Raw genomic sequence first — 230,686 nt, forward strand, 5'->3', positions numbered from 1 at the left:
CGAAAACGTGGAAATCAGCGTCCAACTCGATCGTGGATTCACGTTCGTCAAAACCGACTACGAAGGCCAATACGATTCGACCCGTCACGCCGTGTTCTGGTCGCTGCCCGCTTTGCCGGTGGGAGAAAGCGGCCAAGTGCCGCTGACATTGCTGCCGGTCGAAGAAGGCGATCGGGTCTTGCGGACGACGGCAACCGCCGATCTGGGCATCAATGCGTCAAGCGAACAACAGGTCGCCGTCGATTCACTTGCCGAATTGACCTTCACGATCCAAGACAGCGCTGATCCGGTCGAGATCGGTGGCGAATCGATCTACGAAATTCGAGTCGCCAACACCGGTTCACGTGACGACACGAATGTCCGGGTGCACATGCAACTGCCGCAAGGAATGGAACTTGCCGATAACGGTGACTTTCAGGTCAACGGGCAGGGGCTGATCGCATTCACCCCGCGGGCGTTGCTGAAGGCAAACGATGAAGTTGTCTACCGGGTCAAAGCACGCGGCGTGACGCCGGGCCGCCACTTGGTCAAAGCCATCGTGACCAGCGACCAATCGGACGTCCCGGTCACGAAAGAGGAAAGCATCATGGTCTACGCCGACCGCTGAGCAGGGCGGCGTGACACGACGGTCGGCCCGGCATTTCAACACGCGGGCCGACGCTGCTTCTGAACGCGTCATTCAGCACGCCTCGGCATTCGGCGCGACTCAGCCGGCCATCATTTGGCGGCGGCGTAACGCTCCGCCACGGCGTCCCAGTTGACGACATCCCAAAAGGCGCTGATGTAGTCCGGACGACGGTTCTGGTAGTTCAGGTAGTAGGCGTGCTCCCACACGTCCAGTCCCAGGATCGGCGTGCCGCCGATTCCGGCAATCTCGGTACCCATCAGCGGGCTGTCTTGGTTGGCCGTGCTGCCGACCTTCAAGCTGCCGCCGTCGACGTACAGCCACGCCCAACCGCTGCCGAAGCGCGTTGCGGCGGCGTTGGAAAACGTCTCTTTGAACTGATCGAAGCTTCCGAAAGCGCTATCAATGGCGCTGGACAAATCTCCGCCGGGCGAACCGCCTTTTCCCGGCCCCATCACGGTCCAGAACAGCGAGTGATTGGCGTGACCGCCGCCGTTGTTGCGAACCGCCGTGCGTTTGTCGTCTGGAACCGATGACAGACTGGAAATCAATTCTTCGATGCTTTTCGATCCAAGGTCGGTTCCCTCGATCGCCGCGTTGACTTTGGTGACATAACCGGCGTGGTGCTTGCCATGGTGAATCTCCATCGTCTTCGCATCGATGCTCGGTGCGAGGGCGTCGAAGGCATAGGGCAATTCGGGTAATGAGTAAGCCATGACGAACTTTCTCCGGTTGGTGGTCTAGAATTCAAAGACTTTTGTGCTTCACGGGCTCCGGCGGGCCTCCCCGGGGGGATCCGCAAAGTCCGCGATCAACGATAGCGACCGTGGCAAATCGATGTAAGTAGGCCCTCGGTAAAGAGGCCCGCCGGCCGATCTCTCCGCTGCGGATCACTGAGGACGCGGATCACTGAGGACATGGACGCCGCAGGGAAATTGCCTGCCCAGCCACCATGCTGGCAGCGTTTCAGCCTCGCGCGTTGGCGTCGATGACCGACATCGCCCGGCCAAGTCACCGCTGCGACGCACCGGCGCATTGCGGTTACAATGCAACGGAACGGATTGGTGCGTGCAACCGTCCAATCGTTCAGCGCGTGAGAGTGCATCGGTTGCCGCTCGAAAGCGTTGAACGGGCTCCCATCATCCACGGTCACCAGGAGTGGTATTGCAAACATCGCGCCAAGTAACCCTTGGGGACGCGAGCATGCCGCCCATCACCCTTCAGCTGAACCGTCGATCGATTGCCCGGCCCGAGCCCCACCCCGCTGACGGCCGCACGTTTCCCGCACTCCGGCCGGATCCCACGCTCCGGCCGAACAGTCCGGCCAATCATTCTTCGAAATCTCGTTTGGCAGTTCTTTTCACCGCTTCATCACGACCCGTCAGACCCACCCAGTCAGACAACGGCTAACCATGCGAAGAAACACATCCGCCCACGCACAGCCACGAGCGGCGATCCGTTTCGGCGCGCCCGGCCCGCTGTCTGTCCGCTGTCTGTCTGTCCGCTGTCTGTCTGTCGGCCGTCTTTACCTCAGCCGTCTGTCCCTTTGCGTCCTGCTGCTGGGTTCTCTGACGGCGATCGACGTCAACGCCGAACCGCCAACGGACCGGAAGACGCCGGCGGACGGAGAGCAATCGGACGCCGAAGTCGACGAGTCACAGACGCTGTTCGTCCGACGTGTCGAACCGCTGCTGCGCGAGAAGTGCCTGGGATGTCACGGGGCGGATGAGGAAGCGATCGAAGGCGGTCTGGACCTGCGGCAACAGCAGCAGGTCCTCGCGGGCGGCGATAGCGGCGAACCCGCACTGGTCCCCGGCCGGCCGCAGGAAAGCCCTCTGTACCTGGTGATGACCCGTCATAGCGATGACTGGTCCGCGATGCCCCCCAAGGAAGCCGAAGCAGTCACGGAAGAGCAATTGAATTGGGTTCAGCGATGGATCGCCACCGGTGCTGCTTGGCCGGAGGCGGAACGTCAAGCCGAGATCGCGGCGGCTTATGCGGATCGCTGGTCGGCCGAGGACGGCGTGCAGGTGGAAACCTCCGGCGGCCTGGATGACGCTTGGACCAACCGTCGCTACCAGCCCGAATCGCTTTGGGCCTATCAGCCCGTCGTCAAACCCGAGGTCGCCTCCGCGGACGATGCGCCATCGGCGGAAGCGACCAGCCCGATCGATGTGTTGATCGACCAGGCGATGCCCGCTGGCTTGCTGCCGGCCGGACCCGCGGACCGCCGCACCCTGCTGCGACGGGTCACGTTTGATCTGACCGGCCTGCCCCCAACACCAAAAGAAATCGATGCGTTCGTCTCGGACCCGCGAAGCGAACACGCGGCCTTCGCTGACGTTGTTGATCGATTGCTGCAGTCACCACACTATGGCGAACGGATGGCCCAGCACTGGCTGGACGTGGTTCGCTACGCGGACTCGTCCGGATTCGCCAACGACTACCACCGCGGCGGCGCATGGCGCTACCGCGATTACGTCGTCCGCGCGTTCAACCAGGACAAACCGTTCGACCAATTCGTTCTGGAACAAATCGCCGGCGACGAATTTGATCCCGAAGATCCGGAGATGATCATCGCGACAGGTTTTCTGCGGATGGGCCCCTGGGAGTTGACCGGCATGGAAGTCGCCAAGGTGGCGCGACAGCGTTTTTTGGACGATGTCACCAACAGCGTCGGCGAAACGTTCCTGGCGCACTCACTGCAATGCGCCCGCTGCCACGATCACAAATTCGATCCGATCCCCACGCGCGACTACTACAGCATCCAGGCAGTCTTCAAAACCACCCAATTGGCCGAACGACATGCCGAACGGCTGCCTGAAGAAAACGTCTCGGGTTTTGATGAGCAGAAATACCTCAACCAGCGTCGCAAAGACTACCAACAGATTCTGCGTCAACTGGATGAGGTGCTGCTGGAGAACGCTTTGCAGTGGTACTCCGATCAGGGCCTTCCCGATCAACAGTGGCGCGAAATCGTTGCCGAACTGAAAAAGACGAAAACCTCCGGGGTCTTCAACGCGGCTCGAAACCGCATCAAGAAGGGCCTGAACGAAGATCAGTATCCGCCCAAATTGGTCGGCTTCACGTCGGAACAATTCGGCATGGAACGGGTCGCCAGAAAGGGTTTGCAAGCGTTGGCCTTTGAAGACGAAACCTATGCGCCGTACGCGTTGGCGGTCTACGACGGCAGGACCCCCGATGTCAAATCCATCTACGCGCCGTTCCGAGTCCCGGATGAACCGATGGAGCAGGGCGAATTGGAGCCGGGCCAGATCCTCATTGGCGGCGACCCGTTCTCGGCCGGTCCGCAAGTGTCCCCCGGCGTTCTGAGCGTTCTGGATGATGTCCAACCCCAGCCCATTCCCGACACCATCCAGGGTCGCCGACTGGCTTTCGCCAAATGGGTTGCCGATCCGGGCAACCCGCTGACCACGCGGACGATCGTCAATCGCGTTTGGATGTGGAATTTCGGCACTCCCATTGCCGGAAACCCGAACAACTTCGGTTCCACCGGGAAACGTCCGACCCACCCTCAGCTGCTGGACTGGTTGGCTGCGACTTTCGTCGAAGACGGTTGGTCGATCAAAAAGCTTCAGCGTCGCATTGTGATGAGCCGCGCCTACCGTCGTTCGGCCGCCCATCCTGAACCGGAGCGGTTGAAGGAATTGGATCCCACCGGCACCAGCTACGCCGTGTTCCAACCGCGCCGGCTGACTGCCGAGGAACTCCGCGACGCCGCGTTGGCGATCTCCGGCGAGCTGAATCCGGAACTTGGCGGCATTCCTTGCCGGCCGGAGATCAATTTGGAAGTCGCCATGCAGCCACGCCAGGTGATGGGCACGTTCGCGGCTGCCTGGACACCCAACCCGTTGCCGGAGGATCGCCATCGACGATCCCTGTACGCATGCCGGCTTCGCGGACTTGCCGATCCGATGCAAAAGGTGTTCAACACGCCGTCGCCGGATTTCTCTTGCGAGCGGCGCGACGCGTCGAACGTCACCCCGCAAGTATTCGCGCTGCTCAATAGCCGTCGTTCACACGCCCGATCTCTGGCACTGGCCGATCGCTGCTTGAGCGAGACGGACGGTGACCGCCAAGCCATCAAGCGATGCTTTCAGTTGGCGCTGGGACGATCACCATCGGATGAGGAGACCCGACTTGTCTTGGAGCACTGGCGGCAAAGCGAAGCGGCTTTGCCCGATCAAGCAATCGATTGGAAAACACAACCCACGCAAGTCCGACGAGAAGCGGTGGAAGAAAACACCGGAGAAAAATTCGCGTTCACGGAGCGACTGCATGCCAACGTGGACTTTGTCCCCGACCTGAGACCCTCCGACGTGGATCGCCACACCCGGGCCTTCGCCGATGTCTGCCTGGCAATTTTGAACTGCAATGAATTCATCTACGTTTACTGATCGCCGACGCTCCCCAACCCCGCCGTGACGCCGCTCTCGTCAGCTCGACTCTGACAATCGAATTCCCATGACCCAACGATCCTTTCCCCCCGCCGGTGCTTCCGACCGTCGACAATTCCTCTACGGCCTGGGCGCGTCGTTGGGAAGCGTCGCCTTCACCGCCATGATGGCCAGCGAACTTGACGCGGCCGGCGCGAATACGTCGCCGTCCGGTGAAGCCGGTCCCTTGCAACCTCGGCCGCAGCACCAACCGGCCAAAGCGCAGCGTTGCATCTTTCTGATGATGGAAGGCGGACCGTCGCACATCGACACCTTCGATCCGAAACCGGCACTGGAACGGTTGCACCTGAAGGAATTCAATCGCAGCGGCGAGCAAAAGTCGGCCATGGAAAGTGGCAAACGCTACTACGTCAAAAGCCCGTTTCAATTCCGCAAAGCCGGCCAGTCGGGAGCCGACATGGCGGTGAATTGGGAACACCTGGCTGGGGTCGCCGATGACCTGTGCTTTTACCGCGGGTGCCAGGTCGACAGCGTCAATCACCCCACCGCGATGTACCAGATGAATTGCGGGAACCGTTTCGGTGGCGATCCCGCCGTCGGCGCCTGGGTCACCTACGGGCTGGGATCCATCAACCAGAATCTGCCGGGCTTCGTCGTGCTGCCGGCGGTCTCCTATCCTCAGGGCGGTTCGGCCAACTGGAGCAACGGCTACCTTCCCGCCCACTTCCAGGGGACGCCCCTGCGTCCGACCGGTTCACCGATTTTGGATCTGGACCCGCCGCGTGGCGTCACACGTGAGCGTCAACGTCGAAACCTGGACCTGATCGCCAAACTCAATCGCCGTCACGCTGCCGAACATCCAACCCACGAAGAACTGTCGGCGCGGATGGCCAATTACGAACTCGCCTATCGCATGCAAATGCAAGTCCCGGATGTGCTGGACCTGCAGTCCGAAGACGCCAAGACGCTGACCAAGTATGGAGTCGGAGAAGAACCCACCGACACGTTCGGACGAAAGTGCCTGCTGGCCAGAAAGCTGGTCGAAAACGGCGTTCGCTTCGTGCAGCTGTACCACGGTTCTTGGGACAGCCACGATTACATCGAACGGGCGCACGGCAGCTTGGTTCCGGCGGTGGACAAGCCGATCGCTGCGCTGATCGCTGACCTGAAAGACCGGGGACTGCTGGAAACCACCTTGATCGTTTGGTGCGGCGAGTTCGGCCGATCGCCCGACAACGGAGTCCGCGGGGGAACAGCTTACGGTCGCGACCACAACCCCAGCGCCATGACCATCTGGATGGCCGGAGGCGGCGTCAAGGCGGGCCACACCATCGGGGCGACCGATGAAACCGGTGCCGAAGCGGTAGAAGGCGTTCATCACGTGCGCGACTTTCACGTCACGTTGCTGCGACTGCTTGGACTGGATGACAACAAGCTGACCTACTATCACGCCGGACGTTTCAAGCAGCTCAGCCAATTTGGCGGCAAAGTGATCGAAGATTTGATCGGATAAGAGATGTCGCCGATGGCGGTGCTCGGGTGAGAGCCTGGCCTGGACTGTTTCAAGAAGCGTTTCCTTTCGGTCGACCGTGGCAATCCGGCGGCCCGCTCTTGTTTGCTCCTCGCCACCGGTGACCTCGTACCGCCGTTGCCGTCGATTCTTCTCGCTGACCAGAGTCTCAACGCAGGATCGGAATTCATGACCGCCAACAATCATCACCTGCGAACCACCCGAGCGGCCCGGCTGACTCTGATCGTATGCTTCTTTGTTTGGGGCACGGCGGGAATCGCCGCAGACATTGCGACGCCGCTGGAAAGAGCGCATGCGCACAACGACTATCTGCACGAACGTCCGTTACTTGATGCGTTGGACCACGGATTTAACAGCGTCGAAGCCGACATCTTTCTGGTGGGAGACCGGTTACTGGTCGCCCATGACTTCGACAAGATTGCCCCCCAGCGAACACTCGAGACGCTGTATCTGGATCCTCTTCGAAGGCGTGCTCAAAAAAATGGTGGCCGGATCCATTCCGGGGCGGCACCGTTTCGATTGCTGATCGACATCAAGAGCGACGCAAGAGCAACCTATGCCGCACTCGCCAAACGGTTGGCCAGCTATGCGGACCTTGTGGCGCACTTCGACAACGGCAGGTTTGAACCCGGGGCGGTGGAAGTCGTCATTTCCGGCAACCGCGCCAAGGACCTGATCGCCGGTGATTCGCCGCGCTACGCCGGCATCGACGGACGATTAAGAGATCTGGGTGGAGAGACGCCGACGCACTTGATGCCTCTGATCAGCGACAATTGGAAGTCCCATTTCCGCTGGAACGGCAAGGGAGCGATCCCGGCGGAGGAAGAGGAACGCCTGCGTCAGTTCGTCCAGCGCACGCACCAGGAAGGGCGTCAGATTCGATTCTGGGGCACGCCCGATACGTCGGCGATGTGGAAGGTGTTGGACGACAGTGGCGTCGATGCGATCAATACCGACGACCTCGCGGGACTGGCCAGCTATCTCGCTGGCCGTCCAGCGAGATCGAAGTGAAAGCTGGATCCATCCGTCGTCAGGCACAGCCTGACCAAACGGTGCTGGATGTGGTCAGGCACAGCCTGACCTAACGGTGCGTTGCCCTGTAGCCGGACTAGCCCTTCAGAGCGCCTTCGATCGCTTTGACCAGCTCGGCATCGTCGGGCTTGGTGCGGGGAGCAAACCGATGAACCAGGTTGCCCTCGGTATCAATCAGGAACTTTTCGAAGTTCCAGGAGATGTCGCCCTTGCCGGCCGGCTTCACGTCCTTGCTGGTCAGGTACTTGTATAGCGGTGCCGCGTCGCTGCCGTTGACGTCGATCTTGCTAAACATCGGGAACGTGACGTTGTATCGCGTGCTGCAAAACGTCTTGATCTCCGCTTCGGTCCCCGGTTCCTGGCTCCCGAATTGGTTGCAGGGGAATCCCAGGACCACGAATCCCTTGTCCTTGTACTTGCGGTACAGCTCTTCCAGGCCGGCATATTGCGGCGTCAGACCGCACTCACTGGCGGTGTTCACGACCAAGACCACGTTGCCTTCGTAGTCTTCCAAATCGACCTGTTCGCCGTCGATGTTCTTCATCTTGAAGTCCAGGGCGCATTCGTGTTCGCCCTGCGATTGATCGTCCGCGGTCGCCATCAGACTCAGTGCTCCCAGACAAAGGGCGAGAGAGAGAAAGAAACGCATGAGAAATCTCACTTGGGTTGGTTGGTAGAGGATGCTTGCTCGGCTGATCCGATCGGCAAATGATGGCGCCCCGTCAAGACGGCCGCGCCAGAGCCGGAACGGCGTTGGGGCATGACCGCCGGACGTCCCGAATGCCCACTTGGGTCCCTGCCCGCTGTGAACCGAGTGCCACGCTCGTCGACGCTATGGCTCCGCTCTCGGGACGATCACGGGACCGTAAGCTGGGACAGAGGTGACAATTTTTAACTTCTGGGGCCAGTATAGCGGAGTTGCCAGTGGCGACAGGCAGCGGACCCGATTAGGTTCTGCATTCTTGGCGGATTGCCCCCGAAGTCCCTTTACTTCGAATGAATTGGCGGGCAGCATTGCCGTCGTTCTCCCTCCCCCTCATTGACTCTCCTTGTCTGCCTCTGGAGCCACCGTATGGACCTTTCACGCGGAAAACTCATGCTTGCCAGTTTCCTGACGCTGGTGGCGTCGGGAATCGGTTTTGCCACCCGGACTGCCGCTGGTGGACCGTGGGAACGAGAATTCGACATCGGCGGGGGCCAGTTCGGAGTGATTCTTGGCGCAGGATTCCTGGGCTTCGGATTGATGATCTTTTTCGGCGGGATCCTGGTGGAAAAGTTCGGCTACAAGCCGTTGCTGGTGCTGGCTTTCGTATTGCACCTGATCAGTGCGGGGATGTTGTTTGCGGCCAACCCGCTGTTTGAGGGCTGGCGGGAAGCCGATCCTTCGACGGCAACCGACAAAGTCTTCAACTTGCTGTTCTGGAGTGCGTTCATCTTCTCCATCTGCCAGGGCCTGTACGAGGCGGTGATCAACCCTCTGATCGCGCAGATTTATCCGGAGAACAAGACCCACTACCTGAACATCCTGCACGCCGGCTGGCCGGCGGGGATGATCATCGGGGGATTGTTTGCCGCCGGATTCATTGGGGCCGACGCCTGGTTCATCGAATTGCCCTGGCAATGGGCGCTGTCCAGCTTTGCGATCGTCGTTTTGGCTTACGGGGTGATGGTGCTGCCGGAAAAGCTCCCGGAAACGGTCGGCGAATCGTCCGGCAACTTCGGCAACGTGTTTTCCTGCTTCGCTTCGATTCCATTCCTGGTGTTGATCGTCTTGCACGCGTTGATCGGCTACATGGAATTGGGCGTCGACTCTTGGATGACGAAGTTGATGGAGAATTTCCTGCCCAACAGCGTTCTGATCCTGGTTTACACCTCGTTCCTGATGTTCATCTTGCGGTTCTTTGCCGGCCCAATCGTTCACAAGGTCAATCCGATCGGTTTGCTGCTGGGAAGTTCCGTCATTGCCTGCCTGGGCCTGATCTGGCTGGGATCTCCGATCCAGAGCGTCGCGATGATTTTCGTGGCGGCAACGTTCTACTCCTTCGGCAAAGCCTTCCTGTGGCCAACGATGCTGGGTGTGGCCGGCGAGCGGTATCCGCAAAGCGGCTCCGTTGCCATGGGCGCCCTGGGTGCCGCGGGCATGCTGTGTGTCGGTCAGATCGCCGGCCCGCGAATCGGTGCCCAACAGGGTTACGCGATGAGCGAGAACCTGCAGCAAACCGCACCGGAAACCTTTGAACGCTATGCGGAACCGGACCCGATTTCGTCTTGGGGCTACGAGTATCGCCCACTGGATCCGGCCCGACTGAACGCAGCCAACCGGACCGAGTTGGTCAACGGCACCCCGAAAAACGTCGATGCGGTCCGCGAGGCGGATCTGATCCCCGCGGACGTCAAACCCATCCTGATCGCCAACGCCGAGAAGGACTTCAAGAACGTCCAAGACTCGTACCTGGCCGGTGGACGTCGGGCACTGACGCTGACCAGCTATGTCCCCGGCATGATGGCGATCGGTTTCCTGGGGCTGCTGATCTATTACCGCTCGATCGGCGGGTACAAGGTCATCAAGCTTGACGGGCACGAGGAGGAGCATGACGCCGCCGGCGATGATGAAGAGCTGATGGGCCAGACGGGCCCGGTCGAGTACTGATCGGGTTGGGAGTGGCGGGGCCAGCCAAACGCCCCGGCCTTCTACCCACCGCGAAATCGTCTCCACGCCCCGGCCCCCGCCGGGGCGTTTTTCGTTGTCGCACCGCCGCCACGGACCTCCCGCGGGCGGCCCCTGAGCAATTGCCTTGGAACTGTTTAGAATCCCGTCCGTTCTTGATTTCTTGGATCCCCGTTTTCCTCTCCTGCATCGATTGAATTCCCGTGCTGCGCACCCACACCTGCGGACAGCTCCGCAAAGAACATGTCGGAACCGAAGTCACTCTCTGCGGATGGGTGGAAAACAAGCGTGATCACGGCGGCGCCGTGTTCATCGACCTGCGTGACCGCTATGGGTTGACCCAAGTCGTCCTGGGCCCCCCCGAAGCCGACCAGACGCAGATCGACAAGGCCGGACGCGTGGCGAACGAGAGTGTGATCCTGGTCCGTGGCAAGGTGGCAAACCGGCTGGAAGGCAAGACGAACGAGAAGCTGGCGACGGGAGAAATCGAAGTCCGCTGCCCGGAGCTGGAGGTGCTCAACGCCTGCCAAACGCCTCCGTTCACGCCCGGCCAGACCGACCTGCCCGGCGAAGACCTGCGGTTGAAGTACCGATTCCTGGATCTGCGACGCCCGGAAATGCAGCGGGCCCTGGTGCTCCGCAGCAAGATCATCAAGACGATGCGCGATTACTTTGCCGAGCATCAGTTCATCGATGTGGAAACACCCATCCTGGGACGCAGCACCCCCGAAGGCGCACGCGACTACCTGGTCCCCAGCCGCGTCCACCCCGGACACTTCTACGCCTTGCCGCAATCACCGCAGCTGTACAAGCAGATTCTGATGGTGGCGGGCTTCGACCGTTACGTTCAGGTCGCAAAGTGCTTTCGCGACGAAGACCTGCGTGCCGATCGACAACCCGAGTTCACTCAGCTGGACCTGGAGATGTCGTTTGTGGATGCCGACGACATCATGGGCCTGATCGACGGGCTGGTTGCCAAGACGGCCAAGGAAGTGCTGGGCAAAGACGTTTCCCTACCGCTGCCACGTCTGACGTACGACGAGGCCATGCGACGTTTCGGACACGACGCTCCGGACCTGCGGTTCGGCATGGAGATCGTGGACGTGACCGAGGTCGCCAAGAAAACCGAATTCCGCGTCTTTCGCGCGACGGCCGATGCGGGCAACTTCGTCCGCGCAATCCGCGCCCCCGGCGGGGCGGAGAAATACTCGCGACGGCAGATCGACGAGCTGACCGAGTTTGTCAAAGAATACGGCGCCAAAGGGCTGGCCTGGTTTCGGGTCGAAGAGGACGGGACACTGTGGAGCCCGGTCAGCAAGAACTTCGACGCGTCCCACCTGGAAGAAATCAAGTCGCTCCTGCAAGGCGAACCCGGCGACTTGCTGCTGTTCTTGGCCGACAGCTGGGACGTCACCTGCAAGGGCTTGTACGCGTTGCGAAAACGCTTGGGTGCCGAGCTGAAACTGTATGACCCAGACGCCTTGCATTGCAGTTGGGTCACGGAGTTTCCGATGTTCGAACGCGATGAGGAATCCGGCCGCTGGGTCGCGATGCACCACCCGTTTACCGCACCGCTGGCCAGCGACTTGGAAAAGCTGGAGAGCGACCCCCAGGCCTGTCGCGCCCAGGCCTATGACCTGGTCATCAATGGCAGCGAAGCCGGCGGCGGGACCATCCGGATCCACGACCAGAAAACGCAATCGAAGGTCTTCGAATTGCTGGGGATCGATGAACAGACCGCCGAAGATCGCTTCGGATTCCTGCTCAACGCGCTTCGCTTCGGCGCGCCCCCGCATGGTGGAATCGCCCTGGGTGTCGACCGCTGGGTGATGCTGTTCGCCGGCCTGGAGAATATTCGCGAAGTCATTGCGTTCCCGAAAACTCAAAAAGCATCCGATTTGATGACCGAGGCCCCCGGCGTCGTGGACAATGATCAACTGACCGAACTGCACCTCCGCACGCTGGCGGCCAAACAGCCGTCCGCGACCTCGTAGCGGTCCATCGGCTTCCTTGCTGAGGCCGACTTCCCTGAACTTTCTTTCTGTCACCCTTACCGCGAGCGTTTGCAATGCAACGTCGACAAGCCCTCAAATCCTTTGCCGCCCTGAGCGCACTTGCAGCAACCGCCCGCGCGGGTCTTCCTGCGGCTGCCCAGGAAACCACCGCGGATGCCAACGGTCCCTGGATTCGAAAGACGCTGAAAATCGGAATGATCGGGGTCAAGGGATCGCTGGAAGACAAATTCCGCGCGGCGCAGCAGGCGGGATTCGACGGCGTGGAACTGAATGTTCCGGGCATCGACGTCCAGGAAGTCAAAGCGGCGATCGAAGCGACGGGCTTCATCGTCGATGGCAGCGTGGTGAACTCCCACTGGAACATCCGACACACCGATCCGGATGCCGCCGTGCGGGCTCAAGCGCTGGCCGATTTGAAGCAGGGCCTGGAGCAGACGGCGGCCGTTGGCGGCGACTCGGTGTTGTTGGTCGCCGGCCACGGCAAAGATGGTTCGGCCGAGGAAGTCTACCAGCGAGCGACCGAAAACATTCGCCAGGCGCTTCCGATTGCCCAACAGCACTCCGTTCCGATTCTGATCGAAAACGTCTGGAATCACTTCCTGTACGATCATCAAGGCGGAGCCGATCAAAGCGCCCAACCGCTGGCCGATTTCATCGACCAGTTTGATTCCCCTTGGATCGGCGTGCAGTTCGACCTTGGCAACCACTGGAAGTACGGCGACGTGGCACAGTGGGTCAAAACGCTTGGCCCACGCATCAAGAAGCTGGACATCAAAGGCTTCTCCCGGGCCGACGGAAAGTTCACCAAAATCACCGAGGGTGACATCGATTGGCCAGCGGTCGAAGCGGCACTGCGAGAAATCGGATACCGTGGCTGGTGCGCAGCGGAAGTTGGGGGAGGCGACCTGAATCGACTCCGCGAAATCGCCCAGCACATGGAAGAAGCGCTTCACTGCTCGCAGACCGCATGAGTCCATCGACCGATCCGCCGAGCGAAGAATCGACCTGCCACGTTTCCGTTCTGCCCGACGAAATCGTCCAGTGGGTCGCCGATTGCCAGCCGCGTGTGGTGATCGACGGGACCTTTGGCGGAGGCGGCCACGCGCGAAGACTGCTGGACGTCGTACCGGCAGACGGGCTGGTGATCGGGTTGGACCGGGACCCGGCTGTTCTCGCCCGAGTCGAATCGCAACCACCGACTGAACGGCTGACCGTCTTCCTGGGCAGTTACGAACAAGCCGGCGAAGCGATGAAACGCTGCGACGTCAAAGCGGCCGACGCGATGGTGCTTGACCTCGGCTTGTCCAGCGACCAGTTGGCCGACCGCAACCGCGGGTTCAGTTTTCAAAACGACGGACCGCTCGATCTGCGGTTTGATCCGGAAAGCGGCGTTCCGGCCAGTGAATGGCTCTCACGTCGAAGCGAAAAGGAAATTGCCGATGCGATCTATCAGTACGGAGAAGAGCGGGCCAGCCGTCGCATCGCCCGTGAGATCGTTGGCCGCCAGCGAGAACGCCGCCCCGTCCAAACGGTCAACGACCTGGTCGAAATCTGTCGCCGCTGTGTCCGACGGGGAAAACATCACGACATCCATCCCGCGACGCGAACCTTCCAGGCCCTGCGGATCGCGGTCAACGAAGAGTTGGAGATCCTGAAGCGGACACTGCAGATCGCGCCGCAGTGGTTGTCCCCGGGCGGCCGGTTGGCCGTCATCAGCTTTCACTCCCTGGAAGACCGCTTGGTCAAAACCGCTTTTCGCGACGACCCTCGCTGGAACGTGCTGACCCGCAAGCCGATTCGCCCCGGCGACGCCGAGACGCAGGCCAATCCGCGTGCCCGCAGCGCCAAGCTTCGCGTCGCCGAGCGTGCGACGAGCTGAGAACGAATCAAACTCCTTGAGCTTCAGTCGCGAGGCAAGGACAGCCCCCTGCCGTCGGCGTCAGAGACGAAGACAGGTCGATCGCGAGCGTTCGCGACCGGGCACCTCGTGTACCCGGTCCGTGAGGTTTTCGGAGATGGCAGTAGCGGAGGAATCCGAACCATCAACGATGTCAGCCCGTGGCCGCAAGCTGACCGCGTCAACCCCACGCGAGGCGAACTCGCGGAAGATAGGTAGATCGAAATGACGACGGAATGCCGTCATCGTTTACCGAGAGCGAATTCACCGCAACCTATTAGATAGCAATGACTTACGCTCATCTGTCCAATTTGAACTCGGCCGGGAAATCAGCGTCGGCTGCGCCCGACCGGTAGCGTTAGATTACGCAGCGAGCAGACTCGGTCAACCGCAGATTTTGGAGATTTGCAGCCGCCCGCGCCGCCCCGCCGCGGTAACCCTTTATTCGATGACGATTTAAGTTCTCGGGCGGCCCTCCGGTGAATTTTTCGCCATTTCCGCGGCGATCCCCCCGCCCCCCTGATTTGGACCAAATCGTCCGCTCGATCGGGCTGCAACGTCCACCCGCAGCCCCCCGCCGGCAGGTCTCCGGCTGCCGGTCAGCGAAGCTTGCCTTTGAAGATCTGCTGCATCCGCCCCAGGGTGACTTCGGCGGGGTCCACCTGGCCCAACATCTTTTCCCCGAGCTGCTCGACCAGCTGGTCGGCTTTGGCCACCAATTGGCGGGCCTGGCCTTCTTGCTGGTTGAACCACTCGCGTAGCTGGAGCTGTTGGTTCTGGCAAATTCGGTCGACCTTCTCGCTGAGGGCCTGCTTGGACGCCGCCAGCTGGCTGGCCACGGCCTGCTCGGTCGCCCCTTGAAACACCTGCCCCAGGTTGGTGTTCATGTCCATCTTCATCAGCTCCCAGGTGCCGTTGAACCCGGCGTCGATTTCGATCGTGTCGACCGCGGCCAGACTCTGTTCGATCGATTGCAGGGCGGGCAGACTGGCGTACTTGGAATCCACCTGCATCGCCATCCGCACGCCGGTCAGTTTGCTGACAAAGCGGCCTTGGATTTGTTGGCCTTCGCTGCGCAGCTGCACCCAGACTTCACGCTTGCCGCCCCGAACGGCAAGGCTGGCGTCTGAATCGCGTCCCAGCGACATTGCGGGCGCGTCGGACTGAGGCCAGTGCAGTGTCAACAGATCCACGTCGTTGCCGGAGCGTCGGTCGCGGACGTAGTCCACGCGGACCAACTGGGGACCATCCAGTTCCAATCGGGCGTGAAGCGGTTCGGCCAGGTACTCCGGTTGCGGCGTCATGTTTTCGACCACGCCGGAGAGTGCGTACGCGTTTCCGTCGGCCCGCATCATCCCGCTGACTTCGCATCGTCGAATCAGAATATCGGGTTGACGTTTTCCAGCGAGCAAGTCGACATCGATGCCGCGGCTGCGTTGCGATTCCGGTGCGACCACGGTGTAGCCGGCCAGGGCGCGGCCTCCCTCCCAGTAGGAGCGGATGCCAGCGATCTTCTCACGCACCGCTTCACTGATCAGGTCCACCCCAAAGTTTTTTGAATCGCCAAGATCCCCAGGGACGTATTGATCAATCCGTTCCAAATCTCGCTGTTTGGCCTGCTCCAGCGACGCCAGGTCCGAGCGAAATCGCTGGGGCATCGCGTCGATCGCATTGCGGACCGACTTCAGTTCGGCGCGGGCTTCGTTGGCGGTTGCCAGGGTGCGATCCAGAGTTTGCCAATCCCGTAGCGGGTTGTCGATCTCCCGCGCCGAATCACGAATCTCCCGGACCTGGTTTTCCAAGACCTTCGCGCGGCTGACCAATTGACGATAGTCGGATTCCCAGCGGGTTTTGATTTCTTCGCTACGTCGCACGGTCTCCAAATCCGCCACGGCCTGTTCGGCTTGACGCTGCAGCTGGCCGGTCATCCCGCCCAGCAGTTTTCCTAGCGCTCCGGAACTCTTGGAGGATGGCGTGTAGATCGGTTCGTCTTCGTCTTCGAACTGGCCGGTCTGTTCCCGGCGGGTACCGATCTGCAGCCCCGTGATGCGACCCTCACGGGCGACCCACCGTCGTCGCAGCAGTGCTTCCCCGTCGATCGAAAGCTCGATCTCGTCGGCCCGAAAGGCATCTCGAAACGCCTTGCCGTTGCGAGGATCGGCCACGCGGACCTGTTCGTATCGAACACGGGGCGGAAACAAGCCGACGTCGGTCTTGCCGATGTCCACCTTCGCCCCGGTCGCGGTTTGCAGCCCGGCGACCGTGACGTAGCTGGCGACGGGCGCCATGCCGAATCGCAACAACATCAAGATCACGGCCACGACCAGAAGTCGTGTCAAAAGGTATCGCCAGCGAATCATCCTGCTGCTTTCCTTTGCTGGGAGTGACGCAATCGACGGAGCAAGTAATTGAGCGCCTCGTCCGACGTGGCTTGCGGATTCGGATCGGCCTCGGTTTCGGAGTCGTCCGCGGATTCTTCGCGAAAGTCCTTCATGCGAATGACGTCGATCCGAGTTTCGACGGAAACGACCGACGAGTCCGCGTCTTGAGGACTTTCTTCCGACTCGGGACGAAATTCAGACTCGGCGGCCAGCACGCTGTCGATCCGAACCGTCGACGGCGGCGAGGCCGGCGGTTCGTTGGTCGCCGCAGCGGTTGACGGCTGGTCGAAGCGGGGCGGCGGCGTGGTGGCGTGTCCGTCCTGAACGACCACCACCGAATACTTCGTGTCGGCTGGCGTGTTCTCCGCCGCCACCGAACCGGACGCTTGTCGTTCGGGTTCTCCCGCGGTCACCGGCGGCGCCGGGTCGGCCGATGGCGCGTCAGCTGCCTGCGGCTCCGGAACCGCATTGCTAGCGCTTTGTCCTTGGGACGGCTGAGCATCCGCCGGCTGGGCGTCCAGAGAGACGGTCTCGCTTGAAGACGTGTCGGCCGGAGCCATTCGACGAAACAGAGGCAAAGCCAGCAAAAAAATCGGCCCGGTCGAAAACAATCCGATCGTGAAACTTCCCAACACCACCGTGTTGTTCAAGTCGGTCCAAGGCACCAGCGGCAACGCCCAAGCCTGCTGTGCAATCGATAGCCCCGTGGGGTGTGAGAGCAGGTAGTCGCCGACCCGGTGCGAATAGGGGTCCAGAAACGCGGCGCCAAAGGACACCACGATCGCGACCACGCCCAGCATGGCGTGGTTGACGCGAAAACTGAGCACGGTCAGCAACACCAGGACGGCAAGCAGGTTGCCGTGCGGGATGATTCCCAGCAACACGCCGAGTGCGACACCGCCGGCCAACTGGTGCGGAAACCTGCGCCCTGCGATCGCCTTGCGAACGTTGTTGAGCAGTTTGAGCGAAAAAATGACCATGACGCTGCGCCTCCATGCGCACAGCCCGTTGCGGAACGTCCATCCTGTACCGCTATCGGCAATCGCCCGGGCGTGAATCCACACAACCGTCACATTTTCACTGATCGGATTCACTGATCGGATTCACTGATCGGATTCACTGATCGGATTCACTGATCGGATTCACTGATCGGATTCACTGATCAGGGTCACTGATCGGTCGGATCGGAGCGGGCATTTGGTCCGCCACACGGCCGGCATTGGGCCGCCATCGGGCTGAAACCGGGCCGAAATCGCGTCTGAGAATGCAACCAGGCCCCGCGGAAGTTCCACGGGGCCTGGTCGTCGGTGCGTTCTAAAAGATCTGTGCCCGGCGGGCGGCACGCGATCACTCAGCTGTCACTGGAGAGCGAATCGCTGGAGAGGGACTGGGATTCCGAGCTCTCCGAAGGGGTGCGGCTCTCGGCGATTCGGGTGGCTTCCCGCACGACCGCCATCGCAGCTTTGATCTCGATCGGTGAGAACCAGCGAACGTTCCCGGTGTATTTGCTTTCGACACGATTCTTGGCGGCCAGAGTCTGCCAGGACAGGTCGTCCATCAGGTTCCACGCTGCCGCCTGAGCGGTGTTCTGCGCGACTTGACCGTAGCCGAGTGCTTCGCACAGCACGTGAACGCGTTCGTCCTTGGTGACCACTTCCAGCGGCACAATGGTGTAGGCCATCTTGGGGTTCGGATCCGGCTTGCCGTGCTCCAGACACACCGTCGTGACGGAAACCTTTTGCTCGCGTTGCGGCGGGATCCGCATGAAGCCGCCCATGCCGCCGCCCATGCCGCCCATGCCCATGCCGCCGCCCATGCCACCCATGCCGCCGCCCATTCCGCCCATGCCGCCGCCCATGGCTTGACCGCCGCCACCCATGCCGCCGCCCATGCCACCCATGCCGCCGCCCATACCTCCCATGCCGCCGCCCATGCCGCCCATGCCACCGCCGAACTGGCCGTGGACGGGGACGCCGGCAAACTTGGCGGGCAAACGCAGGGTCATGGGTTCATCGGTCAGGTTGCGGACCAACAGGTTGGCCTTGGCAGCACTCAGCGGGATGAATTTGACGTCGACCTGACCTCCGTCCATCGCCGCGAAAAGTTCCGCCTGCGGCGGCTCGGGTTGGGCCGGATTGTCCGCCGACGCGCCCGACGCCAGCAGCGTCAACGCCAGACAAGCGGATCCGGCCGTGAACAGTGCACGACGGGCGAAACGGAGATCGGCAGAGTGTGTGCGTTGAGACACGTTGAAGTTCCTTGTGCGTTTTGGGCCGGCGGATGAAGAGCGGATCAGATCGGCGCGGCCTGGAATTGGGGATAACTTCACCGCAGCAACATCGCCGTCTTGAAGGAGGGCGAGGCTGCTTCGGCGAAACCAGGCACGAGGAAGGAGGCAGGTGAATCGCGGCCCAAAACTCCCCAGGGGATGATCGCGAATCGTTCCTCGAACCTCCTTCAGCATAGTTCGGCGAATAGGCAGGACCAAGTAGAAAGCTCTGCGGGAGCCAGGAGGAACCGCCGAAAAGCGAAAATTTGGGCCAATCGCTTCAATCCTAAGTGCTTTTCAGGGTGCACCCTGCTTTGGGACACAAGTCGCTTCCCGGGAGGAGGTCGTGCAGCTTTGAATCACCCTCCCTCCGTGAGGGTGATTTCACCTCACTTGACCGGGTCGCCTGCGGAATTCCTGCTGCCGGCACCATCCCTACCGGTGTCATCGGCTGCCGCGTCGGCCTTGCCGCCGCCCGGTGTGTTCGGAAAGCCGTCCGGCCGCCGGGCTTTTGATTCTTTCACCGACACCGGGGGCAACAGTGAATCCAGGGCGTAGGCCTCGATCTCGAACGGATTCTCTCGATATCCGTCTCGACCGCGGACATACAACCACAGCGACCACCCCAGGTACGCCGGCACGAACAGCGGCCCCCAACGTCCATACTGGCGGACGTGCACGTGCTCGTGCGTCCGCGTCCGTTCCAGGGCCAAACGGTCACAACCGAAGACGGCATATCCCAGGGTCATTGCCGCCGCGGAGACCGGTAATCGGCGTAGCACCCAGGCCACCCCGGGTCCGTGCATTTCGATGACGCCCTGAACCACCCGGAACCGGGCCAGCAGCAGCAGTCCGATGCCGACGGCGAAACACGTATTGGGGGCGGCCCACAAATAACACACCGTTCGCCGCACGGCACCGGACCGCTGCGGCGGCGAATCAACCTTCCGGTCATTTCGCTCGGTGATCAATCTGAATCCCCTTTCGGCCCTCAGCGACATTTCCGATCTTCACACGATCGGCTCGGCGACCGCCACGTGCTGGCGGCGATCGCCCGCTTGCGGCAACTCGGTCGGACGCCGCTACCGATCTGGTTCGGCCCCTCTTTCGCCCGCGGTCACTTTACACCACAACTACGACGGCGCGACGGGAACTCCGGATCCGACTTCTTTTCAGATCCGATCCACGTACCAAATCCGATCCACGTACTGGGACACAGCATGTCCGTCGAAATCATCGAGGATGGCAGCGTCCATCTCTACGGCCGCGAACGGCTGAGCGATCGTCCACGAATCGGAATCCTGACTTCCGGCGGAGACTGCCCGGGGCTCAACGCAGTGATCCGCGCGACCACCAAGGCCGGATTCTGGTTGGGATACGACGTCGTTGGCTTTCGTGACGGAATGGAAGGCCTGGTCGATCCGGTTCGCTACCAAGTGCTCAGCCCCCGCAACACGGCCGGAATTCTGGTCCAAGGCGGAACGATTCTGGGATCGACCAACAAGGGACGCTTTGGGACACGCGTGGGCGTCAGCGGCCGTGCAGAAATCGATCCGGCTCTGGTGCGGAAAGTGGCATCCACCTTCGAGTATTTGAAACTGGAAGGGCTGATCATTGTCGGTGGTGACGGCTCTCTTTCCACCGCCCTGCAGTTTCACGAGGCCGGTCTGCCGGTGGTCGGCGTCCCCAAAACGATCGACAACGACTTGGCGCGAACAGCTTTCACGTTCGGCTTCAACAGCGCGGTCTTGTGCTGCGCCGACGCGCTGGATCGGCTGCACACGACCGCGGCCAGCCATCGCCGGGTCATGGTCCTGGAAGTGATGGGTCGTCACACAGGCTGGATCGCGCTGCACGGCGGGATCGCCGGCGGGGCCGACGTGATCTTGATCCCCGAGATCGGATGGACCTACGAGAACGTGCTCGCGAAGATCGAAGAACGCCGTTCCATGGGGAAGGACTTTACCCTGGTCGTCGTCGCCGAAGGCGCTCACCTGCCATCGGGCGGCCTGGTCACCAGTGACCAGGAATCGGGCAACGCCCAAGTCAAGCTGGGCGGGATCGGCCCGCTGGTCACCGCGCGGCTCGCTGAGGTTTGCCAGCAAGACGTCCGCTGCGTCGTGCTGGGGCACCTGCAACGCGGCGGCGGACCCACCACGTTCGACCGCGTTCTCGCCAGCCAATACGGGGCGCACGCGGTCCGTTTGATCGTGGAACGAAAATTCGGCCAGATGGTCTGCAGCCAGCCGCCCGACATCCTGGACGTCCCGATCGCCGAAGCGGTGCACCAGATCCGTACCGTGGACGCTCACGGGTCGGCGGTTCAAACGGCGCGGGCCATGGGAATCTGCTTTGGCGATACCCCCGGCTATCAAAACCCGTTTGCCGGCGGCTCCGGCAAAGTCGCCTCGGTCTGAGACGGGGGACGGGCAAGGCCAAACAAAAAACGGCCGAGTTCCACGCCGAAACGGGAAACTTGGCCGCTGTTTGAAAACCGTCTGGCAAGCAGTCAACGGGATCCTTTCACTCCCACGGTGAAGACGATCCCGCGTCCTCCTGTTCGTCCGCGTCGAGTCCACAAAACAGCGGACTCTCACCGGTAACCCGGTCTATCGGCTCGCGCCGGCCCGGATTCGGGTCGGAAAGTGGCGTTTTCCTGGAATCGCTCCCGCGACGGGTGACGTCCCACCGATCGCTGCAACTGGGTCGAGTTTTCCGCCTGACACCGGTGCGTCGACCACCGACACCCCCACCTCGACAATTTGTCGCATGCCGACGACGAAACGGCGGTCCGGCCCGCAGGGGGGAACGGGCAAATCTTTTACACGGCCGTTACATCCATTTGCCGTGGTCTAGACAGAACCGGAAACCAATCTTCCTAAACTTTCGCCCATCTGCGATGGAATCGACTGCCGCACCGGCACCCAACCGCTTCGAACGAGGAATCGTCATCATGGCGAATGTAGTGGAATCCCTTCCGAATCCCCCCAGCCAACCGGTCGCTCCCGATGCGGAGGAACTGCGTGGCGGCGTGGGTTCGCCCCAAACTGCACCGAACAGCACGAAGGCTCCCCAGGGACAGACCAATCCGGAACTTGGCACCGCCGCCCAACGGAAGCGGTTCTCCAATCTGTCTTGGTGGGCAATCGGCTGGCTGGGGTTGGCGCACCTGGTGGTCATTTGTGTGGCGCCGTTCACATTCACGCTGGCCGGATTGGCCGTCGCCGTCGTGCTGCACTGGCTGACAGGCAGCATCGGAATCTGTCTGGGTTACCACCGACTGCTGACGCACTCCGGCATGAAGACCTCCACCTGGTTCAAATACGTGCTGGCGGGTGTCGGATCGCTGGCCGGAGAAGGAACGCCGTTGGATTGGGTGGCCGACCACCGCAAGCACCACAAACACAGCGACCAAGACGGCGATCCCCATTCGCCGCATGACGGCGGTTGGTGGAGCCACATGTTCTGGCTGGCGTTTCACACGCACAACGGCGACCGCGATGCATACCTGCAGCGTTGGGTTCCCGACTTGTATAAGTTGCGTGGCATGAGAATCATGGATTACCTGTTCCTGCCGATCCACCTGCTCAGCGGCGTCATCTTGTTTGGTGCCGGTTATCTGTTCGGTGGCGTCGAATTGGGTACCTCCCTGTTGGTCTGGGGACTGTTCGTGCGGCTGGTGTTCGTGCTGCACGCCACCTGGATGGTCAACAGCGCCTCTCACATCTGGGGTTACAAGAACTACGAGACCACCGACGACAGCCGGAACAACTGGTTGGTGGCGATCGTGGCTTACGGCGAAGGTTGGCACAACAACCACCACGCGCACCCACGGATGGCAAAACACGGTCACAAATGGTGGGAATTCGACATCACCTGGCAAGCCATTCGCCTGTTCCGAAAACTGGGCTTGGTTTGGGACGTCGTCGACTATCGAACGGCGGCGGAGAAGAAAGCCCGCGAACAACAACCGACGTCGGCCGCCTGAACCCTGGCGGAACGACGCAGCCCTCGCCAGACTTGACGCCTCCGTACGTTCTGTCAGCTGGCGACCTTCAACCGATCGGCCCGACGCATGTCACGCATGCGTCGGGTTTTTCGTTGGACCGAATTGCTTTTGCCCGATCGCTTTTGGCGGGTCACTGCTGGCGGGTCACTGTCGGCGGATCACTGTCGGCGGGTCATTTTCGTCTCGACCGCCATCGTTCTTGCTCAACCGAGGAACCGTTGATGAACGACCATCCGCATCCCACTGCCCCTTCGCAACCGACCGATCACCAGCACCAGTTTGAACGCGTCGAGGACTACCTGCACCACCGCGCCCCGTACCTGCTGATCGACGCCATCGAACGCCTGGAATCCAAGTCGATCGTCACCCGATCGACCGTGCCGGACGACGCCTTCTTCATCACCGGCCATTTTCCGGGCGCCCCGATCCTTCCCGGTGCGATGATGCAGGAGATGACGACCCAAACCGCGGGGATTCTGATTGCGGCCCGGTACAATCCGATGGCCCAATTTGACACGCACGATCCGGACGCGAACCCGTACGCCCTGGGCGTCCTGGTCAAGGTCTCCCACGCCCGCTACCGCGGCTTTGCCCGTCCCGGCGACGAGTTGCGGATCGAAGTCCGGTTGGAAGATCGGTTCGCCAACGTCTTCGATTTCAAAGGCCGCGTCGCCTGCCGTGATCAGACACTGATGCGGAACCAGTTCCAATTGGCCAATGTCGCCTCGCGGACGCTGCGTGGCCTCCCGGCGGCGACGTCTTGAGACGGCCCGCCGCGTCCTCGATGCCCCATCACATCTGCGAATAGGGCTTTGCCGCCAACACGTCCTGATCAATCCGGCTGACGGTGCCTTTGTATTTCTCCACGCCTTTGAGCACTTGCCAGTCGGGATGATTGCGAAACGTGTCCCAGGCTTTCTGGCGGGCCGCATCGTCGGGATACACCGTCAGGTAGATCAGGCAGGGCGTCTGGGGACCGATCAGGCACTGGCCCAGGAACACCGGCTGGATCCCGCTGTCCAAAAAGATCGGCACCTCCCCGTTGTTGAACATGTCCACCTTCAAATCGCCAAGCCGCTCGTTGGGGCTTTCATACAATCGCAGCTCGTAGACCCGTTGCTGATTCTCCAGCGTTCCCGCCGGCACGTTCAGTTTCGGCATGCAGTCCATCGCCACGAGCAATTCACTGCGAATCCGCTTGTAGGGAACCTGATCCGGCTCGATGCCGATCGACTCCCGGGCGTCCTGCTGGAATTGCGAGTCATCCCGCAAACCGGAAGCAACGCGGACCAGATCGTTGGGCGAGTCATAGGGAATGACCACGATCACGCGGGAATCCTCGCTGGAATCCTTCTCCGTCGGCTCCGCCGGAGCAAACACGCCGACCGGTCCGACATCCTGCCTGCCCAGGGCGGGCAACAGGGCATCGCGCAAATAAGCATCCAACGCTTTCGCCGACGAGGCATCTTTCAACTGGTAGGTGCGTACTTCGTAATACTGCTTGTCCATCGGCTTCTCCGGATCGGCGGCGTGCGACAGGCCCGCGAAAAAGGTGGCCAAAAGGGCAAGGGCGACGGGCAGAATCGCAGCACTCGATCGATCAATCATGGTCTCTCTCCAATCATCTTTTCGGAAGGTTAGCGGGGTTGAGCCCGCGACGGCCCGCGCATCATAATCCCGCCTCGCCCGCGGCGCGGAGCGGTCCAGGCCGGCCGATCGGCTTCAGCCGTTGCTCCGTGGGGGCGAATCCTTTCGCAATTCTCCTCTCGCTTCGGGTACCAGCGTGTTCGACAAGATTGGTCAGATCGCGTCCATCGGGATGCAACCTCATCTGTTGTTGGCCGAAGCAGCTGCGACCGCTGAAGAAGCAACGGCGGCGGCGGGCGAAGAATCATTGTTCTCCATCGGCGGCCTGCTGACACTGGGGATGCTGGTGCTGCTGCAAGCGGTGCTGGGATTCGACAACCTGCTGTACATCTCGATCGAAAGCAAACGGGTTCCGGAAGAGCAGCAGTCGATGGTCCGAAAAACCGGCATCGGACTGGCCATCGTATTCCGAATCGTTTTGTTGTTCGTCGTCGTGCACCTGATCCAACGGCTGGAAAACCCGTTCGCGCACTACGTCTCCGATCCGCTGGAAATGCACGTCTCCGGCCACAGCCTGATCGTGTTGTTCGGCGGCGGTTTCATTTTGTGGACGGCGCTCAAGGAAATCTATCACCTGCTGGCGATTCATGAGGTGGGCGACGGAAGCGAAGACGAGTCCAAACGCAGTTCGGCCGGCAAAGCCATCGGGCTGATTGTCGCGATGAACCTTGTGTTTTCGTTCGATTCAATTTTGAGCGCGATGGCGCTGACCGACTCGTTCGCGATCATGGCAACGGCCATCGTGATCAGCGGTCTGCTGATGATCTGGCTGGCCGACCACGTTGCGGAATTCTTGAAGAAGAATCGGATGTATGAAGTCCTGGGACTGTTCATCCTGTTCATCGTCGGCGTGATGCTGGTCAGCGAGGGCGGGCACTTGGCCCAGCTGGAGTTCTTTGGGTATCACGTCACGCCGATGGCCAAGAGCACTTTCTACTTCGTGCTGTTCGTGCTGATCGTCGTCGACATTGTCCAGGGACGCTATCAGAAGAAGCTGATCGCCAAACAACAGCGTTCCCAGACGAAGACGCCCACGACGGCGTGACGGGCGTTCCGGTGACCGGCTGGGATACCGGCGGGGACACCAACTGGGACACCGGCAGGGCGGCAAAGCCGATGCAGGTGTCCCACACCGATCGGAATCGGCCGAGGGGAACCGACCGTCGGGAAGACAGGCGTGCCAAAGTCGGTTTTCCGGCCCCTGACCGTCCCCCGGGGAATCGGCGTCGATGTACAATCGTCGCTGCGCCGCACGCGTCCCGTGGTTGCTGTTTTACCCTCCCAACCGCCGTCTCCCTCTCTTTGACCCCCAGTTGCACTATGCTCCCCCGCCGAATCTTTTTTCGAATCGCATTGATTGCCGGATTCTTCTGCCTGGCCGCCGGACCAGGCTGTTTCGCCCAAAACGACGACGCCTCGCAATCGGAGAATGCGGTGACTGGAGACCCCACCGAAACCGCCGGCGACTCCGCGGAGTCACAAAAGAAAGGGCTGCTGCGGCACGCCGTGTTCTTCTCCTTCAAGGATTCTGCCAGCGAAGCCGACGTGCAGGAAGTCGTTGACGTGTTTGCCGCGTTGCCCAGCAAAATCGACTCGATCATTGACTTTCAATATGGCACGAACAACAGCCCGGAAGGCTTGGACGACGGATTCACGCATTGCTTTCTGTTGACCTTTGCCGATGAAGCCGGCAGAAAAGAGTACTTGCCGCACGCGGCCCACAAGGCATTCGGTGACGTGCTGCGTCCTCACATGAAAGATGTTTTCGTGCTGGACTACTGGGGCGACCCCTCGCAACCCAAACCAGAAAAATCGCTGCTGCATGCCGTGTTCTTTGATTTCAAGGACGATGCTTCGCCCGAGAAAATCAAACAGGTCGAGGAAGCGTTTGCCGCGTTGCCGGAGAAAATCGACACGATTCGGGCCTTTGAATGGGGGACCAACAACAGCCCGGAAAGTCACGACGACGGTTTCACCCATTGCTTCCTGGTGACGTTCGATAGTGAAGAAGGACGCGCGGCGTACCTTCCCCATCCCGATCATCAAGCGTTCGTCGACGTCCTCAAACCCGTGTTGGAAAAGGCCCGCGTGCTGGATTTCTGGGCAGCGCAGCCGTAAAGGCTTCGACTGTCTAGAAGACGAACGCTCGATTCCGCCGTCGCCGGCCGCGGCGCCGGCGGAAGTCACCTCGTGCCGGACCGGCCGCTTCAAGCCGACTCTCCCGTGGCGGCCTTGCTGCTTGCCCAGCGGCTTGCTTCTGGCATCGTCCGCGTTTCGGTCCGTTCGTCACCGATCCGTGGTTTCACGGCTGCAGCCATTTCGTTAACGTTTTCGCTGTCGCGTAGCAGGACACGGATCTTTCAGGAACATTTGGCGAGGTCGACGAGCAACGATGCTATACGCAGTGATCATGGCCGGCGGCAGCGGGACACGGTTCTGGCCGGCCAGCCGGAAGATGAAGCCGAAGCAATTGCTGTCGCTTGCCGGGGATCGAACGATGATCCAGGCCACCAGCGATCGGCTGACCGGGCTGGTGCCCATCGATCGTCAATGGATCGTCACGAACCGCAACTTGGTCGAACCGATCGCCGAGCAGCTGCCCGCGATGCCAAAGGCCAACCTGATCGGCGAACCGGCCAAACGCGACACCGCCCCTTGCATCGGATTGGCTGCCGCGTTGATCCAGCGCCAAGACCCCGACGCGATCATGGCCGTCATGCCGTCGGACCATGTCATCCAAACGTCCGATCAGTTTTCCGAAGCGATTGCGGCGGCCGAGCAGCTGGTCCTGCAGGACCCCGAGCGAATCGTCACCTTTGGAATCAAGCCAACGTACCCGGCCGAGTCGTTCGGCTACATCCAACGCGGGGATGCCGTGACGACAGCGGACGGCCCCAAGGCCTTCGCGGTCGCGGAATTCCGCGAGAAACCGGACCAGCAAACAGCCGCCGAATACTTGGCCTCGGGCCGCTACTACTGGAACAGCGGCATTTTCGTTTGGAAAGCTTCCACGATTCTGGATGCGCTCCGGAGCCGGCAGCCGGACATGTACTCCCATTTGCAAGCCATCGCCGACAGCATCGGGACTGCCGAGTACGCCGAAACGCTGGATCGGGAGTTCACAGCCATCGAAGGGACGTCCATCGACTACGCGGTGATGGAGTCTTACCCGAACGTGGTCGTCATCGAAGCCCCGTTCGGTTGGGACGATGTCGGCAGTTGGCAGTCGCTGGGAAGGCTTCATCCGTCCGACCCGCAGGGCAACACGGTGGTCGGCAAGCACCTCGGAATCGACACGACCGGCTCCATCATCTTTGGGTCACCGGATCACACAATCGTCACCATCGGGGTGGAGGACCTGATCGTGGTGCAGACAAAGGACGCCACCCTGGTGGCTCCAAAGTCGGCTGAAGAGCGGGTCCGCGAAGTCGTCAAACGGCTGCAAGAGTCCGGACAGACCGATTGTTTGTAGGGCGACGATGAAACCGGTCAAAAGGGCGGAAACCGCCGCCGGAACGCCGCGACGGTAAGTCGATGCTAGGCTGTGTTCAGCCGGCCACGAGCAAATCGCCGGAAAATCCGTACACAGAGACTACGATTAGTCGCTCCGACGTCCTCCACTCTCGCTCGAATCGCCGCGACTCATGCCTGTCCGCCTCCTGATTCTGTTGTCCCTGCTGTTGGCCCCCGCTGTCTCGGATCGCCTGGCGTCTGCCCAGGACGATGCGGCATCCGAACAACCGCCAGACGAATTGGTCCGTCAATTGGAATCGACGGCGGCCCAGGGGGGAGATCGTTTGCCGCAGGCCATCGAATCACTGGCCCGCATCGGCGCCTGGCCGCAAGTCGATCGCTGGCTGGCGAAATTGGATGAGGTCCAGGATCAAAACGAACTGGCCCGCGCAGCGCAGATCATCGGCAACAACCTGCTGCTCCGCATCTCCTTGCGCGAGGAACTCGGCGACGCCAGCCGCTCGGCGTTGGGCAAACTTACCGCGGCGGCCAAAGCCGTGATGGAATCTCCCCAGCGTCTCAGCCAGGCGCTCGAGCAGCTCGGATCCAGTCAGATCGACGACCGACTGAATGCCAACCGAACGCTGCTGCAAGGCGGCAACGCATCGATCCAAACCATCGTGGGCGCGGTCGGCAAGGGCTTGCCGCAGCCGCAGCGGGGACGCGCGCTGAAAGTCCTGCGGTCGCTCGGTGATGGTGGTCAGCAAGCCCTGCAGCAGTTGGCCCTTTATGGTGCCGCATCGGTCCGTGCCAACGCGCTCGCCGCGCTGATTGAGATCGCCCCGGATGCCGCCACCGACGTGGCCGTCTCCGCCGCGTTCGCCGAGGATGCCGGGGACCAGGAACGTCAGCTGGCAGCCGACTTCCTGAATGCCATCTCACCCGGCATGACGCTCGATCGATCTGTCGCCTACCTGGCCGACCGTCTGCGGACGGCGCGATCGGTCGCCGCGCGCACCTCCAACGATCCGACGCCGGCGATCCTGTGGTCGGTCAATGAGGATCGAACGGGTGTCGATTTCGTCCGCACCACTGAACTCTATGCCCAGTACCGCCAGGCCTACGATGCCGGGCAGCAGTTGCTCCGCCTGGGCGACGTCCCACCGAAGGCGTTCCAGTCCGCGCTGGCGGCCGATCTGGCCTATCGCGTGCTGGTCGACGTGATGTGGGGTGACGAGGACCAGGTCCAAGCGATCCTGAAGACTTATGGCGACCGGCTCACGCCGCAGCAGATCCAACTGGCCCTCGGAGCGGCACGCCGCGACCACCAGGTTCCCGCAGCGGTCGGGCTGCTGCGTTTGCTCACCATGCTTCTGACCGACGACTCCGCCCCGTCCGCCTCCGACGCGCGGTCGATGTTGTTGACCGACGACGCCGGTGGCAGCTCGGAAGTCGTGCAGGCGACCTTGGACCCGGACCCGAGAGTCCGCTACGAAGCCGCCGCGATGATCGATCGAGTCGCCGGCCCGCTCACCGACGACGTTTCCTTTGCCGGATCCAGCTACGTCCGCAAGACCTTGGCGGAAATGTCGCGTTTGTCCCGCCAGCCCTCCGTCGTGTTGATTGAAACGCGGCCGTTGGTTGCCCTGCGTCAGGAAACCATTCTGGGACAGCTGGGTTATCAGGTTCGGGCCGTGCAGAGTGTCGCGGCTGCCGAACGGGCGGTTTCCCAAGGAGGCGATCTGCGAATGGTGCTCAGCAAACTCCGGCTTGCCGATGCCACGCCGACCGAGCTGGTGGATCGAATCCGACGACTGCCGAAAGGGAAACACACTCCGATCGTGTTTTTCCAAGACGACGACGCCGACGAACGTGTGGTCAAAGCGGCGGAACTGGAAACGACGTCGCTACGTTGGAGCGACGCCACCACTCCGGCCGTGTACCTGGTTCCGCTGCCCGGCAGCATCAACGCATTTGCCGACGTTCGAGCGGAAGTCGAATCCAAGCGTCGGCTTCCCCCGCTGAGCGTTTCGGAGCGGCTGAATTTTCAGGCAATCGGCACTCGGGCCCTGCAAGACGCAAAGATCGCCCGCTAAATCAAACCCGGTATCAAAATCCGCCGCCAAACGCTAATTTTTGCGTGATGCCCGTCGGCATCGATCGGACGATCAATTCGTGGGACGCGTCAAAGACCAGCGTGTTGCCGCCGCGGCGGCCGGTGGCGGAATCCCGATCGATTGCCCAGGCAAGACGGACATTCCGGCGATCCATTTCCGCGTTGAAAAAACCGCTGGCGGCGGCGACGTCTGCTCGCCCCGCCGCGATGACCGCGAATGCTCCATGGCAATTATTGGTAACTCCGCGACGAACCATCCCAACAGCCCCTTGCCGGGGATCATCGGGAATTCTCCGGCGATGCGCGACGTGTATCGCATCACGCGGCGGGTCGCCGTCAGCAACGCTTCCGTCTTGGTGTTGGGTGAAACCGGCGTCGGAAAAGAATTGATCGCCGGGGCCGTTCACCAGCTCAGCCATCGCAGCGGCCGCCCGTTCGTGCGCGTCAACTGCGGGGCCCTCAGCGAAAGCTTGCTGGAGAGCGAACTGTTTGGACATGTTCGCGGTGCTTTTACCGGTGCCGTCACGAACCGCACCGGACGATTCGAAGCCGCCCAGGGTGGCACGATCTTTCTGGACGAAATCAACAGCACGTCGTTGACCCTGCAAGTCAAATTGCTGCGGGTGCTGCAGGAAAAGGAATTTGAGCGGGTGGGGGATACCAGCACGCTCCGGACGGACGTCCGAATCATCGCGGCCAGCAACCGGGACCTGATGGGCGAGGTGCGGGAAGGGCGGTTCCGCGAAGACCTTTACTGGCGGCTTAACGTCGTCCCCATCGAGATCCCCGCCTTGCGAGAACGACGCGACGACATTCCCGCGTTGATCTCGCACTTTCTGGACTACTACAACGAACTGAACGACCGGTATGTCGTTCACATCGGTCCCGGAACCATGGAAGCCCTGCAGGATTACCACTGGCCGGGAAACGTCCGGGAATTGCAAAACTACGTCGAACGGGCCGTCGTGATGGCCGAGACCGACGAGTTGACCACCGACCTGCTTCCCGATTGTGTCCGCAACGGCCGGACTCAGATGGCCCCTGATGCCGACGGCCCCACGCCGGCCAATTTTGATAGCTTGGCCCGCAACGTCGTTCAGGCAGGGCTGGACGAAATCGGCCAGGACGCCGGGGACGCCCACGGCAGCATCGTCAATCGCGTCGAGCGCGAACTGATCCAGCAGATCCTGCAGGCCTGTGGCGGCGTTCAGACCAAGGCCGCCGCCCGGCTGGGGATGAACCGCAACACCCTGCACAAGAAGATCAAAGAGTACGGACTGGGCGACGACGGCTAGGGGACCAGATCTGTCTTCAGGCACAGCCTGACCTACAGAGCGTCTTCAGGCACAGCCTGACCGACGAAGAGGCTCTGCCCCACGTCGCCAGCGGATCCCCCCGCTGCAGAGCCGCACTTCGTAATGGGGCACAACACGACACAGGGAGATTCTGCGGCAAGAACCAATGAACAAGCGTTTCGGTCCGGAAATGCTCCCCAAAGAAAATTGGAAATCTGGCATTTTCGACGTGGGACATTCGGCGATTGGTGCGTTCTGGCTTTGTGCGGGGGCCTCTGAAGAACAGAAGCTTTCAACATTCATACGCAAGAACGCCTAGAAGACACGCACCATGAAAAACCCCGAATTTACGCTGGAACTCTCTGACGGAACGACCTTCGCCGTGGACTGCCGAGGGGATCACCGGCACCCGGACATCAAAGCGTTCTACCTTCCCGAAGGCGCCCTGCAGCCGTTCAGCAGCAAGAATTTGCCCACCGAGCGGCGTCGACACGCTAATCCGGAAGCCGCCCTTTCGGGGTCCCTGTAGGCGGCAATCGCCACTGCGCTTGCGTTCACCATTTTTCCCTTGCGACGGCTGACCAGCGACCACTTCGGTCGCGGGGAAGGACCGCAAGGGCAGCTGGAATCACAGCGTCAAACCGGCCCTGGCGATCGAGTTGTTCCAGGGGTGATCGTCTTTCCGTGCGATGGAGCGTCCGTGATGCCGATCAGGCATCATGAGCTGCCAGTCCTTCTGCGACCAATGCGATCGCGGCGCTCTGCATCGGCGTGCTCATGCTGGACATCGCCAGCCGTTCACGGGCCACTTGGGCCGGCGTCAGCGGCAGATGCATGAACACGCTGCGCGTCTTTCGCCCCATCATCTCGCTGTAATGCTGGCTCAGATACAGCGTTGCGTTGCACAGGTAGGTGCCCGCATGATGGGACACCTCCGCAGGAATCCCCGCCTCTAGCAATCGGCCCAGACAGTCGTGCAGGTCCGTCGGCGAGCGGTACGCGGTGGGGCCATCGGAAATCAACGGTTCACCGTCGGTGCGGAGATTCAATCCGACCGATTCCAGCTTGATCAGTGGCGATCCGGGAGACTGGCCCAAGTGGATCGCGAAGTCAAAATCTTGCTGGAGATCCAGTTCCAGCTGTCGCTGGGTGCGTCCCAGGTCCACCGGGTAGCGGCGGGTGGTGATTTCCAGGTTGCCCTCATACCAGCTGGTGAAATCGATCACGGCCAGCCAGCTTGAGTTATCGTCCCAGCGGTCATACGGCTCGAAAGCGGTCAACAGAACTCGAGTCACGATCGCCTTTGCGAAAGACAGGGACGAATGCGCGCAGCAACAGACAGGGTGTCCGTTACCCGGCGAGGTTCGCCACATCATAGTTCACCGCGGAAACAGAATTGCCTGCGGGAGTCGCGGAATAGGCAAGATTCTCCGGGACGGGTTGCGTCGGCGCCCTCGCAGACGACGCAGATGCCTTGCCGCACCGTCAAATCACCCCGCTGGTCATCGGCCTGGCTCAGGCTGCGGCTCGGCCGTTTTGCCGCAGTCGCAATTCCTCGTCCTCGATCAGATTCCGATGCGACTGTCCGTCAAGCGCTGCGGTCATCCGCCGCTGCAAACTGCGTCGCATGGCGCGATGATAGCCCACCGATGCGGCGAACAAGGTCAGCAGATTCGCGAAGCCGCTGTGGCGGACCAGCGGGTGAGGATCCATCACGAGATGGCTGTCGCTGCCGAAGGAGAACAACTTTCCGTCGATCTCGCCGATCGTCTCTCCATCGGCCTCGACTTCGAAATCGGCACCGATGGAGAACCAGTGACGACGGAGCACCAGATTCCACATCTTCCGGCCGTCATAGAAACAGAAACTGAAGATTGACGGGATGCGAAAAGTGCGGTGGTTTTGTTGGACGTAAGTGACGTGTTCGCGGCGTCCCAACATGGCCGCGAAGGAAAGCAAGGGTTTCCCGGTGGCGATGGAGTTGTGTACTTCGGTGGCCGTCACCTGCTCCAACGTGCCGACCCATCGGACCCGTTGCCCGGTCGTGCGAAACAGCTTCAAAACCAACCGGCGAGATTCGATGTCCCCGGTTTCCAGTTTCATGATGGCATCATCGGCCAGGTTGACTTCCAGCTCTCGTTTCTGCTTTGACGAAAGCCGACCCGACCGTTTGATTTGTCGCTTCAACTCGTACCGACGTTTGTCCTTCATCGCCTCCAAACAGCTGTGCAGCTCTTCCTCGTCAGGCTTCCAGACATCCGTCCGCAGTCCGACCAGGTGCGTCTTTTCCCAGTCACCGGTTTCGGAATCCAGCGAGCTGACCGTTCCGACGCAATCCATGTGCGTGGTGAAGTGATTCGAGTCGGCCGTTTTCAGTTTCTGCAACAGTTCGACATTGCTGGGATGAATTCCCGGCACGGCCCACATGTCGACAAACCGTTCGCGTCCAGTGTCAGATGCATCCGCCACGACTGATCCCTCGGGTCCTCAGTAGATATAAGACAAACCGAAATGAATTCCCTGCACGTAAAACGTGTCATAGCGGAATTGGGGACTCGGTCGCGCGGCTCCCGTCGGCGGGTCCGCGAGGTTGACGGCCAACGACGGATCGATCGCGCCGGAAACTTGCAGAGCGTCGGTCATCGCAATCACGTGATAGCCGACCGTCACGTCAAAGGCTGGATAGCGCTGCCAGCCGAGCGTGAAATCCAACTCAGGCACCCAACCGAACGTGTCGTCATCGATGGTGCCATCATTGGTGGACCGAACCAGCAGCCCGTTCGGATTGGTCGCATTGTTGCCGTCGATGCTGGTCAACGTGTTTCCGGTTCGAGTCGCCTTGCGTTGAATCGAACCGAACCCGATTTTCGCCAACGAACTGAACGACCAACACCCTTCGCGGTAATGGGTTGCCACCCCCAATTGACCGCCGTGAAAATCGTTTTCGATATCAAAGGCGTCGCGAACCGCGATCACCGCACCGACGGGCGCAAAGTCGTCGTCGATCGAAATGCTGCGGCTGGAAATCGACAGTGATTCGTCCATGCCCATGTATTGGTACCCGTACAGCAGATCGATCGTACCGCCGAACGGCTTGGCCCAAAGTTGGCGAATCGACAGGTCGGCTCCATACACATCGCTGTCGCCCTGAATCTGAATCGCGCCGGTCGCTCGATCCGGAAAGGCAATGATCTGCGTGTCCTGAGCCGGTGTCACACCATCGGTCACGTTCAGAAACGGGCGGGTCAACACGGAGCTTGAATCTTGGTTGGCCGAAAAGGCATGAGATTCCTGACCGGCGAACCAGCCCCGTGCCACCAGGCTGCGATCCTTGTAGGCGTCCAACCAGGTCCCCAAGGTGAAGCGGCCACCGGCGCGCAAGTCTTTGAAAACCGACTCGCGTCCGGCCAGCACCACGGTGCCGGCATCATCCAATCGTCCGGCAGTCTCGGCGTCCGGATCCGCGTCAGTCGTCGTGGTCACCAGCGCCGGCAACCGATCTCCCGAACGCCACATCAGCAGCAGTTCGACCGTACCGAACCACCGATCGCAGTCCACCCGACCGGTGGTGCACCCGCCGTCACAGCCCATCGCATCACATCCGGACGCGTCGCAACCAACGTCGAACCCTCCGTCAAACGCTCCATAGCCGGCGACCTCGCCCAGCAACGGAGCAGGTCGCGAGGACGATGCGGTGCAGCTTTGACAAGAACATTGCTGAACCGAACCCTCGACGTGGTCCTTTGGATACTGCGTCACCGATTCTTCGGACCGTTGATAGGACGCGATTCCTTCGATCGGCAACGCCTGCAGCTCCGCATCCACTTGTCGGTGGTCGACCGGCTGCAGCCCTTCGTGCGAAACCGGGCGGACCGAATCGTCCCAATCGCCATCCTCCCAATCGTCCACGTTGACGGGTGCGGGCAGGTCCGACTGCGCCGGTAACTGCCTGACGGAGGACGCTTCCAGGGAGGTGACGGATACCGGCTGAAGTTCACCCGGGCGAATCTCCGGCGGCGTCCAGGAGCCGCGATCGGGTGTCTTGCCGCGAACCAAACCCTCAACGGCCGCCGCGCTGTGGCACATGGCAAGCATGCCACACAGCAACAACATCCGTGGCGAGGAGCGGCGGAAGGCTTCTTGAGTCATCACGAATCCGAATTGAACGGCAGTGGTGGTGGAATCATTCGGAGCGCAAGCCCGGACCGGCAGCGCGCCTACAAAAACCTTTTCGACCATGCCGGTTGTGCCGCTTAAGAAAAACCCGCCGACTTTAACGATTAGGGCGACGTTGATGCGACAAGCAGGGAAGTCAATCGCAGGGCCGAACCGTCAATGACCCGACGTCGCGGCCCTCAAGCTCTTCACGCTCTGAGGAACTTCGCCACGACCAGTGCGTGCGGCGCAGCCACCGTCGGCACTGCGTTTAAAACGGATTCAGGCCGCCCGTCGCGCCCCGGAATCGACGGCCGCGTCGCGCTCAATCGGATCCGCGGAGGTGCCGGCAGGCACGGCGGACGTCGGTCGGCGCTCCATCCCCAACCAAACCCCCAACCGCGTCCGGCGCACAAAGCATTCGTAGGTGGCAAGTGACAGGAGCACCGCACCGGTGCAGGACGCCGCCGCTTTCATGCCCGGATTTCCCTCTCCCAAAGCCCATTTCAAATCGATGTGCAGCAGCCCGACCAACGGGTGGTGGACCAGGTAGATCCAGAAGGAGGCGGCAGCGACGTACTGAATCGCTTTGGGCGCCCGACGGAAATACCGCGTGGATCCTCCGATCAATGCCAACGTGGTTGCTCCGGCGGCAAGCGTCGTCAGCACCGCCAACACGAACACGGTCGCGGTGTCGACCGGTAACTGTTCCTCCGCGCGTTGCAGGTACCAACGGCCCAACCCGACTGAAGCAAACAGCGTGATCACGCCAACACCGCCGGTCCGCCAACACGTCATCGAGGTCCAGCGAAGCTCGGGATCACGTGCGGCAAGCAGCCACCCGCCGACGAAGAAGGCACCGCTGTAAATCCACTTGCTGGGAACCGGCAGAAAAGCATGCTGGAATCCCCAAACCACTTCGGGCGCGATCACCAGTGCCATGATAGCGACCGCGACAATCGCCACGACGGCGGACGAACCGCTCAACACATTGCGGAATCGTTGCCCGATTTCGATGCGACGGCCGATCCACAACACGCTCGCGATCACCGCGACGTACAGGAAGACGTACAGCAGAAACCAAAGGTGACTGAGGCCCCAGATCTGGTCCGAAATCGGTGCATCGAATTTCAAACTTTTCAACTTCACAGCCGGCATGGCACCTTCGGCGACCAATCCGATCGCCCAGATGTACAAATCGGCAGGCAGGACCACCAGCATGCCAAAGGCCAGCGGAACCAGCAATCGCTGCGCCCGGCTGCGAACCAATTGCCAGGGCGTTGATCGTCGAGCAGACCGCCAGAGCAGAAAGCCGGCTATGGCGAGAAACAGCGGCATGATGAACACTTCGATGGTCCAAAATGCACAATCCACCCATTCCCCGCCGGCGTCGCGGACCGGCCAAACCAAGCCGGGCATCGGATGCCGCAAGTAGGGAACACACGCGTGCAGCAGGACGACAGCCAGTGCCGCCGCGGCGCGAAGTCCGACCAGACCGGCCAGGGCGGACGCTGCGGTTCCTTTCGCCCCCGGATCGACTTTGCGATGCGGAGGATTCTCGCCCGCGATTTGCTCAGGCGGTCGTCGATGCGGCAGACGGATCACGTTCATGATCCGCACATATCAAATCACGACGACGCAAAGGAAGCGCAATTCTAATCCCCACCGATGACGATCCTTCAGCGAATCAAGAAAGGCTCCCCACGCAGGGTCGTCCGTCCAAACAGGATCTGCCGAAGCGGCGCGACTTCGTATCCGGCGGACCGCTGATCGAACAGCCGAATCGTGTTGCCGTAGACGTGCAAAGGTCGGCCGGGTCGATGTTCGATCGGCATCGACTTGATCCGTTCCCGGTACGGTCCCGTCGGGACCACGACCGGACTCCAGCCCGTTGGGGATGAGGCGTCGGCAGTGGCCGAATCACCAAACAGAACGACGGCAGCGATCATCGCGACCGGTGTCAGCCACGCCAAGTGTGTTCGCTTTTGTTTCACGATGCTTCCTGTGGTTGAAAATCCTAGTTGCTCAAGTCATCCCGATCCGCGGCGCGGCCCCCCCATCGACCGTCTCTCCGTCGCATCACGTCGGTCCAACCTGTGTCCCGACGCCCGTGGCGGCCGACGGACGTTGCAAAAACGATGCCAGTGGGTTGGGCCGCCTGGTCAGCCCGCGAACGCATGGCGGATGCAGCGGACGTCCGGCGCCCGCCACCGGTGGGGCACCTGGCTTGATTTGGGAACGTGTAGCGACGGTCGCCAAAGCGTGGCTTTCCGCCGCGATCGCGACGGCAGCTATCGGGAATGTGTCGCGATGCTCGGCGAAGCCGGGAAATCCACCTGGCACCGATGGCGATCGTCGCCCGCCAGGTCCTCCGGTGGTCTTCGCAGCTTGGGCGGTGGAGAATATTCAGCGGCCCACCAATTTCCACCCCTCCACCAAGCGTTCTCAGGACTTCGAAATGGGAAAACGTATTTTGATGATCGTCGGCGACTATGTTGAAGATTATGAGGCCATGGTTCCGCTTCAGATTCTTCAAACCGCCGGCCACCAGGTCGACACCGTCTGCCCGGACAAGCAGCCCGGTGAGACGGTGGCGACGGCGATTCACGATTTTGACGGCGACCAGACCTACAGCGAGAAACCCGGTCACCGGTTCGCGATCAACACCGATTTCGATTCGGTCAAAACCTCGTTGTACGACGCGTTGGTGGTTCCCGGCGGGAGGGCCCCCGAGTACCTGCGGCTGAACGACCGGGTGCTGGAAATCGTTCGCGAATTCGACTCAGCCGCGAAACCGATCGCAGCGATCTGTCATGGTCCCCAGATCTTGGCCGCCGCGGGCGTGCTGTCCGGCAAGGAATGCAGCTGCTATCCAGCGGTCCGCTTTGAGGTGACTTCCGCCGGCGGACAATACGTCGACCCGGCCGCCACGATGGATTCCGCGCACCGCTCGGGCCATTTGGTTTCGGCACCCGCGTGGCCCGCCCACCCGGCATGGATGCGATCGTTCCTGGACCTGCTGGGTGATGATTGAACGGCCAGGTTGCCCTGCAGCCACCTCGCATCCATCCCGCCGACCGGGTGATTCCTGGTGTCTGCGGAGGCCGCGGTTCGCGAAATGGACTACGATGAAGGAACGGAAAACGTGACAACCATGCCTCCGGGCGACCGGATGATTCCCCGGGGTGCCATTTCGCGTCGACCGACTCTTCTCAACCGAGTTTCCCCAGGAGCCCAGGAATGCGCCGTTTGCCCGCCGGAGTCTTTGTTCTTGCTATTGCATTCTCCTTGACGTTCACGACTTCCGCGTCCGCCCAGCGTTCCCGAACGAAAGTCGAGCCGCCGCCGAAACCTCGTCCGGTCAAGCTGCGGACCAAAGACGGAGTCGACCTGAGTGCGTTTTACTTTGGGTCCAACAAAGGCAAGGAAGCGATTCCGGTGCTGCTGGTCCACGAATGGGAAGGCCAGATGGCTCCGTACGGGCCACTGTGCATGGCGCTTCGCGATGCCGGATGCGCAGTATTGGCGTTGGACTACCGCGGGCACGGCGGATCGCGCGAGTACACCGATGCGAGTGGAAAAACCGAAAGCTTCAACCTGGAGACGATGGGACGTCGCGACATTCTGGGAATCGTGCAGTACGACTTGGAGGAAGCCAAGAAGTTCCTGGAACGGGAGAACAACGACGGCAAGTTGAACCTGAACGCCTTGGCGATCATCGGTGTCCGCGAAGGATGCGTCTTGGCGGCCGGCTGGGCCCAACGTGACTGGCAGTTCCCCAACGTCGGTTCACGCAAGCAAGGTCGTGACGTCAAAGCCCTCGTCCTGGTGTCGCCCGAACGTTTGCTGAAAGGCGTGCCGATCGAAGGCGCGATCAGCAACCGCAACGTTGCCGCGTTGCCCACCTTGATCGTCGTCGGCGAAGGGTCGGAGGAACAGGACGATGCCGACCGGATCTATCGCCGGCTGGGCGTCGTCAAACGGCGACTGAGCGGCGGCAGCGAACCGGACAACCTGACCCTGCTGTCGGTCAAAGAGCCGTTGGGCGGATCAAGCCTGGTCACGCAATCTCCGACCGTGGTTCCCAAAATCGTCGAATTCATCACTTCGGAAATCGAAATCGGCGACCAGGACAATCCCTGGATTGAACGCGAGTAGTCATCAGACCGAGCGTGTCGATCCGGCAGCGCAACGTCGCATCACGGCGGCTTGGGGACATGGCGATAGCGTCCCCCGTTCTGTTTCGCGATGCGCCGCATCCGGGTTTCACCTTCGCGGCTGTGATACCCGATCGTGTGCACGATGCAGATCGGATCGTCGTCGCCGAACAGATTGTCCACCCGATTGTTCCGGGCAAGCAATGCTTCGATCGATTGCGGGAATTCACCATCGGACAGCAAGAAGATCACGTCCGGATGCAAATCGATCGCAAAAGGAAGGGCCTCATAAGGTGCCCGCCCGCGGTCCATCTTGATCGACATCGCCCAGCGGCCGAGGGCCTGTTTGTTTTCCGGCGTCGCGTAAACACTCCGCGGCTCGTCGCGATCCGGTGTCGTCAGACGCATGTAGTCGGGCTGCTCGTCAAAGAAAATGACGTAAAACCGCTGCTGAGGTTGCAGTGCTGCGATCGATTGCAGCAATTCACGGCGAGCCGAATCAAAAGCGTCTCCCATGCTGCCGCTGCTATCGACCAGGTAGACAAAGTGCTTGCCGCCCCCTTCGACGCCGCAAAACTGGATCTTTGCATCCGAGCTGGACTGCAATGACATCGCGGCAGCGCCCGAACCGGCCAACAGCTCGGAACTTGGTGCCGGTGCAGCCGCGTCGGGAACCTCCAACGTGGGCACGGTGATGGGAAGTTCTCCCACGGCCAGGGTCGGCGCGGCGACCGGACTGGCTTCGGGTTCGGCGGCTTGGGGCTGAACCTCCGCGGATTCGATTTGAATCGACTCGATCACCACTTCCTCTGATTCGGAGACGGCACCCTCGATCGAGATTTGGTCCCCCGGCGGGTCCGTGGTCAGCGTGAAAAAGGCCAGCAACACCAACAAGCCGACGTGTGTGACCAGACTGACCAGCACGGCGGCCGGCCGTTTGTGCCGCGCTGGCCTGGCCTCGGGCGATCGGTCCAGCGGCCGCCCAGCCGGCCGCCCAGCCGGCCGCCCAGCCGGCAGTCCAGCCGGCAGTCCGTTGGCTTCTGGCCGTCGCCCCGACGCTGGATCTTGATCCAGCGCCCACGGACCCGGCGACTTTCTGCGGCGTCTCGATTGCCTGTCCCCAGATCCTTCGGCCGCTTCCGATGTAGCCTGCCGGCCATTGCTTGGCTGCCGTTTTTTTCCCGGATCCGGTCGGCCGTGGCCGTGGGGCACCGTCGGCATGGATTTCCCGGCATCGACCGCTTTCGATCGGTTCACGGGCTTTGGTCCGTCTTCCCCTTTGGCCGGGCCGGTGATGCGTCGATGGCCACCGTGACGTCCCGGCGAACTGGTCGACCGCGCAGCCGGAGACTCGGATTCGCTTGTCGGCGTGGCGAACGTCGACAGCCGAGTCGGCCGCGACGACGGTTCGAGCCCGTCAATCCGAAGGACCAAGTCTTTGGTCGGATCCCTCGCGGATTGCGATTCATCCTTCGAGGCCGGCGCGACGGCGGGAGACGTTCGTCGCAGCTCGTGTTCGCACGGCGATGCCTGAACATCCTCTTGGTGGGCGATTTGCTCGCTCAGTTGCTGGATCTGCAACTGCAATTCCGCCGCTCGAGCCTCCAGTCGTGCCGCGGCGGCTTCACTTTGCGTCTGCTGCAGCTTCAACCGCAAACGGCGAAGCCGTTCGACCGCCGGCACATGATCCTCCGACCGACCATTGGGACCGACCGGATCGGTGCTGCGAGAATCCCATTCTGACCTGTTCATTCCAGCGTTTGCCCCCCGCTTAGAACCGGCGTGAAACGTCGAAACGACGCTTCCAATCAAGTCTCGGACCGGTAGCAATCCGACCCGAATCGGACACCATCTTACCGCCGTCGCGCTCGCCTGTGGGAGGGAGGCGACTGGTCCGATCGGGCCGTCGCAAGCGGCTGACATCCAACGAATTGCGGCGATTCCCGGGCCACGTTCCGGAGAAGTCGCCTTGCCGTGGGACGTCCGGGGAGGCTATAGCCAATCACGCAGGCGCGGTCTTGCTCAAGATTGCGACGAACGGTTCTTACAGGGATGGTGACGATGCGTTTTGGCCAGTTTGATTGTTCCGCGAAACACCTTGTGCCCCGCATGCTGGCGGTAGCAGGGATCCTCACCCTTGCCGTCTTTCAATCCGCGGCTTCCGGTCAGGGAATCGGGCTACCGGGATCTTCCGGCAATGCGCCGCAGGCCGGCAACGGAACTCCGGGCGGCAATCCGGGTGCGGGCGGCAACGCGGGGCAGGGGAATGTCAGTACGCCGCCCAGTTTGCAGAACCAACCCTCAAGCTTGCCGAATTCGAGTAGCGGCGCGTCGTCCGGCGGCGGGAATCTACCCCGAACCGCGGGACAAGAACATCGCGTCTACGATTTGACCCCCTACACCGGATACCTGCCCAAACACGACCGGCCCGAACAAGCCGTCGTCGACTGGGTCCTGAGAGAAACCGGGACCGACGTCTGGTTCACCTCGCCGTTCGGTTTTTTGAATGCCGACCGTGACAAGCTATCGGTCTATCACACGCGAGAAATGCACCAGGTCGTCGCTGGAATCGTCGATCGCTTTGTTGCCGGGGAAAAGGACCCACAGGTTCTCTCGCTGCGCGTGATGACGGTGGGCAATCCCAACTGGCGTAGCCAAGCGCACCAACTGATGCAGCATGTCAACGTGGACTCCCCCGGCGTGCAAGCCTGGCTGCTCAGCAAAGAGAACGCGGCCCTGGTGCTGAACCTGCTCCGACAACGGACGGACACCCGCCAAGTCCAGGCCCTGGATCTGATCACCCACAACGGACAGACCCAAAAACTTTCCAGCGTTCGCGGACGCAATTACGTGCGAAACATCAAGCCGGCAACCACCGGCTGGCCTCCCTATGAGCCGGAGACCGGTGAAATTCAGGAAGGCTACCGGCTGGAGATCAGCCCGCTGCTGAGTGTCGACGGTTCCGCGATTGACTGCGTGATCAAGGCTGAAATCGACCAGGTCGACAAACTCAAACCGGTCGAGCTGGATCTGCCGTTGCCCAATGCCGAAACTTACCGAGCCAAGATTGACGTGCCTCAAGTCGTCAGCTGGCGGCTGCACGAACGTTTTCGCTGGCCCAGCGACATGATCCTGGTGCTCTCCTGCGGCGTGATCGCCAGCCCGGAACGTCCCCAATCGGCGGTTCCGTTGTTGAATCTGGAAATGCTGACCGGAACCACGGCCGGCCGGGCCGACGCGTTGATGTTCATCGCATTTCGCGGACGAGCCTCGGACAACCTGACGACCACCCCGCTGACGCCGCAAATCGCGACCGGAGTGGGTGCCCCCAACCGCGGGCGATACTAACCGCCGCCCGATCCCCTTCCTGCGAAGGAGGGACGGTGAAGGGTGCCTGCCAGGGTTTGCATCGGTCTGAAGAAAACCCAGGTCGGGCAGGGCTCAGTTCGCCGGCAAGCCCCCCTCTTTGCTTCGCCAATTTACGCCTAGAATGCGGCGGTTCAGTCATCCCCGCCCCGTGTCGTCTGGCTCATTCATGGAAAACGTTCCGTCCCCGCGCGTGGTCATCACCGGCCTGGGTGTTGTGACCCCCCTTGGAAACGAAACCGATCGGCTGGTCGCCGGATTGCGCGATCGCACCAGCGGCGTCGCGCCCCTGACGCAGGTCCCGCAGAACGTGTTGTCGATCAACCATGGTGCCGAGGCCCGCGAATTCACCGGCGACATCGATGACTACGGCCCGATGGACAAGAAGCTGCAGCGGACGATCCGCAAGGGCAGCAAGGTCATGTGTCGCGAAATTGAAATGGGCGTCGCGGTGGCCCAACTGGCCCTGACCGATTCCGGGCTCGGACCGGACCAACGCGACCGAGACCGCACGGGCGTGATCTACGGTTGCGACTACATCATGTCGCTGCCGGAAGAATTTGCCAGCGGCATCAAGAAGTGCCTGGACGAAAACGGGACCTTTCAATTCGACCGTTGGGGCCAGCAGGGTAAGCCCGAAGTCAATCCGCTGTGGCTGTTGAAGTACCTGCCCAACATGCCGGCCAGCCACATCGCCATCTACAACGATCTGCGCGGCCCAAACAATTCCATCACCGTCCGCGAGGCATCGGCCGGCGCGGCCTTGGCAGAAGCGTATTCGACCATCGCGCGAGGCCACGCGGACGCGTTGGTCGTCGGATCAACCGGATCACGGATCCACACCCTGCGATCGCTTCATGCGGACATGCAGGAAGAATTGGCTTCCAACCGCGAAGACCCGACAAAGATGAGCCGACCGTTTTCGGCCGATCGCGACGGCAGTGTGCTCGGCGAGGGCGCCGGGGCCATGGTCTGTGAATCGCTGGAGCACGCCCAGGCGCGCGGCGCCAACATCCTGGGTGAGATCGTCGGCTACGGCAGCAGTGCCGTCGGTCCCGCTTTCGGTCCGACATTTCTGCAGACCGCCTTGGCCAACGTGATGCGTTCCGCACTGGGCAAGGAATCACCTTCGGCAATCGGTCACGTTCACGCGCACGGGTTGGCGACACCGCAATGCGATGCTCAGGAAGCGGCCGCGATCGTTGACGTGTTCGGCCCCGCGGACGAACAACCGCCGGTCACCACCGCCAAGGGTCACTTCGGAAACTTGGGCGCCGGCGGTGGAATGGTCGAAATCATCGCCAGCTTGAAAGCACTGGGCGGCAACCTGTTTCCCATCTTGAATTGCCAATCGCCGGCAGACGATTGCCCCATCAATGCGTGCGTGGACGATTCGACACCGGCGGGGTCGCAGTTCATCAACGTCAACATCACGCCCCAAGGCCAAGCCAGCGCGATTCGAATTCAAGCGTTCCAATGATCCCGCGGCGGCCCCGGTCGACCGGCCGCACGAAAGCTGGAACGAAGCACGGCCCGTCGCGCGACCAAGTCCGGCGTGTGACGATTCGGTCGCTGCCAGAGACACGCCGGGTACCTGACGCATCGCCTACCTGACACGGTAGACGAAAGGTCGGCTGGTCGGCGGACCACGCTGGCGAATGGTCGCCCGGGATTGTCGCCCTCCATCGCTGCCGGCACGCCCCGAACCGTGATCGCGCCCTTTCTTCATGCCCCCGACGAAGTCTTCGACCATGAGCCAACATAGCCCGTCTTACGCCATCACCGTCCGCTTGCGCTACCGCGACGAAGCCGGACTGCTTGGCCGGATCACCACCGCGATCGGCGAGGAGCACGGCTTCATCGGCGCCGTGGACATTGTCGGTGTCAGCCAGGGACAGATCTCCCGCGACATCACCATCAATGCCTCGGATGTCGAACATGGCCAGCGGATCGTCGAACGGCTGAAGCAAATCGACGGGATCGAAGTCGTCAACGTTTCCGACCGCGTGTTTCTGATGCACTTGGGCGGCAAGATCGAAGTCAACCCGAAGGCCCCCATCAAAACGCGTGACGACCTTTCCATGGCCTACACACCCGGTGTCGCCCGGGTGTGCAAAGCGATTCACGAGGACCCCGAATCCTCGTTCAGTTTGACGATCCGCAAGAACACTGTGGCCGTCGTCAGCGACGGAAGTGCCGTGCTGGGGCTGGGCAATATCGGACCGCGAGCGGCCATGCCGGTGATGGAAGGCAAAGCGATGTTGTTCAAGGAATTCGGAGGCGTCGACGCCTTTCCGATCTGCCTGGAAACCCAGGACACGGAGGAGATCATCGAGACCGTTGCTCGGATCGCGCCTTCGTTCGGCGGAATCAATCTGGAAGACATCTCCGCGCCCCGCTGCCTAGAGATCGAAGAGCGTTTGGAAAGCATGCTGGAGATCCCGGTCTTTCACGACGACCAGCACGGAACCGCGATCGTGGTCTTGGCCGGACTAAAAAACTCTCTGCAGATCGTCGGCAAACAGATGGATCAGATCCGGGTGCTGATCAATGGATCCGGTGCGGCTGGGACGGCCATCGCCAAGCTGTTGATCCACTCGGGCGTCAAGAACGTTGTCGTCTGCGACAGCAGGGGAGCAATCAACCGCTCGCGCGATGACATCGGCGACAACGCGATCAAGGTCTGGTTGTCTGAAAATACCAATCACGAAGGTGCCTCGGGGCCGCTGGCGGACGTCATCCATGGACACGACGTGTTCATCGGCGTGAGCATCGCCGGTGTGCTGAAACCGGAGGACGTGGCCAACATGGCCGACGATGCCATCGTGTTCGCGCTGGCCAATCCCGATCCGGAGATCACGCCGACCGACGCGGGATCTCACGCGCGAATCATGGCGACCGGCCGCAGTGATTTCCCCAACCAGATCAACAACGTGCTCTGCTTTCCCGGACTGTTCCGCGGCGTGCTGGACGTGCGTGCCAGCCGCATCAACACCGAAATGAAGATCGCGGCGGCCGATGCGATCGCCGCGGTGATCGAACCGGAGAACCTGACGGAGTACTATATTATCCCCAGTGTCTTTGATCGCCGCGTCGCCGGCGAGGTGGCGAGTGCGGTGGCGGAAACCGCGTTGGCCACGGGAACCGCCCGCCGCAAACGCAAAATGGCCTTTCAGGTCGTCTGAATCATGCATCACGGTGACATTCCGGCCCGGACGTTTCACCCCTTCACGGTTTTGATCACGCTGCTGTGGCTGTGGGTCCACCTGCTCGTCGGCGCCGAGGGCCTGGCCCAGACGACCGACGCTGTCCCCGGCAACGCCGAAGCAAACGCGGCCGGGGCCGCCGTGGATTCCCCCGGCTTTCAAATCGACCGCACGGCGGAACATCTGACGGTCCGATTCGGTGAGTCCCCGGTCCTGCGCTACAACATCGTTCCCCCTCCGGCTCCCGACCAGGCTCGAGAGATCTACGAGCGCAGCGGGTACATCCATCCGATCTTCACTCCGGCCGGCAAGCTGTTGACCGGAGATTTCGCCGCCGACCATCCCCACCAGCACGGGTTGTTCGCCGCCTGGACCCAGACCACCTTCCGCGGGAAGACGGTCGACTTTTGGAACCAACAAAAAGGCTCCGGAATTGTGCTGCATGACCGAGTGATCTCGACCGACTCGCAACCGGACCAGGCCCAGTTTCAAGTTGCGGTGCGGCACTGCGCCCTGGACAAGGAGGGATCGTCCACGCCGATCTTGGACGATGTTTGGACCGTGCGGGTCGGGGCCGACGTCCGCGAGGGCCAGGCCACGGAGTACCGCATTGAATTCTCAATCGCGCAAACGAACGTCACCGAGGCACCGCTGCAGATCGAGGAATACCATTACGGCGGCATCGGCTTTCGCGGCAACAATGATTGGTATTCCGAAGCCGGCGCGAAGGCACTGACCAAATTTGCCAGGTCAGAGCGTGCGGATCCGCGACCGCCGTTGTCCGTGACGCGGCACCGGTTTCTGACCAGCGAGGGAGCCGATCGCTTTGGCGGCAATCACACGCGTCCAGAATGGACCGAATTGTTCGGGCTGGTCGGAGACGGCCTGGCCGCCGTTCGGGTCAGCGGCTCACCGGACAACGCCGACCATCCCCACCCCGTCCGGCTGCATCCGACCAAGCCGTATTTCAGCATCAGCCCCTGCTACCTGGGCGCGTTCCAAATTGCCCCGGGCGAAACTTACCGGGCCAGCTATCAATTCGTTGTCACGGACCGGCCCGAAGGATCCGATCGGCCTTAGGAATCCGTCGGTTTTCATTCAAAGCCGCCAACATTGTCGCCTTTTGCTCCGCAAAAGAAACGCGAACCAACGCTGCTTTCACGGAGTGAAAGCCGACAATATCGGGCCGACAGGCTGCTAGCGAGGCTCCGCCTGGTCTCTCACCATCCGAGGCTGCAAGAGTTGCGGAGAATCTTCGGACATCAGAGCCGCTGACCGCAACGAAAGCAGTAGACCGCATCGGCGCGATGGCCGCGTGTTTCGCAGCGTGGGCAGGGCACCGAAGGTTCCGATTCGCGATCCGTGTCGCTGGACTTCAGTTCCGCCGTCACGAATCCGGTCGGCACGATGATCAGGCTGTAACCCAGCAGGATGAGGGCCGCGGAAATGAACTTTCCGACCGTGGTTTGCGGAACGATGTCGCCGTACCCCACAGTCGTCATCGTCACGATGGCCCAGTACATCGACTGTGGGATCGAACTGAACTGGCTTGCCGGCGGTGCGGTGTCCCCTTTCGCCAGCACGCGCTGCAACTGGTTCTCGATAAAGAACATCAACGTGCCGCTGATGGTCACGGCAACCAAAACAACGATCAGAAAGACCACGACTTTGTGGCGGGCTTTCCACACCGCATGCGACAGTTCATCGGCGTCGTCCATCATCCGCCAGAGCTTCAACACCCGGAAGACTCTCAGCAGCCGGATGCTGCGCAGGATCACAAAGGACCCGCTGCCTTCCAGAATCAGCCCTGCGTACGTGGGCAGGATGCTCAGCAGATCGACGATCCCCCAGAAGCTGACGGCGTAGCGGATGGGGTGGCGGGCGCAGATCAGGCGGGCGACGTATTCAATGGTGAACAGGATCGTCAGCAGCCACTCGATACGGTACAGCGTCGATGAGCCTTCGTAGCTGGGTAGCGTCTCCGTCGAAACCACCACCACGCTGCACAGGATCGCGATCAACAGGGCGACATCGAACCACATCCCTGCGGGCGTGTCGCTTTCGAAGATCACATCGTGCATCTTGACCCGCCAGGGCGGGCCGGCGGGTCGCTGCACAGCAGCCGTTTTGCGGCTTCGGGTCGGATCGTCGCTCATCCCAAACCGCCGGGGTTACTGCGCGTCGTCGGCGACCGGCATGCGAATCCGCCGTGGTGCGGACACCGTGGGCATTTCGGCGCTGGCGGCCATGACGGTCGGCTTGGCGGGCGTTAGCGGAACATCGACAAACGGAGTGTCTCCGTCGACCTGCCGGGTCCGGTGGGTCGAAGCGATGCGATCGAGACGCTTGGAAATCGACTCGACCGATTCGTGTCGCGGTCCCAGGTTGGTGCCCGAGTGACGTCGGATCGTGGTCGTGACCAATCCGCTCGGACGGGTCGCATGCTGGGCCACCGCATCGACGTGCCCTTGATACTGCTGCGACACCGGCCGGCCGGCGATCTGGCTCTGGTCGTTCGCCTGGGCGCCGGGCAAGATGATCGTCGTGGGACTTGCCTGGACAAACTTGCCGGACGTCGTTTGGAACGTTGCCACCAGTGAAACGCGTTTCTGAGGCCCACCGGCGGCGTCCCAGGGAATCCAAATGCTGTAGCTTGCGCCGAAGTCGCTTTGGCTGAAGTGTCGGGTGAACTGCTCGGGCGTGAACTTGAACGGTCGCACTTGCGTCGACTCGGAGCTGGTATCACCCTCGAAGCCATGGACCGTCAGCGTCCCTTCTACCGGAACCGCCTTGGACTTCTCATCGAAAAAGAACAGGCGTCCGCCGAAGCCACGCGTCGGTTTGCGTCCGGTTTGTACCAACACATCCGGTGTCCAGGTGACCGCCAGCTTGACCGGCCCCGGATAGGGCTCCGGGGCGGATGGTTCTTTTTTGGACCAGGGCGCTTTCATTCGCCATTCCGGCGTCTTGAAAAAGTCGGCCAACTTGCTGTCGGAGCGATTCGTGGGCGAGGTGCAACCGATTGCCAGCACCGCGACACCCGCCAAACAGGCAAGACCAGTGGAGAATCGTAGGGGGCGTGAGTCAGTCATGGTGAAACCAGAAGTAAAGATTCCTAAAGCTTGGATGGTCAACCGACAATCGATCAGCGGCCCGGCGGTGGCGTGCGGCCGGTCGACGATGACGGTGCCGCTGCCGAGGTTCGCGGTGCGGCGTCGTCAATCCAGCTGGCCGGCAGCATCATTCGATCCTGGTCGCTGAGGTAGCTGGCGGGAATCGGCGAAGTGCGCGGCGCCCCGGGTTGCATTGCCCCGGGTTGCATTGCCCCGCGTTGCATTGATCCGGGTTGCAATCCGGGCCGCATCGTGCTCGCTTGCGGTGCTTCGCCCTGGGGGACTCCGTACAGGTCCGACGGGGACGCGGTTTCTTGAGGCACACCGGGGACGCCCGATCCCGTGGGGAGCGGGTCTGTGGGGAACTGGCCGGGAATCCGTCGCGGCGGTGACATCGATCCTGGATGCTGCGTCGGGTAGCCTTGGCCGGGCAGCGGCGGTGCTTGGGGGATCGCCCCCGGAGGCAGTGGCTCGTCCAATTCGAAGCCGCGATCCAAGATGCTTCCCGGTGCCGGCTCCACCGGCACGCCTTGCAGCGGCGGTGCTTCGGTGGGGGCCTGCATCATGTCGGTCGGTTGGCCGTACATCAGGTCGCCGCCCTGCGGCACGCCGTGGGGATAGTACGGCGATCCGGTGCCGTCGGAGAACACGTCAGGACGCATCTGATCGGTCATCAGACCCTGGGGAATGTTCCCAACGACGACTTCTCCGTCGACGGTCGGCTGCAAATCCGGATAGATCGTTGGACCAATCGCCGGTCCCCACAGCCCGTAGCCTCCGCTCAAGCCCACGTCGCCATTCATTTCGACGACGTCCGCCAGGCACCAGCTCATTCGGCTGGACTCTTCCTGCTTGATGTATTCCAGGTCCTGCCCACCGGTCACCAAGATCGGTGTCATCACGACCAGCAATTCACGACGCAATTCTTGTTCGAAGTCATACTTGAACAGATTGCCCAGCAACGGAATGTCGGCCAGGTGCGGCAGCCGTCGACTGCTGTTGATGCGTTCTTTCTGGATCAGGCCGCCCATGATCACGGTTTGACCACTGAAGACGGTGATCGTTGATTGGGCGGTGGTGTCCGTGATGTCGTTGATCAGAATGGTTCCGCCCTGACCGTCGGGAACGAGTGTTCCGTTGGAGTCGTCTCGGGCCGAGCGCGTGATGTCCACGTCCACGGTGATCAACCCGTCCGCTCCGACGCGGGGGCGGATGTTCAAAATCAAACCGACCGTGATGTCGTCAATGTTCTGCACCACGGTGTTGTTGGTCACCGTGCTGCCACGGAACCGAGCGATTTGCCGCCCGACGTTGACCAAGGCTTCCGTATTGTCAGCCGTCATCAAGACGGGCCGGCTGAGGATCTGCAAGCGGCTGGCATCCTGCAGCGTGCGAAACAGCAAGCTGACCGAATCGCTGGCGGCATTCAGGACAAAGCCCCCGTATCCGATCGCAGGATTGCTCTGGCCCAATCCGAACGTCGACACGGTACTGCCGGCCAGGCTGTCCCGGGCAATGTCATTGACGTTGGGAACGCCAGCGTTGTTGAAGTTGAACCCCGGATCGCCCGCAGCAGCAGAACCGGGGACATCAGCGACCGCCTGTCCGCGGCTGAACGCCAGCGAATCCTGCAGTCCCAATTCGGTTCCGATCTCGAAGGAATCCTCCAGCGCGACTTCCGCCAACAGCAGTTTGATCATCACCATCGGACGGCGACGGTCCAACTGGTCGATCAGTCGACGCACCTCTTCGTAAAGCCTCGGTGAGACGCTCAACAGGATGCTGTTGCTGTTGACCTCGGGGATGGCCACGATGTCGCGGTCCAGCAGGTCAAACGGCCCCAGCCCTTGCTGGTATTGTTGGATCACGGTGATGGACGTTTGGCGTTGGTTGACATAGTTGGTGATCGCCTCGGCGACCAACAGGGCGTCGTTGTTCCGCAGCCAAATGACCTCCGTGATCCGCTCGGCGAAGCCTTCGCTGTCCAGCCGCAGCAGGATGCTCTCGACCACTTCCAGATCCTCCGCCGAGCCGCTGGCCACGATGCTGTTGGTCCGGATGTCCGTCGAGAACCGCAACGGCACCAACGAGCTTTCTCCGGCGGCCGTCGATGGCGGCAGCCCCGCCAGGTTGCCCGCTCCGACGGCGGTCCCCGTGGTTGCCGCGTCGGAACCGAACAAGGTTTCCAACGCGATGGTCAATTGGCTCGCGTCTCCGTTCTGGATCGTGAAGACCTTCACCAGCGAGTCAATCCCGGGTGCTTTGTCCAGTTGTCGAATCAGCTCGCCGATCAGCGGCATGCTGGACGAGGGGGCTCGAACCACGATCGCGTTGGCCCCGGTGTCGGCCGTGATCGTGGCTCCGGACAGGATGCCCGAATCGATCACGCGTTTCTCATTGCTGTCGATCGCAACGATCGACAAGGAGGTCGACGGCGAACTGGAATCTTCGCTGGCGGTGATTTCGTTTCCGGTGAACGCGTCTTGCAACGTCGCCGCGAGATCTTCGGCGATGGCATTGTTCAACGGGAACACTTTCAACTCGCTGGTCGCGGCGGTTTCCTTGACGTCCAGCTCGTTGATCAATCGCGTCACCTCGGTCATGTCGCGGGGTGCGGCACTGACGATCAAGGAGTTGGTGCGGTAGTCGGCTTCGACGCGAACGCGTGGCCCAAGGCCGGGGCGCAGCTCTTCGTCGTCGCCCGGCTGATTGGTGAAGAAGTTACGGATCGTCTCCTGCGCATCCAACGCCGACGCGTTTTGCAGACGGTAGACCCGCAACCGACTGGTTTCGTCGACCGGCTGGTCGATTTTGCTGATCAATTCTTTCAACGACGCGATCGCTTCGCTCCGGCCGATCAGCAACAGCGCGTTGGGACTGTCCAGCGAGGTGATGCTGACGTCGCCTTGTCGCGATGAAAGCACGTCTTCGTACAACTGCGTCAGCAAGGTCGCGACCGCGTTGGCATCGGCGTACTCCAGCGGCACGACCTCGGTGTCGGGCTGCGTCAGCTCCGCCTTCGCCTCAATGTCCTGAATCAGTTCCATCACGCGATTGACGTCCCGGGTGGCCCCTTTCAAGATGATCTGACCGAGCTCGGGCACATATTGGATCTGCACGTCGCCAAGCACACCGCCGCCTTCGGCGTCTTCTTCACCGGGGCCCATGGCTTCCTCAGCGCCACCGTCCCCGGGGGCACTGTCCTGATCCGCTTGGAAGACCGCGTTGCGAAAGAAGCCTTGTTCGCCGGCCGCGTCCTTGGTGGGGCTCTTCAGAGATCGCAACAACCGCATCGTGCGTTGAATAGGTGCCAGTTCGGCATATTCCAGCCGATGGACCCGCGTGATGTCGTCATAGCGGTTGGGGACGCTGTCGAGCGCCCCGATCATTTTCTTCCAGCCGGAGATCACCGGCTCGGGCGCCTTCACGGTCACTTCGTTCTGGCGTCGATCCACCTCCACCAGGGTTCCCTGCATCGGCGCGACATTCATCTGGAAGGTGACCAGGTTGCCGTTGTTCCGCGTGGTGGTCGGCACTTCCTGTCCGGCGGCCTGCTTGAGGTCACGTTCAAACTCACGCCAGGAAATGTTTTGCAGCTTGACGCTGATCGGCCCCGACGGTGCGGTGGAAGCTTGACGAACACTGCCCGCGATCAAAGCACGCAGGTCGGTCGCGATGGCAACTTGCGTTTGAGCCGGCGCCATCACCACCAGCTGCTCGTTGGCGACGTCCGGCGAAATCGTCACGCCGGGCAGCTCCCGATACCGCAGGCTGAGCGCCGTTGCGATCGAACGGGCGTGCATTGCCGGCACCGCCAGCTTGCGCAGTTGAGGGGAATCGTGCTGCGCCAGCGCCCCCGCCTCATCGGTCGAATACGGTCCGGACGGATGCAACATGCTCGAACGCTGGCTTGCCGAACGCTGAAGGTCCGAACGCTGCGGGCCCGTGGATTGGGACGTCGGTTGCGCCCCTTGGACCTGCGTCCCTGGGATCTGCGTCCCTTGGATCTGCGGTCCTTGCAGTTGTGGCCCGTGGAGCGGAATCCGCACCGGCGTGCCCGGGCGACCCGAGGGTCCGGTGGTCTGCGCCACCGCGTGAGTGGCAAACATCGTCAACACCACCCCGATCCCTCGGAGTGTCAACGAAGATCGTTCTCGACGGCAAAGGATCGAGAAGATTTGATTCAGACGGTGCACGGGCAACACCTTTCAGGGGCTTAGGGTCGCTGGTAAACAGAACGGAGCTCCAACAGCGCTCTCTCCGCTCATCCGGAGTAATCGACTCGTCCGATTTAGTCCCTACAGTCAAACTGACTGGGATACTGGCGTCCGACCCGTACCTCAGGCATGATTGTCACAACGCGTACCGAACCCGCAGCCTAGGCAAACCCGGTAAGACAGGAAGCTTTAAGCCGCTCAACTGTCAGCTGATCACGCAGATTGCTGCGACACGGTGTGCGTTTTTTTCACTCAGTTCGACTCGGCCGTGAAGCAAGATTCCGTGGCCTCGGCCTGTTCCGTGTTCTCTCCGAGCAGATTCGCCCCATGCCGATCCTTGGCGGCCAAATCGTTCAGTCGCTTGACGACGGCACCGCCGTGTTCCGACCGGGTGTCTTGGAGATCGAGGGCGAGCGCGTCGCGAGAATCCATTGGGGCGAATTCCGCAACGGCGTCGAACTCGGGGACGCGGAGACCTTGATTTGCCCGGGGTTCATTGACGCGCACCTGCACCTGCCGCAATTCGATTCCATCGGCGCCGCGGGAATTCCGCTATTGCGGTGGCTTGACGAAGTGATTTATCCGGCGGAGGCTCGCTGGAACGACGTCGAGGTGGCCCGGTCCATGATCGCCCGCGTGGCCAAGCAATGTCTGGCTTTCGGAACCACCGGCATCTGTGCTTTTGCCGCCCCGTCGCAGGAATCGACACTGGCAGCCCTGGAAACGTTTTCCCGAAATGGTTTCCGGGGCGTCATCGGCCAAGTGATGATGGATCGGGACGCACCGGACGATTTGCTGCGTGAAACACAGCAACTGGTCGACCAAGTCCAGGAGACGCTGACTCGGTACCCGGCATCGGGCCGTATGGCGGCCGCGGTCACGCCTCGGTTCGCCTTGACCTGCAGCGAGCCCCTGCTGCATGCCGCCGGACGCCTTGTCGCCGATTCCGGTGCGGTGGTGCAGACGCATCTCGCGGAGACCTTGGACGAGTGCCAAAAGGTGTCGGACAACTTTGCCGGTGCCGCCTACGTTGATGTCTACCGGCAAGCCGGAATCTTGACGCCACGCTGCCTGTTGGGGCACGGCATTCATTTGGACGCTCGGGCCAGGCAAACCATCGCCGAACACGGCGCGGTGATCGCCCACTGCCCGACGGCGAACGCCTTTCTGGGCAGCGGCACGATGAACCGCGCCGCGCATCAAAGGTCGGAGATTTCCGTGGCACTCGGCAGCGATATCGGTGCCGGATTTGAACGCAGCATGGTCCGCGTCGGCCGGGCGATGATTGAAGCCGCCATGATCGTTCGCCAACAAGCCGGAGTTGACGCACCGGCCTGGCAAACCGTTCCGACGGCGGCACATGCCTGGCACCAGATTACCGCCGGAAACGCCGATGCGCTCGGCTGGACCGATGCGGGACGGATTCGCCCCGGCGGCACGGCCGACCTGGTGCTGATTCGCCCCGACATCCCCTGGCGGGATTCGCCCTGTCCGTTGTCCACGTTGATGTATGCCTGGGACGACCGCTGGATCCGACAGACCTACCTCCGCGGTCAGGTGCGATACAGCTCTTCCGAGAGTGTTTCGCGATGATCTTGCACGTCGACATGGACGCCTTTTACGCGTCCATCGAACAGCGGGATCATCCGGAGCTGCGGGGGCGTCCGGTGGTGGTCGGCGGTGGCAAGTCGGGCCGCGGTGTCGTTTCGGCTGCCAGCTATGAAGCGCGTCGCTATGGCATCCACAGCGCAATGCCGGGCCGCCGGGCCGCAGAGCTTTGCCCGCACGCGGTGTTCGTCCGCGGACGACTGCAGCACTACGCTGACGTGGGACGACAAGTCCGAGAGATTTTTGCCCGCTACACACCAATCATCCAACCGTTGTCGCTGGATGAAGCATTTCTGGATTTGGCGGGGACCGAGCGGTTGCACGGCGATGCGGCGAAGGTCGGCCACGAGATCAAGCAAGCCATCAAAGATGAATTGGCCCTGACGGCCAGCGTCGGCATCGCCCCACGCAAATTCGTCGCAAAGATCGCCAGTGACCTTGAAAAACCGAACGGATTCGTCGTGGTTCAGGAGCACGAACTGAATCGCTTTCTGGATCCATTGCCCGTCTCGCGGCTGTGGGGTGTCGGCCAGGTCGGCGCCCGTCGGCTGGCACGTTTGGGGCTGCGGACGATCGCCGACATCCGCCGCCAGGACGCGTCCAAGTTGCAATCCCATTTCGGTGATTGGGGACAACACCTTTGGAAGCTTGCCAACGGAATCGATCCTCGCGGGGTGGTGCCGGATCGTGTTGCCAAACAGATCAGCCACGAGCGGACGTTCTCGAATGATCAGACGGAAGATGAATTGCTGCACGCGGTCGTTTGCCATCTTTGTGAACAGACCGCCATGCGTCTGCGGCGGCACGGCCGCAAGTCGTCGACGGTCAGCCTGAAGTATCGCCGAGAAGATTTTCGCACCTTCACCCGATCCCTCACGCTGGAATCACCGACCGACAGCACGCAGGACATCCTGCAAGCCGCGGTGGGGCTGCTGCAAGCGATGCGAGAAAGCCAGCCGCGGCCGGTCCGATTGATCGGTGTGTCACTCAGTTCTCTGGTGGGCGCCGACACGCCCTACCAGCCGTCGCTGTTTGACGACCCAGATCACCGGGATGCGGAGCGTCGGTTGGATCAGGTGGTCGACCAATTGTCAGAGAAGTTGGGCGATCGATCCATCTACCGTGCCGCCAGCCATCGCTGGCGACGCAGATAGTTCGCCCAGCCCTGACGGGCAAGGTTGAACAAACGGCGGGCCGTTGGCCCTGTATTGGATTGATGGCCCGTTCACCCAGCCCTGGCGGGCCTGGCGGGCTGGGCTAAACAAACAAACGGGGCGTTGCCCCGGAGAGAAGGACCTCCCAAGACCGATGCCGCCGGCCGAACGACACCGTTCAGGGGCAGCGTACGCCAATTGATCCGCATCCGGCATCCCACCGTCGATCCCGCGGGCCGAAGGCCCACCCGTTTGCCCAGCCCAGCCCGACAGGGCTGAGACTTCGGTGACAAAGATGACGCCGAGGGCCGAAGGTCCGACCGTTTGTCCTAACGCGGTGCCCGCCGCGCATGAAAAAACGGCCGCCTCAAAATCCTTGAAGGCGACCGTTGTCGAAAACTGTCGTGACCGAGTGGATCAGACCAGGTTCTTTCGTACGGCCCAAACCGCTGCTTGCGTCCGGTCCGTCACGCCGATCTTGCGCAGGATATGCTGCACGTGCTCTTTAACGGTTTCGTAGCTGATGCCCAGCATCTTGGCGATTTCCTTGTTGGTCAGCCCCTGAGCCATTTGACGCAGGACTTCGCTTTCGCGGTGCGTCAACGGCACATCCAACTCTTGACTCAATCGCGGCGTTGCCAGTGCACCGGTCACGCGACGAAGTTCTTCTCGCGTCCAGGCGGATTCACCATTCACCGCCGTCGTCAAAGCATCCACCAGACGCTCGCGGGGAGCCGACTTGAGGATGTAGCCGGCAGCACCCAGGGCAACCGCACGAGCGATGTAGGTCGGGTTATCGTATGCCGAATACAGGACGATCGGCAGATCGGGATGATCCAGCTTCAACCGACCCAGCGTGTTCAAACCGTCGCCGCCTTCCATGCGGATATCCAATAGGACGCAGTCCGGCACTGACTTTTCAACCGCTGCCAAAGCTTCGGCTGCATTGCTGGCCTCTTCGACCACATTCAAATCGGTTCCTTCCAGCATGGCACGAAGGCCCATGCGGATCACAAGGTGATCGTCCACAACTAAAACGTTCTTACTCATCGATTTTCCTTATTGGCTTCCGGATGTTGAAATTGTTGTTCTGAAGTTTTCCGGTGTGGAACAAACAATTTCGAAGACTGAATGGCACGCTTGGCCCCAAACAAACGACGGTCCGAAACTGCTTGTGGTCTATCTCGTCCCACCCTCTAGATAAGGCGAGAAACCACTCTCGAAACCGCAGCATACTTTCTTTCACTACCCCCCACGCCAGCCTTCCTGCTGCCGCCGCTAGGACTTGCCACCCCCCGCCGGAAGCCTCGGTGAAGCTCCGGCCATCCCAGCACCGATTGGTGTCCCAAAGAACCCCATAATGGGTAAATCATATGTCGGCATCTTCAGAAACGCAGTGGGAAAAGGCCTCTTCCAGGCCGTTTCGGCAAGATTTTAGGCCAAAACACGCGTTTGCCTGCCAAACTGGCGGAGAACCGACGCAACAAAACGTGAAAAACATCACCCTGATTGCGGATTCCCGACACCTCGCACGAGCCCCCGCATCTTGGAGGGCTCGACATTGTATTAGCGGGGCAAGCCCGGCCCCATCGGGGGCCGCGGTTCTGGGTCCAACCATCTTGCCGCGGCATGCTATCGTCCCTCAGCGTCCTCGGGCAGTACTGGACGCCTGACACCTGTTTGGGCGTCCTTCGGTCAGTAGGTCCAAGTGTGCCAGATCGCACCCCCTTGAGAATCCTGCTCGCTCGTCAGCCGTCCGGTGCGGCCACCAAGGCGATGATGGTCTGACCGGCCGCGGGTGTGAACGGATTGTCGACGGTCATCGGAATCACGTTTCGATCCTCGTCGACCACGCACAGCACGAAGGCCCCGTCGGGATAGCGTCGCTGGTAGTCCTGGAACGTGAACTCCTCTCCCAGCTTGGTCCGCTTGAAATGGGCTCCCCGGGCATGCAAGTCACGCAGCTGGCTGAACGTCAGCGTTTGGCCGAACAGCTCCCGAGCCTTCAGGTTCTTGGTCATGCCGCGGCGATTGTGCGAATTCTCAAGGTTGAACGACAACTGATAGAGTTCCGAACGATCAAACAGTCCGCTGCACTCGTGGATCGCCAGCGTGTTGACCTCGTCGTTCTGCAACAGCGCCATCATCTTGCCGATCCCGTTGAGCGGCAAATCGTGACGCGCCGGCTCGTTCAGGATGTTCAAACATTCCGCGTCCAGCCCGGCCATTCTCGCCTCGCTGACTTTGCGATAGTTGGTGTCGATCAACAGCGTCGGAATGTCCAACTCTTTCAACTCCACCGCAAAGTCTCGCACCCAAGGGTCGGCCCCCAGGATCAAAACGCCGTTGGATTTGGATGTGGCCAGCTGCAACCAATTCGCCAGGGGAGACGCGACGACCCCGTAGATCGCCACGGTGCCCACAATCACCAGGAAGGTGACCAGCGTCAATTGTTCGGCGTCAGGAATCACCAACCGATCCCCCAACTGCTCGATTTCCAACGCGAAGACGCTACTGACGGCTGCGGCAACGATCCCACGCGGCGCCAGGCCGGCGACGAAGACCTGTTCGCGGAGGTCCAGCGAACTGCCGATCAAGGAAATGAAGACCGAGACGGGCCGGATGATCAAAACGATCACGGCCAGAAAGACGACTCCCGACCACCCGACCTCACCCAACAGCCCCAGGTCGACACGCGACCCCAGCACGACAAACAGGCAACCAATCAGCAACGTTCTCAGGTTCTCGTGGAACTCGATGATGTGCTCGATTTCCAGATCAATCTGGTTGGTCAACCACAACCCCATCACCGTCACGGTGATCAACCCCGACTCAGGTGCGATGTGGTTGCTCACCGCGAACAACAGCAGTGCGATGGCCAGAGAAGCCACGCCGTGCAGCGAATCCGGAATCCAAAATCGCCGCAAAGCCAAGGAAAGCAGCAAGCCGCCCACCACGCCGGTCATCGTCCCGGCCAGCGCGGTCTTGCCCAGCAGCAAGGCACCGCCGATCAGCGTGGCGTCGCTGGCATGCAACATCAATTGCTCAAACACAAGCACCGCCAGCACGGCGCCGATCGGATCGATCACGATCCCTTCCCACTTCAACGTGTTGGAGACGCGACGTCGCGGCTGAATCTGCCGAAGCAGCGGGCCGATCACCGTCGGACCGGTGACCACCAGGATCGCTCCCAACAAACAGCTCAGCCGCCAGTTGAATTCCAACACGAAGTGCGCCGCGATCGACACGCCCAGGAACGTTGCCACAGCGCCGATCGTGCACAACCGCAGCGCCGCCCCGCCGGACTCTCGAAGCTCGTCCAGCTTCAACGAAAGACCACCTTCCAGCATGATCACCGCAACCGCCAGCGAAACGATCGGGAACAGAATGGCCGGGCCGGCCACCGTTGCATCGCCGCCGGTGATCGCGGCCAGCAAATCGTCCGGACGAATGAATTGCCCCAGCGCCACCCCGATGATCAGCAGCAACAAGATGCTTGGCAGCCGCGTTCGCCACGCCAACCATTGCGCAGCAACCGCCATCGCGGGGACGAGCGCCAGATAGATCGGCAATTCCATCGACATCAGTTTGCGAGCGTGGGAGTCAGCGAAAGAGGGCAGCGAATCACCGGCGAGGAATACTCGGGCAGGAGACGTTTGCCGGTGCAAGCGAACCAGGGGATGCAAAGGATAGCGTATCGGCCACCCGAACCGGCGGCCGTCCGATCGCGATCGTCGGCAAACGTGAAATGGGCCGCCGTTAATCCCGGTGGAGGTGACCAGGAAAAGCGTTCGTCGTCGGCAGATGTGGCGTGACGCGTCGCTCAAGCGGGGTCCAAAAAAAACTACCGACTTGCCCCGTGGCAATTGTTTACACGCGGTCGCCATAATACAGACCGTCAACGGTCACCGCCGTGAGAGCGTGGCTGTGGTGTCAGGCGAGTTTCGTGAACCCGGTGAAGCGTGCAGCCGACGCGGTTTGAATCACACAGGAATTCAACCGGTGGAAGGTAACGGCGCGGGTCGGTTTCACTTGTCCGGCGTGGCGAAAGCCTGCCAACCAACCAGAATCGAGGGTATGCCATGCGGTGGCGGGGAAGAGAGCAAAGCACCAATGTGGAAGACCGCCGGCGTTCGGGCGGTCGGGTGGCGGTCGCCGGTGGCGGTTTAGGACTGATCATCATCGCCATCCTGTACGCATTGCTTGGTGGGAATCCGCAGCGGGTCCTTCAACAGCAACAGCAGGTCGCCGTGCAAGCGCCTGGCGAGCAGCAGGAGTTGACCCCCGAGGAAAAAGAACGCGGCGAGTTTGCCAGCGTGGTGCTCCGTGACACCGAAGAGGTGTGGTCGCAACTGTTCCAAGAGAATGGCCTGCGTTACGAACCGCCGAAAATGGTGCTGTTCTCTGGCAGCATCCGATCGGCCTGTGGCGGTGCGACCGCGGCCTCGGGACCGTTTTACTGCCCCGCCGACCAAAAGGTGTATCTGGACACCTCCTTCTTCACGCAACTCGCTCGTGACCTGCAGGCCCCCGGGGACTTTGCCCAAGCCTACGTGATTGCCCACGAAGTCGGCCATCATGTTCAGAACCTGCTCGGTCAAACGGAAGTTGTTGACCAGATTCGCCGCACCCGACGCCCCGAAGAAGCCAACGCGGCCTCGGTTCGGCTGGAGCTGCAAGCCGATTTCTACGCCGGATGCATGTTGCATCACGCCCAGCGGATGAAGCAGATCATCGAACCGGGAGACGTCGAAGAAGCGTTGCGCGCGGCCACCGCCATCGGCGACGACCGATTGCAGGCCAAAAGCCAAGGCTACATCGTTCCGGAATCATTCACCCACGGGACCAGCGAACAGCGTCTGCGTTGGTTTACCAAAGGCTTGGAAACGGGTGACCTCAGCCAGGGCGATACCTTCTCGGCGACTCAGCTGTAGCCGGCCGCCGCTCCCGCGGCCGGACGTTGTCCCAGTTTGGCCGCAGTCGATGCCTGCAGTTCGGCTGCGATCAAGATCTCTGCAGTTTGGCTGCGATCAACGTATTGTGCAGCAGCATCGCGATCGTCAGCGGCCCCACGCCCCCGGGGACCGGCGTGATTGCCGACGCCACTTCGCAGGCCTGATCGTAGGCCACGTCGCCGACCAGCTTGTCTCCGACACGGTTGATCCCCACATCGATGACCACCGCTCCCGGCTTGATCATGTCTCCGGTGATCATTTCCGGCCGTCCGACCGCGGCGATCAAACAATCCGCCTGGCGGCAGACGTCCCCCAGGTCGGCGGTCCGGCTGTGGGCCAGCGTGACCGTCGCATTGGCGATTTCCGGGCCGCAGGTTCCCGTCCGCTGCGCCAACATCATCGCCATCGGTTTGCCGACGATGTCGCTGCGACCGACCACGCACACCCGCTTGCCCGCCACCGACAACTGGTACCGACCGAGCAGTTGGACGATCCCGTGGGGCGTGCAGGGGAGGAAACGGGGGCGGCCCTGCATCAGCAAGCCGACATTGATGGGCGAAAAAGCATCGACGTCCTTCAACGGGTCGACCGCGTCCAAAATTGCCCGTTCGTCGTAGGAAGAATCCGGCAGCGGCAACTGAACCAGGATCCCGTGGACGCTAGGATCGGCATTCAGCTCCGCAATCAGCCGCAGCAATTCGGTCTGGCCGACGTCGGCGGACAGCCGATGCGTGCGACCATCGATCCCGGCCTTTTCGCAGGCACGCGCCTTATTCCTCACGTACACCTGGCTGGCCGGGTCCTCCCCCACCAAGACGGCGGCCAGGCAAGGGGTCGGGCCACCGGAAGCGACGAATTCCGCCACGTCCGCGGCGACTTCTTGCCGAATTTCGGCCGCCACACGTTTTCCATCCAATCGTTCCGCTGTCATCAATCACCTCCTCTCCAATGTCGCCCGTTTCCGCCGTCCGGACCGCCGATTCTTCCCGCCGATTCTTCCCGCCGAATCGGCTGGCCACGTCGCGGTGGCCGGTGATCGCCATAGTGAGAACGACGAACGAGCGTTATAGTTGCTTGAAATACGAAAACCGTTGTCCGCAACGTCATTTTCGCGGACCGGTTCCTACGAGGTCCCCCTTCCGTCCGACCGATCGCCGTGAACCTTTCGGCGGCAGCACGATCCGAAACATCAGCCGCCGGACGGAAAATCACTCGCCTCACCTTCAGACAGAATCACACAGGATTTTTGACTCGATGTCTACCGATGCGCCCAAGCTTAGCCCCGTCGAGAAGATCAAACAGGACAGCGAATTCCTGAAAGGCAGCATTGACACCGAAATGGCCGCCGACACCGATCATTTCGGCAAAGAGGACATCCAGCTGCTGAAATTCCACGGCACCTACCAGCAAGATGACCGCGACAAACGCGTCGAATTGAAAAAGTCCGGCGGCGGGAAGGCCTACAGCATGATGGTTCGCTGCCGAATCCCCGGCGGACGGATCACCAGCGACCAGATGCTCGCGCAGCTGGATTTGTGTGACGAACTGGGGAATTCCACGCTGAAAATCACCACCCGCCAGACGATCCAGCTGCACGGGGTGCTCAAGCGAGACCTGCGCGACACGATCAACCGCATCAACGAAATTGAACTGTCCACCCTGGCCGCCTGCGGGGATGTCAACCGCAACATCATGTGCTGCCCGGCCAAGAACGCGGACGGCGTGCACCAGGAGATGTTGCAGCTGACCGACGCGTTGACCGAGGCGCTCGCCCCGCAAACCCCCGCCTACCACGAATTGTGGATCACCGATCCGGACACCGGGGAAAAGACGCTGCAAGGCGGCGGCCCCGTGGTCGAACCCCTGTATGGTCCGACCTACCTGCCGCGAAAGTTCAAAATCGGGATCGCCCTTCCCGAAGACAACTGCATCGACATCTACACGCAGGACCTGGGCTTCCTGGCCGTCGTCCGCGATGCGAAGGTGATCGGATACAACGTCCTGGTCGGCGGCGGGATGGGGACCACGCCCGCGCTCAAACGGACCTATCCCGCACTGGCCAAACGGATGGCGTTTTGCACTCCCGACCAGGCGGTCGACGTCGCCAAGGCCGTCATCAAGGTTCAGCGGGATCACGGCAACCGGGCCGACCGCAAGGTCGCCCGGATGAAGTACCTGGTCGACGAGTGGGGCGTCGAAAAGTTCCGACGCTCGGTCGAGGAATATTACGGCCAGCCGCTGAAGGATTGCACGGAAGATGACGTCACCGGCTTCGACGACCACATGGGATGGCAGGATCAAGGCGATGGCTTGTGGTCTTATGGGCTGAACATCGAAAACGGTCGCATCTATGACGACGAACAACGACAGCTGAAATCCTTGATGCGGGAAATCTGCCAAACCTTCGGGACCGAGCTCCGCATGACCGGTCACCAGAGCATCATCGTCACCGATCTTCAGGAGCAGGACAAAGACCGCTTGATCGAAATCATCCAGCGACACAAGGTGCCCACCACCGAACAAACCAGCACCGTCCGCCGTTGGTCCATCGCCTGCGTGGCGCTGCCGACCTGTGGGCTGGCGATCACTGAAAGCGAGCGTCGCCTGCCCAGCATCATCGACGGGCTGGAACAGCCGCTTGCCAAGCTGGGGTTGGACAAGGAACGCTTCACCGTCCGCATGACCGGCTGCCCCAACGGATGCGCGCGGCCCTACAACGCGGACATCGCTTTGGTCGGGAAAGCCAAGGACAAGTACACCCTGTACGTCGGCGGCGGCTGGCTGGGCAATCGGCTGGGTTACATTTACAAGGACCTGGTCCCCGACGCGGACATCGTCGACGAAATCGTCGGCATCGCGGCGGCGTTCAAGGCCAACCGGAACGCGGACGAATCGCTGGGCGACTTCTGTGACCGCGTCGGCAAAGACGATTTGGCCGTGCTCGCGGCCGCCGCTGAACGTCCGTAGCCCAACGGGTGCCGGACAGAAACGACTCGGTTTGACGGCCGGTCGCCGCGGGACGTGCCGTGGGGCAAATGGCCGGACCTTCGGCCCTCGACCGATGGCGGATTCCGGGTTCCCAGCCCTGGCGGGCTGGGCTGGGCAAACCAGCGGGCCTTCGGCCCGCGCAATCAGCCATCCGATGCCCCCGCGGATCGGCAAACGTGCTCTGTCCCCCGGAGGTGCTCTGTCCCCCGGACGCACTGAGGTGCTCTGTCCCCCGGACGCACTGATTTCGGCCGCACGGGCCCTGATTCGGGGCAACGCCCCGATCATTTGTTTTGCCCAGCCCGGCAGGGCTGGGGTAACGGACAACCATCAATACAAAGGGCCAACGGCCCGGCCGTTTGTTCGCACCGTTCCCGACCGCTCCGATTGACGTGCTCTGTCCCCAAACTCGCCGTCCCCACAAACTCGCCGATCACGCGGCGGACGTGACTACGGCTAAAATGGGGCGGTTCCTCCCGACTCCCGCTTTCCTTTCCCTCTCGACACGCCGATGTTTGCTTCGTCCCGTCCGCTCTCGTTGCTCGCCCTGCTGATCGCCGCCGCACTGCTCCCTTCGCTGGCTCGCGCGGAGACGCGGCCCAACATCTTGCTGGCGATCGCCGACGACTGGTCTTACGGGCATGCCGGAGCCTACGACTGTCCCTGGGTCTCCACCCCGGCCTTTGACCGCGTCGCTCGGGAAGGACTTCTGTTCCGCAACGCGTTCACGCCGAATGCCAAGTGCGCCCCATCACGAGCAATCATTCTGACCGGTCGGTATTCCTGGCAGTTGGAACAGGCCGGCAACCACATGTGCTACTTCCCGGCCAAGTTTGGCGGGTATGTCGAGCGTCTGGCTGCCGACGGCTATTTCGCCGGCTACACGGGCAAGGGTTGGGGCCCCGGTGTTGCCAACGATGCGAACGGAAACCCCAGAGCGATTACCGGCAAGGCTTACTCGAAGAAGAAAGCCAAACCGCCCACCAACCGCATCTCCAACAACGACTACGCAGCCAACTTCAAAACCTTTCTTGACGACGTTCCCGACCAAACGCCGTGGGTGTTCTGGTACGGGACCACCGAACCGCATCGCGCCTATGAGTATGGCAGCGGCGTTCGGTCCGGAAAGAAACTGACCGACATCAAGGAGGTCCCCGACTACTGGCCCGACAACGAAACGGTTCGCAACGACATGCTGGATTATGCCGTCGAAGTGGAGCATTACGACCAACACCTCGGACGCATCATTGAACACTTGGATGCCGCCGGCCAACTGGATAACACATTGATCGTCGCCACGAGCGACCACGGGATGCCTTTTCCACGGTGCAAAGGCCAAGCCTACGAGGACTCCAACCACATTCCATTGGCGATCCGTTGGCCTTCCGGCATCGTCTCGCCCGGTCGCACCGTTGACGCCATGGTTGACTTCACCTCGCTGGCTCCCACGTTTTTGAAAGCCGCGGGTGTGGAAAGCCCCCAACCGATCATGCAGACGATCACCGGCCGGGACTTGTTTGACCTCTTTCAATCGGACTCGCCGGCCACCGGGCGCGACCACGTGTTGGTCGGAAAGGAACGTCACGACATCGGGCGTCCCGAGAACGGCGGTTACCCGATCCGCGGCATTCGCAAAGGCGATTGGTTGTATCTGAAGAATTACCAACCGGACCGCTGGCCGGCAGGAAACCCGGAAACGGGATACCTGAATTGTGACGGCGGTGCGACGAAGACGGACATCCTGCAACTACGCCGCGATGGGACCGCCACCACCTTCTGGAAACTCTGCTTCGGCAAACGTCCCCCCGAAGAACTTTACAACGTGGCCAGCGATCCGGATTGCATCAACAACCTGGCCCGTTCGGACGACCAGCAAGAACGACTGGAGTCCTTACGAGATCAAATGCAAACCGAATTGCGCGAGCAAGGAGACCCGCGACAATTCGGAAACGGTGACGTCTTCGAACGATACGAATACACCGGTGCATCGACCGACAACTTCTATGATCGATTCATCTCCGGCGAGAAGGTTCGAGCCGGCTGGGTCAATCCGGGCGATTTTGAAAAGGACGCCGATCTGCCCTGAGTTTCTACCCTGCGATTCCACCCTGCGATTTCGACAGGACGGATCCAGGCTGCCGCCGCGATGGCCGGCCGTGAACGGTGGATGACTTGTCAGCGGATGCAAGTTGGCGCCGCGAGACTCTCCACGCGAGATTTTCCCGTGCCTTGCGTTCGCCGACTCGGGTTTTTCTGACCGTCACGCCCAGGCACATCGCCAGCCTGGCAACCTCGCGAGTGTTGAAAACCGGTCGTTCGCGCCCGGCATTCTTGCGCAAAGACCCGTCTCCGATTAACCGAATTCAAATACAGCCCCGCTAGACTCGGCCGCACCTCAGGACGACCTCCACGAAGCCCTTTTCAAGGGCGAGGGATCCATGGCATGAGCCAAAGCGAGCCGACATCGGTCCGAACGCTGCTCGTCAGCGACGTGCACCTCGGTTGCAAACACGCGCGCACCGAAGAATTCCTGTCCTTCTTCCAACGCTACCGCCCCCGAACCCTGTATCTGGTCGGAGATTTTCTGGACGCATGGAAGATCAACTCGGGTTGGCATTGGACACGGCAATGCGATCAGGTCATCCACCATTTGATGTCATTGATCGATGGTGGGACGGAGGTGTTCTACACCCCCGGGAATCATGATGCGTTTCTTCGTCAAAGTGTGTTTCGGTCAATGCTGCCGACAGGTTTTCCGGCAATTCGGATCGCCGACCAGTTCATCTTCGAGACCAGTGGCGGGTGGCGTTTTCTGGTCACCCATGGCGATCTGTTCGATTTCTTTGAAACCAAAGCCCAATGGATCTCCAAGGGCAGTTCGTCCTTCTATGACGGATGCCTGAGTTTGAATCGTTGGTTCCAAAGTCGATTTCTGCACGCCGACCGCAACCCCTATGGCGCGTGCGCGGTGGTCAAGGGACGGGTCAAGCGCGGCGTGAAATTCATCAGTGGGTATGAAAACAGAATCATGCGTCACGCGGCGGATCATCGCTGTGACGGTGTGATCTGCGGTCACATTCATACACCTGCGATCAAGCAATCCGAATCCGTCTGGTACTGCAACACGGGTGATTGGGTGGAGAACTGCTCCGGGCTGGTCGAACGTCTGGACGGCAGTTTTCAACTGGTCTCGCGATACGACCAGGCAATCGATTTGCAACTGCCGCCGAAGATGGCATCGCTAGGGATTGACGCCACGGCCCGACGCGACAACGGGATGGCTGCTTACCCATCACGCCCAGCCACAGCAGATCCCTTCATCGATGCCGAACCTGGCGGGCAGGCGTCGGCCTCATCGGGTGAACATCAAGCGTCCAAGGTCTGTGCCCGATCGGTCGCTTGACGCGGCGGCTCTCCTTCCAGTTTGGATTCTTCAATGGTGAAACAATGGATTGGTCAGAAGTATTTTTCGGCGGTCCACCAACGCAATCTGGTCTACAACACTTGTTGGGAGGACCCGCGTTTGGATCGTGCCGCATTAAACCTAGGTCCCGACGACACCGTGCTGGTGATCACGTCGGCCGGGTGCAACGCCTTGGACTATGCTTTGCAAGGACCACGTGCCATCCACGCCGTCGACGTGAATCCGCTCCAAAACTCGCTCCTGGAACTGAAGAAAGCGGCGATTCAGACGCTGGACTATGGCGACTTTTTTCAGGTGTTCGGCCGGGGACAACACCCACGTTGGAAATCGCTGTATGCCGACGGCGTGAGACCAGCTCTGGCGCCGCACGTTCGCCGCGTTTGGGATGACCGCCAGGGTTTCTTCGACGGATCCAGCCGCCGCAAGAGCTTTTACTATCGCGGGACGTCCGGGATGTTTGCCTGGATGATCAACGGCTATCTGAATCGTCCCCGCGGACTACGGGATGCCGTGCGGGAAATGTTGGCCGCCGACACCGTGGATCAACAAGCTGAAATCTACCGGCGGCGACGCGTCTCCGAATTGCTGTTCACCGGCCCGATTCGCTGGGTGCTTCGACGGGATACCACCATGTCCCTGCTGGGTGTCCCGCGAAGCCAGCGGATGCAGATCGAGCGGGGGTACCCACGCGGAATCGCAGGCTTCGTCCAGGATCGGATCGAAGCGGTGTTCAATCAGATCCCCCTGAAAGACAATTACTTCTGGCGTGTCTACCTGACCGGACAGTACTCGCCCAATTGCTGCCCGGAATACCTGACGCGGGACGGGTTCAACGCGTTGCAAGCGGGCCTTGCCAATCGCATTCAAACCGCCACCGCCACGGTGGAAGACTTTCTGAACCGACACGACGGCGCGGTTTCCCGGTTTGTGCTATTGGATCACATGGACTGGCTGTACGAGAACATGCCGGAGCGGTTGGCGGCGGAGTGGCAGAGCATTGTCAACCGGTCGGCGCCCCAGACGCGGATCCTGTGGCGGAGCGCGGCGTTGGACGTCGACTTCGTGGACCCCCTGCGGGTCACCGCCGCCGGAGAACTGATTCCGGTTGGAGACTTGCTGCGGTACCAGCGGACGCTTGCTGGAAAGTTGCATCGGTCCGACCGGGTCCACACCTACGGCAGTTTTTACATCGCCGATCTGCAAGGCGGTGCCGCATGAGCGTCACGACCGATCCCAAGGGTGCCGGCGATGGCTCACCCCCAACGGTCGACTTCCAAGACGCGACGCTTGCGAGTGACCTGAAAGTTCTTTGGAATCTGATCGCCCGTCCCGTCCGCGGCGCCACGCACGCCGAGCGACTGGAAAGTTTTTACGGACACCAGGCGGACCAATATGATTCGTTCCGATCGCGGATGCTGCACGGCCGCAACGAATTGATCGACCGCATTGTGTTTCCCGCCGCGGGCATTTGGGTCGATGTGGGCGCGGGGACGGGCAACAACATCGTCCACGCCGGTCATCGCACACGGGCGTTGCGTGAGATTCATTTGGTGGACTTGTCGCGATCACTGCTGGAGGTCGCCCAGAAGCGGATCTCCTCGGCCGGCATCGAGAATGCTCGCGTGCACCTTGCCGACGCGACGCAATTCCAATTGCCGGCGGAGAGCGTCGACGTCATCACTTTCTCCTATTCGCTGACGATGATTCCGGATTGGTTCGAAGCGATCCGACAGGCCGAACGGATGCTCAAGCCGGGTGGGACGATCGCGGCGACGGACCTCTATGTCTCGCGAAAGTACGCTGCGGATACCTGCCGGCAGCACGGGTGGCTTCGACGTGCATTTTGGACGCACTGGTTCGCCGCGGACAACGTCCACTTAAGCGGTGACCATTGCGCGATGCTGCAACGCACGTTCGACTGCGAACTCTTTCACGAGCGGATGGGCCGCGTTCCCTATTTGCCGCTGATCCGCGCTCCGTATTACTTGTTTGTCGGCACGAAACCGGGACGCTGAACGGTCCAGGCACCGCGATGGGCCCGGCATCACCGGGCCGCAGCGGAAAGCCGGATTGATGCTCGGGCCCTGGCGAAACCGCTCGCGCGGGCGACGCCCTTGGGCCAGAATCCGCCGCTTGGCCAACATCAACGGGCGGAGGCGGCACCTTGGCGGAGCCTCCGTCGGTGACGACCCTTTCGAAATCGACGCCGGGCAGGTACCTTTTTAGCCTGGCGATTCCCGTCCCTACCCCTCCAGCGACCAGACAGACCACGCAAAATGAGTGTTGCATCGACCGATATCCAAAACCTAGCCGTCGACACGATTCGCACCCTGAGCATGGATGCGGTGCAAACGGCCAACAGCGGTCACCCTGGCACGCCGATGGCATTGGCCCCGATCGCCTATCAGCTTTTCAATCACACGATGCAGTACGATCCTGCCCAGCCCCTGTGGCCCAACCGGGATCGCTTCGTCCTGTCATGCGGCCACGCATCGATGTTGCTCTACAGCACGCTTCACCTTGCGGGGGTCAAAGCCACCGACAAGTCCGGCAAGGTGCTGGATGAATTGTCGATCACGCTGGAAGACATCAAAAACTTCCGGCAATTGGGAAGCGTTTGCGCGGGCCACCCGGAGTACGCCGAAGCGGCCGGGATCGAAACCACCACGGGTCCACTGGGCGCGGGGGTCAGCAACAGCGTGGGGATGGCGATCAGCCAGAAGTGGCTGGCGAAGAACTACAACACCGCTGACCACACGCTGTTCGACTACAACATTTTCGCATTGTGCAGCGACGGGGACTTGATGGAGGGCGTCGCGTGCGAGGCCGCTTCGCTGGCCGGCCACCTGCAATTGGATAATCTGTGCTGGCTGTACGATGACAACAGCATCACGATCGAAGGTGACACCGATCTGTCGTTCTCCGAAAACGTCGGCGAACGTTTTAAAGGATTGGGTTGGAACGTCGTTCACGTGGCTGACGTCAACGATCTATCCTCGCTCGCCGACGCGATTGATCAGTTTCGTGCCTGCGAAGACAAGCCCACGATCATCATCTGCAAGACCATCATCGGCTACGGTGCTCCGAACAAGCAGAACACCCACGGCGCCCACGGCGCCCCGCTGGGATGGGATGAAGTCGAACTGGCCAAGAAATCCTACGGTTTTCCGCCCGAAGAGAAGTTCCACATCCCCGACGGTGTGATCGAACATTTCCGCGAACACCTCGGCAACCGTGGCCAAGCCGCCTATGCGTCCTGGCAAGAAACCTGGAACGCCTACCAGAAAGCCAACCCGAAGCAAGCCGCGGAATTGCAATCCGTGTTCGACCGGAAACTTCCCGCCGGCTGGGACAAGGACATTCCGGAATTCGAAGCCAGCGAAAAAGGTGACGCCACGCGGAACAGCAGCGGCAAAGTGCTGAACGCGATCGCGGCCAACGTCCCCTTCATGATCGGCGGTTCGGCTGACTTGGCACCGAGCAACAAGAGCGACTTGAAGTTTGAGGGCGCCGGTGATTTTCTGCCGCAGCACTACGGCGGACGCAACTTGCACTTCGGCATTCGCGAGCACGCGATGGCGGGCGCCGTCAACGGGATCTGCCTGTCCGGCCTGCGAGGCTACGCGGCGACCTTCTTCGTGTTCACCGACTACATGCGTGGTGCCATGCGGCTGTCGGCGATCATGCACCAGCCCACCCTGTACATCCTGACGCACGATTCGATCGGCGTCGGTGAAGACGGTCCCACCCACCAACCGGTCGAGCACTTGACCGCTTGCCGGGCGATCCCGGGCTTGAACGTGTTTCGTCCGGGGGACGCCAACGAAGTGGCCGAATGTTACCGCACCGCCATGCAGATCGATGATCATCCTTCCGCCATGGTCTTGTCGCGTCAAAACATGCCGACGCTGTGCCGAACGAAATATGCCCCCGCGGCGGGCTGTGCCAAGGGAGCGTACGTGTTGAGTGACTGCGAAGGCACACCCGATGTGATCTTGATGGGCAGCGGTAGCGAACTGGGACTGTGTGTTTCTGCGGCTGAGGAATTGACCAGCCAAGGCAAGAACGTCCGTGTCGTCAGCGTGCCCTGCATGGAACTGTTCGAAGACCAAAGCCAAGCCTATCGCGATCAGGTCTTGCCGCCGGAAGTGACCAACCGCGTGGCCGTCGAAGCGGGCATCCGGATGTGCTGGGACCGCTGGATCGGATCGCAAGGCAAATTTGTCGGCATGTCCGGATACGGGGCAAGTGGCCCGTACACGGAAGTTTACGAACACTTCGGGATCACCAAAGACGCCGTCGTGGCCGCCGCTAAATAGCCGACGCCCTGGAGCCGAGACGCCCTGGGGCCGATGCTACGAAGCCGGCGTGCGGGTGCTTCAGGTCCTGACGTCGGATGATCGAACCGCGCCGCCGCCTGGCGTGCGCGAGCTTTCTGACATCGCGTGTTCTCGGCTTCCTTCCAATCAGCGAGGCATCGGTGAAGATCCCCGATCAGCAAAACCGCCCCTTCACCGGGGCCAACATGACACCGATGATCGACGTGGTGTTCCTGCTGATCATTTTCTTTCTCGTCTCCAGCCATTTGGCTCGCCAAGAAGCTCGACTACCGGTCGACCTGCCGACCGCCAAAACGCACGACCCGCTCAGCACCGCCCCGGTCTCGTTGACCGTGACGGTTGACGCCGACCAACGCGTGCTGGTCGGCGGACGCCTGATCGGCCCCACCGAACTTGCGACGGTCTTCGCGCAAGTCGTTTCCGAAGAGGGCGAATCGGCGTCGTTACGGATCCGGACCGACGGCGCGGTGCCCTACCGGATCATCGAACCCGTTCTGCAAGCCGCCGCAAAGTCGGGACTGCTGGACGTCAAGCTGGCGGTCCAAGAACCTTCACCCACGTCCTAGTCAGACGGTCGCTGCGGGAAGATGACGCAGCGATCGGATGACATTTCCCCCCGCACCAATTTCCACCGTCACGACCTATCGCAACCCGCATCATCGCCGGTTGCGAGGCAATTCGATGCAAGGGATAATGCGTCGTTCGTGTGGTCATTCCCTACCAGGAGCAGAACGATGTCACGTGCGCTTTTCGCAGTTATCGCCCTGACGTTGTTTCTTGACGTTGCGGGCCGTGCCGATGACGTGACGCTGGCCTCGATGCCTCCCGTGGTCGTCAAGACAAACCCGGTCGCCGGTGCCTCGGATGTCGACCCGAAAGTGGCTGAGATTCGAGTCACGTTTAGCAAGCCGATGGCCGATGAAAGCTGGTCCTGGTCCACGTTGAGCGAAGAAAGCTTTCCGCAGGTCAACGGCAAGCCGTCTTACCAGAAAGACCAACGCACCTGTGTCTTGCCCGTCAAGCTGTTGCCCGGCAAAACCTACGCGATCTGGATCAACAGCAACAAATTCCACAACTTCAAGGATCCCGACGGCCGCCCCGCCGTCCCTTACTTGCTGGTGTTCAAAACCAGCGAGTGATTTGAACCCGGCAAGGTTTCGGCATGCGGTTGCCAAAACAACACCAGCAAGATCCCCTGGAAGTGAAGATGACGCCGATGATCGACGTCGTGTTCTTGCTGCTCGTGTTCTTCGTCTGGACCAGCAGCTTTGAATTGCCCGAATATGACTTGCCGGGTGCCATGGCGGAGACGCCTGCGACCGGCAGCGTCGCCAACGAGCCGTCCACCCCGCCGGCCGAAGCGTTCGACGAGATCGTGGTGAAGATTTTGGTTCGCGACGGTTTGCCGGTGATCGAGATGGGAGGGCAGCGGGTTGGTTCCACCGATGAGCTTCGGTCGAAGCTTGCCGAGGTGATCCAGTTGGGCGTGCAGCCTCCGGTCATCATTGATCCGGAACAGGATGTCGCGATGCGGCGGGCGATTGAAGTCTACGATGTCGCCCGCGACGCGGGAGCCGACCGCGTTTTGTACGCAATTGAACCGCCGGATTCCGCGTTGCAGCGGTAGGTTTCGTCGTCGCGGCTGAATTCACGTCGACCAGCTGGCCAGAGCCACTTTCAATCAAAAACACCGTGATTTGCAGTGTGATGAGCGGCAAGGCGCTAGCCGCCGGTCGAGGCGAGAAAACCCGCGGCTAGCGTCACGCGGCTCACCCAGAGTAGCGCAGTCAAGCTGGGCTCTGTCTGGTTCGAGCGATCAGTTGCCAAACGGATCGCCGCTGAACGGATCACTGTTGTCTCCACCCGGTACCGCAAACGGATCGTCCATTTTCTCGTCTCCGCCTCCGAACGGATCATTCCCTCCGGCTCCGAAAGGATCATTGGAATTGAACGGGTCGTTGCCGGGAGTCTCGGTTTCCTCTTTGGGCTTCTTCTCGGTTTCCGGTTCCGGCTCCTCCGCTCCAGGATCGGTCGACTCGCGAACGGTCGGCAGAATTTTTCCGACGGGCCTGAGACACTGAACCGTGCCCACGGAATTCACAAAGTACAACCGATCGGAAACTCGGTTGACCAGCAATCGCTGCGGCCGCAACGTGCTATCCAGATCCAAGATCTTGCCCGTATCCAGGTCGATGGCAGCGAACTGACCGCTCAGCAGACTGACGTACACCCTGCCGTCAAATCCGCCGAGAATCTTTTTGACGTTCGGAACCGGTCGATCCCAGGTCCGCAATCCCGTCTTCTCGTCCAGGGCGAACAGATTGCCGTAAGCAGATGGCAGCAAGACTTTGCCGCCGACCAGATACGGAGCTTCGTAAAAAGGCTCGCCGAAGGGTTGGTTCCACAACACCTCGCCGGTGCGTGTCGCGCGAATGCCATACACCTGGCCCGATTCGCTGCCGAAAAAGAAGCGGTCACCCGGTGCCGCCGCGATCCGTCCACTGACGATCCCGTCGGTGTTCAGACGAAACAAGACGGAGGGTTCGCCGGAAAGTTCCATCACGTAAACGAATCCCCGGTCGGTGGCCCAAGCCACCTTGGTGGAACTGGGGGACTTGGTCGGCGGGGCCAAAGCCAACCCGGCCACGATCTCCATGAACGGATCGACCGTGATGTCTTCCAGCGGGTAGCCCTCGACACCGTTGCGGATGGTCGGCACCAACGAGAAGTCGCCCGCATGGATCGCACCATACATCGGCGTGCTCATGGTGCGCACCGTCGTGATCGGTTCGCCGGTATCGGCATCGATCTTGATCAGGTTTCCGCCGTTGGTGACCGTGACAAATTTCTGATTGATTCCCAGCTTCCCGTACCGCAATCGTGCATTGCCCACCTGGGTGATCCAAATAGGAACTCCGGTTTCGGCATCCCGGCACTCGATCGTGCCGTTGTCACTTGCCGTGTACAGGCGGATTTCGGGAATGGGTTCGGTGCGGATGGTGGTTTCCCCGACCCGCCGTTTTAAGAAACGCACTTCGCGGCGAGCCAATCGTTCCGCTTCCTCCTTTCCGATCGGTTGACCGTCGGGTCCGGCCTGGTCGGTAGAGACGCGGTAGTACACTTCCGGCGGCTCACCTTCCTTCGCAGGCCCCACCACTTCCACGAATTCCCGCGTCATGTCCGGGAATGCCACGATCTGCTGGTCCACCATCGAATCGGAACCCGCGGGCACCGGCATCTGACGACGCCAGGCTTCTTCCAAGCCCAACCGGGCAGCCGTTTGCGGGGACATCAGTTCGCCGGCATGGCTGCAGCGGTTCGGTGCCGAGACGAGGCCAAAAACAGCCAACAAGATCGCTGTAGCTTGGTGTGAACGAATCATGCCTTCAGAGGGGTAAGATGAGGAGCGATCCGGACAAACCGAATCGGCGGTGAAAAATCGTCTCGTCGGGAGAAACGGGCCTGAATGCGTCATCGCCCGATTCTGAAGTTTACTCAATCCGTAGCGGACGACCAACGAAAGCCATGGAATTGCTCGACCCGATGGGCGGGCTATCGCGGTTGTTCCAGAATTTCCGGAAAAGATCCTTGCCCGCACCATCCGTCCTGCCGGGCGGACCGGACACCACACGCCGGACACCCCACGCCGGTCCCTGAATCGTCAACACCAGCGGATGCGTGGCCCCACGATGCTTGCGTCGATCCCGATCAAAGATCTTTTTCGGTGGCGGGGAACCGTTTGCGTGCTTGGCTGTCGATCGGCTTTCCCGTGCGCACGCTCCACCACTCGCCGGCACGGTCCGGATCGTAGTGCGGATTGGGGATCGGCATCCGCGCGACCACGGAGTTTCGCCAGCGGGAAAGTTGTTGACGTAGTTGCTGCGTCCGTCCCGGATTGCTTTGCGAAAGATCGGTGGTTTCACCTAGATCATCGGCCAGATTGAACAGCAACGTCTGTCCCGTCCCGTCGATGTATTCGATCAATTTCCAGTCGCCCTGGCGAATGGCGCTGGACGGTCGGTCATGGTGGTAGTGCGGGTAGTGCCAGTACAGTGCCTCGCGGCCCAGCGATCCTTGCGGATCACGGATCAAGGGCAACAGGTTGACCCCATCGATCGGCTGATTCTCCGGCAGGCTCCCGCCGGCAAGTTCGACAAACGTCGGATAGAAGTCGTGCGTGATCGTGGGCTCGTCACAGACCTTGCCCTGCGCGGCCACCCCGGGGTAACGGATGATCAACGGCACGCGAATGCCGCCTTCGAACAGCGTTCCTTTCTCGCCGCGTAACGGTTTCTGGACCGAAACGCTTCGATCGGCTTCCGGATTGAAATCGTAGCGTCGGTACAGACCGCCGTTGTCGGACGTGAACACCACCATGGTGTTTCGATCCAGTCCGGACTGCCGCAGTTGGTCCATGATCCGGCCCACCATGTCGTCGACGTGTTCGATCATCGCCGCGTAGATGGGATGCGGCAAGTGGGTGTCCGGATTGTCGCCGGCTTTGGCGCGATACTTCTCGACCTTGCTGCTCATCGCCCCGAGGGGGATGTGAACGGCAAACGGGCTGATCATCAGGAAAAACGGCTTCTCGGAGGAGCGTTGGATAAATCCTCGGGCAAGATCGGTTTCGAATTCCGTCCGATACTGTCCTGCTTTGGGTTTCAAATCCTTGCGTCGGGCGCGGTACTTGCCTTCAAAGTGCGGCCCATTGATCTCGGCATCAAAGTCATATCCTTGCCCGCCGGGTGAAAACAGTTCGCCGGATCCCAAATGCCATTTGCCGATGTAGCCGGTGGTGTATCCGGCCTGCTTCAAGGACTCGGCGACCGTCACGGTTTCCGACGGCATCGCGTTCGTCGGCCGAGGTGTTTGCACACGTTCAAACGGACGCCAGTGGCCGGGAATGTGCGCCGTGATCCCGATTCGTGCCTGGTTCTGGCCCGACTGCAAGGCACAGCGAGTCGGCGAACAGACCGCCCCGGAAGCGTAAAAATTCGTGAACCGTACGCCCTCGGCCGCCAACTGATCGATGTTCGGCGTTTCAACGAATTCGTTGCCGTAGCACCCCACGTCTTTCCAACCGAGGTCGTCGACAAAGATCAGCACGATGTTTGGTCGTTCTGCGCTGGCCTGGGCCGCCGGAAGAACCTCGACGGCCCCCAGGACCAAAAGAATCGCGAGCAGGAAACGAGAAAAGAGCCGCGACATGGAAGCACTCCGGGAGGGATCGAGGCGGGTGAGACGACGGTGGGAAAGCACCCTGGGGAACCGTCGGAAAACCCGTGCAGGATAGCAAACTGACGATCACTCCGCAGAGTCGCCACGACCGAACCGGGGTTCGTCCGGTATCACGGACGTCACCACGGAGCTGAATCGCCCGCCGACGACGATCGTTTCCACCTGCTGCTGATCGGTGACTTGGTCCACATGGGTCACCGCCTGGCCGGACTGGTTCAGCGTCACGCTGTAACCGCGGGCCAACGTCTTCAACGGCGAAAGCGCCGAGAGCTGGGCCGCGGAATTGGCAAGCCGGTGCCGGGCGCGTTCCATCTGCCGATCCATCGCCTGACGGGCGCGCATTTCCAGTTCGTCCATCAGCCTGGAACGTAAGTGCACGATCTCCATCGGCCGCTTGAACATCGGGTGACGTTCCAAAGCTTCCAACTTTTGGCGGCGCAGCTCCATCGTCAGCTGCATCGCCCGTTGCAAGCGTCGGTCCAGGTGATCGACGCGTTGGGTGATCCCGTCGCGATCGGGAAAGACCTTGGTTGCCGCATCGGTGGGCGTCAAAGCTCGCACGTCGGCCGCCAGGTCCGCCAACGTGACGTCGATCTCGTGTCCGACCGCGCTGACCGTCGGCACCGGACACTCTGCAATGGCACGCACCACGGGCTCTTCATTGAAGCACCACAGGTCTTCCAAACTGCCACCACCGCGGGCCACGATGACGGCGTCAAGTTTGGGACGGATCATTGCGGCCGCTTGCAACCCGCGACGGATTGTTTCCGCGGCACCGGCCCCTTGAACTTGAGCGGGAATCACGAAGATCTCCGCGGACAGCATGTTCCGACGGGCGGCCACCAGGAAGTCGTGGATCGCCGCACCGCTGGGGCTGGTCACGATGGCGATTCGCCGAGGGTGTTTCGGCAGCGGACGCTTCCGCTCGGCGGCGAACAGCCCTTCGGAGTGCAGCCTGGCTTTCAGTTTTTCGAATGCCTGCTGCAGCGCGCCAACGCCTTGCGGTTGGGCTTTGCGGACGACCAACTGATAGGTCCCGCGAACGGTGTAAATCTCCAAACCGCCGAAACACAGCAGCGACTGGCCGTTCTCCAATTTGAACGGCAAGCGGGAAACCACGCTGCGCCACATGATCGCACGAATCTGGGAATCGTCGTCCTTCAAGGTGAAGTACAGGTGACCGCTGCGAGGGCGCGTCACGTCGGTGACTTCACCGGCGACCCACAATGGCGGAAACGTCGCTTCGACCACCGCTTTCAGATGGCCGTTTAATTCGCTGACCGAGACGGCCCGGCCGACGCCGCCCGCATCACCGGGCGGCAGGTCATAGGCGTCGTTCAAAGATCCATCCCTCAAGAACGACTGGGAAGATGAAATTCACCCGAAAAGACTTCGCTCGCGGGACCGGTCATCAGCACGTGCCCGTTCTCGGCATTCCATTCCAAAGTCAAGTCACCGCCAAGCAGATGATTCAGGATGCGACGCTCGGTGCGGCCCGCCAACACGCCTGCGACACAGACGGCCGACGCCCCCGTTCCGCACGCCCAGGTCTCGCCGGACCCCCGCTCCCAGGTCCGCTGCCGAACTTCGCTCGGCGAAATGACCTCGACGAACTCCACGTTGACTCGGTTCGGGAACCTGGGATCCGTTTCGATCTTGGGGCCGAGTCCCAAGACCAGATCGTCCGTCGCCTCATCAACGAAGATGACGCAGTGGGGATTCCCCATCGAAACACACGTCACTTCAAACTGCCGGCCGTCAAATTCCGTGGGCACCGAAACAACGTGTCCATCGTCCGAAGACGCAGCAATCGTCGTCGGGATTTTGGGGCCTTCCAGAATCGGCTGCCCCATGTCGACGGTGACCTGATCGACCCGACCGTCATCCCCGACTTGCAGGCGAAGCTTCAATACTCCGGCGCCGGTTTCGATCGAAAGCGACTCCTTGGCGGCAATCGAATGGTCAAACACGTACTTGGCCACACAGCGGATGCCGTTGCCGCACATCTCACTTTCACTGCCATCGGCATTGAACATCTGCATCCGCGCGTCGGCCACGTCACTGGGCCGGATCAAAATCAATCCGTCGCCGCCGATCCCGAAGTGTCGGTGCGACATCTGCCGCGCCAATTCCGGCGCGTTTTCCGGCAGCGATTGCGAAAAACAATCGACGTAGACGTAGTCGTTTCCGGCACCATGCATTTTCGTGAATTTCATCCCAGACATGCTACGACCACGCTCCAATAATTCAACCGGGGAAAGAGTCACTCACGTGGCCCGCTCAGTCAGGCCGATCATCGACACGGCCCCGGGGATCACGTTCGCCATCGACGCGGACCGGTTGCGATCGAAAACGCTGCATCAACCGACGGACGGCCAACGGAAAAACCCCCAGCAGTGAAAAGGCCACCGCCAATTGCAGCAACTGTCCGGGGGCAAACACCGCAGCCGCCCCCTGTTCGGCCAACACCTCCAGATTGGGAACCCTGGAACCGGCATACACATACACGGCAGTACCGGCAAGCATCCCCAATTGGCTGACCCACCAGTAGGTCCACACGCCGATCGGCGTCAGGCCCATCACCAGGTTGATCACAAAAAACGGGAACGCGGGGATCAATCGCAGCGTGAACAGGTAGAACGCTCCCTCGGACTCCAACCGACGCCGAAAGGTTCGCATCGATTCTCCGTAGCGGGACTCCACCGCGTCGCGGAGCAAGTACCGGCTGCTCAGAAAGGCCAACGTCGCCCCCGCGGTGGAGGCGAAACTGACCAGCAGCACTCCAGGTCCCAAGCCAAAATACCAACCGTACAACAACGTCAGCGGAGTCGCCCCCGGTAACGACAAACCGGTCACCGTGACGTACACCAAAAACGCTACGCCATAAGTGACAATCGGATGCGCCGACTGATAGGCCCGCAACGACGCTTCCTTGTCGGCAAGCGTCTGCAGCGTGATGACATCACGTAGGAAATACCCGGCGACGGCCAGGACAACCGCCAGCACCACGAACACGCCTACCTTCCAGCGATCCGCATGCTTTTCCGAGGGGCAAGAAGTCTCGCTCTCGGCTGCGGAATCCGGTGATCGTGTCAAGTTGAATCTCAAGGAGACGGAATTGCAGGGCAGGTGTGATGGTCGGCTCCAAGGTCATCGCTTCCGAACCTCCCGCGACTCTTCTGGCACAATGACCTTTTCCGATCGGCGACCGCCTAAACCCGACGGTTCCGGGATACGCCTTCGTTCAAGATCGGCTTGCTCCATCAAATCTTGATAGGTCCGCTTCTGACGTTCGACGTTTCTGGCCACCGCCGCGTCGCGAGGGGAAAGCTGATCGATCAGCTCTGGCGGTACCGGTTCACCTTCCACGTAGGGCCGATAGGGCATGCTGATCAAGGTACCCGCTGCGCCGGTGATCAGCAGCACCAACAACAACGTGGACAACGCCGCCGCGCGAACCGAAATTCGGCCAACGAACGGCTTGAAAAGATACCGCAACGCGGCCGGAAACAACACGTGCAACACCAACACGGTCAGCCAGAATGCAGCGCTGATGATGGTCGCCACCGACACCACGTGCACCCAATCACGAAACCAGCCGGATTGTCCAGGCTCTCGCACGTCTCCTTGGATTGCGATCCAGGTAACAATGGCGACGATAACCGGAGCGACGACCGCCACGCCGGCGACCATCAAGTATTCGGCTCCGAGAACGAAACGGATTAGCAAGTTCCCCTCGTCGGTTCGCTGACGTTCTTCCCGCGACAACGCCAACCGGGCGAGAATCAATGCCGCGACGCAAGCAACGACGAAGGTCAACAGCGCCGCAAACTCCCCCCTCGGCTCCGACGATAAAAACATCGCCAAACCACACCCGCCAATCAGCAGGACCGCGGAGACCACCGCCGGGCCATCCACCGACGGATGTTTCAGCAGCGAATGTTGCAAGTCGGTCGCTGATTCACGGCCGCGCCGGTAGGCCGTCGACGCAAAGTTCGATGCCGTGGCAGCATAGCGTCGGGCGTTCTGACGCAGATCGCCAGATTCGTCTGGATGGGAGTCCGTCGCAGCATCCGGTTGCCGCTCGATCGAATGGAGATCGCTCAGGATCTCCGCCGCATTGGCGTACCGTTTCTCCGGCTGCTTCTCGAGCGCCTTCAACACGACTTCGTCCAGTCGGATATCGATCGAGATTCCGGGCGGTCCGCTGCTTCCTGCCGGCGGTAAGTTCACGCGCGAGCTGGGCGGCTCGAAGCGTCCGATGGGCAACTCGCCGGTCAGCATTTCGTAAAACACCACGCCCAGCGCGTACAAATCCGCCCGGTGATCGACCGACCGTGGTTTCTCCAACTGCTCCGGTGCCATGTAGTGAATGGTTCCGACCACACCGCGGGTGGGAGAATCCTGATCCGCCGGCTCGGCATCTGCATCGGCTTCCCGCGAATCCGATTCGGTTTCGGAAGAATCGCTTTTGGTGGCCAGCAGCTTCGCCAAACCGAAGTCGGTGATTTTCAGCCGGCCCCGCGCGTCGAACAGCAGGTTCTCCGGCTTGATGTCGCGATGCACGACGCCCTCTTCGTGGGCATAGGACAGCGCGTCGCAAAGCTGCGGGATGATCTCCAGCGCCTCGGCCTGGGACAGCCGCCCCTGGGCCAAGACCTCGCGCAAGTTAGCCCCTTCCACCAGCTCCATCACCAACATCGCGTACGGGCCCGCCTGACCAAAATCGTACACCGCGACAATGTTGGGATGATTCAATTTCGCCAGCGCCCGGCCCTCTCGTGCGAATCGTTCGCGAAACCCCGGCCGACTGGCTATCTGCGGAGGAAGGATCTTGATGGCAACGGGACGGTCCAACGATTTCTGACGACCGGAATAAACGGCACCCATTCCGCCTTGGCCGATTTTGGCATTCACGTCGTAGCCGACGATGTGCTCGGAAAGTTCTTCGATGGAGGGAGGCACAAAGCTCTGCCCGGGCCCCAAGGTGATGGCGATCGGGGCGGGGCGATCCCACGGCGGACGCAACAGGCAGCGAGGACACTGCGTCGGTCCGCTGGCACCCGAATCGACGGGGACAGGATTTCCGCAACGCGGACAGGGGCGATCGGTCATGGTTTTCCCGCCTGGGGCTTCGGAGGCACGAATCGTTGTCTATCACCTCCTACACGCGTCGATCGTTTCGGTTACCAAGTTTGTTGCAAAAACTGCCGATCGATTCGCTGGTCACTCGCAAACACCTTGCTGACCGCCGATCACGAAGGCCTTCCCACATCCAAGGCACGAAACAGCCATTGCCGTTCTTCCCCACTTTGACAGGGATCTTCCACCGTCTGGGCCACCGCATCCAGCAAACGTTGTCGGTAACGAACCCGCAACCGATGGATGGCAACCTTCAGGGCGGTCCTGGACAGACCCAGTTCCTCGGCCAACGCCGAACGCTGTTGGGTGTCCGGTTCTGCCCCGGTCAGCAGTGGTGCCAACCGATCGAACCACTCCGCCTGGCCGCGTCTTTGGTACTCGTCACGCAATCCGTCCAGCGTTTGCCGAAGCAAGCATTTGGCCCATTGACGATCAAACAGCGATTGCGGATCGCCGTGCCGGTCGACCACCTCGGTTTCGAACCATCCGTCCCGTTCGATTGCTTGCCGCTGATCGCCCTGCAACGACAACACCGTTTCGCGGCCGCCACGACGAACGGCCGTTTGCCGGCGGTGCTGGTTGGCGACGTAGTGATCCAACGCGGTGTAGAGAAACGCGCGAAAGCGTCCCCGCGTCGCGTCGGCTGACCCAATGGAATCTCGCGCCAGCAGGTCACTGAAAAACCCCTGAACCAGATCTTCCGCATCGTGCGGCGTCCGACCGCGTCGGCGAAGGTACCCGTACAGCGCCGGCCAGTAGGCCGCGCACAATTCCTCCAGCGAAGCCTTGGCGATCGAATCCGAAACCTCGTCTCCGGCCGCCTGAAGCACCAAACTCCAGCGTGTCGTCGGTAGACGTCCGGCAAGTGTCATCGGTCCTGCGTCGAAGCGAAACGAGAAGAAGCATTTTTCGTGACGCGAGTATAACCAACCGAACTCAGTTCGGCTGATCGGCCCGGTCGCCTTCGCGGTGCTTTCGCTCAGCGGCCAGCAGGCGATGGTTCTCGGAGTCCGCCAGGAAATAGACATCGGCGTCGGTGCCGCGCCGGACCGCGGTCCCGTGCGGTCGCTTCAACTGGAACCCTGTGTCCAGGGTCTCGATCACGTTCTTGCGACGGTCGACACGCCTCAGGGCCTGGTTTTCCGTATCGACGACCAGCAGCGCCCCCTGGGAGTCGACGGCGATCCCCTTCGGCCCTCGAAACGTCGCCTGCAACGGATGACCGCCGTCGCCGCTGTGACCTTGCTTGCCCGTGCCCGCGACGCGATGAATCGTGCCAGCGGAACGATCGATCCGCCACACGCTGTTGCCTTCGCGAAGCACCAGCCAAATCGACTCGGCGTCGATGGCCAGCGAACGCGGACCGAAGACCGACACTTCATTCGCCAAAGCCCCGTCGACGGGAAGCTTTCCCTTGCCGTCTCCCGCAACCGTGGCGACGGTGCCTGTCTTCAGATCGATGCGTCGCAAGCGGTGGTTCTTGGTATCGGCAACCAGCAGGCCTCCCTGGCCGTCCAACACGATGCTGTGCGGTTGATCAAATCGGGCTTGCGACGCCGGTCCGCCGTCACCTCGCGAGCCGGCGACGCCATCACCGCCGATCGTCTGAATGATTCCCGTCCGCCCGTCGATCTTGCGAATGCAATGGTTGCGTGTATCGGCGACGTACAGGTCGCCGTTCCGATCAGCACGGATTTCATGGGGCGCACGAAATCTCGCTTGCAACGCCGGGCCCCCGTCCCCGCTCAATCCGGCCTGGCCGGTTCCGGCAAAACGCTCAATCTTCGTCCCTGCCAAATCCATCTTCCAGATGGAATGATCATCGATCGTGGACAGGTAGATCGCGTCCGCAGCCACCTCCACGCCGTACACGTTCGGAAGACACACCGATTTCGGTGACGAGGGTTGATCGGCGGAGTCCCCTTGAGCTTTCCCCGTTCCGGCAAAGATCTGCCACGTCTGCTCTTGCGTCGAAGCTTGATCCGGAGAGTCGGCCGCAACAGGCCGACCGAAGACCATCGCGAACAACAACACGGCGGCGATCGGGCGCCAGCGAAAAACGAGGAATCGAAACGTTGCGGAGGGCACGGTGGGACTCACGGGGCAAGCGGAGGCGGGGAAAAGGCAAGCATGATTGCCCCCGATTCTAACCGGACAGTGCCGCTTTGTAGCGACCGTCGCCAGACGGTGGCAATTCGGCGTCGTCCACGTCCTGGCGAGTCTGGTCCGCTCCCTGGCGAGCATCGTGTACGCTACGGCAGCGAGCATCGTCCACGCTCTGGCGAGCGTGGCTACGGCGGTGAGGTTGGCTGGTTAACCATCCCGACTTCAATCATCTGCCGGCGCGCCGTCTTTGATCACGAATCTCGCTTGCAGCCGGGCGACCTCGCTTGCCAACCCGGCCTGCCGCACACTCTTGAGCACTTCGTTGAAATCCTTGTAGGCATCGGGCGCTTCGTCGCGCGGGTAGGTGCGACAGTTGCTAATGATGTCGTGATCAGCCAGACCGCGGTCGATCTCGCTTTGGACCAGCTGTTTCTTCGCACGCGTCCGGCTCATCCGACGCCCCGCGCCGTGGTTGACGCTGAACGCGGAAGCCTCCGCGCCGGCATCGGCAACCATCACGCTGGATCCGTCGCGTGGATTTCCCGGCAACAGGATCGGGTGCCCGGTGGATTCAAATCGTGTGCCCGCCAGCTGCGGATGGCCGGCCGGCAACGCACGCGTGGCGCCCTTTCGGTGGACCCATTGGACGGCTCCGTCGATCGGCTCTTGCCGCGCGATGTTGTGAGAAATGAAGTACACCAATTCACCACGAATTCCCGGGAACACCTCGCGAAACGCTTCCAAGACCAACGCATTGATCAACAAGTGATTGACGGTGGCGAAATTGGCCCCCATGGCCATGTCGCACAGGTACTGTTGTCCTTCGGCGGAATCCGCGTGCGCATAGACCAACTGCGGGTCACCGGCTGGAAACGCCAGACCACGACTTTGAAAGACCGACTTCAACGACCGAAATTGCGTCATCGCCAGGTCATGACCGAAGCCGCGGGATCCGCAATGGGACAGAAATGCGACGCAACCATCCTTCAGTCCGAAGGTCTCGGCAACCGCGCGTTCTCGCTCGCCGCCGGCCAACCGCACCACCTCGGCTTCACCAAAGTGGTTGCCGCCGCCATAGCTGCCCAATTGCCGATACTTCGATTCGATGCGATCTAGCTTGTCGCGTTCGCGTCCCAGCCATTGCAATCGCGCCGCCAATGAGTCCGACGTCCCATCGGGCCCCAGGTGGAAGGCGTCTTCGCAGGCTTCCGCCCAGGACTTCGGAATGCCCAGTTTCTTGAGCACCGCCTTGGATGCCCCCTCGGTCGCGACTTGAAACCCCAGGCGTCCATCAACGCGACGTGACTTGGGCGCATGTCGTTGCCCGCGGCCGGCACCGGTCGGGACACGCTTGGTGATCGCCTTGATGACCTTTCGCCGTTCGGCGGCATCGTGCAACGCTTCCGCCGGCAGGTCGGTTTGCAGCAGGCTCATGCTGCACTTGATGTCCACGCCAACCGGGCCGGGATACACGTGAGTCGGCGAGACCATCACGCAACCCACCGGCGCCCCGTATCCGACGTGCGCGTCGGGGTTCAGCACCACGCGGGAAACCCCCGGAGCCCGGCGGCTGTTGATGGCCTGCTTCAGCGTCTCTCCACCGAATGACTGGCGGATCGGTTCCGTCCCAATCACGGTGATCGGCGACAGATCGTCACCGACCGGCAAGGTCGCCTTGGCCTGACCGGTGACGGTCAACATTTCGTGCGTTGTATCCATGGTGTTGTCGCGGGTGGCCCGCGTCCGAACCGGGAGGAACTCCGGCTTTTATTCGCTCACTGCTGGCGATTCGAGCGTCCCCGCCGGGTAGGCTTTCCCTCGGCCTCACGGCTCTCCGGCCGGAAGTTTGCTGGGCGCAAAGCGGTTCGTCCGAGCCGGCATCGCCGATGCCAATCTCAATTCGAATCGTTCACCGGGGCGGCCAACAGATACGTCGACCAAAAAAACGGTTCATCCCCGGACAGCGTCACCCGTTCTTGATCCGCGGAGGTCAACGTAGGTTCGGCCATGGGCGACAATTCGCTTCGGCGCAACACACTTTTTGCTCGCGAGAACGCATCACTGGGCCCGATGAAGGGCAGTTCCTGCATGAACTCGCGCAGCACAATCCCGGTCGAGGCACCGCCGACCGCCCAGCGGCTCAAGATCACGTCGCGCACACCGGAATACTGCAGCGTCCCGATCGTCTGGAAAATCTCGCTGCCGGAGACCGGGCGACCGGTGTCCAAATGCGAACGAAAACCGCTCAGAAAAACCGTCCCCGGCTTGGCCGCGGGAAAGCTCAACCAGGAACGCAGACTCCCCCCGGGTAAACTTGCCTCATAACCGGCCAGGGCTGAATCAAGTGTCGAATCTGGATTGGGCACGGTCGGTTCCGCAATCAACAAGCTGCCAGCCGCCGGCCCGGTCTGACTGGTTGCGACACCTGCCTGGTCGGGCAGACGCACCAGCGCCCCGGGATCAACCGCATCAACGATCGATTGCACGATGCCTTGATTCAATTCCTGGTCGCGTGGCGCAAAAAACAGGCCCGAAGACATCGCCGCCACTGGAGAATCCGATTTCAAGGCGGTCGGGTGGAGCGCCAACGCAGGGGTGGCGGCATAGGAAATCTGGATCGTATCGCCGAGCAGTTTGGAATTGCGATCTTCGGTCGGAAGCAATTCGAACGGCAAATACCACAGCAGGGAGTCCGGAATGACGACCAGGTGTTGCAAACCGACGAAGCGGTCATCCATCAGGTTTCCGGTGCCCGGCATGATCAGGCGATCCCGAAGTTCCAGGGCGTCGTCGCGCCAGGAATCATCTTCCGGCAGTCGGGCGCCACGGTTTTTCGACGCCCCGATCCCCCGCATCACCTTCGCGATCTCGGTGCCAACGCGGTTGGCCCCACTGATGGACCAATAACTGGACTTGTCGCGCGTACACAAGGTGACGTGAATCACGTTCCCATCCTGGCAAAAACACAGCACGCCGACTCCGTCGGGGATGTCCTTGGTCGGCTGCTTTTCATCCATGGGGCGCGGCATGGTTTGTGGGATCGCGACCCGATCCAAAGCGATCGCCCAAGCGTCCGATTCCATCTGGCCGGCTGCGGCGAGGGCCGCGCTGGGGTCCGCGGGTGGCGGCGCCGTTGCGGCGGTTCGCAGGTCACGGATCGGCTTGGCGGCTTTGTTGCGAAACTCCACCGTCGAACCTTCCAACAACGCATCCGGCAGTCTCGCCAAAGCCCGAACCTGCAGCACGCGTCCGCCAAGGGCCGTCCGTTGGCGCAGTCGCCCCCGCTGCAGATCCTCCACACGCATCAGCACGTCTTGCGCGCTGTCGCGTGAGGCCGCATTGCGCAATCGCGCGATCCGCAGGGCATCGCGGTCGGCGATCCAACCCGCCAGGGCGTCCACGGGATCGCGTCGCCAAACATCTTCGGTCGGGTCGTCGACGTAGCGTGCCAACATCACGTCGGCCGACTGGCCGTTCAGGTTGCGTCCCAGCGCCTGCCGAATGCGTTGCAACTGATAAAGCTGCGGCATCGAGATCAGGTTTCGATTGCGGATTCGGCTGGCGGTCGCAAAGCCCATCACATTGTTCAACGGTTCGTCCCAAGGACGTACCGAACCGCTGAAGGCGGATCCGCCGCTGCGACTGGCCAGACGCGCGGCAACATAGGCTCCATACGCTTCCAAACGAGGCTGGGTCACATCACGACGCTGCGACAGTTCCCGCGCTTCTCCCAGCCGCGCGGTGGCAAAATTCAGATCCCCCGCGGTCACCGCCGCATCGGCGGCGGCGATCAGGCAGTGCAAAGACGCCAGCCTGGATTCCCGAATCAGTGACCTGGCGGCCTCCGCTGCCGCTTGCTGGACCGCGGTCGCTTCGGTCGGCCCGGCGCATCCGGCGGCCAACTGATACGCTTCACCGATCCAACCGAATTGTTCCAGAGCGGCCGCCTGGTTGGCAGCGGCCAAACACAGTGGCACCGCTTGAACCGGCGTCTCCGTCCCGGCCAGCGCCGACGCCGCCGAAAGACCGGCGATTGGGGACAGCGGGTGCACCCCGTTGTTGAGCAGCAGGTTGGCACCGGCGTCCTTGATGGCGTTGACGTCGTCCGAAACACCGAACTTTTCGGCGGCCCGCATCGCCCCGATCAATCCCCTGGCCAGCGGCGGGGCATTGCTCGGATACTTCGTGCTTTCCACGACCTGCGCGGCCAACGCATCGTTTTCCGACAGCGGTCCCAAGATGATGCGTCGGCGGTAGGAAGCCATCGCCAACCCACGCAAGATCTCCACGGTGTCGACCGTTTTGATGTTCAATTCCTCGATGCGCCCTCCGGCGGCGAGACGTTGTTCGGTCAGCACCTCTCCGGAGTAGTACTTCAGCGACCGCGTCAACGGCAGCCGGTTGACCGACTTGGCTGCCGGCCACAGATACTGCTTCGGCGACACCTGGACATTGCCCCGCAGCAACTCTTCCCAAACCGGCCGTCGCAACCAGCCTCGATAGCGCACCGCAATGTTCAGCGCGGTATCCAGACTTTGCATGGCACCTTCCAGGTCGCCCAGCCGATACTGGCACTCGGCCATCATGGCATAGACGGGGATGGCGTCGATCCAATGACCGTTGATGTCGCGACGCGTGCGTCCGATCGCCACGTCGAACGCATCGATCGCGCGATCCAGCTCGCCGGTGTGATAAACCTGCAGTGCCATGTAGTACTGCGGCGGCGGATAGTTCACACCGGTGGGTTCAAAGCCCAAGCTGGGTCCCAGCCCGGCACCTTGGCCGAGCGAGGTCGACGCCGACATTGCGAAGCCCGCCGATGCCACCAGCGCCACCGTCCAAACGGCGAATCGAACCAGACGGTTCGTCCGCAAAACCGATGCAAAAAGATATCTGTCCATAAATCAAGTCTTGGTTCGTGGGGGACCCCATCGCTGCGGGATCACCGAAGCGAGGATCGGACGCCACATCCTGGGGGCATGACGAGAGGAGCGAAAAGACGGCGGACCACGGTCGACGGCAGCAACGTTGCCGCGACGTTCTATCGTAGGCCAAACCCCAACCCCAGTCGAATTGGATTTCAGCGGCGGGACGCTTTCAATGCCCCGCCTTCAACGCCTGGACAACGACTTCGCGGTCTTCTTCGGAATCGAAAAACTCGATCCCCCCCGTCACGACGTCGTAGACCGCTCCCAGCACTTTCACCCGCCCTTGCTCGGCGGCGGTGGCGATCGCCTCACTGCGGCGCAAAATCGTTGTCACCGTGTTCATCACGTTCCGTTTGACGACTTCATCGACGAATGCCTGCTTCTGGTCGTCGGGATACTGTTCCGCACGCTGACACTCCTCCACGGAAACGCACTGCCCAACTTCCTCGACGATCGAATTGAGATGCGAACAGCCCGTTTCCGAATAGGCATCAAGCCCTTTGCCCAGAAAATCAACGCTGGCGGTGACGGCGCCGCATCGGGTATGCCCCAGCACCACCAGCAACTTGACGCCGCTGACGCCCACGGCAAATTCCAGGGACGCCAAAGTCTTGATTCCCACCACGTTGCCGGCCACACGGGCACTAAAGATATCTCCGATGCCCAAGTCGAACACCAATTCGGCCGGCACACGTGAGTCGATGCAGCTAAGGATTGCCGCGAACGGGTTCTGCCCGACGCTGGTCGCGTTGACCTGGCGCCCCAAGTCCCTCGAGATCCGCTGCCCCGTGCGGAACCGTTGGTTGCCCTCGCGGAGCATTTCCAACACCTGGTCCGGCGTGACGCGTTCCTTCAGATCCTTGGTCGCATAATCGGCGAACAAGACCTCGTCCTGCATCTGGTACTTTTTCCGGAATCCGCGCAACGACACTTGGACGCCGCGAGCCGGTCCGATGTTGTTCTTAAAATCTCGAATCAGACTCAACACGTCGGGATCCACGTAGTCGGAATACGTCGCATCGATCAAGACGTGCGAATCGGGCTTCGCTTCCGAGAACAATTTGTCCAACGCCCCGCGATTGAGAAAGCTCACTTGCGGAGCCAATTCGATGTGCATCACGTCGCCGTCGGCATGGCTCTCGACGATTCGACGAACCGGATGACGCAGGCTGCTGTTCAAAATGAACAACGCACTGATGACCAATCCGACCACGATTCCGATCAACAAGTCGGTCAGCACGATCGCGACAATCGTGATCAAGAAGGGGATGAACTGATAACGCCCCTCGGACCACATCTGGCGGAACAGGGTGGGGCTGGCCAATTTGAAACCCGTGACCAACAGGATCGCCGCCAACGCCGACAGCGGAATCGTGTTCAGTGCGGCGGGGAAAAATGCCACGCAAACAAGCAACAGAAAACCATGGAAGATCGCGCTGAATTTGGTCTTGGCGCCGCTGTTGACGTTCACGCTGCCGCGAACGATCACACTGGTCACCGGCAACCCGCCCAGCATCCCCGAACACATGTTGCCGACGCCTTGGGCGAGCAACTCACGGTTCGGTGGTGAGTCGCGTCGCTGTTTGTCCAGCTTGTCCACCGCTTCCAGATTCAGCAAGGTTTCCAACGACGCGACGACCGCGATCGTGACCGCCGCAAAGTATACGGCCGGATTGGCGAGCGCGGAAAAGTCCGGAAACACCAGGAAGCTGGCAAACTCGCTGGCCGAACCTGCCACGGGAATCTTGACCAGGTGCGTCTCGCCGATCGCCCAGGGCGCCCCCAGGCTGCTGAAAAACCAGGCCATCAGCACACCGAAAATGACCACCACCAACGCACCGGGGACGACAAACCGCTTGAGCGCCGGAACACGCTCCCAGATCACCAGGAGCGCGATCGAAGCCAGTCCGATGACCGCGGCGCCCCAATGGAAATCTCCAAACACCGCCAGCAACTCGCTGAACGTGTTTTCCGCGTCCGGCTGGGCGAACGACATCTCGCCTTCCGGGTCCGTATCGTGCCCGAGGACGTGCGGCAATTGCTTGAGAATCAGAATGATCCCGATCGCCGCCAACAAGCCTTTGATCACGCTGGACGGAAAGAACGACGACAAAGCGCCGGCACGAATCAGACCCAAACCGATTTGCAGCACACCGGCCAGCACGACCGCCAACAAGAACGCTTCGACCGATCCACAGGCAGCCACCTGGGCAATCACGACCGCGGTCAATCCGGCCGCCGGTCCGCTGACGCTGGTGGCCGATCCGCTAAGCGTCCCCACCACCAATCCGCCGACGATTCCGGCAATCAATCCGGACATCAGGTTCAACGAACCCGGTTCACTGGAAGCCCCCGACGCGAGAGCAATCCCAAGGCACAGCGGCAAGGCGACCAGAAACACGACCACCCCGGAACGCAAGTCATGGCCAATGGTTCCAAGGCTCATCGTCGAAGGAGTCGGTTGAGTGTCATCTGCCGAACTCATTCGGTCCCCCGGGGCAATGCCTGTATTCGTGCGAATCTGTCACATCAGTGTAGCCGATGCCGGTGTCGCATGCCGAGAGCGGATTACAGCGTCGGCCCGACCGTCCAAGGAACGAACTCGTGATCACCGAAGCCATTGCGTTCACTGGCGGTCGACCGTCCGCTCGCAACGTGCAGGGCAAATTCGAAGAACTCATCGCCCAGTTGTTCGATCGAGGTTCCTGAAATCGCCTTGCCGGCATCCAGATCCATGTCCCCGGAAAGTCGGCGGAATAAATCGCTGTTGGAAGCGATCTTGATGACCGGTGTTGGTTTGCATCCGAAGCAGCTACCGCGGCCGGTTGAGAACAACACCAGATTGGCTCCGCCGGCAACTTTCCCGGTCACACTGGCCGGGTCGAATCCCGGCGTGTCCATAACCGTCAAGCCCCGAGCGGTCACTCGCTGGGCGTAGTCGTATACCGCTTCGAGCGCCGTCGTTCCGCTTTTCGACACCGCCCCCAACGACTTTTCGGTGATGGTGGTCAAGCCGCCGGCTTTGTTTCCCACCGACGGATTGTTGTCCAACTCCCCGCCGTAATGGGCCACATGTTGTTGCCACCAGTGCAAACGATCGATCAGCTTTTGTGCCACTTCGGGACTCCGGCTGCGTTCGCACAACAGGTGTTCGGCGCCGTACAACTCGGTGGTTTCCGAAATGATCGAGGTTCCACCGCAAGCAACCACGCGATCGGACACGGCACCGATGGCCGGGTTTGCCGTGATGCCAGAATACCCGTCGCTTCCCCCACACTCCACGGCGATGCACAACGACGATGCGTCGGCGGGTGACCGAACGATTTCGTTGGCACGGTCCAATACCGTCTCCAACATCGCCTCGCCCCGGTCGATGGTGACAGCGGAACCACCTTCGACCTGCATGGTCAGTGTCGGCACGCCTTCGTCACGCGTCAGCACCCGCCCGTCGGGCGCCGAGAGTGGAACGATCCCGTGACGCTGTTGCAGGTAGGCCGGGGTGTTCTGCTCGCACCCCAGTCCAATCATCAGGCATCCGCCGACGTTGGGATGGTCGGCGTACCCGGCCATGGTCCGACCGATCATCTGGTGCTTCCTGCCGCCATACTGCAACGCGCACCCAGTGGTGTGTGTGGCCGCAAAGACGCCGTCCACATTGGGCCAGCGTTTCAGCCGGTCCGCGTCGAATCGGGCGACAATCTTGTGGCACACCGTCGCACTGCAATTGACCGTGGACAACACGGCGACATAGTTCCGGGTCCCGACGCGACCGTCGGCACGAAGGTACCCGTCAAAACTTCGCCGCAGCGGTTCCGGGGGCGGCGGCGGATTCGTCGATTCGATCCGATCGACCACCCGGTGTTCGTCTCGCAAGTTCTGCGTGTGCACGTGACGCCCCACCTGGATCGGGCACGTCGCACGCCCGATCGGCTGGCCGTACTTTCGCACCGGTGCCGAGACGCCAAGGGCCCGAATCGCCAGCTTGTGTCCGCTGGGAATCGGGTCCAGCACCGCGATCACCTGGCCGTCCAGTTCGACCCGGTCGCCCGGAGAGAGCGGGGCGGTCGCGATGGCAACGTCGTCGTCGTGGTGCAAGCGGAGGATTCGTGACATCGGGTGTCCGAGTGGAACGTAGTGGGGCGGAACGTGACGGGGCAGCGGGCAGGGCAGAGCAGAGCAGAGCAGGGTGGAACGCGTGACGGCCAGACTTTCAAGTGCCGATCGACGCGGCGGGCAAACGCAATCAGATCCGATCCCGGTTTGGCAAACTTGTTCGGCAAATCTGCCGGGCAACGTTGCCCGGCAGTTTTGTCCGGGGACACGTGCTGAAGGCAGACCCATCGATGCGGGTCCGCTCTCCGAATCGGCACACCTAGCGTGAGAAACGGTCGTCCCGCGATTCCGGTGCGTCGATCAGGGTGCCCATGGTTCCGACGTTTGGAGCGCGAACGTATATTCCGCACCAGACTTTCAAAATACCAGGGCCCGTCACGGCCGAAAGCGCCCCACCGCGGGGTCGGCCGAGCCCGCGTCTCTCGCGAAAGCGGATCGGAATCTCGATGAAAATTCACGAATACCAGGGCAAGGAACTGTTCCGGGCAGCCGGCGTCCCCGTCTTGCAGGGCATCGTCGCCAAGACGCCCGACGAAGCAGCGGCAGCCTACGAGAAGCTGGGCGGACCGATCGCGGTCGTCAAAGCCCAAATTCACGCCGGTGGGCGTGGCAAGGGAACCGTCATCGACAACCCCGAGCAGCACGGCGTGGTGTTGGCGAAGTCGGCCGACCAGGCCCGAGCGGCCGCCGAGGGATTGCTGGGCAAGAAACTGGTCACCATCCAGACCGGCCCGGAGGGCCAGACGGTCAATCAGGTCTTTGTCGAAGCCGGATGCGACATCGCCCGGGAGCTGTATCTGGGAATCGTGCTGGATCGCGCCGTCGCCAAGCCGGTCCTGATGGTCAGCACCGAAGGCGGGATGGAAATCGAAACCGTCGCCGAGGAAACTCCGGAACTGATCCACAAGGAACACTTCGATCCGGCGGTCGGGCTGGAAGCGTTCCAGGTTCGAAAGCTGTGCAAGAAGCTGGGGATTTCGGGCGCCGCGGCCAAGGCGGCTGCGAAGTTCATGCCCGCGATGTGCCGCTTCTACGTCGATTACGACTGCGAACTGGCCGAAGTCAATCCGCTGGTGATCACCGGCGATGATCAGATGATCGCGTTGGATGCCAAAATCAACTTTGACAACAACGCGCTGTACCGGCACCCGGACGTCGCCAAGCTGCGTGACCTGAGCGAGGAAGAACCCAGTGAGGTCCGTGCCAGCGACGCCGGTCTGAGCTACGTCAAACTGGAAGGCAACATCGGATGCCTGGTCAACGGCGCCGGCTTGGCGATGTCCACGATGGACATCATCAAGTACCACGGCGGCAAGCCGGCCAACTTCCTGGATGTCGGCGGCGGAGCCAACACCGATCAAGTCACCGAAGCCTTTCGGATCTTGCTGTCGGACCCCAACGTCAAAGGCGTGCTGGTCAACATCTTCGGCGGGATCGCGCGGTGCACCACCATCGCCGGCGCCGTGATCGAAGCCAGCAAGACCGTCGGATTTGACGTCCCGCTGGTGGTTCGCCTGGAAGGCACCGAAGTCGAAGAGGGTCGGAAGATGCTGGCCGAAAGCGATGTCGACATCATCACCGCGACCGACATCACCGACGCCGCCAAAAAGATTGTCGCCGCCACCGGCGTTTGATTCCGGCGCCCGGTCCGATTCCCGACCGCGGTGCGGTCGCGGCCAACCGGATGCGGCGCCCGCCATGACTCAACCCGCCGCCGCAGTTCACGGCGGCGTCACCCAACATCCGACGCCTACCTGATTCATAGAGACAATTGTTGCAATGAGCATTCTTGTTGATTCCCAAACGAAGGTGATTTGCCAAGGGATCACGGGCAACGCCGGGACCTTCCACACACTCGGATGCCGCGACTACGGAACCCAAATGGTCGGCGGCGTGACGCCCGGCAAGGGCGGTCAGAACGTCGAGGGGATTCCGGTTTTTGACACGGTCGAAGAAGCGGTCGCCGAAACCGGCGCCAATGCCACGATGATCTTCGTGCCGCCGCCCTTCACCGCCGATGCGATCCTGGAAGCTCTCGATGCGGGGATCAAAGTCATTGCCGCGATCACCGAAGGCGTTCCCGTGCTGGACATGGTTCGCGTGTACGAAAAGGTCCGTGCCAGCGACTCCGTGTTGATCGGCCCCAATTGCCCCGGTTTGATCACGCCGGGCCAGTGCAAAATCGGCATCATGCCCGGTTACATCCACAACCCGGGCAAAGTCGGTGTGATGAGCCGCAGCGGAACCCTGACGTACGAAGCGGTCTGGCAGACCTCCGCGTTTGGCCTGGGTCAAAGCACCTGCGTCGGTCTGGGCGGCGACCCGATCGTCGGCACCAGCTTCATCGACCTGTTCAAGCTGTACGAACAGGATGACCAAACCGAAGCGATCTTGATGATCGGCGAGATCGGCGGATCGGCCGAAGAGGAAGCGGCCGCCTACGTCAAACAACACGTCAGCAAACCCGTCGCCGCCTTCATCGCCGGCCGAACCGCCCCTCCCGGTAAGCGAATGGGACACGCCGGTGCGATCATCAGCGGCGGCAAAGGCACCGCGGACGAGAAAGTCGCGGCCCTGGAAGACGCCGGGATCGTGGTCGCCCCGACCCCGGCCGACATGGGCCAAGCGGTCGTCGACGCGATGAAGAAATAGTCCTCCTCGCCGGCGCCCACCCTCCTCGGAAATCGAGTCGCGAGGCGACGGCAGCCCCCTGCCGTTGGCGTAATCCGACGGTTACGGCTCCCCAAGACACCATCAGCCGCGAAGCGGCGACAGCACGCGTGCAACGCGGGCGGATCCCATCCGATCCCGCCAGTCGGACTAACCGGCAAAACCCGCGACACATCCCGCCATGCTCCGCCACATCCGTCGCCGGCATCCCTGCCGCGGCCGGCCAGGCCGATCATGATGCGAGCCGTTTCGTCGTTCACCGTCCCGACGGCCTGCCACGCGGATGCAACTGTACTACTTCCTGGCGATCATTCTTTCGCTCAGCTTCGGTTCGTTGCCGGAATCAACGCAACCGTTCGCCAGCGCGATCGGTTTCTCTTCATTCGTCATCGCCGCCTGGTGGGTCCTGTGCTTTCTGGCCGCGCGACTGGTTTCCGAATCGATTGACCAGGGCCAGGTGTCGGCCGATCTGGGATATCGCCTGTTCGACCGACAGATGGATTGCTTCCGCTGGCTGTCGCTGGGATTGATCGCGCTGTGCCTGGCCGGCTTCGGGCTGGGACGCAATCTCGACCAGCTGCCGATCCTTCGACATTCGATGGCTTTGCAGGCGGCCGTGCTGCTGATGCCTGCCTTGTCTGTGATGGTCGCGTTGTGGGCTGCCGAGCATTGGTTCGCGGTGCGCGCCGGATGGACCGCGCCCGGCCCGATTGCGGCGCTGCGGTCGATCGGTTCCACCGCGCGCACTTCGGTCGGCTGGGTGGTGGTTCCGATCCTGGCCTTGCTGGCCGGCGTGGATGTGATTTCGCGAATTCCCTGGTTGCAGACGTTGCCGCCGTGGCTCGGCTGGGTGGCCTTCGCCGTGGTGCTGGTGCTGTGCGTGCCGTCCCTGGTGCGACGACTGTTTCCCGCATCACCGCTGGACGACGAACTGGCCAACTGGATCGACGTGTTGTTGCGAGCTTCCGGTGCCGGCCCCATGAGGGTGCTGCAGTGGGACACGCGCGGCCGGATGCACAACGCGATGATTGCGGGCATCCTGGGACGGCACCGCGTGCTGCTGGTCAGTGACCGCTTGGTCGCAGACTTGACCCGCGGCGAGTTGGCCATGGTGATCCTGCACGAGGTGGCGCACGCCCGCCGCTACCACGTGCCCCTGCGGATCGCCGCGTTGATCCCGGCCTGGCTGCTGGGCGCTGGGGTCCAAACACTGGTCCGCCATCAACCGCTGGCGGAGGGTCTGAGGTCCTGGTCCGCGGCCCTGGGATGCCTGGCGAGTGTCCTGGCAACGGTCTTGGTGCTGCGGATCGTCAGCTACCGCTCTGAATTTGACGCCGACTGGTCCGCCTGCCGCTGGGCACCGGCGGCGGCCGAAGGCTGTCCTGGAGTGCCGCCCAGTGAAACCTTGGCCGCACGTGACCTGGGATCGGCACTGTGCAAAGTCACGGCAAGCAGCGAGGCCGCCCGAAAAGCGACTTGGCTGCACCCCGCGGTGGCCGACCGCATCGACCGGCTTGCGTCGCACCGTCCGTTCAATCGCAGCACACCGTCGGTTTCGGACTGAGCCAGTTGTCCAGCTCGCGGCGCTTTCTGGCGTCCCTCCAGGCGGATGCCGGTGTCCGCCGGGTTCTTCCGAATGGAGCCTCCCAGCCCGGAATCTTCGTGGCCGAATCCCCCGTTTCTGGCTGTGAACGGCCTTTTTTCCGCAAAATCCTCCCCAACCCCGCAATCCGCGTCGGTTTCCACGGGGGTGTTCGGCTATTTACAATACAGCTCTGAGTGTCGCACTCATTCGGGGGCCAGCGAGTGCCTCCAAGCGCCATTCCATGACGCGATTTCAACGTCATCCGATTCCCATCAGGAGATTCAAGTGATGAAAAAGATTCTTGCCAGCCTCGTCGCCACATTGGTCGTCGCGACCGCCACGACACTGTCCGCCGACGTGGACTTGGAAGGCGTCAAGTGTGTCGTCGCACCGCGTGACGCGCAAGAAAGCAAGTCGGCCGAGTACAAGGAAGGCAAAGTTTATTTCTGCTGCGGCAATTGCGCCGGAAAGTTTGCCAAGGCTCCGGAGAAGTACACCGAGAAGGCGAATCACCAGCTGGTCGCAACCAAGCAGTACAAGCAAACCGCTTGCCCGATCAGCGGACGCGATGTCGATGAGACCAAGTCGGTGACCCTGGCCGGCACCAAAGTCACGTTCTGCTGCGGCAACTGTGAAGGCAAAGTTGCTTCCGCCGAAGACGACGCCGCCAAGATGAAGCTGGTCTTCAACGACAAGGCTTTCGAAAAAGGATTTGCCAAAGTCGAAAAGGAAGAAGAGTAGGTCGCCCGTCAGGACGTCTGCGATCGATAATCCCCCGCGGTTAACCGATCGTCGGCGTTCCACCGACCACAAAGCTTTGCGGCGATGCCCCCTTTCGGGACATCGCCGTTTTTTTGTGCGCAAGTTTATGCGCCCAAGGGTTGGAGTGTTCTCTGCTTCACCTTCCCGCTCGGGCCAGCGTCATGACGCGTGTTCAAGAAACCCTAGCGCTGCAAGTCACTCAGGTCCCAGACGCGGATCGTCCCGTCGCGGCCGCTGGTGGCGACGCGATGGTGCTTCTGATCCAGCGACACGTTGTGGACCGCGGAGTCGTGGCCGGCCAGTGACGCCACCAGGTCTCCGCTGGCCAAGTCCCAGATGCGGCACAATCCATCTTGGCCCGCCACGACGGCATGGTTGCCTTCGCCGCAAAAAGCGACGCTCCAATTGTCACCGCCACTGCCGACCAATTGCTTTTCTTCGGCACCGGTATCGGTATTCCAAAGGTGCACCTCCTTGCCCCAGCCCACCGTCGCCATCAGCGAACCGCTGGGGGCAAAGGCAACGTTGTAGATCGGTCCGGCGTGACCGTGCAGCGTGTGACGTGGCTCCAAGGTTTCCGCGTCCCACACGCGAACGATTTTGTCGCTGCCCACGGACGCAATCAGCTTCCCGTCGGCGGACCAATCCACGCCGAAAATCGATCCCGGCTGGTTCTTGGTCGCCAACGGCTGGCCGGATTCGATGTGCCAGACGTGGATCACTCCGTCACGGTCGCCCGCGACGATGCGAGTCCCGTCCGGCGAAAAGGCAATTTTGCGAACCGAATTGTCGGCCTTCCATTCCTGCAACAATTCCAGCGTCTGGGCGTCCCACAATTTGACATAGCCGTCGTCTCCGCTGGAGGCAACCAGCGGGCGGGTGGGATGGTACTGGATCATCCAGACGATGCCGCGGTGGGCATCAAAACTTCGCACCACCTTCTGCGCGGCGACGTCCCACAAGCGGACGCTGCCGTCTTCGATCGCCGCAACCAGCTTTTCGCCGGAGGGATCAAAGTCAACGGCCCACACCGTCCCGGGATTCCCCGCCAGGACGGTCGACGGGAACGGCGACTGCGGCGGGGCACTATCTTCGATCGCAGCGGGGCGTGGGTACAACACTGAAAAAGCGATGGCGCCGATCAGGCTGGCCAAACCGATCGTGGCGGCTGCCCAGGACGCCCACCAGGCTTTCTGCGAAACCAGCCGGTGGGAACCGCTCCGCCGCCGCGCGACCGGGCTGGTCGGCAATGCGGGAAGGTGCAGTGGGGAGACCGGCCCGAACTGCGTCACGATCTCCGCCAATGTTTCAGCCACAAACGTTGCCGACTCAGGACGCTTGGCGGGATTCTTCTCCAACAACGCCATCGTCAGGTCCGACAGCGGCTTGGGGATTTTCGGATTCAACCGGGCGGGCGGCGGCGGCACCTCATCCATGATGCGTTTCATCACACCGACGATCGACGGTGCTTCAAAGGGTGAAGATCCCGTCAACATTTCGTACAGCACGGCGCCTAAAGAGAACAGATCGCTCCGTTCATCCGCCTGGCCTCCGGTCGCTTGTTCGGGCGACATGTACAGCGGCGTCCCGGTGACCATGCCGGTGCGAGTCAGCCGCACGTCATCGGTGGCGCGGGCCAGACCGAAGTCGGTCAATTTCACGCGATCGGTGCCGGCTTCCATCATCACGTTGGCCGGCTTGATGTCCCGGTGGACCATTCCGCGGGCATGAGCCGCGGACAGACCGGATGCGATCTGCATGGCAATCCGCGCTGCCTCCGGTGGCGGCAGCGCTTTGCCGCTTCCCATCCGCGCATCCAACGTTTCGCCTTCGATGTACTGCATCACCAAGAACGCGACTTCGCCCTCGTCCTCTCGGGCGACCTGGTGCATGGCGACGACGTGTTCATGAGAGATCGCCGCGGCGGCGCGACCCTCGCGGCAAAAACGTTGCCGGGCCACGTCGTTCTTGGCGTATTCGGGATTGAGCACCTTGATTGCGACGGTGCGTTGCAAATGGGTGTCGAAGGCCTCCAAAACGATGCCCATCCCACCCCGACCGATCACCCGCGAGATTAAAAAGTGGTGCAGGCGGCCGATGTAGGCGGGATCTTCCGAAGGCCGCAGGAACGGCAACCCGAGCGGGTTGGTCGCCTCCAGGGTCTGTTTGGCGTCTTCGTCGCTGGCCGGCCTCGCGCCGGCTTCAGGCGCCAGGGTCTCGGTGGCATCGGGGATGGAAGTTTCTTCGGCGTGCGAGAATTCTGCGGAAACGTTCGTCACCGCTTTCCAGTACGCCGAGTCGTGCGGTGGAGCGGTGGCGACCTGCCGGCCGACCAGATCCTCCACGGCAACGGCGGCCAGCGCGCTGCCCTGGGCTGCCCCCCAATGACCGGAAGCGACCGAGTCCAATGTTTCCTGGCAACGGCGGCAACCGCCCACATGCTCGGTCGCATCGGCGGCTTCGGCGCCAGCCAGGGTTCCATTGACCAAGGCTTCCAACTGATCCGCCGAGGGACAGTCCGGCAGGGCCATCAGTGCACCTCTTCTTCTTGCAGTTTTCGGATTTCGGCTCGCAGCCGGGCCGTGACGCGGCTCTTGGCGACGTAGATCGCACCGGGGCTCATCGCGAGCTCCTTCGCCGCCTCGGCAGCAGACTTGCCTTCCACCGCGGTCAGGCGGAACGCGGACCAGGTTTTCGGATCAGAGTTTTCTTCGACGGTTTGCATGGCAGTGGCTGCGAGCGAGCGGAGGTGTTCCAGTTCCCAACGATCGCTCAGCTCATTTCGATCGTCAGCGGCTTGGGAAAGCATTTCCAACTGGGCGGTGTCATTGCCGGTTGGCCCCGCCCTGTTTCGTTTCTCAAAAAAGGTCGCCAAACGGTTCCGGGTGATCGTGAACAACCAGGCCCGAAAACCGCCTTTCTGTTTGTCGTATTCCAACCGCCCGATCGCCGAACCGACGCGGCGAAAGACGTCTTGGACGACGTCGGCCGCGTCGGCGTCCTGCAACCCTCGGCTGCGGACGAAGCGATACAGCATCGGCCCATAGAGACGCAGAAAGTCATTCCACGCATCGTGGTCGGTGCCATCGCGCAGTCGCATCAACAGCGTCGCGCGGGTCACGGGGGAATCACTCACCGTGTTGTTCTCAGGTTGGGGGACGGCGTCTCCGCTCGTTCATCGGTCAGGCCGCCCGCGGGATTCAAATCGGTAGCGAATCCAAGTTGGCGGCGGTCCGGCCGGACGAACCGACGCAGTATAGCGATCGATCCACCCGCGGCACGTGTCCCTTCTCCCGTCAGACAATACCGCGGCAACCACGCCATCCTTACAGCCCTGCACGGAAATTCTCGCCCCCGGTCGGTCGGCAGCCCCTCCCGGATGACACGTCCCTGCAGCGTTCACCAGGCGCCGGAGCGTCCTAACGGGTGGGACGGACGTCGGAGAGCATCTGTTCCAGCTGCCGCATGCTGCGCGAGAGCAAAACCCGAACCGCCACATCGGTTTTCCCAAGCTTCTCCGCGATGGCCTTGGTTGGCAACCCGTCCGCGTATCGCATCCGGATTGCCTGCTGCTGTTCGTCGGTCAATCCGGTGATCGCCTCCTGCATCCGCATCAGGCGGACGTCGCGGCTGAAGGCGGCACTGGGGCTGGTCATGCTGGCCGCCAACAACTGCTCCAATCCCGGCGCGCTGTCGCTTTCCCCGCCGCTGCGGTGCATGGACTGCTGCCGATTGGCGTCACGGCGTTTGGCGTCAAAGTGAAAACGATGCGCGTCGACGACCCGTCGCCGTGCCAATTGCTGCAGCCAATCCATCGGCGAGTATTGATCCAATGGGGCCGTCTCCAAGCTGGACAAGGCGGCGGTGGACACTTCCTGCACCAAATCTTCCACCTCCACCAGGGCCAGCAAGTGCTCGCCGGTGATCGAGCGGACGAATCCGCACAGTCGTTGATGGTTTTGCTGGATGTACTCGGCCAGCGCGGCAGCGTCCTTCTGCCGAATCCGTTCGACCAGATCGGCGTCCCCACCAGCGTGGGCGGGATCGCTGGTTTCGGGTTCGTTGGCGTCGGAGTCATTGGCTTCCGAATCACTGGCATTCGAATCACTGTCTTCAGACATTTGCCGGTACCCTCTCGATTCAAGTCAGAGAACGGACGGGGAGATCCCCCATCGGTCACGTCAACGTCTGATGCGCCAGCCTTCCCCCGCATCAACGTCCGATGCGTCAACCACCATTGAGGAGTATAACGAATGACGGCGGAACACAAAGAAGTCGCGGAGTCGCAACGAGCCTGATCCGCTGCAGGGCAGAAAACGGCACCGGGAATACGGGCTCCGATCCGCCGCGACTTCGGCAAGTCCCAGGCATGCACGCTCTTTCCCGTTCTCGCTTCCTTTCACATGGCAATTCAATGACCGACGGGCCATCCGAAGCATCCTTGTCGACGCGGAAGGCGAATCCGCCGATTGACGTGGACGAGACGACGGACTTGGCTCAGCCGGGACCACCGGGCCAGCAGGGAAGTCCAGTGCAGCAGGGAAGTCCAGTGCAGCAGGGCATTCAACAGACCGATCTGCCACCCTGCGACCGGCTGGAAGAACTGTTGGAAGCTTGCTTGGAGGAATTCCTGCCGGCCGCTCCGGTCGCGTCGCCGCAGGCATTGTCGGCGTTTCTGCCGGAGGTTGATTCGGACACCCAGCGGTTCCTGCTGCTGGAATTGATCAAGTTGGATCTTTCGGCCACGGCCGATGCCCGCGACAAGCCGCTCCGACCGATCGAAGACTACCTGGAGGCTTTTCCCGGTTTGCTCTCGGCCGATCAGGTCCCCGTGGACCTGCTGATGGAGGACATCCAGCTGCGCAAGGAGCTCGGCGAAATGCTTGATGCCCAGAGTTACTCGCGGCGTTTTCCTCAGCATTCGCAAATCATCCGCGAATTGCTTGGCGGCACGCCGCATGCGGCCGCGGAGGCGACGGCGGCGGTGGAAAACCGACGCCGCCCGCCGGTGTTTGAAATCGGCGAATCGATCGACGATTTCAAAATCGTGCTGACGCTCGGCCAGGGAGCGTTCGCCAGCGTCTATCTGGCCAGGCAAATTTCCATGAGTCGGCTGGTGGCGTTGAAGGTGTCTCGTGGCACCGGCGACGAACCCCGCGCCCTGGCCCAGTTCGACCACCCCAACATCGTCCGGGTGTTTGACCAGCGAGCTCTGGACGATCCGCCCGTGCATTTGTTGTACATGCAATTTCAGCCGGGCGGCACGCTGGCCGATGTCGTCAAACGGGTTCGACAAACCCCCGTCTCGCAGCGATCGGGAAAACTGATGCTCGATGCGGTCGACCGATCGCTCTTACACACCGCGCAAGCGGTCCCCGAACGGTCATCGTTGCGGCAGTGGTTGGAGACGGCGCCCTGGCCGATGACGGTCGCCTGGGTCGGCATCCAGCTTGCCCACGCGCTCGAAGACGCTCACCACCATGACGTGCTGCACCGCGACGTCAAACCGGCCAACGTGCTGTTGTCCGCGGAGGGGGTTCCGAAACTTGCCGATTTCAACGTCAGCTTCGCCGGCGGCGCGGGCCGCGCCGGCGCCGCCACCAGCTTCGGCGGGTCGATCGGCTACATGGCCCCGGAACACCTGCGTGCGATCTGCGCCACCGCGCTGTCGGAGGTGGAGTCCGTTGCCGCGCCCGCCGACCTGTACTCGCTGGCCATCCTGCTGTGGGAACTGTGGCAGGGCCAACGACCTTTCGAATGCGCCGAAAACCCCAGCTCCTGGACCGACGCGATCACGCAACAGTTGCGTGCGCGGTCCGAACCGATCGCGGCCCCTGGAGGCGGCGATCAGGACGCGCTAGCGCGGTTGCTGGAAAAGACACTCCGTGAAACCCTGGTGGTCGACCCGCAGAGGCGGATCGGATCCGGAGCCGAACTGGCCGCCCGATTGAAGCTGGCACTGCATCCGGATGCCGCGCAGCTGTTCGATCCCGATCCGAATTCCTGGCAGGGCTGGCTGTCGCGGCGTTCGCCCTGGTTGGTTGCCACGTTGATCATCCTGTTGCCCAACGCGATCGCCGGTGTCTACGGCTGGTTCTACAACTACTTTGACACCCTGTACGCCATGTTCATCAGCGTTGAAGGACTGGAGTGGACATTCAAGGCCTTGTCCACCGCCGTCAACCTGACCGCATTCCCGTTGGCCGTTGTGCTGGTGATCGTCTACACGCGACGAGTCGTGCGTGGATTGCGCGCCACGGCCAGCGGCGCGACCGCGTCGGAAAAAGATCTGTACGAAACGATGCAGCTCGCGCACCGCGCGGCGGTCATCGGCGGCTTTTTGTGGTGTCTGGCCGCGGTGATCTACCCCACGGTTCTTCGCAGCCTGTATCCCGAGTTAACGCGTCGCGAGTTCGGGCACTTCTTCTTGTCGCACGTCATCTGCGGCGGAGTCGCGGCCATCTATCCGTTCTTCGGGATCAGCATCTACGCCGTGACCGTCCTGTACCCACGGATGGTTCGCTCCAAGCTGCAGGACCGAAACTTTGATCACCGGATTGCCGTGCTTGTGCGACGTTGCGAACGCTATCTGTTGTTGGCCTGCCTGGTGCCGCTGTTGGGCGCCACGTTGCTGCTGGTGAGCAATGTGCCCGAATCTAAGCACGTGATGTTGATCGCGATTGCGGCCACCGGGTTGGGCTTGTTTGCTGCCTTTTCTGCTTACCGCTACATCCTGCGACAGTGTTCGACAATGGCGGTCGTGCTGTCCTCCAAGCGAGACTCCGCCTTGCCGGCCTGAACGCAACGACCTTCTTCAGCCGCACGCAGCGACCCCATGCAGGGACCCCGCGTCGAACACGTTCGACGCGGGGTGATCCCAATCGTCCGCAGACCCGGCGGACGTCAGACCGGACGGTTCCGTGACCGACCACGTTCAGGAATCGTCCCCCTGCACCGAGGCACCGTCGTTGAACTGGTCAATCGCCGTGCGGAGATCGCCGTTGGAGATCGCATCGGCCTGATCGGGTGCGGCTTGGACCGTTGCGGCCTGGGCGGCTTCGGCTGGGGCCGGAACCGCGGCCGCCGTCGCGGCCGGCGGCACCGATTGGGTCACGCTGGTGGTGGTCTCAACCGACGCGGTTTCAATCGCCGTTTGCGTTTCGGTCACCGTGGAAACCTCGGTAACCGCCGCCACGGGAATGGCCGACAGATCGAAGACCCGCAGATTGTTGGCTTCGTTGGATTCCAGAAACTGGTCGAAGCTGTCCACGGCGACCAGCAGCCGATTGAATCCGATCGGTTGGCCATTCAGATTGCCCATCGCCAGAGCCTCAATCGGAAGCGTCAAGTTGATCTGGACGGCAGCGCCGGCCGGCAGCGAATCGATCTTGGCGGTCACGTTGGGACTGGTCGGACAGATCCGGCCGAACAGGCCAACCAAGGTGATCCGCGCTCCGCACACCTCGCGGGTGCTGCAGTTCTTGATCACCACGTCAAAGTTCGGACCGCAGCCGCTGGCGACGCCTTCTTGGCGATGAACCGAGACCAGCTGCAGATCACCCAGCTCGCAGGTCGGGATTTGCACGTGGCCCAGGGGATGCAGTGCCGCAATGTCGTCACAGGCATCCGAATCGTTGTTGACGCCGTGACGCATCAGCAATGCGATCACGTAGTCACAGCGTTGCGGACCGTGCAGCAAGCGGTGCAGTTCGACATCGTCGGCCTGCGCGCTCGAAACGGGAATCGCGACCAGCGCCCCGGTGACCAGCGCGAATGCGACCGCGCGGATTGATGGAAAGGATTTCATGGTTCGTTGGTTCCGTATGTGAAGATGGAAATGCGGAGCAAGTCCGGAGGCGAAATCGCCGTCACGTCTGCCCGAGATGCGTGAACTGAAAAAAGGCCCGGTGAGCTCTGAAACGGACTCACCGGGCCGGGCGAAGGGTCATCCGATCGCATGGTTCTGCGATCGCGAACACCAGTGGCTCAGTAGCAAGCCCAGTAGCTGGTGTAGCAGGGGACGTGGTACGTCACCGGGTGGTAGCAGTAGGAAACCGGGCGGTAGCAGCTGTAGCTGTAGTACGGACGGTAGTAGCTGTAGCCGTAGCTGTATCCGTATCCGAAGCTTCGGTAGCTGCGTCCGTAGCCGTACCCGATCCGTCGGAAGCATGCCGCCACGGCGTCCTCGTCTTTGTCGTCATCGCCCAACAAGGCGTCGACGTCGGCCTGGCCAAAATGATCCTCGTCTTCCAACGCCGTGTCGGCACTTGCAACCGCGGTGACCGCATCGGTGTCCATCGCGGCCAGTTGGTTCAGCAGATCGTCGTCGGCGCTGACGGTGCCGAAGATCATCACGACCGGTGCGACTGCAAAAAGGATTCGCTTCAACATGGTTCTTTTCCTGAAAATCTCGGCAGAGGTGAAGGGTATTCGAAAGCGGGAGGCTGCCGATTCGCTCGTTGCTTTCGTTGTCTGTGACTGAACAACCAAGCGGGCGAACCCGGGAACTGTTACGAAACCGTTGCAGATTCTTTCGGCCCACGATTTAGCGGCGAAACGAAGCAGTCGCCGAAACAGCGAAACTCGCGACAGAGCGAGTCGTCGGCGACCTCGGTCGAGGAGCTGATGAAAACTGGGAAACCCGGAAACCGGGAAAACCGGTGTCAGGAAAGAAGTCCGGCCAGGCGGAAGGAGGCGATGCCGGACGTTGTCCCCGAATCGCGAATTTGCCGCGGCGGGGCGGTGGCGGTTCACGCAGAATGGCGTGGCCGCGACATCTCGCTGGCGATTCCCAACGTGGCCGCGTGAATCTCCACGATGTCGTCAATCTCCGGGGCGTATCCGCCGCTCATCGCCACCGCCACCGGCAGTTCGCGCTGCCGACACCAGCGCAACACGGTCGCGTCACGCTCTCGCAAACCCGTCTTGGACAGCCGCATCCGCCCCAACCGATCGCCCTCATACGGATCGGCGCCGGCGAGGTAGATCGCCAGGTCAAACTTGCCTGACTTGATGATTTCGCGATCCAAACGTTCCAGGGCCTCACGCAACTTGCGGTCGTACGTTGCATCGTCGGTCCCGTCCTGCAGCGGCACGTCCAGGTCACTGGGGACTTTTCGCAAGGGAAAATTCTTGGCGCCGTGCATCGACAGCGTGAACGCGCTGGCATCGCCCGCCAGGATCGCGGCGGTGCCGTTTCCCTGATGCACATCCAAATCGATCACGCACGCGCGTTCGATCAAGCCTTCGTCCTGCAAGGTGCGAATCGCCACGGCGGCGTCGTTGAACACACAGTACCCTTCGCCCGCATTGGCAAAGGCGTGGTGCGTCCCGCCAGCCAGGTTCGCGGCGATCCCATCGGCCAGGGCGCCCCGCGCCGCGGCGATCGTCGCCCCGGTACTCCGCCGCGAGCGTTCGACCATCTTCGTCGACCAGGGAAACCCGATCCGACGGATCTCCGCGGTCGTCAGTGTCCCGGCGATCACCTTGTCCAGGTACTCCCGGTCGTGGCAGTGCAACAACTGCTGGTCGGTAGCCGCCGGCGGCACCAGCAAGGGATCACCCCGATGGGCCTCGCTGGTTGCAATCCGTCGTCGCAACCGCCGATACTTGTCCATGGGGAACCGATGATTCGCCGGTAGCGGCAATTCGAAATGATCGGTGTAGTACAGTCTCACCAAGCTCACCAGCCAATCGACGCGGAACACCACAAGGAAAACCAATGAACGATCCGGCTCGCAATCCTTACGCAGCAGGCTCGTCGACACCAGGGGCCGGCGGAACCGGGCGAACCATCGCCACCATCCGATCGGCTTCAGCCACGGGAATGACGATCACGTTTGCCCTGGTCTCCGGTGTCACCTTCATCACCGCGGTGATGATTTGGATGTCCAGCGGAAGCCTGCAACCGGGTGAAAGCTGGTTCCGCTTCGACCGCCAATCCGTGTTGCTGCTGGGCTTCGGATTCCTGGTATTGCTTGGCGGCGCGGGGGCCGCCTTCGCCATCCGAATTCTGATGACGCGGCAAGCGATGCAGCAGAATCCTCCGACCGACCAACCGCTGCCACAACCGCTGACGGACGATGCCACGTTGCCCCCGTGGGCTCAATCCCTGCTGGGATCCGTCTCCGCTTCCACGATTGTCGGCCAGGCGTTGATGGAAGGTCCGGCGATCATCAACGCGATCCTGCTGATGATCGACGACAACCTGGCGCACCTGGTTCCGATCGTGCTGGCCGTCATCGGGATCCTGCTTCAAACCCCCACGTCATCACGATACCAGCGAATCCTGGAAGACGCCGCGAGAGGTTGATGCGTCCATCCAGAGTTGACGCCGATGGGTGAAGCTCACGAGGTGGGGTTCACCACCTCCGGATCCGATGACGTTTCGGTCCGCGGCGGATGACAGGTCATCGATTCGGACACCACGGCATCGACACTGGGCGGGCACCAACGGAGATCGACGATCAGGTCATTGTCGTCGACTCCCGCGATGACGGACGGATCCGCTTGGCGTAAACGCGCCGCCCAGTCGGCAGCCGCAAGCGAGCGATGGCGGAGCCGCAGCTGACGGGAAGGGAACTCCCAGCGACCGCCGCGAATCAACCGCGCCGGAGCGTCGGTGATCTGGCAGGTGGCGATGGACTCCTGCACGGTCAGCCGCGTCGCCATCCGTTCGGCCCGACTGCGGAGATTCGGTTCCCCCGTTTCAATCAGGGTCTTCAGAACGGGCGGTTGGGGATCGGTCATCGACGCCAACGTCATCGCATGCACGGCGTCGGACGCTGCCAACCATCGCCACCGGCGGTCGTTCTTGATCGTTTCCACAAGCGCCGTCTTCCCGACCAGAATGCCGGCGTCGACACCGCCGTTGGCCGGTCCGCCGGCCAGAACCACCAAATCGATTCCGTCACGCAGCAGGGACACCGCCGAAGGAATCGAGTCGATGGTCGGCTGGATGCTGGCGATCGGTGTGATCGCAACGGTGATCACGTCGCGGCCGCTAAAGTCCACCGGCTGAACCGGATGCACGCCGTCATCGGCCAACACCACACATGCCCGATCGATCTCGGCGAAATCGTCCGGTTCGATCACCTGGACGCCGCCACACTCTCGCAACCTCGCATGGCCGAGCGCCTCCGGCAACGGCAGACCGGATGGCAATCGGATCGCCTGACTGCGATGAATCACCATGTCGCGATCGGTCGCGAGCGACACGAGTGACGCGACGGCCGCATCCAGATTCGCGGCGACGGCGACGGTGTGTCCGTCCGACGCCAACACCTTGCTCAGCCGCTGGGCCAACCGGGGGCGAAGGTTTTCGTGATCACAGTCTCCTCGGATCAAATCACATCCGACCTGCAACACGAAATCCGACACGCCGACTCCGGTCCCGTGCGGACCGTACAGGTTGCCACTGACGTTCACCGCCGGGACGGCGATTTCCGTCTGACGATCGGCCCAACGGTAGAGGGTCTCGCGTCCCTGATCGACCGCCCCGCGGGCCGTCTCGGCCGCCGAACGTAAGATCGAATCGAAACCGCGGGAAGCCGTTTCCGGCAGCTCGCGAAACAGTTCCGCTGCTTGTTCCTTGACGCGCGCGATCGTCTCGGCATCGTTGGCTTTCCGGACGACGTCAACCATTCCGTTTCGCAGCGCTTCAATTGCCCAGGGAGGAAGTCTCATGGATGCGTTCTGAATTCTTGGGTGGCGGTTTTCTTTAGTATCGGTCTTGTTCGGGTTCCGCCCAAACCTGGGCCTGCACGTCGTCCCAGCGGACATGAATCACATTGGGGTGACAGCATACCGGACAATCTTCCACGTATTCCTGGACGGAGCCGCCCAGGGGATCGATCGGGATCACAATCTGCTCTCCACACGCGTCGCAAACATAACTGGCCTCGCTGTCATACAAGCCAGGCGGGTCCGGCGGCAGGTCGCTCGCACCGGCATCCGCAGCTGCCCGGGTGATCGCGTTGGCGGCAGCACCCGACTCGGCTTCGCCATCATGCTTGGTGTCGTGTTTTGATTCACGCATTTTTTCACCGATCTTGGCTGGAGGAGAAAACAATTCGCTGGCTGGGAATGTGGTTGAACCTGGGCGGGCAACGTGATCCAACGGTGCAGCCGGTGGAACTCGCGATTACCCAGCCCCCGTTCCCAGGCCCCGTTCCGATTCCCAGCGAAACCGTCGGCGTGCCGAGGCGTTAAACTGGTTGAATCACGCCTCACGCCTACTCAACGGAATCATTCGATGTCTTATCGCATTCAACGCCGTATTTGGATCCAAAGCGGAGCCGCTGCGGCGGGGTTGACGTTCACTGCCCGGCCGGAGCTGCTCGGGATCGGCCGATGTCGCGCCGACGAACCGACACTCGCCGAGCAGTTGAGTCTAACGGCTTCGATGACCGAAGGGCCGTTTTACCCCGACAAGTTGCCCATCGATACGGACAACGATCTGCTGATCGTCAATGATGCCATCACTCCTGCGGTCGGCGAAATCACCCATTTGGCCGGGCGGGTGCTCTCACGTTCGGGAAACCCGGTTCGAAACGCGTTCGTGGAAATCTGGCAAGTCGACAGTCAGGGTGCGTATCTGCACTCCCAGAGCAGCAATCGCGAAAAACGCGACTCCAATTTCCAGGGCTACGGCCGCTTCCTGACCGACTCCCAAGGTCGGTACTACTTTCGGACCGTCAAACCGGTTCCCTATCCGGGGCGAACGCCACACATCCACGTGGCCGTCAGCCGGGGGGACAAACGCGTGTTGACCACCCAAGCGTTCATCAAGGGGCATCCGGGAAACGAGACCGACGGGCTGGTTCGTCGTCTGAATCCCCAAGATCGCAAGACGGTGATGGTGGACTTTCAACCGATCGCAGATTCACCAAACGGCGCACTGCAAGCCAACTTTGACATCGTGCTCGGCAAGACCGCGTTCGAGGACGATGGCGGCAACCTGCGTGGCGTCGGGCCACGTCAATCGTAGGAGGCCGTTTTGCGTTTGACGCTTCCGTGAATGTCTTCCCCCCATTCCCCATGAGACAGCGACGATGAACGACCGACGCCCTCCTTTCCGACAGCTCTTCTTATCCGGTGTGGCCAGTCTGGTGATGGCCGGGTCGGCGGCATGGGCCGCCCCGCAAGAAACCGACCGCGGTGACCGCGCCCCCGAAACCGACTCGACCATTGCGGTCTCCGACGAGGACGGCGGCGATCGTCCAGACACGCGCCGCCGCGAAAGTGATCGCCGCCGCGACGGTGACGCCCGCCGCGACGGTGACGCCCGCCGGGACAGTGACGCCGGCCGGGACGGCGACGAAGACCGGGAAAGATTCGGTGATCGCTTCCGAAGGCCGCCGCGCGACGGCGAGCGTTTCGGGCGCCCCGGTCCTCCCGGCCCAGGTCCCCGAGGCCCCCGAGGTCCCGGCTTGGTGATGCGGCTGCCGGTGATTGCCGTATTGGATGCCGACCGGGATGGCAAAATCTCGGCGGATGAAATTGACAACGCCGCAACGGCCCTCCGCCAACTGGACCAAAATCGGGACGGAGTCATCGACACCGAAGAAATGACGCCGCGGCTGATGGAGATGGGACCACCCCGTGATGATGACTTTCGAGGCCCGCGAGGATTCTTTGGCGGAGGACGTCCGCCGTTCGCTCGTGGCCCCCGAGACGGTGACCGCGAAGGCGACCGTGACCGCGAAGGCGATCGGGACCGCGAACGCGACCGGGACGGGGACCGTGAACGCGGAGATCGCGAGGGGGACGATTCCCGCGGGCGTGACCGCGACTTCGGTGAACGGCGATTCGGATTCCCCGGCGGGCTTCGCGACCGCGCCGGCGTCGACCAGTTTTTGGACCGCGTGATGAGTCGTGACGCCGATGCAGACGGGTTTTTGAGCGGCGATGAGCAGCCGGAAGCCCTGGCGAGGATCCTCTCGGATGCGGATCAGGATGGCGACGGAAAGGTCAACCGTGACGAACTGGCACGCGTGATGTTTTCAAGAATCCGAGAGATGCAAAACCGTGAGGGCGGGGACCGCCCGCCAAGGTTCCGGGAAGCCGAAACGCCGGGCGGCGAGAAGCCTCGGCGACCGCCGCAAGACGAAGAGTAGCCGGCATCAACACGGCACAGCCGGCGGCTTGGCGTGAACACGCATTTCGCGCAGCGGAATTCCGACGTGGCCTGTGGCCTGGATACCAGTGACGTTGGTGACGCAATCGATCCACCGCCTGATGGCGGTGGATCGGACGGTTGATCCACCGTCTGGCGACGGTGGCTACCGCGGCGACGGTGGCTACCGCGGCGACGGTGATCTGGCGACGGTGGCGACGGAGTCTGGTCCACCGTCTGGCAACGCCAGGGCGGCCGCGGAGCCCGCGGCTTTTTTTCCCGACCGGTTGCCGGATCTTTGATCTGGCTCGATAGTGTACCGGTCTCGGGCGATTCTTCTTTGACGCAGCTCCCGCGTCGGCGGGAGCGGATCAATGTGGACGCCGCACGGGAATCCCGTGCGGGTCGCCGGCTTCCACGCGAGCCGGCCCGCCATCGCCCGACTCCCTGCCGGCCGCCCCGAAACGAAGCGGCAACTTTCAAGTCAGACCCTCGAAACACGAGTAAGAACCGAACCATGAGCGTTTTGGTGACCCAACAAGCTCCCGATTTCAAAGCCCAAGCCGTGATGCCGGACGGGCAGTTCAAGGAAATCTCGCTGAGCGACTACCAGGGCAAGTACGTCTTGTTGTTCTTTTGGCCGTTGGACTTCACGTTCGTCTGTCCGACCGAGATCATCGCTTTTTCCGACCGGGCCTCGGAATTCGAGAAACTGGGCGTCCAGATCCTGGGTGTGTCGACCGACAGCCACTTCACCCACCTGGCGTGGACCAACACGCCGCGCAACCAGGGCGGAATCGGCAAGACCGAATACCCGCTGGTGGCCGACTTGAGCAAACAGATTTCACGCGATTACGACGTGTTGCTTGAAGGCGGCGTCGCGCTGCGAGGGCTGTTCTTGATCGACAAGGAAGGCGTGGTCCGGCACCAGGTCGTCAACGATCTGCCGCTGGGACGCAGCGTCGACGAAGCGTTCCGAATGGTCAAAGCGTTGCAGTACTTCGAAGAAAACGGCGAAGTCTGTCCGGCGAACTGGCAGGACGGCTCTCGCACGATCAAGCCGAACGTGGAAGACAGCAAGGAATTCTTCGGCGCCGAGTATGCCAGCTGATGGCACCGGCATGGCGTTCTGACGCCAGCCACGATTTCCTCTTCATCGCATGACTCCAACCGGCGGTTTCGATTCGCATGTGGTTAACGGCCCCCAATCGCATCGGCGTTGCCGCCTGGCAGACCCGGGATTCGATCTGGATGATCGACGCCCGGGGAGGGAAAGACGGAATTCGATTTCGTCTAGGTGATGAAAGCGTCGCCCTGATCGCTTCGGGCGACGAACCGCTGCCGGTGCTGGATGAACAATTCTTTCGGGGCGACGAACTGCATCTGTCGTTTCCTCAAGACGGCGGCGGAGCCGACTTCGGTTTTCGCCTGATGATTCGGCCGATTCTGGGCCCGGACATCCCCATCGATTCCCAGCGAGCCCTGTTTGAATGGGTGGTGTCCATCGAGACTTCGCTGTTGGACACCCACCCCACGATGGACCTGGTCGCACCAGCCTCACGCGGCTGCCGACGGCTGAAGGTCGACGATCCCCAAGGGGGCGTTCATCTGGCGGAATCTCCGGCAGGCGAAACCACGGTGTTGCTGGGCCCAGCGGACGCCCCCTTCACCAGCGTGATTGATCAACCCGACACGCTGCGTTTGAGACTGTTCGGCGAGTTTTTGGAGAAGGGGGTCATTCGCCGAGCACGCCCCTGGGTGATCTTCAATCGGATGCAGCAACCGATTTCCGAAGCGGCCCGAAAGGCAACCTGGCAGGCGCTGGCCGACAGCCCGGTGCCGCTGACCTGACGCCGCGGTTCTGACCGGGGATCTCCACGCTCTGACGAGAGTGGCGACGGAGAACGTAGCGACCGTCGCCAGACGGTGGCTGACCCACGCCCTCCACGCTCTGGCGAGCGTGGCGACGGAGCCACGGGAAAACTGCCGCGTTGTGTCCCTTTCCTGTTTCCATCTTGGCCCTTTGCGTAAACTAAACTGTTGAAAGCTGGGCTGCGTACACTTCCGGTGTCGGGCATTCACCGGCCAGTCAATGAGTGACCATTCTTTTCCTTACCGCCCGATTTGTCGCCTTTGAGCCCGCTAGGGATCAATTCGGCGCCCCTGCAATCGGTTTGATCGTCGATCCCTATGATCCCCAACGCTTCGGACATGAACGTCAGTTCGCTACCAGCGACGCCGAAGCCCGAGTGGCGACGTTGGGGGGCGGCACTGCTGCTCTGCCTGGCCGCCTGGCCCGTTCTGGGGGTTCGGCAGGGAGCCCGGGCGCAGCCACCCGGCACATTTCCGCCGGCGGACGTGATCCGACCCAGCCAGGAGACTGATCCGGAAAAACTTCCCATCAAGGGCTTCCTGTTTTTGGATTCCGCCAAAAACCCGGTGCTGATTCCGGGGATGACCTATGAACGGTTGACGGAATTGGAATTGGGCTCGAAGAGCCAGACACGACGTTTCATCTTCAACAATGTTCAGATCAACGGGCGTGTCGAAGGGAACCGCGCCGAACTGTCGGTGGAAATCCGCCTGACACTCGATTCGACCGGTGGGGAGAGCATCGCGATTCCGCTGCAAATGGAGAATTTCCATCGGCTGGCGCCGCCTGAATTCCTTTCCGGTTCGGGGACCAGCAAAACGCTGGCCGTCACGGTCAATCAGGACTCCGGCGGCTACCAGTTGCTGGCGTCGGCTGAGGAAACGACCGAGATCGCTTTCCGCATGCAGATGTCAGCGCGAGTCGAATCGGATTCGGCCAACTCATTGGCATTTCACCTTCCCGCCTCGCCGGTGACGCTGGACCTGACCACGGACTCACGCAATGCGACCGGGGAGATCATCGGCCGTGGCGACGAAGTGATCCAGACCGGCAGCGACGAAGCCGGACGGACTCAGTTCCTTGTCGAAAGCAGCGGCGGTCGCTTCACGCTCCGTTGGGGTGCCCTGGACCGACCGGTTTCGGTCCCGCTGGTGGAAGCGGACAGCCGCGTCACGATGCAGTGGAATTCCCCGCAAGACCAACTGATTCAAAACGTCCAAATGGTCGTCCGCGACCTGCGCGGGCCGGTGTCCGGCTTTCGTTTTCGATTGCCCAAGGACGCGCTGCTGGTTGATGACCCGCGGTTGACCGCCAGCGGCCAGTTCGTGGAGCTTTCCCAGCCCGACCCGGATGACAAGGAACTCTTTCAAGTCGCGATCCCGGAGGAGGAACGTCGTCAGCGAATCGATTTGGATTTGAAGGTCCAATTGCCAAGCGAAGGCGCATCGGCCGAGAACGCGTTGCCGCTGCAAGTGCCCACGCTTGTCGGCGCGTTGCGACATCAGGGAACCATCGAAATCGAAACCGGTGACGACTACCGACTGCGTTGGCGCGAGCGTCCCTACGTCCAGAATGTCACCACGGCATCGGCCGACGATTCAACGACCGAAATGCGGTCGTACACGTTCCGTTTCAACCGCGGATCGTTCACACTGCCGCTGTGGTTGGACGCCACCCGCCGACAGCACCGCGTCAGCACCGAGTGTGACATCGAGTTGCACGACGGCTACGCCGATCTGTCTCTGGAGATCCGTTCGACGGGAAGCCGCAACCGTTCGCGACTGCTGCGTGTGGACCTTGGCGATTGGCAATCGCCGCAAATCACCAACGCCCTGACTGGAGCGCCCGTGCCATGGTACGAGTCGGGAGAGTTGATCGAAATTGAAATGGTTGCCACGGCGATGGAGGAAATCACGCCGATCCTGATTCGTGGGCATCGTCCCCTCCAGCCGGCACCGCGCGGCCAGGATCCGCCGGCCCAACAAGTCTCCATCCCGGTTCCCCATGTCGTCAGTTCCGATGACGGCCGCGACCCCGTGACGATCCAGGATGCCATGGTTCGCCTGACCGGCAGAGGACGACGATCCTTGGTGGTTGATCTGGAATCATCCGAGCACCTTGAACGTGCCGGTGGACTGGAGGATGACGAAGACCAACCGGCGCGATGGTTCAAAGTGATGCCGCCCGAATCGGGCGCAAAGATCGCCGGCGTGATGGTGGAGCAACCGCCTCGATTGATCATGGAAGAAACCGCCCTGGTCAGTCTCAGCGGGGATCAGTTGGAGACCGTGGTCAATTGGGTGGTCGAGTCCCAGGTGGATCTGGAAGGGCGATTGCGGGTAGCCATCCCGGAGATCCCGTCGCGAGGGTCGGACACAAACGCCGGCAATCGCTCCGACGGCTCGCCCGCGTCCAACAACCCGGCCCCGTCCAACCGGCTTGACTTCGACGCCCCCTCCGAGGGCAATGGCCCCTGGACCGTGTTTGTCAATGACCGCATCGCCGAGATCCGTCCGGTGGACCGGGGCCCCAGCCGCATTGATCTCGTCGGGGACGGCACCGATCTCGCGGACAGTGGTTCATCCCAGAACAGCGTTTCGGAAAGGGACGCGGGTGACGCGACGGCCAGTGACGCAAGGGCCAGTAACGCAAGGGCCAGTGAAACCCCGTCGTCTTCGCAAGCACCTCCGGCGAGCGCCAGCGTTTCCTGGAACAACGTTCGGATGCGAACCTACGAAGTCATTTCGGATGAACTGGCGGACGGCGAGATGAAGCTTCGCTTTCGATCTGTTCGTTCGGTTGCAAAGAACGGCGTGACCAGCAAGACCATCGTCCCAATCTCGCTGCCTCGGCCGTTGGTCGAGGACATTACCGTGCGGGGTGATGTTCAGATCGACTTCGTCGGCGACGCCTTGCAGGAAATCCAAACGACCGAGCCGGTGCTCGCGGATCGGTTGAAATTGCAAACCCTCCCAGCCTGGCCCATCCCCGCACGGATCTCGCCGCGCACCACCACGCAAAGCAAGCTGGAGTTGGAACGATTGGTGATCCGGTCGGCGATCAGCGAAACCGCCCAACACGACCAGGTGATCGCCAGTGTGGTCGGCTCGGGCGATTTTGAGCTTCAACTTCGCGAAGTCGACTTGACCGAAGTTCAGGTGACCGTCAACGACACTCCGGTCGCATTCGGAAAGGTCGACGACCGTTTGGTGATTCCGGTTCCCGCCGACCAGCGGCGGCACGCCATCGACGTGCGGCTTTGGAGCGATTCCGCCGACGGCGGGCTACTGCGCAAGATTGAACCGCTGACACGTCCTCGCCCCGGCGATCGCCGTCTATATTGGTACCTGACGGTTCCCGCGGACAGCCACCTCCTCTGGTCTTCGTCCTCCGCCGGCCGACCGATGGAATGGGTGTTTGATCGCTGGCGTCTGGTCCGCCGACCGCTGTTGACCGACACCGCTTTGGTGGCCCGGGTCGCACCGACCGAACTGAGTCCGATGCCGATGGGCAATCGTTACCTGTTCTCAGCGATGGACGTCCGGTCCTTCCGCGCCTACACGGCCTCGCGCACCGTCCTGTGGCTGGTGGTCTCGGGAATCATTGTGCTGGTCACCACGCTGTTGACTTACCTGCCCGCAACGCGCAACCCGCTGTCGGCCGTCGTGGCCATCGTGGCATTCGCCGGGCTGCTTTCGATTGCGCCGGACGCGGCCATCATGATCGGACAGATTGCGATGCTGGCGTTGGCGCTGGTCATTGTGATGTTGGCCATTCGAAGCCTCGTGTTGCCCACCCCGTCACGGGTGCTGGTCAGCACGCGGGACAGCTACCCAGAACCTTCCACGCGAACCAACCAGCCCGTCGCCGGCAACCGTTCGGCAAGCAGCATCACGGAAACTCGTGACATCGGACGCGAGCATGCGACGCCGGCGGCCGACGAGGTCGCCTCATGACGCCGCAATCGGACGTCGTCTTCGGCCGCCAAAAACCGCTTGGCCGACACTCCTCGCGTCCTCGCCTGACGGCTCGCACTCCTCAAGCCTGGCAAGCGTTGCTGCTGCTGGCTGGATGGATGCTGTTGGCCACACACGCCGCAGCACAGGACGCCGCGCCGACTGACACGCCAGCTAATAAGCCGGTGCCGCCCCGCGTGTCCGATCCCAGCGGGCAAGGGGCGGATGACAAGACGACCTCGGAAGCGGTCGAGACGCCCGCTGGAAACGCGGTTTCGGACACCGAACCCGCGTCCCCGCTTGAGCAAGCGTCCTCCTCCGAGGACGACCTGCACCAAGGCGATCCTGGTTCGGAAGAGCCCAACGTGGATCAGCCCAATGCGGACGAGCCCGATGCGGATCAGCCTGCTGAAGACCGGCCCAATCCGAAGCAGCGCTCCGCGGGCGACTCGGCAAACACCCCGGCGGAGCAGGGCAGTGCGACCGGCGCCGGCACCCCGGCGACCGGCGATGCTCCGACGTCATTGCCGCTCCCGGTTCGCAACCGCGACGGCAGACCGCTGCGTCCGATCGGTGTCTACCAATCCCAATTGGCCGACGTGGTGCCGCCTTCGTTCCGCGCCGTTTCGATGGACGAATTGAAACGATCGTTGGGCGAACCGAATCAACGCGTCCTGGGCCCCGACCGGGCCCGGCTGGTCAGCGGCTTCTATGACGTTCGGCTGGTCGACGACGTGTTGGTCAGTCAGCTGTCACGGTTCGTCATCGAACAGGACGGCCCGGGCATCGTTCGGCAACGGCTGGGTAAGGTCAATTTGGCGATCGGTCGGGCGACCGGTTCCGGTCCGTCCTCGACCGCAAGTTTGGACGGACCGCATCTGGAAGTGGACGAAGACGGGTCTTTGGTCGCCGTGGTTGCCCGCCGAGCCGCTTCGGAAACCCCCACCGCGACGTCGGCCGATGCTGCGGATCCGTCGCCAACGGAGAGTTACCGATCGGCAACACGGTCGGACATTCGGTTTGGCTGGACGCTCAAGAGTGAGCGTCTGGCGGACGTGCAAAAGTTTGATTTACGGCTTCCCCGGACGCCTCAAACCCGCTTGATCATCTCCACCCCACGCGACGTTTCCTTGGAAAGCGACCAAGGGGTTCTGGTGGAAAGCCCCGGGCCTCCGCCCGATGCCGATCTGGAAAGTCGCTCAGGAAACATTCGCTGGTACGTCCTGGAAGCCGGGGGACTGAACCGGGTGGAGTTGTACGCCAAACGCCGTTCCAAAGCAGACGCCGAAGCGGCAATCCTGGTCCGTCGCGAATCGCGGCAATACGAAATCGATCTGTCCGGAGTGACCTGGTCGCACCGATTGACGATCGAATTGCCTCGACCGCGCAACACCTTGCGTCTGCGATCGGAGCTGGGGACGGTCAGCGCCGTGCGTGTCAACTCGGTTCGAGCCGATCACACCGTGCTGCGCAGGACCGATGGCCAATCGTTGGTCGACATCGCTTTGCCCAGTGGTCGATCGACCGATCCGCCGGCGGGTGCGACGCGTGGAACTCCCGCCGCGCAGGGGATGGTGGATTTGATCACGCTGACGATCACCGGGAATTCACTCTGGGAGATCGACGACGGAATTTGTGAACTGCCGTCGATCGCGTTTGTCGATTCCAATGTCATTCGCACGGAATCATCGACTCAGGCGGTGGTCACCGTTTTTCAGCCGTTGGCGGTCGCGCAATGGGATTTGCCGCCGAAGTGGGAACAAACGGTTCCCTCGCCGCCGCGCGCGGGGGAAACGATGCTGGTCGCAGACGGTCCGCCGATCGCCGACGACTCGGCGCAAGGCAGTTGGTCGCGGCTGCGGTTGCTTCCCAAGCCGGTTCTGGCATTTGATGAAGTCTGGATGCGATTGAACGTGGAGGAGTCACCGGCGGAGGTGCTGCGTGGCAAGGTCCGGTTCCGCTGTCGCCGGCTGTCGGACCAACGTGTTCCGATCGAATTGGAGGCGGAACCCTCTTGGACGATCGACGAAGTCACGATGGTGGGATCAGGACGTCGGATCGGTGTCTCGCCCGGTGCGAAGGAGATCACGATCTGGCCGACGGCCGCCGAGTTCGAAGCTTCGACGGTGCAGATTGACGTTGCCGGCCACAAAACGCTGGAACGTGTTCAAGGACGGTTGGGAATTCCCTCGACCTGGATGGCGCGTCCCAGGCATCACCACGCGGCCCGCCTGACCGCCTTTCAGCCGCCGAAGCTCCGTCGCTTCGATGGCGACTCCGTGATGCTGGACGGACGCGTTGAAGCGTCTCAACTGGACCCGGCGGCCCGCAGCTTTCTGCAACCGACCTCGGAAACGCTCCTGCTGCGTCAGCCTTCCAGCGGCACGCCGCGGGTCGCGTTGGAATCGATCGACATCTCGTTTGGCGTTTCATTGCGATACCAGATCGAAACCGAAGGCGGCAAGGTTGCCGAAACCATTGTGGTCACCGCCGAGACGCCCCAGCCGATTCCAGAGTTGACGATTTTGACCGGTTCCCCGTTCGCCCCGGAGGCGCCGCCGGAGGGGCAAACGGATTCCCAGCCAACGCTGCCGCCGTTCCGCTGGTCGCTGCAGCGGGGAGATCAATCGGTCACGGTCAGCTTGCCCGATTCCAACGTCCGCGAAGTGCCCGAGGCCGGACCGGGCGCGTACGTCGTCGACTTGGAAGACCGTGACCTGAGAGACTTCGAGCTGGTGGGACGTCGCACACGCAGCGCCGATCAACAAATCACGATTTCGTTGCCCAGCGTCCGTGGGGCCGCGTCACAGTCGGCCGAGGTTTCGCTCGGTCCCGAATGGCAATGCGTCCAATTCCCGCCGAGTGTGCAGCTGGTCCCCGGTCCGTCCTTGGACCGCGGTGCCGAGGCGACCGGCAACCTGCCACAACATCTGCGATACGACCCCGTCGTCCGCCCGGAGATCGTGATTCAACGGGCGCCGCTGGATTCGATGACGTGCTTGATCTGGCGACAGACGCTGGACGTTACCGCCTGCAGTCGCAATGAAGATCTGTTCCAGCTCGGAGCGGAAATCTCCGCGAAGAGCCCGGTCAATGTCAGCTTCGATCCAGAACTGGAAGTGATCTCGATCGTCCGCAACGGTGCCAGCTACGTGCCGCAGCGGCGGTCCAAGGGGCAGGTTTGGATTGAGCCCCAGCGGCAAACGGACCAGTTCGTGATTTCATTTCGTCGACGCCACGACAACGTCGCTTGGATCCGCGCGTGCACGATCCCGAAAGTCTTGATCGCCGGCAGCGCGCTCCGCAGTGAAATCTCCTATGGGGCCGGCGACGGCACTTTGTTGCTGAAGCGTCCCGCCGCCGATGCGGACGTGTTTGCGTCGCAGGTTTCCGTCGCCAGTCCCGCATCGGAGGACACGTCGGCCAATCCCGATGCGGCAACTTTCACCGCACCCGCCACCCTGGTGTTGCTCGACCGTCACGTCGCGATCGGTCTGGGCTGGCTTGCCGCCGGCCTGGTCTTTGCCTTGGCGTGGGCGATGGCGAGGTGGCTGGCCATCGGTCCTCCATTATTGCTGGCCATCGTGCTGTTGGCATTGGGCGCCGCGGTCATCTGGTGGCCGAATCAGGCGGCGATATTGGCCTGGATCGCAACCCCCACCTGCTTGGCCGCCCTGGTTCAATCCCTGGCAGGTTGGGGCAGACCGGAGCCCTCCGCGGTCGTGGCGACACCCGAGTCCCCGTCGCGGGCCTCCCACGGCTCGTCGTTGCGTAAACGGCTCTCCGACCTGTCCCACCCATCAAAACGAAGCCTGATCCTGCTCGTCGCTTTGACGGCCGTCGGACCGTCACGCACCCAAGCACAAAATGATGGGAAGTCTGCTTCCCCAGGAAACGGACCGACCAAAGCGGCTGAGGCCCCGATCGACTTGTTAGTGCCGCTCTCGAGTGACCATCGTCCGGTGGGCGACAAAGTGTACTTGTCCCAAAGGGATTACCAGTCGCTCACCGAGGCCAACGATCCGGACCAGCCGGTCAGCGTTCGATTTCGATCCGCGGACTACCGCGTGGTGCTCAGCCAATCGCGGGATGACACCGATTCGATTGAAGCTGCGATTCAAGCCGATTTTCAGATTCATCCCTCGGGCCCCGGAACACGCGTCCGTCTGCCGATTCGCGCCGAAACGCTCCGACGTGTCGAGCTGCTAACGGACGATCAGTCACGGATCGTCCGGTTTGCGGTCGACCAGACGGGCTTTGTCGCGGTGACATTGCCGCCCGGCGATGAATTTCGGCTACGGGTGACCCTGGTCCCAGAAATCGTTGCACTGCAACCTCGTTCCGCCACGCAACGCAGCACTTCCTCCGATCCGCCCACGGGGGTCCGTCCATCGATCGACGCCGAAGACGGTTCCACGTCACTGATCGATGCCGACCGTCGCCGCGAACTGACTCAGATCCGGCTGACGATTCCGCCGATTCACACGGCGCATGTCATCGTGGAAGCCCCCCGCGAAATCATCGTCAACTCACTCGGTTCCGCCTACGGACGGACGGTGTTTCAAACGGATCTGGGGCGCTACGAAGCGGAACTCGGTCCGGTCGGCGAACTGTCGATCACCTGCAAATTGGCTGACCCATTGGGGACGTTTCGTTCACGAGCGTTGGGACGCAGCTATCGGATCACCGCCGGCTTGAATTCCACGATCGTTGAATGTGAAGTCGATCCGGAACGAAGAATCGAAGAAGGCGAATCGATTCAACTGACGGTACTCGGTCCACGACCGACCGGGATGACCTCGATCGGTTGGACGATGGAAAACCTGGTTCCCCGGCCGGAGGACGTGCCAGGGGACCGACGTTCGGGCGAGGCCGCCCAAGCCGACACGGACGAGTCACCAACCGGCCGCGACGCATTGCCCTCCGACGCATCGCCCTCCGATTCATCGCCCTCCGATTCATCGCGGCCCGATTCATCGCGGCCCGATTCATCGCGGCCCGATCCGCCGACACCGGAACCCAATCCGGCAGAGTCCCAATCGACCAGCGGAGTCTATCGGTTTGTCAAACAAACGGATGCGGACGTCCCCATCCGCTTGATGTGGACGCTGCCCACCGTGCTGAATGATCCAACCTCGACCGAGGACAGCGTGGTCATGCCGGTTCCCGAAGTTTTCTCGGGATCAACGATGCGTTCCGCTCCGACACTGTTTGCAATCGAGTCCGCCGCACAGATTCGGGTCTCCGAACTTGCCAGCGAATCCATTCCGGTCGCAAATGACGTTTTCTTCGAATCCTGGCGTGGGTTCCGAGGAACGATCGACCGGGTGTTCCTTTCGTCGGACGGCTTCCCCTCATTCGTGTTCCTGCGCAACAAGTATCCCCAGCCAACATTGAAACTGGATCATCGGTTGCACATCGCGGATTCGGGGATGGAGTTAAGTCTCCGAGCCGAGATCATGGATCTGCGGCCCGCGGTACGACGCACGGTATTGTCCCTTCCCGCCGGGTTTCGATTGACGCAATGCAGTGTCAACGAAACGCCGCTGACGGATTTATCCTTGCTGCCCACCGATGGCAATCAGTCACGTCTTGGAAACGATCTGTCGATCGGTGATCGCCGCGTCGACGGCCGGATGACCATCGAAGCGACCGGGCAAATGAATCTTCCCCGACGCGGCACACGGATCCTTCCGCGATTCCAATTGCATTCGGCGGGCGACGCTACCGCAACGTACCGGATCACCCGAGACCGCAGTGTGACAGTCGACTTGATCGAACCCTCCCCCGAGGGCGACCGTGATTCGGCATCGCCGTGGAAAGAGGCGGTCATGAGCCGGGAAGACCTGTCGTCTGGGCGGATTCCCGTGGCCTCGATCCAGAACGAACTTGCCACGGCAGAATCGGCCGACCAAGTGAAACCGGCGTGGAGCCGCGCGAGAATTCGGATCGCCAAGCGTCCGCGTAGCGGAAGCTTTCCCTGCGAGCAGACGATGGCGATGCGTTACACCGGCGGCCAATGGGTCTGCGACACGGCGATCTCCATTGCCCGCGGCCCATGCCCCGATTACATCGATGTCCAGATCCCCTCGCGTTGGGCCAGTGATCTGCAGGTGTCGGGAGCCCCGCTGTGGGTCACGCGCTCGTCCAACGATGCGGTGATCACCGTGGTTCGGATTGCCTTGATCGATCCCGAAACGGGAAAGCTTCCCCCGGCCGACGCGAATGCGACCGAACAGAATCCGGATGCCCGCCGAGTGATCATCACCGGAACGCTGGACAACAGTGACCAAATCCGCGTCAGCGTTCCGGCGGTTCAAGTTCTCGGTGGAGGCCGTCGGGAACAAACCGTCGCTGTCCCGGACCGCCTGACCACGGAAACCATTCGTTGGCGGCGGCGGGCGGTCAGCCCGAAACCGGCGGCCGAACGCTGGTACGCCGCACTTGGCGACAACATCCAGAGCCCCGAAAATTATTCGCTGTACGGCATCGACAGCGGCACCTGGTCGATCGAGTTGGAGCCTCTTTCGCAGGCCACGGTCGCCCCAGTCGCCCTCGCCAGCGACGCGCGGGTGTTTCTGGACCAGGACCATGCGTTCGTGCTGCAACGCTTTGACCTGATGCCGGAAACACGCGATGAAGTGGTCGTTGCCATTCCATCAAAGGGTCACCTGATCGGTGCCTGGTCGGCCGGGCGTTCGATCGATCCCAAATTGGCGCGAGCGTCCGACGTGACCGAGGATTCACGCCCCGCCGCGGCAACCAAACGTCTGGCCTTGCCGCTGACGTACAGCCGTCTTCCCCAGGCAATCGAAATCCTGATTCGCGTCCCGGTCACCGACGGCAACATCCGTGACTACCTGCCCACGCTTCCGGATCTCGTCACCGAACAGAGTTGGATCGCCTACTACAAGATTCCGCGTGAGCGGCAAACTTCCAAACTGCTTTTGGCCGACGTGCCTCCGGAGGAGAGCGTCCCGGAATTCCTGGAGGACCGGACAACGCGACGCGCGTTGGCGCTGGCGGCAAGTGTCGTCAATGCCGTCCAGCGTTCCCGTGACACGTTGGCCGAACGGAGCGATGAAGAGATCTCTCGCTGGCTTTCGCCTTGGATTTCTCGTTACAAGTCGCTCGCCATGCAGAGCGGCCATACCGTGCAGATTCCTTCACCTCCGGCGACGGAGGCTCGCAGCAACGGTGAGGCGGAACCTGACTCCGCGGACGCAGGTTCCGACCAACCGAGCTCTGACAGCCCGAACGCCACCAAATCTCTGCCGGCGGCCTGGTCACCGGACGTGGATGTTCAGATGCAGTGGAAACGGTTGGATGAACAACTGCTGGAAATAGCCAATCGGTTCCTGGTGAAAGACGCCACCATCCCGACGATGCTGTTTGCCGATAGCCGGTTTGCGGACTACCAGCCTATCACGATCCTTGAATTGGATGCCGACAAGTCACTGCCGACGATTGAGCAGGAGTTTTACCAAAGCGCCGCGTTTCGGAGCTCGTTGCGAAACCTCCTGACCCTGTTGATGATCGGCGTCTCCATCGTGCTGTTGTGGCCGTTTCGCCAACGTGTCGGCCAGCGAATGACTCACCCGGCCTTGTGGTTGCTGATGATGGGTTTGCTCGGAATCTTCCTGATTCCGTTGCCGGTGGCATTCACTTTGATCATCACGGCAATTTCTCTGCCAGGGATTCAGTATCTGAAGTCCCGACGACGACGCCCCCGCAATCCCGTTTCGACACCGGCTTCGACTTCCTACTGAGGGACGTCTCGTTGCGAGCGTTTGGCGTGGTGCGCTGTCCAGTTAGTCAGCCGAAGCAGCGTTTTTCGGGTCGTGGGGCGAAAAGGGGACGGGGGTCAATAGCCGGAACGGCCCTTCGCTTCGGGTGCTTTGCACTATTGCCCCCCGTCCCCTTTTCCGTCCAGTTAGTCAGCCGAAGCGGCAACTTGCGGGTCAAGCCGAGCGACGAAACGCATGTCGACACCACTGCAGGGTCCCATCGTGATGTTGCGACGCTTTGGCTGGGGCGGTCGAGGTTCCAGGGACTCCATCTTCGAATTCATTACCAAAGACCCAATCACGATTGCCATCTCATAGGTCGCGAAAGCCGCTCCGACGCATCGCCGATGTCCTCCGCCGAACGGCATGAATTGATTGGACCCGTATCGACGATCAAGAAACCGCGCCGGACGGAACTCGTCCGGATCCGGGTACGTCGACGGGTTGTAGTGGGCGAGCACCGTCGCGGGAGCCACCGCGAATCCGGCGGGCAGTTCGTGGCCATCCAAGCTCATCGGTTCTTTCAGCACCCGCAACACTTCGGTCACGATCGGATGCATCCGCAACGATTCCTGTACGACGGCCTTCAGGTAGGGCTGGGAAGCGATCGCGTCCGGTGCGTCGTCGCCGAGCGTGCCCAGATCCTCACGAAGACGCCGCAACGTCGACGGGTTGCGATGTAAGTGTTCTATCGCCCAGGTGATCGCCAGCGCGGACGTCTCGTGGCCGGCAAACAGGAACGTCCCCAGTTCATCCTTTAAATGCTCTCGATCGATCGGCTGGCCATTCTCGTACGTCGCCTGGCTCAGCAACGTCAAAATGTCTTCTCGAGATTCCTCGCTGCCGGACCGGTGATCGATCTCCCGATCGAGCTCGTCGCGCAAGGTCGTCTGGGCTTGGCGAAACCGGTCCCAGGGACTGAGACCCAAAAAGGGCAGGTGAGTTTTGGGTGAGAAAAACAACAGCGGATGGCTGCGACGAACCAACTCTTTGGCAAGTCCGACCAGACGCAGCACGCGTTCGGGTCGTTCGGCGCCGAACACCGCGCGGACGATCACATCGAGCGAAATTTCCGTCGCCAGATCCAACATCGAAAACGTCTCACCCGGTTTCAGCTGATTCAACCGCGCCAGCGTCGACTGCTGCATGACGTCCGCGTAGGCGCGCATTCGCTGGCCATGAAACATTGGCATCACCAACTTGCGCTCGCGCCGGTGAGCCTCACCGGAGAGCATCAACATGGACCCGCTTCCCAGCATCGGAACCATCGATTGCTGGGCAAACGCGTCGTACTGCATCGGATCGGCAGAAAAGATCTGTGCGATCAGATCCTCGCGACCCGTGATCACCACCGGCCCGTTCAATGCGTGGATCAGAAACGGATCCCCGTACCGCCGCGACCAGTCCTCCAGCGCTCCGCGCGGGTCACGGATCAATCGCAACGTTGTCCGCAATCGGCCGGGCGGCCCTGGAAGCGTGGTCATGTTGGAACGATGGAAAAAGGAATCTCAGCAATCGACAACGAACACTCCGGAAACGACGTCGCCGACCGGGTCAACGACGTCTTCCCTTCGAACCGCCCCCGGGATCCGGCGATTCACTCCGACTCCGCCTCCGGGATCAATTCGGTCCCCAGGTAGGTCGCTCCGGTGGGATGACCGGGCGGCTCGCCAACTAGAACCAGGTGGTCGTCAAGCCATTTCCACGCCAGACCCATCATTCGCTTGTCTTCGGGCTCAACAACGACCAGCTGGCCATCACGGAACTTGTAGACGCCATTGAAGTTGTTGGCCCGTGACCGAATCAGCCATCGGCCCTCGCCGAGGGAAGTGAGCGTGGTCGGTTGCTCAAAGCCCGCCGGCAGATTTGCGGTCCAAGCACCGGCAAGGTCCGGTCCGAAACGATTTCGCTGCGAAACGCGACCACCAAGATACGCCGCCACCACCAGCGTCAGAATCAGCAACGAACGGAGACTGAAACGACCCCAACGAAATCTCTTCTCCGGGGTGGTCTCTGGCTCCACCGAGGGCACCTTGAATCGAGGGCAAATTGAACACGCAACGCGGGAAAGCTCCGGCAGCTTCGATTCTGACCGATGTGGGCTCCGGATTCCACAACCCCTCTCCCTTCAATCCACTCAGTCTTGATCCTCAAGCCGATTCACCGATCCGAATCATCGGCCGAGTCATCGCTCCGAACGTCCGCCTGGAAATCAAATTCACTGACCGGGTCGCCGTTGACGTCACGGTGACGAATCCTCAATTCGACCGAGTCCTTTCCGTTGGAATACCGCAGTGCCCCCGTCAGGAAGCCGCCTTTGACACGCAAAAACCGATGTTCCGGCCGTTCATCACCGGGTTTCCATCCCAGCTCGTGCTTTTCGCTTCCCGGGCCGCACCCGAACTCCCAAAGATCCGACTGCTCGTCGTAAGAGGCGTATTGCCAATGTCGGTCACCGCACAACACGAACACGTTGTCGATCTCCGCCAGCTTGGTTCTGATTTCTTCGCCTTCGTGGGCAAACACCTCGTTGGCATGGTTGTCTTTTTTGTTCTTGCGGTCCGGACCGACGATCGGCGTGGGACTGCAGATCAGCTTGAACGTAGCGTCGGAACGCTGCAACGTGTCAAACAACCACGCCTTCTGTTCAGCTCCCAGAATCGTCTTGTCCGGTCCATCGGGAAGGTTGTTGGGACTGCGGTAGTCCCGGCCCTCGAGAAACCAGACCTGCAGGTCACGTCCCCAGCGGACCGTCTTGTAGCGCGGCGTGTGGGACGGAAATTGTTCTTCGTTGAAGATGCGGACTCCTTCTTCGAATGTCACCGAGCCATAGGTTTGACCGGCCCAACAATCATTGCGAAGGGTATCGTGGTCATCCTTCAAAAAGTAACTGGTCGTGTTGCTGTAGAAGGCGCGGTTGTTCGGCAGCGAAAAGATGCGTCCCCATTTGAAACGCATCAACTCCACGGTCATGGCCCACGGATCGGGCTTGTCGTAATACTCGATGTCTCCGGCGTGGACGACAAAGTCAGGATCGAACTCGGTCATCGCGGGATAGATCTTGTGGCCGCGCATTCCGTCGTCGCGGCGAATGAAGTCGTGGCAGGTGGTAAAGCAAAACGAAATCGGCTCGGCCGCCGAAGCCTCGGGCGCCGTGCGGAAGGCCCCGCGCACGACCGCCGTATTCGCGTCCTGGTCGATGGGGCGTGCTTCCACCACCGCGGCGTAGCGCGTCGCCGGTTTCAAGTCCTGCAGACTCCATTGCACGGCGAAATCGTTGTCGGCCGACGTTGTTTGCCACGAAGTGGATTTGGCCAGATGCCGCTGCTTCTCCGGAAACCACGTCAAACGCACCTGACCGGGTGCACCAGGACAGGCCCCCAACATGTCTTTCAGTTCGGCGCCCTCGGGTAGCTGAACACGCAGCAGCTTTTCCGGATCGGTGGATTTTGAAAGCCGGCTCGCTTCGCGGCTCCCGAGCGAAACAAACGGTTTGCCATCGCTGAGCATTTCCGGGCGAGCCGTTGTCCGGGTCCAGATCACAATCGAATTCTGGTCGGCCCAACTGTTGCGCATGGCGTTTCCAAGAAAGGGCCCTGCATCCGGCGAACCCGCATCCGTCCAATCCGGCTCCTCTGACGCCTGCGGCGCAACCGCGGTGAATTGAAAATTGCGAAAGGAGGCTTCGCCGCCGTGATCGGTCAACATCACCCGATCCCCTTCGCGGGGAACCGCGAAATCCGCGTTCCCGTAAAACTTGCTCATTGCCATCGCCGTGTCCCAAGCCGGTCCGCGGATGGCCGTGGAAGCAACCAGTTGCCCATTCAAGTAGTGCTTCAGGGTGTCGCCGGCGGCGACCACTCGAGCGAGATTCCAGTCTCCGGCAGGCCGCAACGGCTTGTCCGAGTCCGGCGCAACGAGGTCGTAGATGGAAGCGGTGCTTCCTTTGCCCGGATGACCCACCGAGTCGTCGATGATTTGGTATTCAACGCCCAACCAGCGAGATCCGAATTCTCGCACCCGGTACTTCAGCCCGGTATTGCAGCGCGGCGTGATCTTCCATTCCCAGGAGAGATCAAAGTGGGCCGGCAACGGGGGACTCACCAGATTCCCCGCCTCCTTCGGACGTGCCAAACGAACTTCACCGGCATCGAATTCCCAACCGGCTCCCGCTGGCTCTCCACCCGTCGTGGACCAGAACTCGCGCTGCGTCCATGCGTCGGGGTTGGCCGGATCCAAAGCGGTGTCCGAAGCTGCATCATCAGCTGACGCAATCGCCACCCAGCTGAACAGGGCGGTCAGCATTGCGAAGCAAACGATCTTATTCATTGGGCGTATCCGGTGGGGTCGAAGGAGGGCAATGCTGACAGGGAGGATCGGCGGACCGAGGGGGCGGATGACACCGAACTTGATGCCATCGTTCCCCATCCCGCGTTCCAGGATTCTAACCGGAACGGTTCGTTCCAGATTCTAACCGGAACGGTTCGTTCCAGGGTGCCCGCGGATTTCGAGCTCACCAGGTACAATTTGCTCATCAGCTATCGTGACCGTCTGGCGGGCAGATTCGATTCGCCGTGCCCCCCCATTTCTCCACAGGTTCTCCACAGGGCTCGATTCGAACATGACCGGAACACTCTGCCGCCACTTGATTGCCACGGCCCTTTGCTTGTTCGTCCTGATTCCGTCGCCGGTCGCCGGACAAGATCCGCAAACCGAAGCCACTCTGGTTCGCGCTGGGGCCGAGGTGCAGGTCTACAAACAAACCACGGACGCCGACGGCAAGCCGGTCGACCTGAAGATGTACGTGTTTGCACCGCCGGGTCACCAACCGTCGGACCGACGTTCCGCAATCGTCTTTTTCTTTGGCGGCGGATGGAAGAACGGCAGGCCCACTCAGTTCGTCGAGCACTGCAAGCACCTGGCCTCGCGCGGCATGGTCGCGGCGACGGCCGACTACCGCGTGCTCAGCCGCCAAGGAACCAAAGCCGTGTCGTGCGTCGCAGACGGAAAATCGGCCGTCCGCTGGATCCGCCAGCATGCCGATCAACTGGGCGTGGATCCGCAACGAATCGTCGCAGGTGGAGGATCCGCGGGAGGCCACGTCGCGGCGTGCACCGCCGTGATTGATTCGCTTGACGAACCCGACGAAGATCTGTCAATCAGCAGCCACCCCGATGCCCTGGCATTGTTCAATCCTGCCGTCGTCCTGGCACCAGTTGAAAACCGCCCGCCGTTCGATCCCGAAAAGATGGCTGGCCTGACGGATCGAATGGGAGTCGATCCACAAAGGCTTTCCCCCTTCCATCACGTGGACAAGCGGGTCCCGCCGACGATCATTTTTCACGGACGCGCCGACCGGACGGTTCCCTTTTGGACCGTCGAAGCCTTTTCCGATTCTGTCCGTCGTCTCGGTGGTCGTTGCGATCTGGTCGGATTCGACGGAGAAGCCCACGGCTTCTTTAACTACGGCCGCGGAGATAACAAGAGCTTCGAACGAACGATCGAAGCGTTGGACAAGTTTCTGATGTCCATCGGTTTCCTGGACTCGCACGACTCCCAACGCGACGGACAGGGAGCCGCAACCGAATGAGCCGGCGGCATTCGGAAATCTGAGGCGTTCAAATCCGCGCATTCCCAAAGCGATCTGGGCAATGTCACTTCCAGGGTGGACTGCGACCGTGCGGACAGGGTTGGCTCGCCGCGTTTCGCAACCGGAGCTCTTGTGCCCTAGCGGTCCGAAGATTCGAACTCCGGCTTGCCGCCCCACAGCGGCCGCCGCTGACTTTCCGGCAACAGTTCTCGATTGACGCGTTCCGGATCTTGCTGGCTCCAAGTCTCGCGCATGTTCTTGGCCCAAACTTCGCGCGTCAGGTCTTTATCTTGCCAGGTGACCAGGTAGCCCGACGGACTCCATGAACGTCGCGGCAGCTGCGAAGGGTCTTTCACCAACCGCCAGGCACGAACTTCAAACTGGCGGTTGCCGGTGGACCAATCAAAGAACACGACCTGCTGAAAGACTTCTCGCCCACTTTCATCAATGAAGTGGTTCAACTCCACCAAGTCGACCGTGGCCCGAGTCGTGTTGGTCGGTTGAATGGTCCCCGGAAGCACGGAAACTGCAGCCAGTGCCGCGGCCTGCAAAAGCATCATCATCGATCAAACCCTCCCTGTGATGGCGAAGCGAGACCCAAGCTGAGATTCAGCATGGGGTCTTCGATCCTCACGTGTACCGGGAATGCGACCGAAGGGCCCGTCACCAGGACGCGCCCGCGAAATCAACCGCGGATGGTCAAATCGTCACCGTCCATCGGCAGTCCCTGCCAGCGACCGGGCGGCAACGGATTGAGAAGCCGATGCGACGCGGGTTCAGGGAAAGCAATTCTCAAACGCCGTTGGCGGTGAGGACAAAACCTCCTGGTGGTCGTAAGTGCAGTTCGTCGGACACGTGTTGCTTTAGCGATAGTAGCTGCCGCCGGTTCCGGTACTGGGGTAGCCGCTGGTGGTCGGGTAAGCACTCGAGCCTGAAGTGCTGCCGGGGGCGTATCCGCCACCGGAGCTGGGCAACGAGGCATCGGGTTCTGCCGTCAGGTCGGCACTGGCCGTGGAAAACGATGGCGACGACGCCCCGGGTGCGGGGACCGTTGACTCTGCCGATTCGGTGCCAGCGGTCGATGAAGCATTGGAAACGGCCGTTGCCAATTCACTGGTTGCCGAAGACGAGGACTTCGGCGTGAAAGGTTTGCTGTTGACCGCTCCGCCGACATCCGCCATCGAATCGGGCAGGGTGAATCCCCCGCCGGTCGCACCGGCGGGCGGGCTGGACGGACTTTCGTTGCCACTGCCGGGCATTGCAAATCCGGATGTCGAACCGGTTGCGACGGACTCCGACGCCGGACCGCCGGTCGGCAACCCGTAGGCGCTCGGCGGCGAGGCGGATCCGCCCGGCGGCGTGGCCCCGGGATAGGATGACGGCATCACGTAGCTGTCATTGGTGTCGCTGCCTCCGGCGGTGCTTGCCACCGGGGACTCGGCGCGGGTTCCGTACTTGTAACCGGCCGGGATGGCCGGTACCGAAGCGTTGGACGTGGAGCTTGCGGATGCCTGGCTGGCATAATTGGACGCACCGGAAGTGCTTGCCACGTCAAAGCCGTTGGCTCGCGCCGCGGCCAGATTGGCTCCCGCCGCCGACGAATTGCTGGCTGCCACATCAAAGCCGGTGACCGGATCATCCGGTGCCCCCTTGCTGATCGGCGTGTCGGCCGATGCGATGGACGTGGTGGGACTGTCACCCTGAGTGCCACCGGCAACCGACGCGATTGCATGGGGCGTGGCCGACTCGCTCGGCGGAGCCGGATAGGTCGTCGACGGCCCATTGCCGGCTAACATTTCGGCCGAAGGTTGATTGCGGCTACCGAACATGTTCCATGAGGGCATGCCGCTCCGGCAACCTGTGGAAGCGAACATCGCGGTCGCACATCCGGCGAGCAACAACCGCTGCTGTAGTTTGGTTCGTTTCTGCATCCTTGCAGCCTTCTGCCTTATTCGCACAGTTTGATTTTCGCGCACCGTCAAAACGGATCGACTCCTGAATGGCGGCACTTGAGGAAAAACCGAAATCATCGCTCTGATTCGACCGGCAATCCGTTGCCCGCCTGCGGTTCCAACTCCGTTATCTTCGAACCTAAGACGGCCGGCGAAACCAAGTCAATATCACTTGCACCCCCACCGGCGGGCTTCAATCCGCTACAAATGATTCTTTTGGAGGAGATCCCGATGAGTACCACGCTTTCCGATGCTCCCAAGGGCGCGAGCGACGTCGAAGTCAAACACACCGAGTGTTTTATTGATGGCAAATGGGTTCCCGCCGCCAGCGGCAAAACGTTTGCCACCATCAACCCGGCCACCGAACAAGAAATCGCCCAGGTCGCCGAAGGCGATGCCGAAGACGTCGATGCCGCCGCCAAGGCCGCCCGGCACGCCTTTGAATCCGGGGATTGGCCGAAAATGGATGCCCGCGATCGCGGTCGGTTGATGTACCGGCTGGCCGACCGGATGGAGGAAGAGATTCAATCCTTGGCGGCCCTGGAAACGCTGGACAATGGCAAACCGTACCGCGACAGCTTGACCGCGGACCTGCCACTGGCAATCGACGCGATTCGATACTACGCCGGATACGCCGACAAGTTGCACGGCAGCACGATTCCGATCCGCGGAAAGTACCTGTGCTATACGCGTCGCGAACCGGTCGGCGTGGCCGGTCAAATCATCCCCTGGAACTTTCCGCTGTTGATGCTGGCTTGGAAGTGGGGGCCGGCGTTGGCGGCAGGATGCACGATCGTGATGAAGCCCGCCGAACAGACGCCACTGACCTGCCTGCGGATGGCCCAGATTGCCAAGGAGGTCGGATTTCCAGACGGCGTCATCAACGTCGTGCCAGGCTTCGGGCCGACCGCCGGTGCCGCCTGCGTGAAACATCCGTTGATCGACAAGATCGCCTTCACCGGCGAGCACCGCACCGCGCAGATCATCACTCGCGATTCCGCCGACACCCTGAAACGGCTGACGTTTGAACTGGGCGGAAAAAGTCCCAACGTCGTGTTTGCCGATGCCGATCTGGATGCCGCCGTGCAAGGGGCGTACATCGGATTGTTCCTGAACCAAGGTCAATGCTGCTGTGCCGGCAGTCGCGTCTTTGTGCAAAAGGAATGTCACGACGAGTTCGTCGAAAAGCTGACGGCTTTGACCATGAAGCGGAAAGTGGGCGATCCGTTTTCCGCCGACACCGAACAGGGGCCCCAAGTCGACCGCGATCAGTTCGACAAAATCATGTCGTACATCCAGAAAGGCAAAGGCGAGGGCGCCAATTGCCTGACCGGTGGCAATCGCGTCGGCGAGCAGGGCTATTTCGTCGAGCCGACGATCTTTGATGATGTCCGCGATGACATGGCGATCGCGACCGACGAGATTTTCGGTCCGGTCATGAGCGTGCTGACCTTTGATGACAAAGAAGACATGCTGCGTCGGGCCAACAACACTTTCTACGGTTTGGCCGCGGCGGTCTGGACCCGGGACCTGTCCCAGGCCCACGATTTCGCCGCCCGCGTCCGCGCCGGAACCGTGTGGGTCAATTGCTATGACGTGTTCGACGCCGCCGCACCGTTCGGCGGATTCAAGATGAGCGGCTACGGCCGAGAGCTTGGCGAAGAAGGGTTGAAGCCCTACACCGAAAGCAAGACCGTCACGGTCGCCCTGTAGGTGGCCCTGTAGGTCGCCGAATTGTCGGTGGTGGCCGGCCCGCTTGGCGGATGCCCTTGGCGTCCTGACCAAGTGCCGATCTCGGAGGGAACTGGTAAGCTTTTTGGCTTACCCGTTCCTCCGCTGCACCGGTGTGTTTCCGTGACTGGCTTCTTTGACATCCCACCCGATCCCGATTCCCTTCGCACGCACGCGCCCGGACCTTCGGGATCGCTGCCGCTGACCGACGACATCCTGAAATCCTGGTCCTCCGGCGATCTCTTCGGTCTGACCCAAAGCGTGGGAATGGGATTCGACCCGCGGCGCGTTCTGGGCGACCAGTACCTGATCCTCAGCACCCAAGGCGGGTTGCGAGAAAACGATGGGACGCCACTGGCCCTGGGCTACCATACCGGTCACTGGGAGATCGGGATGCTGGTCCGGGCCGCCGCCGAACAGTTGACTCGACGCGATGCCGTTCCGTTCTCGGCTTACTGTAGCGATCCCTGTGACGGCCGCAGTCAAGGCACGCAGGGGATGTTTGATTCCCTGCCCTACCGCAATGACGCGGCGATCATCTTTCGCCGCCTGATTCGCTCCCTGCCCCAGCGCAAGGCGGTGATCGGGATTGCGACCTGCGATAAGGGGCTGCCGGCCATGATGATGGCCCTGGCCGGTTGCGGCCATCTACCCAGCGTTCTGGTCCCCGGCGGCGTCACGCTGCCGGCCACGGTCGGGGAGGACGCGGGAAAGGTCCAATCGATCGGCGTCCGTTACGCCCGCGGAGAAATGTCTTTGGAGGAAGCGTCGCTGGAAGGCTGCCGCGCCTGCGGAACACCCGGCGGTGGGTGCCAGTTTCTGGGGACCGCGGCCACCAGCCAGGTGGTCGGTGAAGCGTTGGGGATGACCGTGCCGCATGCGGCCTTGGCACCCAGCGGTGGACCGATCTGGACGCAACTGGCTCGTGATTCGGCGGACGTCGCGATTGAAATGGTGTCGCGCCAACTGACGCTGTCCGAAATCCTGACCGAAGACGCCCTGTACAACGCGGTGCTGATTCACGCGGCGGTCGGTGGCAGCACCAACCTGCTGCTGCACATTCCGGCAATCGCCGCCGCAGCGGGCTTGCAACGCCCCGATGCGTCCGCTTTTCGCGAGGTCAACCGGCTTGTCCCGCGATTCGTCGACTGCCTTCCCAACGGCCCCGTGGGCCATCCCACAATCCGCTTCTTCCTGGCCGGCGGTGTCCCCGAAGTCGCCTGGCATCTGCGGGAATTGGGTCTGTTGCGATCAAACGCCAGAACGGTCACGGGAATGACCTGGGACGAAATCCTGGATCAGTGGCAAGACAGCGACCGGCGGCGGTTCTGCCGTCAACGCCTGGCCGAATCCGACGGCATCGATCCCGAGGATGTGATCGTCCCACCGCAACGCGCCGCGGACAAAGGTCTGACCCCCACGGTCTGCTTTCCCGTCGGCAATCTGTGTCCGGAAGGATCGGTGATCAAAGCCACGTCGATCGATCCCAGCGTCATCGATGCGGACGACGTGTACCGCAAACGCGGACCGGCACGCGTCTTCACGCGCGAACGCGACGCGATTGCTGCCGTCAAAGGCCAAACGGACCGTCCGATCGCCGCCGGTGACATCATCGTTCTGATCGGTCGGGGCCCCATCGGTTGCGGCATGGAGGAGACCTATCAGATCACGTCGGCCCTGAAGTACTTGTCGTTCGGCAAGCAAGTCGCGCTGATCACCGATGCCAGGTTCTCCGGCGTCAGCACCGGGGCGTGCATCGGGCACGTCGGTCCGGAAGCTCTGGACGGGGGACCGATCGCCAAGGTTCGCGACGGCGACATCGTCGAAATCGAGATCGATCGTCGCAGCTTGGACGGCCGAGTCGAATTGATCGAATCCGCCGACGGGATTCCCGCCGAACAACTGTTGCGTGACCGCTCGCCCCACCCGGACCTGAGGACCGAGAGCAACATTCCCGATGACACGCGACTGTGGGCCGCTTTGCAACGAGTCGGCGGTGGGGCCTGGGGCGGATGCGTTTACGACGTCGATGAAATCATTGCGACATTGCAGGCCGGCATGGAGGCTCGGAAGAAGCAGCCCAGCTCGGCGACCGGATGATGATGTGACAACCGACACCGTTGACCGGCCGCTCTACACCCAGTGCAGTTCTTCCTCATCGGGCGCCTCATCCGCGTCCAGAAAGGCCAGTTGGTCGCGATCGAAGAATCGCCCGAGAATCGCTCGCACCGGGACCAGCAAGACCACGAAGATCGGGAACAAGATCCGCACCGGCTGGCTGGGAAACACGTTGATGATGCACAGCACCACCAGGCAAACGAACTGCACCAGCGTGAACAAGTGGATCGTCCGAATGGGGACGCGGCGTGTGTAGTGGTTGACCGGGTACAAGGCGGAATCCGTCAACCACAACCCCATCCGTTCGATGAACTGGATGCCCCGCAACGAAACGAATCCCATGTACAGGAAAATCCCGTACAACGCCGCCATCGGGACCAGTTCCAATAACGGCAAAGCCAGCAGCGTGGCGCCGATCAACACGTGAATCACCAGTCCCGTCACGCGGTTTTCATGAACGTGAATGATCCGCTCCTGTGTCTGTCCGTTCGGTTTGACCACTTCTTCGATATCCGAAAGGGCACGAATATGGGCCAGGGAGCGTACGGTCGCCGCCACCATCCAGGGCCATCCGAACAGCGAGCACAATCCGATCAGTGCTCCCACCACGGCCAAGTCCAGGTGATAGGAGTCGCCTTTCTCCAGTTTGTTCTGAGGGCTGTTGACCAGCCGGGACGTGATGTTCTGTGACAGGAACACCAGCACGGTGGCAAGAATCGCCGGGCCAATGGCCGCAATCTTGACTCCCCACGGCACGCTCCACAGATCGACCAACCAACCGCTTGGGGATGCTTCGCCGGTCGACGAAACTTCCAACGTGTCCAACGTCGTCGCATCACCCAACCACCAGGCGGCGCCCACCATCGCCCCCAGCGCGATTGACGGACCAAAGTCTGCCAGGAACTCCCGCATCCAAGCGACCAGGTACTTGCTGCGGCGAAATCCGGCCAACGTCATCGCGATGTAGAACGTTCCGACCGCGATCACCAACGCCAGTAGCGCCTTTTCGTTGGAGCCCGCCGCCGTATCAGCCTGGTCGAACGTCGCGACCACACCTTCAATCGCCTTGTAGATGAAGATGATCGACATCAGGACCGAGAAGATTTCATCGGTGAACCGAGTGAAATATCGCATCAGGTTGCTGGCGTTGGTCACCGCCAGCAGAACGGTCAGCAGACTGGTCCAGATCCCGACCCAGCCATAGACGCCCAGGAACTGATTCCCCAGTTCGTAATCGCGGCACAGCTGGTACAAGATGATGGTGAAAATCAGCAGCGGGCCGATGCCGCCCAAAATGATCAGGGGTCCGCCGGCAAACAGCGCGTACAGAATTCCGCACACCGCAGTCGACAACAGCATTTCACCTGGACCGATCATGCCGCCGGTTTCCTGCCCCATCAATCCGCCGAAGGTCACCGCCGGCGCCACACAGGCAAAGTACATGAACACAATCGACGCGATGCTTTTGGTCCGCAGCCCGTCAATGAAATCCTGGCGATAGGACGGCAAACGTCGTCGAATGTCGGCCATCAGCCCCGCGAAGGGTCGCCAGGGCGTTTTCAACCCTTCGGAAACCTCCCGCGGCTTTGGCGGCTTGGAAAGCACGTTGCGTTTGATGTGCCGTTCCATCGCCTCGCGGACATCGTCCACGTTGCTGGCGTACGTCACTTCGAAGTGGAACACATTGTCGCTCATCATCCGAGCAATCAGCGACAGGGTGTCCAAATGCTGCGACGTCTGGTCGGTCGATCCCAGCAGCAGAAAGATGTAGCGGGTAGCGATCCCGTCGGGAGCCCCCATGTTGACGCCGCGTTTGAGCCGGATGAACACCATCGCCGACTCTGAAATCTGGTCGTCGTAATAGTGTGGCACCGCGCACGCGTGCCCGATCGCGGTCGGAACCAGCTTTTCACGTTCCAGCAGCCCGTCGATGACCATTTGCCGCTGACTTTCCGCGACGCGCCCGGACTGAACCAGAAAATCGACCGCCGCCTCGATGACTTCAGGCATCGTCTGCGCATCGAGGTTCAGCAGACAGCTTCCCTGCGAAAGCGACTTCAGCAGCATTTTCATGGATTCAATTCCACACGTTCAATCGGTCCGTATCCAACGTACCGCGTCGGCAATGACATAACCATCGGTGCCCTCGTTACTGATCGTGACCTCGGCCATTTGATCTTTGGTCAAATCGATCGTTCCGACAGATTCAAAAACACCGTCGACCGAAGGCGGTCGTCGCTGATCCAGCCGAACCGACACATTCGGATCCTCGCCACCGAACTGCACCGGGACGTTGCTGGCGCGATTGGTATTGGGGGAATACGCGATTTGAACGTCGTATCGTCCCGCCGGCAGCTCCGCCCGGAATGTGACCCGACAACTGCCATCGCCGACCTTGTTGTCGTGCCGATATCCATGCAGAAAAAACGGCGTGTTCGCCTCGCTGGACTTCCAAACGCCCTCAAATCGGGCTGCAGAATCATCGACCAGCACACCGGCAACCTGCTTCGGATCCAGTCCCTTGCCGGCCGGCGTGTCAAACTTCAACACCTGGCCATCGGCGATCAATCGTTCACGAAGTTTCTCATACGAAACGTCTTGGACCGCGACTCCGTCTTCAATCGCGTGAACCGCCGCCGTCGCCGCACTCTGCCCCAGAATCATGAATACCGGTTCCATTCGAATGGAACCGAACGCGATGTGCGAGCTGGAAACGCACACGGGCACCAGCAGGTTCTTGCAATCGTCTCGCCGCGGCACCAGTGATGCGAAGGCGATTTCGTAGGGCCCATGCGTCGACACGCCAATGTCGCCTTCATTCTGCACGCTACCTTCCGGCGTGATGTACCGCTGCACATTGTGAGAATCGATCGAATACGACCCCATGCCCACCGAACCAGGCGTCGGACGCCGCTTCCGCAGTTCGTTTTCGGTCATCACAAACTGACCGATCATCCGTCGGGCTTCTCGAACGTACAGCTGATGTGGCCAATTCCCGTTGTCAAGGAACTCGTCGCCAGCCAGTCCCCAGCGATTCATTTCATTGCGGACGTCCTCGGGAACCCGCGGATCGGTGCAAATGAAATACAGCCAGCCTTTCTGGTACGTCTCGTGTTCGCGGAGGATCTCGCGGCGGCGAGCGTAGCTTGCCTCGGGGTAGTCGTAGTTGAAACCGATGTTGTCCGTGCTCATCGGTCCATGATTGTTCGTATCGGTTTTGTGATTCGGGATCGGGTCGAACTTTCGGAACGTTGCATCCCATCCCGCCTGATAGATTCGGGCCAACAGCTCGTATTGCGAAGCGTCGTATCCGTCGGGCTTGGTGAACGCGACGCGGTTCTCCGGATGATCCGTCAGACACATCCGGAAACAATAAGCTTGAACCCGGTGGTCGGCTGAACCTTTGTCCCCGGGCGGATCGGTGCTGATTCGCGGCAACACGCCGCTGGTCGGATCGTCCGGATCGTTGTACGGGCTGATCGGGGGCAGATTTCCGAAGTGATGCTCGTGATGCAGCACACCGGTCTGCACCCCGTTCCACTGCTCGCCATACTGATCGGCGGATTCGCGACCGACGTGGTAGGGCACTCCCGCGGCTGCCATCAAATCGCCTTCATAGGTTGCATCCAAAAACACCTTGCCGCGGTAGGAAGCACCGCTGAGCATGCGGATCGAATCGATCGAACCGTTTTCGAGAATCACGCCGTCGTCGCGGTCCAACCACTGATCGCGGTGAACCGGAATCTCATATTCGCGGACGTAATCTTCAAAGACCTTCTCCGCCACGTGCGGCTCGAAGATCCACTGCGTTCGGTTCTCGCCGTCGATGGCTGCGTTGCCTTGTCCCTTGTTGCCGTAGCTCTCCTGTGATTGCCATTTCCAGGTTTCCGGCTTTTGATACTCCTGGTAAATCCGGTGATAGAAATCTCGCGCCAATCCGCCGATGACTTCTTTCTTTCCGGTATCCGTCCACCCCAAGCCGCCGCTGGTCAAACCGCCCAAATGCTTGTCGGGGCACACAATGACGACAGATCGCCCCATCTGCTTCACCTGCACCGCGGCCGTCACGGCAGCCGACGTCCCGCCATAGATCACCACGTCGTAGCCTTCAGGCTCGGCGGCCAGAACGCGGCCGCTCGCAGCAGAGAGCAGCGCGCCGGTGACGACTCCCAGTCGAGCCCAAGTGCAGAGGACGCGGAGCAAACCAACGGTCGATAGGGAACTTTTCGTGTGCATCAAACGACTAGGATCCACGGGAAAGGGGAAAAGCGGGTGTTGCCAGCCGGGCGTGAAAACCCCGCATGTCACAAGCACAGCAGAACCGCTGGGCGGTCGATCGGCACCGCAACGATCACACCGGGGCGCATTGGTGGGACGTCACGTCGGCCGCAGTGTAGTCGACCGGGCCTGCCGGCGCAGAAAGCAGACGGCCTGTTGATCGCGGCGAACCTCGATCGCGCCCGGCAAAGTGATCGTCGCCGGTCCCTCGCCACACAGAATCTGGAAAACCGAATTCCATTGTCGCTGCCCGAAGGGCTGCAACGGCCAACCACGCTGATACCAACATCGCCGCAACGATTCGACCACGATGGCCTGATCCGACGTGGCCGACGCAGAGTCGCCGGACGCGGCCGACACCGACCGATCCAACCGTTGAATGCGAAGCGGTTGCTGGGAAATCACATTGGATTCGATCCATGACTGCACGCGTGACTCCATCGCCTCCGCCCATTGTCGCTGGCCGGAAATGGCGCGATCGATTGCTTCGACCGCGTCGGGAAACTCCGTTTGCAACCGAGGGATCAGCTCGTGGCGTACCCAGTTGCGTCGGTAACGCGTGGACGTGTTGGTACGATCCTCGCGCCAATCCTGGCCCAACTGGTGCAACGCCTGTCGAATCTGTTGTCGCCGCACCGCCAGCAACGGACGGGCGACCACCAAATCGCGATCCTCGGGGCGATGGGACAGACTTCGAAATGGGCTGATCCCCGTCAATCCCGCCGGCCCGGTCCCCCGGAGCAGACGGTGCAACACTGTTTCGACGTTGTCATCCAGTGAGTGGCCCATCGCGACGTAGCGGGCGCCGTGGCGACGCGCAACATCGCCCAAAAATTGTCGCCGGTCGTCCCGGGCCGATTGCTCATCTTCTTGCTCCCCGGTCCCCGCCTCGGACTCGAACCGTAGTCCCAAATCATTAGCCAATTGACGAACAAACGACACATCGGCTTCAGATTCGGCACCACGCAAACGGTGATTGAAATGTGCGACGACCAGAACCCCCTGGGGCTCGCCGAGCCGTGTTGCGGAGTCGGCAATCCGCTCGCCGAGCCCGCGCACCAGTGCCACGCTGTCCGCCCCGCCGCTGCAAGCGACCACGACGCCGACGTCGCGGTAACGGTCCACGGGCCAGGCCGCCTCGATCGCCCGCAGCGTTTCCGACCACGCTGGAGATTTATTCATGGGATTCCGAAAATCGGGCTGCGAGATGATCGGCGATAACACATTGCACACGCACACTTCAGGCAAATTTGGTAGGATCTTGCCCACGATCTGTACCCGGTACGGGCACCCGTCACCGGATCGCCGATCGCCGGGTTAGCGGCCCCGACCGATTGCCACCCGCCGTTGCCAATCGGCATGCCCCCACCGGGACCCCACTAGCTTACAAATCTCCTCTGCCTACCGAATTCCCCATTGAACATGCCGTCGATGAATTCGACCACGGCGCTGTTGGTGTGCGGCCGATCGGCTGATGGAATCTCCTGACCGGTTCGAAATGCTGTTTCCCTCCACGTCACCCGAATCCCTCCTGCTCCCCCTGCTCCGGGGCGATTGGCCGCTGCTCTGGTGCGATTGGCCGCTGCTCGGGGTCTCTTTGTCTTTCGACGACAATTTTCCCCTGTACGCGCTCGCCGGAGTGCTCGCCGGTGCCGTGCTGATGCTCGGCTACCAGCGTTGGAAGTACTCGGTTTACAAAATCCGCTTGGCCGAGAAAGCCGACGAATTGCTGAACGAGGCGCACCGCGAATCGGAAGCGTTGAAGTCGCAGATCCTGCTGGAGGCCAAGGAAGAGGCGCTCAAGATCAAATCCGCCAGCGAGTCCGAGATTGCCGATTCACGGCGGGGACTGCTGGCCCGAGAGGAGAAACTGGATCGCCGAAGCGAGCAGTTGGATCAGCAGGAGGCCGCGCTGAGGAAGCAGCAACGAGGGCTGGAGAACAGCCAAAAACGGCTGGACCTCGGGCTGCGTCAATTGAGCGAAAAACGCGGCGAACTGGACGGGCTGGAGCAACGGCAGATGCAACTGCTGGAAAAAATCTCCGGCCTGTCCCGCGCCGAGGCGACCGATCGTTTGATGAAAACGCTCAATGAGGAACTTGAGCACGAACGCGGCAAGGTACTGCTGAAACAAAAGAAGCGGATCGCCGAAACCGCGCGGGAACAGAGCCGCAAGCTGCTGCTGACCGCGATCCAGCGTTACTCCTCGGCCTTCACCGCCGACACCACCACCAGCAGCGTGGACGTCCCGACCGATGACATGAAAGGGCGGATCATTGGCCGCGAAGGCCGCAACATCCGCGCGTTCGAGAAAGCCACCGGCATTGACCTGATCATTGATGACACCCCGGGCGTGGTCTTGGTCAGCGGGTTCGATCCGGTTCGCCGCGAGATCGCCCGACGTGCGTTGACCAAGTTGATTGCCGACGGCCGCATCCATCCCTCAAAGATCGAGGAAACCGTCGAAGAAACCGGCAAGGAAATGCAAGAGTTGATCATGCAGAAAGGTCGCGAAGCGGCCGACGAGGTCAACGTCCCCGGGCTGTCGGATCGGTTGTTGGAGATGCTCGGACGCCTGCATTTCCGAACATCCTATAGTCAGAACGTGTTGCGGCACAGCATCGAAGTCGCCTTCCTGTCCGGCATGATCGCCGAAATGCTGGGCATGAACGGCGATCTGGCGCGACGCTGCGGGCTGCTGCATGACATCGGCAAGGCGGCCGACCACGAATTGGAAGGCGGTCACCCAAAAATCGGCGCCGACCTGTTGCGGAGAAACAACGAAGCCCCCGAAGTCGTTCACGCCGCACTCGGCCATCACGACGAGATCGTCGTCGAACACCCCTACACCATGATCGTCGCCACCGGAGACGCCTGCAGCGCCAGCCGCCCGGGCGCGCGGCGCGAGTCATTGGAACGCTACATCAAGCGGATGGAAGAACTGGAATCGATCGCGATGCGGTTCGAGGGTGTCCGCCAGGCCTTTGCAATCAGCGCCGGCCGAGAAGTCCGCGTGATCGTCGACAGCACCACTACCAGCGACGAACAGGCGGCCGTGGTGTGTCACGAAATCGCCAAAGCATTCGAACGCGAGTTGCTGTATCCCGGCGAAATCAAAGTCACGGTGATGCGCGAGACCACGTTCATCGAGACCGCCAAGTAGCCATCCCGGATCCCGTGCGAAATCCGGGAAGCGGAGCTAGAGCGTCTGATTTGCGGTTGCGTAATCGCCAACGGTGGATGCGATCGTGATCGCTGTGGGCGGCGCCGATCCACCGTCTGGCGACGGTGGCTACACGGATCCACTGTCTGGCTACACGGATCCACTGTCTGGCTACACCGATCCACCGTCTGGCTACACCGATCCACCGTCTGGCGACGGTGGCTACGCCGACGTGCCGTGTGGCGACGGCGGATGGCTGGGGACCGGCACATCCGACGGTCAAGTCGATTTCTGGTAGATGGCCGTCAACAGCGACTCGGTGTCCTTGAACTTCTTCTTGCTTGCCAAGGCTTCATCGATCAGCTTTCGCGCATCGGACTCGGTGTGCCCCAGCGTGATCAGAGCATCGAACGTTTCGCTGACCACCTGATTGCTCTCGCCAGCGGACTCTCCGGCCGGCCCCGCGGACTGGTCGACCATCAGGGCAAAACGGGGCATCTTGCGACGCAGTTTGGCGATGATCCGTTCGCTGGTCGCGGGACCGATGCCGGGGAGCGCCGACAAGCCCTTCGCGTCTTGCTGCTCGATCATCACGGCCAATTCTTTGACCGGTCGCACCATCGCCCGCAGCGCTTTCTTCACGCCCACGCCGTCAACGCTGCAGAACAAGTCAAAGAATTGACGCTCCGGTTCGGTGGAGAACCCGACCAGCCGAGGCGTCAATCGGCCACCACCCTGGGCATTGCCTTCGATGTAATCCATCGTGTGCAGACGGATCGACTGTCCGATCTGTCCTTGCAATTGCCGACGGGTGTAGTCGCCGACCAGAACTTCGTATTCGAACGGATCCGACTGGATCGCGACCGAAGATTCGGTGACGCTGGAGAGCTTTCCTGCGATGGTTAGAATCACGTTGGCAATCTATCCGAACAGAGGGTTGTGGCTGAGGTGAAAACCGCAGATGGCGATGGACAGGGCATCGGCAACGTCGGCCGGTTCGGGGACTTCGTTCAGGTTCAGCTGCAGTTTGACGGCCTGCTGCATTTGATGCTTGGGTGCATGTCCGTTGCCGGTCATCACCTTCTTGACCTTGGTCGGTTCGAAGCTTTTGACGGGGATGCCGGCGGATCCGGCGGCCAGGCAGATCACCCCGCGGGCATGCCCCATCAGGATCGCCGTCTTGGGCCGCGAGTAGTGGGAAAACAACTGTTCCAGTGCCACGAAATCCGGGCGATGCTCCTCGATCACCTCGACGACGCCACTGTAAATCTCGGTCAGCCGGACTTCGATCGCCGCTTTGGCAGGGCTGCGGACCACGCCGGCTTCGACCAATTGAAACTGGCCGCCGCTGACCCGGACCACGCCGTAACCGGTGATATTCAATCCCGGGTCGATTCCCAGGATGGTCACCGGGTTTCCACCGGCTTGGGCGCCGGCCAGCTTGACCGCCGCACTGGGCTTCATGCCGTCACTTCCCAACTTGTTCCGTCTTTCTTGTCCAGCAAGGAGATGCCGATCTCGCCCAACCGATCTCGGATCGCATCGCCGGTCGCGTAATCCTTTCGCTCGCGTGCTTCCTTTCGCAGATCGATCAGCAGTTGCACCGTCTTGTCCAACAATTCGTCGGACGCACCGTCACCACCGCTGGCCGGCGGCTCCTTGACGAATAGCCCCAGCACGTTGGTCATTTCCTTCAGGCAGCGGGTGGCTGCGACCAGGGAACTTACGGCCGGTGAAGCAGCATCGGCGCCGGCGGCAAGCTGTTTCTGATCGACAAATCGGTTGCACAGCCGCACCCAGTCGAACAGCACGCTGATGGCCGCGCCGGTATTGAAGTCGTCGTCCATCGCGTCCAGAAACTTCTGACGCAATGCGTGAACGTCCCGCAACAGCTCGTCGTCGCCCGGATCGAACTCGCCCTCCGGACGTGTTTTCGCCGGCGCCAACTGTTGCCCGGGCTCGTTCTTGTCGTCGTAAAACGACCGACCGCTGATCTGCTCGAATCGCTCGAAATAGCGGTAGAAAGCGTCCAGCGACGCACCGGCTTCTTCCAAACCGGCTTCGCTGTAGACGATCGTCGAACGGTAGTGCGTTCGCAGCAGGAAAAACCGAATGCGGGTGCCGGTGTGCCGCCGAATCAACCCGCTCAGGCCGCCGTCACCTTTGGAACGGCTGATCTTTCCCGCCGTGTCCGCTTCCGCATCGGCACCTTCCCGATCGCTTTTTCCGCCGACCTTGCCTTTCTCGCCGGCGCGCATCAATCCGTTGTGCATCCAATACTTGACCATCGGTGCGTCGTGGCAGCACCCGCTTTGGGCAAGTTCGTTTTCGTGGTGCGGGAACATCAGGTCCAGGCCGCCGCCGTGGATATCGAAGGTATCGCCCAGGATCTCGTGACTCATCGCGGAACACTCAATGTGCCAGCCCGGACGGCCGGCACCCCAGGGGCTATCCCAAGAGATCTCACCCGGCTTGGCAGCCTTCCAAAGTGCGAAGTCACCGGACGATCGCTTTTTGGCCGCCGCCTCGCCGCCCTCGCCCTGTTGCGCGTCGACGCTGCGATTGGACAGCTGGCCGTAGTTGGGATCCTTGGTCACGTCAAAGAACACGTCGCCGTCGACCGCGTAGGCGTGATCCTTTTCGATCAGCCGCTCGATGAACGAGATGATGTTCGGCATGTGATCGGTCGCCCGCGGCATGTAGTCGATCTGGTTGACGCCAAGCTCGCGAAGATTGGCCAGGTAGTCGGCCGTCATCTCCGTGGCGATCTGGGAAACCGGGATGCCGCGTTCTTTGCTCTTGTTGATCAGCTTGTCGTCGACGTCGGTGATGTTGACGACCCAGGTCACGTCGAACCCGCAGTACCGAAGGTAGCGTTTGACGGTGTCAAAAATCACCGGACCGACCATGTGGCCGATGTGAGACTCCGCGTAAACCGTTGGCCCGCAAAGGTAGATGCCGACGGCCGGCGGAGCCAGCGGCTCAAACGGCTCCTTGCTCTTGGTCAACGTGTTGTAGATGCGCAATCGGTTGGTAGCGGTGGTCACTGCTGCGGGGCTCACTTCGGGGGTGGCGGTGCTCATGGTTCGGGGCATCGGTGATGCGGCGTTGGTAAGGGATCGTTGGTGAACGACAGACGGATGGTGAACAGCAGGCGGTTGGTGAACAGCAGGCGATGGAGCCCCGGGATCGGCGCCGCGAGGGCCACTGCCTCTGGCGGCGGCCATGCCACGTCATCCGGCAAACCGCAGCGGCGTGCCCACCCGACCGGTCGGCCCGCCGTCATCCCCACGGAACGCTGTCATCCCCGCGAAGCCTTTCTCCGGCCACGCCGACCGGGGCGGCAGGCGCTCCCGGCACGGTCGTCGGCTTGGGACCTGCAACCGAGCACCGACCGACCTGATCTCGCGCGGGGCTGGGCGCCGGTACGGCAACCACCGTCGCCCTAGCATCCGGTTCTGTCCATCGGCACGGGCACGACTGCACGGGCACGACGGTTGTGGTCAGACGCATCCACCTGGGTGGGATCCGAATTGTAGAGACCCTGGGGAATCTCGCCGAGACCGATTAGGGCGATTGCCTCTCATTGACCAAAACGGTTGTCGCAAATAGATTTAGGGCCGCTCGGCGGGTCTAGGTGGTTGAATCGGGCGACTTAGGCGATTTTGATCCCAAAAATCGCGGCCTCACCAAGCCGAGCCGACATGCCCCCGATTCCTCCCGGATGTCTACTTTCTCCCGAGTTTTTTGCGACAAATTCGTCCTCACGATCCTTGAACGTAACCCAGGATATCGACGGTCTTTTGTCGTGTGCTCACGCCCCCCTTTGAGACGGTTTCGATAGAGAACAACCATGGCGAACAAGATGGTCTATTACTTCGGTAAGACAAAAACCGAAGGCAAAGGCAAACCCAAGAACTTACTCGGTGGAAAAGGCCTGAACCTGGCTGAAATGACATCGATCGGTCTGCCCGTCCCTCCCGGATTCACGATCACCACCGAAGTCTGCGATCAGTACTACAAGGCCGGCGAAAACCTGCCCCACGGCCTGATGGACGAAGTTGCCAAGGCCGTCAAGAAGCTGGAAAAGGAGTTGGGCAAGAAGTTCGGTGACGACTCCAACCCGCTGCTGGTCAGCGTTCGCTCCGGGGCCGCGGTCAGCATGCCGGGGATGATGAACACCATCCTGAACCTCGGTCTGAACGATGCCGCCACCGAGGGCTTGGCCAAAGCGACCAAGAACGAGCGTTTCGCTTACGACGCTTACCGCCGGCTGATCAACATGTTCGGCGACGTGGTGATGGGCATGGACCACCACCAGTTCGAAAAAGCGTTCGACAAGATCAAGAAAAAGCACAACGTGACCGTCGACAACGAAGTTCCGGCCGAAGGCCTGAAAGAGTTGTGCGAAGCCTACAAGGATGTCTACAAGAAACACACCGGGGAAGATTTCCCGCAGGATCCGGTGGCACAGCTGGAATTGGCCATCAAGGCTGTTTTCGGATCTTGGAATACCGACCGCGCGGTGAAGTACCGCGAGATCGAAAACATTCGCCACCTGCTGGGGACCGCCGTCAACGTCCAATCGATGGTCTACGGCAACATGGGTGACGATTCGGGCACCGGCGTGGCCTTCACCCGCAACCCGAACACCGGCGAGAACAAGTTCTACGGCGAATTCCTGGTCAACGCCCAGGGCGAAGACGTCGTCGCGGGGATCCGCACCCCGCAGCCGGTCGCCGAAATGCCCAAATGGAACCGCGCGATTCACCGCGAACTTCTGGAAGTCAAGAAGACGCTGGAGAACCACTACTGCGAAATGCAGGACATCGAGTTCACCATCGAACGCGGCACCCTGTACATGCTGCAAACGCGTACCGGCAAGCGAACCGGCATCGCAGCGGTCAAGATCGCTTGCGACCTGGTCAAAGAAGGCCTGATCAGCGAGAAAGAAGCCGTGATGCGGGTCCCGCCGAACGCGTTGACTCAATTGCTACTGCCGAGCTTCAAGACGACCGCCCGCAACGCGGCCGACGTGCTCTGCAAAGGCATCAACGCATCGCCCGGTGCCGCCGTCGGGAAATTGGCATTCACCGCCGAAGACGCCCGGCTTCGCAAAGACGCCGGCGAAGATGTGATTCTGGTGCGCCGCGAGACCAGCCCCGAAGACGTCGACGGCATGAGCGCCGCCGTCGGCATCCTGACCAGCACCGGTGGTGCGACCAGCCACGCGGCCGTCGTCGCCCGGGGCTGGGGCAAGTGCTGCGTCGCCGGAGCCAGTGACGTCCAGATCGACGAGAAAGCCAAGAAGATTCGCGTCAACGGCAAGACCTACGGTGCCAACGACATCATCAGCCTGGACGGCACCACCGGCGAAGTCATGCTGGGTTCCGTTGAAACCCAGGAACCCAAACTCTCCGGTGACTTCGCCAAGCTGATGAAGTGGGCCGACGAGTACCGCACCATGGCGGTCCGCACCAACGCCGATTCGCCGGCCGACAGCAAACGGGCCCGCGAGTTCGGCGCCGAAGGCATCGGGCTGTGCCGAACCGAGCACATGTTCTTCGAGCCGGATCGGATCGTTCATATGCGGGCGATGATCCTGGCACAGGATGAACAAACCCGTCGCGACGCCCTGAAGAAGCTGTTGCCGTTCCAACGCAAAGACTTCGAAGGCATCTTCAAGGCGATGAGCGGGCTGCCCGTGACGATCCGCCTGCTGGATCCGCCGCTGCACGAATTCCTGCCGAACGAGCCAGGTCCCCAAAAGGAAATGGCCGACCAGTTGGGCGTGAAAGTGGGCGAGATCAAGAAACGCAATTCGGCCCTGCACGAAGCCAACCCGATGCTCGGTCACCGTGGTTGCCGTCTGAGCATCACCTATCCGGAGATCCTGGAAATGCAGGTCCGGGCGATCACCGAAGCCGCCATCAATTGCGCCGGCAAGAAGGTCAAAGCCCATCCGGAAATCATGATTCCGCTGGTCGGCACCTACCAGGAACTGGCCATCCTGCGTCGCAAAGTCGAAGAAACGATCGCCGCGACCATCAAGGCCAAGAAGTTTGACGGCAACCTGGACATTTCGATCGGGACCATGATCGAGATCCCACGTGCCGCACTGACCGCCGACGAAGTCGCCGAACACGCCGACTTCTTCAGCTTCGGCACCAACGACCTGACCCAGATGACATTCGGTTACAGCCGCGATGACGTCGGCGGGTTCTTGCCCGACTACCTGGAGCAAGAGATTGTCGAAGTCGACCCGTTCCAGTCGCTCGACCAGACCGGCGTCGGCCAACTGGTCGAAATGGGTGTCCAGAAAGGACGCAGCACCAAGAAGGCCCTCAAGGTCGGCATCTGCGGTGAACACGGCGGCGATCCGAGTTCCGTCGAATTCTGCCACCGCGTCGGGCTGAACTATGTCAGCTGCAGCCCGTTCCGCGTGCCGATCGCTCGGCTAGCCGCCGCCCAAGCGGCGATCCAAAACAGCTGATCACGGCTCGCAACGCGATGACATCACATGCGTCGGCCGATCCCCAGGGATCGGCCGACGTTTTTCGTTTTACGAACAGCGTCCCGAGTCGAAGGAGGGTGTATCAACGCCAATCGCGAAAGCTGCATAACCTCCTCGCGGGAAGGTGAACCGGCTGATGTCGATACAATGTCCCCCGGGGGCGATTTCAATTCATCGGTGCGTTGGCCATGTTGGACTTTGAAGGGTCGCGAAACGAATTTCTGAACCTGCTGGCCGAAATGGGCGAGGAACCCGCCTTCGTGGCCCGCGCCCGGGCACCGGAACTCGCCCTGGATGGTCTGTTGCAGAGCTGCCTGGCAAAACGTGACGAACTGCTGCGGTGGCCCCAATTCCATTTTTCGATCCTGGCCAGCCGGGTGCAAAGAGACTGGTCGCGTTTGAGCCGTTGGATGAAAGGCTCCGACGCCGTCCGTCGACTGGAGAACCTGGACGCCGAACTCTCTCTGCCGCAATCGCCCAGGCCGTCGTGGATTGTTCGCGATCGTTCGGCGTTGCAACGGTTTGTTGAATCCGGGACCCGGTTCAACATCCATTGGCAGGACTTTCTCGAATGCCTGGACTTGGAAGCGGTCAATCGGCCTCGGCACGACTTCAACCGCTACTACGTCATCGAAAAAGCCTGCGCTTTCGGAAGCGAACGTTTCTGCCAGGACTTCATACCGCTCGATATGATCGACCATCCGTTTTTGATTCGCCGCTTCCCGCCGCTACAGCTGCCCGAATTGGCCTGAGCGGGATCGACCCTGGGGCCGAACCGGCCAGGATAAACTCATCGCATCGACGATCGACGCCCAGACTTTGGACGAACCGAGACGACCGCCCGCTCAACCCTGCAGACAATGCCGGTTGGCCATGCTGATGCCGCTGACGATCGCGCCGACAATGCCCACGAACCCCTGATCGGTCCCGCACAGAAACACGTTGGGCAGATGCGTCGTTCCATCCAACTGCTTGTCCGGAGCACCGTACACCGCACCGTTGTCGTGCCAGGTGAACCGCCGAATCGTCTTGGGTGTGAACACATCCGTGTCGATGACGTAGCCCCGAAAATCGGGCATGAACCGCACCGATGACTCAACCGCCTGATCGTACTGGCGAACCTTTTCGGCCTGGTACGCCGTTTCTGGCAAACCGCACCAACGATCGTGGTTGGCCAACGTGGTGATCCGCAGCACGCCATCGGGCAGTTCGCCCTCGTCGCCATCGTACAGGTAATTGTTGGGCGAACAGATCACTCCGGTGCGGGTGTCGCAAAGCTGATCTTCCGGCATCTGCCAGTGAAAGGTCTCGCTGTCGTTGTAGAACACGATCGTCCGATCGAACCCAAAGGACTGGGGCATCCGGTCCAGAATTGAAATCGATTCGATGAACGACAACCGCCCCGCGCGGGCCACGTCAACCTCGGTGACGTCGTCGCACAGACGTGCCGTTTCGACGGTGCCGGCCGAAGAGAGGATTCGCTCGGCCGTCAGTTCCGTCCCGTCGTCAAGCACCACCCCGACGGCTCGTCCCTGTTCGACGTGGATCTTTGCCACGCCGCTGCGCAATTTCAATTCACCACCGAGCCCGCGGAATTTGCGCACCAGGTTCTTCAGAATCACCCGTACGCCTTTGAACGGACGGCCGAATCCTTCCAGGTAGCAGGCCCGAAACATGATGCAGAACTGACCGAAATCCATGTCGTTCTCACGAGCGTTGCCATACCACATCAAGGGACACAGCAGCATCTCGATCAACAGCGGTTCGCTCAAATGTTCCGCCATCACGGATCTTGCGGAGCGGACGAACCGCTCATCGCTGCCGTCCATGTCGCTGTAGTCCAACAGCGAATCACAGAGCGAACGGAAACCGTCGACCTGTGAAGGAAACCGCTGTGCGATCTCACTTTCCAACAGTTCGATGTCGTTGTTGAAATCCAACGAGACTCCGGGAAACCGAATCGACGAACCGATTTGCTCGGCCAGCTTGAAATCTTCCCATCGGAATCGAAGCTGCCGAATCAGCTTTGCCAACGGCCCCTTCTTCGTGCCGCGACGGGCAAAGTTCGTCATCGCATGCAGGCCGACGTCGTAATCGCGTCCCCCCATGCGGTAGAAGGAATTCAATCCGCCGATCGTGTAGTGGCGTTCCAGAATGCAGACACGCTGGTCGTAATGGGCCAAGCGGATGCCGGCCGCCAAGCCGCTCATTCCGGCGCCGATGATGATGGTGTCGTAGTGCTCGGACACGAAGATCGGCGGGTTAGAAGCGTAAGGTGATCACGATTTGACGATGTCGCGCATCTTCGGTTCAAGATACTCGACGGTCGTGTTCATGCTGGCCAGCGCGCCGTAGTCTTCCTCGGGAATCTGGACGCGGTGGCGTTTCCGCAATTCCATCACGATGTCCAGAAAGTCCATGCTGTCCAATTCCAGCTGATCGCGGAATGGCACATCATCTTTCAAATCGTCCAGATCTTCATCGGGCGAGATATCTTCGAGGATGTCCAGGATTTCTTCGCGAATTTCAGCAGGCGTCATTGATTTCTGAGGTCAAAGGAGGGCGGGAAAGACTCATTTGCCAAACGCGAATCTTAACGCGTCCGGCGGGGATTTCGAAGTGCCCAAGTCCGCCGATTTTCCCAGACGACCTGCCGCAGGCCCCCTGGCTGGGAAGCCCCACTTTGCGTGAGCCGCGTGGCTCTGGTTCACCCTCCCGCGAGCGGGAGGGTCGCGGAGGAGCCCCGCGACGACGCGGGGAGGGTTGTTGCTGAGCCAGGAGATTTTGACATTCGCTTCCGACTCTACCCTCCCCGGAGAACTCGTTCCTCGTCTCCGACCCTCCCGCGAGCGGGAGGGTGAAGTGGTGGCAAAGCACGTCGTCGCTGGTCACCAATCCAGAGTTGAGGAACCCCTAGATGCGGCCGATGATGACCACCGAGTTGATTCCCAGCATCCCGAACGAATTGTTCAGGATGTAGTCGGTTTTGCGTCCTTCCTGGGGTTCGTTGAGTACCAAACCGGGGAGCCGGCAAGCCTCATCCAGCTGGTCCACGTTGATCGTGGGATGAACCACCGAATCGCGAAAGGACGACAAATTCCCGGCCAATTCCAACGCCCCCGCAGCTCCCATCGCGTGCCCGATGTAGCTCTTGGTGTTGTTGATGCGGACGTTCTCGCATTCTCCAAACACCTCCCGCAACGCCAGACACTCCTGGGCATCCCCGCTGGAGGTCCCGGTGGCGTGCGTGCTGACGATGTCAATCTGGTCGGCCTGCAGTCCGGCGCGCTGCAGCGCCATTTTGACGCACTCGGCCTGACGCTCGGGGTTGGGCAACACGAAATCAGTGGCGTCGGTGTTCATCGCGTATCCGACCAGCTCGCCGTAGATTTCGGCTCCCCGTCGCTTGGCGTCGCTCAAACGTTCCAACGTGTACAGGCAGCCGCCTTCGGCGACCACGATTCCGCTACGATCGACGTCGAACGGACGAGACGCTTTGGCCGGATCCTCGTGCCGGGCCAGAGCATTCTGGCTGTTGAAGCTGGCGAAGATGCCGAAGGTGTGAATGCTCTCACTGGTGCCACCGGCGATCGCCAAATCACACTCGTGCAACCGCAGCATCTGCGCCCCCTGGATGATCCCCGCGTTGCCGGCGGCACATGCCGCGCCGATCGTGTAGTGCGGTCCGGTGATCTTCATGCTCAAAGCGATCTCACCGGCCGGGTTGTTGGCCACGGTCCGCGGGTTGTGGTGGTGCGACCAGCAACTGGTGTCGTAGTCAAATCCCTTGATCACGTAGATCTCATTCTCGGTCTCGACGTTGCCGTGCTCGGTCACCCCGACATACACGCCGACCCGCGACTTGTCAGTATTCTCCCAATCGATGCCGGCGTGTCGGACCGCTTCGTTTGCGGCGTAAACGCCCACGCTGCCGGCACGGGTCCCCCGACGAATTTCCTTCTTGCTCTGGTAGCGGCGGGTATCAAAATCGCAAATCCCCGCCAGCGTCTCGCCGAAATAGCGCACTTCGTACGGCTGCACGCCGCTCCGCATCGACAGCAGGGCCTCGCGGTAGGATTCCCAATCGTTTCCGTTGGGCGCGGTCAGACCGATACCGGTGATGACGATTCGCTGATCGTCGGGCAGTTCGGAGGCACGATTGGGAGCGATCACGGTAGAAAATCCGTCCAAAACGGCGGGGAATGCGGCACGTCAAAAAGCCTGACGAAGTTACCAGTTGGCAAATCACCGATCAATGGTCACGCCGCGGCAATCCGCCTGGCCCCCCGGTTGCGGAACCCGCTTGGGGAAGTGCCATGACGCACCCAACCCGTCCTGGGCAACCAGCCCTGGGCAACTCGCCAGCTGCGGCCGCCTGACCCGCACCGGGTTTCACCGACCGCGGCGGCATGACATCATGTCGGCCCCTGGTTCCCCACCCGCCCCCGCTCCTCCCAACCCAACCAAGGCAGCTGGCCCAATGAACCTGACCGAATTCAAACTCGCCGGCGGAGACACGATCCCGTCCGTCGGCCTGGGACTTTGGAAAATCGCTCCCGACGCGGTCGCCGGATGCGTGCACCGCGCGATCGAACTTGGCTATCGTCACATCGATGCTGCCTGCGATTATGGAAACGAAGCCGAAGCCGGTGTCGGATTGGCCGCCTCCCTGGAGAGCGGACTTGTCCAACGAGACCAGCTGTGGGTGACCAGCAAACTGTGGAACACCTACCACAAACCCGAGCATGTCCGGGCCGCCTGCGAGCGGACGCTCCATGACCTGAAGCTGGATTACTTGGACCTGTATCACATCCATTTTCCGATCTCGCTGGCATTCGTCCCCTTTGAAGAACGCTATCCACCCGGGTGGTTCTTCGACCCCGATGCGGACGAGCCCAAGATGGTTGAACAACCGGTACCGATCCTGGAGACCTGGCAAGCGATGACCGAACTGGTCCAAGCCGGACTGGTCCGCCATCTCGGTGTGTGCAACTTCGGCGTCTCGCTGCTGCGAGACCTGATGGCATCGTCCGAGACCAAACCGTCGGTTCTGCAGGTCGAATTGCATCCCTACCTGACACAGGAAAAACTGTTGCGGTTTTGCCATCAGCAGGGAATCCACGTGACTGGCTTCTCGCCGCTGGGCGCCCAGTCGTATTTCTCACTCGGCATGGCGGGTGACGAAGAAGGAGTGATCGACCTGGATGTCATCAAGTCGATCGCTTCCCAGCACGGCAAGACCGCGGCGCAAGTCGTCTTGAGATGGGGCGTCCAACGCGGCACCTCGATCGTTCCCAAAACGTCGCGCTCGGAACGCCTGCGAGAAAACATCGATCTGTTCGATTTCGAGCTGACCGACATCCAGATGGAAACCATCTCGGACTTGGATCAGCATCGGCGCTTCAATGACCCCGGTGACTTTGGCGAGAAGGCCTTCAACACCTTCATGCCGATCTACGAGTGATCCCGCCGTGACGGCCGCAAAAATGCCGATCGCCCGAACCCGCCCGGGCGCCCCGACCCGCGACGGTACGTGGCCTCATCTCGGTACAACCACAGGACCCGCGTCCGCCGGTTTTTCGGTCCAGGCGGCAACGGAGCGTATCCGTCGGTGAAGATGATCAACCCATCGTAGCCGGGGTGCTGGTCAATGAATTCGATCACCGGACGAAAGTCCGTTCCGCCTCGCCCGGCAACTTCGAAGACGTGCGGCGCGCGACGAAGCGTCCAGACGTCCGAACGGATCTGGTCATCGAAACAGATCACGTCGACCGACTCCATGCCATAGCGAAAGAACTGACGAATCACCGACAGCCCGGATCGGATTTCGTCACTGCCCATGGAACCGGACACGTCCACCGCGACCAACAGGTTCGTCGTCAGGCTGTACCGGCTGCCCATCTGACGAAATCCATATCGGCGACTGGGCCGGGTGCGGGTCAAACGTCGGCGCGTCGATAGGACGCTTTGGCGAAACCCACGCAGCACACCGCGGTAGTCCAACTGCGGCCGCAGGTTCGCAAGCAACTGCTCTTTGGCTCGGCCGCCGACCGATCCCCAGCCCTCCGACTCGGCGGCCTCCCGGAGAACCACCGCGATTTCATCTCGACGCAAATCGTCATCCTGCCAGGCAGCGGAATTCTCCCATCCGACCCGCCGACCTTCTGCGTAGGATTCCAGGTCGTTCGCCCCGCGACCGGTTCCTTCAGATTCCGTCCGATCTCCCTCACCCAGATCGGATCCGCTGTCTTCGGATTGATCTGGCGATGCCGCCGCGCCGGAACCCGCTTCGTCATCGGCGGCATCTTGGTCCGCCACCTCGGACGACGCCCCGTCCCGGTCACCGACCGCTGACTGATCTCTGTCCTGCTGATCGCCGTCCTGCTGATCGCTGGCCCCCGAATAGCTGCCGGCCGGATCATTCGTCTCCCGATCATCGGAGTCCTGGTCAAAATCGGGGCGTTTGTCGGGAGGCAACTCGTCCGGGTGATCGCGACATCGCTCGACCAGCCGACGGTAGTAATACTCGAAGTACTGACGATCATCGGCCGGATCGCCCAACACGTCACGGGCGCGGGGAATCGGCAGCGGGGTTCGCAGGCACTCTTGCACGGCAAGATTGCTGGCTTGAAACGACAGGTCGCCGCGTGGCTGCCGACGTGAATAAGGATGTCCCAGCAGAATGCGCATCGCTTCCACCGCCATCACTTGCCGCAATTCTTCTCGTTGCAAAGATGCGACGAACTTCGAATTGAATTCGATCCGCCCCTCTCCCACGCGGATCGTGGCGATGTCCGGTTTTTCGCACAAAACATGTTGCGTCCAGGCCGCGAACATCAGCGGTTCACGGATCATCCAGCCTTGGACGATTTGCGAAATCCGTTGCCGCGGCGGCAACGATGCAAAGGATTCGTCACGGCTCATTCGATTCGAACACTTTCCATGTAATTGGCCAGCCACTGCGAGAGCGAAACCGACTGGGCGACGAACGCCATGGCCGGTTCGAAGCGAGGCTTCTCCATCAGTGACAACAGGTGCGCCACGGCCTCCTCAAGTTCTCGCCGTCGCAACAGCTTCAAGTACTCGGTCAATCCATCGCGAGCCAATTCCTCGCTTGCCCCAGGACACTTGCCGCTGGCAATCCAGCTCAGCATCTGTTCGTTCAGTCGCAGGATGTCCGCCAGCGACATCGATTGCAGCACCGCAACGTGCTGTTCCCACCGCAGCAACACCTCTTCCGGGGACACCGGTAGCGGGTTTGCCACACTCTTGCCGAATGCCGTTGCCGCGGCCGAACCGACGATTCCCGCAACCAGCTTGATGTGCCCCGACTCCAGCGTCGGAATCGATTCGATCAGCTTCGACACACGTTCCCATCCACGCCGATCCGGCGTTTTCATCAACCCCGACATCCAGTGCGATTCTTGCTGGCCATCGGCTCCGACCGGTCCGTCCAGAAACGCTGGCTGCGATTGAACGAACTCAACCACCCGGCGATCGATTCCCGCGCCGTGGGCCCACAGCAACCAGTCGTCGACGGTCGGAGCGAATTCATACAGATTGAAGCGCGACACCAGTGCCGGATCGAGATCCGTCAACTGGTACTCATCGCCTTCGTTCACTGCCGAGACGATCACGCTGCCCGCCGGCAACCGCTTGCCAGCCAGCGTCTTGTTCAGTGCCAATTCCATCACGGCCTGCAAAATCTCCGGCCGCGCCCGATTCAGTTCATCCAAAAACAGCACGATCGGCTGCCCTTCGTCGGGCCACCAGTACGGCGGCAAGAATTCCGTGCGGCCGCTGGCGGGATCTTTGTGCGGCAATCCGATCAGGTCTCCCGGATCACTCATCTGCCCCAAGAAGAACGACACCACCTCCATCGAACGGCGGCGAAAATGGTCAGCAATGATCTGACTCTTGCCGATCCCGTGACGCCCCACCAACATCACGTTCTGATCAGGCGGAGTCAGTTCCAAGAGGCGGTTCAGTTCCTGGGCATCGACACGGACAGGCAAGGCGATCTCCGAGAAAGATGGTGAACATTGTCGACGGGGCTGGTGCATTTTTCGACGACGTCAATGCGAGATGCCCCTCCGAAGGATCCCGCCCGGTCGGGCGAAGGGGAATTCACTCCCGCGCGATCCGCACCCAATCGGCGTCCGCGGGAACCCGTTCCACCTTGACCACTTTAAACCTGAAACCTTCGTCGTATAGCCCGCGGAGCGCAGCGATCGCTTCCCGCAACCTGGGCAGCAAACGATCGAACTGCTGCATGGGGATTCCGATTTCGAGTGCATCCTCCGGCGTCACCTGGACAAACAACCGCAGCGTGGCATCGTCGGTGACGGTGGCAAAATCGAACTCGTCTTCTAGAGCCAGTTGACGAACCTTCGCCAGAATCGCGTTCGATTGCAGCTGGCGCACACGTTGGTGTTTTCGCTCACCGGCCCGGCGATGGGCGTAAATCTGCAGGACGTCGCGCACCAGGTCCCGGATTTCTTCCACGCTGCTGACCAGGGCGGTGTGTTCGCATTGCCGCTGCCGATAGGAGTTCAGGACCAGCCGGGCCTGGTCATCGAATTCCAATCGCAGTTCGTCCCGCCGCAAATAGGCCTGGTCCGCTCCCGGTTCGGGAATCGTGAATCGGCACAGCGTTCGGGACCGAGAATCCCGGTCCCCCGGGTGATGGGTCACCCGCACGCCGTCAATGTCCTCGATTTGTTCTCGCCACTTGCGGGACAGTGCCAATCGGTCGGCGCGATCGACCGGAATCGGAGCCCGCCCGGAAAAGTTCTCACGGAACAGCTTTCGGATGGATTGCGATGGCAGTTTCAACGCGGCGTCCTTTCCAACAAGGAGGGCTCGATCGACCGCTGATGGTAGGCCATGGGGCGGGTTTTGCCCACGGAGGGACGACTTCCACTGTGCCGACAAACCGGGCACACTGTACACATGCAGAACACCATTGACCCCTCGCGGATCCCCACTTCAAATCCACCCCGGCGGATGCCTGCTCCCGACAGCCGTTTTGAAATTCCCGCCGCGCGTTTCGATGTGGGCGGTCATTGCATGGCCTACCGCGACGTCCGCCCCGCCGGCACCGGTCCCGACGCCGCAACCATCCTGTGCGTTCACGGCAACCCGACCTGGAGCTACTACTACCGCGGTGTGTTCCAAACACTGGCAGATCGCTACCGCATCGTCGCGGTTGACCACATTGGTTGTGGTGAGAGCGACAAGCCGTCACGCGCCGATTATTCCTACGCCTTGGCCGATCACCAAGCCAACCTGATCGCGTTGATCGAGCACTTGGACTTGCGGCGGGTCCACCTGCTGGCCCACGACTGGGGCGGTGCGATCGGCCTGGGATCGGTGGTTGCCCGAAAGGAACGCTTCGATTCGGTGATGTTGCTAAACACGGCGGCGTTCCCGCCGCCCTATGTCCCCTGGCGGATTGCGGCCTGTCGGACGCCCGTCCTGGGAACCGCTGCCGTTCGTGGGCTGAACGCCTTTGCCCGAGCCGCTGTGACGATGGCCATGAATCGCAATCGGATGTCACCGGACGTCGCGAAAGGATTGCTGCGTCCCTACGATAGCTGGGACCACCGTGTCGCAATCGATGCCTTCGTCCGAGACATCCCGATGACGCGCCGACACCGCACCTACCAAACCTTGGTCGACTTGGAAAACGCCCTTCCATCGTTGAGCGACCTGCCGGCACTGCTGGTCTGGGGGATGAAAGATTGGTGCTTTCGGCCGGAATGCTTGAGACGGTTTCAGTCGGTGTGGCCATCGGCCGAGGCCGTCGAGATCGCGGACGCGGGACACTATGTCCTGGAGGATGCGCCCGAAGAAACCTTGAGCGCGATCGAGTCATTTCTGGCCGACGTTGCGAAATGACGGACCCGCTGGAAACGATTCGTTGGCAATGCGAAAGCCAGGCGGACGCGATTCGGTGGGCTTGCATTCTGGAAGCCACCGCGCCGAAAGCGGGCAACGTTTTCCCCGGACGCTCTTTCCCGGACCTGCGATACGTCGACTTTGTGACGGCGGCGGAAATCACCGCCGAGGCGTTTGACCGGTCCGCCAAGCCGTTCAGCCGGACGGTCTGCCGAATCGTGGAAAGCATTGCGGACCAGATCGGCAGCAACGTGAACTTGGGCATCCTGCTACTGCTCGGCCCGCTGGTACAAGCCGACAACAGCCCCCACGGCCCCGACGATCTTTCCATCTGGCAGGAAAGCGTTGCCAACGTGCTGCATTCCCTGACACCCGAGGACAGCCGAAACCTTTACGCCGCAATCCGCGCGGCGGCGCCCGGGGGCATGGGCGTCGCCACCCAGATGGACCTGTCCGGGCCGCCGCCGAAAAGTTTTCTGGCGGCGATGCGATCGGCAAAGTCCCGTGATCGCATTGCGGAGAACTACGCGGACGGCTTTACCGATCTGTTCCAAACGGTGGTTCCGATTCTTCGCGAGTCGCTCCAGCAGCGGGGCGACGTCCTGGCAGGCATCGCCGATGCACACCTGCATCTGCTGGCCGAACGCCCCGACACACTGATCCTGCGAAAATTCGGACCGGAGGCGGCTCGTGATGTCCAGCGAAAGGTTCCCGCCGATCGGCAAGACCCTCGTGCCATCGAAGACTTCGACCGTTTCTTACGGCAATCCGAATCGGTTCCGGCCGCCGCGATCCAAACCGCGCTGCCACGTCACCCCTACAACCCCGGAACCACGGCAGACCTGATCGCCGCCGCGCTCTACATCCTATTACGTGTCAAACAATAGTTTCCAAGAATCAAAGCGTTCCATTCGATGAACCAAGCCACCTTCCGCGTTGACGTTTCTAAAGAACAGTTCGTGTTTTCCGCGGCTCACTTCATCACCTTTGCCGGTGACATCTGCGAGCGGCTGCACGGTCACAACTACGGTGTGCGTGCCAGTGTGGAAGGGCCACTGGATGAGAATCGCTACGTCGTGGACTTCATTGCCCTTCGCGATGCCGTTTTGGAACAGACGCTGGCGTTGGACCACCACGTGATCCTTCCGCGCGACCATGGAGAAATCATCGTCACTTCGGATGACCGGGAAACCACCGCCACGTTCCGTGATCGACGTTGGGTGTTTCCCAACGAAGACTGTGTGATTCTGCCGGTCGTCAACACGACGGCGGAAGAATTGGCGCGAGTGATCGGCGAGCGGGTGCGTGAGAAAACCCGTCCGCAGTTCGGCAACGCAATCGATTGGATCGAGGTTGCGGTCGACGAGAACCACGGCCAATGGGGAAGTTGCCGCTTGCCCTGGAACGAATGACGGCGGTCGTCATTTGGCAGCCAGATGGTCATGACCGACGGCGCTCCCCCGCGCAGGCGGGCCATGATTCGGCATGCCGAATCGCTGAAGCAGCAGGTCACTCGTTCTCAGCCAATCGCTTTTGTGCTTGGTCGATCAGCGGTTTCAGGTTCGAATTGTCGCCGTAAAGTTCGACCAGGCTGTACCAGATCTTCCTGGCCTCGACGACGCGATTGTTCGCCAACAACTCATCCGCCTCGTCCAACTTGTTTTGCACGATCTTGGCCGCATCGGTCTCGCCGGAAGCTTTCTTTTCCAGGATTGCGATTTGGTAACGGGCCGCGTTGACCGCCGTTTCGTACTGCGAGTCTTCTCCCAGCACGGTGACCATGCTGCGGTACTTGTCGATCGCCCTGGCAAAGTCTCCGTTGGCGGCGTACTCCTGGGCCTGCTTGTGCAGCAGTTCTCCCTGGTCTTTGATCGGCAGGTTGTTCTTGATCTTGACCGACAGCTGATGCAGGAACTGGATCACATTGATCCGATCGATTTGCTGCTGGGCCCACTGAGCATTCGGTCCGTCAGGAAAACGGACCAGAATTTCCCGCAGCGGTTGTCGTTCGGCTTGCGCCAGCGCGGATCGCGTGTCTTGAGCGATCAAGGCTTCGGCCCGCTTGCGCAAGGTCTGCTCGCTGGCGGGCCAGGCGACGTACGCCAACAACAACAGGATCGCCACCAACCCGCCAATCAGGAACCAAGGCTGGTCGTGCCACACCGTTGCGTCGACGTCCTCTTCCTCCTCCTCTTCAGCGGCGTTCAGATCCACGACCCCGCGTCCGAGCAAGGCTCTCGCTTCGTCTTTTTCTCGCTGCGTCGTCACTTGCAAGGGGCTAAAACCGCTGCTGACATGTTCCGCCACGCCGGCTCGGGACAGCGAGCGTTTTCTCACCTCGGCGAGAGCCAGTTTGACGGCTGCGGCCGTCGGCGGACGGTGCGCCGGATCCTTTTCCAGCAACCGCATGACCAGCTTGTCCAACCAAACCGGGCATTCAAAAACGATCGACGCGGGTGAGACGGGAATCTGGGTTTGGGCATTTGCCCGCACTTGCTCAATCGTTTCGCCATCGATCGGCAACCGACCGGTGATCGCGTGATAGATCAAGGCCCCCAACGAGTACAGGTCCGATGCCGGAGTGCAGTGATCTCCCGGACTGTTGACACCCGGTGCGATCAACTCCGGAGCCTGCCTGGCGACCTGTTCCACCGTCGGCGGCCGGGTGGTTCGAAAGGGCGACGAGAAACGGTCCTGGCGCAGATCCAGCAACACCGGACTAAATCCGGTGATGATGATCTTCTCCGGCGAGATCGCGCCGTGCACGATGCCTTGGCTGTGCAGGTACTCCAATGCGTCGGCCAATCCTTCGGCGATATCCAACGTGTTCTCCCATGACAGCCGGCCGGTGCGTTCCAACTGGCTGGAGAGCGTTTCCCCCTCGATCAATTCGTATGCCAGGTAGGCATCCGTTTCTTCAAATCCGCCGCCGTAACACTTGGCCACCCCGGGATGTTGAATCGGTTTCAAACGTTCCCATTCGTCAGCAAAGTGGCGACGTGCTTCGGGAGTCCCACCAAACGGCGCCGAAAAGACTTTGACCGCCACGGCCTTTTGATGCTGCACATGAATCGCGCGCCACACCGAGCTGGTCGACGGATGGTCGCCCAGTTTGGATTCGATCGCGAGTGGCCCAAGACGGCTTCGAGGCATCAGTCGGTTGGAGACAGGAGGCGTCGGCAGCGGAAAGCCGGGAATCCGCTTCGCCTCCAGTATATCCGCTCCACCGGCGACGACGACCACAGCTCGCCGGCGGCGAGCGCTGGCCGAACGGCTGCCGACTATCAACCGCACTCCTGCCAGGCTGGCGACAGTTTCAGCATCCCGTTCATGACCTAGAGTTTTCAACCGATCGGAGCTTCGCCGGCCCCGCCGCCCGCTTGCGGATTCTTCCGCTGTACCACCTTCCGATCATGCCGATTGTGCCGGCGATGCGGGCGCCCCGAAATCCTCTCCCTGTTTCCATCCACAAGAAACAACTCATGACCCGCCCGGTACTGCTCGCACTGAACCTCCCACTCTGCTTGTGGATCTTCAGCTCCCCGATTGCGGCCCAATCCGTTCTGGTGACCGCTCCCGGCGAAGGCAAATCCATCCGCGACGGCTCGGTTGCAGCCAGCATCCTGGATCCGACTTTGGTCCAGGGGAACCAGTCGTGCGTCAAATGCCACGCGGCAGACGTTCAAATTTGGAAGTCCACCCCGCACGCATCGACCTTCGACCTGCTGCACCGGCGGCCCGAAGCGAAGCAGATCGCGTCCAAACTGAAGCTTCAATCGATCAAGCACGAAGGTCGCTGCGTGGCTTGTCATTACACGCAACAACAGCCCCACGCCGACGCGGCTCCGGAGGTCATCGCCGGCGTGTCCTGCGAATCTTGCCACGGCGAATCCGCAAACTGGCTGGACCTGCATCACGACTACGGCAGTCCCGCATCGACCCGCGAATCGGAAACGGCGGAACATCGCGAGATGCGACTGCGAAAAAGCATTGCGGCGGGAATGCGAAACCCGAGCAATGTGTACCTGATCGCCCAGAGCTGCCTGCGATGCCACACGACCGCAGACGAAGAATTGGTCAATGTCGGTGGCCACTCACCGGGCAGCTTGGATTTCGAGTTCGTTTCTTGGAGCCAGGGCAGCCTGCGTCACAACTTCCTGCGCAGCGATGGTCAAACCAATCAGGCCAGTTCGCAACAACGACTGCGGGTGATGTTTGTTGCCGGAATGATCGCCGAACTGGAAGCCAGCTTGCGGGCCACCTCCGTCGCAACCCAAAGAGCGGTTTACGGTATCACCGCGGCAAAACGAGCTCACCGTGCCATCCAGCGTTTGCAAAGTGTCGCGCAAAAGGTGGACGATCCGGCCGTCAATGAAATCGTTCAACTGGCCGTCGGGATTCAATTGAAGCTGAATCACCAGGTCGCACTCCGCCAGGCCGCCGATCGCGTTGCGGAGTTGGGACTGAAGTTCGCAGAAACCAATGATGGCCTGAACCTGCAGCCGCTGGACGCCTACATTCCTTCGTCCGATCGCTGGAAGTAGTCGGATCGCTGAAAGTAGTCGGTGCTTCGCTACCATCTTCAAGCTGACGGCAGTGTCCGGACGGAACTCGTCCCGGCCTCATACCAACCACTCGGAAGCCGGGTCAGACGCACGGGCGTTTGGTACAGTTCGCTCATGCGACCTTCGGTCAAACCCTCTTGCTTGGCGCCGTCAAAGGCCACCTTCCCGCGATCCAGCAGGATCACGTGCTCGATTCCCGGTGGAATCTCTTCCAAATGGTGCGTGACCAGCACCAACGTGATCGACGGGTGCCGCGAGAGCGAATCAAGGATCTCCAGAAAGGTGGCCTGGGCCGCCATGTCCAATCCGACCGTCGGCTCGTCCAGCACGAAGATGTCCGGTTGGTGGACGATCGCGCGGGCAATCAACGTCCTCCGTCGCTCACCGGTCGACAGGGTCGCCAACTGCCGATCCCGGAGGTGCGTCATGCCGACCAATTCGACCGCACGATCGATTTCGCGTTGCATTGCGGCGGTCAACCGCGGTCCAAACTCTTTCAACTGCGTCGCGGTGTAGCCGCTGGCCACGGCCTCCAACACGGTCATCCGTCCCGCCCGGCCCTCGCTGAATTCCAGATCTAACTGTGCCGACACGACGCCCATTCGCCGCCGCAGCCGCGCGACTTCCCAAGCAGATTCGCCCAGGATGCGAACGGTTCCCTGTTGACCGCCGGAGTCCACCGACGGATAGAAGTGTCGCATCAGGACCTTCAGCAGCGAGCTTTTGCCAGCCCCATTCGGCCCCAAGACCGCTGTATGACGCATGCGAGGAATGGCCAACGATATCCGGTCCAGGATCCGTGTCCCGTCGCGGACCACCGACACATCGCGCATCTCGATAAGTGGAGTCTCCACAACACACCGCCCGAAGCCAAGAGTCGATCAAGAAACGTGTCGACGAAACCTACACGGATCTGCGGCTTCGTCCAGTGCCCTCATTTCGAGGTCCCCATACCGTCGTCCACGTCCGGAGTGGCGGGGGACGGACGCCGGACGACGCGGCGCGAGCACGAAGACCCACACGATTATTCGTCGCCGACTTGCACCACCAACTTGCCAAAGTTCCCGCCTTCCAACATGCCGATGAATGCCTCGGGGGCATTTTCCAACCCCTGCACCACGTCTTCTCGGTAACGCACCCGGCCTTGTTGCACCCACGGCTGCATCGTTTCCAAGAACTCCTCGTAGCGATCACCATAATCCTGGTAAATGATGAATCCCTTCATCGTCAACCGTCGCACCAGGATGGTCTGCATCAACAGTGAAAGGCGGTCCGGCCCTTCGGGCAATTCGGTGTCGTTGTAGTGGGCCACCAGCCCGCACACGGGGATCCTGGCACAGGTGTTCAACAGCGGCAGCACGGCGTCGAAAACTTTGCCCCCGACGTTCTCGTAATAGACATCAATCCCGTCCGGACAGGCGGCCGCCAATTGATCGGCGAAGTCTCCCGCGTGGTGGTCGATGCAGGCATCAAATCCAAACTCGTCCGTCCCCACGCGACACTTCTCAGACCCACCGGCGACGCCCACGACACGGCAACCCTTGATCTTGGCGACCTGCCCGACCACGCTGCCGACGGCGCCGGTCGCCGCGGCCATCACCACGGTTTCCCCGGGCTGTGGCTGGCCGATGTCCAGCAAGCCCATGTAGGCGGTGAAACCGGGCATTCCCAGAACACCCAGCGCCCAAGACGGGCGATCCAATTCATTCCCCAACGGCACCAGTCCTTGGCCATCACTGACGCAGTAGTCCTGCCAGCCGCTGTAGCCCAGCACCCAGTCGCCAACGTTGAACGCATCACTCTTGGATTGCTCCACCCGGCAAACGGTGCCACCGACCATCACGGCATCCAATCCGACCGGTGGGGCGTAGGACGGTGCATCGCTCATGCGGCCACGCATGTAGGGGTCCATTGACAGGTAGACCGTCCGCAACAGCACGCTGCCATCGGGCACCTCCGGAAGCGTCTCCGTTTCCAAACGAAAGTTCTCCGGCGTCGGGGCGCCATCGGGACGCGACTGCAAAACGATCCGCCGATTCTGCTCGTGGCTCTGAGGCATGATTCCTCCTTCGCGTTTCAGAACTGGTCCTGGCCGGTGAAATTGGTCACCAGCGCACGCAACTTTCGGCGCAACACGCTGTAGCTGAAGAAAGCCTTGCCGATCTCGTAATTGAAATCGACCATCGCTTCGCGGTACTCCCGGTCCTTGATGATCCGTTCAACCTTCGCCACCACGTCGCGCGTCAGGTAACCCTGCATGGCGATGACTTTCGCACCTTTGGGTTCGATGTCCGCGACGTAGATGGAGTAACGATTGACCAGCACGGGCTTGCGAAAATAGAACGCCTCTAGCAACGCGTTGCCGAATCCCTCGTACAAACTCGGATAGGTGATGAAGTCCGCTTGGGAATAGGCATCGGCCAACGTGTAGATCTTGCGACCGTCGGGAAGCTTGTCCCGCTTGTCACCGACCTGCTGATCACAAAGCAACAGATCCACGCCGCTGGCTTCGGCCAAGTCCTTCAATGCGATCAGGTACTCATTGCCTTCATCGCCGCTGGCGTGTGAGATCACCAATTTACATTTGTCGTTCTTCAACGCGGCGACCAGCGCGATCGCATGTTCAATGCCTTTGCGGGGAACCACCCGGGTCGGCTGCAAGAACAGGATGTCATCTTCCTCCAGCCCGATGTCCTTGCGAAACCCGCGCGCGTACTCATCCACCTCTTCCGGCTCGTTCTCGAAATCCAGAACGTTGGGAACCAGGATCGAAGAGACGCCGCGACGATGCGCCAAGTCTTCCTGGGCAAACGAATTGATCGTTACGTTCTGAATTTGGGGCAGCGCCGGAGGAAAGGCCATCCACAGCAAGTCGGTCACCGCGGAAACGCTGAACCGATCACGCTCCCAAAAAAAGTCGTGGTGGTGCGCGATCGTTGGAAACCCGGTTTCCGCGATGAAGTGCGTTAACGCGACTCCCAGCGGAATGTTCATCGGGATGCAAAGCGCATTCTGGACAATCAACAGATCCAGATCGAACCGCCGCGTGAACTCGTACAGAGTGCCTTTCAAATAGTCCGCCAAGGCATAGATGCGCCGCGTCACGTCCGGAGTGCGGGTCCGGGTCCCAAAGGCGCGCCGATTGATCCACTCGATATCCGGATGTCCAAAGTACGCGTGTGGCACGACCATGGACGTATCTCGGTCGCGGTCGCTCTGGCCGGAGTACCAGTAGCTCACATGACGCTGGTCCCACAAAACCTGGGCCCACTTCGCACTTTCCAATGAAACGCCGTCGGTGCCCGCAAACCGAGTCCCGACAAATCCGATCTGTACGCCCATGACACGAAAGTTCTTCTAGGTGGCAATGGTGGTGTCGTCACGCTCCCGGAGATTCTCCGGACCAGCGTGCCGTTCGCTGCGTTCCTAACACGACTCCGGCAGACAATCTAACAACTCGCGGAGATCTGTCAGGACAAGGTCCTCCGACAAACCCTGCATCCGCGGATCGTCTTGGCGATCACGCATGCTTCGTCGGTCACCGACGAACCACGCCGTTCGCAATCCCGCTTGACTTGCCGCCCACACATCGTTCAACCGGTCGTTGCCAACGTAGATCGCCTGGTGCGGCGAGATACCCGCCCGGCGCAATCCATCACACAATACGTCAAACAAACGCGGTCCCGGTTTCGCCTGCCGATAGCGGTTGGAAAAGACACACAGGTTGGGATCAAACACCGAATCCACCCCAAAACGGCCTGCCAATTCTTGCACCAGCGGCAGCGTGAACCCCTGCGCGTTACTGACGATTCCCAGTGGCCGGTCCGAACCGTGCAGTTCCGACAGCACCCGCTGGGCCCCGGGCATCGGCCACGTCGGGTTGACCCGCGCCTCGTACTCGGCAGCCAAGCGGTGACACTGTTCGGTCGAGAAACCATCGATGCCGCAGGCCAACAGCGTTGCTCGCCAAACCTCCACAATGTCGACCTCGGGCTTGGGACACTCGGCCGATTCCCGCGCCCGGTTGGTTCGATGGATCTGATCGTGCAACTGGTCGATCGTCGGTGGGGCGGCCCGCCCGCAATCGATTCCCGCGGCCCGCAGGGCCGGAACGATGTGTCCACCGCGATCCTTCTCATCGGCGGCGCCCACGTCGCCGGTACCGCTGATCAGCAAGGTTCCATACACGTCAAAAATCACGGCCCGCACCTCGGGCATCGGACTCAGTCTGGACGTGACCCCCGTCGGCAACGGGCTCATCTCGTGACGCCGGCGCAATATCGCCTCACACCAGCACGACATCATGACGCTCCTTCCGCCGGACGGGCGTGAATGACTTCGGTTCGGCAGGGAAAAAAACCTTTCTGTGCCGAGAGCAACTCGATTGCCTGTCCCCCCAAAACAGCGGCTTTGCCCCCGACCCCGCTGCTCCGGGCACCGCCGATCTCCGCCGCTCCGGTGCGGATTTGCCGGTAGGCTGCCAGCAGTCGTTCGCCGGCTCGATCATTGCCGTACTCTCTCTCGGCGACGGTGTGGTTGTGCTCGATCGTCGAAGATAGAAACGGGGCCGATAACGATGCGATCAGATCCGCATTTCGATCACGCACCGAATTCTCAAAGCCGGCATCGTCGTGCATCCGGCGAAGCACCTCGACCTGTCGATCCGCCGTCAGCAACGCGAAATCGATCTCGCCGGAACTCGATGCGGCCAGCGACGCGGGCTCGACCGTCGGCCGAAAGGCTATCGGGATCGACTGCCAAGCCGCATGATACGCCTCAGCGATTTCGCGGCGAACTTCGCCTGCCCAGCGGTCGTCAACCGGCACGACGACCTCATCATAGAACCGGTCCAAACGAAGGCCGGCCGATTCGAAATCTCGGACCACGTGTGGCAACCGCCTGGCCACCACCCCGCGTCCCGCCAACCAGGGTTCCAGATAAGCCATGCCAAATCCTTCGGCGACACTGGTCGAAATAACAAATTGCGAGGCGGAAAGATTGTCCAGAAACGTCACGTCGGGAAAGTGACCGACGTCGAAGATCGCCCGGGGCGCACACACGACCGCCACGTCACGCCACCGCCGGTACGAAGCTCTCTCGACCGCCGTCGTCGGCTCCAGCGTCACACCAGAGTACATCGACGGGGGCGTCAAACGCGACAACAACAGAAACTCGCCCAAGTTCTTACGACGGATGCCGCGGACGGGATACACACACCACGTCGCATCACTCGGCAGCCCGGCAGCTGCTTGAATCTTTCCCCAGGCCTGATCGGGGTCGGGCAGGATGGCGCCATCGAACGAGACGCTATTGGGGACCACGTGCAACCGCTGCGGTGCCACGCCCAAGTCCGCCATCACTGCGGCGTCGGCCGTGGTCAGCATCGCGTAATGGATCCCAGGTGCCTGGGGGAACTCGTAAGCGGCGACATCCGCGGGGACACTTGCACCGGCAGCGTCGATCAAGCGAGCGTAATTCTCCGGACGAAAGTCCTCCGCAAAATCATGAATCTGCAATAACTGCCGCCATCCATCCGCCGCCAGCTGTTTGATGGCAGCGGGATGGGCAACATTCTTTCCCAAGGCATGATTGTGCCAGTGCAGAACCGTTTGTTCCGCCGCGATGCCGAATTCGCCGAGCCGATCGCCTAAGACGCGCGCGATCGTTTCGCCTCGCTGCCGTGCGTCCGCCAATGGGCGGTCCGAGCGACGCAGTTCTCGGTCGTAATCCAGCTCCGGCACCACCACTTGCCGGCTGCGATCCAGCGTCGACGCGCCGATCCCGCTTTGATCCAGCCCCGAAACTAGAACGATGGTTCCGTCGATCCGTCCGCTAAGCGCCGCAACCTGGTTCTCCACAACCTGGGTCACACCACCGGGACGAAAATGGGCGTGCAGGAAAATGACGTTCAATGAATCTCCCGAAATCGTCCGCTATCGAGGCTGATTGGGCAGGTTGGTTGCCACGATGCCGTCATTGCCATAGTTGTCGATTTCGTTGACATCCAGTTCCTCGCGATACTCCTCCGTTTTGACGATCACGATATCGCCGCCCTCGTCTTCTTCGACCGCGGCACCGTGGTGTCGCGTCAACTCCAGCGTGGCGAGAAACCATCCGATCAGGGCGGACTTGTGCACCCCGGCATCGACCAGATCCAACAAAGGCACCCGCCGATGCGCTGCCAATCGACGGTGAATCTTCTGCATGTACACGTGGATCGGCGTGTCGTCGTAGATGACTTCCGTTTGCGGCGGGCCGGCCGCCTCGCGCATGATCCTTCCGAAAGCGCTGACCAAATCCCAGATTTCCAAATCGGCGATCGGCTGGTCCCCCGGATCAATTCGGCGACGCGGCAAATCGTCCGCCAGACGCTCGTGTCGCTGCTGCCAACGGAACGCCATCTCGTCCAGAACCGAAGCGGCGTCGCGAATTTCCTTGTACTGCAGCAACCGCTCGACCAGTTCCGATTGCGGATCCTCGATCTGCGCTTCGGTTTCCTCCTCGTCCACCGTTTTGGGCAGAACCGCCTGACTTTTTAGCTCCACCAGCGTGCTGGCCAGATCCAGAAAATCACCGATGTCGGCCAGGTCCAATTCCTTCAAGACCTCCAGGTATTCACCGTATTGCTCGATCACCTTGGACAACGAAAGGTCCATCAAACTGACTTCCTGGCGGCGGGCCAGATAAAGCAGCAGATCAACGGGACCGTTGTAAACCGGTAATTCGACGCGAAAGGGCATGTGGCAACCGAAGGAACGGTCGGGATCATCCGAGAACAGACATGGTCATTTTACCCCAAATCGATCCCGCAGAAACGCATCGCCGCGCGTTTGGCTGATCCGGGGCAGGTTGCCCCACCGTTCAGACGGCCAATTGCACCACTTCGCGGGGACCGGTTCCGCCGTTGGCCCGAATCGCTTTTTGCTCCAACTCTTCGGACACCAGGTTGTAAAACACGTCGCGCTGTCGTGGCTGGAACCCGAGTTCCTCAATGGCTTCGCGGATCTGCCGCAGAGACAAAAAGTGAACCGTCCCCGCCTCGGCCACCACGTTCTCCTCGATCATCAAGCTGCCCATGTCGTTGGCACCAAACAACATCGCCAATTGGCCCATCTTCAGTCCCTGGGTCACCCAACTGCTTTGAATGTTTGGCACGTTGTCCAGAAACAATCTCGCGACCGCCTGCGTCTTCAGGTATTCAAAGGAGCCCGTCGCGGGCAGGTGATCCAAGTCGGTGTGATCCGGCTGGAACGTCCAGCAAATGAACGCGGTGAATCCGGACGTTTCGTCCTGCAGATCACGCACCCGCTGCAGGTGCTCCACCCGTTCGGCCAACGTCTCGACGTGCCCAAACATCATCGTCGCGGTGCTGATGCCGCCCAATCGGTGCCAGACACGCATCACGTTCAGCCAGTCGTCGCTCCCCACCTTGCCACGCGTCAACTCATTGCGGACGCGATCGACCAGAATCTCCGCGCCGCCGCCGGGGATGCTTCCCAACCCGGCCGCCTTCAATCGTGACAGCACCTCTTCGATCGGCAGGTTGTTGACCTTGGTGAAATGATGCAATTCCGGCGGGCTGAAACCGTGAATGTTCACCGAGGGATACGCCGCTTTGATGTCGGCCAGCATCTCCTCGTACCAGTCCAGTTTGAACTTCGGGTGCAAACCGCCCTGCAGCAAAATCTGGTTGCCACCCAGTTCGACCGTCTCTCCGACCTTGGCCAGCAACTCCTCACGCGGCAGCACGTATCCTTCATCGCTCTTGGGTCCGCGATAAAACGCGCAGAAATGGCAGACGGCCGTGCAGATGTTCGTGTAGTTGATGTTTCGGTCGACGTTGTACGTCCGCACGGGCTCGGGATGCATTCGCCGCGACACCTTGTCCGCCGCCGCACCGATCGCCGCCAGATCATGACTCTCCAACAGACGCAGCGCCTCGTCGGCCGACAGACGTTCGCCGGCAACAGCTTTTTCAAGTATTTCGGTGACCATGGTTGGTTCCAATCCGGATCAAAATGCAATGTAACCGTCTGCGAGTTGGCACCGCGATCAAAGCAAAAGCGGCGATGCCATCTCCCTCGTCTCGCCGCCAAGCGTCGCGATTCCGAAGTGACGCGATTTCGACGTGATCGAGCGCCAACGACCGGCCGCTAGCCATCGGCGGAAAGCCGTTGCGTGGGCAACCCGCCGGATCGCTGTCGAAGCAATCCTAACTCCAGGCACCCCTGCTGGAACAGCTGCAACCCACTGCGTTCGGCCGGCCCCAGGTGAAAGTGCAGATTCTCAGCAAAATAGCGGTGCAGGTCCTCATTTGTCAGCCCGTGGGCCGCCGCATGCTCCGCCGCAATCGACTCCAGGTTGGCACATCCCTCGTCACGACATTCGGCGAGCAGCTGCTGCAATTCCGACGTTTCAACGCCCGGACGCGCTACCCACATCGCGAACACGAACGGTGTCTCCGTGTGTCGGCACCAGCGATCACCCAGGTCCCAAATCTCGCTGTAAACGCCCCGTTCGGGATGCATCGCCCGATCACCAATGACCAGCACCGCATCGGCATCCGCCGATTCCGGCGATTGCTCCATCGACAACAGCGTCGTCTGCGGCCGCACCCCGTACATCTGCCACAACAGGACGCGGACAAGCGCCGCGCTGGTCCGGCTGCCCTCATCCAGCGCCAGGCGCCGAATCTTTTTGACCGGCACCCGACTGACCAGTCGCACGCTCCAGACGGGTCCCCGACAACCGATCGCCGCATCGGACACGATTTGGTACCGATCACCTTGAAAGTATTCGACCGAAGGAATCAGCGCCACGTCCAACTCACCAGCCTGAAGCTGTGTCGCCAAACGACTCGGTAGATTCAACGTCAGGGAGTCTGACGGCCCCAGCCGGTCACGCAAACCGTGAATCAACGGCTTGGTGTTCAAATAGGAGACGGCACCGATGCGGGTCATGGTCCAAGCAGGGGTTGTTGGTTCGTCGGCGGAGCGGCGTCCACACCCGGTGGCCGCCGACACTGCGAAGAAAACCGCAATCACGCATGCGAAACAACCGCGACCGGCGACCGCCGCGCGAGAATTGTAAAACAATCCGGCCCGATCGGCCCAGACGGTCAACCAGACGGTCAACCAGACGGTCAACCAGACGGTCAACCAGACGGTCAACCAGACGGTCAACCAGACGGTCAACCAGACGGTCAACCAGACGGTCAACCAGACGGTCAATCATCGCCCCATGTCGCCCTTCCCAGTCGCCCCTCTTCGCCAGAGCGTGGAAAAACCGTCACGTCCTCGCGCCACCGACCGCCATCCGTCCTGCTTCCGATTGACCGCTTTCCGCTCTCAAGGCGACGGCCCGCGAGACGGCAAAAACTCAATTCAACGGCAGTTCGGAGGCGAAGGGACACCCCGCGGTCACTTCCAGACGTTTTCCGGTCTGCGGATGATGGAACGCCAGCTGTTCCGCGTGCAGCGCAATCCCCCTCCCACGCCCGCCAGCCAAATCGTCGGGGGACGGCCCGTCGGAAGCGACGCCAACGCCGCTGGGGGCGCAGTCGAGGGCGCCATCGGGGGCGCCGTCGGGAGCACCGTACAGCACGTCCCCGAGGATCGGCATTCCCCGTCCGGCGGCCTGCACGCGTAGCTGGTGCATGCGTCCCGTGACGGGTTTCAAACGCAGAAAGCTGCGGTTCCGCTCCGGGTCGGATCGCACCGTCCAGACCTCCGTGACCGCCCATTTGGCGCCCGGATCACCTTCGCGACAGATTTCGGCCGCCGCGCGACCGTCGACTTTGCGGACAAAGTCCTCCCAGGTCTCATCCAGGTTCACCACCCCGTGCACCAGCGCCACATACGTTTTGGTGGTCTTTCGAGTGGCAAACTGATCGGAAAACAGCCGCGCAGCCCGTTTTCGCAAAGCCACCAGCAGCACGCCGCTGACGCAACGATCCAAGCGATGGGGAAACACCAGGTAATCCTGCTGACGTTGCAATTGCTCTCGCAGACGCGACTCCACGCTTTCGATCCCGACCGGCGCCTGCGTCGGCAGACCGGCCGGCTTATTGACCGCAAGGGCGACATCAGTTTGCCACAACACTTCAAGCGGACTTGGCATGGAGGACCCGTGTCAACAAAAACCCGGTGTGGATAAGTCCGTGGAAAACGAAAACGGACACCACGCTTTCAAACTCGATTGTAAGCGCAAAGTGCATCGCACCGGTTGATTCACACGGCTCATCCACGCCTTTTATCCACAGCATTCCATCGGATCCGACGCGATCTCTGGCATCAACGATCCGTTGGCGTGCAAGTCAGCCATGTTCAAGTCAGCAACGTACAAATCAACAAGCCTCTTCGGATCGACCTCCAGGGCCAACGCTGAAAGACCGTCGCTGAAATCGCGAGCTTCGCGATGGGACCCGATGCGAAGGGCTCCGATGCGAAGAGACAGAGAACCCGCTTTTCGATGCATCAAGAAAACAACGTGCAGGGAGGGCGTCAAACCGCGTGCATGCATCGAGCCGACATCAGCCCAAACAACGTCAGCCCAGCGCAAAAAAAAACGAGAGATCCCGGCCACGACAAACACGGAAAAGCGATGAATCGCTTCCCGCACTTGTACACGGATCTCTCGCTGTGGGATGTTGTACGCAGTGTCCAGCTTGAGTCAAGAGCGAGTCGGCGTCGTGCAAGCAAAAAAATTTCATGCTTGAATCGCGCCGCTGACCGACGCTTTCAACATCACGGTTCCACAACTTGCGCTCCAATTGACCTTTCGACTTCGCAACGTGGGGTAACATTCACGACAGGTCTGACGTTGCCATCCATCGGACCGATTGCGTGTTTGTTCGGGTAACCGTCAGCTCTTCGCGTCGTTGTTGTTCTTGCTCGGCATCCCGCGTTGATACCTGCATCCCAAACACGCTGCCTGCCTCCCCGCTGATTGCATCAATTGCCTGAACGTTTCACCACGCCCATGGAAATGCAAACCTCCCTGGAGCTACCGCAACACGCACACTTGCACTTCGTGACCGGAAAACTTGCCGAACACGCGGTGCGAAACACGGTGGCGCCTTTGGCGGAGCAATACCGATTCGGCTATTCGGTCGGCGTGATGCCGATCACGGTGGCTGCGTTGATGACGCCAAAATGGCTGGTGCGAAAGCTGGATTTCCCGCCGGAAACGACGCATGTGATCCTGCCAGGCTATTGCGATGCCGGCGTGGAAACCCTTCAACAGACGCTGCAGCCGACGGTCGTGGTTGGCCCCAAAGATTGCCGCGACCTGGCGGTCCTGTTCGGCGGTGGCACCGAACCACTGTCACTGCAGGAAAGCGACATCGAAATCATCGCGGAGATCAATCATGTTCCGCGGTTGCCGATGGATGAAGTGTTCTCAATCGCGCAACGGCTTGCCCGCGATGGGGCGGAAATGATCGATCTTGGTTGCGATCCGGCGACACGATTTCAAGACCTGGGCCGCTGTGTGAAAGGATTGATCGACCTCGGGCTGCGTGTTTCGGTCGACACCTTCGACCCCTGGGAAGCTCAAACCGCAACCGATGCGGGCGCTTCACTGGTGCTAAGCGTCAACCACAGCAACCGACACGCGGCGCCGGATTGGAACGCCGAAGTGGTGGCCATTCCGGACACGCCAAACGACCTGGACAGTTTGGACAAGACCGTGGAGTTTCTGACGCGCAACAACGTCCCCCTGCGGCTGGATCCGATCCTGGAACCGATTGGCACGGGACTCGCAGCCAGCCTGGTCCGTTACGCGACCGTGCGCGAACGTTATCCCGAGTTGCCCATGATGATGGGGATCGGCAATCTGACCGAATTGACCGATGTTGATTCCGCCGGAATCAATTTCATGTTGTTGGGGATTTGCCAGGAACTGCAGATCGGCAGCGTCCTGACGACCGAAGTCATCAATTGGGCGCGATCTTCCGTGCGGGAATGCGATCATGCCCGACGGCTGGTTCATACGGCAGTGCAGCGTGGCGTCCCGCCCAAGAACATGTCCGACCAGCTGGTGATGCTGCGTGATCGTCGGCTACTGCCGTTTGACCCCGCGACACTGACCGCGCTGGCGGAATCGATCAAAGACAACAACTATCGACTGTTCGCCCAGGACCAATCCATCCACCTGCTTTCGCGTCAACTTCATTTGTCCGATCGGGATCCGTTCCGGCTGTTTGATCGGCTCTTGGACGAACCGATCGCGGAGAATGTCGACCGCGGACATGCGTTCTACCTCGGCTACGAAATGGCCAAAGCCTCCATCGCATTGACGCTGGGAAAGCAATACGAACAGGATCGGGCACTGGATTGGGGTCTGCTGACGCGTCCCGAAACTCTTCACCGGATCGCTCGCACGGCTCGTCGCCGGCGCAAGCAATAGCGGGTGGAATCGAATTCGCGACACCGGGAAAAAGTCGCCCAAAAATCTCCGCCTATCCCAACCTGTCCGGACGTGTAAACTACTGTGCGGTTTCGCCATCTTCCCTCCTCCTCAAAAAAAGTCGGAGTCACGGATCGGTCGGCCGGTCGCTCCTCGCGATCTGATGCGTCTGGGGACCTGATGCGTCTGGGGATCGAACGACTCAACCGTTGCGCTCATGGAATCGACTACCCGCTTCGAACCTAACCCCACGGTCACGCACAAAGGGACCGTCCACACCTCCGGTGATTCGGACCTTGTCGGCTGGTACGACCATCTGATCCGAAAACAAAAGGTCAGTTGGACGGGACACCACCACATGCTGCGGCTGCTCGGCCGCGGCGGGCAGGGCGAAGTCTACTTGACCGAATATCGCGGGACCGACGGCTTCACCGTTCCGGTCGCGATGAAGGTGTTTTCGCCCGAGCACTACCAGAGTGCCCGGGCCTATGACGAAGCGATGCGCCGCGTTGCCGCCATTTCGTCGACCGTCGCGCTGATTCAGCACGACAATCTGTTGGCCGTGCAGAACTTTTTCGAACGCAACCGCATTCGCATCATGATGATGGAATGGGTCGATGGATACGACTTGCGTCAACTGACGGCTCCCAAGTGCCTGGATCTGTTGACACGCAACCTGGATTCCCGGCGGGCCCGTTACATCAACGAGGTGATCATCACGAAGGGGCCCGAGCAATCACGTTTCAAAGCGGGGGTTGCCGTGGCAATTGTGCGGGAATGCTTGGCGGCCCTGGCGGCGCTGCACCGCGAGGGCATCGTCCACGGTGACGTCAAACCGGCCAACATCATGCTCAAACGCAGCGGCCACACCAAATTGATCGACATGGGATCGGCGATCGAATACAAGAACCCGCCGCGCGAACGCGAATGCACGCCGCTGTATGCCGCCCCGGAAGTTTTGGAGAACAAAGAGGTGACTCCGCGGAGTGACCTTGCCAGCGTCGGGTATGTCCTGATCGAATTGCTCAGCGGCCGCAACATTTTTGGTGGCCGCGATTCGCTCCGTGATCTGCTGCAAGCCAAACGTGAACTTCCCGGCAAGCTGGAAAGCCTGTTGCCGGAGGACATCAGCCGCAACGAACTGCTGATGAATTTCTTGCGCGGCATGATCGCGCCGGATCCCAACAAACGCTTCGCCAATGCCGAAGCGGCCGAACACGTCGACACCGGTGCCGCGGCGTTTCATCGCCAATTGGTCATGGGAGACATGGCAACCGAGTACGACAACGACATCCGGCTGTGGCTGGAAGAACTCCGACGACTTGAAATTGAAACGTGAATCAACAACACCTGGACACCGCCGTCTCGGCCGCCCGAGCTGGTGCCGCAGAACTTCTTCAGCGATACAACAGTCGAACCGTTAGCGAAAAAGCCCCCAAAGATCTGGTCACCGATGCCGATCTGGCGTCCCAAAAGGCGGTTCGCAAGATTTTGATGGACGCCTTTGACGGCTACGCGTTCGTGGGTGAAGAGCAGGGCGAAACCGATCCGCCCCCGGCCGTCCGTCGCGGCGCCCCCGAGGCGCCTCCCTGCTGGGTCGTCGACCCGTTGGACGGCACGGTCAACTATGTCCACCGATTGCAATCGTTTGCCGTTTCGATCGGCCTGTACCACCGCGGCAAGATGCGGTTGGGGGTCATCCTGGACCCCGTCTCCGACGAACTGTTCACCGCGATCGATGGCCAGGGCGCCCACCTGAACGGCGAACCGATTCACGTCAGCGATTGCGAAGATCTTTCCCAAGCGCTGATCGCTTGCAGCTTTCCCGCGGGCGTCAAAGCGGACTCGCCAGAGGTGCATCGCTTTGCCAACGTGCTGGAACGTTGTCGGTCGCTTCGGCGGTTGGGCTCATGCGCGCTGAACATGTGCTACGTCGCCGCCGGTCGGCTCGATGGCTACTGGGCGACCAACGTGTCGGCTTGGGATTCCGCCGCGGGAACCGTGATCGCCCGGGAAGCCGGTGCGGTGCTGACCGGATACGACGGCTCGGAATTTGATGACTGGCTGCCGAAGTTTTGCGTCTCCGCCTCCACCCCGATCCACCAAACGATGACCCAACTGTTGGCGGAGTCGGCCGATGGAGTTTGACGTCAGCAAACTCTCGGTCCAGGACAGCTATTTGCGGATGGTGCAATTGATCAGCCCACGGCCCATCGCCTGGGTTTCCACGCTTTCGATCGACGGCATTCCCAACCTCGCTCCGTACTCCTTCTTCACCGGCGTCGGGGTGAACCCGCCGACGATCTGTTTTTCACCGGCCAATGACGGCCAGGGACGGCCCAAAGACACGCTGGAAAACATTCGCCAAACCGGTCAGTTCGTCGTCAACATCGTGACCGAACCGGTCGCCCAAGCCATGCACCGCACTTCCGACGAACTTGCCCCGGAGGTCAACGAGTTCGCCTTGGCCGGCGTCGATCCGGCCGCCTCGACTCAAGTCAAACCGCCTCGGGTTCGGTCGGCGGTCGCGGCGATGGAATGCACCCTGCATTCGGCCATCCAACTGGGCGCCGGCCCCGGCGGCGCCAATCTGGTGATCGGCTACGTGGTCCACTTGCACATCGACGACGACTTGGTCGATCAATCATCCATCGAAACGGTCGGTCGCGTGGGACGACGCGAATACACGGTCGTCAAAGACACGTTTCGCCTGGAATGATCTTCTGGCTGAACGGCACCAGCCGATTCAACTTCAGAGAGCTTCCGGCGCGTCAACCGGGGCGGGCACAACCGAAAGGATTTGTTCGGGTGCCATGACCAGAACGTAGTGGTTCCTGCCGTCTTCGATCTGCAACGGGTAATGGATCGTCGGCGCGAAACAGCGACCGTCGCCGGCCAACGGCGCCAGCTGCAACGTCTGCGCTCCGGCCGGCAACTCGGCCCGCAGCACCTGCACTTCCCGTGGCAGCAGCCCCCAACATCGCGTGTCCGCTTTCTCGGTTCCACTCCACGCGCTCGAAGCGGCAAACTCGAACACCGTTGCGGCGCTGCCCTGCAACCCGAGCGCATTGGACGCGGCATGGACGGAGGTTTCTTTCAGCGTCCGGCGGACAACTGCGCGGGCAATCGTCCAGGGCATTTCGGCTTCGACCTGGCGGCAGGCGAGCTGCCCAAGATCGGTCAGCGTTTGCGTCACTCCCAGCGGCTCACTGCCGCTGGAAACGCCGATGACCGCCAGACGGCTGGGCGGCACCTGGACCGCGGGCACTTTGACGCTGGCAATGTTGGGCAACACCAGTTCGTCGTCATCGCCCTGTTCGTGATTCTCGTGGGCTCGCAGCATCATCGACGCAATCTGCATCGAAGCGGTCGTCGTTTCGGCCACCGTCTCAACCAGGCGCGGTCCGTGCCCGACGCAGGCGATGACGTACACCACGCCATGACCGGGTTCACTGTGCGCCCCGTTGGCCGCTCGGGCGATGTCCTGTCCGACCGGGGCAAAGCTAGGTTGAATCGTGCTGACCAATCGAAACGCACGTTCGGCGTCGTCGTAGTTCTGGTGCGTCGCTTCCCTCAACGTGCCTCTCAGATAGTGAGCCAGCGCGATCTGACCGTAGGCTTCTGGATCAATCTGTCGCTCCTGCGCCTGTCGCGCCAATTCACTCTGACGCTGTTGGGCCTGCAAACAATAGGCCTCCGCGTCGGTCTGATCACCGGCCAGGGAACACAGGGCCAACAACGTTCGCAGCATCACTTGCTCATAGCCCGAGAGGTGAAACTCGCGGGCGTTGTCGTCGGTCGCGACCGCGACGGCGTCGCCGACCGAGACGGTTTGGGGCAGGGCATCGAAGTGATCGCGCAGGGTGCGCAACCTGGACTCGGCTGACGTCACGTCACCCCGGGCCAACTCGACAACCGCCAGATCCAACTCGCACTCGGCCCGCGTGGTCCGCGGCCCTTCAGCCAGCTCGCTCAGCATCGACGCCGCGGTATCCAACTGTCCGGTTGCGAACGCGCCCCGCGCTTGATCGACCGTCGCTCCGGTCGCGCGACAGCCCGCCACGCTGATGCACAGCAGGCCGATCCAGACGGCCCGCCCGGCGGCTTGTCGCCACGCTGCGCGTCGACTTTCCCGAAACACGACCAACGCGTTCACCCGTCGGCCTGGTCGAACGGACCGTAGTTCCACCACTTTCCGGCCCGCGATTTGGAATAGCCTTTGCGAATCTTCGCCGACTCTTTCAGAAAGTCGCCGGTGTGCAAATTGACCATCTCCAACGTCAACACGTAGTCACGCTGGCTGGACTTGTTTCGATCCGTTGTCCCACTGGTGATCGTGGCGAACAACAAGTAATCGACGGGAGTTCCCTGACGACCGAGCACCGAGGCAAACACTTGGCGGTTTTCGGGCAGGAACAGAGAATCGGGACGCAACCGGGTTTCCCGCAAGGCCGTCTGCACCATCCGGTGGCTGATGCCGCGAAACTCCCCGTGCTCGTTGATCTGCGAATCGATCCGCTCAAAAAGCTGGTCCTTGAAATCGCCAATTTCTTCGGCACTCTTATTCTCGATCCCCACAAAACACACCGTTGCCGGACCTCCGGCCAAGTGAGCCCCATCGCTTGGCGGATCGATGGACACCACCTCGTGATTCATTTGGAAGCCGACCGGCTGGATGGCCGGCGGACACCGCGACAAAAGTTTTGCCACCGATTCGTCGACCAGAGGATTCCACGTCGCGGCGCCAGCCGCGTGGCTGCCCACCAGGTCTTTGTCGTTGTCTGCCAGCAAATGCCCGTATTGACGTCCCGCACATCCGGCCGTCAAACACAGCGTCAACACGACCAGCGCACTGGTGGCTTCCAGGAAACCCGCCCCGCCGCAATTGATTTTTCGGTGCATCATCTCGCTCGATCGGTCCTTGATCGCTAGGTTCTGCCGAAGTATTGATTCGACGAAAAAGCCGGGGAATTCACGGCCGACGCCCGAGAAAAAACGGGCGGGTGACTTGTCCGCTGGTCCGCAGGTATCAAAATGTGCCCTTCCCAGACCAGATAGATCCGCCCCTGTCGCTCGGTCGGCCGCCGTCCCCGGGCAGCTCACTAGCGGAAATATCGGCAAAGTGACGCGTGATTGTTTACTCCACCGGGCGGAAACCTCCCCCACAGGCTCGGCCAAATGGGCAATTTGCGTTAGCGCCGAATCCAGCCTGTCGCCCGGCCGGCCGTTGCGATCATCCAATCATCGAAGTGTTCCCGTCCGCCACGGTCTCATTCAGCCAATTTCCCCGCATTTCTCTCGCCAAATTTCATTTGCTCTATGAGTGTCGCCTTCGCGCCCCAAGAAATTGTCCGCTTGCCCAACGCGTCCGAGGCGCCCTCGCCGGTTCGGGAGGCCGCCCCCGGAGACCGGGTCTTGAACTCGCCGTTCGCATCGGACGACGATGACGACGACTTGGATGACGACGACGACGATGATGATGACGACGACGACGACGACTTCGACGACCCCGACACGGAGGAAGTCGATGACGGGTTCAATGACGGCCTGGACGACGACGACGATCTGGACGACTTCGACGACATCGACGAGGACGATTTCGACGACGACTTCGATGACGATTTCGAAGAAGAGCTCAGCGACGACTACGAGATCGAGATCGACGACGAAATCAGCGACGAGTTTGGACTGAGTACCGGCAAGGACGAAGAAGACGAGGAAGACGTCGACCTGGAAGACTTCGAAGATTTCGAAAACGTCGACTAGCGCCGAGGACAGCGGCGTCGGCGAAGCTCGCCGGCTTCACTGCCTCCTCGTTCCCGGCCTCCGCCAGCCGTCTCAATCGCACACCGCAGGCCGAGCCTGCAAGACAGCCGGTTCCAAGGCGGGAGCCTTGGAACCAGAGAGCAACAACCTCGTTCCCGGGCTCCGCCCGGGAACGCACTGCCACGCTGGCTCCGCCAGCTGTCTCGTTCTCCCAAGCCAGGAGCCTTGGAACCAGAGAGCCGTCATGCCACCTTCTTTCCGCAGGGCGCTCGCAGGTCAAACAGGCCGAAAATCTCCTCCCGACTCAGCCCGACATTTGGCCGCGCCCCGGCTTCCGCGGATCCCGAAGCGAACAACGCGTCAAACATCTCACGCTTCTGATCCAGCACGTCATTGATCCGCTGTTCGATCGTCCCCAAGGCCATCATCTTGGTCACCGTCACTGCACCGGCCGCGCCCAACCGGTGCGCACGGTTGATCGCCTGGTCCTCGATCGCCGGATTCCACCACCGGTCGAATAGGAACACGTATTCACAGAACTGCAGATTCAACCCCACGCTGCCGGCGCCGTAGCTCATCAGGATCACGTGGCTACTGGGATCATTCTTGAATCGATCGATTACGGTATTTCGTTTCTTTTGCGGAATCTTTCCGTGATACTCCAGCGGACCGTAGGGCTGCAGCGCCTCCTTGATCTTGTCCAGACTCTTGACCCACTGGCTGAACACAATGGCCTTCTTGCCACTGGCGGCAACTTCTTCGATGTCGGCAACCAGCCGCTCCAGCTTGCAACTGCTGCCGGTCACCGGATCAAAGTTGCAAATCTGTTTCAACCGCAGGACCAACTCAAAGACGTGCTGGATGGTCAAGGATTGCTCCAGGTTTTCCAAATGCACCACGCCCTCTTTTTCGGCCGCCTCATACGTCGACCACTGTTCCGGCGTGAGTTGCAATTCCGCATCGCGGTACAACTTCGGTGGCATGTCATCCAGCACCATGTCCTTGGTGCGGCGCAAGATGTAGTCGCCGGCTCGCGATGCAATCTGCGGCATGGGCATACCGGGACGGAGGTAGCCGGGTGACAAAAATTCAAAGATGCCGACCAGGTCATCGGGGCAGTTTTCCACCGGGGTACCGGTCAACGCCCAGGAACGTGTGCGTGGAATGCTGCGAACCACCTGACTGGTGGTGCTGGTGCGATTCTTGATCCGCTGGGCTTCATCCAAAACGACCAGATCAAAGTGCAGGTCACCCTCGGTCAACAAGGCTTCATCTCGCATCAGCAGTTCGTAGTTGGCAACCTTCACGGGCACCTGCGGTGAACGCCAGGCGAATTCGCGTTTTGCCGAACTGCCCTCGATCGCGGTGATCGGTATCTCCGGGGCCCAAACACTGAACTCACGCAGCCAGTTGGTCACCAGCGGCTTCGGACAGACCAGCAGCACGCTTCGTACTTCGCCGCTGCACAGCAACAACCGAATCGTGCTGATCGCTTGCATCGTCTTTCCCAACCCCATCTCGTCGGCCAGGATGCCGGCATAGCGAGGGAACAGGAACGCCATCCCGTCCAACTGGTACGGAAACGGCTCAAAGGGAAAGTTCAGCTGGCCGCTTCCGACCAGCAGGTCCAGCGGCGGCTGCAGCAGGTAGTACAACCGGTCCTGCAGCTTGACGATGTCCGAAGGCGGCTTGATGCGGTTGTGCTTGCGTCCGGACTCTGGCTTGCGTTTCGGCTTTGCGGCCGCTGGGCCCTGGACGGTTGCCGGCGGGATCCACCGGGCGGAATCGGGAAACAGAAATCCGCTGGTCCGTGTGGTCAGCTTGGGCAACCGGATGCCGATCGCCGCCGGATTCATCGCCGGCAACGGCAGCGTGTAGGTTTCCGCGGTCCAAATCGACTCCGCCTGCCAGGAACGGTGCGGATCGATCTGGGCGACCAGATCCTTGGCAACTTGCGGCGTGTCGTTGGCCGGACTCGGCGAGAGCGGATCGGACGAAAACAATCGCAGCTTCGGCGGCAGCTTCATCAGGCGGCTTCCGGGCGTTGTCGGGCGAGTTGCGAATGAGCCTCCTTGATCGCTTCGCGAATCCGCTCGAACGGCTCAACGGCATCCGGCAGATCCCCGTAGTACTCGGCCACCGCCTCGACCTCGCTCAACCGCTCGATCGGGACGAAGAAAGACGCTCCGGCGATTTGCAGGCAATCCGATCCGGAGAGCATGTCACCGGTCATCGGCCCTTCGTCGGCCTCCGCCGCCTCGCGAATCAGGGCCACCGGAGCGGCCGTGTGCGCCTCCACCGCCAACGCTTCCGGTTGGTCACAGCACAGCAGGGTGACCGGCGTGCGACATTTCTGGATCAGCAGTTTTCCGATCACCTCGGCCACCAGATGGGCCCGCAACGTGGGTCCGAACAGGATCTCGTGGGACCGGGTCGGTCGCAGCGGTAAGGTGCATTGAAACTCCAGGGGACGGCCGCCGCGATCCAGGATCAGCAGCCCGCCGGTCCAGCCGGTCCGCTCGTCTTCCACCACCGTGAAATACCCAAGCGTCGCGTCTTTCTTGTCAGGTTTCTCTGCCATTCGTTCCTTAACCAAGTCGCAAAAACCGCGCAATTTCCGGGGTCATCCCACCCGCCGGGACGGCAACCCCGCCGCGTCGACGCCCGTCGTCAAATCGAACGCAAGGCCGCAGCGGTCGCACCGGTTACCCTTCGGCGTTCTGGTCGTGCGGACTTTAGCGGTCGCAGGGCCGGTGGGACGACTTCGCCAAAATGAAGAAAACCGCTTTGAGGCGATTTTTCCTACACCGGCCGGGGAAAATTGCCGACGGCGTTCCGATTAATCGACAAGTTAAAATTCGTCGGGTTATACTCGCGGCTTATTCGCAAGCCTGCGAGCGTCGATCGCGGGCGGCCTACATTCGTTCAGAGTAAAAGGATTCGCTGCCTATGTCCTCCTACGACCAGGAACCGCTCTCGCCCGTGTTTCGGATTGATGTCTCGGCTGAGACGGAAAGCGAGCCTCGTAAATCGAAGGATCAGGTGACGGTGGATCTCTTGCGTCATTTGGTCGCCGGCCAACAACAGCAGAATCAGCTCCTGGAGCAATTGATCCAGCAGCAAGCCGCCGTGCAACAACAGCGTGCCAGCGAATTGCAGCAGTGGAAGGACGCCAACCCGGAACTGGCTCGTGCCTGCCGCGACGCCGCCGAAACGCTCAGCCGCGTCCAGACGCAGTTCCTGGACAACCTGACCGAAGAAATCGCTGACAGCGAAGATTCGCTGGCCGACAGCGAATTCATGCTCAATGAGTTCGTCGACCGCTTCGGCCCCCGGCTGGCCCATCTCAACGGGGTCCTGCAAGTCCTTGCCCAGCTCGGCACCGGCGAACCGGCTCCCTCCAACTGATCAGGCTTTCGCAGCCCAGCCGGGCAACGCCGGCGTTGATACGCCGGTATCCAAGATCCGGACGCGACCGTCGCCAAACGGTCGCTCGTCCGCAGTCTTCACTCTCCGGCAAGCATCACGACTGCAAATCGACGTCGGTGTTTCATTTCAGAGTTTGCCGGAAAAATGCGTCGGCAGTTTCGATCATCTGATCGAACCAGACCTGCTTCCCCAGGAATGCGTGCGGTGCGTCCTGGATGATGGACAGATCGGTCCGAACCCCCAGTTCCTTCATCCGTTGCCGAAACGCGTCCGCATGTGTGCTGGGGTCGTCGGTCTCTCCGGCGATGAACCAGCAAGGGGCATCTTCGCGATCCAGATGATGCAGCGGCGATGCGAGACGATACGTGTCCGCTCGCTGCTCCTGAGAGCCCCCCAAGAACTGTCGCCAGATCCTGCCGCGGTCATCCAACGATGAAACCTCGCGGGTGCGGTCCGAAAGTAGATCCGTCTGGGCCCCCATCGGCACCGCGGCTTGAATCGCGCTGCTAAACGATGGATTTCCCCCGTCGCCTTCCAGCTCACGAACGCCGGCGGACGTGGCAAGCAGCGCGGTGAGATGCCCTCCGGCGGAAAGCCCGATGGCACCCATCTTTTCCGCATCGATCCCATACTCCTTCGCGTGGGCACGCAGGAACCGGACCGCCGCTTTGCAATCGTGAATGGCGGCCGGGAAGGGCGCTTCGCCGCTCAATCGATACGAAATCGTTGCCGCAACATAACCGCGCGACGCCAATCCCTGCGCGACCTTTTCGTGACTGGCGCGTTTACCATTCGCCCAGCCTCCACCGTGAATGCAGACGACGGCCGGCAGCGATCCCCACGCTTGCTTCGGACGGTAAACGTCCATCTGCAGCTCTCGATCGCCATACCGGGCGTAGGTCACCCCGAGCTTGGCATCCAACCCGGCCAACGTCTCTTGGGGAATCGCCGTGCGACCGTCTTCGCGGCGCGGTGCCGGAGCCTGGCCTGCCGGACGAGCATCCAACCGCATTTCTTCCTGGAGCAGGATCGCCATGCCCCGCAGCTTTCGCGTGATGTCCCGGTTCCGCACCAGCTGTGTTTCGCCCGGATCGGTTGCCAGGTCATACAACTCCAAACTCGGGTTCAGATACAGTTTCCAGTTCTTCCACCGCACCGCCGCCAACGCCCCCTGGCTGCCGTGGTAAAAGAACGCATCGTTGTACTCGTTCCGGTTGATGATCGGCGCCCACTCGCCGGGCGGATCCCAGCGACGACGCAGCGGCACCGAGGCGTTTAGCGACCTGTTCGCTCCCGGCGGGGGCACGACCCGAGATTCGCCCTTCAGCAACGGAGTGATGTCGCGGCCGTCGATCACGCGTCCTTCCGGGACTTGGATGCCCGCAATCGTTGCCAGCGTCGGATACCAGTCCATCGCGCGCACCACGGCCGATGATTCGACATTGCGCTGCAATCCCAATTCCGGCCCCCAGGCAATGGCGGGAACACGAATGCCGCCCTCGTAGGTCGACAGCTTGCGTCCCCGAATCTTTTGCTCCGGCGTGCGTCCGGGACCTCGACCGTTGTCCGACGCATAGACGACCAGAGTCCGCTCGGCGATGCCAAGTTCTTGTAGCGAATCGAGCAGACGCCCCACATGGAAATCCAACTCCTGAATCGCGTCGCCATACTCGCCCCAATTTGAGCTGCCTTTGAAGGCTTCGCTGACGCCAAGCGGATTGTGGAGCATCGTGTGCGGCAGATACAGAAAGAACGGCCCGTCCCGGTGTTGCTTGATGAATGAGATAGCTTCATCGGTGTACAGTCGCGTGAGTTCCGCGGGGTCCGCCGGGCGTTTGACGACCTCGCCGTTTCGCAGCAGGGGCACGCCACCTTCGTCTTCAAAGTAGACGACTTCGACCGGATCCAGGTTGTGCAACAACCCGAAGTAGTGATCGAACCCCTGATTGCGCGGCAGAAACGGTTCTTGAAATCCGAGATGCCATTTGCCGATGCAGGCAGTCGCGTAGCCGCCCGTTTTCAGCAGTTCGGGCAACGTCAATTCGTCCGGATGAATGCCCGATTGAGAATCCGCGCGATGCACCCAGATCGCATTGCCGACCCGGCGTGGGTAACAACCGGTCAGCAAACCCGCGCGCGAAGGACTGCAGATGGGCGCCGCCGCGTAGTAGTCGGTCAGCCGGATCCCTTCAGCCGCCATCGCATCAATCCGCGGCGTCTGGACTTCGGTCGCCCCGTAGCAACCGAGATCGTAATACCCTTGATCGTCAACAAAGATAAAGACAATGTTGGGCGGCGGTTCGGCACCCGCGTCCCTCGTGGCCGAGGCAAGACATAGGAACGTGGCGACACAACGCATCCACGTGGTTGGCCACTTTGGAACCCGGCATCGTGTGATCGTCAATGTTTGATCCTCATGTTTGGATGGACGTTGGGTTTGCCGAAAAACCTCTCCGGCCGCTTCACATTCGCTGGACAGCGCCACTTTGAATCAAAAACACCGTGATTTGCAGTGCAATGAGCGGCAAGGCGCTAGCCGCCGGTTGATGCGAAAAGACCCGCGGCTAGCGCGACGCGGCTCACACCAGTTAGGCCCTGTCTGAAAACTCGCAAAAACCCCGTCGCTGCCGTCGCGATCGCGGCGGCAAGCCACGCTCTGGCGAGCGTAGCGACTCGTTTTCATCACCCTCCCTCATCTGCTGACTCGAAAAACTGTACGACGTTGTCGTTTATTGCTTTCGCGTCGCCTCTCGCTTGCCGTCGCCAATCTCCCAACCCCAGCCCTTCGGTACGATCCCTCCGCCCTTGTAATCGGCGCTGGGTTTGAGGGGAGGCAGCGTGGCGACAAACGCGTCATAGTGTTCTCGCATGTTGGCAACGACGTTGGGTCGACTTGCCGCCAGGTCCTTCGTCTCCTGAGGATCTTCCTGCAAGTTGAAGAGCTGCCAGCCATCCGGGCCCTTGATCAGCCGCCAATCTTTCCAACGGACCGCGTACAGGTTTCGCCGTGGCGCGTCGGTCGGATCGGCGTTGTGCCAATAAATGTATTCGTGCACGTCTCCCTGCTTGTCTCCCTTCAGGTAGGGCAACAGATTCCTGCCATCACAACGTTCGGGCAGCTCCTTTCCGGCGGCGGCCGCGGCCGTGGCGTAGAAGTCAATGGTCGCCATCAATCCTTCAAACGTTTGCCCCGCGGGGATGGTTCCGGGCCAGGAGACAATGGTCGGAGTGTGCACCCAGCCTTCCATTTGAGTGTAAGGTCCCTTGCCGCCGCGATACGGCGCCGATGACCCGCCGTGCTGAATGTTGGCCCCGTTGTCCCCGTTGAACATGATCAGCGTGTCGTCTTGCAGATCATGTTTTTGCAGCACCTGCTGCAGTTTGCCGACGGCGTCATCCACCGCGACCACGGCGCCCTCGTAGGCTGTTCCTCCGCCGCCAGGAACACGATCGCGATAGCGCTGCGGAGTGTTTTTGACATTGGAATGAACGGCAAGGGGCGAGAAATACAGGAAGAACGGCTTCTTCGCGTTGCGTTCAACGAACTCGACCATGTAGTCGCCGTCCAAATCGGTCAGATAGACCGAACTGCCATCTTCACGTCGACGAATGTATTGATCCCCCGGTGCGTTGCGTGCCACCTCCATGAACCCACGTTGATGGGGCCCCTGGCCGACCGACCCGATGTCCCACTTGCCGATCTGCCCCGTCACGTACCCGGCGTCTCTCAAGAACTCCGCCATCGTCGGATGATCGTCGGGAATCGGCAGACCGCGGGCCATGCCGGATTTCCCGAACCGCTGGGCGTACATCCCCGTCATCAGGCTACAGCGGCTGGGTGAGCAGGGCGGATTGGTGATGTAGGACATCGTGCAACGAACTCCCTGCCTGGCCAGCGCGTCGATGTTCGGCGTGGGAATCCGCTGGTTGCCAAAACAACCCAGATCACCAAACCCCAAATCGTCAATGAACAGGATGACCACATTGGGCTTCTCAGATGCCTCCTGAGCCTGGCAGGCGGCACCGCACAAGCCCCAAACCATCGCGCCAAAGGCAAGCGTGCGTGCGAACTTTCGTATTTCGGGGACGTGCATTTCAGGCCCGCGCCTCTGTGAGTGATAAATGAAGCATGCGATCAGCTCCGGTCCGAGAAAGCCGCTCGATTCGACGCGTCGATCTTGACGGCATAGAATGCCAATTCCTCTTCCACACCACCGGAGCCGACCGATGAAAAACGCTGCGAGCCTCATTCTAACTGCTTTTCTACTCTGTCTGTCGGGATCGGCCTTTGCCCAAGACACCCCGCTTTCCGATCCATTCGCAGGACGATCGGCTGCCGGCGAAAGTGCGAACGCTCGGGCTCCCGGCAATGCCAGGAACAAAGCGACTTTGAAGACGACTGCCGGCCTTGCTCACGAATCTTCGGAAGCGACCCGCCGAATTCGGGCTGCGCTCGATGACAAGACGTCCCAAAGCTTCATCCAGACACCGTTGGTTGACGCCATCCAACTTCTTTCCACCACTCACGACATCCCAATCGTTGTCGATACGGTTGCTTTGGAAGAAAGCGGAATCTCGCTCTCGACACCAATCATCCTGGACCTCAAAAACGTCTCGCTTCGATCGTTCCTGCGGATCATGTTGCGAAGAGCGGGGTTGAGCTACGTGATCAAAAATGAAGTGTTGCAAATCACCACCGCCGAAGAAGCCGACAAGTACCGCGTGGTGGAGATGTACCCGTTTCCGGAAGCATTGACAGAGAAAAGCAGTGAGGTGATCAAAGCATTGACATCATCCGTTGAGCCCAACATCTGGGCGGTCAACGGCGGTGACAGTTCCGCGACGGCTGTGGAGAACGTTCTGGTGGTCAGCGCTTCCGAATCAACTCACGAGCACGTAGCCGACTTTCTTGAAAAGCTGCAGCGTGCTTTCGAACAGCGATGATCTGCGTTTCAGGTCATTCCCATCCCCGCGGAGCGGATTGGGAGCTTGGACCAATGTCATCCCCGCCCCTCTTGCCTGACTTGCCTGACTAAGCGAGGGTCGACGACCGCATCCACAGTCTTGACGCTCCTGAAGACGCGAGCGTCAATTTCCGTTGAATCCATGCTGGGTCGCGAAATGCCTGAGTTGCCCGATGTGGAAGTCATGCGTCGCCACGTCAGCCCGAGGTCCTTGAGACAGAAAATCCGGCGGACTTCACATGACGACCCTGACGTTTTCGCAAAGGATTCCGCCCAAACCGGTTTTCCCCCATACCTCTGCGAAGCGGCTGCATCATGCAACGTTTCGAGCCACGCGACCCGTCGCCGCGCAGTATCTCCACCCCTCATCGACGCCCCGGCGGCGATGTTGACAATCAATCGAGAGGTCTTGGTTACACGGGTGTCTTTCCACCGGTGCACCCGAAAACTTCGGCGGTCACGTAGCTTGCTTCCGGGCTGGCCAACCACACATACAACGGTGCCAACTCTGCCGGCTGGGCCGGCCTCCCGAATAGAGACCCCGATCCGAAGTGCTCGAACTTTTCTTTTGGCATCGATCCGGGAATGAAGGGGGTCCAAACCGGACCCGGGGCAACCGCGTTGACGCGGACTCCCTGCTCCATCGCGAGCTTGGCCATCGCCTTGGTCATTCCGATCAACGCGGACTTGGTCGTGGAGTAGGGAAGCAAATAAGGCGACGGATCGTAACCCTGAATGGACACCGTGTTGATGATGCTTCCGCCGGGAGGAAGATGCTTCATCGCCGCACGGGACAGCCAAAACGGGGCGTACACGTTCGTTTTAAAGATCCGGTCAAAGATCTCGGTGGAAAAGGCTTCAATCGAATCGTCGACGGCTTGGAATGCGGCGTTATTGACTAGCAACTCAAGCGAGCCAAGCGTATCGACCGAATGTCGGATCAAATGGTCGCAGAAAGATTCGTCGCGCAGATCGCCGCCGACCGTGATCGCCTTCCGACCAGCCGACTCAACCAACAACTTGGTTTCCTGGGCATCGCTCTCTTCGCTAAGATAGTTGATGACAACATTTGCCCCTTCGCGAGCGTAACTCAGGGCAACGGCGCGACCGATCCCGCTATCCGCGCCGGTCACCAAAGCGTTCAGCCCCTGCAACTTGCCAGAGCCTTGATAGGTCTCTTCACCGTGGTCTGGCGTCGGGTCCATCTGCGAGCTCAATCCGGGCATGGATAGCTTTTGCTGATCAAAAAACGGCGGTTTGGGATAGGCATCCCGCGGATCAAACAGTTGGACGTCGGGAAAAGCTTTTGCATCTTGAATGGTGTCCATTGATTCGTTTCCTACGGGAAGGCTCGTGACGAAAGGCCCGGTGTGGCATGCACCATGTTTGGTGCAATATCTTCTTGACGTAGAACGGATTCGGCACGCAACTATCGCGCCAACAACTCGGGGCCCGAAAGCTCGCCCCTCGCGTCCATCAGAGCCCACGTCACCCTCGGCCGATGCACCGGGAACGGCTTTCCCGACGCGGAACATCCTTTGCAGATCGTTATTGGCGTCGACCGTGTGAACCGTTGACAATCGCAATCAGCGATTCGACTCTTTCCAAGCCCCTTCTAGTGGAGCCTCGCAATGCAAGCGATACAAACCGGCGATCTGAAAACCCTGATGTCCGCCGAAGAAAACCTGATGTTGGTCAACACCCTTGATCAAGAGCACTTTGACAAGACCCGCATTCCTGGCGCGATCAACATTCCACAATCCCAAGATCAATTCGCCGAAAAGGTCGAAGCGGCAACGGGCGACAAGTCGCGTCCGGTGGTCGTTTACTGCGCAAGCGCTGACTGCAACTCATCCACCAAGGCCGCTAAAAAGCTAGACGCCGCAGGCTTCTCGCAAGTGTTGGATTACGAAGTTGGTGCGAAGGGCTGGAAAGATTCTGGCGAGTCGCTCGGGAATTAACAGCATTTCAGACCACGGCGACGGCAGCGACGCGGGTTTGCGATGTTTTAATAGGGACTTGTTGAGTAAAGCAATCGAATCGAGCCTCACGCAATAGCGGGCAGTCCGTAGCCGCTATCAAAGCTTGATGGCGCGTGTCGCGATGAACGTGTCCAAAAACTCTGACAGCGGATCCGTATCCGTTTTTGCGTAACGGTCTTCGTACAGCCCCGTCAAAAAGAACCCGGCAGCCAACTGGCCTCCGATCTGATCCTGCAGCGTGTGGCCGAACTCCAGCGGCTGTCCATCGGCGATTGCTTTCTGGATGTGTTCGGCATCCAAATGATCCAAGTCGGAATACGGTAAGCGGTATAGGACCTCCAAATTCCCATTCTCTTTCCGCTCGTCGTCAAACAGATACCGGATCGGATTGGTGAACCCGGACATCAAAACGCCCGCGCTTCGCAGCACTCGAAAACATTCTCTCCAGACCGGCAGGACAGAGGGCACGAAGGTGTTGGAGCAGGGATGAAAGATCAAGTCGAAAGATTCGTCTTCGAAGATCGACAGGTCAGCCATGTCGCCCTGAACAATCCGCATCTCCAACCGCTCGCGCTCGGCGACCGCTCGGTCCTGGTCCAATTGCCGCGGTGAATTGTCCAAGACGGTCACGTCGGCACCGGCGGCGGAAAGAAGGGGTGCCTGCTGACCGCCTGCTGAGGCCAAACAGAGCGTTTTCGTGCCCTCCAATGGTGGAAACCATTTCTTAGGTACCGGGATCGTTGGCGTCAAAACGATCTCAAAATCACCACCGCGTGCACGGCGGACCGTTTCCCGATCCACCGCCTGGGTCCAGCGATTTCCCCTGTCGACTTGTTGATTCCATGCTTCTCGGTTGTGCGAAAGAATGTCGGCGTCTTTCATCGATGCTCCCGGATCGAGTTCGCATTGGCTCCAGGTATCATTGGCTCCACGTACATTGGCAAACCGAACTGATGTTCCACAGTATTCTCGTAGCGAGTAACTTAGGGTTCGGCTGGGATCGTTCACATACCGAAGGGATTGAAAATGAGAAACGCGTTGTTCGCCGTCATCTTCACGGCAATTGTGGTTGGTGGCTTCCTGTTGACCGGTGTTCAGGCTGAAGCCCCGATCGAGGCCGAATCCCAGATTGTGACCATTGTTTACAAGGTGAGCGACCTGCCTGTCTTCACTGGGTCAAAGCAGTATTCACCAAAAATGCTGATGTCGCTGATCCAATTGTCGGTTTCTCCCCGAGACTGGGAACGTGAAGGCGGCCGTTCGATGATGGCCCCGTATCCACAGAACGTCTCGCTGATCATCTCAACGACGCAGGAAAACCATCGAAAGATTGCTGCCCTGCTGGAAAGCTTTCGGGACTAGCTGTAGCTGGACAGCGGCACGTTCGGTGAGCCGCGCGGCGCTAGCCGCGGGTTTTCTCGCCTCGACCGGCGGCGAGCGCCTTGCCGCTCATTGCACTGCAAATCACCGTGTTTTCGATTGAAAGTGTCGCGGTCCAGCCAGGCTGGACTCTCTCGATCCCCAGTTGGTGGGCCGCATCGACAACTGCATCACGACCGATCATCGTATTGCAGTATTTCTTCGCCGGTTGATTCGGCCGTTGTAGCTTCTGGCGAATTCATTCGGCTGGTTTTCTCACGCCGTCCCGGCTTCGGCATCTCTCGCATCCGCGGCGCGCACTCTCAGCCCCCGTCGAGGCATGGACCTCCGACGACCTCTCCAGCATGCCCATGCTCTAGCGTGCCTCGCGCCCTCCAAGTGCAATCTGTCAAGTTGCCGCAAAACCGCTTGACTCCGTACCATGGTACGGAGCCGATAATAGCGCAACGACGGAGTAACACCCATGTCCAACACGACCCACCATCAAACACCGGTCACCGTTTCCGTACGAACCAACATGCGCTGCCAATCCTGCCTGTCGAAGGTGGCAACAGTCTTGGACGGTTCACCCGAGGTTCTTGACTGGTCGGCCGATCTCGCTGATCCGAAGAAGACCTTGACGGCCCAGATCCTGTCGGAACAACCTGACGACACCCTGCAACGGCTTGTCGAAGAGGCCGGTTTCGTTGCGGAGCCGCTCGACAAGAACTCGCCGGCGGCAGCATCGCCGCCATTGACACAACTCGAGGCACCCTCCAAGGAAGAACCCAAGCCGCGTTTCAGCCTGGCAACGTACAAACCGCTCCTGATCGTGATCGGCTACGTCGTCGGTTTCTCGCTGCTGATGTGCTGGGCAAGCGGCACTTGGACCGTTGGGGCACTGATGCGGTACTTCATGGGAGGCTTCTTTCTCGGATTCGCCTTTTTCAAACTGCTCGACATTCGTGCCTTTGCCGACGCGTTCTCGACGTATGACGTCGTGGCCAAGCGTTTTCGAATCTATGCACTCGGCTACCCGTTCATCGAGTTCGCCTTGGGGACGGCTTTCGTGCTGGGCATTCAGCCCGTGCTTGTCAATTGCGTCACGGCGGTCGTGATGGCCGTCGGCTTGGTGGGAGTCATTGCCGCTGTCCGGAAAAAGCAGGCCATCCAGTGTGCCTGCTTGGGAACAGTTTTCAACCTGCCGATGTCTTCCGTCACGATCGTGGAGAACGGCACGATGATTGCCATGGCGATCACAGCGCTTGCCATGGGAGGTTAGAATCACCCAAATCTTGGAAACAACCTAAAGGTGAATTTGATGAACAGAGCGTTGGTAGTCATCGACGTGCAGCGCGAGTATTTTGACGGCGCGTTCCCGATCCGGCACCCGGCCGGACACCTCGAGACGATTCTGGAGGTGATGGATGCCGCGAACAAAGTCAAGATGCCGACTGCAGTCATCCGCCATCACCAACCCGATCCGGAATCGCCTGTCTTCCGCAAAGGAAGCGAAATGTGGCAACTTCACGAAGAAGTCGAATCCAGGCCGCGTGACGTCCTGATCGACAAGCAATTGCCCGGGTCATTTACCAACACTTCTCTCGACAGTTTCTTGCAGGACAAGAACGTCGATACCGTTTGCATCGCCGGATACATGACACAGATTTGTTGCGATACCACGGCCCGCCAGGCATTCCACCGGGGATACAAGGTCGAATTCCTGCGGGACGCCACCGGGACGCTGGATGTCCAAAACGAAGCCGGCTCCGTGACCGCCGAACAGCTTCACGAATCGATTCTGGTCTCGCAACAGATGTTCATCAGCGAAGTGATCGATAAACAGAAATGGCTTCAGCGACTCGCGGACGAGCCATCGCCCCTTTGAAGTAGCCCCGCTCGCCAGCGCGTGGATCAAGCCAGCTGGCCATCGCAGCGGGTTTTCAGACAGAGCCTGGCTGGACAGCGCCACTTTGGGTGAGCCGCGTGACACTAGCCGCGGGTTTTCTCGCCTCAACCGGCGGCTAACGCCTTGCCGCTCATTGCGCTGCAAATCACGGTACTTTTGATTGAAAGTGGCGCTGAGCCATCGACGCTTTGAAGTAGCCACGCTCGCCAGAGCGGGGATCCAGAGCGTCCAAGTCGCAGCATTGCCACCCTCTGGCGACGGTCACTACCTCGACATCGTCATCAAGGTTTGGCAACGTCCAGGTCGATGTCCGCATTGCGGTCACACGTCAAGACGCCCTCACGGATCTTCAACTCCGCCATCTGCAGGAACGAAATTTTTTGCCGTGGCGTTCGCTGCTCGGCGGGCGGCGTCGGATACGGCCGGTTGGGTTCGGTGTGATAAAAAATGAATGCGCGATCGTCAACGACGGCCACGCTGGGGTGCCGAGCCAACGTCGCATCGGCGGTTCCCGTTCCCGGCTCGTCAAGAATCGACGCTTGCTGTTCCCAGTGGATTCCGTCACCGGAATGAAAGACGGCCAGGCCCTTGTGCGGATCAGTCAACATCCAGTACCGGTCACGCCAATGGAATACATACGGCGCTTCCTGATACCCAAACCCACGCCGCTTGGGCGGTGCGTTCACGGCTCCGAGACACTTTCCATGATTCGACCACTGGACCAGGTCCCGACTGCTGGCCCACTGAATCCCGCCTCCTTTGCCGACGCGGTAGTAGGCGCGGTATTCATGGCCAACCTTGACGAGTGAGACATCGATCGGATCGGGCTGTTCGAACTCTGGAATGTCGGCCAGCTTCCACCCATCGATCGGATCCCCAATCGATGTCACATAGTGGCGAATCACCCCGTTGCCTCCCCAGGGCGGGTCCGCGGAGGCCTTGTACGTGGCAAACAGATGCAACTGGTCGCCCGAACGATGATCCCTGGGGCCCAGTGGGTATCGGCGTTGTCGGGTGTCCCCTTTCGGCCATCGAACGCGCAGTACCCGCGAAACCGCCAGTTCAACAGGTCGGGCGATGAAATGACACCCAATGGCGTTCCAACGTAGGAAGCACTTTCTCGCGTCGCCCGACGGGCCGTGTAGTAGATAAACCACTCATTTTCATGGGCGTTCCACACAATCTCCGGGTCGCACGAACCGTTGTAATGGGGGTCGGCAAACATCGGCCTGGTCACATTGCCCAACTGTCGCTTGCCGCCTTTGACCGACGGCTTGGAATGATTTTGGGACGACGGAGTGTCATCACTTTCGGTGCTGTGAACGCGGTGGCCGATGACTTTTCCCGTGAAGCGATTGGGTGCCTCGTAGTCGCCCGCCGCCGTTCGGTCATCAAAGCCGATGCTCAGGTCATCCACCGGTTGTACCGGAATCAAGCCCTTCGATGGACCAACGATCGGATCTTCGTCGTTGACCTGCAGTGTCATCCTGTCCGCGGTGAGCGTCGCCTTCAGCTTGACGCTTCCGGAGACTTTCCGGTCCCAGCTCAACCGCTTCACATCACCGCGAACGCGGACGTCGAACGTGGGCTTGCCATCAACGAAATGCAAAGCGAAACCATGCTGGTTGCCCCCCTGAGCGACAGCGACGCCGTCGGACAAATCACCTTCGACACGGACTTCGATCGTCAGCGGCCGATTGGCAATCGCCGGTTGCGTCGCCTGAGTACCAGTCGCGTCAACCGTTTGCCGGCCTGTGGAACCGGGTTTTGCCGATCCCCATATCACCCCCACGCGTCGCGCCCATGTCTCCCACGAAGCAATCATTTGCTGCAAGCGGTCGGGATGCTGCTTTGCAAGATCCGTTAGCTCGCAACGATCTTCCGCCAAGTTGTAGAGCTCCCATGTCAATTCATGCGGCATCCGCTTTGCGTAAACCGCCTTCCATTCGCCCTGCCGAATCGCATGGGCCGCTTGATGGTCGAATCCGATCGTGCGATCCGCCAGTCCCTCGCCTCGCATCGCCGGAAGCAAACTGGTACCTTCCAGCGGCGTCACCTCATTGCCCTCCCGCTTCGCCGGGTATTCTGCTCCCGCAACCTCAATCAACGTCGGCATCACGTCCATGACATGGGCAGGATCACGCACCCACTTGTCGGGCTTGCCGATTCCCTGCGGCCAATGCGCGATGAAGGGCGTGCTGATTCCCCCTTCGTGCGTGAAGTGTTTGTAAAGTCGAAACGGCGTGTTGCCCAGGTTGGACCACGCGCTGCCATAGGACTGATGAGTCCCGCGTCCTCCGGTTGCTCGCAGCTCATCTCCCGTTCGCAAGACCGTCGTGCCTTTGCGTGAGGTGTCGTCAAAACCAAACGGGCCCCATTCGTAACAGGCACCATTGTCGCTGAGGAACAAAATCAGCGTGTTATCCAGGTCATCTGTTTGCTTCAGGTGATCAACGATCCTTCCTACACCGGAATCGACGCCCTCCACCATGGCCGCGAACACCGCCATGCGTCTCGCGAGGTCCAACTGCCGGGCTTGATCGAGTGAATCCCAAGCCGGGTTCTGCTGACCGGAAAAACCATTGGCAATGTCGTCGCGATCAACCGGAACCAGGCTGCGCGGTGAAAGATGCCAATGATCACCGTCGACCAGCCCCAAATTCGTCATCCGCTCAAATCGCTCCTCTCGCAACACGTCCCAGCCCCGCTGATAGACTTCGTCATACTTGTCGGCGCGACTGGCTGGGGCCTGGACCGGAAAGTGCGGGGAAGAGTGCCCCAGAAACAGAAACCATGGCTTGCCCGACTGCTGGCCTTGGTTGATGAATTCGATCGCATAGTCGTTGAAGACATCCGTGGCATAAAACTGGTCGGCGGGGGGATCAATTTCTTTCTTGTGGTCTTCGGGCAACCGAATGTAGTAGTCCGCATCGTACTGATCGTGCGAATGACCGCGGGTGTAGCCGTAGAACTCGCCAAATCCACGTTTGATCGGCCCCGTATCCGGATGCATATGCCACTTGCCAACGTAGAAGCAGCGGTAACCCGCTGGCTTCAAAACTTCCGCAAGCGTTGCACATCGATCATTCAGCCTGCCCAGGTAGCCGGGCCCGCGTTGGGGACTCGGCTTGTTGGTGGTGAAATCGCCGATGCCCGCCTGCGTGGGATACAGTCCCGTCATCAGGGACGCCCGACTCGGGCAACAACGTGCCGAATTGTAAAGCTGCGTGAAACGAACGCCATCGGCAGCCAATGCGTCGATGTTGGGTGTGTCGATCTCGCCTCCATAGCATCCGAGATCGGAGTAACCCAAGTCGTCGGCCAGGATCAGAATGATGTTGGGGCGATCGGAGGCTGCGTGCACCGTCCCCACCTGAAAGGCGACAATCGAGACCAACAGGGCGATGGCGACACGGAGCACCCTGGCGGTGTTGTCAACAACACCAAAACGTTGTGTGGCCCCAACTTCATTTCGCATATTGACAACCGGCACGACGGTTCGATCCATTTCGCATTTCTCTTTGCTTTGCATTTTGGCTTGGTGGTATTCACGGTTAGCGGTGTTCCGCTTGGATGCTCGCGAGAGTTTCCGATCCTACAGTGATTCTTCCGCGGAACCATGATAGCCAGCGTCATTGCCCTGGATCTCTTTGTCACGTGCCGATTCATCAGCGTTAAAACGCGATCCGCCGGCCTTCGCCAATTTGATCACCAACGGACACCGATTCTATTCCGCATCCCAATTGGTCGATAGAATCGGATCTGACACGCGAACCACGAACCAAACCGCCGCGGAAAGGACTCATGACCGACATTCCTCCCCACGCAATCCTCGGCCAGTTGGTCACAGGACACTGGACGACTCAGGTGATCCACGCCGCCGCCAAGTTCGGCATTGCGGACCTGCTGGCTGAGGGATCCAAGTCGGTTGACGAATTGGCCGATGCGACCGACACGCAGCCAGAACTTCTCTACCGGCTGCTCCGGGCACTGGCCAGCATCGGCATTTTCGCCGAGCAGGATGACAAACACTTCAAGCTGACTCCGCTCGCTGAGCCGCTTCGCAGCAATGTCCCAGGCTCTCAGCGGTCGCTGGCGTTGATGATGGGCGATGAGCAATACAGGGCGTGGGGCAATCTGGTTGACGCCGTCCGAACCGGCGACAACGCCTACGAGAAGATCTTTGGCAAGGCGATCTTTGACCATCTTGCCGAGCAACCGGAAAAGGCTCGTATCTTTGACGACGCCATGACAGGCATCCACGGTCGTGAAACCCGTGAGATCCTGGACGCTTACGACTTTTCAGCAATCAACGTGCTCGCTGACATCGGTGGCGGCAACGGTTCCAACATCACCGCCATTCTGCAGAAACACACGGCTACGCGGGGGATCCTGTTTGATCTTCACCACGTGATCGAACGTGCACGACCCAACATTCAATCCGCCGGGCTCGCCGACCGGTGCGAGCTGATTGACGGTGACTTCTTCCGATCCGTCCCCGCGGGAGCCGATGCCTATCTGATGCGTCATATCATTCACGACTGGGACGATGAAAAGTCGATCACCATTCTGAAGAATTGCCACCAGGTGATGTCGCCGGGAACCCGGCTGTTATTGGTCGAAAGTGTGATCCCGCCGGGCAACGAGCCGTTCATGGGCAAGTTTTTGGATCTCACGATGATGCTGATCCCGGGTGGCAAAGAGCGCACCGAAGACGAGTATCAAAGGTTGTACGACGCCGCCGGGTTCGATCTCGTGCGGGTTGTCCCGACCAATTCAGAAGTCAGCGTGATCGAAGGCCTTCGCCGCTGAATTCGTGCTCAATGCGCTCAACCCTCCTTGCAAGGCACAGCGTTTCAAGACTGCACAAGCCTCACCCGCGAAGCGGCGACAGCAACACCACCACATCGACAATTCTTCTCTCCCTGCGCTCGTCCCGTCTAATAGAGAGGGTAGAACGACACAGGCACGAGCTCCAGTCGCGAAGCGACGACAGCCCCCTGCCGTCGGCGCAAGCCGACGGATGCGGCCGCCCCAAAAACACCAGCTGCGAAGCGGCGACAGCGACACCATCCCATCGACAAGAGCGACAATGCTCTCCTCCCTGTGCCCGCCCCTTCTTTAACAGCAAGGTGGCTCGGAGCGACTTCCCCGGCTCATCGGATCCGATACAGGTGCACCCCGTAACCACCGAAAGCATCCTGAAACTGTCCATCATTGATCCGCAAGGTGCGTTCTTCCCCAAGCACATCAACATCCGAGACGGAGGTCGACGGAGTCAATTGAAAGGTCGCGTTGACGTCGCGATTCTGCAGGTTCACCGCGAACACATACTCCTTGCCTCCGTGACGTTTGCACAGGGTCTTGATGGAAGCATCTTCCGGCTCCGAAACGACCTGCATCACATCGTCGACGGTCGGGCTGTTCAGGACGGGAGCCAATTGTCGGATTTGTCGATTGATTGCGGTAACACCGGCCAGCAATTCCGGATCATCCAACAACGACGCCTCGCGAAATCGAGGTTCGAATTGGTGGACGAAGTAGATGATCCCCTGTGATCCATGAATCAGCGACATCCAAACCTCCGACCGCACCTGTTCGGCGGTCGGCTTGACCTCCGTGTTGCTGATCCGGCTGCATTCGATGCAGTTCCACACGATTTGTTTAGGGTCAGCCCATCGACGGAGACGTTCGACGCCCTTCGGCACGTACTCCAGCTTTCCAGCAATCTGTTCCTTGCGGTGGACGACCGGGTAAATGTCAAACGAGACGATATCACATCCCTTGATGTATTCGGGATAATCTTCCAGATGATTGCGACGCACACCGCGTCCAATGTAGTTGTCATAGGCGACGCCTTGCCCGAGATTCAAAAAGATTGGCCGGGTCGGATCCGCCGCCCGAAGTCGTTCGTAGTTCTCGACAATGACTTGAGGTTCAATGGGTGGACCGTAACCTTTGCCGTCGCGCCGAGCCTGGGCGTTATCGGGTTCGTCGCCGTGCATCCAGCCGACGATGACGTCTGAGAACTCCGAATTCAAACCGACACCATTCTGAGAGCAGATGGTTTCCATTCCGGCCTCATCGAGCACCCGCAACTGTTCCTCCGTCGGGCCTCGATACAGACCCACATAAAGGTTGATTCCCGCGTCACGATAACGCTTGGCATTTTTCGGCGCTTGCAACCAAACGGCGATTGGAAAAAATTCGGGGTCATCGGAAACGCCGTTGGTCCAACGCCCGTAGGGCGTCGAACCTTGGTCAGTGGTTTCCGGTGTTTGCGCTTGGGCACCAGCCAACCGGACCTCCACGAACGCCATCGCGGTCAACACGGCGATCCAAACGGAGTGACGAGCGATCGAATGGCTTGAGCTTCGGTTGAACATCAGCAGAGCCGCCTTGGTGAGAGCATCTTTGGAGAACCGCGTGGAAGCCACTCGATTGGCTCCCCGGGCCGGAAGCCGGCGCTCTGCAAAGCACCGCCTCGCAGGGCTCACCGTTCCATCCGGTAACAGCAAGCAAGCCACATTCCGACCACGCATTCTCGGTCCACCCAACATGGTATCCGGATTGGAGTGTGATTTGTTCGCCCAGGCATCCGCGACACCCCTGATCAGCCAGAGCAAGCTTTCGAGAAACGTCCGCTGAGCCATTCTCGCCCCAAAATCCGCCCTGAATGGGACCAGCCGCTCGAAGGACTTGCCGGATTCGAGGAGCCGACCGGCTACAACGAAGAACCGTCCGAGGGAGCGCTCTGCGGATTGGTATAGAAGTGGGAAGTGTTCCCACACGCCTTGCAATCCCAACGGAACCGGGGACCACGTTTTCGAATCTTGGCCCTGACTCCGCATGGACAGGTGAGGTTGATTCGCTCGTTTCGTTGGCACCCCTGACATTTGAAGTAGTAGCCGTAGCGACCGTACAGAATCTCCAACGCTTGACCGCAGTGTCGACAAGACGTTCTTTTGGCAGAGGCATCGCCGGAGGCCGAACGAGGTGCAGAACGTTGGTTGGACAAGGCAGGCGGTGGCAACGGAGGATGCGACGCGTCGCGAGTTTCGCGCACGACCGGTGGCGGTTGAACGAACGGTTCGTGACTGCGAAGCAGAAACTCACGAATTGCCTGAAGTTCCTCCGTGGTGAATGGTGCAACCTTGTTCTCGATCATCGCCGCTTGTTTCGCTTCGTCGGAGGTCGCCGCGTACCGCAAGAAACCGCGGACTCCTGTCACGAGGTGGATTTCGGAAATCAAGTTTTCGATCCGTTGAGCGACTTGATCGGCTTTGACCACTTCCGGCGCAGCTACTCCTTTCCGTTTGATTTCGCCGCCGTCAGATACAGCAACGAACGTCGCGAAACGCTGTTCACCAAACTGACCTTGCACCATTCCCAGCAGCACTTTCCGCCTGAGCTCTTCTTTTCGGTCGTTCAATAGTGACCTGAGCAGTTTGGCTTGCATCTTGACCTGCACGACGGGCGATTTCATACCCATCCGGGTACGACCGTAAACCCTCGTGAATTCCTGATGTTCATTGACCTCAATGGTTCCGGTGACAGATTTACTCTCAACCAATGCAAAGCCAAACGGATGGAGCACCAGATGGTCGATTTGGGCGACTTCGCCGCCACGCACAACACGCAGATCATTGAAGACGAAAACATCTGGCAATTCGCCAAACGCTCGACGCAGGTAGAACGCCATCTGCTTCTCAGCTTCATAGCCAGCCCGCAGCCGTCTGTCGGACGGAACCGGCCCGACTTTCTCATTTAGAATCATAGTTACCCCGACCAATTCCATGAGCTCGAGGCGATGCGACGGATCCTTACCAAGCTCTCACCTCGCGGATCTGGCAGCCAATATCAAAGCGAGGTTTGTATCGAAAGAAACTTGGTTTCAATAGCACTGCCGATCCAGACTCACCGCATTCTGCCCGGTGCAATACGAAACATCCAACCAGCACAGCTGGCAACGACCGCAATTTGCTGACCGGAATCGGAGGCCGGCACGAAAAAGAATCTTTGCACAAGATTCGGTGTCAATATTCTGAACATCGTGGCCAGGGAGTTTCAACTGGAAATGGACGCTTGAACGCGTCAAAAGCCACTGTCTGCAAAAATCGGTCAGCAGGAATTGATGAGCCGTAGGCGCTACCGCCTCGAGTGGACGACAATGCGATGTACCGCTTTCTTGGACCGTAAGGAACTCGTGGATAATCCCTGTGATGGACGACGAGCTTGCTGATGACGACCACGATGAAGCGACGGACATCGCCGATTTCAAGCCTGCGCGGTTTTCATCCGACCTTCGACTCCCGGCTGGTGACGAACAACAGCTCAACGATGCCGCCGTTGCTGTGCGGCACGAGTTTCGGGACAGTTCTCGCTGGAAGCGATTGAACTGCATGAAGGTCAGCGTGTTCGCCGAGCGTGACCGAGGCATGGTCTACGTCGTTCACATCGGCAAGACCGTCGAATTTGATTGGACGTGGGAAGGCGCGAAAGCGTTTTGCCCGAACTCGCTCGATGAGAACGACAGTTTTTCCGATCGATTCTACGAAGAAGCAGAATACGAAGATGCAATTGACTGGTCGGGCGAGATTGTGGAGGTGGATGAGCAGCATGGTTGCCTATTCGTGGCACTCGATGATCCGGAAGCAATTCCCAAAGCCGGTGCCTTCTTCGTGCGTCCGTTCGAATTCCTGTCCGTACTGCATGCGATTTACAACAGCGATACGTTTGAGAAAGTTCGGGAACGGCTTCCCGCAAGGCTGAACGCTTCCCGGGGCGGGGTTCATCCCGGCATCTCTCACACGGCGATGGTTGGACTTTCACATCTGAAAAGCTGGTGGCAGCATTCTTGGAGCGTACTTTGGGGACCTCCGGGAACCGGCAAGACTTGGACAAGCGGCCAACAGATCGCACGAGTGCTGAGTGACAAACGAGAACGCATCCTAATCCTCTCGACGACGAACAAGGCAACCGATGCGGTGGCGTTGTCACTGGGCGAGGCGGTGAAGAGCGTCTGCCCCGTCGAACTGGAGAATGAAACCCTACGGAGGATCGGCAAGGGAGCTTCGTACCAGACTTTCGTGAATCGAGAACTCGATTCGATGCTGGCGGGAGCAGAGTCTGACGTGCTTTCTAAGATCGACGGTTTGGCCCAGCAGCTTCCGCTATTCGATTCGTGGGAAGAAAAGGCCTTTACTCGAAAGCAGATTAGCGAACTGAGATCAACTGGCAACGACCGAAGCAATCGCATTTTCGTGGACCCGGAGAATCGAGTCGTTATCGCCACAGCATTCAAAGCGATGAGCTTTCTGAAAGATGACACCATCCGACAGATGGTGGAAGACGGCGAAGCTCCATTCACGACGATCTTCATTGATGAAGCCGGATTGATTTCAAGGTCCGCGATTGCTGCCCTTTCGCTGTTGGCGGCCCGCCGCGTCGTCCTCGTCGGCGATTCCAAACAGCTTGCTCCGATCAGCCGCATCTCGCGTGTGCTTCCAACCCGACAGCAAACCTGGCTCGCCAGTAGCGGCTTGAGCCATCTCGAAGAGACAAGGGATGTCCCAACTGCCGTTCATCTACTTTGCGAACAACGACGGATGCACCCTGAAGTGTGCAAGGTCGTTTCGACGTTTCAGTACAACGGCGTGTTGAAGACGGCGATGGAAAGAGCCAGGCAGGAATCATCGCTCTCTCCGTTTCTCTCCGACTGGTCACGAACGATCTGGTATGTCCTCGACGAAGAAGACTGCGATCTTGCTGCCATTCGAGCCACTCGTGGACCGGGCAACAAAAGCTGGATTCGCCAGATCACGAAGTCCGTGTTGCAGAAACTCTTCTCAGACTCTGATGTTCGACGAGCCAACGGACTATTCATCTCGCCGTTCAAGGCTCAGGCCAATGCGATCGGTGAGTCGCTGGCAGACTGGCGAATGCACTCGTGGGAATCTTCGACCGTCCACAGCCAGCAAGGTTCCGAAACCGACATCGTCGTGTTTGACACGGTCAACGCCGGAAGCCACACATGGGGTGTTGTCGAATGGAAGCGACTCGTGAATGTCGCACTGAGTCGAGCACGAGAAGCCGTTGTCGTTCTCGCCAGTCGTGCCGAAATGGACGAACCATATCTTCGCCCGCTTAAACGACAACTATCTCCCTCTGTACTGGTGAGGGAAGGTGGCCGGTACAAATGGAGTCAGCCGGCGGACCGAGCGTCAATGGAAAGTTCTTTGGTCGCCGAACAGAAAGCATCGTATCAAAACAGATCAAGAACGCCGGAAAGCTACACGGAGAAAAGCGGTCAACCAAACTGCCGAATGGGCGATCAGATTGATGCTCGGAAAGGCATGAAGCGATTGTTCTCTCAGGAGCAGACACGCCTGACGAATCTTAAACTCGACGGCAAACCTCGATTGGTCCGTGGAGTCGCCGGGAGTGGCAAGTCGGTTGTACTATGCAACTGGCTGGCGAAAACAGCGAAACGACTGCGGGGCAAGACGGACGCTCGCATCTGGGCTGTGTACGCCAATCGGAGTCTTCACAAGTTGCTTTGCGACTCGATCGAAGCAGCGTGGGAACATCAGAGTGATGGTGAACTGCTGGACCGATCTTCGTTCCCTTGGGAGAACGTCGAATTGCTGCATGTGAAGGATGTTTTATCGGGGATGTTGCCCAGCGTGCAGATGACGATGGATCAGTTTGGCTTCGACTATGATCGTGCCGCCGAAGAGTTTCTGAATCAACAGGACACTGAGAACCTCTTACCACGCTGCACGGCATTGTTCATCGACGAGGCTCAGGACATGGGGCCGTCAACGCTGCGACTCCTACTGTCGGTCGTCGAACAATCCGACAAGGCAGACGCCAACAGTCGCTCGGCTCACATCTTCTATGACAACGCACAGAATGTGTACGACACAAAGACGCCGAAATGGGCTGAGTTCGGTCTCGACATGCGGGGACGCTCAACCATCATGCGAGAGAGCTTTCGGGCGACTCGTCAGATCACGGAACTCGCCGTGAACGTGCTGCACCGACTTTCCGGCGACACCGGAAGGGATGACCAGCAGGAACTGATTTCTCTTGGATTACTCAAACCGACAACGCGCAACGGCGAAGACTGGTTGGAAGCAACATTCAGTCAGATCGAAGGCCCTAAACCCATCTTCCATTCCTTCGACCATCGAAGCGACGAGATGGCGGCAATTGCAAAACACTTGCGGCACCTCATCGAAGTGGAGGGTATTTCCCCAATCGATATCTGCGTCATTTACAACGGCAGTGCCGTTCGGATTCTGGAGTCACAACTGGCTCCCAAGCTCGCTCAGTTTGGCGTCGAGTTGTCATTTCAGAAGAATCGCTCCTTCGAGCGAATAGAAAACACGCTGATTGCCACGACGCCGCATTCGTACAAAGGTTACGAAGCGGAAGTTGTCGTGGTTCCCTGTGTCGATCACTACGTCGCCCGCGAAGGCAAGTTGGTCGCGAACGCTTTGTACGTGGCGATGACTCGCGCTCGCTCCTTGCTGGCCATTTACGGCATCAGCGGCGTTTCGGAAGCCAGCCGAAAGGTTGTAGGCACGATTGCGGACTGTGTACGCTCTCAAAACGCCCAGCCGAAAGTTGATGTGTCGGACGACTGAAGCGAAACCATGCTTGTTAAGCTTCGCATCCGCGACTCCACGCCCATGCCGTAATCTTCGTCACGCCAGGTGATGCCTGGGTTGAATCACTAACTGCCGATGGCGTCTGTGGTACTCTCGTGAAGTTCGTCGGATCGCGTGTCTCGCTGTGGCAACGCGAATGGAACCCGCATTATCGGATTTTGGCCCCCGCTCAACATGGGCAGATGAGGTTGATTCGTGACGCACATGACGCAAACCGCGTAGGAAATCGAGTGACTTCGACGTTTCCAAGCGATAGGTTGATGATTCGGGGACGGAAAACGGTGCCGTTGTCCGCTCGCAACGAAATGAGAAGGGGAGAAAACCGATGGCAATTGCTCGAATGTTCTGCTTGCCGCAAGTGACTTGGACCATGCTCGCGCTCGTCGCTTTCTTGCTCGGTGAGAAACCCGCGTGTGCCCAAACGGCGAATTCGCTGGAGCCGGAAATCGCCAAGGCGATCGAGGACCTGACAAGTGCAAAGTTCCAACACCGACAAGCGGCTTTTCGGACCCTTGTGAGCAACGGCGACACTGCCATTGGCGCGCTTGAAATCGCGTCGGGAACCGGCGACCCGGAAGTCGCGACTCGATGCGTCGAAGCACTTGCAGAGATCGCCAATGACAAGAAGTTTTTGTCCCGCGTCATTGCTGCATTAGATCGACTCGCAGCCGACCCTGCAAATTCCGCTGCAAATCTGGCCAAACACCACGCAACCCAGCTAAAGATGACGGACGAGGACCGCGCCGTCGCAGCCCTCACCTCGGAGGGTGTACGAATCCACCGAAGCCCAAATGGAAGCGTTTTTTCCGTCAACATCACTCACGATCGACAGATTGTGTGGTTGAAACACTTCAAGGACCTCCACTCGGTCAGACTTAGGGGACCCGAAGTCACTGACAACGGAATCATGACTCTTGTCAAACATCCGAATTTTTCCAGCTTGAACATCTCGCGAACATCCATCACGGATGGCGGCCTCTCCAAACTGTGGGAATTGAAAGAACTCAAAAGCATTAGCCTTTCTGCGGACGAATTCACCCCACGCGGCATCCATGCACTGCGTGAAATCCCGAAACTCGAAATGGTTGTACTGCTTTCCGACACTGATGAGGAAACGCTTGCAGCTTTAGCTGAAGCCAAGCAGGTCGACAGCTTGTATCTTGCAGAGATTCGATTGACCCAGCGGGCTATCGACCTCCTGAATCAGTTCAGTCATTTGAAACGCCTTAGATTCTCGGTCCAAGCAATCAACGACCAACAGCTTAAGTGGCTAGGACAAATTGCCGTCCCAACCGACCTTACCGTGAGACAGTCTCCAGAGATTACGGAAGAGGCATGGCGACATCTCCGGGAATCGCGATTGCTTGGGCTTTCGATAGCTGAATGCGTCATCACGGATGCCAGTCTGGCGCATCTCGGTGAGATCAGCTTGCTTGAATCTCTTTCTGTCGGTGGTGAATCGATCACGGATGCAGGCCTTGTACATCTCGAAAACCTGCAGGCGCTTGAGAGCCTACGCCTAACCGGGACTCAGGTGACGGACGACGGAGTCGACCGACTCCGTAAAGCAATCCCAAAGTTGCGTCATGTTTCGATTCAGACGGGACGCGGGGGCGCCGCCGCCCAATGGAGAGCGCTGGCTGCGGTTCCCCGAATACGCTTTGTCGACGATCCGTACAGTGACCGAAAAAATGCGTTCCTCGACGATCGGCTGACGGCGGCCGACGCCGCAGAACTTAAAAAGGAAAGCAAGCTGGGGACCATCTTCTTTACGCGAGGCGGCACAAAGGACCAGGACCTCTCGTTGCTTCGCGACGTTTCGATGCAAGGTTTGGTGATCAACTCGAAACATGTTGGCGACCAAGGCATCGAGAGCCTTGCAGATCACCCGACCCTTCAGTCGCTCGCACTGTGGTCTTCGACCATTACCGACAATTCGATGGAATCCATTGCTCGAATTCCGTCCTTAACCAAACTTACCATTCACAGGGCGCTCATCACGGATGATGGAGCGGCGAATCTGATCGCCAGGTTGAAAGAGGCTGGAAAGATTCAATCTCTCCATTTCTTCAGATGCTCAAAACTGACGGACCAGGGACTGCGGAGGATTGGCGAACTCAGCTCGCTTGAGCGATTGTTCTTAAACAACATGGATGGAATCACCAGTGGCCTTCTTGAACAGATCTCTCAACTGTCGAATCTGAAGCGATTGGAGATGGACGATGTTGCACTCGACGAAAACGATCTTGCCTTCTTGGGCACGCTGTCAAAGCTTGAGACTCTGGGCTTGTCAGTCAGTGACTCACCTGGGTCGCTCACCAATCTCGGTCTGAAGCATCTTTCTGGCTTGCAGTCTCTCCGCTCGCTGACGGTCCAGAAAGCCAGCATTGATGACCGGGGTGTCAGCGAACTGGTGAAGATCAGAGAGCTGCGAGATTTGGGATTGGGAGGAACAGGAATCTCCGATACGGGCGTGAAACAACTGGCGACGGGATTGCCAAATCTCACACGCCTGGGCCTGACGAGAACAGACGTGACAGATGCCTCAATGAAGTCTGTCGGAAAACTGACGAAGCTGGAATGGCTCTGGCTAGACGGCACCGACGTTGGCGACGACGGACTCCGGCTCCTGGATGATTTGACTGAGCTCGAATACGTTTACCTGAATAACGAAAACGTGACGAGCAAAGGCCATCAGCGTTTCCGTCAAAAGCATCCAAGCACAAATATCATGCTGCGATGAACGTCACCTTCGAAAACGCTCAACACCCAACGAGGAAGTTGATGCCAAAAAGCACGGCCGATCCGACAATCGCGGTCGCTGGCCCCTCGTGAAAAGTAGGGTGAAGCAAAGCTGCACGAGTTCCAGTCGCGAAGCGCCGACAGCCCCCTGCCGCCGGAGTACCCGGACGAACACGAGCGTCTCCGCAGCTTCCTATCTTCAGGCCAGCACGCTGTCGATCACGTGGCCGTGGACGTTCGTCAAACGAAAATCGAAACCTTTGAATCGATACGTCAGCTTCTTGTGGTTGATGCCAAGCAGGTGCAAGACCGTGGCGTGAAAGTCATGCACGTGGAAGGGATCGCGTGCCGCGGTAAAACCCAGTTCGTCCGTTTCGCCATAACTTGTTCCGGCGTTGACTCCTCCGCCCGCCATCCAAAGCGGACCACTCTTGGTGTGGTGGTCCCGACCATTGCCACCTTGGGACATCGGTGTGCGTCCGAACTCGCCGCCCCAGATCACCAGCGTGTCTTGCAACATTCCTCTTTGCTTTAAATCCTGAATCAGCGCGGCGGCGCCTTGATCAACCTCTTTCGCTCGCGACGTCACGCCCTTGACGACACCACCGTGATGATCCCAGCCGGTGTGGTAGAGCTGAATGAAACGCACGCCCCGTTCGGCCATCCGGCGGGCCATCAAACAATTGGATCCGAAACTGCCGTCAGGCTGTTCGCCCACACCGTACAGGTCTCGCGTCGTCGCCGTTTCCGAGGAGAACTCGGCCAGCTGCGGGACACTGGTTTGCATCTGAAAGGCAAGTTCGTATTGGTTGATCCGCGTCAGGATTTCCGGATCGCCGACTTGTTGGTGATAAAGCTGATTCAGCGACTGAATTGAATCGATCGTTTCCTTTTGCGATCTTTCAGCAACGCCGGCCGGTGACTTGAGATAGTTCAGTGGCTGTGAACTGCCATAAAACTCAACGCCCTGGTGTTTTCCTGGCAAGAAACCGTTGTGCCAGGCTGTGGTCGGAATCGGTTGTCCAAGCGGGCCAGAACGCATGACGACAAAGCTGGGCAAGTCTTCGGCTTCGGAGCCCAACCCGTATGACAGCCACGACCCCATGCTTGGACGGCCGGCAATGCTAAACCCGGTGTTCATGAACGTGTGCGCCGGATCATGGTTGACCTGGTCGGTCTGCAGCGTCCGCACGACGCACAGCTCGTCAGCGACCTTCTGGAGAGACGGCAGCAAGTCGGAGATCAGCTGTCCGGATCGGCCGCACCGTTTGAAACCGACGTCTGTCCCAAAGCACTTGAGTGCCTGGTACTGCAGGAACGCGAGCTTGACGCCTTCGGTCATCGACGATGGCATGGGCTTGCCGTTCAGCTCGCGCAACTTCGGCTTGTCGTCGAAGGTTTCAAACTGGCTAGGTCCCCCCGCCATGTACAAATAGATGACTCGCTTGGCCTTCGGCGCGTGATTCGGAAACGATCCGGCCGCCAGGGCGTCGCGACCGAGCAAGCTGCCCAGCGCGGCAGCGCCGATTCCAGTCGCCGACTTGGCGAAGAAGTGGCGGCGTGTGACGTCGAGTGGAAGAGAGGATTTCATGACCGATTCAAGAATTCATGGGTGTTCAAAACCGCGCGTGTCACCGCGGTCCACGCGGCGAGTTCGACAGCCGATTCGTCTGATGCTGGATCCAACTGTCCGATTTGAAGGAGTTGCTTCGCTTCACCGGAGTGCTGTCGGTAATGTTCACGTTGTGATCGCAGGAGATTCAGCAACACGTCGCGTTCAGACGTTGTTGGCTGACGCTGCAACGCGATTTCGTAAACCCGTTTGATTCGGCTCTGATCACTGTCAACCTGCTCGTCGCAGATCCGACTCGCAAAGACGCGTGCTGCTTCGACAAAGATAGGGTCGTTCAGCAGCGCCAAGGCCTGCCCCGGCGTATTGGTGATGTTACGTTGCGCGGTGCACTCCTGACGCGTGGGCGCGTCAAAGGCAAGCATCGTGGGATGGATGTTTTGACGCTTCCAAAACGTGTACAGGCTGCGGTGGTACTGATTGCGGTCCGAACTCGTTTCCCAGTCCATGTGACGGCTGCCGAACATGACTTTGTCGGAACGCGTCCAGTACGGATCAGGCTGATACGGAAAGAAGCTGTGGGTCGGAACTTGATCCGTCATCTTCAAGATTCCCGCCGCCCGCAACGCCGCATCTCGAATGGCTTCCGCATGGATGCGATAGCGGCCCTGGCGAGCATGCCATCGGTTCCCCGGATCCCGCTCGGCAAGGTCCGCTGTCGGAATCGAGCTCAGCCGATAAGCTTTGGCCGAAGTCAGCAGTCGTACCATGTGATTGCGATCCCAACCGCTGTCACGAAATTCGCAAGCGAGCCAGTCGAGCAAATCAATGTGGGACGGCCAATCTCCTTGGGTGCCGGCATCTTCCAGTGTTTCACTGATTCCACGGCCGTAGAACTGATGCCAAAGCCGATTGACAAACACGCGGGCGGCGATCGGGTTGTCATCGGCAAACAGCCACTCCGCCAGATCGAGTCGATTCAGCTCGGTTTCGGATCGGTCTTCGCCAACGAGGAAGCCGGGTAAGGCCGCATCGAGAACCGGCCCGGATTTGTCAGAGTAGTCACCGCGATGGAGCAGCCGAGTCGTTTTGGGATCTTCGGTTTGACGAGAGACCAAAACCGGCGTCGCCCGCGAACGCATCACAAACAGCTCGGACTCCATTCGTCGCAGCCGCGCCATTCGCTCTGATTGCGAGTGTTGCAGAAAAGCCAGTTCGGCGAGTTGCTTTTCGGTCGCGTCGCGCTCCTCGGGAGCCTTGCGAACGGCCTTGGGCACCAGCGACATTCGACGCTCGTAGGTTTGGCGATTGACGGGGTTTTCCCACCACAGGCGAATGGCGGTTTCGCCCAACTCAAGAGAGGTCACTTTGTCATTGCGGAGATTCAATCCGCTATCGCCCCAGGCGACGGTGCCGCCGGTTTGCAGCCAGGCCATCCCGACGGCCTCGAACGATTGACCGGAAACGGGTTTGATTCTTCGCTTCAACGGCACCTCCAATCGCACCCAACCAGATTCATTCGGCAGGTCGCCGACGCGGACGACTCGCTCCGGGTCACTCCACGCGTGTGCTTGATCCAGCGTATCCGACGTGTCTTTTCCCCAGTAGTACGTTTCGTAATTTGCGGATCGCCAACCGAGTCGACCGTAATCGCCGTGGGAGATCTGGAGACCAAGCATTTCGGGCCGATCCTCTGGATCGATCCAAACATTCACAAACCAGGCATCTTGTTCCGCATCGGTGGTTTCACCGCCTTCGTTGACGTAGCCGGTCATGAACTCAGCCGCGTGGTGGCGATTGAATTGCCCATCCTCGGCTCGGGTCAGACGGGCGAACTGATCGTCAACGGCCACCGTTTCATACTGGCCTTCCGTGATCCGTGGCGCCGGCAGTTGAACGGGAGCCCAAACGAAGTCGCGGCGGGATTCCGTGTCATTGAGTTCTTGAACGACCTGTTCGCGCCAGGCTTCCATCCCCTCGATCGATGCGGTTTCGATCTCTTTCCCCAGCCGACTGATTTTGGCACGGAGTTGGCGATCACGCCGACTGGCATTTGCATCATCGTGTACGTAGTGCAACGGCTCGCGGCGGTCGCCCGGCGTGTAGACACCGGCTTCGACCAGGTCATCGAAGAAGGCAGCCAGACTGTAGTAGTCTTTTGCCGACAGCGGATCAAACTTGTGGTCGTGACATTCGGCGCACCCGGTGGTCATTCCCAGCCATACCGTGCCGAGAGCACGGACATGTTCACCTTTTAGCTTGTAAAGCTGCTCCAGTTCGATCGCGCCAGCTTCGCAATTGGTGTTGACGATGCGGTTGTACCCGGAGGCAATCAGATCATCGTCGCTCGCGTCCGGAAGCAGGTCGCCCGCCAACTGAGCCATCGAGAATTGATCAAACGGCATGTTCTCGGCGATCGCACGAATCACCCACGCCCGGTAGGCTCCCGAAGCAATCGGTTCGTCGCTGACAAATCCACTGGTGTCGGCCCAGCGAACCAGATCCAGCCAACGAACGGCTTGATGCTCAGCGAAAGCCAACTCGCCCATCCAACGATCGCGAATCCGCACGAAGTGCTCCTTGCTGGGATCCGCTTCGAAGGCACGAACTTCATCGATCGTCGGCGGCAAGCCGCGAAGATCCAGACTCAGCCGCCGCATCAAAGTTCGGGGCGTCGCCTCCGCAACCGGTTCTGCCGCTTGCTTTTCCCAGCCAGCCCGCAGGAACGCGTCGATGGCGTCCGCGCCGGCGCTGCCGTCCGGGACCTCCGGACGGACAAGGGGTCGCCATGCCCAGTGTTCTTCATACTGAGCTCCTCCCGCGATCCACTGTTCGATGATTTCCCGCTCTTGTTCGCTGAGCGTTTGCTCCGTGTGGGGAGGAGGCATGATTTGGTCAGGATCTTCGCTGCGTATTCGCAACACAATCTCCGAAGCTTCCGGATCTCCCGGAACGACGGCTTGATAGCCGCCCAAGTCTTCCGTCGCACCCGCCAACGTGTCCAGCCGCAGACCGGCTTTCCGGTTCGCCTGGTCAAACCCGTGGCAGTAGAAGCAGTTTTTGCTCAAGATCGGACGCACGTCTCGATTGAATTCGATCGCCGATTCGGCCACGGCAAGCACGGACGAGGTTGCGGGCAAAATCAGCGCCCAAACAAAGAAAAGCAGCAAGCGTTGCATGGATGGTGCGGGCCGGGGGGTGAAAGAGCCCGACGAGAATCGTGGAGGCGGGACGTGCAGGAAGGGGGATGCAGGCAAGAAACCGAATCTCGCGAGCGTCCGCCGCATTATATCGGCAGACTGGCTTCCTTTCAGTTTATATCACGGCACGCGATCAAATTGGGCAACCCGCCCGGACGATCGCCCAGTCAGATGAGCGGGCACAGAGCTGGATGTCGGACTTCGAAGTGCGAGAAGAATCGCATCGCAAGGCGTCGTACTTCGCCCGACAATCGCAATCGTGATCACACACAATGAGTCGAATTCGCTACCTCGGTTTAATAGATTCCCAGACCTTAGCACCTTTAAATTCCACAGTCAGGCCGCGCCCAATCTCAGAATCCTCGCGACTCAGGCCATCAGAATCCTCGCGTGTCAGGTCAAGCGGACGGTCAGATCAACCTCCGCAGTCCAAACTGGTCCGGATGAGACCAAACTGGAACGGTTCGTTTCACCATTCAAGTCTTTGCCGCGGTTGCCGCCCTGGCCCATAGGCCTCTTGAACGATTCCGTCTTGCCGCCGTTTGATGGCAACGATGCATTACAGTACGCGTTCGCTGGTCCGCAGCAGCCAGCGAACGACGGTAGACTGTCAATAGATCGGGGCAACCCCGAACGGTGTTTGCCGTCAGGTCTCTGGCATGTTTGGGCATGAGGGTTGCATCGTGCCCGCGGCGGTCGCAGTACATTGATGTCGCAGTACATTGATTCTGACGGACTGTTAGGAAACGACTCGTCGTCCAGAACAGATGGGGCACGAAGAGTGATTGTTGGCATTGATCTTGGGACCACCAACTCAGCCATCGGGTATCTGACCGACGATGGCCCGCGATTGATCCCAAACTCCTTGGGCAAGGTTTTGACACCGTCGGTTGTGGGAATCGACCGTGACGGTTCTCTGCTGGTGGGTGAGTCCGCAAAAGAATTGCAGGTGGTTGCACCCGAGCGGTGCGCCTCGGTGTTCAAACGCCAGATGGGAACCGACTGGCGCTGCCGCCTGGAGGGGAAAGAGTTCACGGCAACGGAGCTCTCAAGCCTTGTCCTTCGGTCCCTCGCCGAAGACGCGGTGCAGCATTTCGGCAATAAGATCACTGACGCGGTCATCACCGTTCCGGCGTACTTCAACGAATTGCAGCGCCGCGCAACAATCCTGGCCGGTCAGATGGCCGGACTGAAAGTCGAGCGAATCATCAACGAACCGACTGCGGCCGCAATTGCTTACGGGCTGCCCGACCGCGGAGCCGAGAAACTGGTTGCCGTGCTGGACCTGGGCGGCGGGACGTTCGATGTGTCCGTGGTCGATTTTTTTGAGGGAGTTGTTGAGGTCCGTGCCTCGTCTGGTGAATGCTTTTTGGGCGGTGAAGACTTTACCAGCATGCTGGTCAAACGGGTGCTCGAGCAGCACGGGCACGTGTACGAACAGGCGGAGTTCAAGGAGCCGCTGCTGGTGTCGAGGACGCGGCAAATCTGCGAACGGGCGAAGATTGACTTGTCAAAGCGTGGCAAGGTTCTGGTGCGTGTCGCTGATAACAAGGGGGAGTTGAGTGAGCATACGACATCGGTGACATTCACCCGCGAACAGTTTCGTGAGTGGGCTGAGCCGTTGTTGGCGCAAATGGACCTACCGATCCGCCGAGCCTTGGGTGATGCCAATCTAGCGGCTCGCGACATGGACGAAATCATTTTGGTCGGCGGCGCTACCCGAATGCCAACGCTCATCGAACGAGTCTCCCTTCGATTCGGGAAAGAGCCACGATGCTCAATCAATCCGGACGAAGTCGTGGCGCTCGGGGCCGCAGTGCAGGCAGGGCTGATCGAGAAGAACGCAGCGGTCGATGACCTTGTCGTGACGGATGTCGCTCCGTTTACCCTCGGGTTTGACGTGTCAAAAGAGTTTGGTGTGGAACGACGGTCGGGATATTTCTTGCCGATGATCAATCGCAATACCCCGATCCCGGCCAGCCGAGTTAAAGAAGTGGGGACCGTGTCGTGCAATCAGACCCAAATCGCGGTGGAGGTGTACCAGGGCGAAAGCCGGCGGGTGGAGCAGAACATTCTGTTGGGCACGTTGAATGTCGATGGGATTCCACCTGGGCCACCCGGGGCTCCGGTCGAGGTGCGATTTACCTACGACGTCAACGGTGTCCTGGAAGTCGAAACGACCGTCGTCGAGACTCAGGAAAAGAAAACCCTGGTGCTGAGTCAACACGCGGAACATTTGAGCGAAACTGAGATCGCGGCGGCGGTCGAAGCGATGCAGGCCATCAAAGTGCATCCGAGAGACCAATCGGAGAATCGGTTGTTGCTTCGTCGTGCCGAGCGTGTGTTCACAGAACTACCGCTTGTAGAACGTCACCAATTGGAAAAGCTACTGACGGGATTTGAAGAATGCTTGGAAATGGGAGACGAAGCAGGAATCGGAAAAATCCGGTGCGCCCTGGAAAGTTTTCTGGACCAAATGGAGGGAATTGACGGTGAGTGATCCGGTTCCAGGGGGTCAGTCCATTGATGACCTGGACCTGCAGCGAGACGACCTTGAGCGATGGGCCAACCGCGTATTCAATTTGCCCGAGCAAAGAGCCGAGTCGGGGGACCTGAAACTACTCGAATTAGTGGGTTCCAGAGCATGGTTCCCCACGCAGCGCGACGACATTGCTCTGAGAATCTTGTGGGGTGACCACAGGGTACCGGTCGATTCGAAGGTGATCGAAACGATTGACCTCGAAGAGCGCCAGCAAGTTGCCGATCGGGTCTCGAGCTTTGAACGCAACTTTTTCAGTCTTCCCGTCGGCCAACGACGACAACGGTGGGAGGAGTTGATGCACCAGTGTGGCGATCTTCCCTTGCTGCACCATCGCGTCAAGGGACTGGAGCGTGGGCTGGATGTTCGACCGGGTGACCACTGTCCTGATTTGATCGCTCCAGACTCAATTGGCGATTTCTTCCAGCGGTTGTTTCTTGCGGAACGGGATCAAGTGTCGCGCGTGTACGCTGAATTCGATCGTCATGTGTTATCCATCTACGGCGACCAAGTGGAAACACTCGCCGAGAATCTTAAACAGTATCATCCGAAGATTGCGATGCTGCATCCCGGGTTATTGACGCAATTGATGCATCGACGTGCTCGGAAGGAGCGTGAGTCGCAAGTGCGCGGACAACGTGCCTTGGAGATGCTGAATAGGAAAGACGCGTCCGTTTCCACCATTCGTTTGATGGGAGTCGCTGCGCTGTTGCTGGCTTGTCTGGTCATTAACATCGTCAATGGTTCAGGTCGAAAATCCAAGGAGGTGAGGCGCGAGCAGCCAAAGAACATTGATCCGTATCCGGGTCCTGACGAAATGATGGGGCTCTATTTGCGGCCGGGGGAAGATCAGTGGGAGAACGCCCAACGGCTTGCAAAGGAAAACCCGACAGACTCCGCCGCCCAATACCGTTTTGGAAGGGTGTTGATCAAATCGGCCCCAATGTCCATTCGCATTCGCGATGCTTTCGTATCTGCTCGAGCGCGTTCGGATGATGAACGGGAGTTGTTTTATTTGCGAGCCTGCGAGGTGTTGGAATCGTTGGCCGTCGCGCATCCGGAAGACGTTCGCTTTGCGGCCACTTTTTATGAGGCTTGCCAACGATACGCCGATCATCCCCAAGAACTGAAAACAGTTTTGGATCAGAGTCCCGATTCCAGCACGGTCCGTTCATTGACTTCTGGATACTTTCGCCAACTCGCGGACACGCATCGGCGACGACACCGATTTCGGGAGGCTGTGAAAACGTTGGCCGATTACCGCAAGTTCAGCCGAGACGATCCAGGGACAATCGGATGGATTGCGACTCGTCTTGCAATGATTGCCTGGTCGGCCGACAGTGAATCGGACCGACCGGAGCCCGAAGTCGCGGACCGTGCGGCACAAGAATTCTTAAGCACGCTGTTGCAATTGTGGAGCCAAAGCCACCGAGATTTCGGCGTCGCGGAGAGTGACGCATGAAAGAGGACTTGCCTGACGATATCACCCAGTGGCCGTCGTCACCCTGGCGAATCCTGGGAGTGGAACGCTCGACGAGTCCACGTGAACTGCGCAGCGCCTATGCTGAAAGGATTCGACGGTTCAAGCCGGACCATTATCCCGAACACTATCGGCGCATTCGCGAAGCATTCGAGCAGCTGAAAAGTCATCGGCCAAACCCAAAGCGAACCGGTCCGCCACGTGTTGATCGAGAGGCGTCGCATTCCGATCCCGGCTCAACGCCCCTGCCAACTTCGTCGGCCGATGCTCCAACGCAATGTTCTTCCGGCGAACCGCGACGCCGGACGTCTGAGCCCCAGTTTCCCACGGAGCAATCCTTCGAATCGATTTGGGCAAAGGCATGCCGCGGTGATGTGGAAACTGCCTATCAAGATCTGGTCAAAGCCAGTGGACGGAACGTCGTGCCCCCGAACGTCTTTGCTGGGCTCTATTGGTTGCTCCGCCGCGAACGGTCACTCGATCCGAATCGGTCTCCAGCGGATTGGGTCAGCGAGGGACTCAGTCGCAACCCGACCCATAAACTGTTGATGGAATTGCTAATCCGAGAGACGTCATTCGGGGGGCGGCTAGACTTGGTTCGGCGAGTGACGACGTGCCTTGATGAGAAGCGTCTCGTGATGCGTTTATTGCGATCTTGGAGTGAATCGAGAGTCCGTCTTGGTCGCTGGGAGGAACTCCGCTCGGGCATTGCGGATCTTCGTCCAATTTTTGTCGACGACTACTCCCAAGATTGGTTTCGGCTGATGCTGTTGATCCTGGATGAAGTGTCATGGGAGAAGGGCGTGGGGGCAATCCAAGTTCGCCATGCTTGTTGGCAGGAGGTGGAATCGATGTCTTATTTACACCTCAAGTTCTGCCAGCAGTTGATGCGGTACGACGAGTATCCGAAGCTGGTCACGGCGATCGACCGAATCGGATTTCTGGGCCAACATTGGGTGAATTCGATCCGCGAAGCGGTTCGAGAGGGCTGGAGAAGATCCGCGGTGGCGGACAATCCGCGGATGCTGCCGCAGGGGCTGCAATCTTTTGCAACGCAGGTGGTCGTTGATCCGGCCAAAGCGCTGCGAGATTTCGATGCGATCGCTCAGACTTCCGTCGTCACGGGCGGGCTTCAAAGAGGGCAGGCTACGCGTGGAACGGTGCTACTTTCCTACTTAAACAAAGTGTTCCGTACCACCGATGATGCTTCGTCAAGGCAACCGGAATCCGATCTTGCTCGAATCAAGTCGTTCTTCGATTACGCCGGACCAATCCCATACGCCAAGCTGAGAGGCAACCTGATGAGGTTTTGCCTTGATGAGGTCATCCGCCCACGCGACATCCTGAAGATGTTGCACCGAAATCCTGCACGAAATGATGACGGAACCGACGTACCACTTTCCGATTCGCTCGCCGATGATGCGAGTCTGATGCTAGTGATTCAGGTTCACGACCGCGTTGGTGTTCGAGGGCAGAGTCACTGAGCGGCCGTGTCACTGAGCGGCCGTTTTGGCAGGCGTCGTTCTCCCTCCCGCGAGTTCAAAATGGCAAGTACCATTTCGATTCAAAGAGAAACGCCGCACGCCTGACCGTCAGGCGGTAACCAAAATCGCGGTTTCGGCTATAAGAGAAAACGTGTTTTCACGACAGTCGGGGCGACACGATTTGAACGTGGTCTGGCGATCCTCAATTTTGCCGTTTTCACCGTGTTTTACGGCACTTTCCCAATCGGGCTTGATACCCTAATGTTTTTCTTTGGGGCCAAAAAGTATCAAACAAGGTATCAAGCCGATGAACGCCAGCCGGTACAGAATGACGTGGATGAATCGACGTTGGCGGAAGAAGTACAAGGGGCAGATGAAGTACTTCGGCCTTCTCGATGGCGAGACCAAGACCAGCAGCTATCAACGTTGCTGGAGAGAGTGCCAGCGATGGATGCGAGACGTTGACGCTTCGCAGGCGGGGTCGGAACAAGATGCAGCCCGGCAGCAGTGGGCACCGATCCTTAACGCGGTGCGCGAGGCGCAGCAGCGCACGATCGATCTCCATGGAGACACCGAAGAAACTCGCGCCATCTGGCAGGATCTGGAGAGCACTTTTGTCGCGAAGCTAATTCGGCCCGCGATCAGCCAGGGGCAAGGCATCGCTGGCGATGATGCGATCACCTCATTGATTGACGACCGGCTGAAGCAGCTGCAGGGGCTTCACTGGCAGCCTCCAGCGACCGGCAGCGGCAATCTGGTCACGCCACCGAAGCAGGCCTCAGGAACGCCGCCATGGGAGCAGGAAGAAGAGATCAGCGGCATTCATCAGTTGATCGAAAAGTTCCTGACCAGCGTCAAAGTCAAACGCTCAGAGCGGCGGGCTGCGAATCTGAAGCAGGGCATTGATGAATACCTGAAGACTCTTCCGTCAGATGTCAGCATCGATGGATTCTTCAGCAGCGATGCGATGCGAAGCTATCGCGATGCGATCGAAGCCAGGGAATTGTCAGCGAGTCGAAAGCGTGACTTGGTCGCACCGATTGCCCAGTTCGCTCGATGGGCCCATGAAGGCGAGTTGATTGACGTCCTGCCCCGCATCGTGTCAGCTGAGAAGATGAAAGTTTCCGTATCGACAGATCGAAGAGCGAACCCGTATGCCGATGGCGAATTGCGAAAGCTTCTGAAGGCCTCATCTGGCAGGTCACGTCTGTATCTGCTGCTAGCTTTGAACTGCGGGTTTACTCAGAAGGATATCAGCGATTTGAAGTCCCCAGAGGTCGACTTGAAGAAAGGGCAGATCACGCGGAAACGATCGAAGACCGGAGATCACGGTAACGTGCCGACCGTCACTTGGCGCCTCTGGCCTGAGACGTTGGCGCTGCTGAAGGAGCATGTGTCAGGCGGGGATCGAGTGCTAGTCAATGAAGCTGGCAGGCCGCTTGTGCAGGAGAAAGACGGGAAACGCACTGCGGACGCCGTGAAGAAGGCGATGGATCGGCTACGGACGGACACGAAGCGAAAAGATCCAATCACATTCAAACGCTTTCGGCCGACAGCGGCTACTAAGCTCCATGAGGGGCCGCACGCCAAGTTCACGCAGTATTTTTTGGATCAGTCCCCGAAGAGCGTGGCTGACCAGTTTTACGTCCAACCGAATCAGCGGCAGTTCAATGAAGCGGTCAGCTGGCTTCGCACCGCCCTGAAGATTGACCAGCTCGGAGAGTGATAGCCCTCCCTGACCCCCGCACCGATCACCCCATCTCATCCGTCGCCGCCGGACGTCACAGGGGGGAGGTGGCCGGCGGGGGGAGCATTCGGTCAGATCACTACCAACCCCCTCCTCTGGGGCAAGTGTCAAAGTGTCAAAGTTGCTTTGACACTTGCTTTGACACTTCGGAAATCGCTTTTACCCCGTAAAAACCCACACATATATATGTGTCTGTAGTAAGTGTCATGGTGTCATAGGGGGTACCCCCTCCCAATTTTTCTTTTGCTAGCACTAGTGAAAAAGTGTGTTGGGGGGGGTACCCGTTGACACTTTGACACTTGTGATTTGACCCCGGAATTTACGGGGTTTTTGAGCGCACAAGTGTCAAAATCGAGGTTTGACACTTCGTTGACACTGACACCGATCAGATACGGGTGTAGCCGAATGTCTTCCGCCCGGGGATCTGAACCCGCTCGACGTAACCAGCTTCGATCAATTCGTTGATGATCTCGTTTCGCTGGCGAGCATCCCGCAGGAACTGCGTCTTTCGGGACAGGTCCCGCTGGGTGATCACTTCTGGATGAAAAGGAATCTGGCGAAGCACCCTCTTCTTAAGTGCGTCGTGTTCGCCGTCTGCGACCTCTCCACAAAGCAGACCGATGAAACGCCGGGTCAAGTAGTTCGCCGTCGCAATCGCCCGGTCTGCATCTCTCAGCTCGATCTCCACTCGCTGAGTGGGCAGCGAACGCGAACAAGAAAACAGCAGTGCTAGCTTCGCAGTCTTCTCCGAAGCGCGGTTCCAGATGGCTCTCGCCGTCTCGTTCTCTTCAGTCTTGTTTCTCCTCCTGATCGCAAGGAAGTGATCATCGAGTCGCTTGGCCGCACTGTCTGATCTGGGGATCGTCCGGACGTTCATTCCGGGTGTATTGGCGATGTTTCCGGATCGATTGCTGAAATTGAACTCCCATTCTGTTAGCCATTTTGCGACCTGAGGCGGCATCGATGACTTCGTTGGCGTGACTTCTTTTGCATTCGGGTGTTCCTGCAGCAAAAGGAACCGTCCAATCAATCCGTTCTCGATTTGCTCTCGGGTGATATTATTCGTGACCTGCTTTGGCGTTGAAAAACCCATAAGCGTCAACTGAGGTCGGTTGATCACGATTAAACCTTGCGCATTGCGATAGGCAACCCATCTCTCCGTGTTGCCACGTCCAAACGCTTCCCTGAAGACTTTCGACAACCCCATGATGTGAGGCATGCGAAAATTATTGATATCGCGGAGGAGGTCTCCGGCTTCATCGAGCATGATCGAGGTGGTGCCGCACTCAGCTAGTGCGCCGAACACTGCCTGTTTTGAGCTGATGTCACCGAGCGGTAGCCTGCTCTCGGAGAACCCCAGTTCTTCGACGACGTCATCCACTGCGTCCTGAGGGGCCTGCTTGCCGCAACCGGTAAAACCGATGCCCAAGACGTAGAGATTTGGGCACGTGGACTTCGGGGAGTCATCGACGACTCGCTGCGCCAGGATCATCGACATGATTCCTAGGGATCCACAGAGCGCGATCTCCGGGTGCTCTTCATCCATCTTCGAGTCAATGATGTGACGGGTCATCGACTCAATGAAGCCGCCATCTTTCCACAGGTGGTCAGGCAGTTGGCCTTCGACTTTTACAGGTTCGTCGCCGGGTTCGTAGATGGTGAATTCAGTATCGAACTTGGCCTGTTCCTCTTCGATGGTCTTCTCATCTACCTGAAGGCGGCTGACACAGAACTCTCTGGCCTTTGCTATGTCGCCGGCGAAGTTCACTTTTGTGAACAACCACACATCAGATAGATCAGAGACCGTCATGGGTTTCGGCGGCTTGTCTTTCGGCGGTGTCCCATTTCGCTTGCTACTGCAGACCGTCGAATTGATCTCTTTCGCATCGAGTGGCGGATCAAAAATCAGGCTGTTCCATCGGAGCATGATTGCTTCGACTTCCTGGATTGACAGATGACTGCCACAGTCGTTGATCATCGCATGCAGATGACCAGAGACACCGAACAGGACGTTATTCCTGCCTCCTTCGAGAACAATCTCCTTTGAAGCGACCTTGCTGCAGTACAGTTCTGCCCGTTCCCGAAGAGACAAACCGCCTTGAAACGCCAAGAACTGCCCCTCCAAGCGTGACCTCATGATGTTGTGACCGAACATGTAGCGTTCGATTGGATCGATGAACTCTTTCCAGTCGATCGCATCAATCGGTTCGTAATCGGCAGCGTCGAAACCGGAGAGGTTGCCGCCATCGGCCACGACCACCTCCGATGCCGGAAGAGCAACAGTGACGCGGCTATCGTCATCGTCGTTCATCAAGTAATCCTGACAGATCCAATCGATGACCGGCTGACCTTCCATCGCGCTCTTGATCTCCGTGAAGCCCTCATAGACTTCGCCAGTTGTCGCCCAGAATCGATTGGAATCGTAGACCTCGATTTGCTGCTTCTGGTCTCCAATTTTGAAGACGCATCTTGCGCCGTCGGGCTTCTTTCCACGCAATAGAAACTTGATCCCCCGCCCTGATGGCGAGGTCTCCCCATACGCGCACGATCCGAGATCCAGCACGATTGGCTTCGCCCATTCACGCAACTGCCCGTCATCGTCGAGGCAGTTATCCAAGTCGACGCCCACATACGGGTCATCGGCCTGGATGACGAAGGCGATCTTCCGCCCTGACTTCACGACTTCTTCATAGGTGTGGAACGTCTCGGGCTTGTTCGTCTTCGCCCAATTGCCATCCGTGTACATCGGGATCTTCTGCCCATCAACGTAGTCCCACGTCAGCCACTGCCGGCGCTGCCGGAGTTCTTCAGGGATCTTTGTTGATGGTGCGGGGATGTCATTGGGCGATGCGATGCCCAGCAGGTGAAAATTGACGTTGCCGAAAGTAGATAGGTTTGTAATCATGGTTCTTCCGTGATTGAGTTAGAACCGTCGTCGGCACCCTCGGCCGGCGGCGGTTTTTTCATGGTTAGTTAAAAGTGATCTCCGTGCTGACGCCTGTCAGCCGGTCAAGAATCGCCGGCAGATCCGGCAGCAGATTTGCGAACGTTCGAAGCGCGTCTTCTTCCTCAGCCGAAAGTGGCTCGGCCTCAAACATCTCCACAGCTTCCTGATGCCCGATGAGTGCCTCGCTGATCAGGGCAGTGAGGTCCATCCCCATCGCGGCGCGAAGATGAGAGGCCAGCCAGACCAGATCGGCCTCCAAATCCAACGCGCGGCACATCGGGCACTGCGTCTCTGCAGTGCATGCGGCACAGTCACTCATGATCGCAGCCCTCCGTGTGATGTCCGCATGTCGGGCACCATTGGGCGCCGGTGGCTTCGCATATCGAGTCATATGCTGCAGCCAGATGACCGGCAGCGCTGTCAAACTCTGCCGCCGGTGCGTATCGACGCAGGACGTCCACAAAGGCGACGATGCCCCGAACGTCGTCGACGAACTCGGCTGTGGCTGGAATAGATACTTGGGTGTCGATCATTGTTGAATCCTTTTGATAAAAGCTGAACTGAACTGAAAACCCTGCAGGGCCATTTGGTGCCTGAATACCTCGTCTCTGACTGCCCGCTCTTCAATGAGCGCGGAAGCGTAGATCAGTGATTCCTTCACCGCGTCAGCCCGTCCCTGTTGAATCAGCACAGCGAGGGCAATGCCGGTATAAAAATCCATGACGTTTTCCATTGGTCATTTTTCTCATTGCCTTTCCGAATGCTGCAGGCGGGCATGCCAGCAGGGTTGTGATAGCGCAGATGCGCACGGGTCCCGCAGCGGGCAGCATTGAGGCTGAGAGGGGCGTAAGAAAATCGCTGAGAAGCAGCTTGACGGAGGCAGCAACGCCTGACAGAATCATGGGCGTTGGGTTCTTCTGTCTTCGAAATTCTCTGAGACCCAATCAGCCTCGCAGCGATTTCGCCGCTGCGAGGCTCTTTTTTTGGCATGTTGGCCCCTGCGTAATCAATACATGTTCCGATCTCAGGGGCATTTTGGCACCCCTCTGGCGTCGCAACTCCTTACCGGGCAACGACTTGCGCCGCCAGGAATTCTTCCATTTTTTGGCGAAAAACCTGTCAGGATCAGGCCGAATCTTACGGATTATTTTCTATAAGCTTCTAGAAAACCTACTGCCCTGGAAGTCTCTAGAATCTGCTGAAAAAGGGTCAGCTTCCGTATCCCAATCGGGTCAGTGGTACTTAGACTACGCCTGTCAAATTATCCCATCGATGAAAGGAGTCATCGAAATGAATAAGAAAGAAACCCTGCTGCGTGCCGCCACTGATATCATCCGATCCGTAGCTGAAATCGAGCTGAATATTGGTGATCTCAGATATCTATATGATAGCGAACTATCAGACGTTCACGATGCGATCAAGAAGGCCGGCAGCAAGCAACTAGACGACGCATGCCGGGCTGAGTGGACGCTTCGAAATACGGTGTTTAATGGCTGGTTGTATCGAGTCCATCAGCTATCAGATTCGCAAGTGAAGCAGCTCGAAAACGATAATGAGAAGTATCGCAGCTGGCGTGCTGCCTGGGAAAAAGAGCGGATGCAAAACCTGAAGTGATCTCAATAGCCATGGAGGGCTAAACATGAATGAGGTCATCATTAGGTCGCTCAGATGCCCATGGTGTGGAGACGCAAAGATGGGCTCCAGGATCGAGATCAGCCGACTCTCTTCCGGGTCGATTAGGTGGCGCCTGCATCGTTGCTTGGCTTGCGGCAGTAAATACCGCACGGAGGAGCGTGTCTGCCTGGAGCAGCCAGATCATTATTATTGTGATAATGACGCTAGCAGTTCACGGGTGGACTGATAGCACTTCATTGATATGAGATTCTAGGTTTTACGTTATATGTTCTTCCTTGTCGGAGGAAAAACATATGACGACAACTGAAAAATCTATCGAACAGCTTGCAGCGGAATATCGCGCGGCTGTCGCCCGGGCGGAAGCAGCTGAGGCGGAGCTTGAAAAGCTGCCCGGGCTGCAGGCCGAGATCGAGAAAACCTCGGATCAATGGCATGAAGTCACTGCCCGCTTGGAAGAAAGGCTCGGCGAGCTGAACGCAGAGCGTGACCGCATCCGCCGCGACGCCGATCAGGCCAGTCAGACTGAAAAACAGCTTCGCTATGCCCTGCCCATGCCGCCGGATGTAGAGGCGCAGATCGCGGAAGCGTCATCGGCCATCAATGGACTACGGGCAGAGATCAAAACATCTCATGGCGCCCACCAGACGCAGCGTCGCGCCTTCCGCCTGCTGGAGGAAGAGATCGGCCGAGAGGATCGACGTCCCCGGCCGGATGATCAGAAAACGCTGGCGGAGGCCTATGCAACCCTCCACGAATCAAGCGAACGCTTGGAGCGTTTAAAGGCGGAGCTACAGAAACAAGAGGAGCTGATCGAGACGCTCCGCAACGAAAACGCTAAGCACTTTTTAGATTTCAAGGATGAAGAATAATGGCAAGAAGCACCCTTTCCGACGTCGCCCGCATTGAGGCCGCGTTAGCGACCGAGTACGGCATTTCCGACGAAACACAGGCCGAGTACTACCGACGTAATGACTACTCCGATTCAGAGATCGAAAAACTCCTGAACGAAGCATCGAGCCGCGAATATGTTCGTCGCGCATCGCTAACGGACCTGGCTGCCTGCATTGTTGAAACCCTTGAGCCAAGCTTTCGGGAATTCAAGCCGGTACCATTGTTCAAAAAGTGTCAGGACATCCAGGCGGAGTTCGGCGATAACCGAGTACACGCATCTACCGGCGTCTCTACGGTCAGTCTGCCTGGAGCGCTCGGCCGGCTGGCGAATAAACAGCTCCTGCAATCGTACAACGAAGTGCCGGCCGTGCTTTCTAGTCTCGCAAAAAAAGTGAAAGGGCGCGACTATCAAACTCATACGAGTTACCGCGTAGGACTGAATGACCTCCTCGATGAGGTCTCGCCTGGCGGCGAGGTCAGATCGACATCGATGACCGAGTCTGGATATGACTGGCGCCCTAGTATTCATGCTAGGTCCCTGAGTCTGGCCGAGGAGATGATCACGAACGATGACCTCTCCGTTTTTCTAGAAGCTTCTAGAGCGATGGGAGCTGCCGGGAAGCGCAGGATTGAATTGGAGCTAGCCGGACTGATCCAGGATTCATCGAGGGTCGACGGCGCACCCACAAGTGGCGAGTTCTGGTTCTCAAGTGGCACCGGGCCTGGCAACGTTCAACCAAACTATATGGTCGGGGCATCGTCAGCGCTGTCGCTCGACAGCTTGGCCACAGCGGATGCGATGCTTCGCGCTCAGCTTGACCAGGCCGGGGACC

General features: G+C 60.5%; 165 protein-coding genes (2 of these 165 cut by a window edge). 81 read left to right on the forward strand and 84 right to left on the reverse strand.

Annotated features, from left to right (window positions below; translation table 11 throughout):
• Positions 1 to 607, forward strand: the final stretch of a protein-coding gene (locus tag FYK55_RS06275; protein ID WP_235908466.1) for a hypothetical protein. It extends 2,336 nt beyond the left edge of the window; the window shows 607 of its 2,943 coding nt (coding positions 2,337-2,943); its start codon lies off the left edge, out of view; its stop codon occupies positions 605 to 607.
• 110 nt (positions 608 to 717) lie between these two features.
• Here the strand turns inward: FYK55_RS06275 and FYK55_RS06280 are convergent, their stop codons facing one another.
• Entirely contained in the window at positions 718 to 1,341 is a 624-nt protein-coding gene (locus FYK55_RS06280) for a superoxide dismutase (protein WP_150075535.1), read from the reverse strand.
• Between the two features lie 696 nt (positions 1,342 to 2,037).
• Between FYK55_RS06280 and FYK55_RS06285 the strand changes: the two genes are divergently transcribed.
• The 3 genes from FYK55_RS06285 (at position 2,038) to FYK55_RS06295 (ending at position 7,585) form a co-directional block, all read left to right on the forward strand.
• A complete protein-coding gene (locus FYK55_RS06285; protein WP_150075536.1) occupies positions 2,038 to 5,043 on the forward strand; it encodes a DUF1549 domain-containing protein in 3,006 nt (1,001 codons plus the stop codon).
• A gap of 67 nt (positions 5,044 to 5,110) precedes the next feature.
• The gene (locus tag FYK55_RS06290; RefSeq protein WP_150075537.1) at positions 5,111 to 6,556 is read left to right on the forward strand and encodes a DUF1501 domain-containing protein; all 1,446 of its coding nucleotides are present in this window, start codon (positions 5,111 to 5,113) and stop codon (positions 6,554 to 6,556) included.
• A gap of 186 nt (positions 6,557 to 6,742) precedes the next feature.
• The gene (locus FYK55_RS06295) at positions 6,743 to 7,585 is read left to right on the forward strand and encodes a phosphatidylinositol-specific phospholipase C/glycerophosphodiester phosphodiesterase family protein (protein ID WP_235908467.1); all 843 of its coding nucleotides are present in this window, start codon (positions 6,743 to 6,745) and stop codon (positions 7,583 to 7,585) included.
• 97 nt (positions 7,586 to 7,682) lie between these two features.
• Here the strand turns inward: FYK55_RS06295 and FYK55_RS06300 are convergent, their stop codons facing one another.
• Positions 7,683 to 8,255, reverse strand: coding sequence for a glutathione peroxidase (locus FYK55_RS06300; RefSeq protein ID WP_150075538.1), 573 nt, complete (start codon positions 8,253 to 8,255; stop codon positions 7,683 to 7,685).
• A gap of 447 nt (positions 8,256 to 8,702) precedes the next feature.
• Between FYK55_RS06300 and FYK55_RS06305 the strand changes: the two genes are divergently transcribed.
• From FYK55_RS06305 to rsmH, 4 genes are all read left to right on the forward strand, one after another.
• Positions 8,703 to 10,256, forward strand: a complete 1,554-nt coding sequence (locus FYK55_RS06305) for an MFS transporter (RefSeq protein ID WP_235908469.1) — start codon at positions 8,703 to 8,705, stop codon at positions 10,254 to 10,256.
• Positions 10,257 to 10,477: 221 nt separating this feature from the next.
• Complete coding sequence (gene aspS, locus FYK55_RS06310; RefSeq protein ID WP_150075540.1) at positions 10,478 to 12,268, forward strand: aspartate--tRNA ligase; 1,791 nt, start codon at positions 10,478 to 10,480, stop codon at positions 12,266 to 12,268.
• A gap of 74 nt (positions 12,269 to 12,342) precedes the next feature.
• Complete coding sequence (locus FYK55_RS06315; RefSeq protein ID WP_150075541.1) at positions 12,343 to 13,260, forward strand: sugar phosphate isomerase/epimerase family protein; 918 nt, start codon at positions 12,343 to 12,345, stop codon at positions 13,258 to 13,260.
• Positions 13,257 to 14,168, forward strand: a complete 912-nt coding sequence (gene rsmH / locus FYK55_RS06320; protein WP_150075542.1) for a 16S rRNA (cytosine(1402)-N(4))-methyltransferase RsmH — start codon at positions 13,257 to 13,259, stop codon at positions 14,166 to 14,168. The genes FYK55_RS06315 and rsmH overlap by 4 nt, the downstream gene beginning before the upstream one ends.
• 617 nt (positions 14,169 to 14,785) lie before the next feature.
• Here the strand turns inward: rsmH and FYK55_RS06325 are convergent.
• The 4 genes from FYK55_RS06325 to FYK55_RS30040 all read right to left on the reverse strand — a co-directional run bounded on the left by FYK55_RS06325 (position 14,786) and on the right by FYK55_RS30040 (position 19,807).
• On the reverse strand, positions 14,786 to 16,546 hold the full coding sequence (locus FYK55_RS06325) for a TIGR03545 family protein (RefSeq protein ID WP_150075543.1): 1,761 nt from the start codon (positions 16,544 to 16,546) through the stop codon (positions 14,786 to 14,788).
• Positions 16,543 to 17,547 carry a TIGR03546 family protein gene (locus FYK55_RS06330; protein WP_150075544.1) on the reverse strand — a complete coding sequence of 335 codons (1,005 nt, stop codon included), beginning with the start codon at positions 17,545 to 17,547 and terminating at the stop codon, positions 16,543 to 16,545. Before FYK55_RS06330 ends, FYK55_RS06325 begins: the two co-directional genes overlap by 4 nt.
• A 371-nt stretch (positions 17,548 to 17,918) precedes the next feature.
• Entirely contained in the window at positions 17,919 to 18,815 is an 897-nt protein-coding gene (locus FYK55_RS29420; protein ID WP_201743636.1) for a hypothetical protein, read from the reverse strand.
• A gap of 410 nt (positions 18,816 to 19,225) precedes the next feature.
• Complete coding sequence (locus FYK55_RS30040; RefSeq protein ID WP_315854038.1) at positions 19,226 to 19,807, reverse strand: hypothetical protein; 582 nt, start codon at positions 19,805 to 19,807, stop codon at positions 19,226 to 19,228.
• Positions 19,808 to 20,056: 249 nt separating this feature from the next.
• Between FYK55_RS30040 and FYK55_RS06345 the strand changes: the two genes are divergently transcribed.
• From FYK55_RS06345 to FYK55_RS06355, 3 genes are all read left to right on the forward strand, one after another.
• Positions 20,057 to 21,253, forward strand: coding sequence for a 6-phosphofructokinase (locus tag FYK55_RS06345; RefSeq protein ID WP_150075545.1), 1,197 nt, complete (start codon positions 20,057 to 20,059; stop codon positions 21,251 to 21,253).
• Between the two features lie 536 nt (positions 21,254 to 21,789).
• Positions 21,790 to 22,824 (forward strand): acyl-CoA desaturase, encoded by a 1,035-nt coding sequence (locus tag FYK55_RS06350; RefSeq protein ID WP_235908471.1) that lies wholly within the window; start codon positions 21,790 to 21,792, stop codon positions 22,822 to 22,824.
• Between the two features lie 242 nt (positions 22,825 to 23,066).
• On the forward strand, positions 23,067 to 23,609 hold the full coding sequence (locus FYK55_RS06355) for a 3-hydroxyacyl-ACP dehydratase FabZ family protein (RefSeq protein WP_150075547.1): 543 nt from the start codon (positions 23,067 to 23,069) through the stop codon (positions 23,607 to 23,609).
• A 28-nt stretch (positions 23,610 to 23,637) separates the two neighbouring features.
• On the opposite strand, the gene FYK55_RS06360 is transcribed toward FYK55_RS06355, so the two are convergent.
• Positions 23,638 to 24,453, reverse strand: a complete 816-nt coding sequence (locus FYK55_RS06360; protein WP_235908472.1) for an NIPSNAP family protein — start codon at positions 24,451 to 24,453, stop codon at positions 23,638 to 23,640.
• A gap of 175 nt (positions 24,454 to 24,628) precedes the next feature.
• On the opposite strand from FYK55_RS06360, the gene FYK55_RS06365 reads away from it, so the two are divergent.
• The 6 genes from FYK55_RS06365 (at position 24,629) to FYK55_RS06390 (ending at position 31,885) form a co-directional block, all read left to right on the forward strand.
• Positions 24,629 to 25,537, forward strand: a complete 909-nt coding sequence (locus FYK55_RS06365; protein WP_235908473.1) for a TerC family protein — start codon at positions 24,629 to 24,631, stop codon at positions 25,535 to 25,537.
• 275 nt (positions 25,538 to 25,812) lie between these two features.
• Entirely contained in the window at positions 25,813 to 26,610 is a 798-nt protein-coding gene (locus FYK55_RS29610) for a Dabb family protein (protein WP_235908474.1), read from the forward strand.
• A gap of 274 nt (positions 26,611 to 26,884) precedes the next feature.
• Positions 26,885 to 27,964, forward strand: coding sequence for a mannose-1-phosphate guanylyltransferase (locus FYK55_RS06375; protein ID WP_150075548.1), 1,080 nt, complete (start codon positions 26,885 to 26,887; stop codon positions 27,962 to 27,964).
• Positions 27,965 to 28,136: 172 nt separating this feature from the next.
• Positions 28,137 to 30,041: a hypothetical protein gene (locus FYK55_RS06380; protein ID WP_150075549.1), complete on the forward strand. Its 1,905-nt coding sequence runs from the start codon at positions 28,137 to 28,139 to the stop codon at positions 30,039 to 30,041.
• A gap of 319 nt (positions 30,042 to 30,360) precedes the next feature.
• Positions 30,361 to 31,356 (forward strand): sigma-54 interaction domain-containing protein, encoded by a 996-nt coding sequence (locus tag FYK55_RS06385; RefSeq protein WP_235908509.1) that lies wholly within the window; start codon positions 30,361 to 30,363, stop codon positions 31,354 to 31,356.
• Between the two features lie 331 nt (positions 31,357 to 31,687).
• Entirely contained in the window at positions 31,688 to 31,885 is a 198-nt protein-coding gene (locus tag FYK55_RS06390; protein ID WP_150075550.1) for a hypothetical protein, read from the forward strand.
• A 181-nt stretch (positions 31,886 to 32,066) separates the two neighbouring features.
• Here the strand turns inward: FYK55_RS06390 and FYK55_RS06395 are convergent, their stop codons facing one another.
• The 5 genes from FYK55_RS06395 to FYK55_RS06415 all read right to left on the reverse strand — a co-directional run bounded on the left by FYK55_RS06395 (position 32,067) and on the right by FYK55_RS06415 (position 37,505).
• Positions 32,067 to 32,651, reverse strand: coding sequence for a pyroglutamyl-peptidase I family protein (locus FYK55_RS06395; RefSeq protein WP_150075551.1), 585 nt, complete (start codon positions 32,649 to 32,651; stop codon positions 32,067 to 32,069).
• 220 nt (positions 32,652 to 32,871) lie between these two features.
• The gene (locus FYK55_RS06400) at positions 32,872 to 33,825 is read right to left on the reverse strand and encodes a hypothetical protein (protein ID WP_150075552.1); all 954 of its coding nucleotides are present in this window, start codon (positions 33,823 to 33,825) and stop codon (positions 32,872 to 32,874) included.
• 18 nt (positions 33,826 to 33,843) lie between these two features.
• The gene (locus FYK55_RS06405) at positions 33,844 to 35,505 is read right to left on the reverse strand and encodes a BBP7 family outer membrane beta-barrel protein (protein WP_161604334.1); all 1,662 of its coding nucleotides are present in this window, start codon (positions 35,503 to 35,505) and stop codon (positions 33,844 to 33,846) included.
• Positions 35,506 to 35,793: 288 nt separating this feature from the next.
• Positions 35,794 to 37,122 (reverse strand): acyltransferase family protein, encoded by a 1,329-nt coding sequence (locus tag FYK55_RS06410; RefSeq protein WP_150075554.1) that lies wholly within the window; start codon positions 37,120 to 37,122, stop codon positions 35,794 to 35,796.
• 68 nt (positions 37,123 to 37,190) lie between these two features.
• Positions 37,191 to 37,505 (reverse strand): hypothetical protein, encoded by a 315-nt coding sequence (locus FYK55_RS06415; protein WP_150075555.1) that lies wholly within the window; start codon positions 37,503 to 37,505, stop codon positions 37,191 to 37,193.
• Positions 37,506 to 37,969: 464 nt separating this feature from the next.
• On the opposite strand from FYK55_RS06415, the gene FYK55_RS06420 reads away from it, so the two are divergent.
• Both FYK55_RS06420 and FYK55_RS06425 read left to right on the forward strand, forming a co-directional pair.
• Complete coding sequence (locus FYK55_RS06420; RefSeq protein ID WP_150075556.1) at positions 37,970 to 38,545, forward strand: DJ-1/PfpI family protein; 576 nt, start codon at positions 37,970 to 37,972, stop codon at positions 38,543 to 38,545.
• A gap of 206 nt (positions 38,546 to 38,751) precedes the next feature.
• Entirely contained in the window at positions 38,752 to 39,669 is a 918-nt protein-coding gene (locus FYK55_RS06425) for an alpha/beta hydrolase (protein ID WP_161604335.1), read from the forward strand.
• Positions 39,670 to 39,710: 41 nt separating this feature from the next.
• Here FYK55_RS06425 and FYK55_RS06430 read toward each other — a convergent pair whose 3' ends face one another.
• Positions 39,711 to 41,420 carry a vWA domain-containing protein gene (locus tag FYK55_RS06430; RefSeq protein ID WP_150075558.1) on the reverse strand — a complete coding sequence of 570 codons (1,710 nt, stop codon included), beginning with the start codon at positions 41,418 to 41,420 and terminating at the stop codon, positions 39,711 to 39,713.
• Positions 41,421 to 41,729: 309 nt separating this feature from the next.
• Here FYK55_RS06430 and FYK55_RS06435 point away from each other — a divergent pair, with 309 nt between their 5' ends.
• From FYK55_RS06435 to FYK55_RS06450, 4 genes are all read left to right on the forward strand, one after another.
• The gene (locus FYK55_RS06435) at positions 41,730 to 43,016 is read left to right on the forward strand and encodes a hypothetical protein (RefSeq protein ID WP_235908475.1); all 1,287 of its coding nucleotides are present in this window, start codon (positions 41,730 to 41,732) and stop codon (positions 43,014 to 43,016) included.
• Positions 43,017 to 43,203: 187 nt separating this feature from the next.
• Positions 43,204 to 44,514: a beta-ketoacyl-[acyl-carrier-protein] synthase family protein gene (locus FYK55_RS06440; RefSeq protein ID WP_150075559.1), complete on the forward strand. Its 1,311-nt coding sequence runs from the start codon at positions 43,204 to 43,206 to the stop codon at positions 44,512 to 44,514.
• A gap of 271 nt (positions 44,515 to 44,785) precedes the next feature.
• Entirely contained in the window at positions 44,786 to 46,219 is a 1,434-nt protein-coding gene (locus FYK55_RS06445) for an NAD-dependent malic enzyme (RefSeq protein ID WP_150075560.1), read from the forward strand.
• A 3-nt stretch (positions 46,220 to 46,222) separates the two neighbouring features.
• The gene (locus tag FYK55_RS06450; RefSeq protein WP_150075561.1) at positions 46,223 to 47,320 is read left to right on the forward strand and encodes a DUF6807 family protein; all 1,098 of its coding nucleotides are present in this window, start codon (positions 46,223 to 46,225) and stop codon (positions 47,318 to 47,320) included.
• 182 nt (positions 47,321 to 47,502) lie between these two features.
• Here the strand turns inward: FYK55_RS06450 and FYK55_RS06455 are convergent, their stop codons facing one another.
• The 3 genes from FYK55_RS06455 to FYK55_RS06465 form a co-directional block, all read right to left on the reverse strand.
• Entirely contained in the window at positions 47,503 to 48,321 is an 819-nt protein-coding gene (locus FYK55_RS06455) for an ion transporter (protein WP_235908476.1), read from the reverse strand.
• A 90-nt stretch (positions 48,322 to 48,411) separates the two neighbouring features.
• Complete coding sequence (locus FYK55_RS06460) at positions 48,412 to 49,332, reverse strand: hypothetical protein (RefSeq protein ID WP_150075563.1); 921 nt, start codon at positions 49,330 to 49,332, stop codon at positions 48,412 to 48,414.
• A 53-nt stretch (positions 49,333 to 49,385) separates the two neighbouring features.
• The gene (locus tag FYK55_RS06465) at positions 49,386 to 53,462 is read right to left on the reverse strand and encodes a secretin N-terminal domain-containing protein (protein ID WP_235908510.1); all 4,077 of its coding nucleotides are present in this window, start codon (positions 53,460 to 53,462) and stop codon (positions 49,386 to 49,388) included.
• Between the two features lie 435 nt (positions 53,463 to 53,897).
• Here FYK55_RS06465 and FYK55_RS06470 point away from each other — a divergent pair, with 435 nt between their 5' ends.
• The gene (locus tag FYK55_RS06470; protein ID WP_150075564.1) at positions 53,898 to 55,163 is read left to right on the forward strand and encodes an amidohydrolase family protein; all 1,266 of its coding nucleotides are present in this window, start codon (positions 53,898 to 53,900) and stop codon (positions 55,161 to 55,163) included.
• Entirely contained in the window at positions 55,160 to 56,332 is a 1,173-nt protein-coding gene (locus FYK55_RS06475; protein ID WP_150075565.1) for a DNA polymerase IV, read from the forward strand. The genes FYK55_RS06470 and FYK55_RS06475 overlap by 4 nt, the downstream gene beginning before the upstream one ends.
• Positions 56,333 to 56,749: 417 nt before the next feature.
• Here FYK55_RS06475 and FYK55_RS06480 read toward each other — a convergent pair whose 3' ends face one another.
• On the reverse strand, positions 56,750 to 57,382 hold the full coding sequence (locus FYK55_RS06480; RefSeq protein ID WP_150075566.1) for a response regulator: 633 nt from the start codon (positions 57,380 to 57,382) through the stop codon (positions 56,750 to 56,752).
• Between the two features lie 698 nt (positions 57,383 to 58,080).
• A complete protein-coding gene (locus tag FYK55_RS06485) occupies positions 58,081 to 59,910 on the reverse strand; it encodes a cation:proton antiporter (protein WP_150075855.1) in 1,830 nt (609 codons plus the stop codon).
• Positions 59,911 to 60,414: 504 nt separating this feature from the next.
• Between FYK55_RS06485 and ypfJ the strand changes: the two genes are divergently transcribed.
• A complete protein-coding gene (gene ypfJ, locus FYK55_RS06490; protein ID WP_150075567.1) occupies positions 60,415 to 61,266 on the forward strand; it encodes a KPN_02809 family neutral zinc metallopeptidase in 852 nt (283 codons plus the stop codon).
• Between the two features lie 70 nt (positions 61,267 to 61,336).
• Here the strand turns inward: ypfJ and folD are convergent, their stop codons facing one another.
• Positions 61,337 to 62,218 carry a bifunctional methylenetetrahydrofolate dehydrogenase/methenyltetrahydrofolate cyclohydrolase FolD gene (gene folD / locus FYK55_RS06495; RefSeq protein ID WP_150075568.1) on the reverse strand — a complete coding sequence of 294 codons (882 nt, stop codon included), beginning with the start codon at positions 62,216 to 62,218 and terminating at the stop codon, positions 61,337 to 61,339.
• 323 nt (positions 62,219 to 62,541) lie between these two features.
• On the opposite strand from folD, the gene FYK55_RS06500 reads away from it, so the two are divergent.
• The 9 genes from FYK55_RS06500 (at position 62,542) to FYK55_RS06540 (ending at position 73,666) form a co-directional block, all read left to right on the forward strand.
• Positions 62,542 to 64,254 (forward strand): NADPH-dependent assimilatory sulfite reductase hemoprotein subunit, encoded by a 1,713-nt coding sequence (locus FYK55_RS06500; protein ID WP_150075569.1) that lies wholly within the window; start codon positions 62,542 to 62,544, stop codon positions 64,252 to 64,254.
• Positions 64,255 to 64,786: 532 nt separating this feature from the next.
• Positions 64,787 to 66,361, forward strand: a complete 1,575-nt coding sequence (locus FYK55_RS06505) for a sulfatase family protein (RefSeq protein ID WP_150075570.1) — start codon at positions 64,787 to 64,789, stop codon at positions 66,359 to 66,361.
• Between the two features lie 357 nt (positions 66,362 to 66,718).
• A complete protein-coding gene (locus FYK55_RS06510; RefSeq protein ID WP_150075571.1) occupies positions 66,719 to 67,678 on the forward strand; it encodes a UDP-2,3-diacylglucosamine diphosphatase in 960 nt (319 codons plus the stop codon).
• Positions 67,679 to 67,711: 33 nt separating this feature from the next.
• The gene (locus FYK55_RS06515; protein ID WP_150075572.1) at positions 67,712 to 68,917 is read left to right on the forward strand and encodes a DUF3419 family protein; all 1,206 of its coding nucleotides are present in this window, start codon (positions 67,712 to 67,714) and stop codon (positions 68,915 to 68,917) included.
• Complete coding sequence (locus FYK55_RS06520; protein WP_150075573.1) at positions 68,914 to 69,714, forward strand: class I SAM-dependent methyltransferase; 801 nt, start codon at positions 68,914 to 68,916, stop codon at positions 69,712 to 69,714. The genes FYK55_RS06515 and FYK55_RS06520 overlap by 4 nt, the downstream gene beginning before the upstream one ends.
• Before the next feature lie 261 nt (positions 69,715 to 69,975).
• Positions 69,976 to 72,018 carry a transketolase gene (gene tkt, locus FYK55_RS06525; RefSeq protein WP_150075574.1) on the forward strand — a complete coding sequence of 681 codons (2,043 nt, stop codon included), beginning with the start codon at positions 69,976 to 69,978 and terminating at the stop codon, positions 72,016 to 72,018.
• A 161-nt stretch (positions 72,019 to 72,179) separates the two neighbouring features.
• Positions 72,180 to 72,605: an ExbD/TolR family protein gene (locus FYK55_RS06530; RefSeq protein ID WP_161604336.1), complete on the forward strand. Its 426-nt coding sequence runs from the start codon at positions 72,180 to 72,182 to the stop codon at positions 72,603 to 72,605.
• A 168-nt stretch (positions 72,606 to 72,773) separates the two neighbouring features.
• Positions 72,774 to 73,178 (forward strand): Ig-like domain-containing protein, encoded by a 405-nt coding sequence (locus tag FYK55_RS06535; protein ID WP_201743637.1) that lies wholly within the window; start codon positions 72,774 to 72,776, stop codon positions 73,176 to 73,178.
• A gap of 23 nt (positions 73,179 to 73,201) precedes the next feature.
• Positions 73,202 to 73,666 carry an ExbD/TolR family protein gene (locus tag FYK55_RS06540; protein WP_150075577.1) on the forward strand — a complete coding sequence of 155 codons (465 nt, stop codon included), beginning with the start codon at positions 73,202 to 73,204 and terminating at the stop codon, positions 73,664 to 73,666.
• A gap of 189 nt (positions 73,667 to 73,855) precedes the next feature.
• Here the strand turns inward: FYK55_RS06540 and FYK55_RS06545 are convergent, their stop codons facing one another.
• The 12 genes from FYK55_RS06545 to FYK55_RS06600 all read right to left on the reverse strand — a co-directional run bounded on the left by FYK55_RS06545 (position 73,856) and on the right by FYK55_RS06600 (position 93,566).
• Positions 73,856 to 75,331, reverse strand: a complete 1,476-nt coding sequence (locus tag FYK55_RS06545) for an outer membrane protein assembly factor BamB family protein (RefSeq protein ID WP_161604337.1) — start codon at positions 75,329 to 75,331, stop codon at positions 73,856 to 73,858.
• 416 nt (positions 75,332 to 75,747) lie between these two features.
• The gene (locus FYK55_RS06550; RefSeq protein WP_150075579.1) at positions 75,748 to 77,247 is read right to left on the reverse strand and encodes a sulfatase; all 1,500 of its coding nucleotides are present in this window, start codon (positions 77,245 to 77,247) and stop codon (positions 75,748 to 75,750) included.
• A gap of 96 nt (positions 77,248 to 77,343) precedes the next feature.
• Entirely contained in the window at positions 77,344 to 78,618 is a 1,275-nt protein-coding gene (gene xseA, locus FYK55_RS06555) for an exodeoxyribonuclease VII large subunit (protein WP_161604338.1), read from the reverse strand.
• Positions 78,619 to 78,629: 11 nt separating this feature from the next.
• Positions 78,630 to 79,493: a diaminopimelate epimerase gene (gene dapF, locus FYK55_RS06560; protein WP_150075581.1), complete on the reverse strand. Its 864-nt coding sequence runs from the start codon at positions 79,491 to 79,493 to the stop codon at positions 78,630 to 78,632.
• A 64-nt stretch (positions 79,494 to 79,557) separates the two neighbouring features.
• The gene (locus FYK55_RS06565) at positions 79,558 to 80,373 is read right to left on the reverse strand and encodes a TVP38/TMEM64 family protein (RefSeq protein WP_235908477.1); all 816 of its coding nucleotides are present in this window, start codon (positions 80,371 to 80,373) and stop codon (positions 79,558 to 79,560) included.
• A gap of 54 nt (positions 80,374 to 80,427) precedes the next feature.
• Positions 80,428 to 82,392 (reverse strand): serine/threonine-protein kinase, encoded by a 1,965-nt coding sequence (locus FYK55_RS06570; RefSeq protein WP_150075583.1) that lies wholly within the window; start codon positions 82,390 to 82,392, stop codon positions 80,428 to 80,430.
• Positions 82,393 to 82,532: 140 nt separating this feature from the next.
• The gene (locus tag FYK55_RS06575) at positions 82,533 to 83,291 is read right to left on the reverse strand and encodes an RNA polymerase sigma factor (RefSeq protein WP_161604339.1); all 759 of its coding nucleotides are present in this window, start codon (positions 83,289 to 83,291) and stop codon (positions 82,533 to 82,535) included.
• Between the two features lie 64 nt (positions 83,292 to 83,355).
• Positions 83,356 to 84,507, reverse strand: coding sequence for an NHL domain-containing protein (locus tag FYK55_RS06580; RefSeq protein WP_161604340.1), 1,152 nt, complete (start codon positions 84,505 to 84,507; stop codon positions 83,356 to 83,358).
• A 240-nt stretch (positions 84,508 to 84,747) separates the two neighbouring features.
• On the reverse strand, positions 84,748 to 86,244 hold the full coding sequence (locus FYK55_RS06585; protein WP_150075586.1) for an RtcB family protein: 1,497 nt from the start codon (positions 86,242 to 86,244) through the stop codon (positions 84,748 to 84,750).
• Between the two features lie 176 nt (positions 86,245 to 86,420).
• Positions 86,421 to 89,426, reverse strand: a complete 3,006-nt coding sequence (locus FYK55_RS06590) for a CHAT domain-containing protein (protein WP_150075587.1) — start codon at positions 89,424 to 89,426, stop codon at positions 86,421 to 86,423.
• A gap of 196 nt (positions 89,427 to 89,622) precedes the next feature.
• Positions 89,623 to 91,899, reverse strand: a complete 2,277-nt coding sequence (locus tag FYK55_RS06595) for a bifunctional SulP family inorganic anion transporter/carbonic anhydrase (RefSeq protein ID WP_235908478.1) — start codon at positions 91,897 to 91,899, stop codon at positions 89,623 to 89,625.
• Positions 91,900 to 92,021: 122 nt separating this feature from the next.
• Positions 92,022 to 93,566, reverse strand: coding sequence for a UxaA family hydrolase (locus tag FYK55_RS06600; RefSeq protein WP_150075589.1), 1,545 nt, complete (start codon positions 93,564 to 93,566; stop codon positions 92,022 to 92,024).
• Positions 93,567 to 94,012: 446 nt separating this feature from the next.
• Here FYK55_RS06600 and sucC point away from each other — a divergent pair, with 446 nt between their 5' ends.
• The 4 genes from sucC (at position 94,013) to FYK55_RS06620 (ending at position 98,562) form a co-directional block, all read left to right on the forward strand.
• Positions 94,013 to 95,200 (forward strand): ADP-forming succinate--CoA ligase subunit beta, encoded by a 1,188-nt coding sequence (gene sucC, locus FYK55_RS06605; protein ID WP_150075590.1) that lies wholly within the window; start codon positions 94,013 to 94,015, stop codon positions 95,198 to 95,200.
• Between the two features lie 145 nt (positions 95,201 to 95,345).
• Positions 95,346 to 96,218, forward strand: coding sequence for a succinate--CoA ligase subunit alpha (gene sucD / locus FYK55_RS06610; RefSeq protein ID WP_150075591.1), 873 nt, complete (start codon positions 95,346 to 95,348; stop codon positions 96,216 to 96,218).
• Between the two features lie 301 nt (positions 96,219 to 96,519).
• Entirely contained in the window at positions 96,520 to 97,800 is a 1,281-nt protein-coding gene (locus FYK55_RS06615; RefSeq protein ID WP_150075592.1) for a M48 family metalloprotease, read from the forward strand.
• Between the two features lie 309 nt (positions 97,801 to 98,109).
• Entirely contained in the window at positions 98,110 to 98,562 is a 453-nt protein-coding gene (locus tag FYK55_RS06620) for a hypothetical protein (RefSeq protein WP_150075593.1), read from the forward strand.
• A gap of 203 nt (positions 98,563 to 98,765) precedes the next feature.
• Here FYK55_RS06620 and FYK55_RS06625 read toward each other — a convergent pair whose 3' ends face one another.
• From FYK55_RS06625 to FYK55_RS06635, 3 genes are all read right to left on the reverse strand, one after another.
• On the reverse strand, positions 98,766 to 101,114 hold the full coding sequence (locus FYK55_RS06625) for a WD40 repeat domain-containing serine/threonine protein kinase (protein WP_150075594.1): 2,349 nt from the start codon (positions 101,112 to 101,114) through the stop codon (positions 98,766 to 98,768).
• Positions 101,114 to 101,719, reverse strand: a complete 606-nt coding sequence (locus FYK55_RS06630) for an RNA polymerase sigma factor (protein WP_201743638.1) — start codon at positions 101,717 to 101,719, stop codon at positions 101,114 to 101,116. The genes FYK55_RS06625 and FYK55_RS06630 overlap by 1 nt, the downstream gene beginning before the upstream one ends.
• 283 nt (positions 101,720 to 102,002) lie before the next feature.
• The gene (locus tag FYK55_RS06635) at positions 102,003 to 102,704 is read right to left on the reverse strand and encodes an RNA polymerase sigma factor (protein ID WP_150075595.1); all 702 of its coding nucleotides are present in this window, start codon (positions 102,702 to 102,704) and stop codon (positions 102,003 to 102,005) included.
• A 293-nt stretch (positions 102,705 to 102,997) separates the two neighbouring features.
• On the opposite strand from FYK55_RS06635, the gene FYK55_RS06640 reads away from it, so the two are divergent.
• Positions 102,998 to 105,382 (forward strand): serine/threonine-protein kinase, encoded by a 2,385-nt coding sequence (locus FYK55_RS06640; RefSeq protein WP_161604341.1) that lies wholly within the window; start codon positions 102,998 to 103,000, stop codon positions 105,380 to 105,382.
• A 135-nt stretch (positions 105,383 to 105,517) separates the two neighbouring features.
• Here the strand turns inward: FYK55_RS06640 and FYK55_RS06645 are convergent, their stop codons facing one another.
• The 3 genes from FYK55_RS06645 to FYK55_RS06655 form a co-directional block, all read right to left on the reverse strand.
• Positions 105,518 to 106,390 (reverse strand): hypothetical protein, encoded by an 873-nt coding sequence (locus FYK55_RS06645; RefSeq protein WP_150075597.1) that lies wholly within the window; start codon positions 106,388 to 106,390, stop codon positions 105,518 to 105,520.
• A 179-nt stretch (positions 106,391 to 106,569) separates the two neighbouring features.
• The gene (locus tag FYK55_RS06650) at positions 106,570 to 106,974 is read right to left on the reverse strand and encodes a hypothetical protein (RefSeq protein ID WP_150075598.1); all 405 of its coding nucleotides are present in this window, start codon (positions 106,972 to 106,974) and stop codon (positions 106,570 to 106,572) included.
• A 359-nt stretch (positions 106,975 to 107,333) separates the two neighbouring features.
• Positions 107,334 to 108,269, reverse strand: a complete 936-nt coding sequence (locus FYK55_RS06655) for a histone deacetylase family protein (RefSeq protein ID WP_235908479.1) — start codon at positions 108,267 to 108,269, stop codon at positions 107,334 to 107,336.
• Positions 108,270 to 108,304: 35 nt separating this feature from the next.
• Here FYK55_RS06655 and FYK55_RS06660 point away from each other — a divergent pair, with 35 nt between their 5' ends.
• A complete protein-coding gene (locus FYK55_RS06660; RefSeq protein ID WP_150075599.1) occupies positions 108,305 to 108,895 on the forward strand; it encodes a hypothetical protein in 591 nt (196 codons plus the stop codon).
• Positions 108,896 to 108,930: 35 nt separating this feature from the next.
• Here FYK55_RS06660 and FYK55_RS06665 read toward each other — a convergent pair whose 3' ends face one another.
• Positions 108,931 to 110,268 (reverse strand): hypothetical protein, encoded by a 1,338-nt coding sequence (locus FYK55_RS06665; RefSeq protein ID WP_161604342.1) that lies wholly within the window; start codon positions 110,266 to 110,268, stop codon positions 108,931 to 108,933.
• A gap of 34 nt (positions 110,269 to 110,302) precedes the next feature.
• The gene (locus FYK55_RS06670) at positions 110,303 to 110,620 is read right to left on the reverse strand and encodes a CPXCG motif-containing cysteine-rich protein (RefSeq protein ID WP_150075601.1); all 318 of its coding nucleotides are present in this window, start codon (positions 110,618 to 110,620) and stop codon (positions 110,303 to 110,305) included.
• A 216-nt stretch (positions 110,621 to 110,836) separates the two neighbouring features.
• Between FYK55_RS06670 and FYK55_RS06675 the strand changes: the two genes are divergently transcribed.
• The 7 genes from FYK55_RS06675 (at position 110,837) to FYK55_RS06705 (ending at position 126,297) form a co-directional block, all read left to right on the forward strand.
• A complete protein-coding gene (locus tag FYK55_RS06675) occupies positions 110,837 to 111,571 on the forward strand; it encodes a dioxygenase family protein (RefSeq protein WP_150075602.1) in 735 nt (244 codons plus the stop codon).
• A 64-nt stretch (positions 111,572 to 111,635) separates the two neighbouring features.
• A complete protein-coding gene (locus tag FYK55_RS06680; RefSeq protein WP_150075603.1) occupies positions 111,636 to 112,700 on the forward strand; it encodes a hypothetical protein in 1,065 nt (354 codons plus the stop codon).
• A 73-nt stretch (positions 112,701 to 112,773) separates the two neighbouring features.
• The gene (locus FYK55_RS06685; RefSeq protein WP_161604343.1) at positions 112,774 to 113,001 is read left to right on the forward strand and encodes a hypothetical protein; all 228 of its coding nucleotides are present in this window, start codon (positions 112,774 to 112,776) and stop codon (positions 112,999 to 113,001) included.
• 215 nt (positions 113,002 to 113,216) lie between these two features.
• A complete protein-coding gene (locus FYK55_RS06690; RefSeq protein ID WP_150075605.1) occupies positions 113,217 to 113,810 on the forward strand; it encodes a peroxiredoxin in 594 nt (197 codons plus the stop codon).
• Positions 113,811 to 113,887: 77 nt separating this feature from the next.
• Positions 113,888 to 114,550 (forward strand): hypothetical protein, encoded by a 663-nt coding sequence (locus FYK55_RS06695; RefSeq protein WP_150075606.1) that lies wholly within the window; start codon positions 113,888 to 113,890, stop codon positions 114,548 to 114,550.
• Between the two features lie 339 nt (positions 114,551 to 114,889).
• Positions 114,890 to 118,528, forward strand: coding sequence for a hypothetical protein (locus FYK55_RS06700; RefSeq protein ID WP_161604344.1), 3,639 nt, complete (start codon positions 114,890 to 114,892; stop codon positions 118,526 to 118,528).
• Positions 118,525 to 126,297 carry a hypothetical protein gene (locus FYK55_RS06705; RefSeq protein WP_150075608.1) on the forward strand — a complete coding sequence of 2,591 codons (7,773 nt, stop codon included), beginning with the start codon at positions 118,525 to 118,527 and terminating at the stop codon, positions 126,295 to 126,297. The genes FYK55_RS06700 and FYK55_RS06705 overlap by 4 nt, the downstream gene beginning before the upstream one ends.
• Before the next feature lie 164 nt (positions 126,298 to 126,461).
• On the opposite strand, the gene FYK55_RS06710 is transcribed toward FYK55_RS06705, so the two are convergent.
• From FYK55_RS06710 to FYK55_RS06720, 3 genes are all read right to left on the reverse strand, one after another.
• Positions 126,462 to 127,799 carry a cytochrome P450 gene (locus tag FYK55_RS06710; RefSeq protein ID WP_150075609.1) on the reverse strand — a complete coding sequence of 446 codons (1,338 nt, stop codon included), beginning with the start codon at positions 127,797 to 127,799 and terminating at the stop codon, positions 126,462 to 126,464.
• A gap of 113 nt (positions 127,800 to 127,912) precedes the next feature.
• Positions 127,913 to 128,338 (reverse strand): hypothetical protein, encoded by a 426-nt coding sequence (locus tag FYK55_RS06715; RefSeq protein ID WP_161604345.1) that lies wholly within the window; start codon positions 128,336 to 128,338, stop codon positions 127,913 to 127,915.
• 137 nt (positions 128,339 to 128,475) lie between these two features.
• Positions 128,476 to 130,644 carry a family 16 glycoside hydrolase gene (locus tag FYK55_RS06720; RefSeq protein WP_161604346.1) on the reverse strand — a complete coding sequence of 723 codons (2,169 nt, stop codon included), beginning with the start codon at positions 130,642 to 130,644 and terminating at the stop codon, positions 128,476 to 128,478.
• Positions 130,645 to 130,936: 292 nt separating this feature from the next.
• Here FYK55_RS06720 and FYK55_RS06725 point away from each other — a divergent pair, with 292 nt between their 5' ends.
• Positions 130,937 to 131,905: an alpha/beta hydrolase gene (locus tag FYK55_RS06725; protein WP_150075612.1), complete on the forward strand. Its 969-nt coding sequence runs from the start codon at positions 130,937 to 130,939 to the stop codon at positions 131,903 to 131,905.
• A gap of 137 nt (positions 131,906 to 132,042) precedes the next feature.
• Here FYK55_RS06725 and FYK55_RS06730 read toward each other — a convergent pair whose 3' ends face one another.
• Positions 132,043 to 132,468 carry a hypothetical protein gene (locus tag FYK55_RS06730; protein ID WP_150075613.1) on the reverse strand — a complete coding sequence of 142 codons (426 nt, stop codon included), beginning with the start codon at positions 132,466 to 132,468 and terminating at the stop codon, positions 132,043 to 132,045.
• Positions 132,469 to 132,768: 300 nt separating this feature from the next.
• Positions 132,769 to 133,836, reverse strand: coding sequence for a hypothetical protein (locus FYK55_RS06735; RefSeq protein ID WP_150075614.1), 1,068 nt, complete (start codon positions 133,834 to 133,836; stop codon positions 132,769 to 132,771).
• A 252-nt stretch (positions 133,837 to 134,088) separates the two neighbouring features.
• Between FYK55_RS06735 and FYK55_RS06740 the strand changes: the two genes are divergently transcribed.
• Positions 134,089 to 135,570, forward strand: a complete 1,482-nt coding sequence (locus FYK55_RS06740; RefSeq protein WP_150075615.1) for an aldehyde dehydrogenase family protein — start codon at positions 134,089 to 134,091, stop codon at positions 135,568 to 135,570.
• A gap of 141 nt (positions 135,571 to 135,711) precedes the next feature.
• Positions 135,712 to 137,688: a YjhG/YagF family D-xylonate dehydratase gene (locus FYK55_RS06745; protein WP_201743639.1), complete on the forward strand. Its 1,977-nt coding sequence runs from the start codon at positions 135,712 to 135,714 to the stop codon at positions 137,686 to 137,688.
• Positions 137,689 to 137,721: 33 nt separating this feature from the next.
• Here FYK55_RS06745 and FYK55_RS06750 read toward each other — a convergent pair whose 3' ends face one another.
• The 3 genes from FYK55_RS06750 to tilS all read right to left on the reverse strand — a co-directional run bounded on the left by FYK55_RS06750 (position 137,722) and on the right by tilS (position 143,166).
• Positions 137,722 to 139,779, reverse strand: a complete 2,058-nt coding sequence (locus tag FYK55_RS06750) for a PTS sugar transporter subunit IIA (RefSeq protein WP_150075616.1) — start codon at positions 139,777 to 139,779, stop codon at positions 137,722 to 137,724.
• Positions 139,780 to 139,797: 18 nt separating this feature from the next.
• Entirely contained in the window at positions 139,798 to 141,942 is a 2,145-nt protein-coding gene (locus tag FYK55_RS06755; RefSeq protein WP_150075617.1) for an FAD-dependent oxidoreductase, read from the reverse strand.
• Positions 141,943 to 142,083: 141 nt separating this feature from the next.
• Positions 142,084 to 143,166: a tRNA lysidine(34) synthetase TilS gene (gene tilS, locus FYK55_RS06760; RefSeq protein ID WP_150075618.1), complete on the reverse strand. Its 1,083-nt coding sequence runs from the start codon at positions 143,164 to 143,166 to the stop codon at positions 142,084 to 142,086.
• A gap of 292 nt (positions 143,167 to 143,458) precedes the next feature.
• Between tilS and rny the strand changes: the two genes are divergently transcribed.
• Together rny and FYK55_RS06770 are read left to right on the forward strand one after the other, a co-directional pair.
• On the forward strand, positions 143,459 to 145,147 hold the full coding sequence (rny, locus tag FYK55_RS06765; protein ID WP_315854039.1) for a ribonuclease Y: 1,689 nt from the start codon (positions 143,459 to 143,461) through the stop codon (positions 145,145 to 145,147).
• 85 nt (positions 145,148 to 145,232) lie between these two features.
• Positions 145,233 to 145,445 carry a hypothetical protein gene (locus tag FYK55_RS06770; RefSeq protein ID WP_161604347.1) on the forward strand — a complete coding sequence of 71 codons (213 nt, stop codon included), beginning with the start codon at positions 145,233 to 145,235 and terminating at the stop codon, positions 145,443 to 145,445.
• On the opposite strand, the gene ruvA is transcribed toward FYK55_RS06770, so the two are convergent.
• From ruvA to cysS, 3 genes are read right to left on the reverse strand one after another with little or no spacing between them, the layout of a single operon-like run.
• Positions 145,427 to 146,059 (reverse strand): Holliday junction branch migration protein RuvA, encoded by a 633-nt coding sequence (gene ruvA / locus FYK55_RS06775; protein ID WP_150075620.1) that lies wholly within the window; start codon positions 146,057 to 146,059, stop codon positions 145,427 to 145,429. The genes FYK55_RS06770 and ruvA overlap by 19 nt on opposite strands.
• Before the next feature lie 9 nt (positions 146,060 to 146,068).
• Positions 146,069 to 146,548, reverse strand: a complete 480-nt coding sequence (ruvC, locus tag FYK55_RS06780) for a crossover junction endodeoxyribonuclease RuvC (RefSeq protein ID WP_150075860.1) — start codon at positions 146,546 to 146,548, stop codon at positions 146,069 to 146,071.
• 59 nt (positions 146,549 to 146,607) lie between these two features.
• On the reverse strand, positions 146,608 to 148,230 hold the full coding sequence (cysS, locus tag FYK55_RS06785) for a cysteine--tRNA ligase (RefSeq protein ID WP_150075621.1): 1,623 nt from the start codon (positions 148,228 to 148,230) through the stop codon (positions 146,608 to 146,610).
• A 770-nt stretch (positions 148,231 to 149,000) separates the two neighbouring features.
• On the opposite strand from cysS, the gene ppdK reads away from it, so the two are divergent.
• Complete coding sequence (gene ppdK / locus FYK55_RS06790) at positions 149,001 to 151,640, forward strand: pyruvate, phosphate dikinase (protein ID WP_150075622.1); 2,640 nt, start codon at positions 149,001 to 149,003, stop codon at positions 151,638 to 151,640.
• 209 nt (positions 151,641 to 151,849) lie between these two features.
• Positions 151,850 to 152,413 (forward strand): hypothetical protein, encoded by a 564-nt coding sequence (locus tag FYK55_RS06795; protein WP_150075623.1) that lies wholly within the window; start codon positions 151,850 to 151,852, stop codon positions 152,411 to 152,413.
• Between the two features lie 93 nt (positions 152,414 to 152,506).
• On the opposite strand, the gene FYK55_RS06800 is transcribed toward FYK55_RS06795, so the two are convergent.
• The 3 genes from FYK55_RS06800 to FYK55_RS06810 all read right to left on the reverse strand — a co-directional run bounded on the left by FYK55_RS06800 (position 152,507) and on the right by FYK55_RS06810 (position 155,834).
• A complete protein-coding gene (locus tag FYK55_RS06800) occupies positions 152,507 to 153,910 on the reverse strand; it encodes a phytoene desaturase family protein (protein WP_235908481.1) in 1,404 nt (467 codons plus the stop codon).
• A gap of 30 nt (positions 153,911 to 153,940) precedes the next feature.
• Entirely contained in the window at positions 153,941 to 154,201 is a 261-nt protein-coding gene (locus FYK55_RS06805) for an acyl carrier protein (RefSeq protein WP_150075624.1), read from the reverse strand.
• Between the two features lie 373 nt (positions 154,202 to 154,574).
• Complete coding sequence (locus FYK55_RS06810; protein WP_150075625.1) at positions 154,575 to 155,834, reverse strand: beta-ketoacyl-[acyl-carrier-protein] synthase family protein; 1,260 nt, start codon at positions 155,832 to 155,834, stop codon at positions 154,575 to 154,577.
• A 307-nt stretch (positions 155,835 to 156,141) separates the two neighbouring features.
• On the opposite strand from FYK55_RS06810, the gene FYK55_RS06815 reads away from it, so the two are divergent.
• On the forward strand, positions 156,142 to 157,125 hold the full coding sequence (locus FYK55_RS06815; protein WP_150075626.1) for an aldo/keto reductase: 984 nt from the start codon (positions 156,142 to 156,144) through the stop codon (positions 157,123 to 157,125).
• Here the strand turns inward: FYK55_RS06815 and FYK55_RS06820 are convergent.
• From FYK55_RS06820 to FYK55_RS06830, 3 genes are all read right to left on the reverse strand, one after another.
• Complete coding sequence (locus FYK55_RS06820) at positions 157,116 to 158,585, reverse strand: VWA-like domain-containing protein (protein ID WP_150075627.1); 1,470 nt, start codon at positions 158,583 to 158,585, stop codon at positions 157,116 to 157,118. The two genes, FYK55_RS06815 and FYK55_RS06820, sit on opposite strands and share 10 nt — an antisense overlap.
• Positions 158,582 to 159,676: an AAA family ATPase gene (locus tag FYK55_RS06825; protein WP_150075628.1), complete on the reverse strand. Its 1,095-nt coding sequence runs from the start codon at positions 159,674 to 159,676 to the stop codon at positions 158,582 to 158,584. The genes FYK55_RS06820 and FYK55_RS06825 overlap by 4 nt, the downstream gene beginning before the upstream one ends.
• A 112-nt stretch (positions 159,677 to 159,788) precedes the next feature.
• Positions 159,789 to 160,496, reverse strand: a complete 708-nt coding sequence (locus tag FYK55_RS06830) for a hypothetical protein (protein WP_150075629.1) — start codon at positions 160,494 to 160,496, stop codon at positions 159,789 to 159,791.
• A 171-nt stretch (positions 160,497 to 160,667) separates the two neighbouring features.
• Between FYK55_RS06830 and FYK55_RS06835 the strand changes: the two genes are divergently transcribed.
• The 3 genes from FYK55_RS06835 to FYK55_RS06845 are packed head-to-tail and all read left to right on the forward strand — an operon-like array spanning position 160,668 to position 162,973.
• Positions 160,668 to 161,561, forward strand: coding sequence for an alpha/beta fold hydrolase (locus FYK55_RS06835; protein WP_150075630.1), 894 nt, complete (start codon positions 160,668 to 160,670; stop codon positions 161,559 to 161,561).
• Entirely contained in the window at positions 161,558 to 162,448 is an 891-nt protein-coding gene (locus FYK55_RS06840; protein ID WP_150075631.1) for a triphosphoribosyl-dephospho-CoA synthase, read from the forward strand. The genes FYK55_RS06835 and FYK55_RS06840 overlap by 4 nt, the downstream gene beginning before the upstream one ends.
• Before the next feature lie 27 nt (positions 162,449 to 162,475).
• Positions 162,476 to 162,973, forward strand: a complete 498-nt coding sequence (locus FYK55_RS06845) for a 6-pyruvoyl trahydropterin synthase family protein (protein ID WP_150075632.1) — start codon at positions 162,476 to 162,478, stop codon at positions 162,971 to 162,973.
• A gap of 97 nt (positions 162,974 to 163,070) precedes the next feature.
• Here the strand turns inward: FYK55_RS06845 and FYK55_RS06850 are convergent, their stop codons facing one another.
• Positions 163,071 to 164,714 carry a serine/threonine protein kinase gene (locus FYK55_RS06850; protein WP_150075633.1) on the reverse strand — a complete coding sequence of 548 codons (1,644 nt, stop codon included), beginning with the start codon at positions 164,712 to 164,714 and terminating at the stop codon, positions 163,071 to 163,073.
• A gap of 329 nt (positions 164,715 to 165,043) precedes the next feature.
• On the opposite strand from FYK55_RS06850, the gene FYK55_RS06855 reads away from it, so the two are divergent.
• Positions 165,044 to 166,105 (forward strand): cytochrome c family protein, encoded by a 1,062-nt coding sequence (locus FYK55_RS06855; protein WP_150075634.1) that lies wholly within the window; start codon positions 165,044 to 165,046, stop codon positions 166,103 to 166,105.
• A gap of 38 nt (positions 166,106 to 166,143) precedes the next feature.
• Here FYK55_RS06855 and FYK55_RS06860 read toward each other — a convergent pair whose 3' ends face one another.
• The 10 genes from FYK55_RS06860 to FYK55_RS06910 form a co-directional block, all read right to left on the reverse strand.
• A complete protein-coding gene (locus FYK55_RS06860) occupies positions 166,144 to 166,980 on the reverse strand; it encodes an ABC transporter ATP-binding protein (protein ID WP_150075635.1) in 837 nt (278 codons plus the stop codon).
• Positions 166,981 to 167,150: 170 nt separating this feature from the next.
• Entirely contained in the window at positions 167,151 to 168,185 is a 1,035-nt protein-coding gene (locus FYK55_RS06865; protein ID WP_150075636.1) for an NADP-dependent oxidoreductase, read from the reverse strand.
• A gap of 17 nt (positions 168,186 to 168,202) precedes the next feature.
• A complete protein-coding gene (locus FYK55_RS06870; protein WP_150075637.1) occupies positions 168,203 to 169,468 on the reverse strand; it encodes a glycosyltransferase family 4 protein in 1,266 nt (421 codons plus the stop codon).
• Between the two features lie 84 nt (positions 169,469 to 169,552).
• The gene (locus FYK55_RS06875; protein ID WP_235908482.1) at positions 169,553 to 170,386 is read right to left on the reverse strand and encodes an HAD family hydrolase; all 834 of its coding nucleotides are present in this window, start codon (positions 170,384 to 170,386) and stop codon (positions 169,553 to 169,555) included.
• Positions 170,387 to 170,427: 41 nt separating this feature from the next.
• Positions 170,428 to 172,038 (reverse strand): glycosyltransferase family 4 protein, encoded by a 1,611-nt coding sequence (locus tag FYK55_RS06880; RefSeq protein WP_150075639.1) that lies wholly within the window; start codon positions 172,036 to 172,038, stop codon positions 170,428 to 170,430.
• A 21-nt stretch (positions 172,039 to 172,059) separates the two neighbouring features.
• Positions 172,060 to 172,866, reverse strand: coding sequence for a segregation and condensation protein A (locus FYK55_RS06885; protein WP_150075640.1), 807 nt, complete (start codon positions 172,864 to 172,866; stop codon positions 172,060 to 172,062).
• Positions 172,867 to 172,987: 121 nt separating this feature from the next.
• Positions 172,988 to 174,121 (reverse strand): cyclic dehypoxanthinyl futalosine synthase, encoded by a 1,134-nt coding sequence (gene mqnC, locus FYK55_RS06890; protein ID WP_150075641.1) that lies wholly within the window; start codon positions 174,119 to 174,121, stop codon positions 172,988 to 172,990.
• Positions 174,122 to 174,279: 158 nt separating this feature from the next.
• Positions 174,280 to 175,356: a menaquinone biosynthetic enzyme MqnA/MqnD family protein gene (locus tag FYK55_RS06895; protein ID WP_315854040.1), complete on the reverse strand. Its 1,077-nt coding sequence runs from the start codon at positions 175,354 to 175,356 to the stop codon at positions 174,280 to 174,282.
• 148 nt (positions 175,357 to 175,504) lie between these two features.
• The gene (locus FYK55_RS06905; RefSeq protein WP_150075644.1) at positions 175,505 to 176,245 is read right to left on the reverse strand and encodes an RluA family pseudouridine synthase; all 741 of its coding nucleotides are present in this window, start codon (positions 176,243 to 176,245) and stop codon (positions 175,505 to 175,507) included.
• A gap of 132 nt (positions 176,246 to 176,377) precedes the next feature.
• Positions 176,378 to 176,647 (reverse strand): hypothetical protein, encoded by a 270-nt coding sequence (locus tag FYK55_RS06910; RefSeq protein ID WP_161604348.1) that lies wholly within the window; start codon positions 176,645 to 176,647, stop codon positions 176,378 to 176,380.
• Positions 176,648 to 177,112: 465 nt separating this feature from the next.
• Between FYK55_RS06910 and FYK55_RS06915 the strand changes: the two genes are divergently transcribed.
• The 4 genes from FYK55_RS06915 (at position 177,113) to FYK55_RS06930 (ending at position 181,253) form a co-directional block, all read left to right on the forward strand.
• Positions 177,113 to 178,534 (forward strand): DUF6513 domain-containing protein, encoded by a 1,422-nt coding sequence (locus FYK55_RS06915; RefSeq protein WP_150075862.1) that lies wholly within the window; start codon positions 177,113 to 177,115, stop codon positions 178,532 to 178,534.
• Between the two features lie 217 nt (positions 178,535 to 178,751).
• A complete protein-coding gene (locus tag FYK55_RS06920; RefSeq protein WP_150075646.1) occupies positions 178,752 to 179,873 on the forward strand; it encodes a serine/threonine-protein kinase in 1,122 nt (373 codons plus the stop codon).
• Positions 179,870 to 180,682 (forward strand): inositol monophosphatase family protein, encoded by an 813-nt coding sequence (locus tag FYK55_RS06925; RefSeq protein WP_150075647.1) that lies wholly within the window; start codon positions 179,870 to 179,872, stop codon positions 180,680 to 180,682. Before FYK55_RS06920 ends, FYK55_RS06925 begins: the two co-directional genes overlap by 4 nt.
• A complete protein-coding gene (locus FYK55_RS06930; RefSeq protein WP_150075648.1) occupies positions 180,672 to 181,253 on the forward strand; it encodes a flavin reductase family protein in 582 nt (193 codons plus the stop codon). The genes FYK55_RS06925 and FYK55_RS06930 overlap by 11 nt, the downstream gene beginning before the upstream one ends.
• A gap of 33 nt (positions 181,254 to 181,286) precedes the next feature.
• Here the strand turns inward: FYK55_RS06930 and FYK55_RS06935 are convergent, their stop codons facing one another.
• Both FYK55_RS06935 and FYK55_RS06940 read right to left on the reverse strand, forming a co-directional pair.
• Positions 181,287 to 182,690 (reverse strand): hypothetical protein, encoded by a 1,404-nt coding sequence (locus FYK55_RS06935; protein ID WP_235908483.1) that lies wholly within the window; start codon positions 182,688 to 182,690, stop codon positions 181,287 to 181,289.
• A complete protein-coding gene (locus tag FYK55_RS06940; RefSeq protein WP_150075649.1) occupies positions 182,687 to 183,439 on the reverse strand; it encodes a penicillin-binding protein activator LpoB in 753 nt (250 codons plus the stop codon). Before FYK55_RS06940 ends, FYK55_RS06935 begins: the two co-directional genes overlap by 4 nt.
• 414 nt (positions 183,440 to 183,853) lie before the next feature.
• On the opposite strand from FYK55_RS06940, the gene FYK55_RS06945 reads away from it, so the two are divergent.
• Entirely contained in the window at positions 183,854 to 184,300 is a 447-nt protein-coding gene (locus FYK55_RS06945) for a hypothetical protein (RefSeq protein ID WP_235908484.1), read from the forward strand.
• Between the two features lie 242 nt (positions 184,301 to 184,542).
• Here FYK55_RS06945 and FYK55_RS06950 read toward each other — a convergent pair whose 3' ends face one another.
• Positions 184,543 to 186,327 carry a DEAD/DEAH box helicase gene (locus FYK55_RS06950; RefSeq protein WP_150075650.1) on the reverse strand — a complete coding sequence of 595 codons (1,785 nt, stop codon included), beginning with the start codon at positions 186,325 to 186,327 and terminating at the stop codon, positions 184,543 to 184,545.
• Positions 186,327 to 186,881 (reverse strand): hypothetical protein, encoded by a 555-nt coding sequence (locus tag FYK55_RS06955; protein ID WP_150075651.1) that lies wholly within the window; start codon positions 186,879 to 186,881, stop codon positions 186,327 to 186,329. Before FYK55_RS06955 ends, FYK55_RS06950 begins: the two co-directional genes overlap by 1 nt.
• A gap of 368 nt (positions 186,882 to 187,249) precedes the next feature.
• On the opposite strand from FYK55_RS06955, the gene FYK55_RS06960 reads away from it, so the two are divergent.
• Complete coding sequence (locus FYK55_RS06960) at positions 187,250 to 187,708, forward strand: hypothetical protein (protein ID WP_150075652.1); 459 nt, start codon at positions 187,250 to 187,252, stop codon at positions 187,706 to 187,708.
• A gap of 142 nt (positions 187,709 to 187,850) precedes the next feature.
• Here FYK55_RS06960 and FYK55_RS06965 read toward each other — a convergent pair whose 3' ends face one another.
• Both FYK55_RS06965 and FYK55_RS06970 read right to left on the reverse strand, forming a co-directional pair.
• Positions 187,851 to 190,088, reverse strand: coding sequence for a sulfatase-like hydrolase/transferase (locus FYK55_RS06965; RefSeq protein ID WP_150075864.1), 2,238 nt, complete (start codon positions 190,086 to 190,088; stop codon positions 187,851 to 187,853).
• 370 nt (positions 190,089 to 190,458) lie between these two features.
• Positions 190,459 to 191,823, reverse strand: coding sequence for a sulfatase family protein (locus tag FYK55_RS06970; protein ID WP_161604349.1), 1,365 nt, complete (start codon positions 191,821 to 191,823; stop codon positions 190,459 to 190,461).
• Positions 191,824 to 192,118: 295 nt separating this feature from the next.
• On the opposite strand from FYK55_RS06970, the gene FYK55_RS06975 reads away from it, so the two are divergent.
• The gene (locus FYK55_RS06975; RefSeq protein ID WP_161604350.1) at positions 192,119 to 192,673 is read left to right on the forward strand and encodes a hypothetical protein; all 555 of its coding nucleotides are present in this window, start codon (positions 192,119 to 192,121) and stop codon (positions 192,671 to 192,673) included.
• 433 nt (positions 192,674 to 193,106) lie between these two features.
• On the opposite strand, the gene FYK55_RS06980 is transcribed toward FYK55_RS06975, so the two are convergent.
• Positions 193,107 to 194,021, reverse strand: a complete 915-nt coding sequence (locus FYK55_RS06980; protein ID WP_150075655.1) for an SDR family oxidoreductase — start codon at positions 194,019 to 194,021, stop codon at positions 193,107 to 193,109.
• Positions 194,022 to 194,324: 303 nt separating this feature from the next.
• On the opposite strand from FYK55_RS06980, the gene FYK55_RS06985 reads away from it, so the two are divergent.
• Positions 194,325 to 194,654: a rhodanese-like domain-containing protein gene (locus tag FYK55_RS06985; RefSeq protein ID WP_150075656.1), complete on the forward strand. Its 330-nt coding sequence runs from the start codon at positions 194,325 to 194,327 to the stop codon at positions 194,652 to 194,654.
• A gap of 117 nt (positions 194,655 to 194,771) precedes the next feature.
• Here the strand turns inward: FYK55_RS06985 and FYK55_RS06990 are convergent, their stop codons facing one another.
• The gene (locus FYK55_RS06990) at positions 194,772 to 195,557 is read right to left on the reverse strand and encodes a class I SAM-dependent methyltransferase (protein ID WP_150075657.1); all 786 of its coding nucleotides are present in this window, start codon (positions 195,555 to 195,557) and stop codon (positions 194,772 to 194,774) included.
• A 144-nt stretch (positions 195,558 to 195,701) separates the two neighbouring features.
• Here FYK55_RS06990 and FYK55_RS06995 point away from each other — a divergent pair, with 144 nt between their 5' ends.
• The 3 genes from FYK55_RS06995 to FYK55_RS07005 all read left to right on the forward strand — a co-directional run bounded on the left by FYK55_RS06995 (position 195,702) and on the right by FYK55_RS07005 (position 197,922).
• Positions 195,702 to 196,037, forward strand: coding sequence for a hypothetical protein (locus FYK55_RS06995; RefSeq protein WP_150075658.1), 336 nt, complete (start codon positions 195,702 to 195,704; stop codon positions 196,035 to 196,037).
• Between the two features lie 481 nt (positions 196,038 to 196,518).
• Positions 196,519 to 197,316, forward strand: coding sequence for a heavy-metal-associated domain-containing protein (locus FYK55_RS07000; protein WP_150075659.1), 798 nt, complete (start codon positions 196,519 to 196,521; stop codon positions 197,314 to 197,316).
• 39 nt (positions 197,317 to 197,355) lie between these two features.
• Entirely contained in the window at positions 197,356 to 197,922 is a 567-nt protein-coding gene (locus FYK55_RS07005) for a cysteine hydrolase family protein (RefSeq protein WP_150075660.1), read from the forward strand.
• A 302-nt stretch (positions 197,923 to 198,224) separates the two neighbouring features.
• Here FYK55_RS07005 and FYK55_RS07010 read toward each other — a convergent pair whose 3' ends face one another.
• Both FYK55_RS07010 and FYK55_RS07015 read right to left on the reverse strand, forming a co-directional pair.
• Positions 198,225 to 198,848, reverse strand: coding sequence for a hypothetical protein (locus FYK55_RS07010; protein WP_150075661.1), 624 nt, complete (start codon positions 198,846 to 198,848; stop codon positions 198,225 to 198,227).
• Positions 198,845 to 201,451, reverse strand: coding sequence for a sulfatase-like hydrolase/transferase (locus tag FYK55_RS07015; protein WP_235908486.1), 2,607 nt, complete (start codon positions 201,449 to 201,451; stop codon positions 198,845 to 198,847). The genes FYK55_RS07010 and FYK55_RS07015 overlap by 4 nt, the downstream gene beginning before the upstream one ends.
• 296 nt (positions 201,452 to 201,747) lie before the next feature.
• On the opposite strand from FYK55_RS07015, the gene FYK55_RS07020 reads away from it, so the two are divergent.
• Positions 201,748 to 202,755, forward strand: a complete 1,008-nt coding sequence (locus tag FYK55_RS07020; protein WP_150075662.1) for a methyltransferase — start codon at positions 201,748 to 201,750, stop codon at positions 202,753 to 202,755.
• Between the two features lie 344 nt (positions 202,756 to 203,099).
• Here FYK55_RS07020 and FYK55_RS07025 read toward each other — a convergent pair whose 3' ends face one another.
• Positions 203,100 to 204,329: a hypothetical protein gene (locus FYK55_RS07025; protein WP_150075663.1), complete on the reverse strand. Its 1,230-nt coding sequence runs from the start codon at positions 204,327 to 204,329 to the stop codon at positions 203,100 to 203,102.
• A 338-nt stretch (positions 204,330 to 204,667) separates the two neighbouring features.
• A complete protein-coding gene (locus tag FYK55_RS07030; RefSeq protein ID WP_150075664.1) occupies positions 204,668 to 205,741 on the reverse strand; it encodes a nuclease-related domain-containing protein in 1,074 nt (357 codons plus the stop codon).
• 424 nt (positions 205,742 to 206,165) lie between these two features.
• Here FYK55_RS07030 and FYK55_RS07035 point away from each other — a divergent pair, with 424 nt between their 5' ends.
• Positions 206,166 to 209,594, forward strand: coding sequence for an AAA domain-containing protein (locus tag FYK55_RS07035; protein WP_150075665.1), 3,429 nt, complete (start codon positions 206,166 to 206,168; stop codon positions 209,592 to 209,594).
• Positions 209,595 to 209,943: 349 nt separating this feature from the next.
• The gene (locus FYK55_RS07040; protein ID WP_150075666.1) at positions 209,944 to 212,361 is read left to right on the forward strand and encodes a hypothetical protein; all 2,418 of its coding nucleotides are present in this window, start codon (positions 209,944 to 209,946) and stop codon (positions 212,359 to 212,361) included.
• Positions 212,362 to 212,559: 198 nt separating this feature from the next.
• Here the strand turns inward: FYK55_RS07040 and FYK55_RS07045 are convergent, their stop codons facing one another.
• Positions 212,560 to 213,951 (reverse strand): DUF1501 domain-containing protein, encoded by a 1,392-nt coding sequence (locus FYK55_RS07045; protein ID WP_150075667.1) that lies wholly within the window; start codon positions 213,949 to 213,951, stop codon positions 212,560 to 212,562.
• Positions 213,948 to 217,109 (reverse strand): PSD1 and planctomycete cytochrome C domain-containing protein, encoded by a 3,162-nt coding sequence (locus FYK55_RS07050; RefSeq protein WP_150075668.1) that lies wholly within the window; start codon positions 217,107 to 217,109, stop codon positions 213,948 to 213,950. Before FYK55_RS07050 ends, FYK55_RS07045 begins: the two co-directional genes overlap by 4 nt.
• Before the next feature lie 802 nt (positions 217,110 to 217,911).
• Here FYK55_RS07050 and FYK55_RS07055 point away from each other — a divergent pair.
• The 4 genes from FYK55_RS07055 to FYK55_RS07070 all read left to right on the forward strand — a co-directional run bounded on the left by FYK55_RS07055 (position 217,912) and on the right by FYK55_RS07070 (position 224,359).
• Positions 217,912 to 219,630: an Hsp70 family protein gene (locus tag FYK55_RS07055; RefSeq protein ID WP_201743642.1), complete on the forward strand. Its 1,719-nt coding sequence runs from the start codon at positions 217,912 to 217,914 to the stop codon at positions 219,628 to 219,630.
• Positions 219,623 to 221,131 (forward strand): hypothetical protein, encoded by a 1,509-nt coding sequence (locus FYK55_RS07060; RefSeq protein WP_150075670.1) that lies wholly within the window; start codon positions 219,623 to 219,625, stop codon positions 221,129 to 221,131. The genes FYK55_RS07055 and FYK55_RS07060 overlap by 8 nt, the downstream gene beginning before the upstream one ends.
• A 656-nt stretch (positions 221,132 to 221,787) precedes the next feature.
• Positions 221,788 to 222,633, forward strand: coding sequence for a hypothetical protein (locus FYK55_RS28935; RefSeq protein WP_161604352.1), 846 nt, complete (start codon positions 221,788 to 221,790; stop codon positions 222,631 to 222,633).
• A gap of 337 nt (positions 222,634 to 222,970) precedes the next feature.
• The gene (locus tag FYK55_RS07070) at positions 222,971 to 224,359 is read left to right on the forward strand and encodes a tyrosine-type recombinase/integrase (protein ID WP_161604353.1); all 1,389 of its coding nucleotides are present in this window, start codon (positions 222,971 to 222,973) and stop codon (positions 224,357 to 224,359) included.
• A 406-nt stretch (positions 224,360 to 224,765) separates the two neighbouring features.
• Here the strand turns inward: FYK55_RS07070 and FYK55_RS07075 are convergent, their stop codons facing one another.
• The 3 genes from FYK55_RS07075 to FYK55_RS07085 form a co-directional block, all read right to left on the reverse strand.
• A complete protein-coding gene (locus FYK55_RS07075) occupies positions 224,766 to 227,285 on the reverse strand; it encodes a DUF3987 domain-containing protein (RefSeq protein WP_150075673.1) in 2,520 nt (839 codons plus the stop codon).
• Positions 227,286 to 227,349: 64 nt separating this feature from the next.
• Positions 227,350 to 227,592, reverse strand: a complete 243-nt coding sequence (locus FYK55_RS07080) for a hypothetical protein (protein WP_161604354.1) — start codon at positions 227,590 to 227,592, stop codon at positions 227,350 to 227,352.
• 264 nt (positions 227,593 to 227,856) lie between these two features.
• Entirely contained in the window at positions 227,857 to 228,048 is a 192-nt protein-coding gene (locus FYK55_RS07085; protein WP_161604355.1) for a hypothetical protein, read from the reverse strand.
• 11 nt (positions 228,049 to 228,059) lie between these two features.
• Here FYK55_RS07085 and FYK55_RS28940 point away from each other — a divergent pair, with 11 nt between their 5' ends.
• The 3 genes from FYK55_RS28940 to FYK55_RS07100 form a co-directional block, all read left to right on the forward strand.
• Entirely contained in the window at positions 228,060 to 228,941 is an 882-nt protein-coding gene (locus tag FYK55_RS28940; RefSeq protein ID WP_161604356.1) for a hypothetical protein, read from the forward strand.
• 314 nt (positions 228,942 to 229,255) lie between these two features.
• Complete coding sequence (locus FYK55_RS07095) at positions 229,256 to 229,831, forward strand: hypothetical protein (protein WP_161604357.1); 576 nt, start codon at positions 229,256 to 229,258, stop codon at positions 229,829 to 229,831.
• A protein-coding gene (locus FYK55_RS07100) for a phage major capsid protein (protein WP_150075678.1) crosses the window boundary here: on the forward strand, positions 229,831 to 230,686 show its 5' portion. 392 nt of this gene lie beyond the right edge of the window; the window shows 856 of its 1,248 coding nt (coding positions 1-856); the start codon lies at positions 229,831 to 229,833; its stop codon lies off the right edge, out of view. The genes FYK55_RS07095 and FYK55_RS07100 overlap by 1 nt, the downstream gene beginning before the upstream one ends.

It is taken from the genome of Roseiconus nitratireducens, assembly GCF_008629675.1.
Taxonomy (GTDB): domain Bacteria; phylum Planctomycetota; class Planctomycetia; order Pirellulales; family Pirellulaceae; genus Stieleria; species Stieleria nitratireducens.

Bases quoted from the DNA above. Each gene is read 5' to 3' on its own strand.
- FYK55_RS06690 (WP_150075605.1), top strand. From the start codon at position 113,217: ATGAGCGTTTTGGTGACCCAACAAGCTCCCGATTTCAAAGCCCAAGCC.
- FYK55_RS06330 (WP_150075544.1), bottom strand. From the start codon at position 17,547: ATGGTCATTTTTTCGCTCAAACTGCTCAACAACGTTCGCAAGGCGATC.
- FYK55_RS06820 (WP_150075627.1), bottom strand. From the start codon at position 158,585: ATGAGCCGTGACGAATCCTTTGCATCGTTGCCGCCGCGGCAACGGATT.
- FYK55_RS06360 (WP_235908472.1), bottom strand. From the start codon at position 24,453: ATGATTGATCGATCGAGTGCTGCGATTCTGCCCGTCGCCCTTGCCCTT.
- FYK55_RS06305 (WP_235908469.1), top strand. From the start codon at position 8,703: ATGCTTGCCAGTTTCCTGACGCTGGTGGCGTCGGGAATCGGTTTTGCC.
- FYK55_RS06475 (WP_150075565.1), top strand. From the start codon at position 55,160: ATGATCTTGCACGTCGACATGGACGCCTTTTACGCGTCCATCGAACAG.
- FYK55_RS06425 (WP_161604335.1), top strand. From the start codon at position 38,752: ATGCGCCGTTTGCCCGCCGGAGTCTTTGTTCTTGCTATTGCATTCTCC.
- tilS (WP_150075618.1), bottom strand. From the start codon at position 143,166: ATGAATAAATCTCCAGCGTGGTCGGAAACGCTGCGGGCGATCGAGGCG.
- FYK55_RS06845 (WP_150075632.1), top strand. From the start codon at position 162,476: ATGAACCAAGCCACCTTCCGCGTTGACGTTTCTAAAGAACAGTTCGTG.
- FYK55_RS06955 (WP_150075651.1), bottom strand. From the start codon at position 186,881: ATGGCAGAGAAACCTGACAAGAAAGACGCGACGCTTGGGTATTTCACG.
- FYK55_RS06945 (WP_235908484.1), top strand. From the start codon at position 183,854: ATGAGTGTCGCCTTCGCGCCCCAAGAAATTGTCCGCTTGCCCAACGCG.
- FYK55_RS07045 (WP_150075667.1), bottom strand. From the start codon at position 213,951: ATGAAATCCTCTCTTCCACTCGACGTCACACGCCGCCACTTCTTCGCC.
- FYK55_RS06670 (WP_150075601.1), bottom strand. From the start codon at position 110,620: ATGCGTGAATCAAAACACGACACCAAGCATGATGGCGAAGCCGAGTCG.
- FYK55_RS06835 (WP_150075630.1), top strand. From the start codon at position 160,668: ATGCCTGCTCCCGACAGCCGTTTTGAAATTCCCGCCGCGCGTTTCGAT.
- FYK55_RS06930 (WP_150075648.1), top strand. From the start codon at position 180,672: ATGGAGTTTGACGTCAGCAAACTCTCGGTCCAGGACAGCTATTTGCGG.
- FYK55_RS06645 (WP_150075597.1), bottom strand. From the start codon at position 106,390: ATGAAATCCTTTCCATCAATCCGCGCGGTCGCATTCGCGCTGGTCACC.
- FYK55_RS06325 (WP_150075543.1), bottom strand. From the start codon at position 16,546: ATGATTCGCTGGCGATACCTTTTGACACGACTTCTGGTCGTGGCCGTG.
- FYK55_RS06600 (WP_150075589.1), bottom strand. From the start codon at position 93,566: ATGTCACGAATCCTCCGCTTGCACCACGACGACGACGTTGCCATCGCG.
- FYK55_RS06840 (WP_150075631.1), top strand. From the start codon at position 161,558: ATGACGGACCCGCTGGAAACGATTCGTTGGCAATGCGAAAGCCAGGCG.
- FYK55_RS06885 (WP_150075640.1), bottom strand. From the start codon at position 172,866: ATGCCCTTTCGCGTCGAATTACCGGTTTACAACGGTCCCGTTGATCTG.
- FYK55_RS06575 (WP_161604339.1), bottom strand. From the start codon at position 83,291: ATGACACTTGCCGGACGTCTACCGACGACACGCTGGAGTTTGGTGCTT.
- FYK55_RS06445 (WP_150075560.1), top strand. From the start codon at position 44,786: ATGAGCCAACATAGCCCGTCTTACGCCATCACCGTCCGCTTGCGCTAC.
- FYK55_RS06675 (WP_150075602.1), top strand. From the start codon at position 110,837: ATGTCTTATCGCATTCAACGCCGTATTTGGATCCAAAGCGGAGCCGCT.
- FYK55_RS06540 (WP_150075577.1), top strand. From the start codon at position 73,202: ATGCGGTTGCCAAAACAACACCAGCAAGATCCCCTGGAAGTGAAGATG.
- FYK55_RS06635 (WP_150075595.1), bottom strand. From the start codon at position 102,704: ATGTCTGAAGACAGTGATTCGAATGCCAGTGATTCGGAAGCCAATGAC.
- FYK55_RS06995 (WP_150075658.1), top strand. From the start codon at position 195,702: ATGAGAAACGCGTTGTTCGCCGTCATCTTCACGGCAATTGTGGTTGGT.
- FYK55_RS06680 (WP_150075603.1), top strand. From the start codon at position 111,636: ATGAACGACCGACGCCCTCCTTTCCGACAGCTCTTCTTATCCGGTGTG.
- FYK55_RS06500 (WP_150075569.1), top strand. From the start codon at position 62,542: ATGTCTACCGATGCGCCCAAGCTTAGCCCCGTCGAGAAGATCAAACAG.
- FYK55_RS06480 (WP_150075566.1), bottom strand. From the start codon at position 57,382: ATGAGTAAGAACGTTTTAGTTGTGGACGATCACCTTGTGATCCGCATG.
- FYK55_RS06405 (WP_161604334.1), bottom strand. From the start codon at position 35,505: ATGACTCAAGAAGCCTTCCGCCGCTCCTCGCCACGGATGTTGTTGCTG.
- FYK55_RS06505 (WP_150075570.1), top strand. From the start codon at position 64,787: ATGTTTGCTTCGTCCCGTCCGCTCTCGTTGCTCGCCCTGCTGATCGCC.
- FYK55_RS06570 (WP_150075583.1), bottom strand. From the start codon at position 82,392: ATGACCGATCGCCCCTGTCCGCGTTGCGGAAATCCTGTCCCCGTCGAT.
- FYK55_RS06850 (WP_150075633.1), bottom strand. From the start codon at position 164,714: ATGCCTCGAAGCCGTCTTGGGCCACTCGCGATCGAATCCAAACTGGGC.
- FYK55_RS06805 (WP_150075624.1), bottom strand. From the start codon at position 154,201: ATGACGCCTGCTGAAATTCGCGAAGAAATCCTGGACATCCTCGAAGAT.
- FYK55_RS06590 (WP_150075587.1), bottom strand. From the start codon at position 89,426: ATGGACAGATATCTTTTTGCATCGGTTTTGCGGACGAACCGTCTGGTT.
- FYK55_RS06735 (WP_150075614.1), bottom strand. From the start codon at position 133,836: ATGCAGAAACGAACCAAACTACAGCAGCGGTTGTTGCTCGCCGGATGT.
- FYK55_RS06515 (WP_150075572.1), top strand. From the start codon at position 67,712: ATGGTGAAACAATGGATTGGTCAGAAGTATTTTTCGGCGGTCCACCAA.
- folD (WP_150075568.1), bottom strand. From the start codon at position 62,218: ATGACAGCGGAACGATTGGATGGAAAACGTGTGGCGGCCGAAATTCGG.
- FYK55_RS07075 (WP_150075673.1), bottom strand. From the start codon at position 227,285: ATGATTACAAACCTATCTACTTTCGGCAACGTCAATTTTCACCTGCTG.
- FYK55_RS06545 (WP_161604337.1), bottom strand. From the start codon at position 75,331: ATGTCCCCGCAAACGGCTGCCCGGTTGGGCTTGGAAGAAGCCTGGCGT.
- FYK55_RS06410 (WP_150075554.1), bottom strand. From the start codon at position 37,122: ATGAACGTGATCCGTCTGCCGCATCGACGACCGCCTGAGCAAATCGCG.
- FYK55_RS06950 (WP_150075650.1), bottom strand. From the start codon at position 186,327: ATGAAGCTGCCGCCGAAGCTGCGATTGTTTTCGTCCGATCCGCTCTCG.
- FYK55_RS06460 (WP_150075563.1), bottom strand. From the start codon at position 49,332: ATGACTGACTCACGCCCCCTACGATTCTCCACTGGTCTTGCCTGTTTG.
- FYK55_RS06705 (WP_150075608.1), top strand. From the start codon at position 118,525: ATGACGCCGCAATCGGACGTCGTCTTCGGCCGCCAAAAACCGCTTGGC.
- FYK55_RS06940 (WP_150075649.1), bottom strand. From the start codon at position 183,439: ATGATGCACCGAAAAATCAATTGCGGCGGGGCGGGTTTCCTGGAAGCC.
- FYK55_RS06455 (WP_235908476.1), bottom strand. From the start codon at position 48,321: ATGCACGATGTGATCTTCGAAAGCGACACGCCCGCAGGGATGTGGTTC.
- FYK55_RS06290 (WP_150075537.1), top strand. From the start codon at position 5,111: ATGACCCAACGATCCTTTCCCCCCGCCGGTGCTTCCGACCGTCGACAA.
- FYK55_RS29610 (WP_235908474.1), top strand. From the start codon at position 25,813: ATGCTCCCCCGCCGAATCTTTTTTCGAATCGCATTGATTGCCGGATTC.
- FYK55_RS06375 (WP_150075548.1), top strand. From the start codon at position 26,885: ATGCTATACGCAGTGATCATGGCCGGCGGCAGCGGGACACGGTTCTGG.
- FYK55_RS06550 (WP_150075579.1), bottom strand. From the start codon at position 77,247: ATGTCGCGGCTCTTTTCTCGTTTCCTGCTCGCGATTCTTTTGGTCCTG.
- FYK55_RS06980 (WP_150075655.1), bottom strand. From the start codon at position 194,021: ATGGACACCATTCAAGATGCAAAAGCTTTTCCCGACGTCCAACTGTTT.
- FYK55_RS06615 (WP_150075592.1), top strand. From the start codon at position 96,520: ATGCAACTGTACTACTTCCTGGCGATCATTCTTTCGCTCAGCTTCGGT.
- FYK55_RS06430 (WP_150075558.1), bottom strand. From the start codon at position 41,420: ATGAACAGGTCAGAATGGGATTCTCGCAGCACCGATCCGGTCGGTCCC.
- FYK55_RS06450 (WP_150075561.1), top strand. From the start codon at position 46,223: ATGCATCACGGTGACATTCCGGCCCGGACGTTTCACCCCTTCACGGTT.
- FYK55_RS06965 (WP_150075864.1), bottom strand. From the start codon at position 190,088: ATGCGTTGTGTCGCCACGTTCCTATGTCTTGCCTCGGCCACGAGGGAC.
- FYK55_RS06990 (WP_150075657.1), bottom strand. From the start codon at position 195,557: ATGAAAGACGCCGACATTCTTTCGCACAACCGAGAAGCATGGAATCAA.
- FYK55_RS06755 (WP_150075617.1), bottom strand. From the start codon at position 141,942: ATGCACACGAAAAGTTCCCTATCGACCGTTGGTTTGCTCCGCGTCCTC.
- cysS (WP_150075621.1), bottom strand. From the start codon at position 148,230: ATGAGCACCGCCACCCCCGAAGTGAGCCCCGCAGCAGTGACCACCGCT.
- FYK55_RS06295 (WP_235908467.1), top strand. From the start codon at position 6,743: ATGACCGCCAACAATCATCACCTGCGAACCACCCGAGCGGCCCGGCTG.
- FYK55_RS07035 (WP_150075665.1), top strand. From the start codon at position 206,166: ATGGACGACGAGCTTGCTGATGACGACCACGATGAAGCGACGGACATC.
- FYK55_RS06720 (WP_161604346.1), bottom strand. From the start codon at position 130,644: ATGAATAAGATCGTTTGCTTCGCAATGCTGACCGCCCTGTTCAGCTGG.
- mqnC (WP_150075641.1), bottom strand. From the start codon at position 174,121: ATGGTCACCGAAATACTTGAAAAAGCTGTTGCCGGCGAACGTCTGTCG.
- FYK55_RS06915 (WP_150075862.1), top strand. From the start codon at position 177,113: ATGCAAACCTCCCTGGAGCTACCGCAACACGCACACTTGCACTTCGTG.
- FYK55_RS06660 (WP_150075599.1), top strand. From the start codon at position 108,305: ATGAACGATCCGGCTCGCAATCCTTACGCAGCAGGCTCGTCGACACCA.
- FYK55_RS06595 (WP_235908478.1), bottom strand. From the start codon at position 91,899: ATGAGCCTTGGAACCATTGGCCATGACTTGCGTTCCGGGGTGGTCGTG.
- FYK55_RS07085 (WP_161604355.1), bottom strand. From the start codon at position 228,048: ATGGATTTTTATACCGGCATTGCCCTCGCTGTGCTGATTCAACAGGGA.
- FYK55_RS06435 (WP_235908475.1), top strand. From the start codon at position 41,730: ATGCGTTTTGGCCAGTTTGATTGTTCCGCGAAACACCTTGTGCCCCGC.
- FYK55_RS06725 (WP_150075612.1), top strand. From the start codon at position 130,937: ATGACCGGAACACTCTGCCGCCACTTGATTGCCACGGCCCTTTGCTTG.
- FYK55_RS06345 (WP_150075545.1), top strand. From the start codon at position 20,057: ATGTCCGTCGAAATCATCGAGGATGGCAGCGTCCATCTCTACGGCCGC.
- FYK55_RS07095 (WP_161604357.1), top strand. From the start codon at position 229,256: ATGACGACAACTGAAAAATCTATCGAACAGCTTGCAGCGGAATATCGC.
- FYK55_RS06695 (WP_150075606.1), top strand. From the start codon at position 113,888: ATGTGGTTAACGGCCCCCAATCGCATCGGCGTTGCCGCCTGGCAGACC.
- FYK55_RS06855 (WP_150075634.1), top strand. From the start codon at position 165,044: ATGACCCGCCCGGTACTGCTCGCACTGAACCTCCCACTCTGCTTGTGG.
- FYK55_RS06700 (WP_161604344.1), top strand. From the start codon at position 114,890: ATGATCCCCAACGCTTCGGACATGAACGTCAGTTCGCTACCAGCGACG.
- tkt (WP_150075574.1), top strand. From the start codon at position 69,976: ATGAGTGTTGCATCGACCGATATCCAAAACCTAGCCGTCGACACGATT.
- FYK55_RS06535 (WP_201743637.1), top strand. From the start codon at position 72,774: ATGTCACGTGCGCTTTTCGCAGTTATCGCCCTGACGTTGTTTCTTGAC.
- FYK55_RS06640 (WP_161604341.1), top strand. From the start codon at position 102,998: ATGACCGACGGGCCATCCGAAGCATCCTTGTCGACGCGGAAGGCGAAT.
- FYK55_RS06280 (WP_150075535.1), bottom strand. From the start codon at position 1,341: ATGGCTTACTCATTACCCGAATTGCCCTATGCCTTCGACGCCCTCGCA.
- ypfJ (WP_150075567.1), top strand. From the start codon at position 60,415: ATGCGGTGGCGGGGAAGAGAGCAAAGCACCAATGTGGAAGACCGCCGG.
- FYK55_RS06385 (WP_235908509.1), top strand. From the start codon at position 30,361: ATGCGCGACGTGTATCGCATCACGCGGCGGGTCGCCGTCAGCAACGCT.
- FYK55_RS06740 (WP_150075615.1), top strand. From the start codon at position 134,089: ATGAGTACCACGCTTTCCGATGCTCCCAAGGGCGCGAGCGACGTCGAA.
- FYK55_RS06390 (WP_150075550.1), top strand. From the start codon at position 31,688: ATGAAAAACCCCGAATTTACGCTGGAACTCTCTGACGGAACGACCTTC.
- FYK55_RS06300 (WP_150075538.1), bottom strand. From the start codon at position 8,255: ATGCGTTTCTTTCTCTCTCTCGCCCTTTGTCTGGGAGCACTGAGTCTG.
- FYK55_RS06960 (WP_150075652.1), top strand. From the start codon at position 187,250: ATGTCCTCCTACGACCAGGAACCGCTCTCGCCCGTGTTTCGGATTGAT.
- FYK55_RS06920 (WP_150075646.1), top strand. From the start codon at position 178,752: ATGGAATCGACTACCCGCTTCGAACCTAACCCCACGGTCACGCACAAA.
- FYK55_RS06620 (WP_150075593.1), top strand. From the start codon at position 98,110: ATGAAAAAGATTCTTGCCAGCCTCGTCGCCACATTGGTCGTCGCGACC.
- FYK55_RS06585 (WP_150075586.1), bottom strand. From the start codon at position 86,244: ATGGATACAACGCACGAAATGTTGACCGTCACCGGTCAGGCCAAGGCG.
- FYK55_RS06710 (WP_150075609.1), bottom strand. From the start codon at position 127,799: ATGACCACGCTTCCAGGGCCGCCCGGCCGATTGCGGACAACGTTGCGA.
- FYK55_RS06285 (WP_150075536.1), top strand. From the start codon at position 2,038: ATGCGAAGAAACACATCCGCCCACGCACAGCCACGAGCGGCGATCCGT.
- rsmH (WP_150075542.1), top strand. From the start codon at position 13,257: ATGAGTCCATCGACCGATCCGCCGAGCGAAGAATCGACCTGCCACGTT.
- FYK55_RS07070 (WP_161604353.1), top strand. From the start codon at position 222,971: ATGAATCGACGTTGGCGGAAGAAGTACAAGGGGCAGATGAAGTACTTC.
- FYK55_RS07005 (WP_150075660.1), top strand. From the start codon at position 197,356: ATGAACAGAGCGTTGGTAGTCATCGACGTGCAGCGCGAGTATTTTGAC.
- FYK55_RS06420 (WP_150075556.1), top strand. From the start codon at position 37,970: ATGGGAAAACGTATTTTGATGATCGTCGGCGACTATGTTGAAGATTAT.
- FYK55_RS06520 (WP_150075573.1), top strand. From the start codon at position 68,914: ATGAGCGTCACGACCGATCCCAAGGGTGCCGGCGATGGCTCACCCCCA.
- FYK55_RS07050 (WP_150075668.1), bottom strand. From the start codon at position 217,109: ATGCAACGCTTGCTGCTTTTCTTTGTTTGGGCGCTGATTTTGCCCGCA.
- sucC (WP_150075590.1), top strand. From the start codon at position 94,013: ATGAAAATTCACGAATACCAGGGCAAGGAACTGTTCCGGGCAGCCGGC.
- ppdK (WP_150075622.1), top strand. From the start codon at position 149,001: ATGGCGAACAAGATGGTCTATTACTTCGGTAAGACAAAAACCGAAGGC.
- FYK55_RS06750 (WP_150075616.1), bottom strand. From the start codon at position 139,779: ATGAAAATGCTGCTGAAGTCGCTTTCGCAGGGAAGCTGTCTGCTGAAC.
- FYK55_RS06485 (WP_150075855.1), bottom strand. From the start codon at position 59,910: ATGGAATTGCCGATCTATCTGGCGCTCGTCCCCGCGATGGCGGTTGCT.
- FYK55_RS06730 (WP_150075613.1), bottom strand. From the start codon at position 132,468: ATGATGATGCTTTTGCAGGCCGCGGCACTGGCTGCAGTTTCCGTGCTT.
- FYK55_RS06355 (WP_150075547.1), top strand. From the start codon at position 23,067: ATGAACGACCATCCGCATCCCACTGCCCCTTCGCAACCGACCGATCAC.
- FYK55_RS07025 (WP_150075663.1), bottom strand. From the start codon at position 204,329: ATGTTCAACCGAAGCTCAAGCCATTCGATCGCTCGTCACTCCGTTTGG.
- FYK55_RS06350 (WP_235908471.1), top strand. From the start codon at position 21,790: ATGGCGAATGTAGTGGAATCCCTTCCGAATCCCCCCAGCCAACCGGTC.
- FYK55_RS06465 (WP_235908510.1), bottom strand. From the start codon at position 53,462: ATGTTTGCCACTCACGCGGTGGCGCAGACCACCGGACCCTCGGGTCGC.
- FYK55_RS06795 (WP_150075623.1), top strand. From the start codon at position 151,850: ATGTTGGACTTTGAAGGGTCGCGAAACGAATTTCTGAACCTGCTGGCC.
- FYK55_RS06815 (WP_150075626.1), top strand. From the start codon at position 156,142: ATGAACCTGACCGAATTCAAACTCGCCGGCGGAGACACGATCCCGTCC.
- FYK55_RS06985 (WP_150075656.1), top strand. From the start codon at position 194,325: ATGCAAGCGATACAAACCGGCGATCTGAAAACCCTGATGTCCGCCGAA.
- FYK55_RS06625 (WP_150075594.1), bottom strand. From the start codon at position 101,114: ATGGCCCTGCCGGACTGTCCCTCGGCGGATCAGTTGGAAGCCTTGGTC.
- FYK55_RS06665 (WP_161604342.1), bottom strand. From the start codon at position 110,268: ATGAGACTTCCTCCCTGGGCAATTGAAGCGCTGCGAAACGGAATGGTT.
- FYK55_RS06650 (WP_150075598.1), bottom strand. From the start codon at position 106,974: ATGTTGAAGCGAATCCTTTTTGCAGTCGCACCGGTCGTGATGATCTTC.
- FYK55_RS06315 (WP_150075541.1), top strand. From the start codon at position 12,343: ATGCAACGTCGACAAGCCCTCAAATCCTTTGCCGCCCTGAGCGCACTT.
- FYK55_RS06510 (WP_150075571.1), top strand. From the start codon at position 66,719: ATGAGCCAAAGCGAGCCGACATCGGTCCGAACGCTGCTCGTCAGCGAC.
- FYK55_RS07030 (WP_150075664.1), bottom strand. From the start codon at position 205,741: ATGGAATTGGTCGGGGTAACTATGATTCTAAATGAGAAAGTCGGGCCG.
- FYK55_RS06865 (WP_150075636.1), bottom strand. From the start codon at position 168,185: ATGCCTCAGAGCCACGAGCAGAATCGGCGGATCGTTTTGCAGTCGCGT.
- FYK55_RS07040 (WP_150075666.1), top strand. From the start codon at position 209,944: ATGGCAATTGCTCGAATGTTCTGCTTGCCGCAAGTGACTTGGACCATG.
- sucD (WP_150075591.1), top strand. From the start codon at position 95,346: ATGAGCATTCTTGTTGATTCCCAAACGAAGGTGATTTGCCAAGGGATC.
- FYK55_RS06905 (WP_150075644.1), bottom strand. From the start codon at position 176,245: ATGCCAAGTCCGCTTGAAGTGTTGTGGCAAACTGATGTCGCCCTTGCG.
- FYK55_RS06970 (WP_161604349.1), bottom strand. From the start codon at position 191,823: ATGCACGTCCCCGAAATACGAAAGTTCGCACGCACGCTTGCCTTTGGC.
- FYK55_RS06380 (WP_150075549.1), top strand. From the start codon at position 28,137: ATGCCTGTCCGCCTCCTGATTCTGTTGTCCCTGCTGTTGGCCCCCGCT.
- FYK55_RS06870 (WP_150075637.1), bottom strand. From the start codon at position 169,468: ATGGGCGTACAGATCGGATTTGTCGGGACTCGGTTTGCGGGCACCGAC.
- dapF (WP_150075581.1), bottom strand. From the start codon at position 79,493: ATGAAATTCACGAAAATGCATGGTGCCGGAAACGACTACGTCTACGTC.
- FYK55_RS07015 (WP_235908486.1), bottom strand. From the start codon at position 201,451: ATGGATCGAACCGTCGTGCCGGTTGTCAATATGCGAAATGAAGTTGGG.
- FYK55_RS06440 (WP_150075559.1), top strand. From the start codon at position 43,204: ATGGAAAACGTTCCGTCCCCGCGCGTGGTCATCACCGGCCTGGGTGTT.
- FYK55_RS07000 (WP_150075659.1), top strand. From the start codon at position 196,519: ATGTCCAACACGACCCACCATCAAACACCGGTCACCGTTTCCGTACGA.
- FYK55_RS06910 (WP_161604348.1), bottom strand. From the start codon at position 176,647: ATGCATGCACGCGGTTTGACGCCCTCCCTGCACGTTGTTTTCTTGATG.
- FYK55_RS28935 (WP_161604352.1), top strand. From the start codon at position 221,788: ATGCGTTTATTGCGATCTTGGAGTGAATCGAGAGTCCGTCTTGGTCGC.
- rny (WP_315854039.1), top strand. From the start codon at position 143,459: ATGGAATCTCCTGACCGGTTCGAAATGCTGTTTCCCTCCACGTCACCC.
- FYK55_RS07020 (WP_150075662.1), top strand. From the start codon at position 201,748: ATGACCGACATTCCTCCCCACGCAATCCTCGGCCAGTTGGTCACAGGA.
- FYK55_RS06470 (WP_150075564.1), top strand. From the start codon at position 53,898: ATGCCGATCCTTGGCGGCCAAATCGTTCAGTCGCTTGACGACGGCACC.
- FYK55_RS06875 (WP_235908482.1), bottom strand. From the start codon at position 170,386: ATGAGCCCGTTGCCGACGGGGGTCACGTCCAGACTGAGTCCGATGCCC.